Source organism: Segatella salivae F0493 (assembly GCF_000477535.1).
Lineage (GTDB): Bacteria > Bacteroidota > Bacteroidia > Bacteroidales > Bacteroidaceae > Prevotella > Prevotella salivae.
Window position 1 is genome coordinate 115,343 of sequence record NZ_AWGW01000007.1, and the last position, 230,686, is coordinate 346,028.

At 42.8% G+C, this 230,686-nt stretch carries 181 protein-coding genes, 4 tRNA genes, 1 other RNA gene, 2 pseudogenes and 1 riboswitch (2 of these 189 cut by a window edge); of the genes and pseudogenes, 85 read left to right on the plus strand and 103 right to left on the minus strand.

Annotated elements, in window-relative coordinates:
* The 16 genes from HMPREF9145_RS03090 to HMPREF9145_RS13375 form a co-directional block, all read right to left on the minus strand.
* Positions 1–454: the 5' portion of a hypothetical protein gene (locus HMPREF9145_RS03090; RefSeq protein ID WP_021825046.1), read on the minus strand. It extends 209 nt beyond the left edge of the window; only the first 454 of its 663 coding nucleotides appear in the window; the start codon lies at positions 452–454; the stop codon falls past the left edge of the window.
* 2 nt (positions 455–456) lie between these two features.
* A complete protein-coding gene (locus tag HMPREF9145_RS03095; protein ID WP_021825147.1) occupies positions 457–1,377 on the minus strand; it encodes a relaxase/mobilization nuclease domain-containing protein in 921 nt (306 codons plus the stop codon).
* Positions 1,374–1,727: a plasmid mobilization protein gene (locus HMPREF9145_RS03100; protein WP_021825121.1), complete on the minus strand. Its 354-nt coding sequence runs from the start codon at positions 1,725–1,727 to the stop codon at positions 1,374–1,376. The genes HMPREF9145_RS03095 and HMPREF9145_RS03100 overlap by 4 nt, the downstream gene beginning before the upstream one ends.
* 143 nt (positions 1,728–1,870) lie before the next feature.
* Positions 1,871–2,761 (minus strand): toprim domain-containing protein, encoded by an 891-nt coding sequence (locus tag HMPREF9145_RS03105; RefSeq protein WP_021824873.1) that lies wholly within the window; start codon positions 2,759–2,761, stop codon positions 1,871–1,873.
* A gap of 217 nt (positions 2,762–2,978) precedes the next feature.
* Positions 2,979–4,193: a virulence-associated E family protein gene (locus HMPREF9145_RS03110; RefSeq protein ID WP_021825085.1), complete on the minus strand. Its 1,215-nt coding sequence runs from the start codon at positions 4,191–4,193 to the stop codon at positions 2,979–2,981.
* A 12-nt stretch (positions 4,194–4,205) separates the two neighbouring features.
* On the minus strand, positions 4,206–4,562 hold the full coding sequence (locus HMPREF9145_RS03115) for a helix-turn-helix domain-containing protein (protein WP_021825063.1): 357 nt from the start codon (positions 4,560–4,562) through the stop codon (positions 4,206–4,208).
* A gap of 99 nt (positions 4,563–4,661) precedes the next feature.
* A complete protein-coding gene (locus HMPREF9145_RS03120; RefSeq protein WP_021824958.1) occupies positions 4,662–5,414 on the minus strand; it encodes a hypothetical protein in 753 nt (250 codons plus the stop codon).
* Positions 5,411–6,685: a site-specific integrase gene (locus tag HMPREF9145_RS03125; protein WP_021824810.1), complete on the minus strand. Its 1,275-nt coding sequence runs from the start codon at positions 6,683–6,685 to the stop codon at positions 5,411–5,413. The genes HMPREF9145_RS03120 and HMPREF9145_RS03125 overlap by 4 nt, the downstream gene beginning before the upstream one ends.
* 12 nt (positions 6,686–6,697) lie before the next feature.
* The gene (locus tag HMPREF9145_RS03130) at positions 6,698–7,255 is read right to left on the minus strand and encodes a helix-turn-helix domain-containing protein (protein ID WP_021824978.1); all 558 of its coding nucleotides are present in this window, start codon (positions 7,253–7,255) and stop codon (positions 6,698–6,700) included.
* A gap of 207 nt (positions 7,256–7,462) precedes the next feature.
* A complete protein-coding gene (dnaK, locus tag HMPREF9145_RS03135; RefSeq protein WP_021824940.1) occupies positions 7,463–9,376 on the minus strand; it encodes a molecular chaperone DnaK in 1,914 nt (637 codons plus the stop codon).
* Between the two features lie 155 nt (positions 9,377–9,531).
* A complete protein-coding gene (locus tag HMPREF9145_RS03140; protein ID WP_021824992.1) occupies positions 9,532–10,209 on the minus strand; it encodes a hypothetical protein in 678 nt (225 codons plus the stop codon).
* Between the two features lie 213 nt (positions 10,210–10,422).
* A complete protein-coding gene (locus HMPREF9145_RS03145; RefSeq protein ID WP_021824884.1) occupies positions 10,423–11,091 on the minus strand; it encodes a hypothetical protein in 669 nt (222 codons plus the stop codon).
* Between the two features lie 23 nt (positions 11,092–11,114).
* Positions 11,115–12,515 carry an MATE family efflux transporter gene (locus HMPREF9145_RS03150; RefSeq protein ID WP_021824831.1) on the minus strand — a complete coding sequence of 467 codons (1,401 nt, stop codon included), beginning with the start codon at positions 12,513–12,515 and terminating at the stop codon, positions 11,115–11,117.
* 554 nt (positions 12,516–13,069) lie between these two features.
* Positions 13,070–13,663 carry an FKBP-type peptidyl-prolyl cis-trans isomerase gene (locus HMPREF9145_RS03155; protein WP_021825113.1) on the minus strand — a complete coding sequence of 198 codons (594 nt, stop codon included), beginning with the start codon at positions 13,661–13,663 and terminating at the stop codon, positions 13,070–13,072.
* Positions 13,660–15,213 (minus strand): glycine--tRNA ligase, encoded by a 1,554-nt coding sequence (locus HMPREF9145_RS03160; protein WP_036906356.1) that lies wholly within the window; start codon positions 15,211–15,213, stop codon positions 13,660–13,662. The genes HMPREF9145_RS03155 and HMPREF9145_RS03160 overlap by 4 nt, the downstream gene beginning before the upstream one ends.
* Positions 15,214–15,541: 328 nt before the next feature.
* Positions 15,542–15,751, minus strand: a complete 210-nt coding sequence (locus HMPREF9145_RS13375) for a hypothetical protein (RefSeq protein ID WP_155945260.1) — start codon at positions 15,749–15,751, stop codon at positions 15,542–15,544.
* Positions 15,752–16,762: 1,011 nt separating this feature from the next.
* On the opposite strand from HMPREF9145_RS13375, the gene HMPREF9145_RS03165 reads away from it, so the two are divergent.
* The 11 genes from HMPREF9145_RS03165 to HMPREF9145_RS03215 all read left to right on the plus strand — a co-directional run bounded on the left by HMPREF9145_RS03165 (position 16,763) and on the right by HMPREF9145_RS03215 (position 32,095).
* The gene (locus HMPREF9145_RS03165) at positions 16,763–19,474 is read left to right on the plus strand and encodes a DNA gyrase/topoisomerase IV subunit A (RefSeq protein ID WP_021825014.1); all 2,712 of its coding nucleotides are present in this window, start codon (positions 16,763–16,765) and stop codon (positions 19,472–19,474) included.
* The gene (locus HMPREF9145_RS03170) at positions 19,455–20,306 is read left to right on the plus strand and encodes a DUF3316 domain-containing protein (RefSeq protein ID WP_036906359.1); all 852 of its coding nucleotides are present in this window, start codon (positions 19,455–19,457) and stop codon (positions 20,304–20,306) included. Before HMPREF9145_RS03165 ends, HMPREF9145_RS03170 begins: the two co-directional genes overlap by 20 nt.
* Complete coding sequence (locus HMPREF9145_RS03175; RefSeq protein WP_021825077.1) at positions 20,303–21,322, plus strand: S41 family peptidase; 1,020 nt, start codon at positions 20,303–20,305, stop codon at positions 21,320–21,322. The genes HMPREF9145_RS03170 and HMPREF9145_RS03175 overlap by 4 nt, the downstream gene beginning before the upstream one ends.
* A 120-nt stretch (positions 21,323–21,442) precedes the next feature.
* On the plus strand, positions 21,443–22,252 hold the full coding sequence (locus tag HMPREF9145_RS03180) for a helix-turn-helix domain-containing protein (RefSeq protein WP_021825073.1): 810 nt from the start codon (positions 21,443–21,445) through the stop codon (positions 22,250–22,252).
* A gap of 159 nt (positions 22,253–22,411) precedes the next feature.
* Positions 22,412–22,493 (plus strand) — tRNA-Leu (locus HMPREF9145_RS03185).
* Between the two features lie 795 nt (positions 22,494–23,288).
* Entirely contained in the window at positions 23,289–25,355 is a 2,067-nt protein-coding gene (locus HMPREF9145_RS03190; protein ID WP_231369744.1) for a GDSL-type esterase/lipase family protein, read from the plus strand.
* Between the two features lie 35 nt (positions 25,356–25,390).
* A complete protein-coding gene (locus HMPREF9145_RS03195; RefSeq protein ID WP_021824808.1) occupies positions 25,391–26,434 on the plus strand; it encodes a cyclically-permuted mutarotase family protein in 1,044 nt (347 codons plus the stop codon).
* 10 nt (positions 26,435–26,444) lie between these two features.
* The gene (locus HMPREF9145_RS03200) at positions 26,445–27,686 is read left to right on the plus strand and encodes an MFS transporter (protein WP_021825070.1); all 1,242 of its coding nucleotides are present in this window, start codon (positions 26,445–26,447) and stop codon (positions 27,684–27,686) included.
* A 76-nt stretch (positions 27,687–27,762) separates the two neighbouring features.
* Complete coding sequence (locus HMPREF9145_RS03205; protein ID WP_021824995.1) at positions 27,763–28,680, plus strand: dihydrodipicolinate synthase family protein; 918 nt, start codon at positions 27,763–27,765, stop codon at positions 28,678–28,680.
* Positions 28,681–28,692: 12 nt separating this feature from the next.
* On the plus strand, positions 28,693–29,883 hold the full coding sequence (locus HMPREF9145_RS03210) for an AGE family epimerase/isomerase (RefSeq protein ID WP_021824836.1): 1,191 nt from the start codon (positions 28,693–28,695) through the stop codon (positions 29,881–29,883).
* Between the two features lie 205 nt (positions 29,884–30,088).
* Positions 30,089–32,095 carry a ComEA family DNA-binding protein gene (locus tag HMPREF9145_RS03215; protein ID WP_021824817.1) on the plus strand — a complete coding sequence of 669 codons (2,007 nt, stop codon included), beginning with the start codon at positions 30,089–30,091 and terminating at the stop codon, positions 32,093–32,095.
* An 18-nt stretch (positions 32,096–32,113) separates the two neighbouring features.
* On the opposite strand, the gene HMPREF9145_RS03220 is transcribed toward HMPREF9145_RS03215, so the two are convergent.
* Positions 32,114–33,142 (minus strand): NAD-dependent epimerase/dehydratase family protein, encoded by a 1,029-nt coding sequence (locus tag HMPREF9145_RS03220; protein ID WP_021825081.1) that lies wholly within the window; start codon positions 33,140–33,142, stop codon positions 32,114–32,116.
* Between the two features lie 260 nt (positions 33,143–33,402).
* Between HMPREF9145_RS03220 and HMPREF9145_RS13380 the strand changes: the two genes are divergently transcribed.
* On the plus strand, positions 33,403–33,516 hold the full coding sequence (locus HMPREF9145_RS13380) for a DNA-directed RNA polymerase (protein ID WP_155945261.1): 114 nt from the start codon (positions 33,403–33,405) through the stop codon (positions 33,514–33,516).
* A 75-nt stretch (positions 33,517–33,591) separates the two neighbouring features.
* Here the strand turns inward: HMPREF9145_RS13380 and HMPREF9145_RS13900 are convergent, their stop codons facing one another.
* Positions 33,592–33,984: a tetrahydrofolate synthase gene (locus HMPREF9145_RS13900; RefSeq protein WP_231369745.1), complete on the minus strand. Its 393-nt coding sequence runs from the start codon at positions 33,982–33,984 to the stop codon at positions 33,592–33,594.
* A gap of 519 nt (positions 33,985–34,503) precedes the next feature.
* Between HMPREF9145_RS13900 and HMPREF9145_RS03230 the strand changes: the two genes are divergently transcribed.
* Positions 34,504–35,925 (plus strand): hypothetical protein, encoded by a 1,422-nt coding sequence (locus HMPREF9145_RS03230; protein ID WP_155945262.1) that lies wholly within the window; start codon positions 34,504–34,506, stop codon positions 35,923–35,925.
* A 218-nt stretch (positions 35,926–36,143) separates the two neighbouring features.
* Here the strand turns inward: HMPREF9145_RS03230 and HMPREF9145_RS03235 are convergent, their stop codons facing one another.
* The 5 genes from HMPREF9145_RS03235 to HMPREF9145_RS03255 are packed head-to-tail and all read right to left on the minus strand — an operon-like array spanning position 36,144 to position 44,365.
* Entirely contained in the window at positions 36,144–37,250 is a 1,107-nt protein-coding gene (locus HMPREF9145_RS03235) for a BACON domain-containing protein (protein ID WP_021824838.1), read from the minus strand.
* Positions 37,251–37,268: 18 nt separating this feature from the next.
* Entirely contained in the window at positions 37,269–38,531 is a 1,263-nt protein-coding gene (locus tag HMPREF9145_RS03240; RefSeq protein ID WP_021824912.1) for a DUF4302 domain-containing protein, read from the minus strand.
* Positions 38,532–38,545: 14 nt separating this feature from the next.
* Entirely contained in the window at positions 38,546–39,430 is an 885-nt protein-coding gene (locus HMPREF9145_RS03245) for a zinc-binding metallopeptidase (RefSeq protein ID WP_021825115.1), read from the minus strand.
* 20 nt (positions 39,431–39,450) lie between these two features.
* A complete protein-coding gene (locus HMPREF9145_RS03250) occupies positions 39,451–41,019 on the minus strand; it encodes a RagB/SusD family nutrient uptake outer membrane protein (protein ID WP_036906367.1) in 1,569 nt (522 codons plus the stop codon).
* A 19-nt stretch (positions 41,020–41,038) separates the two neighbouring features.
* Complete coding sequence (locus HMPREF9145_RS03255; RefSeq protein WP_021824956.1) at positions 41,039–44,365, minus strand: SusC/RagA family TonB-linked outer membrane protein; 3,327 nt, start codon at positions 44,363–44,365, stop codon at positions 41,039–41,041.
* Between the two features lie 920 nt (positions 44,366–45,285).
* Here HMPREF9145_RS03255 and HMPREF9145_RS03260 point away from each other — a divergent pair.
* Positions 45,286–46,953, plus strand: a complete 1,668-nt coding sequence (locus HMPREF9145_RS03260) for a formate--tetrahydrofolate ligase (RefSeq protein WP_021825056.1) — start codon at positions 45,286–45,288, stop codon at positions 46,951–46,953.
* A gap of 263 nt (positions 46,954–47,216) precedes the next feature.
* Here HMPREF9145_RS03260 and HMPREF9145_RS03265 read toward each other — a convergent pair whose 3' ends face one another.
* The 8 genes from HMPREF9145_RS03265 to surE all read right to left on the minus strand — a co-directional run bounded on the left by HMPREF9145_RS03265 (position 47,217) and on the right by surE (position 56,758).
* Positions 47,217–48,230, minus strand: coding sequence for a DUF6261 family protein (locus HMPREF9145_RS03265; RefSeq protein ID WP_036906368.1), 1,014 nt, complete (start codon positions 48,228–48,230; stop codon positions 47,217–47,219).
* Positions 48,231–48,563: 333 nt separating this feature from the next.
* Positions 48,564–50,165: a hypothetical protein gene (locus HMPREF9145_RS03270; RefSeq protein WP_021824828.1), complete on the minus strand. Its 1,602-nt coding sequence runs from the start codon at positions 50,163–50,165 to the stop codon at positions 48,564–48,566.
* Positions 50,166–50,217: 52 nt separating this feature from the next.
* Positions 50,218–50,469, minus strand: a complete 252-nt coding sequence (locus tag HMPREF9145_RS03275; RefSeq protein ID WP_155945263.1) for a hypothetical protein — start codon at positions 50,467–50,469, stop codon at positions 50,218–50,220.
* Between the two features lie 563 nt (positions 50,470–51,032).
* Positions 51,033–52,277, minus strand: coding sequence for a phosphoserine phosphatase SerB (gene serB, locus HMPREF9145_RS03290; RefSeq protein WP_021825022.1), 1,245 nt, complete (start codon positions 52,275–52,277; stop codon positions 51,033–51,035).
* Between the two features lie 22 nt (positions 52,278–52,299).
* A complete protein-coding gene (gene mnmA / locus HMPREF9145_RS03295) occupies positions 52,300–53,400 on the minus strand; it encodes a tRNA 2-thiouridine(34) synthase MnmA (protein WP_021825057.1) in 1,101 nt (366 codons plus the stop codon).
* A gap of 11 nt (positions 53,401–53,411) precedes the next feature.
* Positions 53,412–54,317 (minus strand): YitT family protein, encoded by a 906-nt coding sequence (locus HMPREF9145_RS03300; protein WP_021824933.1) that lies wholly within the window; start codon positions 54,315–54,317, stop codon positions 53,412–53,414.
* A 476-nt stretch (positions 54,318–54,793) separates the two neighbouring features.
* Complete coding sequence (gene lpxB, locus HMPREF9145_RS03305; RefSeq protein WP_021824830.1) at positions 54,794–55,972, minus strand: lipid-A-disaccharide synthase; 1,179 nt, start codon at positions 55,970–55,972, stop codon at positions 54,794–54,796.
* A gap of 15 nt (positions 55,973–55,987) precedes the next feature.
* A complete protein-coding gene (gene surE, locus HMPREF9145_RS03310; RefSeq protein WP_021825066.1) occupies positions 55,988–56,758 on the minus strand; it encodes a 5'/3'-nucleotidase SurE in 771 nt (256 codons plus the stop codon).
* Between the two features lie 103 nt (positions 56,759–56,861).
* Between surE and HMPREF9145_RS03315 the strand changes: the two genes are divergently transcribed.
* The 5 genes from HMPREF9145_RS03315 to HMPREF9145_RS03335 all read left to right on the plus strand — a co-directional run bounded on the left by HMPREF9145_RS03315 (position 56,862) and on the right by HMPREF9145_RS03335 (position 63,000).
* Entirely contained in the window at positions 56,862–57,626 is a 765-nt protein-coding gene (locus tag HMPREF9145_RS03315; protein ID WP_021825141.1) for a ParA family protein, read from the plus strand.
* Between the two features lie 35 nt (positions 57,627–57,661).
* Positions 57,662–58,552: a ParB/RepB/Spo0J family partition protein gene (locus HMPREF9145_RS03320; RefSeq protein ID WP_021825061.1), complete on the plus strand. Its 891-nt coding sequence runs from the start codon at positions 57,662–57,664 to the stop codon at positions 58,550–58,552.
* A 3-nt stretch (positions 58,553–58,555) separates the two neighbouring features.
* Positions 58,556–59,269, plus strand: a complete 714-nt coding sequence (locus tag HMPREF9145_RS03325; RefSeq protein ID WP_021824814.1) for a DUF5683 domain-containing protein — start codon at positions 58,556–58,558, stop codon at positions 59,267–59,269.
* A 64-nt stretch (positions 59,270–59,333) separates the two neighbouring features.
* On the plus strand, positions 59,334–60,698 hold the full coding sequence (locus tag HMPREF9145_RS03330; RefSeq protein WP_021825087.1) for a lytic transglycosylase domain-containing protein: 1,365 nt from the start codon (positions 59,334–59,336) through the stop codon (positions 60,696–60,698).
* Between the two features lie 19 nt (positions 60,699–60,717).
* On the plus strand, positions 60,718–63,000 hold the full coding sequence (locus tag HMPREF9145_RS03335) for a RelA/SpoT family protein (RefSeq protein ID WP_021825148.1): 2,283 nt from the start codon (positions 60,718–60,720) through the stop codon (positions 62,998–63,000).
* Positions 63,001–63,102: 102 nt separating this feature from the next.
* Here HMPREF9145_RS03335 and HMPREF9145_RS03340 read toward each other — a convergent pair whose 3' ends face one another.
* Positions 63,103–63,453, minus strand: coding sequence for a MerR family transcriptional regulator (locus tag HMPREF9145_RS03340; protein ID WP_007135709.1), 351 nt, complete (start codon positions 63,451–63,453; stop codon positions 63,103–63,105).
* A 233-nt stretch (positions 63,454–63,686) separates the two neighbouring features.
* On the opposite strand from HMPREF9145_RS03340, the gene alaS reads away from it, so the two are divergent.
* Complete coding sequence (gene alaS / locus HMPREF9145_RS03345) at positions 63,687–66,350, plus strand: alanine--tRNA ligase (RefSeq protein WP_021824863.1); 2,664 nt, start codon at positions 63,687–63,689, stop codon at positions 66,348–66,350.
* Positions 66,351–66,435: 85 nt separating this feature from the next.
* Here the strand turns inward: alaS and HMPREF9145_RS03350 are convergent, their stop codons facing one another.
* The 7 genes from HMPREF9145_RS03350 to HMPREF9145_RS03385 form a co-directional block, all read right to left on the minus strand.
* Complete coding sequence (locus HMPREF9145_RS03350; protein WP_036906378.1) at positions 66,436–67,083, minus strand: SprT-like domain-containing protein; 648 nt, start codon at positions 67,081–67,083, stop codon at positions 66,436–66,438.
* The gene (locus HMPREF9145_RS14225) at positions 67,074–68,387 is read right to left on the minus strand and encodes an alpha/beta fold hydrolase (protein WP_316928781.1); all 1,314 of its coding nucleotides are present in this window, start codon (positions 68,385–68,387) and stop codon (positions 67,074–67,076) included. The genes HMPREF9145_RS03350 and HMPREF9145_RS14225 overlap by 10 nt, the downstream gene beginning before the upstream one ends.
* A gap of 540 nt (positions 68,388–68,927) precedes the next feature.
* Positions 68,928–71,699, minus strand: coding sequence for a lipoprotein (locus tag HMPREF9145_RS03365; RefSeq protein ID WP_021825093.1), 2,772 nt, complete (start codon positions 71,697–71,699; stop codon positions 68,928–68,930).
* A gap of 71 nt (positions 71,700–71,770) precedes the next feature.
* Positions 71,771–71,962 (minus strand): hypothetical protein, encoded by a 192-nt coding sequence (locus HMPREF9145_RS03370; RefSeq protein WP_021825031.1) that lies wholly within the window; start codon positions 71,960–71,962, stop codon positions 71,771–71,773.
* Between the two features lie 607 nt (positions 71,963–72,569).
* On the minus strand, positions 72,570–72,986 hold the full coding sequence (locus tag HMPREF9145_RS03375) for a PIN domain-containing protein (protein ID WP_036906381.1): 417 nt from the start codon (positions 72,984–72,986) through the stop codon (positions 72,570–72,572).
* Positions 72,983–73,195 (minus strand): hypothetical protein, encoded by a 213-nt coding sequence (locus tag HMPREF9145_RS03380; protein WP_231369746.1) that lies wholly within the window; start codon positions 73,193–73,195, stop codon positions 72,983–72,985. Before HMPREF9145_RS03380 ends, HMPREF9145_RS03375 begins: the two co-directional genes overlap by 4 nt.
* A 213-nt stretch (positions 73,196–73,408) precedes the next feature.
* Positions 73,409–74,911, minus strand: coding sequence for an ATP-dependent DNA helicase (locus HMPREF9145_RS03385; RefSeq protein ID WP_021824943.1), 1,503 nt, complete (start codon positions 74,909–74,911; stop codon positions 73,409–73,411).
* A gap of 100 nt (positions 74,912–75,011) precedes the next feature.
* On the opposite strand from HMPREF9145_RS03385, the gene HMPREF9145_RS03390 reads away from it, so the two are divergent.
* The 4 genes from HMPREF9145_RS03390 (at position 75,012) to HMPREF9145_RS03405 (ending at position 79,561) form a co-directional block, all read left to right on the plus strand.
* A complete protein-coding gene (locus HMPREF9145_RS03390) occupies positions 75,012–75,494 on the plus strand; it encodes a hypothetical protein (protein ID WP_021824955.1) in 483 nt (160 codons plus the stop codon).
* A gap of 7 nt (positions 75,495–75,501) precedes the next feature.
* Positions 75,502–76,314: a DUF3822 family protein gene (locus HMPREF9145_RS03395; protein ID WP_036906387.1), complete on the plus strand. Its 813-nt coding sequence runs from the start codon at positions 75,502–75,504 to the stop codon at positions 76,312–76,314.
* 9 nt (positions 76,315–76,323) lie between these two features.
* Positions 76,324–76,854 (plus strand): RsmD family RNA methyltransferase, encoded by a 531-nt coding sequence (locus tag HMPREF9145_RS03400; RefSeq protein ID WP_007135696.1) that lies wholly within the window; start codon positions 76,324–76,326, stop codon positions 76,852–76,854.
* A gap of 115 nt (positions 76,855–76,969) precedes the next feature.
* Positions 76,970–79,561, plus strand: a complete 2,592-nt coding sequence (locus HMPREF9145_RS03405; RefSeq protein WP_036906501.1) for a beta-N-acetylglucosaminidase domain-containing protein — start codon at positions 76,970–76,972, stop codon at positions 79,559–79,561.
* A 279-nt stretch (positions 79,562–79,840) separates the two neighbouring features.
* On the opposite strand, the gene HMPREF9145_RS03410 is transcribed toward HMPREF9145_RS03405, so the two are convergent.
* From HMPREF9145_RS03410 to HMPREF9145_RS03435, 6 genes are all read right to left on the minus strand, one after another.
* Positions 79,841–80,518: a hypothetical protein gene (locus tag HMPREF9145_RS03410; protein WP_036906390.1), complete on the minus strand. Its 678-nt coding sequence runs from the start codon at positions 80,516–80,518 to the stop codon at positions 79,841–79,843.
* Positions 80,519–80,588: 70 nt separating this feature from the next.
* Entirely contained in the window at positions 80,589–81,194 is a 606-nt protein-coding gene (locus tag HMPREF9145_RS03415) for a hypothetical protein (protein WP_021824917.1), read from the minus strand.
* 4 nt (positions 81,195–81,198) lie between these two features.
* Positions 81,199–82,203 (minus strand): hypothetical protein, encoded by a 1,005-nt coding sequence (locus HMPREF9145_RS03420; protein ID WP_155945264.1) that lies wholly within the window; start codon positions 82,201–82,203, stop codon positions 81,199–81,201.
* A 110-nt stretch (positions 82,204–82,313) separates the two neighbouring features.
* Entirely contained in the window at positions 82,314–83,270 is a 957-nt protein-coding gene (locus HMPREF9145_RS03425; protein ID WP_021824859.1) for a hypothetical protein, read from the minus strand.
* Between the two features lie 30 nt (positions 83,271–83,300).
* The gene (locus HMPREF9145_RS03430; protein WP_316928782.1) at positions 83,301–84,191 is read right to left on the minus strand and encodes a tetratricopeptide repeat protein; all 891 of its coding nucleotides are present in this window, start codon (positions 84,189–84,191) and stop codon (positions 83,301–83,303) included.
* A 384-nt stretch (positions 84,192–84,575) separates the two neighbouring features.
* Complete coding sequence (locus HMPREF9145_RS03435; RefSeq protein WP_021825108.1) at positions 84,576–86,510, minus strand: family 20 glycosylhydrolase; 1,935 nt, start codon at positions 86,508–86,510, stop codon at positions 84,576–84,578.
* A gap of 335 nt (positions 86,511–86,845) precedes the next feature.
* Here HMPREF9145_RS03435 and HMPREF9145_RS03440 point away from each other — a divergent pair, with 335 nt between their 5' ends.
* The 7 genes from HMPREF9145_RS03440 to HMPREF9145_RS03470 all read left to right on the plus strand — a co-directional run bounded on the left by HMPREF9145_RS03440 (position 86,846) and on the right by HMPREF9145_RS03470 (position 99,569).
* Positions 86,846–88,381, plus strand: coding sequence for an arylsulfatase (locus tag HMPREF9145_RS03440; protein ID WP_036906503.1), 1,536 nt, complete (start codon positions 86,846–86,848; stop codon positions 88,379–88,381).
* A 693-nt stretch (positions 88,382–89,074) separates the two neighbouring features.
* Entirely contained in the window at positions 89,075–90,052 is a 978-nt protein-coding gene (locus HMPREF9145_RS03445) for a glycoside hydrolase family 130 protein (RefSeq protein WP_021824962.1), read from the plus strand.
* 253 nt (positions 90,053–90,305) lie between these two features.
* Positions 90,306–92,561, plus strand: coding sequence for a GH92 family glycosyl hydrolase (locus HMPREF9145_RS03450; RefSeq protein WP_021825009.1), 2,256 nt, complete (start codon positions 90,306–90,308; stop codon positions 92,559–92,561).
* A gap of 57 nt (positions 92,562–92,618) precedes the next feature.
* A complete protein-coding gene (locus HMPREF9145_RS03455) occupies positions 92,619–94,703 on the plus strand; it encodes a glycoside hydrolase family 20 protein (RefSeq protein ID WP_036906506.1) in 2,085 nt (694 codons plus the stop codon).
* Positions 94,704–94,710: 7 nt separating this feature from the next.
* Positions 94,711–96,396 (plus strand): sialidase family protein, encoded by a 1,686-nt coding sequence (locus HMPREF9145_RS03460; protein WP_036906393.1) that lies wholly within the window; start codon positions 94,711–94,713, stop codon positions 96,394–96,396.
* Positions 96,397–96,589: 193 nt separating this feature from the next.
* The gene (locus HMPREF9145_RS03465) at positions 96,590–98,770 is read left to right on the plus strand and encodes a GH92 family glycosyl hydrolase (RefSeq protein WP_021824930.1); all 2,181 of its coding nucleotides are present in this window, start codon (positions 96,590–96,592) and stop codon (positions 98,768–98,770) included.
* Between the two features lie 145 nt (positions 98,771–98,915).
* The gene (locus HMPREF9145_RS03470; RefSeq protein ID WP_021824982.1) at positions 98,916–99,569 is read left to right on the plus strand and encodes a carbohydrate-binding family 9-like protein; all 654 of its coding nucleotides are present in this window, start codon (positions 98,916–98,918) and stop codon (positions 99,567–99,569) included.
* A gap of 533 nt (positions 99,570–100,102) precedes the next feature.
* Here HMPREF9145_RS03470 and HMPREF9145_RS03475 read toward each other — a convergent pair.
* Complete coding sequence (locus HMPREF9145_RS03475; RefSeq protein WP_021825088.1) at positions 100,103–101,647, minus strand: alpha-L-fucosidase; 1,545 nt, start codon at positions 101,645–101,647, stop codon at positions 100,103–100,105.
* Positions 101,648–101,947: 300 nt separating this feature from the next.
* On the opposite strand from HMPREF9145_RS03475, the gene HMPREF9145_RS03480 reads away from it, so the two are divergent.
* From HMPREF9145_RS03480 to HMPREF9145_RS03515, 8 genes are all read left to right on the plus strand, one after another.
* Positions 101,948–103,279: an MFS transporter gene (locus HMPREF9145_RS03480; RefSeq protein ID WP_021825142.1), complete on the plus strand. Its 1,332-nt coding sequence runs from the start codon at positions 101,948–101,950 to the stop codon at positions 103,277–103,279.
* Between the two features lie 87 nt (positions 103,280–103,366).
* Complete coding sequence (nagB, locus tag HMPREF9145_RS03485; protein WP_007135671.1) at positions 103,367–104,155, plus strand: glucosamine-6-phosphate deaminase; 789 nt, start codon at positions 103,367–103,369, stop codon at positions 104,153–104,155.
* Positions 104,155–106,143 carry a glucosamine-6-phosphate deaminase gene (locus HMPREF9145_RS03490; RefSeq protein WP_021824832.1) on the plus strand — a complete coding sequence of 663 codons (1,989 nt, stop codon included), beginning with the start codon at positions 104,155–104,157 and terminating at the stop codon, positions 106,141–106,143. The genes nagB and HMPREF9145_RS03490 overlap by 1 nt, the downstream gene beginning before the upstream one ends.
* A 1,032-nt stretch (positions 106,144–107,175) precedes the next feature.
* A complete protein-coding gene (locus HMPREF9145_RS03495) occupies positions 107,176–110,319 on the plus strand; it encodes a SusC/RagA family TonB-linked outer membrane protein (protein ID WP_021825136.1) in 3,144 nt (1,047 codons plus the stop codon).
* Between the two features lie 12 nt (positions 110,320–110,331).
* Positions 110,332–111,930: a RagB/SusD family nutrient uptake outer membrane protein gene (locus HMPREF9145_RS03500; RefSeq protein WP_036906395.1), complete on the plus strand. Its 1,599-nt coding sequence runs from the start codon at positions 110,332–110,334 to the stop codon at positions 111,928–111,930.
* Positions 111,931–111,947: 17 nt separating this feature from the next.
* A complete protein-coding gene (locus HMPREF9145_RS03505; protein ID WP_021825037.1) occupies positions 111,948–113,051 on the plus strand; it encodes a glycoside hydrolase family 18 in 1,104 nt (367 codons plus the stop codon).
* Positions 113,052–113,066: 15 nt separating this feature from the next.
* Complete coding sequence (locus tag HMPREF9145_RS03510; protein ID WP_021824947.1) at positions 113,067–114,188, plus strand: DUF1735 and LamG domain-containing protein; 1,122 nt, start codon at positions 113,067–113,069, stop codon at positions 114,186–114,188.
* 22 nt (positions 114,189–114,210) lie between these two features.
* Positions 114,211–115,566 (plus strand): discoidin domain-containing protein, encoded by a 1,356-nt coding sequence (locus HMPREF9145_RS03515; protein ID WP_021824855.1) that lies wholly within the window; start codon positions 114,211–114,213, stop codon positions 115,564–115,566.
* Positions 115,567–115,822: 256 nt separating this feature from the next.
* Here HMPREF9145_RS03515 and ssrA read toward each other — a convergent pair.
* From ssrA to HMPREF9145_RS03530, 4 genes are all read right to left on the minus strand, one after another.
* Positions 115,823–116,221: a transfer-messenger RNA gene (gene ssrA / locus HMPREF9145_RS12685) on the minus strand.
* A 475-nt stretch (positions 116,222–116,696) separates the two neighbouring features.
* A complete protein-coding gene (locus HMPREF9145_RS03520) occupies positions 116,697–117,251 on the minus strand; it encodes a hypothetical protein (RefSeq protein ID WP_036906397.1) in 555 nt (184 codons plus the stop codon).
* Position 117,252: 1 nt separating this feature from the next.
* Entirely contained in the window at positions 117,253–117,528 is a 276-nt protein-coding gene (locus HMPREF9145_RS03525) for a hypothetical protein (RefSeq protein ID WP_021824901.1), read from the minus strand.
* A gap of 129 nt (positions 117,529–117,657) precedes the next feature.
* Positions 117,658–118,392 (minus strand): helix-turn-helix domain-containing protein, encoded by a 735-nt coding sequence (locus HMPREF9145_RS03530; protein WP_021824825.1) that lies wholly within the window; start codon positions 118,390–118,392, stop codon positions 117,658–117,660.
* Positions 118,393–118,663: 271 nt separating this feature from the next.
* Between HMPREF9145_RS03530 and HMPREF9145_RS03535 the strand changes: the two genes are divergently transcribed.
* From HMPREF9145_RS03535 to HMPREF9145_RS03570, 8 genes are all read left to right on the plus strand, one after another.
* The gene (locus HMPREF9145_RS03535; RefSeq protein WP_036906399.1) at positions 118,664–120,070 is read left to right on the plus strand and encodes a hypothetical protein; all 1,407 of its coding nucleotides are present in this window, start codon (positions 118,664–118,666) and stop codon (positions 120,068–120,070) included.
* Between the two features lie 28 nt (positions 120,071–120,098).
* The gene (locus HMPREF9145_RS03540) at positions 120,099–120,581 is read left to right on the plus strand and encodes a calycin-like domain-containing protein (RefSeq protein ID WP_021824949.1); all 483 of its coding nucleotides are present in this window, start codon (positions 120,099–120,101) and stop codon (positions 120,579–120,581) included.
* A gap of 81 nt (positions 120,582–120,662) precedes the next feature.
* Entirely contained in the window at positions 120,663–121,307 is a 645-nt protein-coding gene (locus HMPREF9145_RS03545) for a DUF4903 family protein (RefSeq protein WP_036906401.1), read from the plus strand.
* A gap of 83 nt (positions 121,308–121,390) precedes the next feature.
* Positions 121,391–123,745 (plus strand): TonB-dependent receptor, encoded by a 2,355-nt coding sequence (locus HMPREF9145_RS03550; protein ID WP_021824952.1) that lies wholly within the window; start codon positions 121,391–121,393, stop codon positions 123,743–123,745.
* A complete protein-coding gene (locus tag HMPREF9145_RS03555; protein ID WP_021825150.1) occupies positions 123,742–124,440 on the plus strand; it encodes an HmuY family protein in 699 nt (232 codons plus the stop codon). The genes HMPREF9145_RS03550 and HMPREF9145_RS03555 overlap by 4 nt, the downstream gene beginning before the upstream one ends.
* A gap of 35 nt (positions 124,441–124,475) precedes the next feature.
* Positions 124,476–125,351 (plus strand): hypothetical protein, encoded by an 876-nt coding sequence (locus HMPREF9145_RS03560; RefSeq protein ID WP_021824870.1) that lies wholly within the window; start codon positions 124,476–124,478, stop codon positions 125,349–125,351.
* A gap of 73 nt (positions 125,352–125,424) precedes the next feature.
* Positions 125,425–126,483 carry a glycerate kinase family protein gene (locus HMPREF9145_RS03565; RefSeq protein WP_021824920.1) on the plus strand — a complete coding sequence of 353 codons (1,059 nt, stop codon included), beginning with the start codon at positions 125,425–125,427 and terminating at the stop codon, positions 126,481–126,483.
* 111 nt (positions 126,484–126,594) lie between these two features.
* Positions 126,595–127,632, plus strand: coding sequence for a hypothetical protein (locus tag HMPREF9145_RS03570; RefSeq protein ID WP_021824875.1), 1,038 nt, complete (start codon positions 126,595–126,597; stop codon positions 127,630–127,632).
* 131 nt (positions 127,633–127,763) lie between these two features.
* Here the strand turns inward: HMPREF9145_RS03570 and HMPREF9145_RS03575 are convergent, their stop codons facing one another.
* Positions 127,764–128,270, minus strand: a complete 507-nt coding sequence (locus HMPREF9145_RS03575; protein WP_021825075.1) for a histidine phosphatase family protein — start codon at positions 128,268–128,270, stop codon at positions 127,764–127,766.
* A gap of 99 nt (positions 128,271–128,369) precedes the next feature.
* On the opposite strand from HMPREF9145_RS03575, the gene HMPREF9145_RS03580 reads away from it, so the two are divergent.
* From HMPREF9145_RS03580 to HMPREF9145_RS03600, 5 genes are all read left to right on the plus strand, one after another.
* The gene (locus HMPREF9145_RS03580; RefSeq protein ID WP_021824993.1) at positions 128,370–129,014 is read left to right on the plus strand and encodes an HdeD family acid-resistance protein; all 645 of its coding nucleotides are present in this window, start codon (positions 128,370–128,372) and stop codon (positions 129,012–129,014) included.
* A 789-nt stretch (positions 129,015–129,803) separates the two neighbouring features.
* Positions 129,804–130,673: an electron transfer flavoprotein subunit beta/FixA family protein gene (locus tag HMPREF9145_RS03585; RefSeq protein ID WP_007135594.1), complete on the plus strand. Its 870-nt coding sequence runs from the start codon at positions 129,804–129,806 to the stop codon at positions 130,671–130,673.
* 146 nt (positions 130,674–130,819) lie between these two features.
* Positions 130,820–131,842: an electron transfer flavoprotein subunit alpha/FixB family protein gene (locus tag HMPREF9145_RS03590; RefSeq protein WP_007135593.1), complete on the plus strand. Its 1,023-nt coding sequence runs from the start codon at positions 130,820–130,822 to the stop codon at positions 131,840–131,842.
* Positions 131,843–131,933: 91 nt separating this feature from the next.
* Positions 131,934–132,326: an endonuclease domain-containing protein gene (locus HMPREF9145_RS03595; protein WP_007135592.1), complete on the plus strand. Its 393-nt coding sequence runs from the start codon at positions 131,934–131,936 to the stop codon at positions 132,324–132,326.
* Between the two features lie 94 nt (positions 132,327–132,420).
* The gene (locus HMPREF9145_RS03600) at positions 132,421–134,151 is read left to right on the plus strand and encodes an acyl-CoA dehydrogenase family protein (RefSeq protein ID WP_021825004.1); all 1,731 of its coding nucleotides are present in this window, start codon (positions 132,421–132,423) and stop codon (positions 134,149–134,151) included.
* Positions 134,152–134,661: 510 nt separating this feature from the next.
* Here the strand turns inward: HMPREF9145_RS03600 and HMPREF9145_RS03605 are convergent.
* Complete coding sequence (locus HMPREF9145_RS03605) at positions 134,662–135,654, minus strand: malate dehydrogenase (protein WP_021824969.1); 993 nt, start codon at positions 135,652–135,654, stop codon at positions 134,662–134,664.
* Positions 135,655–135,817: 163 nt separating this feature from the next.
* Between HMPREF9145_RS03605 and HMPREF9145_RS03610 the strand changes: the two genes are divergently transcribed.
* The 4 genes from HMPREF9145_RS03610 to HMPREF9145_RS03625 all read left to right on the plus strand — a co-directional run bounded on the left by HMPREF9145_RS03610 (position 135,818) and on the right by HMPREF9145_RS03625 (position 138,590).
* A complete protein-coding gene (locus tag HMPREF9145_RS03610) occupies positions 135,818–137,620 on the plus strand; it encodes an aminopeptidase P family protein (protein ID WP_021824966.1) in 1,803 nt (600 codons plus the stop codon).
* Between the two features lie 147 nt (positions 137,621–137,767).
* Positions 137,768–137,845 (plus strand) — tRNA-Val (locus HMPREF9145_RS03615).
* Positions 137,846–137,852: 7 nt separating this feature from the next.
* Positions 137,853–137,934, plus strand: a tRNA-Tyr gene (locus HMPREF9145_RS03620).
* Between the two features lie 89 nt (positions 137,935–138,023).
* Complete coding sequence (locus tag HMPREF9145_RS03625) at positions 138,024–138,590, plus strand: helix-turn-helix domain-containing protein (RefSeq protein ID WP_196809735.1); 567 nt, start codon at positions 138,024–138,026, stop codon at positions 138,588–138,590.
* Between the two features lie 19 nt (positions 138,591–138,609).
* On the opposite strand, the gene HMPREF9145_RS03630 is transcribed toward HMPREF9145_RS03625, so the two are convergent.
* Positions 138,610–139,524 carry a patatin-like phospholipase family protein gene (locus HMPREF9145_RS03630; RefSeq protein ID WP_021825145.1) on the minus strand — a complete coding sequence of 305 codons (915 nt, stop codon included), beginning with the start codon at positions 139,522–139,524 and terminating at the stop codon, positions 138,610–138,612.
* Between the two features lie 155 nt (positions 139,525–139,679).
* Entirely contained in the window at positions 139,680–140,537 is an 858-nt protein-coding gene (locus HMPREF9145_RS03635; RefSeq protein WP_007135586.1) for an enoyl-ACP reductase FabI, read from the minus strand.
* 804 nt (positions 140,538–141,341) lie between these two features.
* Between HMPREF9145_RS03635 and HMPREF9145_RS03640 the strand changes: the two genes are divergently transcribed.
* Complete coding sequence (locus HMPREF9145_RS03640) at positions 141,342–143,363, plus strand: glycoside hydrolase family 127 protein (protein ID WP_021824820.1); 2,022 nt, start codon at positions 141,342–141,344, stop codon at positions 143,361–143,363.
* A gap of 111 nt (positions 143,364–143,474) precedes the next feature.
* Here HMPREF9145_RS03640 and HMPREF9145_RS03645 read toward each other — a convergent pair whose 3' ends face one another.
* The 11 genes from HMPREF9145_RS03645 to HMPREF9145_RS03695 form a co-directional block, all read right to left on the minus strand.
* Positions 143,475–144,581 (minus strand): TerC/Alx family metal homeostasis membrane protein, encoded by a 1,107-nt coding sequence (locus HMPREF9145_RS03645; RefSeq protein ID WP_021824967.1) that lies wholly within the window; start codon positions 144,579–144,581, stop codon positions 143,475–143,477.
* A 40-nt stretch (positions 144,582–144,621) separates the two neighbouring features.
* Positions 144,622–145,692 carry a GumC domain-containing protein gene (locus HMPREF9145_RS03650; RefSeq protein WP_021825054.1) on the minus strand — a complete coding sequence of 357 codons (1,071 nt, stop codon included), beginning with the start codon at positions 145,690–145,692 and terminating at the stop codon, positions 144,622–144,624.
* 37 nt (positions 145,693–145,729) lie between these two features.
* Positions 145,730–148,165: an SLBB domain-containing protein gene (locus HMPREF9145_RS03655; RefSeq protein WP_021825127.1), complete on the minus strand. Its 2,436-nt coding sequence runs from the start codon at positions 148,163–148,165 to the stop codon at positions 145,730–145,732.
* 891 nt (positions 148,166–149,056) lie between these two features.
* A complete protein-coding gene (locus HMPREF9145_RS03660; RefSeq protein ID WP_021824807.1) occupies positions 149,057–149,713 on the minus strand; it encodes a hypothetical protein in 657 nt (218 codons plus the stop codon).
* A 108-nt stretch (positions 149,714–149,821) separates the two neighbouring features.
* Positions 149,822–150,553 carry a hypothetical protein gene (locus HMPREF9145_RS03665; protein WP_021825149.1) on the minus strand — a complete coding sequence of 244 codons (732 nt, stop codon included), beginning with the start codon at positions 150,551–150,553 and terminating at the stop codon, positions 149,822–149,824.
* Positions 150,550–151,053: an RNA polymerase sigma factor gene (locus tag HMPREF9145_RS03670; protein ID WP_021825112.1), complete on the minus strand. Its 504-nt coding sequence runs from the start codon at positions 151,051–151,053 to the stop codon at positions 150,550–150,552. Before HMPREF9145_RS03670 ends, HMPREF9145_RS03665 begins: the two co-directional genes overlap by 4 nt.
* A gap of 206 nt (positions 151,054–151,259) precedes the next feature.
* Positions 151,260–152,192, minus strand: a complete 933-nt coding sequence (gene rsgA / locus HMPREF9145_RS03675) for a ribosome small subunit-dependent GTPase A (protein WP_021824922.1) — start codon at positions 152,190–152,192, stop codon at positions 151,260–151,262.
* An 8-nt stretch (positions 152,193–152,200) separates the two neighbouring features.
* Entirely contained in the window at positions 152,201–152,761 is a 561-nt protein-coding gene (gene frr / locus HMPREF9145_RS03680; protein WP_007135566.1) for a ribosome recycling factor, read from the minus strand.
* A gap of 45 nt (positions 152,762–152,806) precedes the next feature.
* Entirely contained in the window at positions 152,807–153,283 is a 477-nt protein-coding gene (locus tag HMPREF9145_RS03685; protein WP_021824999.1) for a GAF domain-containing protein, read from the minus strand.
* Positions 153,280–154,077: a 16S rRNA (adenine(1518)-N(6)/adenine(1519)-N(6))-dimethyltransferase RsmA gene (gene rsmA / locus HMPREF9145_RS03690; RefSeq protein WP_021824945.1), complete on the minus strand. Its 798-nt coding sequence runs from the start codon at positions 154,075–154,077 to the stop codon at positions 153,280–153,282. Before rsmA ends, HMPREF9145_RS03685 begins: the two co-directional genes overlap by 4 nt.
* 350 nt (positions 154,078–154,427) lie before the next feature.
* Positions 154,428–155,777 carry an MATE family efflux transporter gene (locus tag HMPREF9145_RS03695; protein ID WP_021824889.1) on the minus strand — a complete coding sequence of 450 codons (1,350 nt, stop codon included), beginning with the start codon at positions 155,775–155,777 and terminating at the stop codon, positions 154,428–154,430.
* A gap of 15 nt (positions 155,778–155,792) precedes the next feature.
* A riboswitch (purine riboswitch) is annotated at positions 155,793–155,889 on the minus strand.
* A 617-nt stretch (positions 155,890–156,506) separates the two neighbouring features.
* Here HMPREF9145_RS03695 and HMPREF9145_RS03700 point away from each other — a divergent pair.
* The 4 genes from HMPREF9145_RS03700 to dacB all read left to right on the plus strand — a co-directional run bounded on the left by HMPREF9145_RS03700 (position 156,507) and on the right by dacB (position 160,860).
* Positions 156,507–157,496, plus strand: coding sequence for a lysylphosphatidylglycerol synthase transmembrane domain-containing protein (locus tag HMPREF9145_RS03700; RefSeq protein WP_021825152.1), 990 nt, complete (start codon positions 156,507–156,509; stop codon positions 157,494–157,496).
* A gap of 33 nt (positions 157,497–157,529) precedes the next feature.
* Positions 157,530–158,990, plus strand: coding sequence for an aminoacyl-histidine dipeptidase (locus tag HMPREF9145_RS03705; protein WP_021824886.1), 1,461 nt, complete (start codon positions 157,530–157,532; stop codon positions 158,988–158,990).
* Between the two features lie 221 nt (positions 158,991–159,211).
* Positions 159,212–159,601: a PH domain-containing protein gene (locus HMPREF9145_RS03710; protein WP_036906406.1), complete on the plus strand. Its 390-nt coding sequence runs from the start codon at positions 159,212–159,214 to the stop codon at positions 159,599–159,601.
* A complete protein-coding gene (gene dacB / locus HMPREF9145_RS03715) occupies positions 159,598–160,860 on the plus strand; it encodes a D-alanyl-D-alanine carboxypeptidase/D-alanyl-D-alanine endopeptidase (RefSeq protein ID WP_021824816.1) in 1,263 nt (420 codons plus the stop codon). Before HMPREF9145_RS03710 ends, dacB begins: the two co-directional genes overlap by 4 nt.
* Position 160,861: 1 nt before the next feature.
* Here the strand turns inward: dacB and HMPREF9145_RS03720 are convergent, their stop codons facing one another.
* Positions 160,862–161,263 (minus strand): hypothetical protein, encoded by a 402-nt coding sequence (locus HMPREF9145_RS03720; RefSeq protein WP_021824878.1) that lies wholly within the window; start codon positions 161,261–161,263, stop codon positions 160,862–160,864.
* Positions 161,264–161,390: 127 nt separating this feature from the next.
* Positions 161,391–163,586, minus strand: a complete 2,196-nt coding sequence (locus tag HMPREF9145_RS03725; RefSeq protein ID WP_036906408.1) for a helix-turn-helix domain-containing protein — start codon at positions 163,584–163,586, stop codon at positions 161,391–161,393.
* 104 nt (positions 163,587–163,690) lie between these two features.
* Between HMPREF9145_RS03725 and mutY the strand changes: the two genes are divergently transcribed.
* A complete protein-coding gene (gene mutY / locus HMPREF9145_RS03730) occupies positions 163,691–164,722 on the plus strand; it encodes an A/G-specific adenine glycosylase (protein ID WP_021825064.1) in 1,032 nt (343 codons plus the stop codon).
* A 150-nt stretch (positions 164,723–164,872) separates the two neighbouring features.
* On the opposite strand, the gene HMPREF9145_RS03735 is transcribed toward mutY, so the two are convergent.
* From HMPREF9145_RS03735 to HMPREF9145_RS03750, 4 genes are all read right to left on the minus strand, one after another.
* Entirely contained in the window at positions 164,873–165,265 is a 393-nt protein-coding gene (locus HMPREF9145_RS03735; RefSeq protein ID WP_021825099.1) for an HIT family protein, read from the minus strand.
* A 28-nt stretch (positions 165,266–165,293) separates the two neighbouring features.
* Positions 165,294–165,764, minus strand: coding sequence for a transcription elongation factor GreA (greA, locus tag HMPREF9145_RS03740; protein WP_021824937.1), 471 nt, complete (start codon positions 165,762–165,764; stop codon positions 165,294–165,296).
* Positions 165,765–166,786: 1,022 nt separating this feature from the next.
* On the minus strand, positions 166,787–167,425 hold the full coding sequence (locus tag HMPREF9145_RS03745) for a hypothetical protein (protein WP_021825013.1): 639 nt from the start codon (positions 167,423–167,425) through the stop codon (positions 166,787–166,789).
* A 37-nt stretch (positions 167,426–167,462) separates the two neighbouring features.
* Entirely contained in the window at positions 167,463–168,002 is a 540-nt protein-coding gene (locus HMPREF9145_RS03750; RefSeq protein WP_021825102.1) for a lipocalin-like domain-containing protein, read from the minus strand.
* Positions 168,003–168,361: 359 nt separating this feature from the next.
* On the opposite strand from HMPREF9145_RS03750, the gene HMPREF9145_RS03755 reads away from it, so the two are divergent.
* Positions 168,362–168,916, plus strand: coding sequence for a glutathione peroxidase (locus tag HMPREF9145_RS03755; protein ID WP_007135550.1), 555 nt, complete (start codon positions 168,362–168,364; stop codon positions 168,914–168,916).
* A gap of 163 nt (positions 168,917–169,079) precedes the next feature.
* Positions 169,080–170,018 (plus strand): thioredoxin-disulfide reductase, encoded by a 939-nt coding sequence (gene trxB / locus HMPREF9145_RS03760; protein ID WP_021824879.1) that lies wholly within the window; start codon positions 169,080–169,082, stop codon positions 170,016–170,018.
* A gap of 131 nt (positions 170,019–170,149) precedes the next feature.
* Here the strand turns inward: trxB and HMPREF9145_RS03765 are convergent, their stop codons facing one another.
* Entirely contained in the window at positions 170,150–171,562 is a 1,413-nt protein-coding gene (locus HMPREF9145_RS03765; RefSeq protein ID WP_021824823.1) for a sodium:solute symporter, read from the minus strand.
* Between the two features lie 110 nt (positions 171,563–171,672).
* On the opposite strand from HMPREF9145_RS03765, the gene HMPREF9145_RS03770 reads away from it, so the two are divergent.
* The gene (locus HMPREF9145_RS03770; RefSeq protein WP_007135547.1) at positions 171,673–173,037 is read left to right on the plus strand and encodes a TrpB-like pyridoxal phosphate-dependent enzyme; all 1,365 of its coding nucleotides are present in this window, start codon (positions 171,673–171,675) and stop codon (positions 173,035–173,037) included.
* 366 nt (positions 173,038–173,403) lie between these two features.
* On the opposite strand, the gene HMPREF9145_RS03775 is transcribed toward HMPREF9145_RS03770, so the two are convergent.
* From HMPREF9145_RS03775 to HMPREF9145_RS03795, 5 genes are all read right to left on the minus strand, one after another.
* Complete coding sequence (locus HMPREF9145_RS03775; protein ID WP_021825161.1) at positions 173,404–174,354, minus strand: DNA/RNA non-specific endonuclease; 951 nt, start codon at positions 174,352–174,354, stop codon at positions 173,404–173,406.
* Between the two features lie 97 nt (positions 174,355–174,451).
* A complete protein-coding gene (locus HMPREF9145_RS03780) occupies positions 174,452–174,703 on the minus strand; it encodes a type B 50S ribosomal protein L31 (protein ID WP_004374378.1) in 252 nt (83 codons plus the stop codon).
* Positions 174,704–174,805: 102 nt separating this feature from the next.
* On the minus strand, positions 174,806–176,170 hold the full coding sequence (locus tag HMPREF9145_RS03785) for a hypothetical protein (protein ID WP_021824896.1): 1,365 nt from the start codon (positions 176,168–176,170) through the stop codon (positions 174,806–174,808).
* 35 nt (positions 176,171–176,205) lie between these two features.
* Positions 176,206–177,045 (minus strand): DUF5689 domain-containing protein, encoded by an 840-nt coding sequence (locus HMPREF9145_RS03790; protein ID WP_036906514.1) that lies wholly within the window; start codon positions 177,043–177,045, stop codon positions 176,206–176,208.
* Between the two features lie 20 nt (positions 177,046–177,065).
* Positions 177,066–179,597, minus strand: coding sequence for a TonB-dependent receptor (locus HMPREF9145_RS03795; RefSeq protein ID WP_021824938.1), 2,532 nt, complete (start codon positions 179,595–179,597; stop codon positions 177,066–177,068).
* A gap of 189 nt (positions 179,598–179,786) precedes the next feature.
* Between HMPREF9145_RS03795 and HMPREF9145_RS03800 the strand changes: the two genes are divergently transcribed.
* The 3 genes from HMPREF9145_RS03800 (at position 179,787) to udk (ending at position 182,137) form a co-directional block, all read left to right on the plus strand.
* Entirely contained in the window at positions 179,787–180,830 is a 1,044-nt protein-coding gene (locus HMPREF9145_RS03800) for an endonuclease/exonuclease/phosphatase family protein (protein WP_036906517.1), read from the plus strand.
* Positions 180,827–181,438 carry a uracil-DNA glycosylase family protein gene (locus HMPREF9145_RS03805; RefSeq protein WP_021824851.1) on the plus strand — a complete coding sequence of 204 codons (612 nt, stop codon included), beginning with the start codon at positions 180,827–180,829 and terminating at the stop codon, positions 181,436–181,438. Before HMPREF9145_RS03800 ends, HMPREF9145_RS03805 begins: the two co-directional genes overlap by 4 nt.
* Positions 181,439–181,501: 63 nt before the next feature.
* On the plus strand, positions 181,502–182,137 hold the full coding sequence (gene udk / locus HMPREF9145_RS03810; protein WP_007135539.1) for a uridine kinase: 636 nt from the start codon (positions 181,502–181,504) through the stop codon (positions 182,135–182,137).
* Positions 182,138–182,368: 231 nt separating this feature from the next.
* Here the strand turns inward: udk and HMPREF9145_RS03815 are convergent, their stop codons facing one another.
* A complete protein-coding gene (locus HMPREF9145_RS03815; RefSeq protein ID WP_021824916.1) occupies positions 182,369–183,172 on the minus strand; it encodes a tetratricopeptide repeat protein in 804 nt (267 codons plus the stop codon).
* A complete protein-coding gene (locus HMPREF9145_RS03820; protein ID WP_007135537.1) occupies positions 183,169–183,780 on the minus strand; it encodes a hypothetical protein in 612 nt (203 codons plus the stop codon). The genes HMPREF9145_RS03815 and HMPREF9145_RS03820 overlap by 4 nt, the downstream gene beginning before the upstream one ends.
* A 161-nt stretch (positions 183,781–183,941) precedes the next feature.
* On the opposite strand from HMPREF9145_RS03820, the gene HMPREF9145_RS03825 reads away from it, so the two are divergent.
* A complete protein-coding gene (locus HMPREF9145_RS03825) occupies positions 183,942–184,718 on the plus strand; it encodes a hypothetical protein (protein WP_036906412.1) in 777 nt (258 codons plus the stop codon).
* Positions 184,719–184,802: 84 nt separating this feature from the next.
* Here the strand turns inward: HMPREF9145_RS03825 and HMPREF9145_RS03830 are convergent, their stop codons facing one another.
* From HMPREF9145_RS03830 to HMPREF9145_RS03880, 11 genes are all read right to left on the minus strand, one after another.
* Positions 184,803–186,722 (minus strand): heavy metal translocating P-type ATPase, encoded by a 1,920-nt coding sequence (locus HMPREF9145_RS03830; protein ID WP_021825166.1) that lies wholly within the window; start codon positions 186,720–186,722, stop codon positions 184,803–184,805.
* Positions 186,723–186,733: 11 nt separating this feature from the next.
* Entirely contained in the window at positions 186,734–186,946 is a 213-nt protein-coding gene (locus tag HMPREF9145_RS03835; RefSeq protein WP_007135534.1) for a heavy-metal-associated domain-containing protein, read from the minus strand.
* 622 nt (positions 186,947–187,568) lie between these two features.
* Positions 187,569–188,441, minus strand: a complete 873-nt coding sequence (locus HMPREF9145_RS03840; protein ID WP_021824944.1) for an alpha-1,2-fucosyltransferase — start codon at positions 188,439–188,441, stop codon at positions 187,569–187,571.
* 34 nt (positions 188,442–188,475) lie between these two features.
* Positions 188,476–189,213: a glycosyltransferase family 2 protein gene (locus HMPREF9145_RS03845; protein WP_021825032.1), complete on the minus strand. Its 738-nt coding sequence runs from the start codon at positions 189,211–189,213 to the stop codon at positions 188,476–188,478.
* 16 nt (positions 189,214–189,229) lie between these two features.
* Positions 189,230–190,444, minus strand: a complete 1,215-nt coding sequence (locus HMPREF9145_RS03850) for an O-antigen ligase family protein (RefSeq protein WP_036906414.1) — start codon at positions 190,442–190,444, stop codon at positions 189,230–189,232.
* The gene (locus HMPREF9145_RS03855) at positions 190,425–191,750 is read right to left on the minus strand and encodes an oligosaccharide flippase family protein (RefSeq protein WP_231369747.1); all 1,326 of its coding nucleotides are present in this window, start codon (positions 191,748–191,750) and stop codon (positions 190,425–190,427) included. The genes HMPREF9145_RS03850 and HMPREF9145_RS03855 overlap by 20 nt, the downstream gene beginning before the upstream one ends.
* Positions 191,689–193,965, minus strand: coding sequence for a GumC family protein (locus HMPREF9145_RS03860; RefSeq protein WP_196809736.1), 2,277 nt, complete (start codon positions 193,963–193,965; stop codon positions 191,689–191,691). Before HMPREF9145_RS03860 ends, HMPREF9145_RS03855 begins: the two co-directional genes overlap by 62 nt.
* A gap of 5 nt (positions 193,966–193,970) precedes the next feature.
* Entirely contained in the window at positions 193,971–194,762 is a 792-nt protein-coding gene (locus tag HMPREF9145_RS03865) for a polysaccharide biosynthesis/export family protein (protein ID WP_021825044.1), read from the minus strand.
* Between the two features lie 489 nt (positions 194,763–195,251).
* Entirely contained in the window at positions 195,252–196,199 is a 948-nt protein-coding gene (gene cysK / locus HMPREF9145_RS03870; RefSeq protein WP_021825097.1) for a cysteine synthase A, read from the minus strand.
* A gap of 65 nt (positions 196,200–196,264) precedes the next feature.
* Positions 196,265–197,554, minus strand: a complete 1,290-nt coding sequence (locus tag HMPREF9145_RS03875; RefSeq protein WP_021825078.1) for an O-acetylhomoserine aminocarboxypropyltransferase/cysteine synthase family protein — start codon at positions 197,552–197,554, stop codon at positions 196,265–196,267.
* Positions 197,555–197,675: 121 nt separating this feature from the next.
* Positions 197,676–198,587, minus strand: a complete 912-nt coding sequence (locus HMPREF9145_RS03880; protein ID WP_021825015.1) for a DMT family transporter — start codon at positions 198,585–198,587, stop codon at positions 197,676–197,678.
* A gap of 102 nt (positions 198,588–198,689) precedes the next feature.
* Between HMPREF9145_RS03880 and HMPREF9145_RS03885 the strand changes: the two genes are divergently transcribed.
* The 3 genes from HMPREF9145_RS03885 to HMPREF9145_RS03895 are packed head-to-tail and all read left to right on the plus strand — an operon-like array spanning position 198,690 to position 201,316.
* The gene (locus tag HMPREF9145_RS03885; protein ID WP_007135524.1) at positions 198,690–199,499 is read left to right on the plus strand and encodes an AAA family ATPase; all 810 of its coding nucleotides are present in this window, start codon (positions 198,690–198,692) and stop codon (positions 199,497–199,499) included.
* A gap of 16 nt (positions 199,500–199,515) precedes the next feature.
* Positions 199,516–200,580 (plus strand): DUF4435 domain-containing protein, encoded by a 1,065-nt coding sequence (locus tag HMPREF9145_RS03890; RefSeq protein WP_021825072.1) that lies wholly within the window; start codon positions 199,516–199,518, stop codon positions 200,578–200,580.
* The gene (locus HMPREF9145_RS03895) at positions 200,558–201,316 is read left to right on the plus strand and encodes a sigma-70 family RNA polymerase sigma factor (protein WP_021825001.1); all 759 of its coding nucleotides are present in this window, start codon (positions 200,558–200,560) and stop codon (positions 201,314–201,316) included. The genes HMPREF9145_RS03890 and HMPREF9145_RS03895 overlap by 23 nt, the downstream gene beginning before the upstream one ends.
* Here HMPREF9145_RS03895 and HMPREF9145_RS03900 read toward each other — a convergent pair.
* From HMPREF9145_RS03900 to HMPREF9145_RS03935, 7 genes are all read right to left on the minus strand, one after another.
* Positions 201,304–203,439, minus strand: a complete 2,136-nt coding sequence (locus HMPREF9145_RS03900; RefSeq protein WP_036906417.1) for a hypothetical protein — start codon at positions 203,437–203,439, stop codon at positions 201,304–201,306. The two genes, HMPREF9145_RS03895 and HMPREF9145_RS03900, sit on opposite strands and share 13 nt — an antisense overlap.
* Positions 203,414–204,346, minus strand: a complete 933-nt coding sequence (locus HMPREF9145_RS03905; RefSeq protein ID WP_021825117.1) for a hypothetical protein — start codon at positions 204,344–204,346, stop codon at positions 203,414–203,416. Before HMPREF9145_RS03905 ends, HMPREF9145_RS03900 begins: the two co-directional genes overlap by 26 nt.
* Positions 204,347–204,923: 577 nt before the next feature.
* Positions 204,924–206,009, minus strand: a complete 1,086-nt coding sequence (gene trpS / locus HMPREF9145_RS03910) for a tryptophan--tRNA ligase (RefSeq protein ID WP_021825010.1) — start codon at positions 206,007–206,009, stop codon at positions 204,924–204,926.
* Positions 206,010–206,011: 2 nt separating this feature from the next.
* The gene (gene asnS / locus HMPREF9145_RS03915; protein ID WP_021825126.1) at positions 206,012–207,403 is read right to left on the minus strand and encodes an asparagine--tRNA ligase; all 1,392 of its coding nucleotides are present in this window, start codon (positions 207,401–207,403) and stop codon (positions 206,012–206,014) included.
* 14 nt (positions 207,404–207,417) lie between these two features.
* Positions 207,418–208,890, minus strand: coding sequence for a pseudouridine synthase (locus tag HMPREF9145_RS03920; protein ID WP_007135514.1), 1,473 nt, complete (start codon positions 208,888–208,890; stop codon positions 207,418–207,420).
* A 190-nt stretch (positions 208,891–209,080) separates the two neighbouring features.
* Positions 209,081–210,427, minus strand: a complete 1,347-nt coding sequence (gene purB, locus HMPREF9145_RS03925) for an adenylosuccinate lyase (RefSeq protein ID WP_021824876.1) — start codon at positions 210,425–210,427, stop codon at positions 209,081–209,083.
* 870 nt (positions 210,428–211,297) lie between these two features.
* Positions 211,298–213,145, minus strand: a complete 1,848-nt coding sequence (locus HMPREF9145_RS03935; RefSeq protein ID WP_021824939.1) for an alpha-amylase family glycosyl hydrolase — start codon at positions 213,143–213,145, stop codon at positions 211,298–211,300.
* A gap of 371 nt (positions 213,146–213,516) precedes the next feature.
* Between HMPREF9145_RS03935 and HMPREF9145_RS03940 the strand changes: the two genes are divergently transcribed.
* Positions 213,517–214,473: a LuxR C-terminal-related transcriptional regulator gene (locus HMPREF9145_RS03940; RefSeq protein ID WP_021824866.1), complete on the plus strand. Its 957-nt coding sequence runs from the start codon at positions 213,517–213,519 to the stop codon at positions 214,471–214,473.
* 72 nt (positions 214,474–214,545) lie between these two features.
* Here HMPREF9145_RS03940 and HMPREF9145_RS03945 read toward each other — a convergent pair whose 3' ends face one another.
* The 3 genes from HMPREF9145_RS03945 to pepT are packed head-to-tail and all read right to left on the minus strand — an operon-like array spanning position 214,546 to position 218,563.
* On the minus strand, positions 214,546–214,965 hold the full coding sequence (locus tag HMPREF9145_RS03945) for a Fur family transcriptional regulator (RefSeq protein ID WP_021824987.1): 420 nt from the start codon (positions 214,963–214,965) through the stop codon (positions 214,546–214,548).
* Between the two features lie 4 nt (positions 214,966–214,969).
* The gene (locus tag HMPREF9145_RS03950) at positions 214,970–217,282 is read right to left on the minus strand and encodes a cation:proton antiporter domain-containing protein (RefSeq protein WP_021825050.1); all 2,313 of its coding nucleotides are present in this window, start codon (positions 217,280–217,282) and stop codon (positions 214,970–214,972) included.
* Between the two features lie 57 nt (positions 217,283–217,339).
* Positions 217,340–218,563 carry a peptidase T gene (pepT, locus tag HMPREF9145_RS03955; RefSeq protein ID WP_021824826.1) on the minus strand — a complete coding sequence of 408 codons (1,224 nt, stop codon included), beginning with the start codon at positions 218,561–218,563 and terminating at the stop codon, positions 217,340–217,342.
* Between the two features lie 153 nt (positions 218,564–218,716).
* On the opposite strand from pepT, the gene HMPREF9145_RS03960 reads away from it, so the two are divergent.
* Both HMPREF9145_RS03960 and HMPREF9145_RS03965 read left to right on the plus strand, forming a co-directional pair.
* Positions 218,717–218,790, plus strand: a tRNA-Arg gene (locus HMPREF9145_RS03960).
* Between the two features lie 370 nt (positions 218,791–219,160).
* On the plus strand, positions 219,161–219,559 hold the full coding sequence (locus tag HMPREF9145_RS03965; RefSeq protein WP_021824885.1) for an FKBP-type peptidyl-prolyl cis-trans isomerase: 399 nt from the start codon (positions 219,161–219,163) through the stop codon (positions 219,557–219,559).
* A 6-nt stretch (positions 219,560–219,565) separates the two neighbouring features.
* Here HMPREF9145_RS03965 and HMPREF9145_RS03970 read toward each other — a convergent pair whose 3' ends face one another.
* Positions 219,566–220,057 carry a low molecular weight protein-tyrosine-phosphatase gene (locus HMPREF9145_RS03970; RefSeq protein ID WP_021825018.1) on the minus strand — a complete coding sequence of 164 codons (492 nt, stop codon included), beginning with the start codon at positions 220,055–220,057 and terminating at the stop codon, positions 219,566–219,568.
* Between the two features lie 397 nt (positions 220,058–220,454).
* On the opposite strand from HMPREF9145_RS03970, the gene HMPREF9145_RS03975 reads away from it, so the two are divergent.
* Both HMPREF9145_RS03975 and HMPREF9145_RS03980 read left to right on the plus strand, forming a co-directional pair.
* A complete protein-coding gene (locus tag HMPREF9145_RS03975) occupies positions 220,455–221,690 on the plus strand; it encodes a site-specific integrase (RefSeq protein ID WP_021824858.1) in 1,236 nt (411 codons plus the stop codon).
* A gap of 11 nt (positions 221,691–221,701) precedes the next feature.
* Positions 221,702–222,076, plus strand: a complete 375-nt coding sequence (locus HMPREF9145_RS03980) for a hypothetical protein (RefSeq protein WP_036906423.1) — start codon at positions 221,702–221,704, stop codon at positions 222,074–222,076.
* A gap of 74 nt (positions 222,077–222,150) precedes the next feature.
* Here HMPREF9145_RS03980 and HMPREF9145_RS03985 read toward each other — a convergent pair whose 3' ends face one another.
* Positions 222,151–222,402 carry a helix-turn-helix domain-containing protein gene (locus tag HMPREF9145_RS03985; RefSeq protein ID WP_231369752.1) on the minus strand — a complete coding sequence of 84 codons (252 nt, stop codon included), beginning with the start codon at positions 222,400–222,402 and terminating at the stop codon, positions 222,151–222,153.
* 41 nt (positions 222,403–222,443) lie between these two features.
* Positions 222,444–222,728, minus strand: a complete 285-nt coding sequence (locus HMPREF9145_RS03990) for a helix-turn-helix domain-containing protein (RefSeq protein ID WP_036906529.1) — start codon at positions 222,726–222,728, stop codon at positions 222,444–222,446.
* Positions 222,729–222,942: 214 nt separating this feature from the next.
* Here HMPREF9145_RS03990 and HMPREF9145_RS03995 point away from each other — a divergent pair, with 214 nt between their 5' ends.
* From HMPREF9145_RS03995 to HMPREF9145_RS04020, 8 genes and pseudogenes are all read left to right on the plus strand, one after another.
* On the plus strand, positions 222,943–223,284 hold the full coding sequence (locus HMPREF9145_RS03995; protein ID WP_021824907.1) for a helix-turn-helix domain-containing protein: 342 nt from the start codon (positions 222,943–222,945) through the stop codon (positions 223,282–223,284).
* 12 nt (positions 223,285–223,296) lie between these two features.
* Positions 223,297–223,653: a helix-turn-helix domain-containing protein gene (locus HMPREF9145_RS14230; protein ID WP_021825123.1), complete on the plus strand. Its 357-nt coding sequence runs from the start codon at positions 223,297–223,299 to the stop codon at positions 223,651–223,653.
* A 33-nt stretch (positions 223,654–223,686) separates the two neighbouring features.
* Entirely contained in the window at positions 223,687–225,285 is a 1,599-nt protein-coding gene (locus HMPREF9145_RS04005; RefSeq protein ID WP_021825017.1) for a DUF3945 domain-containing protein, read from the plus strand.
* Between the two features lie 84 nt (positions 225,286–225,369).
* On the plus strand, positions 225,370–227,529 hold the full coding sequence (locus HMPREF9145_RS04010; RefSeq protein ID WP_021824923.1) for a type IA DNA topoisomerase: 2,160 nt from the start codon (positions 225,370–225,372) through the stop codon (positions 227,527–227,529).
* A 363-nt stretch (positions 227,530–227,892) separates the two neighbouring features.
* A complete protein-coding gene (locus HMPREF9145_RS13385) occupies positions 227,893–228,162 on the plus strand; it encodes a hypothetical protein (protein WP_155945266.1) in 270 nt (89 codons plus the stop codon).
* Between the two features lie 146 nt (positions 228,163–228,308).
* The gene (locus HMPREF9145_RS04015; protein WP_021825109.1) at positions 228,309–228,755 is read left to right on the plus strand and encodes a DUF1896 domain-containing protein; all 447 of its coding nucleotides are present in this window, start codon (positions 228,309–228,311) and stop codon (positions 228,753–228,755) included.
* Positions 228,745–230,362, plus strand: a pseudogene (locus tag HMPREF9145_RS14290) (N-6 DNA methylase); the annotation flags it as partial. The gene HMPREF9145_RS04015 and the pseudogene HMPREF9145_RS14290, both read left to right, overlap by 11 nt.
* 134 nt (positions 230,363–230,496) lie before the next feature.
* A pseudogene (locus tag HMPREF9145_RS04020) lies at positions 230,497–230,686 on the plus strand (helicase-related protein); its annotated part runs 3,776 nt beyond the window's last position; the annotation flags it as partial.

The following is a 230,686-nucleotide window of genomic DNA, read 5'->3' on the forward strand; positions in this document are numbered from 1 at the left end:
TGTATTTCTGTTTACTTTGCCACAAGAAGTAATTGCCGACCAGAGAAACAAAACAAAGCATAGATATTGCCACCACAGTAATAAAGACTTTCGACGACTTGATGTCAAAGCTGTGTCTATGGATATGCTCTTGTTGCTTTGGCTGCTCTTTCTGCTCCTGCCACTCGTGCAACATGGTCAAGACGCTTGCCACCAATTTGTCTATGGATTTAGCCTCCTCGTCCTTGATGCGCACTTGAACACCAATGTACTCGTTGAGCACATTTTTTGTCCGCTGTTCATACTGATTGAGCAATTTCTGTTCCTTCTGCTCGTCAGTTTGTGCTGGTGTAGTTTGAACGGGGAGGGAAACAGAACCGTTCTCCTTTTCTTTCAACTCTTTTAGTTCCCTGTAAATTGTCTCCAGCTTGTTTTTGATTTCCTCAAAGAGAATAAATGTATTATTATCTACCATAGTTATAAATGTATTTTACGTTTTTTCTTTTTCTTCTTTTTATCGAGTGTGTTGTAAACTTCCGCTGGGACAGTGCCATGAGTCTGGAACAATCCCAATCCTCCTTCGATGAGGTCGTTGGCTATTTCGCTTGTAACATCTGCAACATTAGATATAAGATTTATCGTTCCTTGCATCTGCTGTCCGTGTTCTCTGTTATTCTGTTGCAGGGCAAAGTCTATCTTGGAATAGCTGAAACTCCTGTCCACCTTTGAACCGTTGAAAAGATAACCGTTCTTTTCAAAGATGATACCCTGCACTTCTTGTGAATTGCCTTTGTACTTAAAGCGGACATCAATATCTTGCTTTTCCAAACGACTAAGGAGGGTTTTCCAATCCCTGCACCGAGCTATTTCTGCTTTCAATGCCTGATAGATTTCATATTTGGTTTTATCGGGTTCTTTCAGGCGGTGTTCCTTGACATTCTCCTTGCCACCGGCAAAGTACAAACCGTATTTGGCGGTCAGTTCCTTGCAAATCTTCTCGCTTCTGAATCGGTCGTTACGGTCAGAAATAGTTTTGCCGTTATTATCTATCCGATTGAAAGCCATATGCACATGAGGGTGCTCCTTATCGAAATGGCGACCGATAATGTACTGCGTATCTTTTATTCCCATCTTCTCCATGTATTCACGAGCGATCTGCGCCATCCATTCATTACTGAGCTTGGAAGAATCCTGTGCCGAGAAACTCAGGGAGATATGCCCCACAACCTTGCTTACTCGTGGATTCAGTTCTGTTTGGTCGATGAAACTTTGAACAATATGGTTGATACTGTCTGTTCTCACTCCGGAACTGTCTATAAGTTCTGTTCCTTTCCTCGGGTCAAGGATGTAATTGATTACACCCTTGAAGCCTGAACCTTTTATTATCTTGGCTATCATCTTCGTATCAGATTTAATATTTCATCTATCTTGCCAATGATGATTTTGTGGAAAGGAGCAACGGCATGAAACCCATCCGCATTGGCGCGATGCGCCAACTGATTGAGATTATTTGCCATTCCACACAGCTTGCGGATGAAGTCTGCTTGCTCTACGGTCAGCCGTTCTATGACATTTCCTTTCTCAAGAACTTTTCTTACAAACTCACTCATGGATATTCCTGCATTCTTGGCTTTGCCTTTGAGTGTATAATAATCCTGCGTATTCAGTTTCACCGTGATACGGTATTTCTTCTTTTCGGCTGCGCCTTTGGTTGGACGACCACCTTTTTTATATTCTGTTTTTATCATACCTGTTTCTTTAATTTGATTTGATGGAGACCAGCGGGATAATCCTCTGCAACGACTATCAGGAGGTGGAGCAAGTGGTTTTGGTATGCCCAAAACATAAACTTGCTCCCCGAAAAATAGATTATGCAAAGCAAATCCTACAATCATAGCTTAATCCCTTTGGTTTTCTTATTTTTTGCTTTCTCTGAATGCTTGAATTCAGCACATAAGTACTCATTTAGGTCTTTATAATTCTGGAAGACGGAAGAGCAGTTTTGAACATCAAAACCGTCTCTTTTGAGTTGTTCTAAAGTTCGCTTTCCTCCTTCATCATTATCTAAATATGAATAGATGAGCTTGTGCTTCGAAAGGAAAAATCTTGACTTTTTGATATTATTAATCGAGTTAAGTATCAGTGCAGCTTTCTTCTCTTCATCTGGACTCATCGTAAGCAGACTAAGATAATCCATAAAACCTTCAAATAGATTGATTTGTTTTGAAGGATTGGGAACATACGACACATCGGAAGGAGGCAAACACCCTTTGAAGTACGGATTGCGCAACGCATACCCATAAGAATTGTTTGAAAAGCCTATTGCGTAAAAACTCCTATCACCAATTCTATAATGGATCTCCCTACAATATTTTTTCGCAATGTTCAGATTGATTCCTCTATGTGTGAAATATTCTATGAGATTCGGATGACATAAGTTGGTAGAGCCGATAATCTCTATACGTGATTGGCTTGGAGAGTTCGTTTTGCTATTAGCTATGGAAAATTTTGGTAGGTTATTTTGTTTGCCATTAAACGACTCTATAGCTTGTACTAAACTGCAATTATGTAATTTCATAACTAAATCTATAAGACTTCCACCTTCATCAAGGGCAAAGTCATACCATAGATTTTGGTTATAATCAACTTTGAAACTTGGAGTATGTTCATTTCGGAATGGACTTTTATACATCCCGTAATAGCTATAATTCTTTGTTGGGTATATAGACATACTACCTAAGTAGTCTCTAATTGATAGTGCTTTAATTTCATCTATTGTCATACTTGTAACTTTTAAGTTTGTTGGTTACTACAAGATGATATTATCGTAAGTTGTTGACAGTGAAAGAAAAATATGTAGTAGTTATTTATTTTGTAGTAATCTACTTACACATATATTGATTATTGGTAGTAATAGGTAGTAAATCCCTTTTTTGCTGATTACTACGACCTAATCTTTTTTCTTTCAATGCTTTATCTCTCTTTGTAGTAAAGTAGTATTAATAATTAGTATTGTAACTTTGAATAAAAGGATTGGGAACAATCTTGCGTATATGGTAGACATACATTGGATTGCCACCTATCCTTTTGGATTTCCGCAAGAAACCAGCCTTTTTCAAGGCTTCTCCCATTCTCCTTTCACTTAGGTTAAGCGTTGTATATCCACGCAAATAGTTCAAGATTTCAGAAGTGGTCATATAACTTTCTTCGGTTACAGCTGGTTTTTCCATACCTTTAAGAAGCATTTCATACTCAACAGTCTGCACTTGAAACCCTTCGCTCTCTTGATGCAGTTCAGCTATTTCCTCTTCATTGAACCAGTAATGATAGTCAACTCTCCACAATTCAACTGCTTCGGAGTACACCTTATTGATATTAACCTCTTTAGCTGCATCAATATCAATATGTTCAACTTCAAAAGGTAGAAAGCGACGACTGCCTGTCGGATCTGTTAGAAAATCATTACCGTTAACTGATGCCATAAAGCTTGCTAAGTGAGGATACTCCTCGATGTAAGTGTCGTATGGTCTACGATATTTTACTCTTGGTGTCGTTATCAGATTCTTCAATTCATTTTCATCTCTCTTATTGAGTGCCTTTAGCTGGTCGTCAATATTAATAAAAAGGTATTCCGCAATCAGTGTTTGTACATCTTTTCCTTGTGGGTCAATCTTTCCTGTGAAAAGATAACTCTTCAGTTCTTCTGGACAGAGTAAATCAAGGAAAGTTGTTTTGAATTTTCCTTGTTCACCTGTAAGAACTAAACATGTATGATTACGACACTGTAAATCATCCATAGCATTGGCAACAACAGCAACAAGCCATTTTACAAAGTAGTGTTTCCACTTATCAGGATTTCTCACCACAACACAATTTGCCAACCTTATGATTTCAGATTCATCTTCACCTTTAGGCTTGGGAAGATTCAACAAATACTCACGAATGGGGTTAACTTTATTGCAAAAGTCGCTCTCCAATATTGCTCGAATATTATCAACTGGAGTATATATTCCCAAAGTCCCATCTACCAGCCGACGCATAGAATTAATATCATACTTAGTAAGAGGACGGAATGAAGTATTAGAATCTTGTTCTCGAAACTCTGTTCTACTTTTAACTGTATTAAAACGAAAAATATAATGCTCTTTCAAGAATTGCTCTATGCGTTCATTCTTAGATTGCTTGGCTCGTCCTTCAGCTCTTTCCTTTTCCATAATACAATATATTTATAAAAGGGAAGAATCAGAATGTTTCTCAGAGATAAAAGTTTTTGCCTCCTCGTTGATTTCGGCAACAGTCTTTTTCTTACCTCCTTCAATCCATGCCAATAACTCATCTTCAAAAAAATAGAGTTGCTTACCATTCTTATAACAAGGTAGTAAGCGTTTTCGTACTAAGGTGTAAACTGTGGGCTTGGCTTTCCTTATTAGTTTACACGCATCATCTATTCCAATAGGAATACGTTTGGGAGGGACAATAGGTGTTTGTCCTTTACATACTAAATTCTTGATTTCAGCAATTTCGCTGACTAAGTGAGCAACTGCCTTTGGCAAGTTCTCAAAAGTGATTTCATTTTGTACCATAATACTTGTTATTAATTTTTACGGTGCAAATGAAAAAAGTGTTTCCTCTGTGTCCTAAGACACTGAAGAAACACTATAAAAACACAATAGGTTTGTGTGTTATTCTGTTATTTGGTGGTCTGAAAGGCTTTGTACAATAGGTATAGTGCCTTTCTTCTCATCATCACGGAGATGGCTTTTTATGCTTCCAACTTCCACATCTTTGAATGTGATGGCAAAAACCTGCTTAAGGAACTGCGAAATTTCATCTTGTTTGCCAACTCTAAAATGGTTCCATATATTCCAACCAAAATGAAACAGGTCTAAGGCAACTAAACCTTTGATATTAATTGGTTCAACGTGTGATAAAGGTAGCCTAGCGGAGTACAACTCTATATATTCACAAAGTCTGAGCAAATCTTTGTCAGAAACATAAGGTGCGAATTGCTGTTGAGTATATTTAATAGCTATAGCACGTTTATCTTGTACTTTCTGGTCCATTAACATTTGTTGCCGTTGTCGAATTAAGTCAAAGTCTGTTGATTGTTGAAGTTGTGAGGGGGATGATTTATCTACGTTAAAACCTTCTGCGATTTGTCCTACCTCAATGTCAGATGCATTATCATTTATTTTCTCTTCTTGTTTCTTTGGAAAGAAAAACTTGGCTAATGCCGTAAATAGTCCCTCTACCAAAATAGACAATATAGAATAAATGATGATGCCTATGGCAATAACACTCCAAAAGACTATTTGTGCAGTAAATTCATCAACCCCTAAACGTAAGGCAACCACTCTTGCAAACAATGCAATAATGACACAAACAACAAGAACGGACAGATATACTACAATATGTTCAAAATATTTGGTATTCATATTATGTTGTCGAATTCAGTTTTATCATTTTCAATATCTATTTGAATAGCATTGGCTGCTTTATTTTTCTTTTCATCGACAACCTTTGCATATACTTGAGTTGTTTTGACATTTGTATGCCCAAGCATCTTGCTTACAGTATAAATGTCTGTTCCGTTTGCAAGTTGAAGGGTAGCAAATGTGTGCCTAAAGCAATGAAAGCTGAGGTGTTTCTGAATACCAGCTTTTTCAATCCATGCCCTTAATGGACGAGAAATCCAAGAAGGATTTGGTAACCCTTCAAAAACAAGTTGTTCTGGTTGTCTTGGCTCTCCGCAAAGCTTAAACGCCTGTTCCGAGATAGGCATATACTCTACCCCTTTTGTCTTTTTCTGAGTAAAGAGAAGTTTGGCTTGGTTTCCTTCTATGGCTATTTCATTCCATTTTAGTTTTTGAATGTCGCAATGTCTTAATCCTGTCAGAGCTGAGAATAGTGCTGCTCGTTTAAGCACATCACGTTCACAAGGAGTATTAGCTAACTTATTAAGTTCATCAAGAGTTAAGTATTCCCTTCGGGATTCTTGTTCCTGTATGCCTTTGATTTTTGCAGATAAATCTATGGTTAAATATCCGTCTATAAATGCTTGTTTGAGTGCAGCCTTAAAAATAGAAAAATATGTGGAAGCTGTGTTTCGTGATATTGTTCCCTTTTTACTTCCACCGCAAGGAGCGGATAACAAGAAATACTTGAAATCTTCTGCCAATCTATTATCTATCTGTGAAAAGAGTAGCGTGTCTCCAGCAAACATTTTCAACAAAACATGTACTCGTTCCCAGTTTGTTTGAATTGAAAGGGAACTATTACTGTGTCGTTTATCTGCCACCTTATCAAAGTACTTAATGAAATTTTGTTGTAATCGTTCTTTCTGTTCTGCTTGTGCTGTTTCTGTGTCACTATACAAGCTTGCATTATCATATTCACGCTGCCTAAGTTTTCTAACACTATCTGCATAGATGCAGGCCTCTTGGTCTATCTCACTTTTGCACAAGATAATTCCATTCAAATCTCGTTTAGGTTTGAATGTTTGAGTTGCTTCGGTTGTACGAGCAGTTCTGCTTTTATCCCAAATAGGAGTTGTGATAGTTCGATTTAGATACTCTCGCACTCTCTGTGGAGTATCTTTGCCAGCTACTCTCACAGGATAGCTTTCTATATACAGGTACCATTCTTTTCGATAGGCACTCTTTCGCAATCGTACTGTTGCTTTTGTATTGTCAAGTTCCTTTCTCATTATATATGTGGGTTAGTGTTTATACAAATTGTCTATCTCTGATTTTGGGGCATAGACATAATTACCAATCTGCCTTGTGGGAATAGAATATTTGCGAATATGCAGGTATACAGTACTATCATGGATACCAAACTTCTTGGCTATTTCTCCTATCGTATAGCAATCTTCTGGCTCAAGTCGATAAGTCTTAACTTCCGATTTTTTCTCTTTCCTTCTTTCATCGTAAGGACGTAGATTAAAGCGTTCTTGTAAATCAGCTTTGCAAATACGTATCATCCTTAGTCCGAGGTTATAATAACGGACTTGTTTATTCCTGATTAAACGATAAAGGGAATCTCGTCCAATATCAAATAATGCAGTTGCATCAGCTATTGAGAGATAGGGCTGGTTCTTCGGAACTCTTGCAGCCTTTTCCCTTTTCAATGCATCTAACAGCTCTTCCTTTTTTCTTTGTTTGTATGCAGCTTGAGAACAGTTCTTAGAGCAATATCTAGAGGTAAGCGTCTTTGCAATAAAAGATTTACCACAAATTTTGCATTTCCGCTCTATTTGAAATTTTGCACTCGCCATACTATTTGTATCTATTTGATTATCAATTTATCTTTTAAATTAAGTCGCACTTTATCTCCCATTAAGTCGCGGCACAAATATGGTACAAATATAAGCACAAAAACGATTGAAAACGATAAAATTTAATTATTATTAAGAAATAAAAATCCCAGCAACTTATTATGTTACTGGGATTTACTTATTTTTAATTAGTGTTTGTTAGCACTTTTACTTCACTTCCTCGAAGTCTGCATCTTGGATATCATCAGCTGGATTGCTGCTGTTGTCCTGTGCCTGTTGGCCACCTTGTGCACCTTGTGCATCAGCGCCGGGTTGTGCTCCACCTTGATACATCTGTGCACTTGCAGCCTGAACTGCGGTGTTTAGTGCATTGGTTGCATTGTCGATGGCTGCAACATCGCCTGCCTTGTGTGCATCCTTAAGCTGCTGGAGTGCAGTGTCGATAGGTGCTTTCTTGTCAGCAGGCACCTTGTCGGCATTGTCTTTCAAGAAGTTTTCGGTGGTGAAAATCATTGAGTCAGCTTGATTCAGCTTGTCAATCTTCTCACGTTCTGCCTTGTCTGCTGCTGCATTCTGTTCTGCTTCAGCCTTCATTTTGTCGATTTCCTCTTGGCTAAGACCACTTGAAGCTTCGATTCTAATCTTCTGCTCCTTACCGGTAGCCTTATCCTTTGCGCTTACGTTTAGAATACCGTTAGCGTCGATATCAAAGGTAACTTCAATCTGAGGAACGCCACGACGTGCTGGTGCTATACCCTCAAGGTTGAACTGGCCGATGCTCTTGTTCTGTGAAGCCATAGGGCGTTCGCCTTGCAATACATGGATTGTAACGGCTGTTTGGTTATCTGCTGCAGTAGAGAATGTTTCACTCTTCTTGCAAGGGATAGTTGTATTTGCCTCAATCAACTTGGTCATTACGCCACCCATTGTCTCAATACCCAAGGTCAATGGAGTTACATCGAGCAATACAATGTTTCCAACACCGCTCTCCTTATTAAGGATTGCACCCTGGATTGCAGCGCCAACAGCTACTACTTCATCAGGATTTACACCCTTAGAAGGCTCTTTTCCAAAGTAGTTTTTAACCAAAGTCTGCACTGCAGGAATACGGCTTGAACCACCAACGAGAATCACTTCGTCGATATCTGAGGTTTGTAAGTTAGCGTCACGAACGGCATTCTGGCATGGAACTAAACATGCTTGGATGAGGTCATGAGCTAATTTTTCAAACTGAGCACGAGTCAAAGTCTTTACCAAATGCTTTGGAACACCACCCTCAGCTGAGATATATGGCAAGTTGATTTCTGTTGAAGTAGAACTTGAAAGCTCAATCTTTGCTTTCTCAGCTGCCTCTTTCAAGCGCTGCATTGCCATTGGATCCTTGGTCAAATCGATACCTTCGTCGGCCTTGAAACCGTCGGCAAGCCACTTGATAATAACTTGGTCGAAGTCGTCACCACCAAGGTGTGTGTCACCATTTGTAGACAAAACTTCAAACACTCCGCCACCAAACTCAAGGATAGAGATATCAAATGTACCACCACCAAGGTCGAAAACGGCAATCTTCATGTCTTTGTTTGCCTTGTCAACTCCATAAGCTAACGCTGCTGCAGTAGGCTCATTTACGATGCGTTGAACCTTTAAGCCTGCAATCTCTCCAGCCTCTTTAGTTGCTTGACGCTGTGAATCTGAGAAGTAAGCAGGTACAGTTATGACTGCTTCTGAAACCTCTTGTCCAAGGTAATCTTCTGCAGTTTTCTTCATCTTTTGAAGTATCATAGCAGATATTTCCTGTGGAGTATATTTGCGACCTTCTATTTCTACGCGTGGATATCCATTGTCGTTAACCACTGTATAAGGCATTGCTTCTGCCTCTTTACGGCTTTGTTCATAGGTCTCTCCCATGAAACGTTTGATTGAATAGACGGTGTTCTTCGGGTTAGTAATAGCCTGTCGTTTTGCAGGATCACCCACTTTACGCTCACCATCCTTTAAGAAACCAACAACAGAAGGAGTTGTTCTCTTACCTTCGCTGTTAGCAATTACAACAGGTTCGTTACCTTCAAATACAGCAACACAGCTGTTAGTAGTACCTAAGTCGATTCCAATAATCTTTCCCATAATTGTATATATATTATTATTTTTTATCCGTTTAATTGACTCTTCGGAACTTTTCCAAAGACAATCCATAACTAACAAACCACGTGCCAAGGTCGACACGTGGTTTGATTATGACAAAATCGGGTGACAATATGTCACATTTTATCACCAAAAGCCTAATGCATTTCGATGCTTATCTTGTCTTTTTGTTGTGTATTCTGTATTTTCTTATAACTCAAACACATGTCAAAAATGACACAAACTAATGTCACAACAGGAAGCAATATCCATAGGATTGAAAGCTCAAACATCATTACTAACCATGTGAAAAGGGCTGTTATAATTGCAAATTCGATAACACCCCACACCCAAGCTGCCGTGAAACTACTGCGTGCAATGACTTGTTTGGTGGTAAGAAAAATGATAAACCAAAGTCCCATCCACAACTTCATGCCAATCTTTGGACCAATGATGACGTCCCAATTGAGGTTCAGTTGAAGGGCATGAAAAAGCAAAAGCCAGAGCGAGGTTAATGCCGTGAGACTGAAAAATACGAGTAGGTTTCTTATAAAAAGATGTGTAGCCTGAGCCAACAATCTTTCCTTTGCCGTGAAAGGTGGCTGAGAAACTTCTCTGCTTAGCTTTGATTTTTCGGTAAATCTCGAATTATCTATGGTTAAAAAATAGATGGATAGGGTCAAGAGAAGCACGATAACAGGCTCTGAAAGCAAGGTCGAAATGCCGAGAATGAAAAGTGAAAGCTTGGTGACTACTATGGCCAAACTTTTTAATTTAAGTTTGTTGCAGTCGTTTAATGCAATTAAATAGCGTTTGAAATCAAAGTTTTTCATCATTCTTTTTATGAATTATATTTGGGTTGAAAAAGTTAATCATGAGCACATCTGTATGCAATAAGTTTGCGTTTACTTCGTCTGCCGCATCTGTTTCTCACACATTCATTATGTAATCTGCATCAAATGGTGCTGTTGTTTGCGTCATTTCATCGTGTCATCTGCGTCATTTCGTACCACAATCTGCGTCATTTTACTCAATAATTTCATTGCAATCTACTCTTCTTTTGAGGTGTCTGTCCCTAAGGCCAGCAGCAATAATAGCGCAAAAAATGGTGTGGTGACAAAGGAAATTAAGATCCAAAGGACTGCACTTCGTTTCTTTCTCGTTGCCAAAAAGCCCACAAGAACGTAACAACCCAAAAAGAGCGCTGCGACGAGTACAGCCGTACCTAAGGCTGCAATGGGTCCCCAGCGTTCAAAAAATCCGCTGTTTGAGTGATAGGGTGCAGTTGTTTTTGAACTTGCTTCAACGCTGTCTTCGTTTTCAGTCAACTTGTATGGCGTATTGTAGTCTTTTAGTTCAAATTTGACAATGAAGGTCTTTGCTTGGTCATTCTTTGCCACTGACCTATAATAGGCATAGGATTCATCAGCTTTAAAGGCTGGAAGCGTAATCGTTTTTGTTTCTCCTGGTGAGAGATTTACCTCTTTATAATAGTTATCATTGTCGATGGTTTGCCCCATCATATCAATGTAAGTAAGGTTGAAACAAATATCTTTTATTAACTCCTTAGTATTATTTTTCAGTGAGATTCGGGCATCGTCGTCGTTCAACGCCTGTTCATAGTCGAGCATAGTCACGGCATTTGTGCTGTCAACGGAGGTTGCAAAAGAGAGTGACGAAAGCAACATTACCGTGAAAAACAAAAAGATTCTTTTCATAATAATATGTATTTTAGGATGTATTATGCGGTTTGTATTGTCGGCTTTTCCTTTATTCCTTTCAACCAGTTGCCTCGGAATAGGCGATAAAGGAAGATTGATCCGCGGAAGGTTAGTTCGATTGCCATCGCTGTCCAGACACCTTTCAGCCCATAATCTCGGGCAAGCCATGCCGCAAGCGTTAGTCGAACACACCACATTGAAACAAGATTCATGATGGCAGGACGTAGGGTATCACCGGCGCCTACACATATACTATATGCCACAATTGACGCTGCAAAGAAGGGTTCGGCAAAGGCTTCGATGCGTAAAATCGTTGTACCGAGCGTGCGGATAGATTCAACAGGGCTTAGAAGTCCAATCATTTCGGGAGCAAAAATATACATAATCAGTCCCATAAAAGCCATGACAAGCATCCCTAAGCCTACGGTCATGTGAGCAAAACTCTTACAAAGGTCCTTGCGTCCAGCACCATAAGTCTGGCCCACTAAAGTCGTTGCAGCGTCGCCTATGCCATAACCTGGCATGTAACAAAGGCTTTCTGCAGTGATAGCAAAGGAGTTAGAAGCGATGGCAATGTTACCTAATGGCGCCACGATTAGCGTGCTAACAATCTGTGCTCCGCTCATTAACACCGACTGAATTGCCATGGGAAGACTGATTCGAATAGCTTTAGTTACATAGTCCCAAACCCATTTAAATGGCACGTTGTCAAGCTGAAGTGCTAATATTTTGTTACGTCTTGTGGCCATCCAAGCTATCGGAAGTGAAGTCGAAATATATGCCATTGAGGTGCCGATTGCCGCACCTACCACGCCCAAATGCAACATATAGATGAACAAGTAGTTGAAAATCACGTCAAGAACACACAACAAAACGCTCATAAAACTCGGTAATTGCATGTTGCCAGAACACTTGATCATGGACGCCGAAAGATGGAAAAGTAGGATGAAAGGCATGGTTAATGAGAACACCAAATAGTATTGAGAGGCGTCGTGATTAATGTCATTTCCTCCCCCTAACCACAATGGAAGTACGGAGTGAATTGACGTGCCTATAGCGGCTATAATGAGGCTAAAGGCGAGACCACAAAGCAGTCCATGCCGAAAGACTTGACGTGCTTTGAAGAAGTCATTCGCACCAATGAAGTGGGAAACTTGTACCGAAAAGCCCATCGAAGCAGCACTCATTACACTACCCATTAGCCATGTTGTAGACTCTACTAAGCCTATACTTGCTGAGGCTTCTGCCCCAAGATGTCCCACCATGGAGGCGTCAATGAAGAACATCATGACTGTAGTGATCTGGGCTAATATAGAGGGAATACTCAAACTTACAATCAGTTTGAGTTTCTCATTCTGTGACATGGGCTGGCCATTACGGATGTTTGCTAATAGCGCTTCACTCTTTTTGTTTCCTAACATACCTTATTTTAATGATGCAAAATTAATAGATTTTCGGGTAAATCACAAAAAAAACGATTCCATATTCCTATGAAACCGTCTGTCTCTCAAATCTATCAAGTTTTCTTTTACTTTCTCTTTATGTGTTATCTATTCTGAAACAATCTTTTCATTTACCTTTCAAGACTAACCTATGTTCTTTTTATAGTGACTCTCTAAATCCTGTTTCCCTGAATCTTTTACCTTATAATACCTTTGAAGATCTTTTATTTTACCTAAAACCAAATACCTATTTTAAACCTAATCTCTTTGTCTGTCTAACCTAAAACCTTTGTCGTTATCTCAATCTTTTACCTCTTTTAGACGATGCAAAGGTAGGAACGATTTCTCTTTCTGCCATATTTTTGAACGCGAAATTATGGAAATAATGTCGTTTTTTGACTTAAATCAAGCAGTTGTGTACGTGCACACATGATTCGTTTTAATACAAACATGCACATAAGTCAAGTTGACTTATGTGCATGTTGATTACACCTTATATTATATATCCTATCTTTATAGCGGTGTTTTATCGTCTATTTCTCTGCCTTTATGCCTGCAAGTGTGACATCATAGATGCGCATTGAATGGCTGGGGAGGTTGTATTGACCTTCTGAATTGCTTTCACTCAGGGCATAAGGTACATATACTCGCCATCTGTCTCCTACGTGCATGTGTTGCAAAGCGGTTGCAAAACCATCGCATTGTGCATTTACTGCAATCTCAATAGGAGCGCTAACACTGGGATTAAAGACTTCTGTTGTCCAGCTCTGGCTAAAGATTTTGCCGTCAGGATAAGTCGCAGAAGGAATCAATCGCTTTTGAACATGCACATAAACACTATCATTGTAGACTGGTGTTTTTGTCCCTGTACCATTCTCTAACACCTTAACCACGATGTGATCTTCAGGCTTTTGAAGCTCATTTCCTAAGGACCAACTACGTAATATCTTGATATTTGAGTTTGTCGATGAAGCCGTTTGAGCTTCCTTATAGACTTTATTGAAGTACTCGTTATTACGAGATTGCCAATTAGAAAACTCGTTGTTTGAGTCGCCTTCTTCCTTACATGACGTTACCACGCAGGTGGTAATCATGAGCAACAGGATATATAATAGGTTACGTTTCATTCTTTTACATTAAGTTTTTTCAGTAGACTTGAGATGCTAACACGCTCTTCCATGATGCCACGTAGGGCGTCGATGTCTACTCGTTCCTGCTTCATTGTGTCACGATAACGCAGTGTTACCTTGTGATCTTTTGGTGTATCGTGGTCAACAGTGACACAGAATGGTGTACCAACTGCATCTTGTCGGCGATAACGTTTACCGATAGAATCCTTTGGATCGCCATAGTGTGTGTTGAAATGGAACTTCAAGTCGTCAACAATCTGTTGAGCAAGTTCTGGCAGTCCGTCTTTCTTGTCGAGTGGGAATACGGCACATTTCACTGGTGCTAAAGCCTCTGGAAGCTTCAATACCACACGAGTCTCACCATTTTCAAGCTGCTCTTCCGTGTAACTATGACAGAGAACAGAAAGGAACATGCGGTCAACACCGATAGAAGTCTCTACATCATACGGAGTATAATTCTCGTTCTTATCGGGATCAAAGTATTTAATTGAACGACCACTAAACTTCTCATGCTGACTAAGATCAAAGTCAGTACGCGAATGAATGCCTTCAACCTCCTTGAAACCAAACGGCATATGGAACTCTATATCAGTAGCCGCGTTGGCGTAATGTGCCAGCTTTTCATGGTCATGAAAGCGGTAGTTCTCATCGCCCATACCAAGAGCTTCGTGCCAAGCTAAACGGTGTTTCTTCCAATATTCGAACCATTTCATCTCAGTACCAGGCTGACAAAAGAACTGCATTTCCATTTGTTCGAACTCACGCATACGGAATACAAACTGTCTCGCTACTATCTCGTTACGGAATGCTTTGCCGATTTGACAGATGCCAAAAGGAAGCTTCATGCGACCTGTTTTCTGTACGTTTAGATAATTAACAAAGATGCCTTGCGCTGTCTCTGGACGCAAATAGATTTTGTTTGTCTGGTCACTTAGAGAACCAACTTCGGTAGAAAACATCAAGTTAAATTGGCGAACGTCCGTCCAATTCTTTGTACCACTGATGGGATCTACAATACCTTCGTCAATAATGATTTGTTTTAGAGCTTCCAAATCGGGGCCTTGCATGGCCTGAGTATAGCGTTCATGCAATGCATCGCGCTTCTTTTGGTTCTCCAAAACACGTATGTTGGTCTCGCGGAACTTGCCTTCTTCAAAGCTATCACCAAACTTCTTAGCAGCTTTAGCAACTTCTTTTTCAATCTTTTCATCGTACTTTGCTATCTGATCTTCAATGAGAACATCTGCACGATAGCGTTTCTTTGAGTCGCGGTTATCAATCAATGGGTCATTGAAAGCATCCACATGGCCACTCGCTTTCCATACCGTGGGGTGCATAAAGATGCTTGCATCGATACCAACGATATTGTTATGAAGCAGTACCATGCTTTTCCACCAGTACTCTTTAATATTGTTTTTCAGCTCAACACCATTCTGACCATAGTCATAAACGGCTGCAAGTCCGTCATAAATCTCACTGCTTGGGAAGACAAAACCATACTCTTTACAATGGCTTACTATCTTCTTGAAAACATCTTCTTGTGCCATAATAATCTTTTGTTCAATTTCTTTTCTGCAAAGATACAATAAATATCGTGAAACGGCTCGGCTTTTATTATTTTTTTATATTCGTCGAAGGGTAATGCTTTTCATGCTAAACTGAATCGCTTTTCTGCTGGAACATTTTTATAATCACAAACAAAACGGGTGTACAACTTCTTTGAATCATGAAAAAAGGCAGCCCTTAAATGACTGCCGTTCTTGTTATTTCCCGTTGTCGATATCCTTATAGCGTATTATTTTCTGCCCTCTTTTGGTTTGCGCAGGCTATCTGCAGAACTTCTTTTTACCATCATTTCATGGCACAGTTTCATAGCTACTGGCGTGTATAAACAAAGTTGTCAAACGTCAGTTTGTTGTCCTTGATATAGCCTTCCACAACCTTTTGTTTGTCCGTTCCCCGCACTTTATACGTCAAGGTCACTTTGGGTGCATTATATTTATAGGCACCATGCTCGACTCCCGACTTGTTGTTGTTGAACATTGTGCATGAAAAGTCTTTCTCTCTAAACGTTAATATCTTCACGCCATCACTCTTTTGAGGGCTTGCCCAGGCTGTTCCGTCTAATGAAGATGGGCATTATCATCGTTGAAAAAAGCCATACAAGCATATATAATGCCCACAATTGTGAGCAATATCAGTACATGTTTTTTCATAACTCCTAATTTTTTATTCGTTCTGCAAATGTAGTTGATTTTTTCAAACAAAGCAAGTTTTTGTCTCATTCTTATCTCTTTTTTAGTTGGAAAAAGATTACTTGCGATGTTTTTATAATGGGGTTGAATAAAATGTTAATGTTTATCAGTAATATTTACAAGTGAAGTGATTTCCTGAAGCTATTCAAAACAAAAGGCTTGGTGGCTTAAAATAGCAGCTGTTTTTAAGCGTTTTGCAAGATAATGAAAATCAGATGGTTATGATTTTTGAATGAAAAGACCTCCATATTTGTGGCTGATAATCTCGTGCTTTTATTGGTTTTTCAATGCCTTTGAGGCTAATTGCAATGTAATTTAACTCATTCTTCGTTGTAAATCGGCTTCAATCATGCTGTGAAGTGGGGCAGATTGCAACGCCAAACCATTCTTTTTATGCACTTAAATCTATGTCTTTGTTCTTTAAACTCACTTTTTTACTGAAATCGGACGTTTCGATTTGCGCGTTTATCTCTATTTGAAAGTTTCTTAAAGTGTTAAAAATTAGAGCTTAATTTTACAAAAATAAAACAATAATGTGTGCTGTTTCTTGTCGATATTAGTTTCAAAAACAAAAGTTTTTTCTCTTGAATCATCCCCAAATCAACAACAAAACATAAGTTAGAAAAGCATGGTTTTTATACGCTTCCGCTATGCATTAACAAGGTAAAAGCGTCTTTTATTGCCGCATATAAATTCATTTTAAGGCGCAGGTTGCTTTTTATTGCAAGCAGCCAAGCGTCAAACTTTCTGACATCGTGAAAGGTTTTTATTTGCGTATTTCAATATTTTTCCTTACCTTTGTAGCTATTGTAATAAATACCAAGCATTAAACAATCAATTCATGGACGACGAAATAAAAGATAACGAGGCTATAAACGAGGAAGAAAATCAGGCGGCCGACACGCACTCTGACTATAAACCGGCAGACAGATTCGATGCTTCTGCCGTGCATCACCTTAGCGGAATGTACAAGAATTGGTTTCTTGACTATGCAAGCTATGTGATATTAGAGCGTGCTGTGCCTCATATTGAAGATGGTTTAAAGCCAGTTCAGCGCCGAATTCTACACTCAATGAAGCGCATGGACGATGGAAGATATAACAAAGTGGCTAATATTGTGGGCCATACCATGCAGTTTCATCCCCATGGTGATGCCTCTATAGGTGATGCTTTGGTTCAGATGGGGCAGAAAGACCTGCTTGTTGACTGCCAGGGTAACTGGGGAAATATACTCACCGGCGACCGAGCTGCAGCGCCACGATACATAGAAGCGCGCCTCTCTAAGTTTGCTTTAGACGTGGTTTTCAATCCAAAGACCACCGATTGGCAGTTGAGTTATGACGGAAGAAACAAGGAACCAATCACTCTTCCGGTGAAGTTTCCGTTACTTCTTGCCCAAGGTGCTGAAGGAATTGCAGTCGGCTTGAGCAGTAAACTCTTGCCACATAATCTCAATGAGATATGTGATTCGGCCATTAAATACTTGAAAGGAGAAGACTTTCAGCTTTATCCCGACTTCCCAACTGGTGGTGCTATCGACGTAAGTAAATACAATGATGGCCAACGAGGCGGTGTGTTGAAGGTGCGGGCAAAGATAGAAAAGTTAGATAACAAGACTTTAGTTATCCGCGAAATTCCATTTAGTAAGACCACAACTACCCTCATAGATAGTATATTAAAGGCTATAGATAAGGGGAAGATTAAAGCCAAACGGGTGGATGACAACACGGCAGCTGAGGTTGAGATTCAAGTGCATTTAGCTCCTGGAGTGTCTTCGGATAAGACCATGGATGCCTTATATGCCTTCAGCGATTGCGAGATAAATCTGTCTCCTAACTGCTGTGTTATTGAAGACAATAAGCCTGTTTTCCTTACCGTTAGTGATGTGTTGCGTCATGGAGTCGATCGAACGATGGGACTCTTGCGCAAGGAATTGCAGATTAGAAGAGGCGAATTGTTGGAACAACTGTTCTTTGCGAGCCTTGAACGCATATTTATTGAGCAGCGTATCTATAAGGAAAAGAAGTTTGAACAGGCTGCAAACATGGACGATGCCATAGCATTTGTTGACCAGAAATTAACGCCTTTCAAGCCCGACTTCATTCGAGAGGTGACGCGAGATGATATTCTTCGGCTCATGGAAATCAAGATGCAACGTATCTTAAAGTTTAATAAAGATAAGGCAGATGAACTCATTGCACGCATCAAAGCAGAAGTAGCTGAGATTGAAAACGACTTGAACCACATGACGGATGTAACCATTAATTGGTTTACTTTCATTAAAAACAAGTATGGAAAAGACCATCCTCGTCGTACGGAAATACGCAGTTTTGATACCATTGACAGTGCAAAGGTCGTAGAAGCTAACCAAAAACTCTACATCAACCGACAGGAAGGATTCATCGGAACGGGCTTAAAGAAGGACGAATTTGTTTGCAACTGTTCTGATATTGACGACATTATATTGTTCTATAAGACAGGAAAATATAAGATTATAAAGGTTGCCGATAAGATATTTGTAGGCAAAGGAATCATTTGGTTGCAAGTGTTTAAGCGGAATGATAAGCGTACTATCTACAACGTTGTATACAGAGATGGTCGTGATGGCTATTATTATATGAAGCGATTCAACGTGACCAGTATGACACGTGACCGCGAATATGACCTCACTTTGGGCACTCCGGGGTCGAAAGTGACTTATTTCACAGCCAATCCCAATGGAGAAGCCGAGACGATAAAAGTGATTTTAGAACCTGATCCAAAGAAAAAACGACAGAATATCTTCTTGGAACGCGACTTCAGTAAGGTCAATATTAAGAGTCGTGGGGCTAAAGGTGTCATCCTAACCAAGCAAGTTGTGCATCGCATTGGACTGAAAAGCTTAGGCCATTCGACGCTCGGCGGTAGGAAAGTGTGGTTTGATCCCGATGTGAAACGCATCAATTATGAAGAGCACGGACGTTATCTTGGGGAGTTCTTTGATGAAGATCGCATCTTGGTTATACTTGATAATAACGACTTCTTCATAACAAATTTCGATGCAAACAATCATTATCCAGACAACATAATGAGGTTAGAGAAGTGGCAAGCTGACAAGGTTTGGACCGCCGTTCTCTATGATGCAGACAACAAAGGCTATCCCTATATGAAGCGGTTTACGATGGATGCCATCTCAAAACCACAGAATTTTGTAGGTGAAAACCCTAATAGTAAGCTTATTCTTCTTACAGATGAGGCCTTCCCTCGCATCAAAGTAACTTATGGAGGGCATGATGCCGCACGACCAGATGAGGAGATTGATGCCGAGAAGTTTATCGGACAGAAGAGTTTTAAGGCTAAAGGTAAGCGCATATCTACGTGGCAAATTGCGACGATTGAAGAGCTTGAACCGACTCGTTTCCCTGAACCTGAAGAACAAATCGAAGAAGATGACACTGAGGATGAACCTGAAAATCTTGATCCAGACGCAGGAAAGGGCTCACAACAGGTGATAGATGAGATCAACGGACAATTGAGTTTATTCCCCGATGACGATGAGAATAACACGAAATAATATGATAATAATGGGGATGCTACTATGGTTTTCCCCATTAATCTCTGTCGCCCAATCTGATGATAGCAATCAAAATGAGCGCATCATTGCCAATAGTAAGATGATAGGATGGGGCAGAACGAACCTTCTTGACACGTATCTTAGCCCCGAAGAATACGTCGGATTAGACCTTCGTTACATAAGCCATACACTGCGAAAACGTAGGAATAGCCGCGTGATTCATGAGTTAATACATCAAGGAAACATTGCTTATGTGGACAATAGAGCACGTAATGGCCGAGAGATTGCAAGCAATTATAACTTCCAATTTGGGTTACATTATCTCTTCAAAACATGGAACTTGTCGCGCAACCAGTTACATTTCGAGGCGGGAGGGAATGCAGAAGTCAACCTCGGATTCCTTTATAATACGCGCAATAGCAATAATCCTGCACAGGCACGACTATTTATCAACGTTGTTCCTACAGCCGCATTGACTTATGATTTCCATCATCCTTTCCGACCAAGTGAATATCGTGATTTCAGGTTACGTTATGAATTGGGAGTTCCTTTGATAGGGTTGAGGTTCTCACCTAACTATGGTCAGTCTTATTATGAGATATTTTCGAAGGACAATTATGACCATAATCTTGTGCCAACTACAATCGGAAACGTTCCTTCTTTGCGTCAGATGTTGACCTTAGACTTCCCACTTTTCCATGCCGTTTTCCGTATAGGATATCAAGGTGAGTATCTGCAAGCACACATAAATAAGTTGAAATTCCACGCCTATACAAACACTTTACTGCTCGGAGTGACAAAAACCTTTAAGTTAACACGCGTAAGAAGATGAAATATTTGCATCATTATATAAGGCTGTTGCTGTTGTTTCTTAGCGTGATTCTGCTTTCGGGATGCGTCAAAGATGAGGAGTTTACCAATGATTCACGTGGTAACTTCAAGGCGTTATGGCGTATTATGGATGAGCATTACTGCTTTTTTAGTGAGAAAGAAAAGCAATTTGGGCTTGACTGGAATGCTATTTATCAGCGTTATAGCAAGCAGATTAATCCACAAATGACCGAAGAACAGCTCTTCGAAGTACTTGGAAATATGCTTGGAGAGCTACGAGATGGGCATGTAAATCTAATCACCAGCTTCGACATTGCACGCAATTGGTCGTGGCATGAGGATTATCCCGCGAACTTGAATGACTCATTAATCAGTTCCTATCTAGGCAAAGATTATCGCATTTCGAATGGAATGAAGTATAGATTACTTGATGATAATATAGGTTATATACGTTGTTCTACGTTTGAAAATGGCTTTGGTAGTGGTAATCTTACAGACATTTTGTCGTATTTTCTCACGGCACGTGGCCTCATTATTGATATCAGAAATAATGGTGGAGGCATGATTTCGAGCGCCGAAGAACTGGCTGCTCGCTTCACAAATAAAGACATTTGCGTGGGTTATATCCAACATAAGACGGGACGAGGACACAATGATTTCTCCGAGATGAAGGCGCAATGGCTGCGTCCAAGCCGTGGACTGAGGTGGCAAAAACCTGTTGTTGTGCTCACAAATCGAGGCGTTTATAGTGCCGCAAACGAGTTCGTTAAGTATATGAAAAGCTGTCCTAAGGTTACAATTGTAGGCGATAGAACCGGTGGAGGGGCTGGAATGCCTTTCAGTAGTGAACTCCCCAATGGCTGGAGTGTACGCTTTTCAGCTTGCCCTATCTATGATAAGGATAAACAAACAACAGAGTTTGGCATCGCACCTGATGTGCAAATAGGTCTTAATCAGTTTGATATTTTCATGGGATATGATTCAATTATCGAACAAGCACGTAAGATATTGAGATAGAGATGTTTATAAACATAAAAACTTTTCTTAAAACTTGACAGCGCTTTTGAGTTATAATATTTATCTTTGTGATGGAGCTTAGAAGATGAAGAGCTTCATAATTTAATTTATTCCCTTTTTATGGACTACCGAGAGACTATCATTACCGGAAGTGACTTCACTAAGATGGGGGCTGCAGAAACCAAAGATTACATCGCGCATGTATTGTGTTTACAAGGCTCTTGCAGCTTTGTTTACAATGGTGAACGCTATGATTTATTGGCAAACAACTTATTAATTGTTCGGCAACATCACTTGATAAAGGACTTTTCCCCACACGAAAACTTCGATGTTGTGGTGCTTTTTATTCACGCACCCTTTATGGATTCGGCCGCACCCGACGTCAATTTTGGCGTTAGAAGCACGTTATTATTGATGGAAAATCCAATCTTAAAGCTAACTAAGGAGGAAGCAATCAAGTGCAAAAAAGACTTAGATGCCATTGTTGAAAGAGCCAAAGATAGAGGTCATAGCTATTATCTTGACGCGTTAGCTGTTAGTTGTTTGCAGCTCTTTTTAGATGTATTCGACTTCGAAAATCGTATATATGGTCCCACACATGTACCGCTTCGGTCGGCTCGTTTGATTCGAGACTTCATCAAACTACTACAGAATGGCGAGTATAAGTCACATAGAGAAGTAGCGTATTATGCCGGTAAACTCTTCGTAACGGCTAAGTACTTGTCTGACGTTTGCCGTACAGTTACGGGTCATCCTGCTAACTATTGGATTCACCATTTCGTTAACATTGACATACGTTTGCACTTGCGTAACCGCCGATTATCAGTGTTAGAAATCAGTGAAAAGTTTAACTTCTCATCGCCGGCACACTTTACTCGTTACGTACAGGCACAGTTAGGTGAGTCACCTTCTGCTATCCGTGAACGTTAGAAACCAAACATTTATAATCTTCTATCCATAACGAAAACAGGCTGATAACATTGTAAGAGCGTTTTGAAATAAATTTAGTTGAACAACGTATAAAGCGTAAAAAAATCATCAACCTTTTTTCGTTATCTCAAAATATTATTGTATCTTTGCACCAACGAAGCGCTTGTGGCGAAATTGGTAGACGCGCTAGACTTAGGATCTAGTGGTTTATGCCGTGTAGGTTCGAGTCCTATCAGGCGCACTTTTGTAAGAGCCAAGTAGTTGATATTCAGCTATTTGGCTTTTTCTTTATGGCTAAATGTGAGCTTGTTTGCCTTGTTTTTTATCGTAAAATGCTTGTAACCACGGCTTGATTTTCATGCAATTATGCGATGTTTCATTATAATTATTTGTTTTTTTTGATAGGAAACAGATGATGTTTACAGGTGAAATATCGTGTGAACAAAGGCGTATGTATGCCTTTTTACGATGAAAAAACAAATAAACTTGTTGTGCTTTATTTTGTTGATTGCTTGGGAAAGAAATATGATTGTCTATACTTCAGAAAATCTTTTGCATCATTTTATGCGGTAAAGTATGGCATTTCATCGTGTAATTTGTGTCATTTCACTACGTGTTTTGACTCAAAAAGGAGTGCATTATGAATGGAGTTACATGATAAGGAGATGAAAGTGAGGATGTCGAAGCCATAAAAAGACTCCGTATATACACTAAAAAGAACTTTTAATTTCTATTTGGTGGAGGATTGAGATGTTAAAAACCAACCAACAATATTTACAAAAACAAAGAATACATAAAATCTTTTTAGTTTGTTTTATATATGAAACAAATACTTTCTATACCAGAAACAGGAGGCCTTTTCCCTATTTCAAGCGACACATTTAACAATTCAATCGCAACATGAAAAAGTGAGTTTTGGGTATAAGATACAGGAAAAACGCCGCTATTTTTTGGACATCTATCAGATTTGTGGTATATTTGTAGGCAGTAACCATCTAATAGGAAACAACAAAGCTCTATGAAACTACACCTCAGAATGAGTTTTATATTATGCTGTTCACTACTCATTGCCGTGTTGGGCATGGGCAAGAACCGCATCAAAGTGGCTTGCGTTGGCAATAGCGTCACCTTTGGTTACGGCCTCAACAATCGCGAGCAAACGTGTTATCCAGCTGTACTGCAACGTTTACTCGGCATGAACTATGACGTTAGAAACTTTGGACATTCAGGTACAACGCTGCTAACCGAAGGACACAGGCCTTATATCCAACAAACGGAATATAAGGAAGCGCTGGCATTTAAGCCTGATTGGGTTGTCATCCACTTAGGTCTTAACGACACCGACCCACGCAACTGGCCCAACTACAATCAACATTTCAACCGCGATTATCAGCTACTTATTAATGCCTTTCGAAAGGAAAATCCCAAGGCCAAGATTTGGATTTGTCTCATGACGCCTATCTTTCACACGCATCCTCGATTTGAAAGTGGCACTCGCGATTGGCATGCAGCAATCCAAAAACATATCCACGACATTGCAAAGGCTAATCATGTTGAACTCATCGACCTACATACGCCCCTCTATTCTCGCCCCAATCTCTTCGCTGATGCACTTCATCCGAATGCAGAAGGTGCTGAAATCATGGCACAAACGATTCGTTCTGCGCTCACAGGTGACTATGGTGGACTGAAAATGTCATCGCTTTATGCCGATGAAATGGTGATGCAGCGACGCGAACCCATCGTATTTCGTGGAACCGCCAATGCCGGAGAACAAATTAAGGTGACATTCCTCGGTAAAAAAGAAACTACAAAAGTCAAGACAAACGGCCAGTGGGAGGTAAGTTTTCCGGCGATGGGAGCAGGCGGACCTTATGAGGTTCACATCGTAACAAAAGCCCAACAACGCACGATTCGCCACATTTATATTGGTGAGGTGTGGTTATGTTCAGGACAATCAAACATGGAATTTCCCGTCAGTCAGTCGACTTCAGCCCACGAAGACCTTGCCACCGCTGCCAAGCAACCCCTACTCCACCTCTTTAATATGTATACTCGCTTCCCAACGAATGCCGAGAAATGGGATGAAACAACGCTCGATGCCGTCAACAAATTGGCACTCATGGGAGGAAATATATGGGAAACGGCCAATGAAAACACCGTTAAGAACTTTTCTGCAGTGGCATATCATTTTGGAAAAGCATTGGCAGATAGTCTCAAAGTGCCCGTAGGCATCATCTGTAATGCCGTGGGTGGCACCACAACTGAATCATGGATAGACCGAAACACCCTTGAATGGCAGTACCCTTCCATCCTTTATGACTGGTATCATGGCGACTTTGGGCAGCTCTGGGCACGTCAACGAGCACTTCAGAACATTGCCCTTGCTCCAAAAACAGCCTTGCAACGCCACCCTTATGAGCCGTGTTATATGTTTGAAGCAGCCATGTTGCCATTAAAAGATTATGCCATTCGCGGCGTGGCTTGGTATCAAGGAGAGTCTAATGCCCACAACATTGAACTTCATGCACGCTTATTCCGCCTCTTAGAGAAAAGCTGGAGACACTTCTTTCACCGCCAAAAGCTGCCGTTCCTTGTCGTACAATTGTCAAGTCTTAACCGCCCGTCATGGCCCGAGTTCCGTGATTCTCAACGGCGGTTATCTGCAAAACTTCCCGAAACGTGGCTCACAGTGACCAGCGATCTCGGTGATTCTTTAGACGTACATTACCGAAACAAACAGCCTGTCGGCGAGCGTTTGGCGCTTCAAGCCTTGCATCATGTCTACGAACATCACCTTGTTTCCGAAGGACCTACATGCATAAAGGCTCGCGCTGTGGATAATCTTGTCTACCTTTATTTTGAGAATGCGCATGGGTTACAAGCCAAAGGAGGGGCTGTTCAAGGTTTTGAAGTAGCCGGAAATGATGGAGTTTATTATGCCGCAAAGGCCGAAATAGAAGGTGAAAGCGTAATTGTCAGCAGCGATAAAGTGCCAAATCCGCGAGCTGTTCGCTATGGTTGGCAGCCCTTTACGCGTGCAAACCTCATCAATTCTGCCTCACTCCCCTGCAGTACATTTAAGAAAAAGATAGCTCTATGAAGTCAATTCGAATATTATTAATCATATATCTTGTGATGAATCCATTCATAAAAGAAACTAAGCTGCATGCACAATCGTTGCACTTAGCACGCGTTGAATATGTGAAAGGCTTTCCATCAGACGAAGCCGGAATAGAAAAAGGAGTGTCAGCCTGCTTTGCTGGCACAGTCGACAATATGCTTTTAATGGCTGGGGGATGTAACTTTCCAGAGAAGCCCGCGGCAGAAGGTGGTCTGAAACATTATTATCAAGGCATTTATGCTGCAGAAATCACACGCGAAAACCAACTGAAATGGACACTTGTTGGAAAGCTTCCACAACCTTGCGCCTATGGTGTGAGCATTCCTCTCCCAAGTGGTTTGCTCTGTATTGGAGGCAATAATCTTAATGAAAGCTTTGATTCTGCGTTTGAGATCATCTTGAAAGATGGTAAAGCCACACTGAAACAATATCCGTCATTGCCTGTAAAAATGGATAATTTTGCTGGTGCTTGCGATGGAAATCAAGTTGTTGTAAGCAATGGGTTGCAAACGTTCGCCCTCAAACTCAATCAACTTGAAGATGGATGGGAAACACTTCAGCCACTCACACCCAAGAAATTGAGTCAGCCTGTAGGTGTGTTTGTTGATGGAAACTATTGCCAATGGGGCGGCTGTACAGCCAAAACAGCAACCGAAGACTGCGAACTCAATCTCTCTGGTCAATGCTTAGGCAAGCCAACAACAGCGCTTGCACCACCTAAAAACAATGGTGGCGAAGATATTTTCTTAGGAGGAGCTGCAGCTATCAGTCTCACTCCACAAACCTTTGTGGCTGTTGGCGGCGTGAACAAAGATATCTTTTTAGATGCCGTAAACCACCCCAAACCAGGTTATATGACACATCCAGCTGAATGGTATCGTTTCAATCCCTTTATTTGTATATATGAAAATGGAGCTTGGAAGATAGCTGGCACCGAAAAGATTGCTGCACGTGCAGGAACAACATTAGCCAAACATGGCAACGACATCTATGTCATTGGAGGCGAATTGAAACCTGGTGTGCGCACGCCTGATATCTATCGACTAACCTTTAAGTAACCTATTTCACATGAAAATCATTGAAAAGAAATACTATCCCTGGGCAGTTGTTGCCCTGTTATGGGTTGTTGCCCTCCTCAATTACATGGATCGTCAGATGCTTTCTACCATGCAAGTATCAATGAAAGCAGACATTCATGAACTCAATCAGGCTGAAGCCTTCGGCGCATTGATGGCGGTTTTCCTTTGGGTTTATGGCCTTGTGTCGCCTTTTGCAGGGATGATTGCCGATCGTCTCGACCGCAAATGGCTTGTGGTGGGTAGCTTGTTTGTATGGTCTTCGGTAACTTTGGCCATGGGATATGCCACAAGTTTCGACCAATTATATTATCTTCGAGGCCTCATGGGCATAAGCGAGGCATTGTATATTCCATCAGCTTTGTCGCTATTGGCAGACTGGCATGAAGGCAAAAGCCGTTCCATGGCGATAGGAATCCACATGACAGGCATCTATATGGGACAGGCAATAGGAGGTTTCGGCGCTGTTATTGCAGCCATGTTAACTTGGAAAGCCGCCTTCCATTGGTTCGGAATCATTGGTATAGTCTATGCCATTGTTCTGGCAATCCTGCTATATGAAAAACCGCTTCGCAATGGTTTGAAGCACGAAAGCACAGCATCGACAACATCAAAAGCCAGTATGTGGCACGGAATTAGTACGGTATTATCTAATTGGGTGTTTTGGATTATTCTCTTTTTCTTTGCCGTTCCGAGCTTACCAGGCTGGGCTACGAAGAACTGGCTGCCCACTTTGTTTGCTCAAAACTTAGGAATTCCGATGCAAGAAGCAGGCCCTATCTCCACGATTACAATCGCTGCATCTTCGTTCTTGGGCGTAATCATGGGTGGATATTTGTCTGACCGTTGGGTAAAACGTAATCTCAAAGGACGCGTTTACACCAGCGCCATTGGCTTAGGCCTAACAATTCCAGCCTTAGTATTATTAGGATTTGGTCATAACTTGCCTGCCATTGTAGGCGCAGGCCTACTCTTTGGCATAGGCTTTGGCATGTTTGATGCCAACAACATGCCTATTCTTTGCCAGTTTATTCCGTCAAGACAGCGTGCCACAGCGTATGGAATCATGAACATGACAGGGGTTTTTGCCGGCGCATTGGTAACCCAAATGCTTGGGAAATGGACCGATGGAAACAAGCTCGGCTTTGGTTTCGCCCTCTTGGGAGCCATCGTTGCCTTAGCACTTTTTGTGCAACTGCGGTTCCTCAAACCTCAAACCGACAACATGGAATAAGCAAATTCTAATAAGAAAGCTTTCTGAATACAACATAAAACAAATTCATATAAGACATCATATAAATCAGATTACAATGGAAAAGATTATCGGATTGATTGATGCACCATTCACTCCATTTCATGAAAATGGTGATATCAACCTCGAACCCATTGCTGCTTACGGAGCAATGTTAAAGAAAAATGGTCTAAAAGGCGTATTTATTAATGGTTCTTCTGGCGAGGGCTACATGCTCACAACAGACGAAAGGAAGGCCTTAGCGACTGAATGGGTGAAGCAAGCACCAGCAGATTTCAAGGTAATTGTACACGTTGGCAGTTGCTGTTTGCGTGAAAGTGTGGAGTTAGCACACCATGCAGCCGAGATAGGGGCATGGGGAATAGGTGCCATGGCACCTCCTTTTCCACGCATAAATCGTATAGAAGAGCTCGTAAAATATTGCGAACAAATTGCTCAAGCGGCACCAAACCTCCCCTTCTATTACTATCATATCCCCGCTTTTAATGGCGCTTTCCTTCCTATGGTCGACCTTTTGAAGGCCGTAGATGGACGTATTCCCAACTTCGCAGGCATCAAATATACTTACGAAAGCCTTTATGAGTACAACCAATGCAGGCTTTATGCCAACGGCAAATACGACATGTTGCATGGTCAAGACGAAACTATCTTACCATCATTAGCCCAAGGGGGTGCCCAAGGAGGTATCGGTGGAACAACCAACTACAATGGACGTGAGTTGGTTGCCATTATAGAAGACTGGCAGAAAGGCGACATTGAATCGGCTCGAAAGCATCAAAACTTTGCCCAAGAAGTTATTAATGTCATCTGTCATTATCGTGGAAATATCGTTGGAGGCAAACGAATCATGAAGCTCATGGGCTTTGATCTCGGACCAAACCGCGTACCATTCCAGAATATGACGACTGAAGAAGAAACGCGTATGAAGGCTGAACTCGATGCGATTGACTTCTTTAGCAAATGTAATCAATTCTAAATGTCAATAAGAATGAACATAGATCCTAAAACTTATCTAAGGCAATGGGCTGACCGTTACAAACAAGAGGTCACCGAAAACATCATGCCTTTCTGGATGAAACATGGCGTTGACCACGTCAATGGCGGTGTATACACCTGCTTAAATCGCGATGGTTCACTCATGGATACAACCAAATCGGTTTGGTTTCAAGGGCGTTTTGCCTACATATGTGCCTACGCTTACAACCACATTGAAAGAAATCGTGAGTGGTTAGAGGCCTCAAAGTCTACCATTGACTTTATAGAAGCACACTGCTTTGATACAGACCGTCACATGTTTTTCTCTGTAACGGCCGACGGAACGCCTCTACGTAAGCGGCGATATGTGTTTAGTGAGACCTTCGCTGCTATCGCTATGGCCGAATATTCCATTGCATCAGGCGACTCACATTACGCTAAACGTGCCCTCGAAGTGTTTGATGACACACTGCGTTTCCTATCAACTCCAGGCTTCCTTCAACCCAAATATGAGCCCAATGTGCAGTTGCAAGGTCACTCTATCGTGATGATTCTCATCAATGTTTGCAGCTGTTTGCGCAATGCAGTGAATGAAGAGAGGCTCACAAAGCAAATTGATGAGTCGATAGATAAACTGCAACACTACTTCATGCACCCTGAGTTTAAGGCGCTGTTAGAAAGTGTTGGTCCTGCAGGGGAATTCATTGATACGAATATGACACGTACAATCAACCCGGGACATTGCATAGAAACCAGTTGGTTTATTATGGAAGAAGCACGCCATAGACAATGGGATAAGAAACTCTTAGACATGGCACTCACCATCTTTGATTGGTCTTGGGACTGGGGATGGGATGAAAACTATGGCGGAATCATTAACTTTCGCGACTGCAAAGGCTTGCCTTCACAAGACTATGCACAAGACATGAAGTTCTGGTGGCCACAATGTGAGACCATCATTGCATCGCTTTATGCTTACATGGCGACTGGAAACATGAAGTACTTAGAACGTCATCAGCAGATTAGTGAATGGACTTATGCCCACTTCCCCGACCCTGATTATCCCGAGTGGTATGGCTATTTACACCGCGATGGCACTGTAGCGCAGCCGGCAAAAGGCAATCTTTACAAAGGACCTTTCCACATTCCACGCATGATGATAAAGTCATTTACCCTCTGTAATGACATTCTCATTCGGATGTAACATTTGACTTCGTCACTTCAAGGATAACCATCCTTATCTTCATATCGGGCACATCATTCTCTATGGTGTGCCCGATAGTTCTTTTATGGAAATCAGATGACAATACATGAAAAGCTAAAAAAATCGCTTTTTTATTAGGAATTGTTCTCCTTTTTCCGTATGTTTGTTGCGTAAAACCTAACCTATTACCCTTAAACCAAATGCCATGAACCTACGAATCGGCTTTCTTCTGCTTCTCATTGGTTTGCTATCGGCAACCAAAGTCAATGCCCAACAAGAACAACGCTGGGAAGATTGCTATGCAGAACTCATCGGCATGGAAGGTGAAAGCGAAGAAGACATCCCCGATTATGACCTGCTTTGCGACATCGCTAACCATCCAATAAACATCAATCAGGCTACAAAAGAGGACTTAGAACAGCTTCCTTTCCTCAGCGATCAACAGATAGAAGACATCATGGAATATCTTTTTCGTTACCATTCTATGCAATCTTTGGGCGAGCTTTACATGATTCCATCTCTCGGTTACACGTATGCACGCCTGCTTTCTTATTTTATCTATATCGGAAAACCTAATGAAACTCATCATCTTTCATGGCAAAAAATCATGCGTTATGGCCGGCATAAGCTTGTAACAGCCATGAACATTCCCACTTATTCACGCCGAGGCTTTAAGGAAAATCAATATCTTGGCGGACCTATAAAACACTGGTTACGCTATACTTTCAATTATGTTCATCAGTTAGAAATAGGATTTACAGGGGCAAACGATGCGGGAGAACCTTTCTTTAAGGGTCGAAACAGCTTGGGATATGACTACAATAGTCTCTATCTTATGCTTCGAAATCAAGGCTGGTTAAAGTCACTTGCCATAGGGAAATACCGCGTTCGGTTGGGTATGGGACTTGTAATGAACTGCGATTATGGCTTTGGAAAGCAGATGCTTATTGCCTCTTTAGACCGCTCTTCTGCTACAATTCGTCCTCACACTTCACGTGCAGAAGCAAACTATTTGCAAGGGGTTGCAGCGACTTTTAAGTTGAACCGCCATTTAGAAGCTACCACTTTCCTCTCCTATCGCCAAATAGATGGTACCTTATGTCATGATAGTTTGGGAGCAATCTCCGCCATATCGTCCAGTGGAGCCCATCGCACTACCACCGAAATGGCACACAAACACAACACCGACCAATTCGTTGCAGGAGGTCATCTGCATTATTTTCATAATGGTTTCCACGTTGGAATCACGGCGCTTTACTCCACCTTAAACCGCGAGTTGCATCCCGACACCACATTACTCTACAAACGTTGGGCCGCCATGGGTAAGAGATTTTTCAATGCGGGCATTGACTATGGATACACAGGAAGCCGACTTTGCGTGAGCGGTGAATTGGCAACTGACGCTCATCTGGCGCTTGCCACCATCCACAAACTAACCTATCGTGTGGCCAACCCTTTGCAATTAGTGGCGATTCAGCGTTTCTATGCCTACAAATACAACGGACTTTTTGCTCGAAGTTTTGCCGATGCAGGAGCCGTTAAGGATGAAAGCGGTCTATATCTTGGTGTGAACTGGAATATCAATCGTGCCTTTTCATTGCTTGCTTATGGTGATTTTGCCTACTTTGCATGGCCTAAATACGGACAATCTATAGCTGGAACACACGCCCTTGATGGCTTTTTGCTACTCCATTACCAGCAAAAACAATTACAATGTGCCGCACAATATCGCATCAGACACCGTCAACGTGATGATGAAACGAAGTCAATGCTCATTGCACGAAATGAACATCGCGGACGTTTGAAAGTCGATTATTCTCCTGGTTCGTGGCATCTACGCACACAGGCAGACTTCACTTATGCCATGCAACAAACGAGAAGTTTTGGTTATATGCTTGCCCAAAGCATACAACGTGACTATAACCGCGTCATCATTTCAGGCACATTGGGCTATTTCCACACACAAGATTACAATAGCAGGGTATGCACTTATGAACGTGGAATGCTTTATGATTTCAGCTTTCCTAACTTCTTTGGGCATGGAATTCGTTATAGTTTTATGGCTCGAACGATGCTCAACAGCCACTTAACACTACTCATCAAAGCCGCAACAACAGATTATTTCAATCGCAATACCATTGGCAGTGGATGGCAAAAGATTGCGCATTCTGCTCAAACGGATATTCAACTGCAAGCTATTGTCAAACTTTAAACCATGCGAAACAACCTGTTACAGCGTCAAAGATGTAATTTTTCTTTCGGCTTCACCCATGATTTCTACCAGCTGATCACACCACTTATCAAACTGTTCATCGGCAGGTTGGCATTCTGGATGATGCATCACATAGTCTAATGTCTGCCGAACACCTTGGTCAAAACGCATGGAAGTGTGGAAATCGGGAACTGCTTGATGCAACTTTGACAAATCAAAGACCACCGAATTTGCCTTATCTCCCAACAACGCTCCCTTGAAATCGTATTGTGGTGCCAAGGCCAACAGCGTACTCGGAACATAACATGGGCGGAACGTTACACCCAAAACGTCGGCTATTGTCTTATGAATTTGATTCCAAGTCAACACCTCTTCACTCATCACTTGATAGGTTTCGCCTACTGCATGCACGTTGCCCAACAAGCCAACAAAAGCCTTAGCAAAGTCTGTGTTGTGTGTAACGGTCCATAAAGACGAGCCGTCTCCTGGCATGATTACAGGCTTTCCATCGAGCATTCTCTTAATAACTTGCCAACTACCTCGCTGCCCATGAATAGCCACGGGCACCGACTTGTTACCATAAGTGTGGCTCGGTCTAACTATCGTTACTGGGAAGCCATAGTCCCGATGATAATGATGTAACAGGTCTTCACACGCAATTTTCTCCCGTGAATAGGCCCAATAAGGATTCCGAAGCGTTGTAGACTCGGTGATAAATGGACTTGATAGCGGTTTATTATAACACGAAGCAGAACTAATAAAGACGTATTGTTTCGTACAATTAGCAAAGCGTTGGAAATCCTTCTCTACGTGTTCAGGACGAAAAGCAATGAAATCAACAACACAATCCCACATCATTCCACTCAACAGTTTGTCGGTTTCTGCACTGTGAATATCGCCTACAAGCGTGTTGACCTCACGTGAAAATTCATGCTGTTTACCACGGTTTAGTAACGTGACTTCCCACTCATCACGCGCACAAAGCAAATGCGTCACCGCACTACTGATAGTTCCTGTACCACCGATAATCAATATCTTACGTTTCATTTCCTGCCCAAATCTTTTATTGTTGATTGATATATAGCACACAAATATAATGAATCTATTGCACAATGGCAAAGAGAATCCATTCTATTTCACAGAAAAAAGATTCAGCCATCCATGTAGATTATATGTAGAAATGATACGCATCCCGTGATGTTTTCCCATAAAACGCATTGTGGAAAGTGGGGAACAACGCCATAGGCATTACGCTTTTTAAGCGTAATCCGCAATTAATCCACATGTGTATAGACATTAATCACACCATGAAACACACATTTCAACGCCGTAGGTGTTGCGTTTTTGATAGCCCAGGGTTGCCAAACGATAGTACAGGCTACCCTGGGTTAATGGATGTTGTGCGTGGAACAACGCCGTAGGTGTTGCGCTTTTTCGACATTACCCACCATGAATCTCCTCGTTATAACCATGCCTTCACAAAAAAAGCTCAACACCTATGGCGTTGAATCTCCTTGTCGATGCTTACCCGGGGTAGGCTCGTTCCTCGCCAACCCCGGGCTATCAAAAGAACAACACCTACGGCGTTGCACCATGAGGGCATACATAATGGAAGATACATTCATTGGAATACCGGCATAAAACCTACGGCGTTGCATCGTTGTGACATTCTCAATGGCAAATACATCCATGGAAATATTGGCACCAAACCTACGGCGTTGCACCATGAGACCAGTCACAATGTTAAAAACATTCATCGAATAATCATCACAATACAAACAATATTGTGGGTTGAAAACATTCGCAATGGCAAATACATCCATGGAAATATTGGCACCAAACCTACGGCGTTGCATCATGAGGGCAATCACAATATTAAACACATTCATCGAGAAATCATTATAATACACATGGCATTGTACATTAACAACGTTCAACATTCTGAACAAACGCATTGGACAATTATCATGAAACAAATGGTATGATGAGCTAACCCTATTTCAAGGTGCGTACCATTTCTAATTTATGATGATTCAATAACACAAACCACATTAATCCAACAGCTATAAAGGACAAAATGATTTGACATAGATTGTGCGGTAATTTGACGCTTATTACACGCTAAAATGACGCGAATTGTAATGTAAAATGATGCAAAACACGAAATCAAATCTCATTCTTTATCTACGCATCTCATTAGGATACTTATGCAAGAGGATGCAGATTAAACTATAAATAACCTTATTTTTAGCGTAAATATTTTGTTCTTGATTATTATTTTCCTATTTTTGTAGAAGAAGATTTCCGTGCCATCACGGACAAGAAACATTCAATTCATGTCAGCATATAATATTATATGCAACATATACGCTAACCATTCACCCTATAATGACCTTAAAACCAAAGAAATGAAAAAGAAAGAAAACAAGAAAAAAGATAGCCAATTATCCTCCACTACCACTCGTTTTATCACGGAAGAAATGCGGTTATTGAAGATTGGTCCATGCTTTATGTCGACCGACATACAGGAGATTGGACTCGGTCTTGTCATCGTTGGGCGCATACATCAAAGTGGAAAAATCAGCATTGCCTTTTTCCTTATTGACTCGTTTTGCTTGGGTGTGAAAGATTGTGGTTATAAACTATATCTCAAACAAGATGAAATTGAGGACATACTAAATATGTTTTACAACTTTGATTTTAAGCCATGTTCTTATGAAGAGGCGCATAACATGATCTATGGTGCCGTGCATTTTGCCGAGAAAGGTGGTATTAAACCTAATGAGAACTTTGAGTTGATGAAATATTTCTTGGCAGAAGACAATGCAGAGATACCTCACATCGCATACGAATTTGGCCGAAATGGAGAACATTATCTTTGTGCAAAGGACAAAGAAGAACTTAATCGGTTCCTACCCTTGCTCCAAAAGGCATTGGGAAAAGATGTTGAATATATTATACTTGATGAAGATACAGAAGAAGAAGAAATAGAAGAATATTTAGAAAGAGAGTCAGAATACACGTTCAAAATCCCAGATTATCCACGCCAAGTGACATTGATTCATCCGTGGGTATACAAGGAACTTGCAAAAGAGTATGACAAAGGACTGCCTGACGAGCAAACCTTCAGTAGGCTGTTAGACCTGCCTCACGACGAGTTAAGACACGATTTAGAACAAATTATCTTATATAAATTAGGACAGTTTCATCGCGTTCCAGTAAAGAAACAAAAGGAAGATTCGGTGGTTTTAGCAGCCGTCATCTTGCTTTCTGTAGTGGGTAACGAAGAAAGTCTTGGCTGTGTGTTAGAGTGTTTGCATCAACCGGAGGTATTCTATGACTTGTATATTGGCGACTTTATTGTCGAATCTATCATGCCATCGCTTTATTTCACGGGCAAAAATCAGTTAAAGAAACTCATGGAAGAGATGAAAATACCAGGTCTTTATCCTTTCGCCAAGTCGGTAATCCCTGAAGCTGTTCTACGCATTGCTATCGAAACACCCGAGAGAAGGGCTGAAGTCGTGGCATGGTTTCATGAACTTTTGCAGTTCATTATCCATGATTCACAACATGGAGCAAGTGTTCCGCCTGTATTAGTAGGCTTGATTTTAGATGATATAATAACGCTAAAAGCTTTTGAACTCCTACCAGAATGTAAAACGATCATTAAGGAAAGACTGGCTGACGAATATACTTTCAGAGACTTGAAAGACATCGAACAGCTGATGATTGATGAAAATAAACAGATGAAACTCACGTTAGACTACAGAGATATCATTAAGTGTTTGCGTGGTGAAAAAAACTCTTTCGGCGTTGAAATAAACTAAATCATAATAGAACTACAGAGATATTGCATGGGAAAAACCATGAAGTAAAGATGTGATTTTCGTAAACTTGTGAAAGGAGACACCACATTTATTTCGATGATTCATCTCATCTTAAAATGACAAACGACCGTAGTGAGTCGCAAACAGAAAACAAAAGAGAGCCGGAAGAATGATTCTTTCGGCTCTCAAAGCTTTGGTTAAGAAGATTGATATGTCTGTTATTTCAGCTTGAATGTTGGTTGATCAAACGACTTTGCACTTGCTGTTGTGGGCTTAAGTCTATAGAGATAGACATTTGTTCCCATCAAATAGTAGGCTTTATACGAATCGTTTGAGAACTGAGGTGAATCAAAAGCACCAAGGATTAGCATGGCAGGCTTACCGAAAGTCAATACCGTTCCATCGAGATCTGCTACCTTTTTAGCTACTTCTTCGCTATAGTTGAACTCACCAGAGATTATATTTGACGGTGAAAGACTTAGCTTTCTTTCAGATGCTCCGACTACTGTTCCGATGTAATATTGCTTGAACTTGCCGGCTGCTTGACCAGAAGCAATAGACAAACCAACATTATCGGCGTCGTAAATCACAGGTACTTCTACTCCAGAATTACCTACTTTAAGCACATAAGCATCGCCTTTCTTCTCTAAAGAAGCATTGTATAAGGTAGTAACCTGCTTGTTATTCTTATCTTTTTCGTCAATCTGCAAATAATACTTACCCTTCAAATCCTTATCGAAGTTCACCTGAACGACCTTCACTTTCTGTTTACCAGCTTCGCTCTCTATAGTGAATTCACCACGGCGTAGATGCCCTTCATCATTCTTTACAGTAGTAATGGTCAAGGCACCATGTTCATATTTCGGTGTAATCCAACTATCACTTGATGACACTTTGATGCCGAAAGTGCTTACAACCTTATAGGAAACGCTTCCTGCTTCATCATCAATCACGATAGTTCCAGGCATATCTAACTGGGTGTAAGGACCGAGTTGGTCGATTGCTACCACTGTAGAGTCAACATCAGAAGTCTTGATAACCACCGTGGTGTGACGTGACTGCAAGTCGCGATTAGGCTCAGTTGTAACAGTAACCAAATTGCCTTTGGTTTGCGTTTTGGCCCAAGAAGCATTTGCATAAGCGTGAGTTACATTGCCTTCTACATAGATACTATCAGTACCTCCAAGTGCATCGAAGGAAGTATTAGCCTCTAACACTTTCACAGAATGTGTGTCGATGTCATTCGTTATGTCGCCTTTTTCACAGGCTGTCAATAGTGAAAGACAGCCCATGACACAAAAAGCGTGGAATAATATTTTATTCATATTCGTTTGTTTTAAGCGTTATTGAATCTTCTTCATACCCTTTATATAAGGTATTTCGGCACTACCATTGACCTTAAGTGTTGTAGATTTGCCCACTTCATCATTGCCGTCATACTCTACAATGACGAAAGAGTCGGTGTTAAAGAATACACCATAGCTTGGAGTAAACGTGAGATATACCCCCTGTTTTGACGTATCTTTGGCAATGTTATAACCCAACATATCAATTCGATAATAGAAACCTCCATCGGCTAATGCCATTGCACACATCCAGAACTCATGGCCATTAGCAGCTGTATAGATGCGTTCAGGCTCCCACTTCAACGTTCCGTCCTTCTCCTCATAAGTGAAAGTGAGGTGGAAATCAGGTGAAAGTCCTTCGACCTTATACGTCTTTCCGTCTCCTGAAGCGACTAACTTCACTGGGATAGAAGCGTTTTCATACTCGAAGTTATAAGTTCCAAGATAGTCTTCATAGCGCATAAAGTCGGCGTGAAGAACAATGTTTGATGCCCCAGGATCAGTCGAAGTAAACGTTAGTTTGTCGTTATCATACGTGAAATGTTGAACCTGTTTACCATCTATTGTCACGGGAGATTGCAGTTCAATTCCATTCGAAGTAAAGAAGAACGGAACATCCTTTTCATTGCCCTTATAGCTTAAACTAAACCTACGATCAGCCGAAATCTCGACATTAAACGTATCCTTTTTGTTCGTATAATAGTAATTTTGTTTAACCTCTTCAGCCACTTTCTGCATTGAAGTGACATAATTTTGCCAGTTGACATCGTCTTTCAGGCGTGTCATGACCATCTTATTATGGAACTTCTTGCCTTCAAGGAAGATGGAATCATTCGTAGTTCGCTGAATGATGAACTCGTAATCTTGACCATGTCCATCACCATCCATCTGAGAAGGAGATGAAAGCATGTGGAAGATCTTATTGTAAGTGTTAATCGTTAACACTGGTCCCATGTCCTTGATAACATCATAACTTGATGAAGAAGTCTCTTGAGGCTGAGCTATATCGCTTGCAACAGTGACCTTACCATCCTTGAATTTCATTAGATATGTATAGCCTCCACCCTCATAACCAGCTTCAGTCCACAGATGAAGTTGCCATCCGTTGTTTGCTGATTCAAGTAGAGCGATATCAGCTTTTACAGCTTTTTCCACTCGCTGTGCAGCCGATTCGTCAAATACAACATCGTCATCGTGCAAACAAGATGTCAGCATCAACGTCGCAAGGAGTATCTGAATACTGAATATTATCTTTTTCATAAGCTGCTTTTCTTTTAGTTTAATTTGTTCAAATCAAGTTGATTAATCTCAGAAGCCCTACGGAGTACGATGCTACGTAGCTTGTCGATATCAAGTTTCCACGAATCTTTCATGTAGGAACGGATAATATCAAGTTTCGCCTGTATATAGGGAGCACCTTTCGAACCCGCTCTACGCATGAGTGCTTGCCAATCACTTGGCGATGTCGTTACATAGACCGAAAGCATCTCTGCAAAGTCTTCGATAGGCTCACTCATAGCATAAGGCGTCACAAAACCTCTTTGATTGGCTTCCCCTTGCTGTATTTGATACCAGTCACCACTTACATAATTGCCCTCAGAGATATGCTGAAAGTTCTCATCATAAGGTATCTTCTGATTCAAAATGTGGGTAAACTCGTGATGCATCGTATGGAAATAATACTCGTTTAACGTAGCATAATCTCGCAAAGTGGCATCAGTCAAGCGGTTAACCATATACAAAGTAATGACTAAACCGCCTTCAGCGGTTCCAAGAACCATGGTTCCATCTCCACTATTATAAGCCGCAGAACCAATCAAATGGATAACTCTTGGAACGTTTTCCTTAACGAAGTCTGAGCCAACGCATTCTGCATAAGCATCAAACCAAAGGTATTTCGCGATGATAGCTAACTTTGCTGACTTCGCAGAATCAGCTGGAACAAGATGGTATTTCATATCACTATAGATGTCTTCCATCTTGTATTTGAAGTCAATATTATACGGATAAGTATAATTATCAAGTAGCCATTTGTCGAAATTATCACGCTTTACGGCCTTGTTTTGAAAGATACTGTCTCCTGAAGGATTATCTTCTGAGCATGAAGCAAAGCTTAGTGACAGGATTGCTGCTAAGACTAATAAATATATTTTCTTCATCGTTTACTCATTTAATAATGTTATTTGTTTCTTGGATTGGCTGGAAGTCCAGCAGTAATAACATCCTGCGGCAACTGAATTGCACGTCGCGGATCGTCTTCTTTCATTGTATCGGTGACGGCAATAACCTTTCGACTGTCATTCAAAGTACGGCGATACATTACTATTCCGTAACGCTTCACGTCCTGAAGTCGCCATCCTTCGCCCACCGTCATTATGCGACGGAGTTGTAAAATCGCTTGAAGAATCGGCTCTTGTGTTGTAGATTCAATGCTGAACGCAGTGTGAAACTTCTTCTTCGGCGTAGGTTCTGTGGGCGTATAATAGTCTATTCCTCGATAAAAGTCTTGTATTCCAGTGAGTGTAACACTAAGATTTCCACCCGAGAAAGCCTTTACCTCTGTGTTCAAATCTTGCACAGCTTCAGCATATTTGCCTAACATGGTATTAGCTTCTGCCCGTACAAGCAACGTCAAGTCAGTCGTAAGAACAGGATATGCAGTGTGAGAATAGCCGATACGAGCCTGTATATCCGTGTATTCGAAAGCGTAAGGAATCTTATTTAAGAAATACTTTGATAGGCTGTTATTATTCCATACTGTATAACCGAAAGACGAACTACTTCCCCAAGGGCCTTGAGCTTGTAGGTCTTCTTTTTCAGAAATCAACTGACCATGAGCGTATTTAGCAGCAAAGTTGTATGGTCCGAGGTAAGCGCCTGCCTGAGAAAATGCCGTTTGTATCAAGAGATTGGCCTGACTTGAGATATTAACATAGTTGTTAGGTGCCACCTGTCCGTTGCTGGAAAGACTATAGAAAGCTTTCCAATCACGTAGTTTTGCAGAAGCATCAGTACCGAGTACGCGTGTAGCATAAGCCACTGCTTTATCATATTTCTGATAGTAGAGGTTGAAAAGTGCCGCAAAAGCATAGGCTGCATTACGTGTAAAGTGGTACTTAGGACGAGCATAATTGTCCGTCACTAAAGGCAAACCTTCTTCTATATCGCGGTTCATCTGATCATAACAAGCTGCTAAAGTGCCCCTTTCATACTTTGTTCCGACCTTTGTTTCAGGTGCCATTGGATAGGGAATTCCCATGGCTTTAGCAGCTGTTGTAGCATCATAAGCAACGCAAAATGTATTTGTCAACTGAAAGGCTGCAAACGCTCTACAAAGCAAAGCCTCACCTTTCGATGCCTGATATTCTTCAGTGTTGCCATTATCTTCTATTGCTTTCAATGCTGTATTGGCTGTAGACATTGCCTTATAAAAGCTATTCCATAACTGTTGTGGTGTCTCATCATCGTCTACTTCGGTAATATCGTCCCAAGAATATGCTTGATCTTGGAAGCGACCTGCACTCGTCCAACTCGTTACTTTGAATGCATCTGTGTTGTCAGAATACATTTCTGTGAGCAACGCGGCATTGCGTTCAGGATATGCAGAAACAATGAATTTCTGCACCTTCTCCTTACTATTAAGCTCCATTCTGTTATCAGGAAGCTTGTCAAGATAATCATCACATGAGCTAAAGCCCAACGAAACGGCAGCCAATGAGATGTATATATAAATCTTCTTAATGTTCATAACCATAATTTTTCTATGTTTATAATCCTAATTTTAACGTCATTGTGAACTGGCGAGGGATAGGAGCTGCAACACCACCAGCGTTAACAAACTCAGGATCTTGACCGTTAAGTTTCTTATCTGCATAGATAAGGAAGAGGTTTGTTGCCTGGAGTTTCAATGAGAGATTCGTGAAAGGAGTAGCTTGAAGCAATGTTCTTGGGAACTCATATCCCAAAGAAATCTCCTTCATTCGAATGAAATCACCTTTAGCAGTGCGGTTACTGGTGTAGTTATAAGCATTATATGCGATTCTCAAATTACTGTCGTCACGATAATCGCGATAGGGCAATATTCCAGGAACAGAGGTTCTTTTCTCATTACCGGCCATTGTCCAACGGTTCTTAAACTCTTTAGTCATCGCTGTAAGGTCGTTATATCGTGCACTGAAAACAGGGTCAAGACGAACAAAACTACCAAAAGAGTAAGTCACAAATACATTAAGTCTCCAGTTCTTCCACTTCAATTCATTTCCTAAAGAGCCTGTAACAGTCGGCTCAGTCGGGCCTTCATAGATAAGATAACTATTATCCGTTCGGTTCTGGAAATTTATATTTGTAGAGGTCAACTGACCATTTTCGTTCAGATAAGTAGGTATACCATGGTCGGTAAGTCCTTGGAATGGCATAGAGAAGATAGCGCGATGAGGATATCCTTCCATTGTAAATCCACTACTTGCTTCACCACTTATGAGGTCAATGGTACGCGCATGACTCATCAACGACGTTACTTTTGTCGTTACATGTGAATAAATAAGGTTAGTTATCCACGTGAAGTCGCGATTCCGAATATTAGTCGTTTGGATTGAAAGTTCCTGACCTTGTGACTTCATTGAAGCCGTATTGGCATATCGCACAACTTGTCCACCAATACCTTGTGTTGCAATCGGACCAATCAAATCAAAGTTGTTACGCCAGAACAAGTCAAAAGTTACATTGATTCGGTTATTCAAGAAGCCCAACTCTGAACCGATATTAAACTCATGTTTCTTTTCATATGTGAGCTCAGAGTTCTCTAATTCGCTAATCTCTATACCCGTTTCTTTGTCTGTTCCGAATATTCTGTACGGTGTATATGACTTTAAGATTACTGTTGAATTTGTGTAAGTAGAAGGTCCTGGGTCTGCCGTGAGCGAATAAGATGTACGCAATAACGCATGTGTTAGCACATTCTTAAATGTATTTTTGAACCAAGGCTCCTCGCTTGCATTCCAACTTCCCGAGATATTCCAAGTCGGAAGCCAACGTGCACTGCGGCTTCTTCCAAGGCGGTTTGTACCTTCATAGCGGTAAGTGCCCGTCAAGTTGTAACGCTGTTTATAAGAATATGTGCCCGTAGCAAAGAAAGCTGCCGTGCGGTTATGAGTGTTATTAAGTGAATAGTAGACTGCATTATCATCAATGTTCTTTTTGAAGAACTGATAGATATAGAATGGAATTTCACCTCCATCATACTGCATACCGACGCCATTAAAGTAAGTACGCTTACGATCTACATTCGAAACATCAAGTCCTCCCAATACATTCAGACTATGAACTTGGTTGAAAGTGTGTGTATAATTAGCCGTTGCACGAACATCCCAGCTTATTTTCTGCAGGTCAGTCTTATGATAAAATCCTCCACTTGGCAACACAGAGATTGGCAATGCATAAGGATTTGTCGGATCTTTATAAAGATAATGGTTTGCATCTCGAATGATAGAGTTATCCATTGCACGATAAGCCTGTGCCTGATTTGAATGCTCTGTTATCTTATGTTCTTGCGAAGAAGTGTCATACTGCACTGCACCTATCAACGATAATCGTAGATCTTTGACAGGCTTATAAGCCATTTCAGCCTGGAATTTCGTGTTCAACACATTCATATCTATCTTGTTATTCTCCAACTCATTAAGGATATTGAAGGGAGCATAGTTAGCATGATAGTATGTGTTTGGGTCGAGAGCACGAGACGTATTCAATGCATAAGAGTAAGGGTTGATATCAAATTCACGCTTCACTTGACCGCTAACAACGTCTACATCCTGTGCCAATGTTCCCGGAGCTTGCTGCTTTCGATAAGAAGCTGAAGCCAACAGAGTAAGTGAAAGGTTATCAAGTAGATGATGAGTAGCATTGAAGTTTGCGGTATAACGCTTCACTTTTGAGTCTTTATACCAACCCGGATCATTCATAAACGACATAGAAACATAATAGTTTGACTTTGCCGTTCCACCACTTAGACTTACAGAATGATTCTGCATCAGTGCGGAAGAGAAGAGTTGTTTGAACCAGTTTGTATTGCGCATTTCAGCACTATGTAGATAAGAATCACGTGCTTCCTTTGTATTGGCTAAGCCAAACTGGCCTGTCTTTGGATTAAAAGTGTTGATGAGTTCATACATCTTTCCATACACTCCATAGTCACTTCCGTTCAACACATCAGAGAGATTGAGCCATCCTTTGTCTTGCATCTCCTGATAGATTCCCATCTGTTCTTGTGAGTTTAAGATGTTAAACTGACCATAAGTAGGAATCAAACGTGATGTAAATTCACCTGTATAACTTACATGAGCCTGTCCCGAACGTCCCTTCTTTGTAGTGACTACGATGACACCGCTCATGGCACGGGCACCATAAATAGATGTAGCTGAACCATCTTTCAATATCTGGAAGCTCTCAATATCATCTGAGTTCAGACCTGCTATGGCTGAAGAAATCAATGTTTCTGCATCACCTGATGACAAAGCATCGGCGCTAATGTCGGTGATATCCTCTTGAACGACACCATCAACAACCCATAATGGTTTTGAGTTTCCATAGATTGAAGTTGCACCACGCACATGAATCTTTGGCGCAGTACCAAAGGTTCCCGACACGTTTTGCACGCTTACACCAGCCGAACGGCCTTCAAGTGAGCGACTAACATCGGCCATACCGCCTATCAAAGCATCGCTTGCTTTAATCTGATCGGCTGCACCGGTGAACATACGGCGGTCCATAGTCGACACACCTGTTACCACAACCTCGTTCAATGTCGCATTGTTCGGGGTCAAAACAACCTTCATGTTCGCCTTAGGATTAAGCGTCTGAGCTTGCATTCCAATGTAGCTGATGACAACTTTCTTACCATTTGGCACCGAAAGTGAGAACTTTCCGTCTGCATCTGTCACTGTACCAACCTTAGAACCCTGCACAATTATCGAAGCACCGATAATGGGTTCGTTGTCTTCTGACGAGATAACTGTTCCGGAAACTTGTGTTTGTGCCACCGCAAAACCTATGCTTAGGAAGAGCGAAGCCAAAAACATCACGAGTCTTTTTTCCATAAATTCTCTCTCTTAAATTAATAAATTATACAACAATACAATTACTATTATCTTTAAACAGCAAACATTTTTAGAGAAGGCTACACCTTACTCTTAGAGCAGAGAGCACCTCATGGGGGCACTTTCTCTATTTATTTAATTAATCATCTCCAGTTGTACTCTATTTAACTAAACTGTTAATGGTTTTATATTAAGTTTTAATAAAATAAAATGAATAAAACATTTATTTGCAAATACAAAAGTAATGATTTTCCATATAACTACCAAACATTTATAATAAAAAATCATTTTTAATCAACTTTTGAATATAAATATCTCGTTTTTTGGTTATATTAATTACATATTGTTACATGCATTAAACTCTAATGCAAACCAAACCACGTTATATAAGATATTGAATAATTAACAAATAAGATAGGCGAAATAACCTATTTCCGTCAAAACGAGGACACAAGACGAAACACTCTACAAACCAATCCGTTTCATTCAATTCAACAGAAAGCAATAAACAACAAAACAAAATGCGTCAAACCACCGCGCAATCTGCCTCATTTCATCGCATGAAATACGTCTAATTGCAAGACCATTTGCATCAAATCATTTTGTTATTCGCTATATTTGTGAACAAAATATAATTCATAATTCATCTTATTCACAAGAATATTTGTATCTTTGCAACCTCATTATGGCTAATGAAAAAATAGCTATCGAAACACTATCGAACACTATCAATAGGCACTTTTACAGCAAATTCATCATCACTGCATGACATTCTGTTTGCTATTTTGCCAGAAATGTAGTCATGACGAGATTGAAAGTGTGACAAAGCTGCGGTCTTTTTATACCGCCTATAAAAAGGAGTTGTCACATTCTACCCTATCATTGGCAGATTGAATTCATAAAGAACATACTGAATAAAAATGAAAACCGAACTCGAAATCGCCCGCGAATGCCAGCTTCAACCTATCGAAAAGATTGCTGACAAGATTGACATCCCTAACGAAGAACTTGAGAACTATGGCAAATATATAGCCAAAGTGTCTTATCATCTCATAGATAAAGACCGCGTAGACAAAAGCAATTTGATTCTTGTTACAGCAATAAGTCCAACGAAATCAGGTATTGGCAAGACCACAGTTAGCATCGGTTTGTCGATGGCAATGAATCGATTGGGACATAAATCTGTGCTTGCTTTGCGCGAGCCTTCACTGGGTCCATGCTTCGGAATGAAAGGCGGTGCAACGGGAGGAGGCTATGCTCAGGTGCTACCTATGGACAAAATTAATCTTCATTTCACGGGAGATTTTCATGCAATCACCTCTGCTCACAACATGATTGCAGCCTTGCTTGATAATTATCTCTATCAACATCACGACGAAGGCTTTGCATTGAAGGAGGTGCTTTGGCGCAGAGTGCTCGATGTGAACGACCGAAACTTGAGAACTATCGCCACAGGATTGGGGCCCAAAACCAATGGTTTGTTAAGTGAAAGTGGCTTTGACATCACGCCAGCCAGTGAGATTATGGCCATACTTTGCCTTGCAACAGACGAAGAAGACCTTCGAAGACGCATCGATAATATCCTATTAGGCATCACGCTTGACAACAAACCATTCTGTGTAAAAGACCTCGGTGTGGGCGGAGCCATAACAGTTTTGCTGCGCGATGCACTCAATCCGAACCTCGTTCAGACTATAGAAGGAACGCCAGCCTTTATTCATGGCGGTCCGTTTGCTAACATTGCACATGGCTGTAACAGCGTTTTAGCAACAAAAATGGCCATGACTTTTGGCGACTTTGTAGTCACAGAAGCAGGCTTTGGGGCTGACTTGGGAGCAGAAAAGTTTATAGATATCAAGTGCCGTAAAGCCGGAATACAACCCCAACTCACGATTATGGTGGCCACCATCATGGGCTTAAAGATGCACGGAGGCATGCAAGTGGGCGACCCAGAGAATGGATGTTGTGAACATATTCGTAAGGGATTGGAGAATCTTGACAAGCATATTGCAAACATGCAACACATGGGTCAATCGGTTATTGTGACGCTAAACCGCTTTGGAAGTGATACAGATGAAGAGATTGCTATCGTCAGTGAACACTGCAAAGAAAAGGGAATTGGCTTTGCATTAAACGAGGCTTACATGAAAGGTAGTGAGGGATGTATGGACTTAGCACGTCTGGCTGTCGACGAAATCGCTGCAAATCCTTCACGAGACATTACTTATTGCTATGCAGATACAGACACAGTGCAAGATAAGATTACAGCAGTGGCTAAACAAATCTATGGTGCCAAGAAGGTAGTATTTAAGAAACAAGCGCTTAAAATGATTGAACGCATCTCGCAATGGCAGCTTGAACACTTCCCGATTTGTATTGCAAAAACGCAATATTCATTAAGCGATGACTCTAAACGATATGGAGTTCCAAAGGACTTTACATTGACTATAAGTGACCTTGTCATTAATACGGGCGCAGAAATGATTGTAGTTATTGCAGGAGATATTATGCGTATGCCTGGACTTCCACGTCATCCACAAGCAGAACGGATAGACCTCCAAGACGGACTGCTGATAGGTTTGGAATAAAGAAAGCACAGAAAGATTTCTGTTCGGCTTCCATATTTAATCGATATAATTCCTAATGAAAGAATTGTAGAATTCTGGTGTAGGACTATCCTCTTCCATATTTAATAGATGTAATTCCTAATCCCACATCTTTGAAAAGAAAGAAACGCAGGCCGTGTTATCACAACACAGCCTGCGCCAAGTCCTTTTTAAAGGCATTTCTCAAAAAGCATATCAAAACGATATGTCAAGGCAATTTTATCCATTCAAAACATTCTGCGTTTTCACTCTTCAGCCTTGGGCTTAATCTCATACTCGGGCTTTTCGGTCGTGCCTACCGCCCCGGGCTTTGCCGACTTCTTCTCATAAATGAAGAGCGAACCGTCCTTGTTCATGTCCACCCAAATGGTCTTGGCCTTGCCGTCGGGCAGCGTCTGGCCCTTAACGGCCAATTCGTAGTGGCGCTTGGCACCCGTGCCCTCGGTCTTGCCCGTGAACGACAGGCTGCCTTTTTCCAATTTCAAAAGCTGCTCCAAGGCTGTGAAGCCGGGTTTTAGGCGGGCTTCATATTCGGCCGTGCGCTTGTTGCGGGCCGTCTGCGAAGTGCCGGCGCGGTGGGCCAACTTCAGGCGATATTTATCCACCAAGGTGTTGTATTGCTTGATGAGTTCGGGCAGTTTCAGCGTCTCGGGCTCAAGGTCGTCGAGCGAGTCCATGCGGCGGATGACAGCGTTGAGGGCCTTGTCGGTGGCGGCACGCAGGGCCTTGACATCGAACACGCCCGAGGGCTGCGCCGATTTCAGGAGCGAGCGGTAGCGCAGTTCGAAATCGGAGTTGGCCGCCGACAGGCGCGTGATGCTGCCCGAAGCCCCGAGCTGCGCCACGGCCACCGACAGTTCGGCGGCGTTCAGGTCGGTCACAAGGTTCTTGATCATGCCCGTTTCCTTGTCGTAGTTGGCCGTCGCTAATTTCGGGTAGCGCCCAAGAACGTCGCTCATCTGCTGCGCCGATTTTCGCTTCGTCATGTCGTCCGAACAGCTGTGCATCTCGATCAGCAGCTGCAGGGCGCGATAGGCCTGGTCGCGCACGCGGTCGAGTTCCTCCAAATCGGCCGTTCCCTCCTGCTTCCGCGGCAGATTGAGTGCCTTGTCCTCCTCGGCCACAGCCGTCTTCAACGGTTCCAACACCGCCTTGATTTTTTCAATGGCCGACTCCTCGCACATCGCGATGACGTGGCCTGCAAACTGGAAGTGCTCCATGTTGTGGAGCCTGTCTTTTTGAATTGTTTTGATTTCCATGGGTTTTATAATTTAATAAGTGATAAATATGTTTCGGGATGCCCCGAAAGTTTGTTTTTCAAGATTTTAAGGCTTCGGGATGCCCCGAAAGCTTGTTTTTCAAATTTTTCGAGTTTCGGGACTCCCCGAAAGCTTGTTTTTCAGATTTTTCGAGCTTCGGGGCCCCCCGACGGTTCATTTTCACAAAAAACAGCTCGCCGGGGCATCCCGAAACCTTATTTTTCCGAATTTCTATCTTTCGGGATGCCCCGAAGCATGATTTTTCCCGTTTTTCGGGTTCCCAATGTCGGGACGAACCTATGATATCATTTTTTTGTCGTTACTATTTGCAGATTACTGGGCTTTCCAAAGGGGAATACCCGCCGCAAGATAGTTTGTCGTATTAATCCTCACGTTTGCATTATCAAACTCGAACGACCATTGATAGCTACCATATGCATGATCATAAGCCGTAGAGCAAGTGTAAACTCCTCTTGTACCGAAATACTGCATGACAAAAGGGGTAAAGGAGACAATGTCGCCATTATATTGTCCCAATGCGGGTACATAGAAATATCTGTTGATAACGGTAGCAGGAGGCATACCCTGCACTATGGGCTTTTCTGAGTCATGATCCGGATGTACCAAATCATTTGAACCATCATGTACACCAGGATAAGTATTTTTAAGTGCTGCTACCGTGGTAGAGTTCTCTTGCGCAATCACATTTAGCTTTTTTATCCATGCACCGCCGCGATAGATTTTCCCGCGGAAGGCGAAAGGTGTTGTGCCGTCCCACCGTACATCTCCACTGTCATAAATCCATGCCAGTTCGAATATATTCGGGCACTGCGCTGCAGACTGAGTGGCGTAGAAAAACTTATCGCCATAACCAAAGGTAATTGTAAATCCCGGAAGAATGGGAGCTGTCGAGTTATTGAGACGGACAGCATCAGGTTGAGGATTAGCACCAACAATATATTTTGGTGCATCGGTCGTATTATATTCACCTGTATTATAGTTGATGGCGGTCTTTCCAAACCACATATCTTCCTGTGCATCCCAGAGATAGTATTTCGTGCCCGAATAGTCTTCAAACAAGTGGGCGGTGATGGGGTAGATGGTGTTGGCGTGATAGTCTTTGGCATCAAGCGTCTTGGTGATGGTGCCGGTATTACCCGATACGGTGTTCCGTACGCTGTATTCCACCGTAAGGGCGTGCGTGCCCGGGGCAATCACCATGTAGGAGGCGTTGCGGGCCTGGTCGGTGGCGGCGTTGGTGATGTCGAAGTTGCCTGTAGCGAGGGTGATGGTGTTAGACGTTCCTGTGCCGGTGAGACCTGTTGTCGTGAGGGTATAGCTGCCGGCAATGTTGTTGTCGGAAGTTACTTTAATGCCTGTGAGCACCCAATTTGTGCCTGTGGCATTCGTAGTGCGGGGCAGGAAGCAGAGATACGAGGCTCTGTGTGTGAGCGTAAACGTATATCTCCCGTTAGGCTGCCTCGTGGCGAGCCCTGTTCCGCAGTCGCCCGCCGCTCCCACATGCGAGGTGGTGTTGGGGCTGCCTTGCGTTTGCGTAGTGGCAATGGTTACTGTGTTGTGCGATGTTCCGTTATTGCCCGTGTAATACACATCGTATGTAGCGGCATTGTAGCTACCCGTTTCGAAAACAAAGCTTGCCGTGGCAGCTTTCTCGGTTACATCTGTTTCGGCGCTGTTGTCGTCGTCGAGCCATATCTTGTCATTGGGCTCCCAATAGTAGGCAAGCGTACTCGCCGCGCGGTTGTAGTCGAGTGAAGTTCGGGAGAGGGGATTTTCTCCTGTTTTAATGGCCGTAGTGCCAACAAATGACGTACCCTGCTTTTCTGCTTCGGGCGTTTTTCCTGTTGTGTCGTTTTGCGCGCAGCCCGCCAGTACGAGTGCGAAGACTGCCATATAAAATAAATTCTTTTTCATTCTTTCTTTTCTGTTTATTGTTCGTTTTATTTTGTTTCAAACACGATGAAGACTAATCATCATAGTTGCTGTCGTCGTCATCCCATAAGTCCCAGCCTTTGGCATCACCGGTATCGCCGCCTACGCTTCCTCCTCCGTGTCCTCCACCTTGGTTGGTACCTTCGTCGCCAGTCTGCCCACTAACATGCCCGCCGTTGAACGAGGCTCGCAACAAATTGCTTTCAGACTGCATCCTGAACAATCTGGTGGCAGGAGTAAAGTATGCTCTCCTCTTTTTCTCTTTTTGTTCTTGATTTCTGTTCATAATTAAAATAATTAAAAGCCCGCTCTCGGTTCCACTTCAACGGGAACGGAAGTGAGGTTAGATAGAGAAATGAGAGCGGGGCCTGTTCTGTGAATATATTTATTGATTTCTTCTTATTTCGTTTTTTTGTTGAACGGCAAAAGGGCATGAAAAAGCGAACAAAGGGAACTTCGGAAAGCCCTTTGTTTATGGGAGATACGCCACGCTTCGCGCGCGCGTAGGATAAAGCGAAAAAAGTGGAGTTAGACGCTAAGTGCGCCTGTGTGTGTGTGTGTGTGTTAGCAAATTATTTGGATTGACCAAATAATCGGCGCAAAAAGATGCAAAGAATTTCAAAATTCCTTGCATGCTAATATTATGCTGATATGTCGTTGCTAACTCATTCACGGCGACAAAGGTATAACAAAGTTTTGGAACTGGCAAATAATCTGAAAAGAAATGTGAAAGGAGGTTGCCTAAGAAGCCTCTTATGAATACGGACAGCATTGATATTAGCTGTGTTCCCGCAAGGTCTATAGTTCTGTGTCATGCTGAAATTGGGCATAGCGCATTTGACTGAATGGCTACAGTTTCCCTTGCTCTCCCAAATAACTGTCCTTAAACCCAAGGAAATAGAGCACACCATCCAAGCCGATATTGTTGATAGACTGCTGTGCCGTTGCCTTCACACGAGGCTTTGCATGGAACGCAATTCCTAAGCCGGCTTCCGATATCATGGGTAAATCATTGGCACCATCTCCTACAGCTATCGTCTGCGCGAGATTCACTTGTTCGACTTGAGCAATGAGTTTTAGTAGCTCAGCCTTACGCTTTCCGTCGACAATCTCACCGATATAACGTCCTGTAAGCTTACCATTCTCGTCGATTTCAAGTTCATTTGCATAGACATAATCAATGCCATAACGACGCCGAAGCTGTTCACCAAAGTAGGTAAAACCACCGCTTAGAATGGCTATTTTGTATCCACATCGTTTCAAAACTGACATTAATCGGTCGGCACCTTCAGTGATAGGAAGGTGGTCTGCGATATCTTTCATCACGCTAATATCAAGCCCTTTGAGCAGTGAAACACGTTGAGTGAAACTCTCTTTGAAGTCAATTTCGCCTCTCATTGCACGCTCGGTAATGGCTTTTACCTTATCGCCCACCCCGGCACGCATAGCTAATTCGTCGATACATTCAGTTTGAATAAGCGTTGAGTCCATATCAAAGCAGATCAAACGCCGCATGCGTCGGTACATATCATCACGCTGAAAAGAGAAGTCTATCTCTTGTTCTGAGGCCAAATGCATTAGCTTTGACTGCATGAGTGAACGATTTTTGGGAGTTCCTCTCAATGAGAATTCAATGCAAGAACGCACATTTTTTTCAGGATGTTTTATGCTTATGCGCCCTGTCATGCGTCGAATGAAGTCGATATTTAAGCCTTGATCTGCGATAATCTTTGTTGCTGCAGCTATCTGTTTGGCTGAAAGCGTGCGCCCAATCACCGTTAGTATATATCTGTTTTTACCCTGATGATCAACCCACGACTCATATTCGTCATCAGAAATTGGCGAGAATCCTATGTTCACATTTAGCTCTTCAGCCTTAAAAAGCAATTCTTTCATCACCTGACCAGAATGTAACTCATCGATGCGAATAAGGATTCCAAGCGACAAGGTGCTATGAATGTCGGCCTGACCAATATCGAGTATGCGCGCATTATAACGCGCAAGAATCTCCATTGCGGCTGCAGTTAGGCCGGGACGGTCCTGTCCTGTGATGCGAATAAGTATCTGTTCTTCGTTTGATTTCAGTTTATCCATTTCGTGAAATGTATTTGCTGGTTTACAAAGTGATTTCTCCTGACCCATAACAACGATGGTGTTCAGCGTCATAAATCACGCAAAATTGACCGGGAGCAACACCATGTATCTTACTATCAGCATGGATAATATAAGATTGTTCTCCTGTTTTCTCAAGCTTAGCAGGTAGATATTCGGGCGTGTGTCGTATCTTAAAGGTGATTCGTTCGGGGAGATCGGGAAGATCAACACCCTCAGAACAGAACGTTACGGCATGGAAATCATGAATCTTAAAGCTTTGTTTGTAAGCGGTTTCTGGGTCATATCCATGACTGACATAAAGGATATTGTTTTCTACATCCTTTTTAACCACAAACCAAGGACCGCCTCCAAACCCAAGTCCTTTGCGTTGACCTATGGTGTGAAACCAAAGTCCTTTGTGCTCACCTATCTTCTTTCCAGTTTCCAATTCGATAACATCACCGATACATTCTCCAAGATATCGTCTCACATATTCATTATAATCGATATCTCCTAAGAAGCAAATGCCTTGACTATCTCGGCGCTTCGCATTAATAAGATGCTCGCGTTCAGCTATCTTTCTCACGTCATTTTTCTCAAAGTTTCCTATTGGAAAGATTGCCTTTTTCAGTTGCCAATCATAGATTTGTGCCAGGAAATCCGTCTGATCTTTAATGGGATCAGGACTCGTTATGAGCCATTTCCGCCCATCACTCCATTCAGTTTGGGCATAATGTCCGGTAGCAATGAGGTCGTAATTAAAGCCTATCTTCTCATCAAAAGCACCAAACTTTATGAGACGATTACACATGACATCAGGGTTTGGAGTGAATCCCATCTTCACCTTATCCATTGTGTATCGTGTCACCTTTGACCAGTATTCTTTGTGACAATCAATGACTTTCAGCTGACAATCAAAGCGTTTTGTCAACGCCGTTGCCATCTCTAAGTCTTCTTCACTCGTACAATCCCACTCCTCTTTCTCCTCGGGTCCTATCATGATATAAAAGCAGTCGGGGTGCAAGCCATGGCTAACCATTTCATAAAGCACCACACTACTATCGACACCTCCAGAGAGAAGAAGTGCTATGCGCTTGTCTTTTATCTCGTCATAATTTATCATTTGCCTGCAAATCAATCTTTATTCATTTTACTTAAATGCTTCTTTCCCACTTTCATTCGGTCGAAACCTAAACCATATACGCCTGAAACAGCGCTCTGACTCACAAAGGCTTGGGGGTCGACATCATCGATAATACGAAATATATTGTAGCTTTCGTTCTGCTTAGCAATAATGAACAACATTCCCATCTTTTTGCCTGTATAGAATCCATGAGCATCAATCACCGTGCAACCACGGTTGGCTTCATTGTTAATTAGACGCCCAATCTCTTCATATTTCTCTGAGATTACAAAGAATTGTACCGACCTTCTAAAGCCATTTATGACATGATCCACAGTGTAAGACATAACAAAGAGCACGATATATCCATAGATAACCTTCTCCCAACTGCCTATAACTAAGTAACTGGATGATATGACACAGAGGTCACAAATGAGTATAATGTGCCCCAAAGATATGTCTTTATACTTATGTATTATGGCTGCAATCACGTCGGAACCACCCGTGCTTCCATTACTTAAAAGGCTAAAACCCGTGCCCAAACCCAATAGTAATCCCCCTACTACACAGGCTAAAAACGGCTCGCTCTTAAACATGATATGCGAGCCAATTACACTCTGCCAAAGGGTTGTAAACACGGCAAAAATGCCCACAGCATAAATCGTTTTAATGCAGAATCTAAGTCCTAACACTTTCAAGGCTGCTGCCAACAAGACAACGTTTATAGCCAAATAGGTGTATTGAACGCGTATTCCTGTGGCCCAAAACACCACAGAAGATATACCCGGAAGACCTCCGATAGTTATCTTATGGGGTAAAAGAAAGACCACCCAACCAAGACTTCCCACAACCATTGCTAATGCAATGATGAGATAATCGTAGCAACCACGAACCAGTTTCTTATTCACTTGCTTCATAAAACAGTAGCTTTGTTTGACTGCAAAATTACAAAATAAAAGCTCAACTTTTGCAAATCGAACTCTAAAAGTGAACACAAGAACCTATAATCTAAGAAAAACTATGACGTAACTCAACAAGAAAGATTCTACAACATAAAAATAAGCCCACTACACCTTAGTTTATTTCATCACATCAAAAGATTTTGTCCATTTCACAAAATAGCACAAATCACGCGATAATCTGCCTTGAATTACCACGCAATATGACGCAAACCACGCAATGAATTGATACAAATTACAAAACGAAGTAATGTAATTCAAATCATCATCCAAATTGCATCACATTGTAGAGGAATATAAACAAGCTTATAGATTAGACCCAACCATGATAAATGTAGCATGCAATCACATGGCATTTTCATGCTAACAATATTGCCATTATCCTCTTTTCTAATCATCTAAGATAAGAAAAGACTTTCCCTAAAGCCACAAATCTACTCATTGCAACAATCTTCCTGGCGCAACATTCCCACCATTAGACGAGCAGCATTATCGGGAGCGACCTCGTCACCCAAGCGTTTTTCTACCTCCTTATAAGCCTGAAGCATCGGCGCTCTGCCCTCGCCCTCAGGAAGAATACAGCCGAGTTCGGCCACGATATTGCTCACATTGAAGCGATCAGCAAAGAGTTCGGGCACTACTTCTCGGTCTACAATGAGATTAACAAGGGAGATATAACGACATGAAAGAATATGATTGAAGGCCCAACGAATGAGTCGTGGCACCGGTGTTTTATAACAAACCACCTGCGGAACATGCAGTAATGCCGTCTCAAGCGTAGCCGTTCCACTGGTCACCAAGGCTGCAACGGCATGATAAAGCAGCCCATAAGTGTCATGATGAATGAGGTTAAAGGTAAGGCCAGTAACGTCAGTTGCATTGCCAATCACCTCTTGATAATAAGATGGTTCAATGGCTGGCGCTGCGCCAATAGCTATCTGATAGCGGTCTGAAAAGTGCTGAACGGCGCGCAACATCGGTACAAGATTGTCTTTAATCTCTTGCTTTCTACTTCCGGGAAGCAAAGCAATCATCGGGCGATTATCAGCTATATGATGCTTCAAGCAGAACCCATCGAAGTCTGTGTGGTATGTCGTGAGAAACTCATGAATCTCATATGCCGTTGGGTTTCCTACGTAATGAATCTTATAATGATGTTTTCCTTCATAGAAAGCTATTTCAAAAGGCAAAATCGAAAACATCTCTTTGACATCTCTTCGGATTGCTTTGATGCGCCATTCTTTCCATGCCCATATCTTCGGAGAGATGTAATAATAGACAGGAATGTGTGTATGTTGCTTGAGATACTTGGCAATATCGAGGTTAAAACCAGGGTAATCTACGAGGATAACAACGTCGGGTTGCCATGCCACGATATCCTTTTTACAGAACGACATGTTGCGAAATATCGTGCGAAGATGCAGTAACACCGGCACGAAACCCATGTAGGCAAGTTCTCGGTAATGCTTAACGCGCGTACCTCCAACGGCAGACATCAGGTCGCCTCCAAAGAAACGGAACGATGCTTCGTGGTCATTCTTCTTCAAAGAAGCCATTAAATGGGCTGCATGTAGGTCGCCACTGGCCTCACCAACAATGAGATAATATTTCATATCTGTATCAGATGATTAGAGACTCCACGACTTAACGGTATCTATAAACGCATAATCGGTGATATCAATGCGTGTTGGTGTGATGGCAATATATCCGTGATTGAGTGCCCATTGGTCGGTATCCTCAGCGTCAGGTTCGTCATTTCGGCACTCACCTGCCATCCAATAGTAGTCATATCCATGGGGATGACGCGCTTTAACGACTTCATTTATCCAACTACCAAAGGTCATTCGGCACACCTTTACACCCTTGAAAGGAGGTTGAGCGGGAAAGTTCACATTCAAACAAACTCCTTTCGGCAAGCCTTCTGCAAGGACTCGCTCGACAATCCGACACACATCATCGTGCAAATAGCTTAAATCGGCTTCGTCATCATAGTTACATGTTGAAAACGCTACAGACGGAATATATTTCATACAGCCTTCCCTTGCAACCCCCATCGTACCAGAATAATGGTTGTTTACAGTAGAATTGTCTCCATGATTGATGCCTCCGAGCACCAAATCAGGTTTCCGATGGCCACAAAGTTCACTCAAAGCAAGCTTCACACAGTCTACAGGAGTGCCATTACATGACCATACTTCGACGTCACCCATATTATGTCGGCGTTTCAAACGCAACGGAGTAGCAGCAGAAAAGGCACAGGAGAAACCCGAACGGGCCGCTTCTGGTGCACAAACAAGCACGTCGGCATGGTCTTTTAAGAACGAAACGAGGGTCTTGATTCCGTTGGCATGATAGCCATCATCATTCGAAATCAATATAAAAGGGCGCTTAATATTCATCTTTTACATTGTTAGTTTGCGACAAAAGTACGAAAAAAAGGTTTATTTCTCGTATTTCTCGGCTAAATTATGTAACTTTGCCCACAAATAAACTTTTTTCGAAATGGGAAAAATTATAGCTTTAGCTAACCAGAAAGGTGGCGTGGGTAAGACCACCACAACCATTAACTTAGCGGCTTCTTTGGCCACCCTTGAGAAAAGTGTTCTCGTGGTTGACGCCGATCCTCAAGCCAATGCATCAAGCGGTTTGGGTGTAGACATCAAAGATGTCGATTGTTCTTTGTATGAATGTATCATTGATCATGCCGATGTACGTGATGCTATTTATACCACAGATATCAATGGATTGGATATCATTCCCAGTCACATTGACCTCGTAGGTGCCGAAATTGAGATGCTGAATCTTGACAATCGGGAACGCGTTTTGAAAAATCTTTTGGCGCCCATCAGCAGTGAATATGACTACATCCTTATCGATTGCAGTCCTTCATTGGGACTTATCACGGTCAATGCACTAACGGCTGCCGACTCAGTAATTATTCCTGTGCAGTGTGAATACTTTGCCCTTGAAGGAATAAGTAAGCTACTCAATACCATCAAAATTATCAAAAGCAAACTCAATCAGCAATTAGAGATTGAAGGTTTCTTGTTGACCATGTATGATAGCAGACTGCGTTTGGCAAATCAAATCTATGATGAGGTGAAGCGACATTTCCAAGAACTGGTGTTCAAGACTGTCATTCAACGCAATGTTAAGCTAAGCGAGAGCCCCAGTCATGGGCTTCCTGTCATCCTTTACGATGCTGATTCGACAGGTGCAAAGAATCACCTCACCTTGGCAAAAGAACTGATTAACAAGAATGCATAACCCATTATTCTTGATAAGAAACAACGAAACAGAACATGGCAGTACACAAAAAATATAATAGTTTGGGTCGGGGACTTGACGCACTCATCTCTACTGATGCCGTGCGTACACAAGGTTCATCGACCATTAACGAGATAGCGATTGACCAAATTGAAGCCAATCCCAATCAGCCTCGCCGCGAATTTGACGACGAAGCACTGCAAGAGTTGGCGCACAGCATACGGGAAATTGGGATCATCCAGCCGATTACACTGCGTCAGACAGCTGAAAACAGATTTCAGATTATTGCAGGTGAGCGTCGATGGAGAGCCTCTCAATTAGCTGGTTTGAAAGCTATCCCAGCCTATATCCGCACGATAAAAGACGAGAACGTCATGGAAATGGCCCTCGTTGAGAATATCCAGCGTGAGGATTTGAACGCTATCGAAATTGCGTTGGCCTATGAACATCTGCTTGAAGGCAGTGGAATGACACAAGAAAAGGTTTCTGAACGTATTGGGAAAAGCCGTACGGCAATTACCAATTACTTGCGTTTGTTGAAGCTTCCTGCACAGGTTCAGATGGCATTACAAAAGAAAGAAATCGACATGGGCCATGCCCGTGCATTGCTTGCACTCGATAGTCCAGCGTTTCAAATCAAGCTTTTTAAAGAGATACTAAAGAATGGTTACTCCGTCAGAAAAGTTGAAGAACTGGTACAAGCACTAAAGAATGGCGATGATATTGAAAGCGGAAAGAAGAAGATTATCGCACGAAACCAACTACCAGAAGAGTTCTGTGAACTTAGAAATCAATTGGCTTCATTCCTCAATACAAAGGTACAGATGACTTGTTCTCCAAAAGGTAAGGGAAAGATTAGCATTCCTTTTGCCAATGAAGCAGAACTCGAGCGTATCATGAACCTCTTTGATAAACTGAAAGCTTGAAGCATGTCTTTCCCAAGACTCATTCATATCATTGCCTGGGCAGCATTACTTGTGATGCCTCAGTGTGCTAAAGCACAACACAACGAGCCTCGTGTGTTGATGTCTGACACAACACATCTTAAAGCAAACGAACTGTTAACACACAAGGATAGCGTCAATTTATTGGCCGATTCCGTAGCAATGAAGAAGAAAGCCAAACGAGATTGGGCCACATGGAGACCTGATCCGAAACGTGCTTTGTGGCTTGGACTCGTGCTTCCTGGTGCAGGTCAGATATACAATCGTAAGTATTGGAAACTTCCTATCATATATGGTGGCATTGTAGGATGCCTCTATGCCATGAACTGGAATAATCAAATGTATCATGATTACGCCCAAGCTTACATGGATATCATGGACAATGATCCGACAACGGCAAGCTATAATCAGTTCATGCACTTAGGAGCGAGGATTACAAATGACAACATATCACGATACCAAACGTTGTTTAAAAGTCGTAAAGATAGATTCAGAAGGTGGCGAGATATGAGTTTCTTTGTACTTGTAGGTGTATATGCTTTGTCGGTAATTGACGCCTACGTAGATGCCTCTCTGTCTGAATTTGATATTTCAAACGACCTCAGTTTGCGTATTGAGCCAGCTGTTGTAAACATAAATAATCAACGAAACCCTCTACGGGGTGGTGGAATAGGTATGCATTGCAGTCTTACTTTCTGACCTTATATAAAGCATAAGCTCAGGAAATAACAATTATCCTATAAAAAAAGAACTAACATTTATAATGAAGAAAACATATTTAATTGCACTCTCATTGTTGTTTTTCAGCACCTGTAAGCTACAGGCTCAAGTCGTAAACAATGAGGAAGGTGACAACGATGAAACAGAAATTACGGTAACAAATGCACAGGGCAAGCGCGAAGTTATAGACCTTCCAGAGGCTATGACCATGGAACTTGACAGCCTAATGCAACTCTATAATACGAAGACTTACCTACGTCCCGACACGTCATGTAACCTTCCTGACGTCAATCCTGTATATGACATTGCAGTCTATAAGAAGCGACTTTCCATGCTTCCTACAATCATAGAGATGCCTTATAACGATGTAGTTCAGCAATTCATTGACCGATATAGCGGTCATCTTCGACGTTCAGTGAGTTATATGTTAGGGGCACAAAACTTCTATATGCCTATCTTTGAAGAGGCTTTAGAGAGTTATGGCTTGCCGTTAGAACTAAAATATCTCCCAGTCATTGAATCGGCATTGAACCCCAGAGCCGTATCAAGAGTAGGAGCAACAGGCTTATGGCAATTTATGCTGACTACGGGAAAACGTTATGGTTTGACTGTCAACACGCTTGTAGATGAACGCCGCGACCCCGTAAAAGCATCTTATGCAGCCGCACATTACCTAAGTGATCTCTACAAGGTCTTTGGTGATTGGAATCTTGTTATCGCTGCTTACAACTGTGGACCAGATAAAGTTTACAAAGCCATTCACCGTGCCAAGCAGAATGATTATTGGCAAATCTATCCCTATCTCCCTCGAGAAACTCGTGGCTATGTACCCGCTTTCATTGCTGCAAACTATATCATGAACTACTATTGTGAGCATAACATCTGCCCGATGACAACCGATCTGCCTGCCAAAACAGACACCGTTGTTATCAATCGCGATTTGCATTTCGAGCAGATAGCCCACGTTTTAGGACTTGATGTTGACCAGATTGCAGCTCTAAATCCACAATATCGTCACAATATTGTAAATGGAAGTTGGAAACCATCTGCCCTTCGTTTGCCAGCAGCTTTAATCACAAAGTTTATTGACAACGAAGATTCAATCTACAATTATAAGCCTGATGATTTAACCAGTAAACGTACAGAAGTAGAGGTTAACGATGAGGAACCGACCATAGTACGTTATCGTCGTGTTCATAAAAGCTATGCTTCATCTTCTAAATATAGTAGTAAGAAAGGACGAAAAAAGAAAGAACGCAAAGAAAAAAGTAAGAGTATCACTATCCGCGAAGGTGATACGCTGTCGGAAATCGCACAACGTAACAAAATCTCTGTAAAGAAATTGCGTCGCCTTAATGGTATAAAGGGAAACAATATTCGCGCTGGAAAGAAAATCAAAATTAAATAATTAAGACGGAGGAAACATCATGGACGAGCACGATATGCGTGAAGTGGCCCGTGAGGCAGCAGAAGACAAGCTCATCACAGAAGCCTTTCAACACTTGTTAGACACTTATCTTGCATCACGACATCGCAAGAAAGTAGATATCATTACGAAGGCTTTCAACTTTGCTCGACAAGCACATAAGGGTGTAAGAAGGCTTTCAGGAGAACCTTATATCATGCATCCCATTGCCGTAGCACAAATTGCTTGTGAGGAAATGGGGCTGGGTTCGACAAGTATCTGTGCGGCGTTACTCCATGATGTGGTTGAAGATACTGATTACACGGTTGAAGATATTGAGAATATCTTTGGCAAAAAGATTGCTCAAATCGTTGACGGATTAACCAAAATCAGTGGTGGTATCTTTGGAGAACGAGCTTCAGCACAAGCTGAAAACTTTAAGAAGTTGTTGCTGACAATGAGCGATGACATCCGCGTTATCCTTATTAAAATATGTGACCGATTGCATAATATGCGCACCTTGGAGTCACAACCGGCCAACAAACAATATAAGATTGCGGGCGAGACATTATATATTTATGCACCACTCGCCAATCGTTTAGGTTTAAACAAAATCAAAACTGAACTCGAAGACCTTAGTTTCCGTTACGAACACCCCGAAGAATATGCTGCTATTAAAAGCAAATTGGCCCTCACTCAAGAGAAACGTGACGAGCTTTTCGCACAGTTCACAGGACCAATCCGCGAAGCTCTTGACAAAATGGGTATCAAATACACCATCAAAGCACGTGTCAAGAGCCCTTATTCTATATGGAATAAGATGCAGAATAAACATGTAACCTTCGAGGAGATTTACGACATTTTAGCGGTCAGAATCATATTCGAACCGAAGAAAAGAGATGAAGAAATCAACGAATGTTTCAACATTTATGTCGCTATTAGCCGTATATATAAGAGCCATCCCGACCGACTTCGCGATTGGTTAAACCATCCAAAGGCAAATGGTTATCAAGCTCTTCACGTTACATTAATGAGCAAACAAGGGCGCTGGATAGAAGTGCAAATTCGCTCAGACCATATGAATGAGGTGGCCGAACAAGGATTTGCTGCTCACTGGAAATACAAAGATGGAGGTGAATATAGTGAAGATGAGGGTGAACTTAACGATTGGTTGAGTACCATTAAAGAAATTCTTGACGATCCACAGCCTGATGCTATGGACTTCCTCGATAGTATAAAGCTCAATCTCTTTGCTTCAGAGATTTTCGTTTTCACCCCAAAAGGTGAGATAAAGACATTGCCAGCAGGTTGTACTGCACTTGATTTTGCATTCCAAATCCACACCTTTCTCGGCAGCCATTGCATTGGAGCAAAGGTCAATCACAAGCTTGTCCCATTGAGTCATAAACTGAACAGTGGCGACCAAGTAGAGATATTAACGAGTAAAGCCCAACATGTGCAACCCTCATGGATTAGTTTTGTATCGACAGCCAAAGCCAAAGCTAAAATTCAAGCCATACTAAGACGTGACGACCGAGAGTCACAAAAGAAGGGCGAAGAACAGCTGAAAGAATGGTTGAAGCTTCATTCCATGGAATTGACTTCATCTGTTTTAGACAAACTTTGTGACGTTCATCACGTACAAAAGCATGAAGAACTATTCAAATCAATCGGTGAAAAATCTATCATTCTTGGTGATTCAGATGCAGACGCTCTACTCGGCAAGACCAAAAAAGAATCAACTTCACTTGGATGGCGACGCTATGTACCATTCCTCCACGACAAGAAAACTACCAAAGCTAACATTAAGAAAGTTGATACTTCTATGCTTTTCACGGTTGATAAAGACTTCAACAAACGTCAACCCGTTATCATCAGTGAGAAGACTATTGGCAATTATATATTCCCTGGATGTTGCCACCCAATCCCAGGTGACGATATTCTCGGCTACATAGATAACAATAATCACATTGAAATCCATAAACGTGCATGTCCGGTTGTAAGCCGCTTAAAATCAAGCTACGGCAATCGAATCCTTGATGCAAAATGGGACATGCATCGACAAATGTTCTTTGACGCCACAATTGAAATCAAAGGAATTGACCGAAAAGGTATGCTACACGACTTAGCCGATGTTATTTCAGACAAGATGAATGTCAATATTCGCAAGATTACCATTAATAGTAACGAAGGAATCTTTGATGGAAGCATTGAGATGCGCGTGCATGATCGTGACGAAGTAAGGGTAATCATGGAGAATCTCATGGCAATAGATGATTTAAAAGAGGTACAACAAATTATGTAAGTTATTTGAATCAACTTTGATTATATAACTTAAGTCCATGCAAGACAACATGTGTACAATATAATAATAGGACCTTTGGCTTCATAATATGATTAGCTCCCGCTACACCAATCCATCAAGTTGTTTCTTGAGCTGCTGTAATTGATCTCGCACAGAGGTAAGCATTGTCATGACATCTGCTGTTTTATCCACGCCCTCTCGATTGGCGTTCATAACTTTTCTGGCTGCGGCTATCTTGAAGCCACGCACTTTCACAAGGTTATAAATGACCTTAATCTGCTCTATATCTTTATCAGTATATTGCCTAATTTTGGTGCCATTTTGCGTTTTTGGACGTAGTTGCGGGAACTCACCCTCCCAAAATCGCAATGTACTCTCATTGATTCCGAATTGTGCAGCAACTTCCTTTATGCTGTAATATAACTTCAGATTCTTGTTTGTATTTAAGGCCATAATTCGTGATTTTTGTTGAAACTATGCGCTATTTCTTTGCAAAGTTAGCAAATTTCTATAAACTCCACTCCACCATCTCTAAACTTTTTTGTATCTTTGCCACTGATTTTTCATCGCCACGAAGTTTCTGTTGCATCATTGCAACAATGCAAAGGCAGAAGTTTTCCTTCAATGCGTGGAAACGAACACGATGGATAACGAGTAAAGAACACTTAAAATACAATATATTGAAGATGATGACAGCGAATGAAGTTCGTGAATCTTTCAAGAAATTCTTTGAAAGTAAGGGGCACAAGATTGAAGCTTCAGCCCCTATGGTCATTAAAGATGACCCCACGTTGATGTTTACCAATGCTGGAATGAACCAGTGGAAGGACATTATTCTCGGTACAAAAGACCCGGGAAAAGACGTGCGCAGGGTAGACTCTCAGAAGTGTCTTCGCGTGAGTGGAAAGCATAATGACCTCGAAGAAGTTGGTCATGACACCTACCATCACACGATGTTTGAGATGTTGGGTAACTGGAGTTTTGGCGATTATTTCAAGGAAGGAGCTATCGACTATGCCTGGGAATACCTTGTCAGTGTGCTTCATCTTAATCCTGAAGACCTTTATGTAACCGTATTTGAAGGTTCACCTGAAGAAGGACTTGAACGTGACGATGAGGCTGCATCTTACTGGGCAAAGCATGTCCCGGCTGACCATATCATCAATGGAAACAAGCATGATAATTTCTGGGAAATGGGAGATACGGGGCCATGTGGTCCCTGTACAGAAATCCATGTAGACTCTCGCACACCGGAGGAAAAGGCTAAAATGCCCGGTCGTGAACTTGTCAACAAAGATAATCCGCAGGTGATTGAAATCTGGAATATCGTTTTCATGCAGTACAACCGCAAGGCAGACGGCAGTCTTGAACCGCTTCCTATGCACGTGATTGATACGGGAATGGGATTCGAACGCCTTGTACGCATGCTGCAAGATAAACACAGCAACTATGATACGGATATCTTCCAACCAGTCATTAAGCAAATAGAATTACTCAGTGGAAAGAGATATGGTTTCACAACTCCAACGGGAGAGAATGGCGAAGGCAAAGACGAACAAGAGAAAATCGATATCGCCATGCGTGTGGTTGCAGACCACTTGCGTGCTGTAGCATTTTCTATTGCCGATGGACAACTGCCGAGTAATGCTAAAGCGGGCTATGTGATTCGTCGCATCTTGCGTCGTGCGGTGCGTTATGCTTACACATTCCTCGATCAGAAAGAAGCTTTCTTATATAAACTTGTTCCTGTTTTGGTTCAGGAAATGGGCGAAGCTTATCCAGAACTTTCTGCTCAACAAGAGCTTATTTCGCGTGTGATGAAGGAAGAAGAAGATTCTTTCCTGCGCACATTGGAAAAGGGAATAAACCTCCTTAACGGTGACATGGATGAGTTGAAAGCTCATGGGAAAACGGAATTAGATGGCACAAGCGCCTTCCGTTTGTTTGATACTTACGGCTTTCCACTTGACTTAACCGAACTCATTTGCCGCGAACACGGTTATACAGTAGATGAGAAAGGGTTCAATGAAGAAATGGCTAAGCAGAAAGCTCGTGCTCGAAACGCAGCTGTTGTAGAGAATGGAGACTGGGAAGTGATAAGAGAAGGAGAGCAAGTATTCGTTGGTTACGACTATACGGAGTACACTTGCCACATTCTTCGCTATCGAAAAGTGACCCAGAAAAAGAATACTTTCTACGAGATTGTACTCGACTACACGCCTTTCTATGGTGAAATGGGCGGTCAGGTTGGCGATCAAGGCACACTTGTCAGCGAGAACGAGACCGTCGAAATCATTGATACGAAGCGCGAAAACAACCAGAGTATCCACATCGTTAAGCAACTTCCGAAAGACCTTCAGGCTGAATTCATGGCTTGTGTAGACGTGGAGAAACGCAATGGAAGCGCTGCCAATCACACGGCAACCCACTTGCTTGACTATGCGTTGAAGCAGGTTTTGGGCGACCACGTAGAGCAGAAAGGCTCGTATGTTGACCCGACTACGCTGCGATTTGACTTTTCTCACTTCCAGAAAGTAACCGATGAAGAGCTTCGTCAGGTAGAGAAACTCGTCAATAAGATGATCCGTGAGGACTTCCCTCTTGATGAACACCGCGACACTCCGCTTGAAGAAGCCAAGGAACTTGGTGCAGTTGCACTCTTCGGAGAGAAGTATGGAGACAAGGTTCGCGTGGTTCGTTTCGGGCCAAGTTGCGAGTTCTGTGGTGGCATCCACGCCAAGAGTACAGGACGTATCGGCTTCTTCAAGATTATCAGTGAAAGCAGTGTTGCAGCCGGCATCCGCCGTATTGAGGCCTTAACGGGCCAGGCTTGCGAAGATACAATCTATGCACTGCAGGACATGATGAATGACTTGAAATCCATGTTCAATAATTCCAAAGACCTCAAAGCTACGCTGAAGAAGTTCATCGGAGAGCATGATGAGATGCGAAAGGAAATCGAAAAGTTCCAGGCACAAGCCGTTGAACGCACCAAGGAGGAGCTTCTCAAGCGCGCACAGAACGTCAATGGTGTTCAAGTGATTAAGGCAGTGTTGCCTTTAGAACCTGCAGCAGCCAAAGACCTTGCTTTCAAATTGCGCGAAAACATCAGCGAAAATCTTGTTGCAGTCATTGGAAGTACGGCAGGAAACAAACCGCTGTTGACCGTCATGTTCAGTGATGATATGGTGAAAGACCACTCACTCAACGCTGGAACTATTATCCGCGAAGCTGCCAAACTCATTCAAGGCGGTGGCGGTGGTCAGCCTCATTATGCACAGGCTGGCGGCAAAAACCTTGACGGTATCAGTGCAGCTGTCGACAAGGTTATTGAACTTGCTAATCTGTAATCAGATAAATATAAATCTCACAAAATCAACAAAGCCTCGCATCGTGATGATACGAGGCTTTAATTTTGCTTGTTATTAAAATCTTTCAGACAACAATCGGCGTCATTTCGGCCGTTTTTTCTTCATACACCTCCATTGAAACGCGGCGACCACGAAGGTTTCTCACGCGCGGAAATTCCATGAAATAGCGGTCGCGAGTGGTGTACCAACTGAAGCTTTTCACACGACTTACACAGCTGATATTACGGTCAATCTCATGCGCATAGCGTGGATTTACTACCGAAAACAAATGCTCTCCCGAGTCAAGAAGCAAGGCCAGAACAAGAAATTCGCGGTCAGGTTGTGGCTTTGCAGGCTTTATCCCGCGCGTGGAACCCGTCACCTTGATGTTCCAACCATACTTTCTGTTGAACGCTTCAGCCATTCTTCGGAACACGACTCCATGTGGCGAAGTGTCTTTAACTCCCGTATAAGCAATATGATAATGTATCATCTCATGCAACAAGACATTCTGAAAATCGCGCTCAGAAAGGTCATAATAGTTGCTTAGTCGAATGGTGAAATCAGAGTATTTCGTGCCTCTGAGCAAACGAGTTACCCTCTTACACGACATTGATCCCAAGCGCGTTTTCGACCGAGACAAGGCCAATCGAGGGAGCGGAAGCCCACTGTCAAAGTATTGTTCATTGAAAGTGGTGAACCATTGCTCCATCCATTGCGTGCTTATTTGCATAAAGTTTTAATCAGAAAATCAGAAACCAAGGCGTCAGCACGATAGAGATTTTGCGTAAAACCATGGTCAAAACCATCGAGAAGCACGTATTCACTGTTCTTCCAAAGCTTGTGAAAGCGCTCTCCATAAGTATAAGGCGCGAGCCTGTCTCCCGTTCCATGCACAATGAGAGCAGGGCCATTATAGGGTGCAGCAGTCTCATATATCGGCAAAGAAAAGGCAGTTACGATGTAATCGCGACCGAGTTTCTTGCCTTCAAAGAGTTCAACAGACTCCGGAGGATCAAGCGGATTGCAGCTTTTCCCAAACGCACTACCGCGGATAGCGTCTTCTCTTATCACGCCGGCCGGTGCCATCAATGCCACCGCTCTAATCTTCTTGCTGCCCAATTCGCCTGCCAACATACTCGCAACGACGCCACCTTGCGAATGTCCCGACACCGCAACAGCATCCACATAAGGCAATGCTGCAACATAATCATACACCTTCTTAGCATCTTCTATCTCGTTCAACACGGTCATTTTAGAGAAATCTCCCTCGCTCTCTCCATGCCCATTGAAATCGAAACGAACAGAAGCGATGCCATGAGCCTGCAGCGAATCGGCAATCAGTTCGTTCAACTGACCACCCTTGTTGCCCATAAAACCATGCAATATCATCACCATTGGGCACTTCTCACCTGTCGAAAGCACAGGTTTCTGAATAATAGCAGCCAACTTTCCCATAGCTCCTTCTATCGTCACTCGCTCTGAAGTGCCGGGAATAGTCTTCTTCTTGGCCGTCATTTCCGTCAGTGTTTTCTCCACCTTATCCGACAAAACAGACCCCAACACCACGTTGCCATCCTTGCCGATAATATACATGGCAGGGATCCACTTCACGCCATAATCCTTCGAAATCTTCGTGTCGTGCCACTTCTTCAGCTCACTGACTGCGGTATATTCCATACCATATTTCGCAATCGCTTTCGTCCAACTGGCTTTATCGGTGTCGAAAGATACGCCCACGAAAGCCACACCTTTATCCTTAAACTCGCGGTACATGCGCACCACATTAGGCGCATCCTTGCGGCAATCCGGGCACCAACTGGCCCAGAAATCAAGCACTACAATCTTTCCTTTCAGGCTACTCAGTCTGAAATTCTTGCCCTCTGCCGTCTTCAAATGAAAGTCGGGAGCCTTTGTTCCGGGCTTCAACAACTCCGTTGCATACTTGCTGTCCGCATCAGGAAAATCCATCTGTGCCCTGACAACGACGCTGCTCATGAGCATCATTGCCATTACAACCAAACTTTTCAGCTTCATTTCTATCATCATTTTATAGTCAATAATCTTTCAATTCATCCTTTCCTGCTACAGCGTCCGTGCTATACGCCTCACCTTTATCAAAGGAACAGCCACAACACAAAAGAGGAAAGCGCTTTCAAACAATATCATTTTTATCATTATAACGCAGTATCATGCAGAAATATTATAAAGGCGTGAATTTGGTTTAAGAAACGGCTATCCAACCCCTTAAAAGCAGAAATATTACTGCTTAAACCGAACTCGCATATAAAGGCAGAAAGGTAAAAGGACGGGTACGCCGGCCGGCTTCTACCGTTTTCTGTCCGTCGTACCCCTACGACAGCTTCTTTTTCCCATTTTTCATCAATTGTACCCCGTATCTGAACCGTTTTTCCTATTTTCTACTCATCCGAGGTCTCGAATAGTCCAAAAACAATGCTTTTGATACCTGCCACACGACGGAAAGCGAGAAACTTTGCAACAGGCAGAAAATAATCGCCCCACGCTCCAAATATCATAGAGCGTGGGACGAAAAGGATCAATGCAACATAAACCGCTTTATTTCTCTGCTGCGGGACGGATGCTTCCTCGAGCAGCACGACCACTCTGTGATGTCGGTCCCATGCTATATAACTCTATTATCAACGAGTAAGCATACTTTTCGTTTACAGGCGTAGCTTCCCAATAATACGTATAACTGTCAACTCGAGTTGATGAGGCATAGCCTGTATTAGGGAATTCGATGATAGCGTCAGGGTTGTTGATTTTATTATAGAATGTCCAGCCCGAATTCCAATCACCCACAGCATTCATGTCAGACATATTATGAGCAAAAAAATTAAGATTTTCACCCGTTTTGCTGAAACCTGTGAAAGCATTGGATGCAGGAACCGTAAAGCCGACAGGACAGGGATCATATATCGTTTTTTCCACACGATTGTCGTTAGGAGTAGTCTTAGTATTATTTACCGACCAAAGATTATAGTAGGTAGTATTGTACACATCCCAACGAAGATGAGAAAAATTAACATCGAAGAAATGTTCGGGATGCTGCATCAAGAAAGAGACAGGTCTGGGTTTGCCAATACCATCAAAGGTAGTTGCTCCGTCAGCCACTTCGGGAGGGGCAACCACAGCATCTTTCCTTCCGAAACTGTAATTTGTACAAGAAACTTGTTTAATACTGCCCGGTTTCTGGGTAATATCGAGATAAGCGAACTTCTTTCCTGCATTTTGTCCAATTGCCTGTTCTATTTTTACACGAACCACTCGCGGCTGTTCGTAAGAAGTTTCCTGCCAGCTATTCCAGACAAAACCAAGCGGCTGTTTGGTAAATTTGTAAACATGATTTGTAAAGTTAGTACAAGGGATTGTCTCAAGCACATCATCCTTGGCAAACCAGAAGTGCCACGACCACATAATGGTGCCTGCAGCATTCTTCACGGCGATGACAGCATTACCACTCTTGATTTTGTCTGCAGGGACATGAAAATTAAGGTAGGAATCAGCACCATTGTTGGTTACTGAAAGTCCATCTACAATTCCACTCTTATCTGTCCACACTATGCTTGCCTGCGTAGCAGGGTCGGAAGCATTCTGCACATTGATGTAGGGCGAATGTATATCTGCACCATTATGGTCCTTGAAACGATGCATAATAACATCGACAGGACTTGATTGATAATTAACACTGACCATGGTGGCAGGTGCGGAACTAACGTAAGCCGAAGTGTTGTCGGCTCCCTCTTTGATAGCATTGCCGTAAACCAACGGGATGCGGTAGTATCCTGGTGCCGAGATGAGATAGGAATTGGCGGTATTACGCTTTGCCGTAGCTGTGCCCTTAAAGTCGTGCATAGAAAGGTCGTAGTAGTTTCCGGCACTTCCTTTGGCCGTCGCATCGTGCAATACCTTGTTATAGGCCGCAAGTTTGTCAACCAATGTCGCTTTTTTCACCGTGGCAGTCCCCACCTGAGCTTCTCTCCCTCCAGTACCTTCTGTCATACTCAGATTATCAAGCCAGTCTGGTTTTGTCTGTGTTTCCGGCCCAAAATTCACACCGCCGTCTACACTTTCCTGATAACCGACAACTTTCCATGCAATAGGAAGCTGGTTTCCCGTTGGCGATTGGCGAAAACTTCTCACTGCATAATATCCGGCATCGGTCTTGTCGTAGTCCACAGTATTATTTTGTCCGAGCACTTCTAACTGGTATTGCCAATTACTGTTAAGATTACTCAACGTATAGGTCTTCGTAGTTCCAGGCAACCATTTACCTTTCAACGGCACATGAATGATTTTGCCGTCTAAGAAATGAATGTCGACATAGATATTCTTATTAGTCACATCCTGTGGTATCATAAAAAAAGTATAGTTTCCTCGAGCATCTGTTATGACAGAACCAGGCTTATCATCAGTAGTGAGAATGATATCTTTCAGTGTAAAAGTTCCGGTCGTATTACCCAGTGTCCATGTACCAGGCTGATCCGGTTCATTGCTCAAAGTATAGGTTCCTTTATTGATGGCACCACTAATTTCGATTTTATCAATTTGGCCTGCCCATAAATTCTGCCCTACTGTAAAATGTATCGCCGTTAGCGCATGTCGAAAAGCAAGACTGGAATTTGGTGCTACGCCCCGCGTTTTATATTCTACAATACCAGAACAAGCCGTCATCAAGTCTTTCTGATTGAAAACGTCAGGCTCTACTTCAAATTCCACGTAGGGAGTTCCTACGTATGTAGCGGGAGAAAGCTTCATTTTTGTATTCCAGATATCAACTTCAGGGAATACTGCATAAAAGCGTCCAAATCGATTGTTGCTCCAGCTCCAATATAGTGTGTTGTAGAGTTCACCATTACTTTTCGTTCTCTCATTATAAAACCAATCAGGAGTCTGCGATACACTCGTTTTAGAAACAGCACGATAACCTAATGTACTGAAGTTTCCCATATACTGGTCAGTTACGATAGAAGCACGGGTTTGTTGATTGGGCTGTGTGGGATTAATCCCTGGGATTGTTGTTTCGACGAGACAAGCCTCCATACCTTCTGGAGCTTGAGCTTTAAGTATCTGAGGTTTAAGGTCGTTCTGTGTTAGACCAAGTTCGGACAGTTGATCATTAGATGTTATAGAATAACCAGCACGAGTCTTTGTTTTCGCATTAGCTAAAACCAACTCTTGGACATTCTTAACATCAAATTTCACAATAGCACTTTTGTCGACTTCATTGTTATCCAAATCATTGTCTGCACATGCTCCTACTATCAATGTCATAATAAATAGAATAGCAGTAAACATGTTATTAAATAAATTCGTTTTCCTTTTCATTGTTCTCTTTTCATTATCATTTGATTTTTGTCTGATTTATCTTCTTAACAGGCTTTTTTCAGACTGTATTCTTAAGGGGCTACGATATTGTCATCATCTCCACCATCATCGGGAACAAGTGGCTCGATAGTCACATGACCATTCCCGCCACCGCCTGGTCTTACATTTGGACTAACAGCCAATAAAGTTAACTCATTACCCAATGCAATAACTTCACACTCAGGTCTAATGTAGCGCTTTAATACAACTTGGTTCTTCTTCATAATTAACTATAGTTTAATAAATAAACACGATCTTATTCTGCTTTTTTGCCAAATAGCAAAAGACATAATCAAAAAGACAAAGGGAATCCTGTTGAGTCCTTTGTCTATTGAGGGTTGCGCGACGGTCCTCGCGCGCGTATTATAAAGTGTTTAGTGTGGGAATAAGCGACGGTGCGCCTATGAGAGAGAGAGAGAGAGAGAGAGTAGCAAATTATTTGGAACTACCAAATAAATCGACAACTTTTTTTGAGAAAAGTTGCTATTCTCCTGCATGGCCAAGTTATTTTGACGATATGCAGTAGTTTGCGGTGAAAAAATCTGTCTCTCTGTCACTTTCAATTCTGATACGTTTAGAAATCGGTGCAAAGGTAGAATTTTATTTCGAATTAGCCAAAATCTAAATGAAACAAAATCATGTAGAGGTCTTTTTCAAAGAAAATTAGTCCAATCTATAGAAATAAAAACAAGTATTACACTCCAAGGCGTTAGGTTGGCGATGATAATACTATGACAAAGAATACATGGATTGAAATGCAAATGGTTATACAACTAACATATTGGAGACAATCGTCACACGCTCTAAAAATATGAAGTGTGTGGCGAAAGACTATCTTTTTATCCAGTTTCGCAACTCCAGCCCTTCAATTCGCGAAAGATGTTTCACATTCTCTGTTACTACAGGAATTCTCAACGTAAGTGCCGTCGTTGCAATGTATAAATCGTTATCTTCTATCATTTTTCCTTGCCGGCGCAGTTCTACCTTCTGACGACAGAACTCTTTTATACAGACGGAGAATGGAATAATTTCAAGTTGTTTTAACAGATCGTTCACTATCATACGATTTTTGCCGGGACACATACTACATTCAACTCCATAAAGCAATTCTACAACGGATATTTCAGATATGCAGCAATTTCGCCACCCAATCTGTTCAATACGTTCCCACACACTTTCATCGTTACGTAGAATGTGGATGAGAATATTGCTGTCAAGCAAAATAAGACTTTGCTGATTTCCGCTCATACATCATCAAAACTTATCGGTTCACTCGAAGAAGAATTCTCTTTGATGATGGCCATCAGTTCATCGGCGGTTTCATTACCTTCCCACTTCCCGAAGAATTTATCACGCATTTTTTTATTGAAAGCCTCGTCCGAAATTCTTTCTCGTTCTTCTTCAAGTACTGAGTTCGTGAGTTTTACAGCTAAAGCCAATCTGATATTCTTACTCATTGAGCGTAATGTATTCCAATACATGCTAATCATGTTATTTTCAAGATTTGTCATTACTGTTGACATAATTCAGCCTCCTCCTTTTACAATTATAATGGCAAATTTATCGATTTTCTTTGAAAATTCCAAATCTCGGTCGCTTATTTCTTAGGTGAATGTATCAATGATGAGAATAAAAGCAGATAGCCATCAACACATATAGCCACTGTGATCTCATTCTTCTGTCTGTGCCTTTGGCCAGTTCACGAGAAACAATTTCTCTGTAGCACGCGTGAAAGCTGTATAGAGCCAGTGGATATAATCAGGCGTAAGCATGTCGTCGGTCATATATCCTTGGTCGATATACACGTGTGCCCACTGCCCACCTTGTGCCTTATGACAGGTCACAGCATAGGCATATTTAATCTGCAAAGCATTGAAATATTCATCTTGTTTGAGTTTAGCCATGCGGTCACGCTTCAGGGGAATGTCGGCATAATCCTCCATTACAGCCTCATAAAGCTGCTCCTGTTGCTCATGAGTCAAGGCAGGAGCCTCCGTGGTCAGCGTGTCGAGGATAACCGTTTGCTGCATTTCAAAATCGTCGTAATCGGGAAATTGCAACCAAACATCAGCGAAACGGAAACCAAACAACTCGCGTATATTGCGCACACGTTGCACCTTTACGCGGTCGCCATTGGCTATGAAAGCCAACTGACCATGGTCGCCTTGCGGTTTATCAAGATATTTATTCTTGACCACCATCAGCAGATCTCCGGTGCAAAGTTCGTCTTCACGGTCGAGCACTGTAGCCCGAATGCCTTGGTTGTAGACGTTGGCTCGCTTGTTACTCCGCGTTACAACCATGGTTTCGTCCATGCCCACATCGGCGTAACTGCTACTAATGCGCTCCACAAGTTCGTCACCCGGCACCATCACTATATCTGCAAACCCTTTGAAACGAATGCGGGGAAGCCCTACCTTTAACAAGTTATCACAAGAAAACTCGCTAAAATCAAGCCCACTATCTGACTCCAACGGAGCCTCCCCTCTCCTTGGAGAGGGGCCGGGGGTGAGGCTTCTTATATACGTTGCGTTCACCAAAATCCCACTATCTTGGCTCTGCCTGAGCACCTCCCTCAAGTCACATTCATAGACTTTCAGCCCCATAGCCTCAAGTACTTCGGCATGAAGTGCAGGCGCTTCTTCCTCACCTACAGGTGGCAACTGGGCACAATCACCCACCAACAACATACGGCAATTCTGCCCATTATAGACGAACTGCACCAGATCGGAGAGCAAATCGCCCGTTCCGAAGTCGCTCGTCATTCCCCCACCTCTGCCTATCATCGAAGCCTCATCAATCATAAAGAGCGTGTTTTTGTGCATGTTGTCGTTCAGATTAAACTGTCCCCCAATGCCCGAATAGCTTTTCTCACGATAGATTTTACGGTGAATGGTGAAGGCTGTGTGCCCACTATTCATAGCAAAGACCTTGGCAGCACGACCTGTAGGCGCCATTAACAGCAGCTTTTGTCCTAACCGAGTGAACGTGCGCACCATTGCTCCGGCCAATGAAGTCTTACCCGTTCCGGCCGAACCACGCATCACCATGACGCAGTTTTGTGACCTATCGGCCAAGAACCGCGCAAAGGTTTCGAGTGCATTCTGCTGGTCATACGTAGGCGTAAAACCAAATTCGCGCACCACTTCGTCTATAAATTCCTGTATTTTCAATGCGATAACGTAGAAAGTTTTTGTAACTTTGCAGACAACAGCAGTTCATTCACGTGTGCTGCCTATCAATAACGCTGCAAAGATAAAAACAAATCTCCAAATGAAGTTGGCAAAACATCATAATTTATGGCTCGCCCTATGCGTACTTGTGTTAGCCGTCATGTGCTACATGAGCATCAGTGCGCCCATAAAATTCAAGAAAGAACAGCAGTTTCGCGAGCAGGCTGTCATTAGTAGGCTGTCGAAAATCCGCGTTGCCGAACTTTCTTATTGTCGCAATCACAAAGTGTACACCGGCGATTTCAACGTGCTCATAAAAGGTGGTTATTTGGCAGATAGTCTGCAATATATCCCTTTCAGCGATGGGAAACGCTTTGATTTGGCCGCGACTGTGCAGGTAAGCAAGAGCGGACGTCAGCTTCCTTTGGCAGAGTGCGGAGCGACTTATGACACTTATCTGAATGGGCTTGACGAGAACAGTATTGCCAACCTCATCGAGAAAGCCAACGAGCGTGGGCGCTATGCAGGAATCCGCATGGGTGATATTGCTGCTGGTGACACACAATTGTCTATTAACAAATAACAAAACTATGCCCGAAAATCCGATCATACCCCCTTCTCAACGCGTCACATTAAGGTTGAGCAGCACAACAATGTCGTTCGCCGTTATCGATGACAAGGCGGTGAATGGTTTGCACTATGAACCTTATGTTGTAAAGAGTGGCATGTCGATGGCTGCCAATCTACGTGAGGCTTTCACTGAAAGTCAACTGCTTAGCAAGGAATTTCAGCGTGCACAAGTGCTTATCGACACGCCGGTGATGCTCGTTCCATTAGAGGAATTTGTCGCCGAAGATGCCGAAACCCTCTATCATTATACGTTTACGGGGCATAAGAATGATGAAATTCTCAACACAATCTTGCCCACACAAAACGCTGTTGCGGTTTATCCCATCAATAAAGACATAAAGCTTGTGCTCACTGATCATATCAAAGACATTCGCATTATGCCGTTGATGCAACCTGTGTGGAACTATCTTCATAAACGCAGTTTCATAGGAACGCGGAACAAACTCTTTGCGTATTTCCGCGGAAAACAGATGGAAGTGTTCTCTTTTTCGAAGAATCGTTTCCGTTTTTGCAACCGATATGACGTGACCAACTATAATGATGCCGCTTATTATATGCTTTATGTTTGGAAACAGTTGAACTTTGATGCCCACGAAGATGAGCTGCATCTATGCGGTGTTTTGCCTGACCGTGAGTTGCTTTCTGCGAACTTAAAAGAGTATGTTCAGAAAGTTTCGGTCATCAATCCGATGGCAGAATTCAACCGCGCACCTATCACAAAGATAAAGGATTTGCCTTTCGACATGATGACATTATTTATTAAAGGGAGATAGAAAAACATTATGAGAATCATCACAGGAACGTATAAAGGACGGCATTTCGACATTCCCCGAACATTCAAAGCACGACCAACGACCGACTTTGCAAAGGAGAATATCTTCAACGTGCTGCAAGGTTATATCGACTTTGAAGGCATATCGGCGCTTGATCTCTTTGCCGGCACAGGAAGCATCTCATTAGAGCTCGTTAGCAGAGGATGCAAACAGGTGGTCAGTGTGGAGGCCGACCGTGACCATTTCAACTTTATTCGCCAGTGTTTTTCAAAGCTTGGAGAGGATAAAGACATACTTATCAGGGGCGATGTCTTCCGTTTCATCAAGCGATGTCATGAGCAATTTGACTTTATTTTCGCTGATCCGCCTTATGCATTAAAGGAACTTCCCAAGATTCCTGACCTCATATTAGATGGCGATTTGCTTGCAGATGGAGGCATCTTTGTCTTCGAACATGGCAAAAACTATGATTTCTCAGCTCACGAACGCTTTGTTGAGCACCGCAGTTATGGCAGTGTTAACTTTTCGATCTTCAAGTAATATTCTCTGAGAAGCAGCGTTCTCACCAGCCATCCAGATTGAAATTTCATCTTGCATGGATATAGAACATTATCCAACGATATATGCTGTAATGCACCAAACAATAAAAACCTATATGAAACAGAAAAGACTTCTTGCAATCTTTGCCTTAGGCTTATGCGCGCTAACAACGCTCCAAGCACAGGAAAATGAGTTTGATTTAGGCAGCCAACGCTCCGAAGTACAGCTTGTAAACCCTGTACCTGGAAAGAAAATCAACCATCATGGCCTTATCATTAACCCCACTCCTACCGATTTAAAACTAATCAATGGAGAATCAATAGACGTTACTGGTGGTGTGAAACTCATTCAACCACGAACAAAAGCAAAGACATCATGGGACTATTGGAAAGACCTCGACTTCTTGTCTCCTGCGGTTAAAGGGGTGCCTTTAAGCATTCAATTTGTTAAGATACCCGAAGTTTGTGCGAAAGGCCTTAGCGATAACCCCGCTGTTGATGGGGCCTATACGCTCAAAATCACAAAGAAGGGAATCTCTATCCAGGTTTCCGAAGACCTGGGCGTATTCTATGCAATTCAGACTTTACGCCAGATTATGGAGAGTCCTGTGGCTGAAGGTGGTAAAAAACTACCTTGTTTAGAGATTAACGACGCCCCCGTTTTCCCCTATCGTGGCGTAGTTGAAGGCTTCTATGGCACTCCGTGGTCACACGAAGTGCGTTTGTCGCTGATTAAATTCTATGGCAAATATAAGCTCAACACTTATATTTATGGACCAAAAGACGACCCTTATCACAGCTCACCCAACTGGCGTTTGCCTTATCCTGCAAAGGAACAACAGAATATTAAGGAGCTCGTTGAAGCATGTAAACGTAATCGTGTGGAGTTCGTTTGGGCCATTCACCCTGGTAAAGACATTCAATGGAACGAAGAAGATTACCAGAATTTAGTTCATAAATTCAATCTTATGTATGCCGATGGTGTACGTTCTTTTGCAATCTTCTTTGATGATATATCAGGCGAAGGAACTAATCCTAACCGACAAGTTGAGTTATTAAATCGCTTAACCAAAGAGTTTGTGAAGCCTAAAGGGGATGTCTCTTCACTCATCATCTGCCCTACTGACTACTCAAAGTTATGGGCAAATCCAGGCGAAAATGGTCCTTTGGCCATCTATGGCCGCACACTTGACCCTTCCGTTCGCGTGTTTTGGACAGGCGATGTCGTATGCAGTGATGTCACAAAAAGCACGCTGGAATGGGTTGATAGCCGTATAAAGAGACCGGCTTTCTTTTGGTGGAACTATGCCGTTACAGACTATGTACGCAATCTAATCCTACAAGGTCCCGTGTATGGGCTTGATACTTCCTTGACAAGTAAAGACATGTGCGGCCTCGTTAGCAACCCAATGGAGCATGGAGAAGCCTCTAAACTATCCCTCTATAGTGTGGCAGACTACACTTGGAACCCTTCTGTTTATAACCCCATTGATAGTTGGGAGCGTGGCTTATCAGTCATGATGCCTCATGCAACGAAGGCTTATCGCACGTTTGCCATACATTCTGCCGACACCGAAACAGGCTACCGACGAGACGAATCGTGGGAAACAAAGACTTTCCGCCTGGCAGATTACACGCAAGCGAAACGCGACTCGCTTTACAATGAGTTTGAACGTGTGGCAAAAGCTCCGTCAGAAATCGAGGCCACTTGCACCGATTCGCTGTTGATGAAAGAGCTAAAGCCCTGGCTCATTGAGTTTGGTAAGCTCGGCAAACGGGGCAAAAAAGCTATCGAACTCATGGATATCTATCGTTCAGGTGATGCACAAAAGTTCTGGAATGCCTATCTTTCAAATCGCATGAGCCTTGAAGATAAGCAGGCATACGAGGCACATAAGTCGGGAACCATGAAGCTTCAACCATTCTATGAGCATGCAATGGAAGACCTTGGCAATGCATTCTACGAACAACAATCAGGCCATAAAGCATTTAGTTTGCGTGGAATTGGCTCATATAAGAACCTCCGTACAACGCAAAGCCACCTCATGTTAGATGGCGACGACGCAACCTTCTACACCTCAGGTGAAGGACAAAAGGATGGCGATTGGATTGGAATAGCACTTCCTGAGACAAAGAGTATCAAGGATGTACATATCCTTCAAGGAAGAAACTCTAAGGATGACAGCGATTATTTCGACCATGCTACGTTAGAATATTCTACAGATGGCAAGACATGGCAACCGCTTTTGGCTGATCTCCGCAATCAATATGACATTCAATGGAAGTCTAACGAGCCTGTAAACGCACGTTACATCAGATTGCGCCGACTAACTTCTGACCGCAAGAATTGGGCTTCAATCCGCTCATTTGTGGTTGTGCCAACCACATCATCTCTACGTGCTTCGGCCAGCGACAATAGCAGTGCAGACATGATTCTCCGTGCCTTCGATCGCCAACCCAATACGGCTTTCAAAAACACAGGTACTCTTTCATTCGATATTTCAAAAGGAACTACAGCCTATACCTTTATGCTCGACCTACCAAAAGATGGTTCTATACGTATCTGTCAGTATGACAAACGCAATCATCTCATGGCAGAACAAACTACCGATAAACCTTTCTTCACGGTCGAAGTAGCAAAGAAAGCTACCCGCATCGAACTGATTGGTAAAGCCGATGTTTATGAAGTCATTGCTAAAGAAAAGTAAATCATAAAGCAAACTGATAAGAAATGCTGTCAGAGACTTATTTCTGACAGCATTTTTTTGATACACACTTTCATACAAAAGCGCACAAAGCGTGTTTTCTATTGATGCTTTCTCAGCCTCCAGAAAAGGAAGACGGCCAATAGAACTATCGGTACAGCTAACTTCAAATTATCCATTATAGCTGGCGAATCGAAGCTAAAAAGCAACATAAAAAATAGCACAAAGGCTACAAACAAATAGAAAATAAATCTTAATATCTTAATCATGATCTCACTATCGCTATGCGATTGCCTCGTCGTTTGACACTTCAAAGCATCTATAAATAAAGTAATATAAGAGCAAATAAAGGCTCGACGTCAACAAATTAATAAACAACCAAGGCATCGAAGCTAAGGTTACAATCACACGGATGAATAGAGGTAAGCAAACATTCTCTATCAATAAGAGTGCAAATAATACCCAACCATTTGCTCTTATGCGCCCCGAGAAGTTGAAAATTAAGATACATGACAACACAAACCACATGCCTTGCAACATCCAATAAGTGCACATGAGCATCATCTGCAACGTACTTACCATTGTAAACTCATTGAAATTGGAGCTCATAATGTACCATGTATTCATGATATTCAAAATGCAACTCAATGCCAACATGAAGATAAAAGCCAAACAAAACCAAGGTGCCCACTTGGAAAATGGCTTCAAGGCAACGCGCAATACATTAAGAATATAACCCGAACATGCCACTATCGCCCCATTCAACAGCAACAAAAAGATTTTACTTTTGAGTATAGGCATCAGCAACATCACAACCACATTGTCTGAACTTAAATGAAAAAGGGGATCCATTATGCTTCGAAAAGCAAGTAGAATACCTATCCCCCATAGTGCCATCTTCATTCTCTTATGTTGCGTTTGGCTAATTTTAAACGTTGAAATTCCATTGGTTTTATTCATTCTCTTTCTCCTTTTATTACTTAAAAACTAACATTCTATCTTTTAACTACGCTTTTCTACTCCCCTTTTTCTATTTATATAGTCCTACTTTCCAATAGCCAACAACAACCAACAACGTTATCATCAGACACAAAACACCACCGATGATATAGGCCGTTTTACGCTTTTCCCAATAAAACGTATTATTATCCACCAAATCAATCTTAGCTAAGTGCATTTGTTTCTGCAGCATCTGAATACTTGCTGCATAGGAAACCTTCCCCGTGTTCAAGTCAAAGATGAAATACTTTTGCTCACCCTTGCCTATCACCCGATGGCCAACAACCTGCACTTTGGTCACAGGTGCTAACACAACTTCGTTTCCTTTGGTAATCGACCCGTTCTCCGGATAGTCAACAGAAGATAGGGAATAAACTTTATTTAGTGACACATACCAGCTATCACCAATGCCTAAATCTACATGAAACACGATGGAAATCATAGCCATATAAAGCACACTGCACACTGCATAAACAAAGATTGCCAGTCCGGGAGTAAGGAATGCCAACACCATTTTTTGCCCTCTTCCTTTTGGTTTACAGCAAATACGAACGCCAAGAGCTGCTAAAATTCCTAAGACAACCGCCAACACAGAGAATATGATTCCCCAAATCGCAATAGTAACCCCTATGCCCATACACTTAATTTATTACAAGTTGTTTTCTCGCTTCATTCCAAACCTGTTTCCACTCGGCTTCCGTGATTATCTGATCTGCAATAAGACTATCAATAAAGTCTTCCTCATAACAACAGAGTTCGTCGTTAACTTCTTCGGGAAGGTCATCAGGATATTCATAAAATTCATGTTGTTCCTGTCCCCACCAATGCTCATCTTGCCGATAAACCCAGGATGTTAGATTTCCATTGTCTATCTTTCCCCAAAGTTCTCCGCTAAAGCTTGTCGTGTCATGGAAGTAATATAATCCGTGATATTGCAGCTTTTCAAGTCGCAAACAAAGGTCATAAAGCGCACCAAGAAGCGCTTTTGACAAATCACTTCGCATGATTTTCATTTCAAACGAAACTAAAAAGTCGCTCTCTATTGTCTCATTCAATGTTACAATATGAGGCCATGCTGCTAATGTTTGGGCCACTTCTGCCCGCAACATCCTTAGCTTTTCATCAGATAAAGAAGGCTCCAAACGAAGGTAATGCTTTGCTATAACAACATGATTTTCTTTAATTTTATATTCAAGCCAAGTGTTTGAAGCCTGTCCAAAGCATCCCCAGCCACCATCAATTCGGCTGGTTATCGTCTTCTCCTGATGGAAAAACCAATACCGATAGCGCCAAAACATAAAGTAATGACGGTAGGCATAGAGGGTAAACAGCCCTGCAAGTACGACCACAACAAGGGGCATTAAATCATAAGGACGGGCATTCATTGTCCCCAAAACCATTAACCAAACAATCAATGACCAAAAGATAATGAGTAAAACGCGCCCTACTTGTCGCATCACATCTATCAGTCGCCAATGTCGCAAGGTCCACCTTTCCACGATTTCGAGCTCAAAAAACCAGTTAATGAGCAGTGGAAGCATGAATGATATGCCCAAAATAAGTCCCTGACGATCGTTAGAATCAAGGAAAGAAAGACCGAAAGCAATTGCTCCTATAACAAAAAGTATCTTGTCTATATGCTTCATGAAGTTCATCTTTACTTATACTTTGAATGGTCAATCGAGGCGATGCTCGTCTAAATGTAACACACAATCTTCTGCAACTTGCAGCACTCCTTTCATTTTCCGAAGCCCGTTTACCTATTGCTGTAGGCTTTTGCTGCTTTAAGATAAGGCTTATAAGCTGGCACATCGGGGTTTTCGACTACGCATTGCAAGGCATTTTCCCTCACACTTTCACGATTGTTATAGTTGTCATCTTCAGGAATATACTTCCAACGTACATGGATATCATCTAACATATCAAACCATCTATAAGGTTCAACAGATTGATTTTCGGGGTGAATCCAACGCTGAATCTTCTCCCATATCGTGGTACTTGGTGCATAAATACGTTCATAATCGGCTCTATAAGCCTCAACATCAATAGGATTTTCCACTCTTCCGTGGAGTGCATCTAATACATATTGCACGTCTTCGGGCTTGCGATAACGCGCTAAAGTGACTAAGGCTTCGATGTAATGGTCGTTTAAGAAGAGAGCTTTTACACGTTGATAATAGGCGCGATGTGGCGGCATTCGCCATAACAAATGCCTGAGATAATCTATATGTTTGGCATTAGAAGCAAACAAGATACAACTATCAATAGCCACAGAATCGGCTTTAGTCAGCCCATAATGTCGGCCTTCCTTTTGAAGGATTTCTATGCGAAGATTAGCCAACGGCTCTTCATAACCGCTACAACCACGTTGAGTTGGCACTAAGCTTTGATTCTGTATATCTAACAAAGCAAGGTTTTTGGCCATGTCAGGACGCTTCTTTAGAAGTGCAATAAAGGCTGCATAACGCGCCATTGGCACGCTATCTGAGGCGGCTATCTGATAGAGTTCATCAACGGTAGCCACTTGTTCCAAGGCGTCGATAAACTTATCTTGATGTGTCAATCGCCCCTCATAGCCCACACGACCAGGCGTATACGACCTGCCAATCCGCTGGATAATACGCTCAACTTCTGGTCGAATAGATGTAGATTGACAGCCAACCAAAAGGCAAGTAAATGCAAAACACAAACCAAAGACTTTGATTCTTTTCATCTTAAAAACGCTTTTTCATCAACAATTCCACTAATCTTTTACGCCCAACTCATGCTTAGCCTCATTACGAATATCCTCGTCTGTGCTCTTTAATAGCTTTTTATAGAACTCCATGGCTTGCTTCTTGTTGCCTGTTTCCTTAGAAAGGGTGGCAATATTAGCTACAACAATGTCATCATCGGGCGCCAATTGGTAGAGTTGAAGCAATACTTTCAAAGCCTCTTGCTTCTCTCCTTTTGCAGACAACAACGCCGCTTTATTGTTTAAAAAGTAAATGTTCTTGGGATAATTCTTTAGCACATGGTCAACAAAACTCATGTTAACATCATCTTCTTGCGCATCATAGAGCTGACGAAAATAGTCTTGCAGCGTTGAGAAGAAGAACTCTTCAGGAGCTGAAGGAGTAGACTTGTCGTTTGTCCAAAGCCACTTTTGATGATTAATTACCGAACGGTCAACCACCTGTTTCAATGTTTCAACAGCATCGTTCGCATGGTTTTCAAGCAGTTGCACATGGACTTTACCAAACCAAAGGTCGAGCCTGTCGGGGTGTTTTGCCAAGCCTTCAGCAAACTTTTGGTAGAGTTTGTGCATGGTTTTCGCATCATAGTACACCTGATCTGTAATAGATCCGGCCTTATTTCCGGTTGAATCTGTCAGCAAAAGCCCGTTATTTACCGCCGTATCTGCCGAGAGTTGCAACACTTCATGGCGTGCTTCCATCAACAAAAGATTGCACCAAGCAGCATAGATATCCCCTGATTGTCCCGCTCTTTGTTCCCACTGGGGGATGAATTTGCGCAGTGCTGCCGTGTCTTTTCGATTTAACAACGCTTGAAAATGTGCATAGTCGTTGGACTGTCCCCATGCCATAAGGCTACAAAGACATGTAAAACATAAAAGAATTGACTTTTTAAGCATATCCGAAATATTAAAAATCAACGTGACAAATATAAAGAAAAAAAATCAGAAAACAAGCAAATTATGTTGTGAAATATATGAATCCACGCCGTAGGTGTTGTACCTTCTTTGAGGACTCCATAGCAAATGACAAAATGATTTGATGCAAAGCGGCGTGTCATTAGACTTGTTTTGCGCGATAAAATGATGCAAATCAGCGCATGAAATGACTCAAATCATGAGACCTTTTATAGCTGACTGCAAATCAATGAATTGGCAGGCACAAAAAGAAACGACAGCCCCCTTCTCATCAAGAGAAGCGAACTGTCGTGTGTTTCATAAAAAAAGACATATTCAATCGCACTTAACGGCGGACTGAAATCAAACAAAGCCGCCCATAATTCGTTACTCCAAACCTTCTACTTTGAGATTAGTGACGTGGCTGTTAAAGGCTCCTGTGTGCTGTAATGGAAAGACTAAGGTGCTGATATAATACATATCACCACGCTTTCCGAAGTTAATCTTACGCACAGGCAAATCACTTACGAGGTGATTATTAACAAAGAGTGATGTCTTTTCCTTGTCACCAACAATGGATACACGTACTTTCTCACCAGGAAAGAACTGATAATCGAACGTGTTGAGATAGCCGTCACGCGAGAAACCGAGTTTCCCTGAAATAGGATCTGACAGGTAAAAGCGGGTATCGCCATAGTAGAAAAGCGTTGTTCCGCGTGCTTCTGAGCGTGCATCAATATCGAAACTCACGCGATAATGCCATCCGATTTGAGGACATTCCAAACGCGTTTCAGGAGAAACAACCTTCTGCTGATAGACAACTCCTGTGGGATAGTGTCCTGCATAGTTCATTCCTGGAGCCTCACTCAACGCCTTTCCGCGACTGACAAAAGTTGCATAATCGAATGAAGGCTTAGCCCCTGTCCACATCTTTGTAGCTAAAGTCTTCATGGCGGGTAACACACGATAGTGCACATCCTTATCACTTATGCCGTTACCCTCTATATCATTCCACACCGCGAAAGCCCCTCCTTTAATTTGTTTGTGGCATTCTGGGAACTGCATTCCATTGATATTCGCCGGAGTCCAAGTGTTATAGAGTCGCTTTGTGTCAAGATAGTCGTAGTAATAACCAGCTTTTGGCACGATATATACTTGTCCATCGGGAATACTTATGAGGTCATAGCCGAGCTTAATCATTTCATCTGGCTTTGAATAATCATTCGACCAAGCATACATTAGCACGTCTTTCACCTTGATAGGTGTCGTGCCTTTAGCGTGTGTTTGCTGTCCCCATATCACCGCTTTTCTATGATATTTCTCCACCAAACGAATGTAATGGTCGGTGAAAGCGCGGAACTTCTCAACGACTTTCTGGTCTTTATTGGAGTATTCATCCGTGCCAACATGAACATATTTGCCACGAAAGACGGGATTTTCTCCTTGCAAATATTCCGTAAACAGCGAGTCACAAAAGGCTTGAGTCTGTGGATTCATGAGATCAAGATGGTCGGGTGGATAGTCCTTACTGGCCAAATTAGGACGAAACCGCGTTAAAGCGAGGCAGTGAGCAGGTACATCTATCTCGGGGATTACCTCTATTCCAAGACTATCAGCAAGCTGTTGTAACGCGATGAAATCATGCTTTGTATAATGCCCATCGCGTGCCGTTAGTCCGGGAAACCATTCACTTTCCAAGCGGAAAGCAGCCGGAGTGCGGCTCCAATCGTTGTTATAGAACCACTGAAAGGCATTGTCATTCAGATGAATATGAAAGACATTCATCTTATAATAGGCTAACATCTTGACATACTGACGTAGCATTGACATTGGAAAATACTTGCGACCACAGTCCAACATGACACCACGGAAGGGATAATCAGGCGTATCTCGAATTTCTCCTCGTGGCAAAGCATGAGACGGATGCTGTTCAAGCAGCTGCAACAAGGTGCGTGTTGCCCAATAAAGTCCTTTGCGATGGTTGGCTGAAAGAATAGGAGTGTCGTGTATAGACATCGTATATCCTTCTTCGCCTAAAGCCTTTTCGGCCTTTAATCTCAATACAATGTCACCCTTACGTGCCTTATCCTGTACAAGCGTTAGTTGCTTTTCAAAGAGTTGTTGATAATCATCGGCCAACTGTTGTGCCACTTTCTTTTCTTCTAATCCCTTATAGATGATGCGGCCAGAAAGGGCAATTGAGCCATCAAGTCCTTTCCATTCTTTCACCTCGGGAATAGTAAACGGCTTTTCATTGATAGCAAATGACGACACGCATAGCGACAAAGCTATGGACAATAACAATAAAATTCTTTTATTCATCAATAGGTAATATTTTGTGGGTTATAGATTCTCATTGTGTAGAATGGCATTAAACAGCATTTATACTATAACGTTCCGATTGAGAAAATATTCTCAACCGGAACGATTTTTAATTCAAAATGGGTGCTGATATTACTTTAACTTCAATAATGTTGAATAGTTATAATAAGATGTTTCAGAAGTTTTTGCTGCCACACGAACAAATACTGAGTTACGGGTATCAATGCCTTCGAGCAAAGATTCTTATCATAATATTCGTTAAAATGAATGTAGAGCTCAAAAAATATATATACATTTACAACACGAAATCCTTTATACCTAACGATAGATACATCATGAAGACTTTATCTTCAATAGCACTTACCCAGGTGGTTTGGCTCAGTGCAATCCCTGCTTTGGCACACAAAACACACAAACCCAACATCGTTTACATCATGTGTGACGACATGGGATACGGCGATTTGGCCTGTTATGGTCAACGATATATATTGACTCCCAACATCGATCGACTTGCTTCAGACGGCATGCGCTTCACTCAAGCCTATGCCGGAGCCCCCGTTAGCGCACCATCACGCGCTTGTTTCATGACAGGACAACATTCAGGGCACACCGAAGTACGTGGAAACAAAGAATATTGGAGCGCAAAAAATACTGTACTTTATGGCAATAATCGAGACTTTGCCATTGTAGGCCAACATCCTTATGACCCTAACCACGTTATCATTCCCGAAATTCTGAAGGCTAATGGCTATCAAACGGGGATGTTTGGTAAATGGGCTGGCGGCTACGAAGGTTCTGAATCAACTCCCGACAAACGTGGAATTGACGAATTCTTTGGCTATATTTGCCAGTTCCAAGCCCATCTTTACTATCCTAATTTCCTTAATTCCTACAGCCGAACTCTGGGAGATAAGGCCGTGAAGCGTGTCGTCTTAGAAGACAATATCGCTTATCCGATGTTTGGAGACGATTATTCCAAGCGCCAATCTTACTCTGCTGATCTCATTCATCAGCACGCTTTACAATGGCTTAAGAAGCAAACGGCCGACAAACCCTTTCTCGGCATCTTCACATATACGTTGCCTCATGCCGAACTTGCACAGCCCAACGACTCTCTTTTGGCTTTCTACAAACGACGGTTCTTTACAGATAAGACCTGGGGAGGACAGGAAGCATCTCGTTATAACGCTGTAGTGCACACGCATGCACAGTTTGCTGCCATGATCACGCGACTCGATGCATACGTTGGAGAGATTGTAAACGTGTTGAAACAAAAGGGACTTGACGACAACACTATCGTCATTTTTACGAGTGATAATGGCCCACATGAAGAGGGAGGAGCAGACCCTTCATTCTTTAATCGCGATGGAAAGTTGCGGGGAATCAAGCGACAATGTTTCGAAGGAGGAATCAGAATACCATTCATTGCCTATTGGAAGGGCCACATAGAAGCAGGTAAAGTGAACACCACTCCATTCGCTTTCTACGATCTTATGCCTACATTCTGCGACCTTGCTGGCGTGAAAAACTATACAAAACGCTATCGAAACAAACGCTCAAAAGACGATTATTTTGATGGCATCTCTATCGTTCCAACGCTCCTTGGCCATGAGAATGCACAGCAACACCACCCATATCTCTATTGGGAATTTGCCGAAACAAACCAAATTGCAGTGCGAATGGGTGACTGGAAACTTGTGGTTATCAAGGGTGTTCCGCATCTTTTCAACCTCGCAAATGATTTACATGAAGACCACGATGTGGCTGCCTTACACCCTGAAGTGGTTCAAAAGATGATTGACATCATTTATAAAGAGCATGTAGACAGTAAGTTATTCCCTATCACCCTGCCCCAAAAACAAAGTTCATAAGGCTGCACTGAGTTCATGAACAGCGTTGACTGACGAGGCTTAAAAACGCAAAAGGAAGAGTCAATTAAGGCATGAAACATCTTAACAAAACACTTCTGTCCGTGCGAACAAAGACAACTCAGCTTCAAATAAGCGCCGTTTTTTGATGTTTTATAACACACTATGAATCAACATATTATAAGAAACATCTTATGATTCCATTTGTTTTCTGCTGCAAAATGACGCATTTCACGATATGATTTCAGGCATTTCATTGGATAAATTGCATCGTTTCGGAAGCTGTTTTGACAAAGATTGCTGTTCTATCTCACTCATTTTAGCACCTATTATAAGCTTAGAGAGATAAAATCCAATGCTATTTTGCCATTTATTCCCTTTGTTTTGAGGTTTTATTTTCCTATTTCTCCCAAAATAAAGTAGGTTTTTCTAAGATATTTTTTGACAGCTTACGTCACATACATCAAACGACTTTCGCTCACAAAAACCTATGGATTGAACCATCAACAGAGAGACTTTAAAACGCCATCAACATGCAAGCAAAGTATTGTTTGACGAGAACAATGAGCGTTAAGAATTGTTTTCACGGATTAATATTTAATAAATCACGTTATATGTCCCAGAAAAGAGTTATCTTTGTTTACTGATTCTATGCGATAAAACTCACAGAACTAAAAACGAGAAAACAATTATATAATGAGAAACTTAAATGAGATTTTGCCTTGGGAAGACCGCCCTCAAGACTGCAAAGATGTGATGTGGCGGTATAGTCAGAACCCCATCATCAACCGATATGACATTCCTTGTTCGAACAGTATATTCAATAGTGCTGTCGTTCCGTTTGAAAACGGCTTTGCAGGAGTGTTCCGTTGTGACAACAAAGCTGTGCAAATGAACATTTTTGCAGGCTTCAGTAATGATGGAATCCATTGGAAAATCAACGAAGATCCTATCGTTTTTGAAGCTGGAAACACTGACATGATTGAGTCAGAATATAAATATGACCCGCGAGTAACATGGATTGAGGACCGTTATTGGATTACTTGGTGCAATGGTTACCATGGACCTACGATAGGAATTGGCTATACTTTCGACTTCAAGACCTTCTATCAGTGTGAGAATGCCTTTCTTCCATTCAATCGAAATGGTGTGCTTTTCCCTGAGAAAATCAATGGAAAGTATGCCCTTTTGAGCCGACCCAGCGACAACGGACACACACCTTTCGGCGACATCTACCTCAGTTTCAGTCCTGATATGAAGTATTGGGGTGAGCATCGCTGCGTGATGTCACCGACTCCTTTCCCTCAAAGTGCGTGGCAATGTACAAAGATTGGTGCCGGTCCTGTACCCTTCTTAGTCGATGAAGGCTGGCTATTGTTCTACCATGGAGTTATTAACACCTGCAACGGATACCGCTATTCAATGGGTGCTGCCATATTAGACAGAGAACAACCAGATAAAGTTCTCTACCGCACTCAACCTTATTTATTAGCTCCAAACGCACCTTATGAGTTGCGAGGTGACGTTCCTAACGTTGTATTTCCATGTGCAGCACTCCACGATGACAAGCGTGTGGCCGTATATTATGGTGCAGCCGACACTGTGGTTGGACTGGCATTTGGCTATATTCGAGAAATCGTTGACTACATAAAACAGAACAATATCAAAGCTTAAAGGCTGAGAACAAAACAAGTTCTGTTTGGTTTTCAACAGCAAACAAGGGGAATACATGGCTTAAACAGTAGCCCATGATGAGTGACTTTGAATGTAAAAGTCATGTATTCTCTAATTTGATAACACTACGAAATAAACACATTGCATCATTGTTGATGATGAACGAGCGGGCAATTTGTATGCGCGAATCATGCGAGCAATACTTTTTTGCAACTGAAAAGCATACAGCTTTCAGCTACTAACCAATTTCATTATGAAGAGAAACCTCATCCTTGCCTTGTGTACGGCATGCAGTTTGGGCACCATGAAGGCTGCTCAGACCCAGAAAGTTGAACCTGTTGACTTGGTAAATACCTTCATTGGAACGTCTAATTTCGGCACAACCAACCCCGGAGCAATATGCCCCAATGGTCTGATGTCAGTCGTTCCGTTTAATGTTATGGGTTCCAACGAGAATAAATATGATAAAGATTCACGCTGGTGGTCAACCCCTTATGAATATCATAACATATTCTTTACAGGCTATTCTCATGTCAACTTGAGTGGTGTTGGCTGTCCCGATATGGGCTCATTACTATTGATGCCCACGACCGGAAAGCTCAATGTAGACTTCCACGACTATGGAAGTAGGTATAAAGATGAAGTAGCTCGCTCCGGATATTACAGCAATTTCCTTTTGAAACACGGCGTAAAGACAGAGGTTACAGCCACACTTCGCACCGCTTGTGAACGCTTTACGTTCCCTAAAGGAGAGTCACACATCTTATTAAACTTAGGAGAAGGGCTCACGAAAGAATCGGGAGCAATGGTTAAACAGGTTAGTCCGACGGAATATGAAGGCTTTAAACTGCAGGGCGCCTTTTGCTATTATGCGCAAGCAGTGTTTCCAATCTATTTCGTAATGCGTGTAAATAAGGTGCCAGAAAGTATGGGTTACTGGAAGAAACAACGCGAAAGACCAGACAATCAGGCTGAATGGTTTCCCGATAGAGGCACATTTAAGCTCTACACGGCTTATCAAAAAGAGATTGCAGGCGATGATATTGGTGTATACTTAAACTTTAACACGAAAGAGAATGAAGTCGTTGAAGTGCAGATTGGCGTATCTTTCGTGAGCATAGCCAATGCTCGTGAGAACCTGAATGCAGAGCAAAAAGGAAAGGATTTCAATGCCATTGCACAAGAAGCACGCCAGAAATGGAACACCGATCTTAAGCAAATAGAAGTTGAAGGGGGTACAAAAGACGAGCAAACAATATTCTATACGGCGCTCTATCATACGCTTATACACCCTAATATCCTTCAAGATGTCAACGGAGATTACCCTGCTATGGAGAGCAATAAGGTCTTAAAGCAACACGAAGGCAATCGATATACAGTATTTTCTCTATGGGATACCTACCGAAACCTACACCAACTGATGACCCTTCTCTATCCAAACAGGCAACGAGATATGGTTAAAACCATGATCAGTATGTACGATGAATGCGGTTGGTTGCCTAAATGGGAGTTGTATGGACGTGAGACTTACACGATGGAAGGAGACCCTTCGATTCCTGTTATCGTTGATTGTTGGCTGAAAGGACTACGGGGTTATGACATCAACAAAGCCTATACAGCAATGAAAAAGGGTGCAACTACCGACGAAAAGCATAATCCTTTGCGCCCAGATAACAATGAATACATGGAGAAAGGATACATTTCACTGCGTGATTCCTTTGATAATTCAGTGTCACATGCCTTAGAATATTATGTTGCTGATAACGCTTTGTCTCGCCTTGCCAAGGCTTTGGGCCATAAAGAAGATGCAAAACTCTTCTATAAAAGGTCGTTAGGATACCGTAACTACTTTAGTAAAGAGTTCAATATGCTACGACCTATCACACCGAATGGCAAGTTTTACAAGCCGTTTAATCCGCTTCAAGGAGCCAACTGGGAGCCTTCTCCGGGCTTCCATGAGGGGAATGCCTGGAACTATACGTTCTATGTACCTCATGATATCTATGGATTGGCAAAGTTGATGGGTGGAAAAGAGCGTTTCATTAGCCAGCTTCAATCGGTTTTTGACCATGGAAACTATGACCCAACCAACGAACCTAACATCGCATATCCTTATCTTTTCTCTTACTTTAAGGGTGAAGAGTGGCGCACACAAGTATTGACTCACAAGCTGCTTAAAGCCTACTTTAAGAACAATCCCGAAGGACTTCCGGGCAATGATGACACAGGTACCATGTCGGCTTGGGCCATTTTTAGCATGATTGGCTTTTATCCTGATTGCCCGGGAGAGCCAGCTTACACGCTCACTTCACCTGTATTTGACAAGATTACGCTGCATCTTGATCCCAAACAATGGGGAAAAGACAAGCTCATTATTGAGACTAAGCGAAGCAATCCCAATGCCGTTCGCATTGAAAAGATGGAAGTTGATGGCAAGCCTTGGCACAACTATCGCATCAGTCACAGTGACTTGGTGAAGGCAGGTGTATTGAAATTCACATTAAAATAAATGTTTTCGTCGTGGCATTCGAATCAAAGAATGCCACGCATCGTTATCCTTGATGAAATGAAAAAAATCACAATCCTTGGTATTACCGCTCTATTGACAGCATGTTTCAGCTTTGGCGGTCATGCACAAAACCTCATTCCAAAGCCTCAAAGCATCGTAAAAACTGAAGGAACACTGGCAATAAGTCAGTTGAAAGGCGTCATGTCAAACCTCAACGAAAAAGAGTTTGCACCACTGAAAGCCTTTATTCCTCAGACGAAAAACTTCAAACTAAATTCTAAAAGACTACGTTCTGCGCACAAAGATGCAGGAGGTTATCTTCAACTTATATGCACAGGAAACGCCCAACAGGCACGATTAGCCTCAGACAATGTAAGACTTCAAGGCTACACGCTTAAGGTTTCACGCCATGGAGTCACCATAAAAGCGCCAACATCTATGGGACTTTTCTATGGACTTCAAACGCTTCGACAACTTGAAGACCATGGAAAGCTGCCCTATGTAGATATTACCGATCAGCCCAAATACGCCTACCGAGGCATTATGATCGATTGTTCTCGCCACTTCTTCCCTATAGATGTGCTCAAAAAACAAATCGATGCAATGGCTTATTACAAGTTCGATCGCTTCCATTGGCACTTAGTTGATGGCGGAGGATGGCGCTTAGAAAGTAAGAAATACCCTCGACTGACCTACGAAACTGCCTATAGAACGCAGGAGGATTGGCAGAAATGGTGGAACGATGGCGACCGAAAGTTCTGCCATAAAGATGCTCCCGGCGCTTACGGAGGATATTATACACAAGACGAAGTGCGTGATTTGGTGGCCTATGCTGCTGCCCGTCACATCACAGTTATTCCCGAAATAGAGATGCCCGGGCATAGTAATGAAGTGTTATGGGCCTATCCTGAGCTGGCATGTGAAGGCAAAGTGCATGGTCAGTCCGACCTTTGTGTGGGCAAAGATAGCACATATCGTTTCTTAGAAGATGTGCTTACAGAGGTTATGTCGCTATTCCCTTCAACGTATATCCATATCGGTGGCGACGAAGCCGAACGCAAAACCTGGGCTACTTGCCCTGATTGTAAACGCGAAATGCAAGCTAATGGGCTCAAGACAACAGCCGAACTACAAGGTCATTTCACGGAGAAGATAGAGCAATTCCTTAACCGTCATGGCCGAAAACTCATGGGATGGGATGAAATTATGGAAGGAAAGCTCGCACCAAATGCTGCTGTCATGTCGTGGAGAGGATTCAAAGCAGGTCTCGAAGCCGCTCAAAAGGGTCACCCAGTTGTAATGACTCCCGGCGCCTTTTGTTATCTTGACCACTATCAAGACGCTCCTATGACACAGCCACGGGCACAAGGTGGCTACGTAACGCTTGAGAAAACATACAGTTATGAGCCTCTTCCCGACAGCTGTAAAACACCAGAAACTGAGGCAAACATAGAGGGATTGCAAGGTAATGCGTGGACAGAATACATCCCAACTGCCGAACATCTCGAATACATGATTTATCCCCGAGCGCTTGCTTTGGCTGAGATTGGATGGACAAGTGGACCAAAGGACTATGCCAACTTCCGCAAACGGGCCCTCCATGCCATTGACTTCTTGAAACAAAAAGGCTATCATCCCTTCGACTTAGCACATGAAAAAGGGGACAGAGAAGAGTTCCGTTCGGGCATGAATCATGAGGCCTTGCACAAGAAAGTGACTTATCTGAGCCACTATGCACCCCAATATCGTGCCGAAGGAGATAACACTTTGACGAATGGTATCGGTGGAAACTGGGGATATACTGAAGGCAAATGGCAAGGCTTTATAGACCCAAAGGGCGTGGATGTCATTATAGATATGGAGAAGATTACAGACATAAAGGACGTCCAAATCAATTTTATGCAACAGCCAGCAAGCGTGATTTATACCCCTTCTTCAGTAGAAATTGAGGTATCGAATGACGGGAAAAACTTCACCAAAGTAGACAAAACACGTTGTGATATCCAACCAACAGGAGGCTATCTCATCTATCCTTATCACTGGAAAGGACTGGCTAAGGGCCGCTATGTGCATATAAAGGCTGAACTTCATGAACCAGATAGCTGGCTATTCATTGACGAAATCATGATTAATAGAAAATAAATTATAAATGAAAAAACTTCTCTTTGCATTGCTCTTGCTCTGCAGTTTCCATGCAAAAGCAGCTGACACCTTATTTATTAAGCAACCACAGGTGCCCATATTAATAGAGCGTCATGACAACATTCTATTGTTAATGCGACTCGATGCCACAGAAACGAAGCGATTAGACGACATCGAACTATTCTTCGATGATACGCTTCCGCTTCAATATGTGAAAGCCGTTAAGTTATATTATGGTGGAACTGAGGCCCAACAATACAGCAAACAGAAACGTTTTGCGCCTGTAGATTATATCACAAACTTTACTCCCGGCAAGACCTTGCAAGCCATTCCGTCTTATGTTGTGCTGAAAAGCAAACTTCAACCCACCACACATCGCTTCACCTTACAAGCCCAACAATCCCTCTTTCCGGGTGTAAACTACTTCTGGGTTAGTATCGAAATGCAACCTAATGTGCCTATAAAAGCAAGGTTGAATGCCATGATTTCACAGGCTAAAGCAGATGGAAAGACACTGCCGATTGTCAACACTTCGGCTTCGGATATGAATCGAAGAATGGGCATAGGGGTTAGACATGCCGGCGACGATAACGTCTCTGCATATCGCATTCCAGGTTTAGTGACAACCAACAAAGGTACACTTCTCGGCGTATATGATGCGAGATATAACAGTAGTGTCGACCTACAAGAACACATAGATGTAGGCCTTAGTCGCAGCACTGACGGCGGAACAACGTGGGAAGCCATGCGATTGCCGTTGGCTTTTGGGGAGACTGGCGGTCTGCCTGCAGCCCAAAATGGCGTTGGAGACCCTGCAATCCTTGTGGATAATATCAATAACAACATCTGGATTGTAGCCGCTTGGGCTCATGGAATGGGTAATCAGAGGGCGTGGGTAAGCTCACAACCCGGCATGGATAGCACCAAAACAGCCCAATTAGTCATGACAAAGAGCACTGACGATGGACGCACTTGGTCGGCTCCAATCAATCTAACGGCGAAACTGAAACAGCCAGAATGGTTCTTCTTCTTCCAAGGACCGGGCCGCGGAATCACTTGTAAAGACGGCACACTTGTATTTGCCATGCAGTTCATTGATAAGAATCGAGTGCCTCATGCAGGTATCATGTATAGCAAAGACCATGGAGAAAGTTGGAAAATCTCTTCACCGGCATGCAATAATACGACTGAAGCGCAGGTAGCAGAACTACCGAATGGTGAGCTAATGCTTAACATGCGAAACCAAAGCGGAGGGGGAAGAGCCGTCTATACCACGCGAGATTTAGGGCAAACTTGGATTGAACATCCTTCTAATATCAAGGCTTTGCAGGAACCAATCTGCATGGGAAGCCTCATCAGTGTACGTGCAAAAGACAATGTTCTCGGTAAGAACATCTTGCTGTTTGCTAATCCTAATGACCCCAAAGAACGCAAAAACATCACCATTAAGTTAAGTTTTGACGATGGAAAAACATGGGATTGTGCTCATCAAGTACTTTTAGATGATGGTTATGGCTGGGGATATAGCTGCCTAACCATGATAAATCGTGAGACGGTTGGCATTCTTTATGAGAGCAGTGTGGCACAGATGACCTTCCAAGCCATCCCACTTAAAGACCTCGTTGCTGGGGAAACAAAAGTTAAGATAAAACACAAGGTAGTGAAAAGAGGTCCTGTTTGCTTGACAGAATGAATCACATAGATAAATCCTTAGGAATCAGCAACTTATCAAAGTAACTTGTTTCACGATGCAAAATGAGGCATTTCACGGCATAAGATGACGCATTTCACACGCTAATATGATGTGTTTTGAGGTACAAAATGAGGCATTTCAGAAAACGATTCAAAAAGAACAGCAGAAGAAAGAAATAGGAAACAACAACTAAATGATATTCAATATGAAACAAAAACTATTGGGATTGATGTTCCCACTCGCTGTATGTGCAGGCCTACAAGCGGCAACTCAGCCAACAACGCATGACTACACACAATACGTTAACCCCTTTATTGGCACGGGAGGTCACGGACATGTGTTCCTCGGTGCTAACGTTCCGTTTGGTCATATCCAAGCCGGTCCGACACAAAAGACCCAGGGTTGGGACTGGTGTTCAGGCTATCATTACAGTGATTCGATTCTTGTTGGCTTCGGACAGATGCACCTTAGCGGCACGGGTATAGGCGATTTAGGAGACATTGGGCTTCTACCTGTGACGAAATCTGATACGCGTGAGGTGAAGTTTTCACATCGTGCAGAGTATGCAACACCGGGATATTACGCGGTAACTATGGCCAATGGAGTGCGTGTTGAGCTTACCGCTACACCACGTACTGCCTTCCATCGTTACACGTTTCCAGCTGATGTGCGTCAGGAACACGTAGTTCTCAACCTCTCACAAGGTATTGGATGGGACAAGATGACAGACTGTTCGATGAAACAAGAGGGTCAAAACACCATCATAGGGACACGCTTTTCCAAGGGCTGGGCTAAGGATCAACGCGTCTTTTTCGTAGCCGAGTTCTCACAACCCATTACCCATCAGGAGCAAGAAGGAGACTCGTTGAGTGTACTTTCGTTTCAAGCTACTAGCCAACCACTCATGGTAAAGGTAGGTATTTCGAGTGTAAGCATCGACAATGCACGTAAGAATCTTCAGCAAGAATCACCGAGTTGGGACTTCAACGCCATAGTAACAGCGGCGAAAGATGCATGGAACAAGGAGCTCGCTAAGATTGATATAGAGACCAATAACACGACAGATAAGCGCATCTTCTATACGAGTTTGTATCACACAATGATTGCACCTTCGGTGTTCAATGACGTGAATGGCGAGTACAGAGGAGCCGATGGACAAACTCATCACGGTGACTTTACCCCCTACACTACATTCTCTTTGTGGGACACTTACCGTGCCGCTCACCCCTTGATGACGTTGATTCATCCCGAGAAACAACGCGATATAGCCCAGACTATGCTTCATATTGCGAAACAACAAGGCCGTCTTCCCGTGTGGTTTCTTGAGGGAAATGAGACTGATTGCATGGTAGGTAACCCCGGAGTTCCAGTCATTGTAGACATCGCTTTGAAAGGTTTTGACGTGGATAAGCATGCAGTTTTGGAAGCCGCTAAAAAGACTCAACTCAATGGAGACCGTGGTTTGGACTTGATTAAAAAGTATGGTTATCTCCCTTATGACCTTGATCCAACCAATGAAACGGTTGCAAAGGGCTTGGAATATGCCTTAGCTGACGGCAGCATTGCCCGATTAGCCAAGGTGTTAAAAGACGAAAAGGATTATAAGTACTTTCTAAAACGAAGCCAAGCTTACCGAGATTACTACTTCGATAAGCAGTCAAAGTTCATGCGTGCCATTGATTCGAAGGGACGATTCCGCACACCTTTCAACCCATTTAAAGCCATTCACCGCGCTGACGACTATACAGAGGGCACGGCATGGCAGTACGTTTGGCTCGTTCCTCATGACGTTCGAGGACTCATTTCGGCTTTCGGTGGCGACAAACCCTTTACCAACAAGCTCGACTCTCTATTCATTGTGCAAGGTGATATGGGTAAGGATGCCTCACCAGATATATCTGGTTTGATTGGACAATATGCTCATGGGAACGAACCAAGCCATCATATTATCTACCTTTATGACTATGCTGGTCAGCCGTGGAAAACCGCTTCACGCGTTCGCGAGGTGCTAAGCACGATGTATCATGACGATTTCGACGGCCTGAGTGGTAACGAAGATGTGGGTCAAATGTCTGCATGGTATGTGCTTTCTTCCTTAGGTTTCTACCAGGTTGAACCCGCTGGAGGTCGTTATGTCTTTGGTTCGCCACTATTTGATGAGGCAACTATGAACGTAGGTAAAGGCAAAATGTTCCGCATTATCGCACATAACAACAGCAAAGAGAATATGTATATCCAGACGGTTAAACTCAATGGAAAGCCTTATTCGCGTTCATACATCGACTTTAAAGACATTGTTCGTGGTGGAACCTTAGAGTTTTTCATGGGCAACAAGCCTTCAAAGTTTGGTGTAAAACCAGCCGACAGACCATAGTTTAGCCTATAAGTGCAATGGCGTTGCAGGCTACAAACACGATACTTTCATATCCATAGCATCTTCAACGCCTATTGCTTTATTCACGAATCACGCCCAACTGCTGCATAAAAGGCAGAAGACGTGCAAATAAAATCATTGTAAAATGAAAAAGATTGAAGTAAAACGACTGAATATTCAGCAAGTAAAGGCTGAAGAAATTCCATCATTGTTCAAGACCTTTGATGTTGAATATCATAACATTGACACTGTAGATTGGCCCGAAGAATACCCTTATTGTCCGAATGTTGAATTTGGAATAGCGCACAAAGGCAATGCAATCATGATTCATTATCGTGTGAATGAAGACAGCGTGCGGGCCGAAGCGGGCGAAGATCTCGGTCATGTGTGGGAGGATTCTTGCTGTGAATTCTTCGTTAGTCCTGACGAAAAAGAAGGCTATTACAATATAGAGACAAACTGCATCGGTACAGTTTTGCTCTGCAATGGTAAGTCGAGAGAGAACAGAACACCAGCTCCGACCGCTATTCTTCAAGCGATTGACCGCTGGACAACACTCGGACGAAAGCCCTTTGGCATAAGAAACGAACCGCAAACTTGGGAACTTGCCATTGTCGTTCCTGTTGAATCGTTCTTCAAGCACAAGCTCACAGAACTATCAAACAAGTCAATGCGCGCCAACTTCTATAAGTGTGGAGACAAAACTAAGCGTGCACATTTCCTCTCATGGAACCCAATTGACATTGCAAAACCCGACTTCCATCGTCCTGATTTCTTTGGAGAGATAACGTTTTTATAAGCTAATCCAGTTTTCATAACATTCTAATCATAGGGGTTCATGCCTTGATCAGCAAAGCAAAAGTTAACAACTCATGCGCTGACATCAGGCATGAGCCCTTATTTATGCGATTAAATCATGGCGCAAAACACGGCACTTTATCGTGTAAAATAAGGCAGATTGTGAGGTAAAATGATGCAGATTACAAGGTGTTTTGTTATGTTTTACAACTTGGCACCTATCTGATAATATAATGCTTTGATTGAAAGCAAGTTATAAACCATAACTTTTTGCACTATGCTCCATAAATAGGCTTGTGATACATAGCATTCCATAGGTTTATAACTGGCGGTAAAAACCTCCTTAAAGGGAATTGAGCCGTTTCTCCATTCAACACGATGTTACAAATGATAAATAGAAAATGGCACAACAATGCGTTAGCCTTTTTGTGTGCTAACGCGTTGTTGTGCCATCTCATGACACGCTTGTGGTCTCGCGAATTGCCAAATTTGGCGGTCAGTTGACATGCCACCTATGTAAATAGGTGAATGACATTATTCTTTCAGTTGATAGAGTCCGATTTCCGAAATGGCTGGAACAGCGCGCATCTCACTAATGGTGAGCCTTACTTCGCTTGCCGTTTCGTTAGGGAATTTCAATAGACGTTTATGCCCGATTGTCGTTCCTTCAGTAACTTTCTGCCACGTTCCGTGTTGGTTTTTCACTTCAAGTGTGAAGGCTTCTACACGTTGTCCCTTGCGAATATCCTCCTGAACAGAAAGCACATTGAATGTTGTTGGCTTCTTAAATTGGAAGGTAAATACAGCCTTTCCAGCCTTTGTGTCGGGCAAAACCGAAGTATTGTAGTTGCCATCTACAACAAAACGAGGTTTACCCTGTGTCAAATTGCAAGCCACCTTAGCCTTGGAAAGCAAGTTATGTGTAAAGGTTTCATCATATAAACGACGGAAAGCACGCAGACTTTCAACGTCTTTCTCGCTCAATTTACCCTCTTTGTTTGGTGGAATATTAAGCAAAAGAACGCCATTCATGCCTACAGACGTGAAATAAATGTTCATCAACTCTTTTGCTGTTTTAACCTTATGGTCTTCTGTTTCGTGGTAAAACCAGCCGGGACGGATAGATACATCTATCTCAGCGGGATACCAAACGAGCGACTTAGCCTTAGCAATGACTGCACGACTACCAAGATCTTGTCCCATCATGTCACCCGTTGGTTGAGCCAAAACCTCTTTCTGTGAGTTGGCAGCAATGGCATTTTGGTCGAGGTTTTCTCTTGGAACAACACTCCATTCCATTGTACGCCCACGCCCACTCTCGGTTCCTACCCATCTCACATCAGGCCCCATGACAGCTATAACGGCTTCAGGTTGGAGACGACGGATAAGCTTATACCAGCGAACGAAGTCATATTCTTGTTTCTTTCCGTTAGGACCTTCTCCACAAGCACCATCAAACCACACCTCACTTACCTTGCCATAATGCGTCAAAAGCTCGGTAAGTTGGTTGACAAAATAGTCGTTATAAGCCTCTGTTCCATATAGTTTTGAGTTGCGATCCCATGGAGAAAGGTAAACGCCGAAGTCCATTCCATACTTCCGACAGGCATCGCTCACGGCTCGAACGACATCACCCGTGCCATTTTTCCATGGAGATTGTTTCACACTATGAGTCGTATAAGCCGATGGCCAAAGGCAAAAGCCGTCGTGATGCTTACAAGTTAGGATGGCACACTTAAAGCCGGCAGCCTTCAACTCACGTATCCATTGGTCTGCATCAAGTGCCGTTGGGTTGAAAATTACTTCATTTTCTTTACCACCTCCCCACTCTCTGTTGGTAAAAGTGTTCATTCCGAAGTGTAGAAAGGCTGTAAGTTCCTGGCGTTGCCATTTGAATTGGCGCGCAGAAGGAGTCACATGAGCCGCCTTTTTAACGATGTCGGCAGGAGAATCCGTAGGATTTATAAGAACAAAGTTGTGCTCTTGAGCCTGCGATGTCAATGGATTTGCAAGGGCAAACAATATTGATGAGGTTGCCAAAGCATATTTAAGAAATTGTGAACGAGGGTTCGTTTTCATAGATTTGGATAGTAATAATTTGCTAATTTCGTTAGATATTATGCTGCAAATATAGGAGTTTATATTGAATTTACCAAACAATTATCTTTTTAAAAGCACGCCTTTATGTCGTTGAACAAGGCTGAAGAGCAGCCACATAGTTGTGCATAGAGAAATGAAAAGAGGCAAACCAGGCACGAAATGCAGTTAGTGGTGGGGAGAGTGCATGCGTTTAACGAGGTAAATAAAAGTTAAATGTAGTTCTGTTTGCGGTTTAATGTGTATCTTTGAGGGCCTTTTAATCATAATTCTAACATTTAAATGCAACTAAACTCTAAGAATAAAGCAACAGAAGTAACGTCAGAACAGAAGAAACATAGCCCTATATCGTGGGTTCCTACGCTATATTTTGCAATGGGAATGCCCTATGTTGTGCTCAACATGGTTACCGCTTTGATGTATAAAGGGATGGGTGTTTCGGATGGATTAATCACATTTTGGACTTCATTGATTATGTTTCCATGGACTTTAAAGCCTTTATGGAGTCCGTTCTTAGAGATATATAAGACCAAGAAGTTCTTTGTTGTATTGACTCAAATCCTAACCGGCATCTTATTTGCATTGGTAGCTTTCGCGCTGAATCTGCCGAATTTCTTTGCCATAACGATAGCAATCTTTGCGGTGATTGCATTGAGTGGGGCCACACATGATATTGCTGCAGATGGTACTTACATATCGGTTTTGTCGAAAGATGAGCAAGCACGTTGGATAGGATGGCAGGGAGCATTTTACAATATTGCTAAAATTGCCGCAACAGGTGGGTTAGTTTATCTCGCCGGTACATTCATTAAGCACTATGGAGTGACTAAAGCGTGGATGTTTATCATGCTGATTATCGCCGTAATCATGGTTGTTGTGGGGGTATATCATTATGCAATACTGCCTAATTCGAATGAAGATAGCGAGAAAAAGCCTACATCTCTTAGCAAGTCTATGGACGAATTGCTGAAAGTTTTCCTTGACTTCTTCACGAAAAAGCATATCGTTTATTATATTTGTTTTATCATTTTGTATCGCTTTGCCGAGGGATTCGTGATAAAAATTGTACCACTTTTCCTCAAAGCTCCACGCATATCACAAGGTTTAGGGCTAAGCGAGCAAGAGATAGGAGTATATTATGGCACGTTCGGTGCAGCCGCTTTTGTCATTGGTTCGATTCTCGCGGGCTATTACATTGCTTGGCGTGGGCTCCAGAAGAGCCTTTTCTCGCTCGCGCTTGTATTCAATATACCATTCGTTGCCTATACTTTCTTGGCGTTATATCAGCCTAACAGTATGTGGTTAATAGGGGGTGGCATTGTAATGGAATACTTTGGATATGGCTTTGGCTTTGTAGGCTTGACGTTGTTCATGATGCAACAGGTCGCGCCGGGTAAACATCAGATGGCTCACTACGCTTTCGCCAGCGGCATAATGAATTTAGGTGTGATGTTACCAGGTATGATTAGTGGCTATATCTGCGACAAAATAGGCTATCAACACTTCTTTATTATGGTGTTGATATGTACAATTCCCGCGTTGTTAATCACGTGGTTTGTACCTTTTAGCTATCCCGATACAACGGAAAAAGTAAAGAATGAGGCAACGACTTGAGTCAATGCATTCATGCAAAAGCATCACAATATAGGATGATAACAGTGAAATATTAAACCCAAACATATAAAATTAAAACCAAAAGTTATGAGATTAATCATAGAACCCAACTATGAACAGTTGTCGAAATGGGCTGCAAACTATGTTATTGAGCGTATAAATGCAGCTTCAGGTAATGCAAAACCTTTTGTACTTGGCTTGCCAACAGGCTCTTCTCCAGAAGCAATGTATGCAGAATTAATAAAGGCTTACAAGGAAGGAAGAGTGAGTTTCAAAAATGTTGTGACTTTCAACATGGATGAATATGTAGGACTTCCCGAGTCACATCCACAGAGTTATCATTCTTTTATGGCTGAAAACCTCTTTAAACACATTGATTGTCCGAAGGAGAATATCCATATATTGAATGGTAATGCCAAAGACTTGCAGGCCGAATGTCAGCATTATGAGGACATGATTCGTGAGGCAGGAGGCATTGATCTCTTTTTAGGCGGCATAGGACCTGACGGACATATCGCCTTCAATGAACCTGGTTCATCACTTCGTTCACGTACACGCGTCAAGACTTTGACTTCAGACACACGCATAGCGAACTCTCGTTTCTTCGAGAATGACCCCGAAAAGGTTCCTGCTCACGCTTTAACCGTGGGCGTCGGCACTGTAATGGACGCAAAAGAAGTGTTGATTCTCGTCAATGGTCACCACAAAGCAGAAGCTCTTCGCGCTGCCGTTGAGGGTGGAATCACCCAGAAATGGACTATCAGTGCATTGCAAATGCATGAACACGGCATTATCGTTTGCGATGAAGCTGCCACAGACAAGCTCACTGTTGAAACTTACAAATACTTTAAAAACATAGAAAAGGAGAACTTATAATGAAGTTAAATCTAAGTTCGCAGATAGTACTTAACAAAGTACCTGAAGCATTTTATCGCCCCGCTACAGCTGTAGAACGTTCTGAAATCACACGTTTTGAGAAGGTTCCAACCGATATTTATCCGACAATTGAAGAGGGAAGTGTCAGTATTGTCAATCAACTTGAGGCTGAAATAAAGCATAAGCAGCAGGAAGGAAAGTATTATGTCATGGCCGTTGGTTCTGGTTCATCGCTGACTCCAATCTTCCAAGAACTCATTAAGCGTCATAAGGCAGGCAAACTAAGCTTTAAGAACGTTATCATCTTTAACGCTTATGAATATTTTCCATTGAATCCTGAGAACCTAAATCGCAGTATCAATCAGCTGAAGGATAGGTTCTTAGACCATATCGACATTGATTCTCAGAACATTTATACCCCAGATGGCACTATCAATCAAAATGATGTACAAGAATATTGCCATCTTTATGAGCAGCGCATCAAAAGCTTTGGTGGTTTAGATGTTATCCTTTTGGGTATCGGTCGAATGGGAAACATCGCGACAAATGAGCCTGGTTCCAGCCAAACCACAACATCTCGTCTTATTCTTATAGACGAAACATCACGTGAAGAGATGAAGATGAGCTTTGGTTCACAAGAGTCTGTGCCACCATGTTCTATCACTATGGGTGTAAGTACAATCCTTTCTGCACGCAGAATCTATGTAACGGCTTGGGGAGAAGAAAAGGCTGACATCATCAAAAAGACCGTTGAAGGTAAGGTTACGGATGCCGTTCCAGCCTCATTCCTACAAACTCACAACAACGCTCATGTCGTTATAGACCTCTCTGCGGCTTCAAAGTTGACACGAATTGAGCATCCTTGGCTTGTGGCTTCATGCAAATGGACAGATAAACTCGTTCGTTCTGCCCTCGTTTGGCTTTGCCAAATCACGAAAAAGCCTATTCTTAAGCTGACCAATAAGGATTATAATGAGAACGGATTGAGTGAGTTGTTGGCATTATATGGCTCTGCTTACAATGCAAACATTAAGATATTCAATGATCTTCAGCATACAATCACGGGTTGGCCAGGTGGAAAGCCCAACGCAGATGATACATATCGTCCTGAGCGTGCAAACCCATTCCCAAAGAAAGTGATTGTGTTCTCACCACATCCTGATGATGATGTCATCTCCATGGGAGGCACTTTACGTCGCTTAGTGCAGCAAGGTCACGATGTACATGTGGCATACGAGACTTCAGGTAATATCGCAGTAGGTGATGAAGAGGTAGTACGCTTCATGCATTTCATTAATGGTTTTAACCAACTCTTTAGCAATGGAGAAGACGAAGTCATTAAGTCTAAGTACAAAGAGATTAAACACTTCTTGCAAAACAAGAAAGAAGGCGACATCGATAGCCTTGATGTACGTACAATAAAAGGCCTGATCCGACGCGGAGAAGCCCGTACTGCCAGCACGTTCAATCAGATTCCACTTGATCATGTGCATTTCCTTGACTTGCCTTTCTATGAGTCTGGCAAGATAGAGAAGTACCCAATGGGCGAAAAAGACGTAGAGATTGTTCGCAAACTCATCTCTACTATCAAGCCAAACCAAATCTATGTAGCTGGCGATTTGGCCGATCCACACGGCACACACCGTAAATGTACCGATGCAGTACTTGCTGCTCTCGACTTAGAAAAGGAGGCAAAGGCTGATTGGTTGAAGGAATGTAAGGTGTGGATGTATCGTGGTGCCTGGGCAGAATGGGAGATAGAGAACATCGAAATGTGTGTACCGATGAGCCCAGAAGAGCTTCGTGCTAAGCGAATCTCAATCTTAAAGCATCAAAGTCAGATGGAAAGTGCGCCGTTCTTGGGTAATGATGAGCGTCTGTTCTGGCAGCGTTCAGAAGACAGAAACCGTGCAACGGCTAAATTATATGACGACTTAGGACTTGCTTGTTACGAGGCAATGGAAGCCTTTGTTGAATATAAAATCTAAGCGGTTGGATATCCGATAAAGCGACTTTCGACTGAAAATAAATCGCAATATTAATGGCTCTGCATGCCTTCTTACTATTAGAGGGCATGTCAGAAGCCATTTTTTTTATTATGTATAGACATCAAACCTATGATGAACTATACACACCAACACCATAAGTGCTTTGTTGTGGTGATTCATCCTCACACACCTCATGTTTTCAACCCTAATGAACGACAAAATGAAATGATGCAAATTGCCGTGTAATCTGCATCATTTTACACGATAAAGTGCCATGTTTTACACCATAATCTGCCTCAACTTATTTTATCAGTCATTAGGGACGAAATGATAATCTATGCAAAGACAAATAACCACAACATTGATTCAATCCGCTGAAGTGGGTTGTAAACATTGTCAACGCAGCAGGTATCACGATGTTTTATCCATGAAATTAACCTATATAATGAATGTTACTCATGTGCAACTCTGTATGATTTATGCTTTTAATCGTCAAGAATTAGCGAAGAGCTCCCCTACCCCGACTAAACCATCACACGCGAAAGTAATGCCATATGCGTTGAACCTTTTCTAAAAATGCAAGGAGATGATGAAGAAATTATTGATGAATCAAGTAAAAAACAGGTCGTTAACGATTCACCATTTCTATTTAACCAAAACATAAAAGAGTTGCAGAAGTATTACATTTGAATTTATATCATGTTTTAATTTGATGTTAATTTATCGAATTATAAAATGATTTTACGAAATAAAAGCATTTATTTCTTCGGATTGTTAAACCATGTATTTTAACACTTTTAAGTGCTTTACCATTACAAACTAACGTTTTATTCTAAATATATACGCTTTATTGTTTATATTTGTTAAATGTTGTATATAGTTGATAAGCTATTAAGAGTAATGTATTATATTTGCATCCGAAACCTAAAATTAAGCAAATAATAATAACTATACACAAATAACACGATGCCCCTTGCCTACATCGGCGAGGGGTTATCACTGCTTTAAGTGTTACTAAATTTACAAAATCTAATGAAAAAAGGAAAGATTCTCCCAGTAAGTATCCTCTTGTCTTGCTGTTGTTTGGAAGCCTTTGCCGGAACTCATGGTTCTTCTGCTGAAGCCATCAGCAAGAATCTGATTGCTCCAATGGTAAAGACTACAACATCAAAGACGCTGGAAGCACAGCAATCTAATGGTGATGTAAAGGTAAACGGAACAGTTGTTGACGACGCAGGTGAGCCTGTTATCGGTGCAACGATACGCGTTAAAGACAACAAGACCGGTGTCAATGGAACCACTACCGACATTGATGGTAAGTTCATTTTAAGCGTACCAAAAGGTGCAACGCTTCAAATTAGCTACATTGGTATGGCTACTCGGGAGGTGAAAGTTACGGGAACAGGTGACCTAAACATTGCTTTAAAGCCCGAATCTCACACGATTGACCAGGTGGTTGTTACCGCTTTGGGTATCAAACGCTCAGAAAAGGCCTTGAGTTATAACGTTCAGAAGGTTGGCGCAGACCAGCTTACGAACGTGAAGAACGTCAACTTTGTCAATAGTTTGAATGGAGCCGTAGCGGGAGTTAACATTAATGCCTCAACAACGGGTGTCGGAGGACCGACTCGTGTCGTAATGCGCGGTACGAAATCTATTACTGGTGGCAACAACGTTCTTTATGTTATTGATGGTGTTCCAATGCTAAATAAGAACGGAGGTGACATTGGTGGAGGTCGCTATTCAAGTCAACCCAGCGGAGAAGGAATAGCAGATATCAACCCCGATGATATTGAAAGTATCAACGTTTTGACTGGTCCTTCATCAGCAGCCCTATATGGTTCGGCTGCAGCCAATGGTGTTATCATGATCAATACCAAGCGCGGTACTGAAGGAAAGGTAAAGGTTGCTGTTTCAAGTAGCTTGGAATTTTCAAATCCTTTCATTATGCCTAAGTTCCAAAACACCTATGGAAATAAGGCAGGTTCATTCTATAGCTGGGGCGATCGCTTGGCAACACCAACATCATTCCAGCCAAAAGACTTCTTCAACACAGGTCACAATTTCATCAATTCGTTGACTTTGACGACAGGAACAAAGACAAACAAGACCTATATCTCTGTCGCAACAACGAATGCAACGGGTATCTTACCCAACAACGAATATAATCGTTACAACTTCACCGTACGCAATACGAGTGACTTTCTCAATGATAAGCTGCACTTAGACATTAATGGTAGCTACATCATTCAAAACACTCAGAACATGTATCGCCCCGGAGAATATTATAATCCGTTGACATCTGTTTATCTTTTCCCACGTGGAAACGATTGGTCGGCAGTCGAATTGTACAAGCGTTACGATGCTTCTCGCAAGCTTGCTACCCAATATTGGCCCTATGGTGACCAGGGAATGCAGCTTCAGAACCCTTATTTCATCGTCAATGACATGATGACTCCCGTACAACGTAAGCGTTATATGTTCATGAGTAGCTTGAAATATGACATCCTTCCATGGTTAAACGTGACAGGACGTGTGCGTGTAGACAACACCAACAGCGAGTCAGAGAGTCGTTTTCACGCGAGTGGTCAGGGCCTTCTTTATGCCGGAACACATGGCAATGGCATTTATAACCATTCACAAGGAAGCGACCAACAGACCTATTTGGATGTGATGTTTAATCTTGATAAGAGTTTCGGCAAGGACTATCGCCTAACAGCTAACGTCGGCGCGAGCCTTGAAGACTATCGTTCAAGCAGTGTAGGTTTCGGCGGACCAATATTAAAAGTGCCAAACTTATTCTCTTCTGCAGCGCTTGATCCCATTAATACAAGAGCAACAGATAGTGAATTCCGCAAACGTAATACAGCCATCTTTGCCAGTGCAGAGCTTTCATGGAAGGACATGTTGTACCTTTCTATGACGGGAAGAAACGACTGGAGTTCACTCCTTGTGCATGCAAAAGAGCCCTCATTCTTCTATCCTTCAGTAGGTCTTTCGGCTATCGTTACAAAGATGGCAAAGCTTCCTGAGTTTGTCTCTTTCATGAAAGTGAGAGGTTCTTACACAGAAGTTGGTTCACCAATTCCTGATCGCTATCGTGGTGTAACGCGTGGAACCATTACCTATCCTATCGTAGATGGTATTCCTTCTACACGTACAATATTACCTTTCTACGACTTTAAGGCAGAACGAACACGTTCATTTGAGTTAGGTTTAGACTTGAGAATGTTTGAAAACAAGCTTAACTTTGACCTCACATGGTACCACTCAAATACTTATAATCAGACGTTCCTTGCTGAACTTTCTGCAACATCTCCTTACACCGGAATGTACATTCAAGCTGGTGATATCGCTAACTCTGGTGTAGAAATGTCATTGGCTTACAACAACAACTTTGGCGGAGTAGACTTTGAATCACGTCTTATCTACAGCCGAAATGTGAATAAAGTAAAGAAGTTAGTACATAATTATCACACCGGAATTGACGGAAAAGTCATCAACTTTACAGAGACTTCAGCTGGTGGTGGCTATATCCGCGAGGGCGACAGCATGGGAGATGTTTACATCACTAAAGTGTTGAAGCGCGATGCAACAGGTGCCATTGCTGTTGGTGCAGATGGTAGTCTGTCTTCAATGGACCTTCCCAATGGAGAACGTTTGAGGATTGGCAATACCAACCCAGACTTTAATATGGGCTGGAGAAATAGTGTTTCATGGAAAGGTTTGAACCTTTCATTCTTGATTAACGCACGCTTTGGCGGTATTGTTACTTCTGCTACACAAGCCGTTCTCGACCAGTTTGGAGTATCACAAGCATCTGCTGAAGCACGTGATCGTGGCTATGTAGAAGTTGCTGGTGGCGTAAAAGTTGACCCACAGAAATATTATGAGGTGGTTGCTAATCAGCAATTGATGGGCTACTATTATTATAGTGCAACGAATGTACGCTTACAAAACATCAGCCTTAGCTACACCTTGCCTCGTACCTTGCTTGGACAAGGCTGGCCAAGTGTTACCGTTGGTTTCATCGCTAACAACCTTTGGATGATTTACAACAAGGCTCCATTCGACCCAGAAATTGCATCTTCAACAGGAACCTATGGTCAAGGAAGCGATTACTTTAGTGCACCAAGCTTGAGAAACCTTGGTTTCAGCTTGAAACTTAACTTCTAACAAACTTTGATTATGAAACGAAAAATCAATTCAATTCTATATGTATCGGCACTAACTACTATGCTTTTAAGTTCGTGCCAGGCAGACTTTGTTGATATTAACCGCGATCATCGTCAGCCAACAGAGAAGCAATTGGAACAAGACAACCTCAATGTGGGTGGCTTTGTAACCTCATTTGAGAAGACAATCTTCCCTGTGGGATCATCTGGTACGAATTATGTCAACGATTATCAGATACCATATACCCTCGGCGGCGCATGCTGGATAGGCTATATGGCGCCAGCACAAAACAAGTGGGTAGGTAGAGGTTTCCCAAGCTTTGCTTTGAAACCATGGAGCCAATACACCTTTAATGTTATGGCAGGTAATGCTTTCCGTAATTGGCTTGATGTGAAAAAGCGCACCACAACAGACCCCGAAGGCTTCGCAGTTGCCCAGATTATAAAGGTAGCGGCAGTGCACAAGGCAGCTGACACGTATGGTCCTATTCCTTATTCTAAGGCAGGTCAGGAAGGTTCTACTGATGCAGAATACGATTCACAAGAGGATGTTTACAAGGCAATGCTAAAGGAGTTGGACGAAGCCGTACACACTTTAGCCAATGGTGGCCATGATGTCTTCTCTAAATACGACATTATTTATGAAGGCAACTACACTAAATGGTGTAAGTTTGCGAACTCTTTGATGCTGCGTTTAGCGATGCGTATAGTCTATGCTAACCCCACATTGGCCAAGCAATATGCAGAAAAAGCCCTCACAAATCCTTATGGTGTGATTGAAAATACAAAAGAAGCTGCAAAATTATCTAAGGGAGCTGGCGTCTCACTCCGTAACCCTTTGGTGATTATCAATGGCAGTTATAACGATGTTCGCATGGGTGCTGAGATCTCATCTTACCTCAAAGGATATAATGATCCACGTATTGCCAGCTATTTTGTAAAGGCAAAGAATAATGGCATTGAAGACTATTATGCGGTCCGAACGAATATCCCAAGCATAGATGATTACTTGAATAAGGAGAAATCTTCATCCTTAAATGTAGAAGATGCAACACCTATTTATATTATGAAGGCTTCAGAAGTCTACTTCCTTCGTGCTGAAGGTGCTCTTCGCGGATGGAATATGGGAGGTGGAACAGCTCAGTCTTACTATGAGAAAGGAATCACAACTTCGTTTGAAGAAAATGATTTGAGCGCTTCACAAGCAGCAACATACATTGCAAATAGCACAAATGTACCTGCTAATTTCGTTGATGCGCTGCACCCAGAATACGATACTCCTGCCACGTCTACTATCACTATCAAGTGGGAAACAGGTGCAAGCAACTTCGAACGCAACCTTGAACGTATCATCACTCAGAAATACTTAGCTATCTATCCTGATGGACAAGAAGCATGGTCTGAGTATCGTCGTACAGGCTATCCTCACATTTTCCCAGCAGTTTTGACAGCAACCGATTGTGATGTTGATGGTAATCTTCGTCCAACACGTATCCCATATTCTAACGATGAATATGTAAAGAACTTGGAGAACGTAAAGAAAGCCGTTCAATTACTCAATGGTGCAGACAATGGTGCTACACGTGTTTGGTGGGATAAAAAGATTAAGTAACCTAAAAGAAAATTCAAATGAAGAAATATTTTATTTTCGGTTGTCTCGCATTATTGTTCACTGCAACAAGTTGTAGCGACTGGACTGAGGTAGAAAACAAGAATATTGATAAGCTATTGGCTAATGCAGATAGTGCTCAATCACGTGCGTATAAAGACTATTTAATCAACCTTCGCGCATATAAGAATACCGATCATCAAGTCACCTTCGGGTGGTTTGGTGGCTGGAATGGTGAGAGTCCGGCATCACGTTGCCTCTACAATCTGCCTGACAGCACAGACTTTGTCTCGTTGTGGGATGGCTTTTCAAACCTGACTGCAGCCCAACAAGCAGACTTGAAACGTGCAAAAGAGGAGAAAGGCATACGCGCTTTGGCTTGCGCTTTGCTTTTTGATATTGGTAAAGGTGTTACCCCTGCTCAACCAGAATCATCGAAAAAAGCCGGTGAGTCATGGGAAACCTATAACAAAAAGTATTGGGGTTGGGTTGATGGTGATGAGCAAAAGATCAATGCCTCCATTGTAAAGTATGCCAATGCCATTTGTGATACCATCTACAAATATAACTTAGATGGCTTTGATCTCGATGCAGAGCCTAACATTCCCCAGCCTTTCCACACGAATAAAGAAATGTGGAAGAATGACCGTATGAATCTCTTTATCCGCACAATGGGTAAGCGTATAGGCCCGAAAGCCGAGACAGAAGAAGGTCGTAAGAAACTTCTCGTCGTTGATGGCGAGCCTTATTGGTTCTCTGCTGATATGGCTTTATATTTCAACTACTATATTCTTCAAGCCTACAACTGCAGTTCTTATGCAGACTTAGATAATCGTTTCTCTCAACTTGTACTTCAATTCTCTTCTAAACAAACTGAAGAAGAGATTGCCAAAAAGCTTATTGTAACTGAGAATTTCGAAGCCCATTCAGGTACAGGTGGCGTTACTTTCACAACACGTGATGGTCAATCTGTTCCTTCTTACCTTGGAATGGCTACATGGCAACCTTTGAAAGGACGTAAGGGAGGTATCGGAAGCTACCACATGGAGAAAGATTATGCAGCCAATCCTGTATATAAATACCTGCGCAAAGGTATTCAGTTGATGAACCCAGCTGTAAAATAATAAAACACAAACAACATGAAACATATATTTAAGATCTTCGGAATCGCTTCAATAGCATGCCTTACTTGGTCGTGTTCCAATGTCGATTATGACAATGTAGGCGATGAGAATAAGTTACCTAATGCCGCATATATTGAAGGAGCTGACGTCACTCCACTAAGTAAACTCACAGTAGATGGCAATGGCGGCAAAGGCTCTTTCACTGCTCGTGTGGCTAATAAACTAAGCGATGAAGCTGTATTAAAGTTTGCAATCGATGAGCAAGCACTCGCTGATTACAATGCTGCCAATGGCACAAACTATAAACTCCTGCCGGCAAAATATTACAGCTTGTCTGCCGAAACGCTTACGATTGGCGCTGGTAACGTGGCAAATGGTGCGATAGACATCAATGTTAAGCCCCTCGGAAGCGACCTTGATGCTTCTACAAAATATGCAATCCCCGTGAAATTAGTATCTACTGAGGGGGTGCGTCTATTGAGTTCAAGTGCAACTAAGATATTCGCCATCGACCGAGTACTTTATACTACCTCAATGCGTCAGCAAGGATTCTATCTTAAAACAACCTTCCCAACACCATACACGGGATTGAAAGAATGGACAATGTCATACGCAATTAAACTTGATCGCAATAAAGATAACCAGGCTGTACTATCACCTGACTTCTACTCTCGTGTCACTGCAGATGGTGCTTTGCAAATGAAGGTGGGTGAAACTGATGACCCTAAGGCTTTCGCCAAGACTAAATTGCAACCAGGAAAATGGTACTACATTGCATGGGTATATAACCGTCAACACGTAAAGTGCTATATTAATGGCGTCTTAGACAATGAGTTTGACGTGCCAAAGGTTGAGACTTTCACCAAGTTAAACATGAGTTGGGGTGCATTTGAAGGCTATGTACGTGAGATTCGCCTTTACGACAAAGCACTTTCTGCCTTCCAAGTGATGGACAACTTATACATAGAGACTCCTGATAACCCTAATCTCTTGTTCTATGCTCCATTGAACAAAAAGGTTGGTGTTAAGGATGTATCGAAAAACCACTACCCTATCAAGGTTTATGTAGCTGGTACTAACGATACAGAATATAACCAAAACCTAATCAATTGGAATGATGAAAAGTTCCCGGAATAAGCTCATTATTAAACGAAATAATATGAAAAATAACATATATATTATCGCATTAGCACTCGCAGCTACAGCCTTCACAGGCTGTAGTCACGACTATAACTACGATGGTGAATACGATATAGCTGGTTATTTCCATGGTTCAGACCCACGCAACAACCTCGTTAGCTTCGCTTCTACTACGCAGAAGTATGATAACGATTTTGCGGCTGGTATCTCTACAGGCCAAGATAGCCACACATTTACATTCACAGCAAACATCAGTCGCAGTCTAAAGAATGCCACAACTGTACAGGTTGCCTTCGCAGCCGATGCTCCGTTGTTGACTACTACCTATAAGGATTACAAGGTAGCTACAGCTGATCAGGTGACACTCCCTAATAAAGGAATCTTTGAAATTAGCAAAGAGTTGACTCAACTCAACATCCCTATCACTGTGAATGGCCTCAAGAAGATGGATAGTCCCACAGTAGTTCCAGTACGCATCACACCTACAAACGATGAGTTAAAAAGCCCGACAGGTACTCATCAAGACTATGCCTACATTCTCATCAACCCAAAGGAGCAGTGGATAGTAGCCTTAGAAGGTGATGGAGCTTCGGTAAAGATGGCTTCATCTGGCAATACTTATTCCTCAACCAACACTCTCTATGTAGATTTTGCCATAGAGAAAGCAATCGACCAAGACTGCAAAGTAGGACTGGAACGCGACAATTCAATCTTCAAGAGCGATGGCAATAAGGAGTTAGCTCCTGAAGGTATTACTGTCACTACAAAGGAAAATGCCAAAGGACAGCAAGAAATTCAGGCTACAATAGAATTGCAACACGCTGAGAAATTCACCAAAGCAGGTGAATATGTGCTACCAATGCGCGCCATATTCTATGATAAAGAGGGTAAGAAACACTACATTTCAGGTGGAGAAATACTGATTCCTATCAATGTAGTTGACATCGCTTTCGCTCATTCTTCAACCAGTCCATCTGGTACAGAGATTCCAAGTGAAGACTTCACCCTATCACTTTCAAATCCATTGCAATATGGTTCGATTGATAATCTCACTGATGGCGTAACCAATCAATATGGCTATATGCCTGAAGGAACAACCACCTTGTCTATTGATTTGAAACGTGCCACAACCGTAAAAGGCTTAAAGATTGGTATGTATATCCTCACCGGATTTGAATATTACACGAAATCTGTTAAGATATTCGGCAGTACAGATGGTAAAAAGTGGTTGCCATTGTCTGAAGAAATCAATTTCCAAGAACAGACATGGAATAATATCAACGCAACAAAGAACGTCAAGGTACGTTATTTGAAGCTTGAGTTTAACGTACAAGATTACCTTGGTTCGCTGAGTGAAATCAAGATTTTCAAATAGAAACAAGCTGTAGGCATAGCCCTACACACTTGAAAATAAACGCTAATTCATAAGAGGACGCGTGAGACGATAAGTTTCATGCGTCCTCTTTTCAATTCTAAAAGGATAGAAAAGTCTTAGCAATCTCCCTCTTTCAAGCCATGAAAGATATACTGATCTCAATCTAAACAAAAACAGAAAATCGCTGTAACTTTAATAGGTTACAACGATTTTCCAATGTAATTAAAAGCTCATCAACTCACATTGAGCATACTTTTAGTGGAGCTGGTGGGATTCGAACCCACGTCCGCACAAGGAAACCATACGCTTTCTACACGTTTATTCCGGCCTTCTTTTTCGTGCCATAGCAAGACCCGGACCACCAACTATGACCTTATCCTCTAAAGTTTCACGCATGAAACGAGGCATTCAAGCGCTATTTCCGATTTACCTGCACCGCTAAACCCTTAGATTCGGAACAACATCCTTGGAGCGATGTCTCGTCGCATCACCTTGTAACGCGATAAAGCCAGTAATCTACTATGCTTCGATTAGGCAGCGAGAGCGTAATTGTTTTCGCCAATTAATTTTTTGACTACTCTGATTAAGGAGCGAATAATCGAGGCTCCGCGTGCTTACGTACCATTTCATCTCGCCGTCAAATCCAGTCAACCCCGAGATAAACTGCCTGAGTATATACAACAGGCAACTACGAAGATTTGTCTTTTCTGTTAGAACTTTCTCGCCCTAATGAACGAGAACAATTCTCACATACAGACAAACTCCGCTGCAAAAGTAAGTGATTTTGAGATAAAAACAAAATAAATCGAAAGATTTTATCCTAAAAAGCTCTGTCTGCATCGCAAAGGAAAGGGGATTATAAACTGCCATAACCTGATTGAACATGCGCTATCTTTCGTGATTCTCTTTTGCACATTGCCTCGCCATCATCAGCAAAGCAAATTGCAAACTGCATCAAAACATCCCACAAAATGCCTCATTTCACGATGCATTCTCCGTCATTTTACCGCGTGAAATCATGCACTTTACTTTCCCATGTGACTTACATCAAATCATCTCTCAAGTTTTTTAGAAAAACCGAGCGATAGGAAACCTCATTCAACCGAAAAATAACAGCGATGGTTCTTGTCTCATCTCGCACACTGATTCTCGTGCGTTGCACCATGTTTTTGTTTGCTTTTCGAACGCAATATATGCTGAAGTGGCTCACCATTTGCTTGCGCAGCCTGCCAATGTTGAATCTTGTAAAGAATCCGACCCACAGCTTTACGATAGTCAAAGGGATAGAACAACGTCAAAACATACCAACGTTTATCCTTCCGAATATAATGAGAAGCAAACGCGATATCAGGCATATCTTGTAGCCGTCCGCGTTTAACGAAGTTGCATTCTCGATAGGTGTAGACACTTTCGGGCACCACTTTGCACTCCATAACGATATCAACGCCACTATGAAATCCAAACTGCACATGGCCGCATCCATAGCTTTCAACAAATTCTTGGCGTAAAAACGAAGGATATTCAAACTGATAACCAAAGTCGGAGTCTGTGTAAACACTAAACTGTTCGAAGTCCATCCCCTCCTTGAATCGTTGTTGTGGTGCTCGCCGATCGGGCACAATGAGAAACATAACGCCACAACAAGCAGCAACAAACAACAATATAAAAAGCAATAGTTTCTTCATTTCAACATCCCTTCTGCTTGTCTTCATGCCGCAAATTCCCGTCCATCGCATGACAATTTTTACCCCAATGCCATCTCGATACAATGTCCAACATCAGCAGCTTGCCATTATCGGCATTGCGAGCCCACATGCCTTTACGAATCAAAGCATTACATAAACGTGTATGAAAGTCCTTTGAATGAGCCATAAAAGGACGCAGAAAACTCAATGTAAAACTCCAATTTGCAACACGATAACTGCAAAATAAGTCTACAATCAACAAGATTTGTTTTTCCATTGGCTTGCATTTTATGATGCAAAGTTAGGCGGAGTGCATCATAAAACACAAATAACAAGGCTGACATTTGTCTGACAACAGGCTGACAAAGGCGGTTACAGCAGAAATGAAACGTTATAAACCTATCCCCTACTTCATTATTTCGAGCCGATAATCACGCCCACGTTCCGACGTGACTTTCAGTCTTCCTTCAACTTCAAGCACAGGTTTGATGCGTTTGATAAGCGTATAAAGTGTGTCGCTTGCATCGGGTTTCTTCGGCCAAAGGGCTTCGCAGATGTGCTGTTTCGTAAGCTGATGGCGTGGGTTTTGAAAGAACATGAGAAGCAAAGCATGTTGCATCGGAGTGAGTTTCACCGTTTGATGACTCAGCGTATAAAAGCGATTTTCGGCCTCAGAGAACATTAAATTTCCAAAGATTTGCATGTCATTATGCTGACGTTTGAAGTAACCAATGGAGAAAAGTGCCCACAACAAGGCCACTGCAGAAAACGAAAGTGGTAGTCGCTGGTCGGAGAAGGCAAACACAGCAGCCATCGAACAATTGGCAAGTCCCTGAAACTCGATGTCTGCTTTCATCCCTTTCCTGCGCATAGGTTGGGTAGAAAGTCTGTTCTCTTCATCCCCTAAGGCATAACAAACGATAGAGTTTTTGCGCAAAACAGCTATCCGAAGATAACTGCGATAGGCCTGAATCGTGTCTAAAGTGATAGCCTCATCATGTTTTTCTGCCAATGTTTGCCTCAATGCTTGATTCATATCGGCCACCATTTCACGTTCAGCACTGCGATAACTATGCATGCTCGACAATGCAGCACAAGCCACAATAATGATAAAAACGACTAAAGAATGATATGCTTTCATACGTTCTTCTCCTTCTTAAAGCCTGTTGTCATGGCTTAAAATACGATTACTTCTGTGCAAAAATAATGAAAAAACAGAAATAAACAAAATGAAAATACGATTTGTTTAAGGCTGTATAGAAATATAATCGATGGGAAACCTATACTCAAACGAGGGGACGTTTACAGAAATGAATAGTCAAATAGGACTTTATTTTATAAAAAAATCCTAAAAAATGGGTATTGTTTTATCTATTTTTAAGGTCTACCTTTGCACCAATATAATTATAGTCATGAAAAAGAAATCAATTTTATTGTCCCTCGTGGCACTATGTGTATCGGCCTTGTTCTCTTGTAGTGACAAGAACGATGCACCCTCTTACAGTTCAAAAGCATTGAAAAATGCAGAGTTAGTAAACGTCTTGAAAGCAAAGGGTTACACCTTTAATGAAAACGGTCAGTTAGCACTTAACGATCTTGTCAATAATACTACATCACTTGATTTGAGTGGAACGAAGTTGAAAGACCTGACAGAACTCGACATATTTCCCAATCTCCACGAGTTGAAACTCACTAATAATGGGTATGGTCCAACGTTTGATTTCACTAAACTTCCTGCTCAAATCACCGGTGTCGACCTGACAAATAACGACATTTATGATTTTGAAGGCTTAGTAAGTACTAAGGTTGAGAATGATGAAGTAAAAACAACCATTCTTAGACCATTGGCAAAACTCTATCTTCCGGCTACGGCAAAATATAATGTAGAAGACTTGATGCCATTCTACACAGAGAGCAAAGCTGAGAAGAAACAGGTTGACATGCAGATGATTAACGCTAAAGGACAGTTGGAAACCTATAATACAATCAGAGAAATTCCCGACGAATACTTCAGAAAATACCTTAAAACGGTATTCAAAGATCTGTTTGTTGACGAAACATCCATTGATATCAGCAAGCCTATGCCGTTGGAAGCAACGGGACAAAATGTGATGTTGAATGTTTTGATTCCATTTGAAGATATTAATAAAGTAAAATCTGTTGAGGGTATAGAATACTTTATCAACAATCCTTTCTACAAAACATTCGGAGTTGCTTTGAATTGTACGAACCATTGTTCCATAGCGTATATTGCCCCAAGAGCAAACATAAAAGCGTTAGCACTCACTAACATTGATACCAACCCAGAGTCAGACTTCACAAAAGCAACAAGTTTAGTAGCTTTAGACTTTACTCACAACAATACAGTTCAACGCTTAGATTTTTCACAAACATTAATCGGAAACCAAAAGGCTGAGGCTTTTGATGTGCTCTTCACCAACATTTTAGGTTTGCGAGATTGTAAGAACTTACAGGAAGTGGTCATTCGAAAATCTGGTGAAGGAATATTAAATAATCTGGCATTTATTGACTTGCCTAAGTTGAAACAGATTGATTTGAGCTTTGTAAAAGGCCTCCAAGACCTCATGTTACTCCGCCTACCGAATTGTAAAATAACTTATCCTACCACTTTAAAGTATTATTATGATGGTGGTGCTAATGAGTTGGTAGACCTGTCTGAAACGAATACTATTAGTTTAACGCTATCAGAAGATGTCTACAAAAAAGACGAGACAAAGGCATTTATAACAAAATACAATAAATACCTTGGGGATGGTTATGATGTTTGGAGTGAATACAATCCCTATAAATGGAAATAAACAGTTTTAATTTTTAGATTAACTTATCATGCAAAAAAGAATATTTTCGTTGTTGATGCTATTATGGTGCATCGTTTCATTAAATAGCGTTTACGCTGCTAATGAGGCTCATGTTGGAGACCGGGTGGCTTATTCCGGCACACTGACTCGCGTCTATATGAATGGCGAAAAGGTCTCAGGGCAAGCTGTAAAGGCATTTGTAACAAAGACATCAGAGCATACCTATACCATAGAGCTTCAAGAATTCAAGGCCGGAAAAATGCCGGGAACTATCCAGGTAATAGCAAAAGATGTCAGTGTTTCTGCAGATGGTTCGTTTAATATGCCGTCAATGCAGAATATTATTGTGTTGAAATTATTTGTTCTTTTTACAACTAAAAGTTCTTTCAACGCAGATCTTTCTGGGGCAATCACATCCGATGGTCGGTTGACTTTCACCGTTACATCGGTGAATGCAAAATATTTTGGAATTCCTTTCAAAGCAATTGTTACTTTCAAGGGACATCGATAAAATAATAGTTTGCGGCATTGCATGCTACGATGCTTTGTCGCAAATTTCGAATTTAGTAGTATTCTATTCAATGGTTTAATCATGATATATTCATATTTTCGCAGGACTCCGCTGTTTATTCTATCTTTCTTATGCATTTTCCTCACCGTTTCTTGCAGTTCAGATGAGGAACTGAAAAGGGCCGATGCCGACATTAAGTTGGTGAACGAGGCTAAATCTTTTCTTCAAGGAGATATTATCCTGAATACACAGGCTTTTATGGGTAATGTTGACAAGACCTTACTTCCAACAGGATGCCCTACAAAATTTAACTTTACCTGGAGTAATACAGACCCACAAAGCTTTACAATCTCGCTGTTAGACTTTACTGTTGGTAAGATGGGGATGATTATAAACTTCAACTGTGCGGTAAAAACGATACAGCTTAATTCTTGGGAAAAAGAAGAATATAAAGGGGAAGGTTGGATTAAGTTTTATGGTGAAAACGGCTCTGTTTCTGGAGAAGATGCGAAGGGAGTGCCATCACAAGCAATGGGAAGTGTCGTGAAAGGATATTATAATGTAATGACTCATCAGATAAACTTCATCGTCAATTACAACATGATGAATGTGCGTTCAGAGTGTTTCCTGCAAACCATTGACAAAAATCGCATCAAAACCTACGAAAAGGACTTTAAGAAATATGAGGAAGACCTCAAGAAATATAAAGAAGAGCATGGATTGTAGCCCGCATAGCAAAGCCTTGTAACATTGAAATGCGGGTGAAGCCAAGTGTTATCCGCATTTCTTTCCGCATAGAAGAAACGTAGATGAAAAGAAAAAAGCTATTCCTCACCTTGTTGTTCTGTTGGGGTTGCATGGCGTTATGGGCGCAACAGCAACTGAAATTCAAGGTTGAAGAGCAAGGAACGCAGCAACCTTTGGAAGGTATTTATATCTCTCTCACTCCAAATGGTAGCACAAAGGCGGCCTATACAGCTGTGACCGATGCTGCGGGCGAGGCTGTTTTTAATCTTGAAAGACAGGGCTTTTACCACTATCAGATTATTGCTGTAGGCTATGTTACAGCTTCAGGCGAGGTGCAACTGCCTCAAAAAGAGACGGTAAAGATTGCCTTGCGCGAGGATGTGATGCATCTGAATGACGTGGTTGTGACGGGTTCACGCACCGAACGTCCTGTGAAACTCTCGCCCATCACGACACAAGTGTTAGGTGGAAAGGCTTTAGTTGATGCAGGATATAGCGACCTTCAACATGCGCTCCAGCAGGAAACACCCGGCATGAACATTCAAAAGGTGGGTTTTGGCAACGAGATTTCGATGCAAGGGTTGGATGCGCGGCATGTGCTTTTCCTGCAAGATGGTGAGCGAATGACAGGCGAGATGGCGGGCAACTTAGATTATGAGCGGTTTAATTTGCACGCCATCGACCGCATCGAGATTGTGAAAGGTGCCAGCAGCACGCTCTATGGCAGCCGAGCTTCGGGCGCAGTCATCAACCTCATCTCAAAGAAAGCGGCGAAACCTTTGGATATTCAGGCCGGCTTTCGCTGGGGACAGATGAACGAACGCAACTACAAACAGCCCTCAAAGCACGACTTTCTCTATATGTTTGAGAAGAATAGCGACCGCCCCAACCTGCAAGCGTGGGTGTCTGCAGGCATGAAATATAAGGCGATTACCTCGCAAACCGATGTTTGGTATAGCTCGAGTGATGCGTTTTATCTTTACCAGGCCACGCACGACCAAAAGGTTTATACGAAAGAAGCCAATCCGTTTTTGCCGCATGATATTGTTCTCAACAGCGTCGTTGCACGTCCACCTATGGGCATTGAGGGTACCGAGCATGTGTCGTTGGCACAGAAATTTTACTTCGACCCTGTGAAAAACCTCTCGATGCAGGTCTATGGCACGCTGTTTTTTATGAATTCCTACGACCTCATTCAAGACCTTAATTTCACGCAGAGCCGTGATTTCATGACGGGCTTTAAAGCAAAGTATGATGTCAAGAATTGGTTTTCGGTGCAGTTGAGCTTGCATGGTGATTTCTATCAGCGATTTAAACGCCACGAACGAATTGACGAACGCAAGGTGGTTTATAAGAGTCAGATTTTAGAACCGCGCCTCTCGCTGACGAGTAATTATTTCAATCATCACAGTTTCATTTTCGGAATAGAGCACACCAGCGACGATTTAACGAGTGACCGCTTTGTCAATCGCAAGATGACTACACGCGCGCTGCGCGAAACCGAATATTTCTTGCAGGATGAATGGACGCCCACAACGCATTGGATGTTATCCTTGGGGGTACGCACTAACTTTTCAAAAGCTTTTGGTTTTATGTGGATGCCCAAGCTCGCAGCCAAGTACTCGCTGAACGAGCAATGGGCCTTTCGTGCCAATTATTCCATGGGCTATCGGGCACCGAGCATCAAAGAGCTGTTCTTTAACTGGGATCATCTCGGCATGTTTCAAATCCGTGGCAATGAAGAGTTGCGTCCCGAGAAAAACCATTATGTATCGGTGGGCACGGAATACAGCACCGAACGCTTCTTTATGAACGTGAATGCGTATGGCAATTTCTTTCGGAAAAAGATTGAAGGCGTGTGGCACATCTACGACATGCAATATAACTTTGAATACACCAACCTTCGCAATCAACGCATGTTGGGCGTTGAAGCAATTCTCAAATGGCATTTCATCGATGGATTTACGCTCAACGGAACGTATAGCTATGTGAATGTAAGTAAACAGCAAGGCATACAAGTTAACACCACATCGCCCCACGCTGCAACGGGAAGTTTGGACTATACGCTGAACCGAAAGAACTATCGTTTGAAGACCATTTTCAGTGCGTCGCTCATGGGGCAGAAGCAGTTTGACGTGCAAGACCGCGTTTGGGTGGATGAACACCACAAGAGTTACGATGCCTATTTCCGTTGCACCCTGCCCACTTATGTGCTGTGCAATTTGGCTCTGGTGCAGACCTTCTATAACAAAGTGAAGGTAACGCTCGGCGTGGATAACCTCTTTAACTATGTGCCCCACACGTTAGGTTCGGGCATTACGATGTTCAACGTGCCGGCAACATGTGGCGCAAGGGGTTATGTTCAAGTAGAATTTTTGATGGATGAAATCGTGAAATCCCTAAAACGTAAGCGATGAAAGCAATACAATGTTTATGGCTGAGCTGCGCAATGGTGTTGGCTTCGTGTGTGCATTATGATGCCGAACCTTTCAATGGAAAGACCCTTCCGCGCATCACGGGCTATTTAACGGGTGTGAGCAACGACTGGTTGTATATTAATTTGCGCACAGGCGAGGTGTTTAATCGCTATATGCCTGGCAGCGATATCAAAGAAGGTGAACAACATCATCATTTAGATTGGGATGTGGCTTTCTGTGGCTATCGGCTTCGAACCAACAGCGGTACGTCGGGCGAAGGGCTGGGGGGAGCGGCCGATTTGGGCTATGGCAACTACGATAAGTGGCAACATGTGGCGCAGTTGCCGGCCGGTTTGCAATGGACTGTCGACGACCATTCGGTGTCGATTACCTATTCGCGCAACGATTGGAACAAGTATCTCATCGCCCATCATCTTGACTTCAACGAGAATCCTTGGTTTGATCCCAACCGCGGACCTGCCACGTTGAAGACCGATGCCAACCCCTTGTTGTCGCAAGCGCTCACCTTCTCGGGACCACCTCCCGTCTATGCGCCCTCGTTTCACACCTATGTTGTGCGCACGGCCGATGGACAGCGTTATTTTAAACTGCAAATCATCAGCTGGTTTAAGGGCGATGTTGAGTTGGGAGACACGGGTGGACAAATCAGTTATTATTGTGATGAATTAAAATAGCAGCGTGCAAACGCTGTTCTAAAACCATTTGAATTATGAACAAAGAAAAAGAATCCTCCTCGCAATGGTATGTGAAACAAACCCTCGTGGCGTTTCTCTTGGTGCTTTTTGCCATGCCTTTAGCCCATGCCGCGATGATTTTAATGGAGAAATTGATGAGCGAAGGCAGTGTGCATGTGGCCGGCTTTCTGCTCGGATTGTTAGGCTTTGTGCTCGTTATTATCGGCGTGTTTGCCCGGGGCGACACACGACAAACGCTGTGGGGCTTGTTTGGTGGTCTGCTGTTTTGGACCGGCTGGGTTGAGTTTCTCTTTATGTATTATGCGCGGCGCTACGGTGTTCAGCCCGAGATAGAGCATGGTGTGGTGGTGACAAAACCCGAATATCTCATCCTGCCCGCCACGTTTGGCATGTGGATGATGACGATGTTGATGTATGTTTTCAGCACGCGCAACGGCTGTTTGTTTATCACTTGGCTGCAAAAGGTGCTGTTCAGAGGACGAAGAAACCAAATTGTTGTGCGCCCGATGACGCGCCACACGTCCATCGTTACCTTTATGGAAGTCAACATGATGCTGTGGGCTTTCTATCTGCTGTTGATGTTCTGCTACGACAAAAACTTCTTAGGCGACCATCATCCCGTCACGTTCTTGGTGGGGTTGGGCTGTTTGGTGGGCTCGGTTTTCATGCTCAAACGTCAGTTGCACCTTGCCGCTTGGGGCGCCAACATCCGCATGGCCATCGCCACAGTGATTGTGTTTTGGACGCCGGTAGAAATTCTTGGGCGCATCAACTTCTTCAAAGGATTTTGGGAGCAGCCCGAGAAATTTGTGCTTCCCATGCTGATTATCTTGACAGCTTTTGCGGTCTTGGGTGTTTATCTATGGCGAAAAGGTCAGGTAAAGCGATAACAACAGGACTTTTCCTCTACAGAAGTATCATAAACAAAGAAGTTTTCAAAGAAGAAAAAATCAGTGTAGTGTTATGAGATATATTATTGCTATGGACTCTTTCAAAGGGAGTCTTACCTCTGAAGAAGTAGGAAAAGCGGTGGCCGATAATTTGAAAAGCCACGATGAAGAAGCAGAAATTAAAGTACTTTCGGTCTCAGATGGTGGCGAAGGTATGCTTGATGCATTCTGCAAAGCCACACATGCCACACGACTTTCTGTACCTACTCGCGATGCTTTAATGCGTCGGATTGAGGCACAATATGCCATAACTCCTGACGGAACCGCTATCATAGAAGTGGCTCAAGCCTGTGGACTCATGCACATTGAACACGAGCAACGCAATCCCATGCGCACCACTTCATATGGTGTGGGCTTGCTTGTTGCAGACGCTTTGCGCCATAATTGCCACAAGATGATTATCGGATTAGGTGGTAGTGCCACAAGCGATGCTGGCATAGGGATGCTTCGTGCGCTGATTGATACCTTTGCTCCAGAAGATCATTTTAATGCCATTCGCCCCTTATTTGACAATTGTGAGGTAATCTTGGCAAGCGATGTAACAAATCCTCTCTATGGAATTAATGGCGCAGCCCATGTCTTTGCAAAGCAGAAAGGGGCTACTTCATCGATGATTGAGGCCTTAGATGCACGGGCTAAACAGTTTGCTTCGCACACAAAAAGAGCCATGGGATTTGACAAAAGCAGGCAGCCTGGAGCAGGAGCAGCAGGTGGTTTGGGCTACGCTTTCATGCAGTTTCTCAATGCAGAGATGCTATCGGGTGCCGAATTGCTTTTGCATTTACTCCAGTTTGATAAGCTGTTATCCCATGCCGACATCGTCATTACAGGCGAAGGCAAGAGTGATCGTCAAACGCTGATGGGCAAACTACCGGCTGTCATCATGCAACACGCCCGCCAACATCACCTCCCCACCCTATTGTTGTCTGGTCAAATTGAAGACCACGATAGTCTTATCACAGCCGGATTCAAAGCAGCCTGCGCCGTGACACCAAGCGATATGACACTTGAAGAGGCAATGATTCCCGAGAAAGCTAAGGCCAACATTAGGGATTTTCCCCTCCCTATTTAGGGAAAATCCTTTCAAACGATGTTTTATTTGTTCTACTTTTGTATCGTGAAGATTAAGCAATGAGTGCTTCAATGCTCACAATTTATTCTGTAACAAATAAAAGATCGGAATATGAAAAAGTTTATATTAGCCCTCACAATGCTGTTCACACTAATGGTGTCGGCAAGCGCAATGAGTTACGAACAGGCTCGTCAGCAAGCGTTGTTCCTTACAGATAAGATGGCGTATGAACTGAATCTCACAGATGAACAGTATGAGGCTGCCTATGAAATCAACCTCGATTATCTGATGAGCATCAATGATTACAACGATGTTTACAATGTTTATTGGACACAACGCAACTTAGATTTAAGTTACATTCTACTTGATTGGCAATACAGAGCCTATTGTTCTGCCAACTATTTCTACCGTCCTTTGTATTGGGATGACGGCTATTGGAGGTTCAGAGTCTATGCCCGTTACCCTCACAGGGATTACTTTTACTTTGGTAGACCAAGCTTTTATGCAGTGTATAGAGGCGGACATAGCTGGCGAATTAATGGCGGAAGAAGTTGGTATCGTGGTAGAGATTTCGGCTTCAGAGAAGGCAGACGTTACATAGGAATGCGTGACAACTTCAACCAAGGCAACTATGGTCGTGGTTTCAGTAGCCGCAATTTCGACAACTATAACAATGATAATCGTGTGTTTGGAGGCTCACGCAACAGCCGACTCTATGGTAATGACGACCGAGATAGTAGGGCTTTTGGAAACAACGATAATTCAAACTCACGCTATAATCGCCCATTTGACAATAGTCGTTCGCGCATATTCGGAGGTAGTGCAGCAACGGAGAGCCGCAGTAACAACACATTTAATAACCGACAAAGCAGCACTCGGTCTACTCTTCCAGCTGTTCCCAATCGCACTTTCGGAGCAGATCGTGGCAGCATGAACCAGGAACCAAGCCGCATTTTCGACCGCTCAAACAGCGAACGCTCGTTTGGTGGCAGTGCACCGACACGCTCATTTGGCGACAATGTGCCTTCACGTTCTTTCGGAAATAGCGCACCAAGCCGTTCGTTTGGAGGCGAAAGTGCTCCCACTCGCTCATTCGGTGGCGGCGGAACTACGCAAGGAAGTCATGGTGTTTTTGGCGGAAGACGATAAAAGAAGAAACAAAGACCAACACATTCTAAATTATACAATATATACAATTCAATCAAATGGGATTATCAGAGGGCTTCAGCCCGACGATAATCCCATATTTCTTAGCCCGCGTTGAAAATCATTTTAGAACATCATAACTGATAAATTCTGACCTCAGCATTATCCATTTTCTGTATTTCTCCCATTGGTTTATGAAAATAAACACTTTGAATGGCCTTATTGATGATGCCATGTCCCACGGCAAGCACCGTCTTGTTGGGATATGAAGTGCGAAGAAACTCCAAGAATTTTAGTGCACGTTGTTTCAAGGCTTCAAGGCTTTCGACATTCTCAGGCCATGGTTTGTCCTTCAAATCAGGAATAAACTTCCCCGTGAAATCCCCCCAATCACGCTCTCGAAGCAAAGGAGTTGTTTCGACTTCTTTATGATGTGGCGCAGCAATAATCCTACAGGTGTCGACAGAACGTTTCAAATCACTCGACACAAAGACATCTATCGGCTCATCTTTCAACTTGTTGCGCGTGGTCTCGGCTTGCTGAATACCGCGTTCATTGAGTTCACCTTGCAAATGCCCCTGCAGAATCTGTGCCGCATTATCAACCGTTTCACCATGCCGCACCAAATATAATGTTGTCATAACCAATTGATTTTTACTGCAAAAATACAAAAAAGAACAGACACATAGCAGTGAGTTCATAGTTTTTTCTTATCTTTGTCGTTGGATAATAAACAAGATATGAAAGTATTCAAGACCTCACTTTTCCGCGCCATTTGTGCGATTATTGTCGGCGCATTACTCATTAAATATCGCGAAGAAACCATGCAATGGCTAACCATCACCATTGGAGTTATCTTCTTTCTTTCGGGCGTTGTGTCGCTGGCTTCCTACTATTCGGCTCGCAAATCGGCTGGAGGTCCAGAGGTATACAACAGCAATGGCGAGTTGATTTCAGGCGGTCCACGCCCTGCTTTGCCTATCGTTGGCATAGGAAGTGTAATCCTCGGTGCTATCTTAACCCTCATGCCAGACACCTTTATCAATGGACTCACCTATATTATTGCCGCACTTCTCATCGTGGGAGCTATCAGTCAATTCATCAATTTGGCTTCAGCGCGCAAGTATGCTGACATTGGTTTATTCTATTGGTTGATGCCCTCTGTCATCTTGTTAACAGGACTTGTGGCCATCATCTATCCCAAAGCAATCGCCTCTGCGCCTTTATTTGTCATTGGATGGTGCATGCTAATATACGGCGTTGTGGAGTGTATCAACACCTTGAAGATACATTCTTGTCAGAAACAAATAAGCAAACAAGAGGCTGAAACGCCTGCTATTGAGGAACAAACGGAAACAAAAGACGAGCAACAACCTGCTGAATAAGCTCACAGGATGCAAGGGCTCTGCACACGATATGGCGCCACCGAACAGCCAAGGTCTTTTAGACGGGCTCTCGGTTTGCGCCATATCGCTTTTTCAGGGAAGTTTATTTTATGGATTATTGCTTTCCGATTCTATGCTTTTTGAATCGACTTTTCACCACCATTTTGTAAAATAAACAACCCGTTTTTTAACACTTCACAAAACGAGTAAATAGAAACGAAATAAGCGAAAAACACAAAACATCGTTCGATTACAAGCACTTTTCTCCCTCAAAATCCCTCTTTCAAAGTTCAATCTCAGTCATTTTACGCCTCTAAACCCATCATTTCATCACGTAATCTGCTTGAAAAGACAAGGCAAAATGGCACAGATTACACACTGAAACAACACAAATCATCGGCCTTTTTGCCCCATCGAAGACACTAAAATCTAATAAATTTTATAATCATCTGACTGCCAAAACTTTATCAACCCACGCCAAAACTCGCGTATTTTCAACGAAAAGAAGTTGCGGTTTGAATATGCACGTTATGCAAAGCCTATTGTAAAGATGTTTAATAGCTATCAACTTAGCATTGAAAGTCACTTTATCAAGGACAAACAAAGGGGCAAAGCAGAAGAAAAACAAACAGCTTTTCACTCGCTTGTAGAGGCAAAGTAGCTTCACTAAAAAGGGGCTTTATACACATCAAAAAGCTTTTTGTGCATATAATTTGGTCAATAACCAAAAATAATGTATCTTTGCGCGTACGCTAAAGTGAAACTATACACATACTTTATATACATTCTATGAAATTGAAAATCGTTGTACTTGCCAAGCAAGTACCTGACACACGAAACGTAGGAAAAGACGCTATGACGGCTGAAGGCACAGTAAACCGCGCAGCACTCCCTGCAATTTTCAATCCGGAAGACCTGAATGCACTTGAACAGGCCTTACGAATCAAAGACCAAAATCCAGGTTCTACAGTTGGAATTCTAACGATGGGACCTCCCCGTGCAGGTGAGATTATCCGTCAAGGGCTATACCGCGGCGCTGACGAAGGTTGGCTTTTGACCGACCGAAAGAGTGCAGGCGCTGACACTTTAGCAACATCCTACTTCCTCGCTAAAGGCATAGAGAAGATTGGAAACGTTGATATTGTCATTGGAGGACGCCAAGCAATAGACGGTGATACGGCACAAGTTGGTCCGCAAGTAGCACAGAAACTCGGTTTGAACCAAGTGACTTATGCCGAAGAAGTGGTTAAGATTGAGGACGGAAAAGCAACCATTCGTCGTCACATTGATGGCGGTGTAGAGACTGTTGAGACTCCACTTCCTGTGTTGATTACCGTAAATGGCAGTGCCGCTCCAGCTCGTCCATGCAATGCAAAGCTTGTAATGAAATATAAATATGCAACTTGTCCGATGGAACGTAAAGGCGATGAACCTTGGAGTTCGCTTTATGAGACGCGCCCTTATCTGACACTTGGCCAGTGGAGTATAGCCGATTGTGGAGCTGACTACGACCAATGTGGCTTGGCAGGTTCACCTACTAAGGTGAAGACGGTACAGAATATTGTGTTCCAAGCAAAGGAAAGTAAAACCTTAACAGGCAGTGACAACGATGTAGAAAGCTTGGTAAAGGAACTATTAAACGAAAAGATTATTGGCTAAAAACATAGGAATGGTTGGTTGAAGAACCTCAGTGTGTTGGACAAGCAAAGGTTGAATAAGCGGAAAAAACAAAGCCACGGGCAACCTTTTTGATTTATTCGAAATCTCAACAACATCTTCTTCATACCACAATCCTCATTCAAATTATGAACAACGTATTTGTATATTGCGAATTAGAAGAGACAACCGTTCAGGAAGTTTCACAGGAATTGCTCACTAAAGGTCGCAAACTTGCCAATAAACTTGGTGTAGACCTGCATGCAATTGTAGCCGGAAGTGGCATTAAAGGCAAGGTAGAAGATCAGATTTTACCTTATGGTGTGGACAAGTTATACGTCTTTGATGGAGACAAACTCTTTCCCTATACCTCAGCACCTCACACAGATATTCTCGTGAATCTCTTCAAAGAAGAGAAACCTCAGATATGTTTGCTTGGCGCAACAGTAATTGGTCGTGACCTCGGTCCACGCGTAAGTTCGTCTCTAACGTCTGGACTTACGGCCGATTGTACCCAACTTGAGATTGGAGATTACGACGAAAAGAAGACTGGAAAGCATTATGATAACTTGCTTTATCAAATCCGTCCCGCCTTCGGTGGTAACATTGTAGCGACCATTGTGAATCCCGATCATCGCCCACAAATGGCAACTGTGCGCTCAGGTGTAATGCAAAAGGCTCTTTATGAGGGTCAAAGTAAGGGCGAAGTAGTTTATCCTGACGTTGCAAAATATGTCCCAGAAGAAGATTATGTGGTTAAAGTCATCGACCGACACATAGAAGCTGCCAAGCACAATCTTAAGGGATCACCGATTGTTGTGGCTGGAGGCTACGGCGTAGGAAGCAAAGAAGGTTTCGATCTTCTATTCCAATTAGCGAAAGAACTCCATGGAGAAGTGGGCGCAAGTCGTGCAGCTGTTGATGCAGGATGGGTTGACCACGACCGCCAAATCGGTCAAACAGGCGTCACTGTTCATCCAAAAGTATATATCGCTTGTGGCATTTCAGGTCAAATTCAGCATATCGCCGGCATGCAAGATAGCGGCATCATCATCTCAATTAACAACGATCCTGATGCTCCTATCAATAAGATTGCCGACTATGTCATTACCGGTTCCGTTGAAGAAGTAGTGCCAAAGCTGATTAAGTACTATAAGCAGAACAGCAAATAAGGGGCCTCTCCCCCGGCCCCTCCCCAAAAAGGGAGGGGAGTAATGTGCTTTTCTATTGAATGAATACAAAGGAATAGTCTCTTAAAATCTCATGAAAAAGGTAAAGACTCCATTTGACTATATGAGTTCTTCGCCCGATCGTTATGCACTCTTGAAAGCATATGCCAGAGAGAACAGACAGAAAATGACTCTTGCTGAGACTATACTTTGGAATGAATTAAGGGCATTACCTAAAACATTTAAATTCAGACGACAGCATATTATTGGTGACTTTATTGTTGATTTTGTATGCTTAGATTTACATTTAGTTATTGAAGTAGATGGTGATTATCATCAAAAGTTACAGCAAACTCACGATGACATACTACGTACTGAATGCCTAAATAGACTGGGATTTAACGTAATACGCTTCACCAATGAACAAGTTATAGAGAATCTACAAGAAGTAATAAGAGAGATTAATAACATATTATATAATGAATAAAATAATCCATCACCAACCCTTTTCCGTCTATCAAGGAGATGACATGCTACTCCCCTCCCTCTTCGGGGAGGGGTTGGGGGTGGGGCTTTAGCTTATGTCAAACTATTACACCGACCATCCAGAGATAGGTTTTCATTTGAACCATCCTCTGATGAAACGCATTGTTGACCTCAAAGAGCGCGACTATGCAGACAAAGATGCTTTTGAAGACGCTCCCGTTAACTACGAGGATGCTCTCGAAAACTACAAACGTATGCTCGATATCACGGGAGATGTCGCTGCAAATATCATCGAACCAAATTCTGAAAGCGTAGACCTTGAAGGGCCACACTTGGAAAACGGCCGCATGCTTTACGCCAGTAAAACGGTTGAAAACATTGAGGCTACACGTCAAGCAGGCTTGTGGGGCATCTCCATGCCACGCCGATATGACGGTCTGAACATTCCAAACATCGTCTTCTCTATGGCTTCTGAGCTCATCGCTGCAGCCGATGCAGGTTTCCAAAACATTTGGTCTTTGCAGTCATGTATTGATACTCTCTACGAATTTGGTACGGAAGAACAACGCAAAAAGTATATTCCTCGCATCTCAGCTGGTGAGTCTATGTCGATGGACCTTACCGAACCAGACGCTGGTTCAGACCTTCAGCGCGTGATGTTAAAGGCTACTCAGGACGCAGATGGCACGTGGAGACTCAATGGAGTGAAACGTTTCATCACCAATGGAGACTCAGATATCCACCTTGTTCTGGCTCGTTCAGAGGAAGGTACACGCGATGGACGCGGTCTTTCGATGTTTATCTATGACAAAAAAGACGGTGGTGTGACCGTGCGTCATATCGAAAATAAACTCGGAATCCATGGAAGTCCAACATGTGAACTTGTATATAAGAATGCAAAATGCGAGCTTTGTGGCGACCGCAAGTTAGGCTTGATCAAGTATGTCATGTCACTCATGAACGGCGCTCGACTCGGAATTGCCGCCCAAAGCGTTGGTGTTGAACAAGAAGCATATAATGAAGCCCTCGCCTATGCTAAGGAACGTGCTCAGTTCGGCAAGAAGATTATCACCTTCCCTGCCGTATATGACATGCTCTCTCGCATGAAAGCAAAGCTTGATGCAGGTCGTTCGCTGCTCTACATGACGGCTCGTTACGTTGACATCTATAAGGCGCTTGAAGACATTTCGCGTGAACGCAAGCTCACACCTGAGGAGCGTAAGGAGATGAAACAATACACTCGACTCGCTGATGCCTTTACACCGATTGCCAAAGGTATGAACTCTGAGTATGCAAACCAAAACGCTTATGATGCTATTTCCATTCATGGCGGTTCAGGTTTCATTATGGAATACAAGAGCCAACGCCTCTATCGAGACGCTCGAATCTTCTCTATCTATGAGGGAACAACCCAACTTCAGGTCGTTGCTGCAGTGCGTTATATCACCAACGGCACTTATCTTGCCATCATGAAAGAGATGCTTGAGACTCCCGTTAGCGACAACTTGCAACCTCTAAAGGTGCGTATTGCAGAGTTAGTTGACCTGTATGAAGAGGCACTCAATAAGGTAAATAGTGATGAAAATCAGGAGCAACACGACTTCCTTGCACGTCGTTTATATGATATGACGGCTGAAATCATCATGTCATTACTGATTTGTATTGATGCAAGTAAGGCGCCAGAACTCTTCGAAAAGAGTGCAAATGTTTATGTACGCATGGCAGAAGAAGATGTCATTGGTAAGGCTGCATATATCAAAGCATTCAAGGCTGAAGACTTAAAGAACTTTGTTGCTGAAGAAACAACAGAAGAAACAGAAGATTAAGCGCTACTGATAATCAACAAAAGGCTACATCATGATGTGCATGGTGTAGCCTTTTTTATTGCCATGATGTTCCATATAGTACGGTCAAATGCCACGAACAAGAGATTGCACCATTAGCTTTGGCAGCCCCTATCAGCTTATTCTAAATTGCATGTAAATCTAAATCGTTTTGCATACTCAACCAAACCACTCCGCAGTTTCACACACCTTGCAACACATTAAGTCTCAAGTTTTTATGAAAAGAAACAGGACTTACACACGAAAGATTATTAAAAGTCGGCATAATTCACATCATTTCATGCCACAATTTGCGTCACTTTATCGTGTAAAATGAGGCAAATTATCAAGTGAAATGAATCAAATCGTGGCGTGAAATAAATCAAATCATCGTGTAGATTACTTCAGATAAACTCGCAAGGTAAATCAAACTGCATGAAAAAAGGTTGAAAGACATGGCCTTAAACAGCCATCGTCTTCCAACCTTTTATGGTTACTAATCGTAAGTTTCGATTAGATATTTGGATTCATTTCATTCCATTTGTCAACAGAAGGAACAATGCCGAGCTCAACAATCTCGTCACGCATCTTGCAAAGATGCTCGTAAGACTTCTGCAAACCATCCATTTCTTCCTTCGTACCTGTAGGCTCTGTGAAGTGAACACCAGTCTTATCAATTGTTGTTGGCATAGCCATCATAACGTTCTTGAAGCCAAGCTTGTCGTTGCATACATAGCAACCAGCTGGCAAAGTGAACTTCTCGCCGCCCATAGCAGCCTCAATCATCTTCACAGCATTATATGCAGGACTCTGGAAAGAGCTACGACCGCGGAGCTTAATGATGTTAGATCCGCCCTGAACGGTATGGTGTTTGATCTCTTCCCAACGTGTTTCAGAAAGATTCATCTCTGCCAATGGCTTACCATCTACCTTTACTTGAGAAGCGAATACAGCCATTTGCTCACCATGACCACCATAAGTGTGTGCGCCAGTAACCTTATCTTGCTGTACACCGAACTCCTCAGCGAGAGCCTGTTGCAAACGAGTTGAGTCGAGAGCAGCAAGAGATGTCAACTGATTTGGTTTCAAACCAGAGTGAATCAACGTTGTCAATGCAGTAACATCTGCAGGGTTGAAGATTACAACAACATGCTCTACGTTAGGACAATACTTCTTGATGTTATCACCAAACTCGGCAGCAATCTTGCAGTTTCCTTTCAAAAGGTCTTCACGAGTCATGCCTTCTTTACGAGGAGCACCACCAGATGAGATGATATACTTAGCGCCTGTGAAAGCCTTTTCAGGGTCAGTGGTGTAGCAAAGGTTAGCACCAGAGAATGCGCATTGTGCCATTTCGTCGTATACTCCGTGTACACCTGGCTCGAAAATATCATAGAGACAGATGTTAGGAGTAAGCCCAAGCATCAACGCACTCTGTACCATGTTAGAACCAATCATACCGCCTGCACCAACGATAACAAGCTTGTCATTCGATAAATACTTCATAATTGTAATAAATATTGTTTTGTTTAGAAATCTAATTTCTATTGATTTTACGACCACAAAGTTAGTAAAAATCCAAAGATATAATGTACTTTTTGAAGATATTATTTGTTGTTTAATCTTAAAAAACATATCTTTGTCATGTCGATTTAGCAAAACTAAGGATATGAAAACAATTGACCAACGACTTGAAGCTTTACGCGATGTCATGCGAAGTGAACATCTTAGTGCATTTATCTTTCCCAGTACAGACGCCCATAACAGTGAATATGTGGCACCACATTGGCAAAGTCGCGAATGGATTTCTGGGTTTAATGGCTCTGCTGGCACGGCAGTCGTGACATTGACCGGGGCCGCTTTGTGGACAGACTCTCGCTATTTCTTAGCCGCCGAGCAACAACTTGCAGGCACAGAATATGAACTTATGAAGCTCAAAGTTGCTGGAACACCAACAGTTTCTGAATGGATTGCGCAACAATGTGAAGCAGGAAGTGAAGTGGGAATTGATGGAACGGGGAGTAGTTTCGCGGAAACGGAAGTCCTTAAAGCCGAACTTCGGCAGCAAGGAGGAATGACATTGCGCCTTAACCTCGACCCTTTGGCGCGTATTTGGGATAATCGTCCCCCTATTCCTCAACATAAAATAGAACTTCATCCACTTGAATATGCAGGGGAAACTACGGCTTCCAAACTGGGAAGAATACGTGAAAGCTTGCGACAAAATCATTGTGATGGCATGCTGATATCAGCCTTAGACAACATTGCATGGACGCTAAACCTTCGTGGAACAGACGTGCATTGCAACCCAGTTTTTGTGGCTTATCTCCTTATTGAGCATGAAAAAACGATATTATTTGTTAATAAAGATAAGCTCACAACAGATGTTTCAGCCTATCTATCAGCGCTTTCGATTAAACTACTTCCATATAACGAAGTCGGGAAATACCTCAAACGCGATTACTTTGCCTATAATATCATGCTTGATTCTCACGAGACAAGTAGTTATTTAGTGGCTTGTGCGAAAGCAGGAAGAACTTCAGTTGTGTTGAAGACTTCACCCATTCCAGCAATGAAAGCCATAAAAAACAAGACTGAAATTGAAGGATTTCGTAATGCCATGAAACGTGATGGCGTGGCCATGGTAAGGTTCCTTAAATGGCTGATTCCTGCGGTTGAAGAAGGTAATGAGACTGAAATGTCGCTGGATAAGAAATTAACAGACCTCAGAAAAGAGCAGCCTTTATATCGTGGTTTGTCATTCGACACGATAGTAGGTTATGAACATCATGGTGCAATTGTACATTATGAGGCGAACGAAGCTACAGATATTGCCATCAAACCTCATGGACTTGTGCTTATTGATAGTGGGGCTCAATATCAAGATGGTACAACGGATATCACACGAACGATAGCACTTGGGCCTATCACTGAACTTCAAAAACGTATATATACCTTAGTATTAAAGGGGCACATTCAATTCGAAATGGCTCGCTTTCCCGATGGAATCAGTGGCACACAACTTGATGTTTTAGCACGTGAACCACTATGGCGTGAAGGCTATAACTACTTACATGGCACTGGACATGGTGTCGGTTCATATCTCAATGTGCATGAAGGTCCGCAACAGATTCGCATGGAATACATGCCCGCCCCACTTCATTCAGGCATGACAGTGACGGATGAACCAGGCTTATATCTGGCAGATCGCTTCGGTGTTCGTATTGAAAACACCTTGTTAATCACAGCAGATTGTGAGACAGAATTTGGCAAATTCCTGCGTATGAAATCACTAACGCTCTGCCCTATTGATACAAAACCCATCATTATTTCTATGCTCTCAGACGAAGACATCAATTGGTTGAACAATTATCATGCGGAAGTTTATGAAACGCTTTCAGCCGAATTAAACGATGAAGAACGTGAATGGTTGAGACAAGCAACGCGACCTATTGAACGCGAAAAGGCCTAACCATGACAGATTTTGCTTCCTTTCTGGTTTGAAATAAATTGAAAATGCAAGATAACTTGCTTTATTCTTAAATTTTGTAAAATAAGAACGACTAAATTTGCAGCGTTAAAATAAATTATCTACTTTTGCATCCGCCTTACAAGTTAAGGGCGTTTAGCTCAGCTGGTTTAGAGCATCTGCCTTACAAGCAGAGGGTCGGCGGTTCGAATCCGTCAACGCCCACCAACGTAAAGGGTGGTTACCAGAGTGGCCAAATGGGGCAGACTGTAAATCTGCTGGCTATGCCTTCGGTGGTTCGAATCCATCACCACCCACTCAATTAAAGGGATTTAGCAACGCTAAATCTCTTTTTTTGTATCTTGAAATCTTTCATATCATATTCTTTTTGTACCTTTGCGATATCATGGATTCAGTCTTATATATTAAGAATATGGTATGCGACCGCTGTAAAATGGCCGTTAATCAGGTGATGCACAATAACGGATTACAGCCCATTTCGGTTGAATTGGGCAAGGTTGTTGTTGCTCATTCGATTGATGTTCCATTGCGTTCACAAATCAAAAAGCAACTCGAAACACTGGGGTTTGAATTGCTTGACGATAGAAAACAGCAGTTAATTGAGCAAATAAAGACTGCAGTGATACAATTAGTCCACTACCATGACGGCATGACTAATACGAATTTGAGTGATTATCTCACATCAAAACTCCACAGCGATTATAGTGCCTTAAGCAAGCTTTTCAGTGAGGTTACAGGACAAACCATTGAGCGATATCTTATAGAACAACGCATTGAACGTGCCAAGGAGCTAATACGCTACGATGAATTGAGCCTTACTCAGATTGCATTTCAATTGAATTATTCGAGCGTTGCCCATTTAAGTAGCCAGTTTAAAAGCGTCACTGACATGACGCCTTCACAATTCAAAGCACTCAAAAATAATGCCCGACGCAGCCTCGATAAAATTTAACCAGCTGCCAACCACGACCTTATCTTTTCCAATATTGCTGCAACAAACGACGCCAAAACGATTGCTTTATACGCCCGAACTGCTTTAATTCCTCATCTATTTTATCCTTTCCAAGCTGCGAAATGGCTTCAGCTTGGTCGAAATCAAAGGTATCATAGCCTTCAGTTAGTACCTTAATAACGAGATCTGGATGTGTAAGTTGAATCTGATACTGCGTATTTTGCGCTATCATAATAGCGATTGTGCGCAACAACAACGTAACATAGTTGACATTAATTCCACTGACTTGCTTGACAATACGATTCATAATCGCTTCTGGTATCGACTTCTCTAACCTTTGTTTTACTTCGTCTTGTTTCATCATTAGTTCCTTACGGAAGTCATGAGCACTTACATCTACACCGAAAAGTAAGTCTCCCGGATGTCTAACTACCCTATTCAAAGGAAGAGAATTGACCAATCCGCCATCAACAAGTAACATATCTTCAAGCTTAACGGGATTGAAAAAGAGCGGTATTGAGATGCTCGCACGGATGGCTTCATAAAGACTTCCGCGATCAAAGACTATCTCTTTACCACTATTCCAATCGGTTGCTACGGCCGTATAGGGAATGGGAAGGTCTTCTATATTGACATCAGGCACAATCTCTTTCAGGGCATCTATCACCTTCACTCCTTTCACCAAATGACTCAAACTAAAGGAGAAGTCTACCAAAGAGAGTATCTTTCGGCGGTCAAGAGCAAACATCCAGTCCTTTACTTCGGGTAGTTTTCCGGCAGCAAACATGCCTCCTATGAGTGCGCCCATAGAACAACCGGCCACTGAAGTGATTTCATAGCCATGGCGTTCCAGTGATTCTATAGCGCCAATATGAGCTAAACCACGAGCTCCTCCGCCTGACAACACTAATGCAACGCTTTTATTCGCCATCATAATGCTTGTTTAATTGTCCTTCAATATGCTGCTTCACCTTATATATATACGCTCCTTTAAGCTGTAAAAAAGAAAAGAGTTGCAGTTCAACTCCATGGGGAATGAACTACAACTCCATATTTCTTACGTGATAATAAAACGATTAACAACAGATGTTATCCATAGATAACGTTGCCGTTCTCATCCGTATAATCATCCAAAGTCTTACTATATTGGTTCATAGCACGCAGACTCATACCCATGTTTGAGAAGCCTCCATCGTGGAAAAGGGTCTGCATTGTCACCTTACGGGTTAGATCACTGAACAAAGTTACACAGTAATCAGCACACTCATCGGCCGTAGCGTTGCCGAGAGGTGACATCTTATCAGCAAAATCCATCATGTTATCAATGTCCTTAATGCCTTTACCTGCAGTTGTTTCTGTAGGAGATTGTGAGATGGTATTAATGCGAACATTCTTCTCTCTGCCATAGATATAGCCGAAACTACGTGCTATACTTTCCAATAAACTCTTTGCATCGGCCATGTCGTTATAGCCAAAGAATGTGCGATGTGAAGCCACATACGTCAATGCAACGACTGAACCATATTCTGCAATTGCGTCAACTTTCTTTGCAGCTTGCAGCATCTTGTGGAATGAAATGGCTGAAATATCAAGCGTTTTATTTAGCCAATTGTAGTCAAGATCATCGTAAGTACGATGCTTACGAACGTTAGGACTCATCCCTATGGAATGGAGAACGAAGTCTATTTTGCCTCCCAATAGCTCCTGAGCCTTAACAAAAACATTCTCAAGATCATCGTAATTGGTCGCATCTGCCGCAATAACTGGCGCATTAATCTTCTTGGAAAGTTCATCAAGTGAACCCATACGAAGTGCCATTTCAGTGTTACTCAACACGAGAGTTGCACCTTCTTCCGCGCAGCGTTCAGCCACTTTCCATGCAATTGACATATCATTCAGTGCACCAAAAATAACACCACGTTTTCCTTTTAATAAGTTATAAGCCATAATTTTGTATTTAGTTAAACCGCTGCAAAGTTACGTTTTTCAATGAGAATAACAAAAAAAAATTGCACAAATCACGTTTTTTTGTGTAATCGTTTACGTAAAAATAGAGGCGAAAAGCATAACAGCAATCGCATTTTTCCCATGCAATAGATAAGAATTTGGTATTTACCGAAGTCGCAACGCCATAAGCATTATACCTTTGATAATCTATGCTTGACAAGCGAAAACGCTGTCTACCCTGGGTCGTTTGCCGTGAGTGGTAACAACACTATAGGCGTTGTACCTTTTATATATTAGCTTTTTATTGTGACATTCCACACAGAAAACGTACAACACCTACGGCGTTGACCTCCTCACTACACACATAACCTATGGTAGACTGACGCCAACCTTAGGCTGTCAAAGGTGCAACGTCTTCAGCGTTGAACTGCAATCACATTGCAAACAACGTCATTTTACACGATAAACAACGTCATTTTACGCAACGATTAGCGTCATTTCATCGTATGATTTGCGTCATTTCATTTTGTCATTTATTATGGTTAAAATAAAGGTCTATGGGATAATAAACCATTACTATATGAGAATTGTTCACTCATCCAGATTGTGTCTGTTTTCAACACCATAGGTTTTGCGTGCTTTATTGCCTAAGGTTGGCGAGGAGCGAGAGTGACTTTACAACATAAGCCAACCTATTAAATTATTCAAAATAATGATTATTCATCGTACACTTAATTGGTTTCAAGAAAAGAAACACTTATTTTTGCCATATAAAAACAAACATCTTATCCTCTAAACCGCAACATGAAAAAGAGTCTACTCACCCTACTCCTCGCCTCAGCAACAGCAGTTGGCGCAATCGCTCAACCTGCAATAGCAGGTTATCCCTATCAACAGGTGCCGTTTACAAGCGTTAAACTCGCGCCAAACTCATTCTTTGGCGAACGTCTGAAGGCTGCAAAGGAGGTGACTATCCCATTGGCTTTCAGCAAATGTAAAAGCGAACACCGATATGAGAACTTTGAAAAGGCAGCACATCCGAGTGATAAATACATCGTGCAAAAGTTCATGTTGTTTCCTTTTGACGATACCGATGTCTATAAAACTATAGAGGGTGCCAGCTACATGTTACAGAGTTTTCCCGATAAAAAGCTTGTAAACTATATCGATAGTATACTTACTATTGTAGGTAAAGCACAAGAAAACGATGGCTATCTTTATACAGCTCGCACGATGAATCCAGCCCATCCACACCCTTGGTCGGGTGGAAAAAGATGGCAGAAAGCAGAGGAATTGAGCCACGAACTCTATAATCTTGGGCACTTACTCGATGCAGCTGTGGCCCACTTTCAAGCCACTGGGTCACGCAAGTTCCTTGACATTGCACGACGATATGCCGATTGTGTAGTGCGTGAAGTGGGGCCAAAGGCGGGCCAATCTTGCGTGGTTCCGGGGCATCAAATAGCCGAAATGGGACTCGCAAAGCTTTATCTTGCAACGGGAGATAAGCGTTATCTCGATGAAGCTAAATTCTTTTTAGACTATAGAGGCAAAACAAACACACGCAACACATACACACAAAGCAACCTGCCCGTAGTCGAACAACGCGAAGCTTGGGGTCATGCTGTGCGAGCAGGATATATGTATGCCGGCATGGCGGATATCGCCGCACTCACTAAGGACAGTGCTTATATCAAGGCTATCGATAAAATTTGGAACAACATTGTAAGCAAAAAATATTATCTTACGGGTGGAGTTGGCGCACGACATGAGGGAGAAGCCTTTGGTGCTGATTACGAACTACCTAACCTTACAGCTTATAACGAGACGTGTGCAGCCATTGCTCAGTGTTATCTTAACCTGAGATTATTCATGCTTCACGGTGATTCTAAATACATAGATTGCTTAGAACGCACGCTATATAATGGCGTTATCAGTGGTATGAGCATTGATGGCGGTCGATTCTTCTACCCTAATCCTCTTTCTTCGGACGGCAAATATAAGTTTAATGCCGATGGAACAACAACACGACAACCATGGTTTGGTTGCGCCTGTTGCCCGAGTAACCTCTGCCGTTTCATTCCTTCTGTTCCGGGATATGTATATGCTGTGCGTGGGAATGACGTCTATGTGAATCTATTTATGGCTGGAGAAGCCGACATAAATGTAGGAGGAAAGCACATGAAACTCGTCACTGAGACAAACTATCCGTGGGATGGCAGGGTATCCATTCGCGTCAAAGAGTGCGGCAACAAAAAGGCTTCGGTGATGATACGCATACCTAATTGGGCGCGAGGTGAGGTCACTCCAGGAGGTCTTTACAGCTTTATCGACAAACAAGAAGAAGGTTGGAGCATTGCTGTTAACGGCAAAAAACGCTATCCAGAGACATGGGATAAGGGCTACTTTCGTGTCATAAACGTGCGCAAAGGCGATGTAATCACACTGCAACTTGACATGAAACCACGCATGGTTATGGCGGATAATAGGGTTAAAGATGACCGTGGTTGTATTGCTGTTGAACGTGGTCCACTCGTTTATTGCGCCGAAAGTGCAGACAACTTTGGTGCAAACACGAATCAAATCTATGTCAACAAGAAAGCTTCTTTCAAGCTTACAAAAGACTATTCAATAAAGAATACGGAAGCCGATGGAACGATTTTTAAGGTTGATGCCTTGCAAACAGAGGCACAACTATTGACAGACAACAGCGAGGGCAACCTGCAATTAAGGGATATGAAGCTTACCCTTATCCCCTATTATGCATGGAATCATCGTGGAACGAGCTGCATGAATGTGTGGTTAAAGACTACAGAACTGAAATAAAAAGGGGCATATGAAAGCATGACCTCAAAGAAAGAGCCTCTGACATTGATTGTTGTCAGAGGCTCTTTTCATCTCTATCATCTTATTTGGGGTGTAGAGTTATGCAGTGTTTTATGAATTATCACGCTGCTGTTTGTTTGAATCTGCAACAGGTTTAATCAGCAACGAGGCTGCAATACTAATCACTAAGACAGCCAAAATAATGACAAGTGACCACATCGCGTCTATCTCAACGAATTTATGAATGAGTAGTTTTACACCGATAAATAATAGTAAGACGCTCACACCTAACTTCAAATAGCGGAACTTATCGGCTATAGCGGCCAGGAGAAAGAACATTGCACGCAAACCAAGTATAGCGAAAATGTTTGAGAAAAAGACTACATAAGGGTCGAGACTAACGGAGAATACCGCAGGAATACTATCGAAAGCGAAGATTAAATCGCTAAACTCTATCACAAGAACGGTAACGAAGAGTGGCGTGATGCAAAGCAATCCTTTTACTCCTTTGCCTACCAGCTCGTAATCATTTCCCTTCTTTATTGCTCGAACAAAGAAGTTATCACCTTCAAATCTTGGGTAAACATGGAAATATTTCGATAGGAATTTCACCATGGGATGATGCTGCACGTCGATGGATTCTTGCTTGTTGCGGTCCCGATACATCTTATATGCACTATAAACTAACACAAAGCCGAAGACAATCAATACCCAATCGAAACGATTGATGATAGCAGCGCCTGCAAAGATAAATACAAAGCGCAGTACGATCGCACCCAAAATACCCCAGTTAAGTACGTGTTGATACTCGGTGTTTTTTACCCCAAAAGAAGTAAAAATCATCATCATCACGAAAAGGTTATCAACAGATAACGTCTTCTCTATTAAGTAACCAGAGAGATAAGAGATAGTCATATAATGACGATATGACTGTAAACTCGCCTCGAAATCATTAGGATTGAGCTTGAGATGTGAGGCATATCGCGATGCAACTCCTTGCAAATCGGCGTAACTATGAATGCCATGTACAAGGTCACCATAGTACCAAAGGAACGCAGAAAAAGCCAAAGCAAGTGTTATCCAGACAAGCGTCCACGTACCAGCTTCCTTGATTGACACGACATGTGCTTTGCGATCAATAACCAACATGTCAAGAATGAGGATGCCAGCAATAAAGACTATGAAGCCAATTAAAAAGAGAATTTCTGTTGAAAACATTATATTGATTTGATTAAACGAATCTTATGATATACTGATGTTATAGTCCAAGCAACGCCTTGAACTGGTTTTCTTTCCACAAAGCATAACCCGTCACACCAAGAAAGGCCAGAAACACGAAGACAAGGACAATCTTTTTACCTTGTGGACCAGCCTTTTCTATTGGCATAGTTGCACTTTGAAGCGTCGTAAAAGCAGGCGTAACTTCTTGCACTCTTGCGTAAGCTGCCTGCAAGTTTGCAGCCAAAGAGTTGTATGTATTGAACTGTAACTGCATGTCGTTCTCTAAGTCTTCCTGTTTACTTCGAACGCTTTCAAGAATCAAATCCTGATTACTATCGCTGAAAGAACCATAGAGTTGGCGCGCCTTTTCATAGCGACGCTTCGCTTCTAAGCATAGTTTCTTCGTATTTTCCAAGTCATTTCGCGCCTTGTTTGTACGATATTTCGTGATGAATTCTTGTAGTCGTGACTTCACGGAATCAGCCATAGTAGCCGATATTAAGGGGTCTTGATCTGTCACACTAATAGTGATTACGCCCGTCTTATCATCCACATCACAAACCACATTCTTTTGAATGGCCATCATGATTGCTGTTTGTTGCTTTGTCAAACGAAACGTATTAAGTCGCTCTTTCCTTATCGTGTCCTTCCCAGAAAATAGCGTTCGCCACCAAGGTTTCTTCTGATTGTAAAGCAAATAGTCGTAATAACTCATCATATTCTTGCTGTCTTTACGATGCACTTTAATATCAAAGAGACTACCTTTGAAGTCAACCGAGTTCATCAAATCAGGGTAAAGGTTAGGCGTAATGGCATCCATATCCTTGTTGTTACTACCTCCTAACTTCACACCGAAGCTCGAAGCAAGTGAGCTTAATGAGCCTCCTGAGCCTCCATTTAATGAGAGTTCAGGGACTAACATCACTTGACATTCATAATAAGGGGGCAGAGATTTTGTGATAATGGCACCTATAATAACTGCTGCCGGAATCCAAATGGCGTAGGCTTTCCAATGCTTTTTCAATGCCGAAAATAAGGCTTTGAAGTCTATAGAGGTTTCTTCCTCTTCCCATTGAGCATTATCTTGTTGACGATTTTCTTCGTTCATACTGGATGAAATGTTTTAAGTGATTTCGTGAATCCTTTTATTTTATCAAGTTACCTATTGTTGCTATCATCGTAGCAAGCGACGCAATACTCGTTCCTATGCTAAGAACATGAGAGAAACTATTACCATTTGACTTCGGCTTACTGGGCACAATAATCTCACATCCGGGTTCAATCTTGTGCTTACCAGCTTCACTTACACGACCATTTTGATAGACAATAAACGTCTTTGAGTGCTTAGCGCGCGTACCAAATCCACCTGCTTGATTGATGTAATACCTGTAGTTTCGTCCATCTTCATAAGCAACCGTGTTGGGATACATCACATCTCCACTAATCTTCACCGTTCCGTTATAGATCGGAACGACAAGTTTGTCGCCCTCACGAAGCACAAGATCGCTGTTCGACCCTGGGTTTTTGAGCGCTTTATCAAGTTCAATTCCAACGTAATATGTTTCTGCTGAGTCGAGAAGATTCGTGTTAACACTGTCTTTTCCGGTTTGATTGTTGACGACACGCATTACTGCTTTCATGCGAATTCGCTCGTCTTCATTAATCTTTCTCTCTATTCTTGCTCCATGAACATAAGCCTCTTGCGTGACTCCTCCAGCCATTTTGACAAGATCACTCAGTCGAGTGTTCTTATTATTCAGCGTATATGTGCCTGCGAAAATTACCTCACCACTTACTGAAACATTTCGTTGTGGCTGATAACCTGGGCTTCTTCGTACATAAACTTCATCGTAAGGTTGGAGTTTAAAGCCATTCGTTCCATCGATAACAAAGCCATCTTTCAGGGTGAAATTATATGTCTTTGCTATCTCGTTGGATGCAGTTGTTGCCGCAGGGTCAATGATTCGGCGTGACACATCGACTTTAGCTGTCGAGGCAGCATCGGTTAATCCGCCCGCTTGCATAATGAAATCTTCAATCGTTTCGTTATCCGCGTATTGGTAAACTCCAGGGAATTGCACCTCTCCATGAATCGTAATGGTGCGTGCAGTAGTGCGATCACTCTGGGTAGGAATAAAGAGAACGTCTTCGTTTTTCAATGGAATGTCGGCCACACTCCCATCGAGTATGCCCTTAACATCAACCGCAATAACCTCTAATGTGCGGTCTTTTTTCAAACGATGTAACACGGCATGCTCTGTGTAAGCATCCTCTGTAACTCCTTCTGCGTGCTGAATCAGCGAACGAACACTATTGATTTCTTTACCCAACTGATATAATCCTGGGCGGAAAACGGCACCTTTTATCTCAATCATATTATCGTAACGATTGAGTATTGAGTCTACACTGATCACATCACCATCGGCAACTCGGAAGTTATTCATTTCGAATTCACCTACATTATAGACTGACTTCTCGCGACCAGTTGACCTTAACAACCTCACCGATTTGCGGTAAGCATTCCCTGCAAAGCCACCTGCATAGCGAATGATTGAAGCCACACTTTCGTTCTTTCTCATTTCATACGTCATGGGACGCTTTACAGATCCGCTCACATCTACTAAGCAATCATAAGGTCCAACAACGATAACATCATTGTCTTGTAGACGGATATTGCCGGTCAATCTGCCATTTAAGATGTAATCATATACATCAACAACTGTCGCCAAACGACCGCTTCTATAAACCTTTATGTTGCGTAATGTTCCCAAACCATTAATTCCTCCTGCCATATAAAGGGCGTGAAAGACGCTTGCAAAGGCACTAATCGTGTAAGTACCCGGCACTTTTACTTCACCCATTACATTGACTATAATCGTTCGTGTCTGTCCAATTGTCGTCTTAATTTGGCTGCTACTGTAGCGAGAACCTAAGGTTCGACGTATCTTTGCATTAGCCGCTGCGACAGACATCCCACTTACATAGATTGGCCCATAACCCGGAACAGTGACTGTTCCCTCTGGAGAGACGGTCAAAGTCTCGGTCTTTTGCGACGCGCCGAAAATCTCAATAACGACTTGATCGCCTACTCCTATGGTATAATTTGTGGGAGTTGCGATGTTCATATTGGGCTCAAAGCTCAATAGTTTGTTGTTAAAGATGTCACGACCAAACACCTTTTTGCCTCCAGGCGATAACACTTCTTCTACATGATTGTCTATGTTTTGCTGCACTTGCACGTATTGTTGAGCTGCAAGTTCTTGCGATGTTTGGTCTAACTTCATATTTCCCGACGTCAGCATCTGCGGTTGTGAGTCGTTATCCTTACGCAAAACACCACTTGAAGTGACTGTAGTTGGCGTGCCATTCTTGGTCTGTAACTGACTCTGATATTGGTCTCTGACCCGTCGAATCTGGTCAATCTGCACGCCACGCTGCATAAGTTTCGTGACGATTTGCCCGTTTGAAGTACCCGCTTTGTGTTCTTTCTGGTAGAATTGCATTACCTGACTATCGCTCATCTGCGCAAAACAGCCTATGCAAATGATAGAGAAGAACACACAAAAGAGAATTCTTTTCATAGCTATATCTTGTATTTTATTTTTCCTTATGCAATAAAAAAATAGAGTTAATAGACCTATTGAAAGCCCTTCTAACACATCTTCTCAGCTTCTTTGCCAACGATTATCCCATCACAGCATCAACATCAGAAAACGAAAAGACACATTTCCCTCCTATTATATGGTGCAAATTTACAAAAAACAACGATTGATAACGAATTTATTGCTATCAAAATGCAAAATAATTTAAGCCATATCGCCCGTAACCTGTTTTGAATCATTGGCATAACCAGCTGCAACGATATCCTACATCAATACAAAAGTGCCTCTGCATGCAAGCTATTCTGTCTATCATAGGCTTCTTTTGTCACTGCAGTTCATGTAAAACGACCCAGGGTAGACTACGCTTTCGCTTGTCAACCATAGGCTATAAAGAGTACAACGCCTACAGCGTTGCCACCTCAATAAATACAAGGTGTGTAACTATTGCATGGGAATAATGCGATTAGTGTTATGCCTTCCCTTATAAACCCTAATAAATTCATAATATGAAATGACGCAAATCGTCTTGTAATTTGCCGTGTTTTACCGCATGAAATGATACAGATTGTCCATCAATTTGATGCAAATTACATCGAGTTTCAACGTTATTTCAAGGCACATTTGCAACAATTCTCATAACCTCCTGACTATCATTACGTTGCAAATCAGCCAAAATCAGCAATAATTTGAATAGAGAGAGCAACAGCTTTCAAATTCACTTGTTATACAATATGAATTGTAAATATAAATCATTAGATTTAACACATTCTCTTATTTGCATTATTACAAGAGATTAGTTGAAACAAAAAAAGTGTCTTACAGGAAGACTACAGCCTGCAAGACACGCCATCATGATCGCTATCATGAATTTTATTTCAATTCTATGGAAATGTAATCATTTTGATTTCCGTCTTTCTTCCCGGCGAGTTTCACGGCAGCTTTCGAGCCCCTTTTCATGACAATAACATTCTTTATCAAGTTAGGTGCAAGCTTATCTACCTCTATTTTCGTTGCATTCTTACCATTAATGATATACACAATGTGGTCTTCTTTGCGCGTTTTAATAATAACCACGCCGTTCTTTCCAGCCTCTCCATAAGATAAAGCCTCTTTAGAACCAGGCTTAAACACAGTCACCGAAGCGATATTGGTAAGGTCAATACCTTCCAATCCATTTTTCTTCTCAACACCATCTACGATATATAGCAACTTATCTTTCTTGATAACAAGCTTATATTTGCCTTTATTCTCCCCCTCATCAAAAATCTTTGGGATATCAATTTTCCAACCGTCAAGCTTCACTTTCAGGTTTTTCAGGCTGTCGGCCGTTGTTATCCGATGAACGAAACACTCCGTTCCAGGCTCTATTTTATAATCTAATATCACCTTATCCTTTAGTTGCGAACCATCAAAATTGGTTATTTCCCTCCCATCGATGATATATTTCTCGGTGGTTTTTGACGTTTGTGCACTGCTCGAAGCCATGAAGAGAGCGGCACAAAAGATTGTAATGATAAATCGTTTCATACTATATATTTTTAAAAATGAACTTCTATTAAAACACGGAGAAAGCTAAATTGCCCCGCTCCTGCTATCAAACTGCCAGTTCGTTTGCCAGTAGACACACCGCCATTCCTACTCATCTTCTAATGCAAACAGCTGCATATTGCCATCATTATCACACGGAATTGCTAAGAATTTATAAGGAGTTGCAGTATCAGCTGACACTATCACCGCTGCATTTCCTATCGGTATCATTTCTATTTCCTTATCTTTTTTAAGGGCAATATCAGCTAAATAACGCACTCTTCCTATCATTTCAGGAGTAGAAAGACGCTCTTTTATCGCCCTTTTTACCTGCTTAGGACTGACATTCTGTTTCGTTTTATATGGAGTTTTAGCCTTTATTGTCCTAAAAATAGAATCATTTTCAATCGCTTTTTGACTCACTGAATCTGGCGAAACAAGTGCCATAGCCTTTCCGGTGGTATGCTTTTCTATCGTAGAAAGCTTAGAAACAACTGCGGTTTGATTGGATTTCAGATAAAAACTAATTGTAAACAGCACCAGGATTGAGGCTGCAATGCCCGACAAATAAACGATAAGTTTCTTTGATTTCAGTGACTTTCGCCCCTGAATGATCGCTTCATACTCTTCAGAAAGGTCACTTTCGTACTCTTCTTCAAAGGCAAAAGTATTGTGAATGGTGTTGCATAACAGCGCAACCTCACGTTCGTCATCATCCGGTTGATGTGTAGCGAAGTAACCACTAAGCTCCTTTTCTTCCTCAACAGAAGTCTCTGCATTGAGAAAACGCTGTATTAACGCCATGCGTTCCGCCTTGTTATCTATCGTTGTTTGGTTCATCTCAATCGCTTTAATTGGTCAGTTATTTGTTTGCGGGCAGCCGAAATAGACGTCTTAATGCTTGTTTTCGGTCGGTTAAAAAGCAGTGCAATATCATCTAAAGTCATCCCTTCCACATTACGAAGATAAAGGATTTTGCGCGTGGCTTTAGGCAATTGATTAAACAACCGAAGGCCCATTTGCCCCCATTCTGTATCTTCCAACATGGCAGAAGCACTATCAGAGGCCATGAAATCTCGGTCAGAAAGCGACACGTTTCCTTTGCTTTTGAGTTGTCGATAGCGTGAAACGCAATGATTACGTGACATGCGATTAACCCACGCTTCAAGCCTTTCGACCTCGTCAAGTCGGTCACGATAGCGCCACAACAAGATGAGAACTTCCTGTACAACATCGTCAATTTCCTCTTCCATTTGTAGGGAAACAAAAAACCTTCTGACGATACTTTCAATCTCAGGTCTTGCAAGTTGTACTATATGTTCATAGGCCTTTTCGTCCATTTTCTACTGTCTGTTCATATAAATGACGTAAAAAATGCTCAAAAGTAAAGATGATTTTTGAAAAAAATAATAATAAATTGCTAAATACTTTGATACACTCCAGTATTAAAAATGAATCATATCCCCACGCAAACAAAGGCTAACGCCGATAAATAAACAAAGACTTTACGCAAGAACAGACGCATTTTTATGTCGTGATTCAAGGGTTAATAGGCCTCACGATACTTGTTTTCGTCTTTATCTTCAAGCATATTTAGATAACTTTGATAGCGACTTTGGGCGATAAAATGGTCGTCTATAGCCTTCAATACGGCACAACCTGGCTCATGAGTATGCGTGCAATTACTGAACTTACAGCCTTTAGAGAAGTGGAAAATCTCAGGGAAATAGCTTGTAAGTTCTTCGGGTTCCATGTTAAAAGTGCCAAAACCTTTGATGCCGGGAGTGTCAATAATATAGCCACCTTCAGGCAGTTCGAGCATCTCACTGAATGTCGTTGTGTGCATACCTGTATTGTGTGCGTCGCTGATTTCAGCCGTTCTAAGGTTTGCTTCGGGTAAGATTTTGTTGATAAGTGTGCTTTTTCCCACGCCACTATTACCGCTTAAGAGCGTTATTTTGCCTTTCAATAGCGCATGAAGTCCATCGACTCCCTCGCCAGTAGTAGCCGAAACCTCACGACATTCATAGCCAATCGTCTCATAAAGATGAATCATCGACTGCTGGTAATGGCGCTCATCATCCGATAAAATATCACATTTATTGAACACAAGTACCACAGGTACGCTATAAGCTTCAGCCGAAGCAAGGAACCGATCGATAAAGGTTGTACTGGTTTGAGGGTAGTTTACCGTCACAATTAGAAACGCTTGATCGACATTTGCGGCAAGAATGTGGCTTTGTTTACTAAGGTTTTGCGATTTACGTATAATGTAATTGCGACGTTCTTCTATGTGAGTAATGAACGCCGTTCCCTCTGAATTAAGAGCTATTTCCACATTATCTCCAACAGCAACTGGGTTAGTACTGCGGATACCTTTAAGGCGGAAATTGCCCTTAATCTTACATTCGACAACTTTTCCTGTATCAGTTTTGACGGAATACCAGCTGCCAGTGTTCTTTATTACTAAGCCTTTCAATGTGCAAACTATACGGTCATAATCTCCTTTTGCTTCTCATTGAGGAGGTCATCTATTCTCTTTATGAACTTATCATGTACCTTTTGAAGGTCGTTTTCGGCATCTTTCTCAAGATCTTCTGATAGTCCTTCCTTAATCGCCTTTTTGAGTTTGTCTTTCACTTCACCGCGAACATTGCGCACTTCGACTTTAGTGCGCTCGCCAATCTTGTTACATTGCTTCACAAGTTCCTTGCGACGCTCTTCTGTTGGCTGTGGAATTCCAAGACGAATCACCTCTCCATTGTTCTCAGGAGTAATGCCAACACCACTATCCATGATAGCTTTCTCAATGTCCTTAATGGCTTTTTTGTCCCAAGGACGAATGGCAATAGTACGTGCATCGGGTGTAGAAATGTTGGCTACTTGGTTTAATGGCACCTTACTTCCATAGGAGTCAACCTTCACTCCATCAAGAATTGCAGTGTTAGCACGGCCTGCTCGTATATGAGTTAGCTCGTCTGCAAGGTACATTGCGGCCATTTCCATGCGCTCTTGCGCGTCACTTAATGTTGCTTTTACATCTATCATATTTAATTGTTTTGGTTTCTATTCGACAAAATTAGATATTAATTTTCATTCTTCCAACCTTTTTCTTAAAATATTTTCAAGCTTTTCGAGATAGTAAGCATCAACAGAATCAAAGGCCGAAAGCATCTTGCTATCAATATCAATGACGCCCCAGACGTTGCCATTCGACTGATGAAGCGGCACAACGATTTCTGAACGAGACAATGAAGAGCATGCAATGTGCCCCGGAAATGCCTCAACATCGTCGACAATCAGTGTGCGGTTTTCCGCCCAAGCCGTTCCACACACCCCACGACCACGCCCAATGTGCATGCACGCTACAGTGCCTTGGAATGGTCCAAGCTGTAATTCTTCTCCATGAACTAAATAAAAACCTGTCCAAAAGAAGCGTTCGGGAAAGGCAAAATGAAGTGCAGACGCAACATTAGCAAGTACACTTGTCACGTTCTTTTCGCCCAAAATGAGTTGCGCTATCTGTTTACAAAGCGTCTCATAAGCCTGTGTTTTCTCACTCGAAGTCATCGATTCAGCTCCTTTTCTACAAGGTTTGTCAATTCAACAAACTGCCGAACACTGAGTTGTTCTGGCCGTTTCGTCATCATTTCTAACGTGAAGAACTCCGCACTTGCAGGCTGTTCTTTTGAAAACATCTGCTTAATGCTTACACGAAGCATCTTTCTTCGCTGGTTAAAAACAGTCTTAACCAATCGCTTAAAGAGTCTTTCATCACAACCAAGTTCTTTCACTTGGTTACGCATCATACGGATAACAGCACTCTTTACCTTAGGAGGTGGGTTGAAAACTGACTCATCTACCGTAAAGAGATATTCCACATCATACCACGCTTGCACTAAGACGGAGAGTATACCATAGGCTTTTGAGCCTGGTCCGGCAGCCATTCGGAGGGCCACTTCACGTTGAATCATGCCCGTACAACATGGAATCAAGTCTTTGTTATCAAGCATTTTGAAGAATATTTGCGATGAAATGTCATAGGGATAATTGCCAGTTAACACGAAGGGTTCATGTGAAAACACCTTGCAAAGGTCCATGCGTAGGAAGTCCTCTCCAATGATATTATCTCTTAATTCAGGGTATTTCTCATGCAGAAATGCCACTGATTCGCGGTCTATTTCGACCGCTTTCACCTTACGATTCTTCGTCACTAAGTATTGTGTTAACACGCCCATTCCGGGGCCAATCTCAAGGATTGGTATCGCAGGACAAGCGTCAACAGTGTCTGCTATGCGTTTAGCGATGTTCAAATCTGTAAGGAAATGCTGTCCAAGATGCTTCTTTGCTCTTACTAATTTCATGCAATATAGGATGTGTTATAGGCTACAAAATTAAACAATAAGCCTCAACCTTCAAAATAAAAGCATAAAAAAATAGCACATCAGAGCATGCTCCAATGTGCCATTTTATAATATCTAATCTAATAATTTGCTTTTCAATGAGCGGTCTTCGCTATTAGCGAAGCTTACCGCTTAAGTTAATTGCCTGTGCAACCATTACTGCAACAACGGCAAATGACATTAATGTTACCATAATCTTTACCTTTCTTTTAATTGTTATCCTTTAATTTTCACGATGCAAAGGTAATATGATTTTGATGTGTACGCAAACAAATCACACAATAACTACTATTTTCTTGTATTTTATTGACCTATATCAAACGCTCTTCTTTGCGTAGTGTTTTCTGGAAATACATCCGATATAATACCCCAGCTACCGTTAAACCAAAGGGGAAAGCGCTCCAAATGCCAACCAAACCACCATTGAACACAATGCCAAGTACATAGCCTAAAGGCAGTGTTATGACGAAATAGGCCAAGAAAGCTACAAGCATCAACGGCTTAACATTCGACAAACCACGCAAAGCATTGGCATAGTTGGCCTGCATACCATCGCCAAACTGATAGATGATAAATGGGATAATCGTCAATGAAACCATGCCAATAACTTCCTGAGAGTCGGTGAACAAGCCGCCAATTACATTGCGAAAACAAAATATCGGAATGCTAACGACAACGGCCATCAATAGGATTAATTGCATGCCTGCACGTGCGGTTGTGTTGCAATTTGCATAATCTTTCTGACCATGATAATAGCTAACACGAATCGCAACGGCTGCCGCCATACCATAATATAACATGTAACCAAGCTGACTTATGGTTAACATCACCTGATGGGTAGCCAGAGAAACCGTTCCAATCCAACCCACCATGACACTCGAAAGACTAAAAGCGGCTGTCTCCATCCCCATTTGTAAGGCCAAAGGCCAACCCTGTTTGTTTTGGTAAATAAAGTCTTTCCTGCTGACTTTTGCTTCAAACAAGCCCTTACGATAGGCCGAATAGCGACGCCGAAAGAATAAGATGACAAGCACAAATGACATGAAAACGCGCGACAAAAACGTTGAAACGCCTGCACCAAACAAGCCCCATTCAGGCAAACCAAGCTTGCCATAGATGAGTAAGTAATTACCAATGATGTTGAGAACATTACCGATTATCATCACCATCATAGGCACTATGGTCTCTGTTTTGCCGTCATAAAACTGCTTCATTGTATTGAAAAGTACGACAAAAGGGATGGAAACAAAGTTCACAACAAAGTAGGGTCGCATCAGCGAAAGCAACTCTTCAGGCTGTCCAAGACGGCCAATGTTGAGATAAAGTAAGCCCATCGCCAACATCAACACTAACGCAAGAACGGCTCCCGAGGCTAAACCCACCTTCAAAGCAGCCCCAATTTCGTCCTTCTTTCCCTGCCCATAGAGTTTCCCAATGATAGGCGTCAGCCCATAAGAAAAGCCAAGTCCGAAGAGCAAAGCAAGCGTAAACATGTTTGTTACGAAGCTCGCCGCAGCCAATTCTTGTAGAGAATGGTGACCAATCATCAATGTATCAGCAAACCCAAGCACAATAACACCGAGCTGACCAATCGTTATAGGCACGCCAATACGCACCAAATAAGGATACTGTGCAGTATACTTTTTGAGATAATCTAACATGTGTTTATTTGTTTCTACATTATAAATAGCTGCTATAGACGGGTATTTACGGTAACCGGTAGAAACGTCTGACCCATTACAGACCTATATAACAGCGTGGCAAAGGTAAGGAAAAAAACAGAAAAATGCAAGAGAATGAATGAAGATTTCCCACAAACTAAAGCATAAAACAAACGTCCATAACAAACCATAAACATCAAATCGCAAACTGAAGTTGTAAAGAAATACTGCTAAAAAAAGACGCTTTAAATCATGATGAAATAGAAAAAGAAACATGATTTCAATACAGCAATAAACCCCATTGCTTGACATAAGTGCGCCATTTGCCTCCCATTTTTCGGCCGTTTAAGTCATTTTACAACCCGCTTTGCCTTGAATCATACAACATTCTCCATCATTTTACACCCCTTTTTGATGCTCATCACCATGCCATTTGCGTCAAACAAGTCCATTTGCTCATGTCATTTTAGGCTACATTTAGCCTTTATTCATGCAATGCTTTCATTCTCAGCACCTTACAAACCTCACGTAAAACTCGCCTATTTACAGCCAACAGGCCTTTTGTTTTCAATAACCCCATTTCTCAAAGGCTATTTGTTAAGAAAATTACACCATTTATATCATCACACAAGAAATTAAGAATTGCGGTTTATTTAATTTCGTTAAACATCGTTTATCTTGCCATAGTTTAAGTGATTTTGTATAAATTTGTAACATTAAAACAATAAAGTGAAGAAGATATCAGCTAAATTTGTCAAGATTGTTTTGCCGCTGTTGCTCAGTGGTGCCATTCTTTATTGGATGTATCGGGACTTCGATTTCCACAGCATCAGTGATGTTTTGTTCCACAAGATGAACTGGATATGGATGCTCTTATCGTTTCCTTTCGGCATCTTGGCACAGGCTTTTCGCGGTTGGAGATGGCGACAGACGCTCGAACCTATTGGTGAAACACCACGCAATTCGACTGCCGTTAACTCCATATTCCTATCTTATGCCGTCAGTCTTGTAGTGCCTCGAATGGGTGAATTCGCACGATGTGGCGTGCTAAAACATTATGATGGCATTTCGTTTCCCAAGGCCATAGGAACCGTAGTGACTGAACGCGCCATTGATTCTCTGTTGGTTTTGCTCATAGCCCTCCTCACTTTTCTCTCCCAAATACCTATTTTCACACGCTTCTTCGCCAAGACAGGTACGCGCATTGATACGCTTTTTATGAGTTTTTCGCTTACCGGCTGGTTGGTAACAGCCTTGTGTGGCATTGCAGTTCTTGTGCTGTTATACTATCTTCTGCGTCGATTGAGCTTCATTAACAAGGTAAAAGGCACACTGAAAGGCATCTGGCAAGGGGTTAGTTCACTAAAAGATGTGCGCAACATTCCACTCTTTTTGTTCTATACATTGGCTATATGGGTGAGCTATTTTCTACACTATTATCTCACATTCTTCTGCTTTTCAGCTACCTCATCCCTATCACTTTCCTGCGCATTGGTAACGTTTATAGTCGGTAGTATCGCTGTAATCGTGCCCACACCTAACGGCGCAGGACCTTGGCATTTCGCTGTAAAGACAATGTTAATCCTATATGGTGTTGGCGAAACGGATGCGCTTTACTTCGTCCTTATCGTGCATACTGTGCAGACATTCCTCGTTATTTTACTTGGTCTTTACGCTTGGATTGCGTTGGCATTCACTAAGCGTCGTGCCACAACTTAACACTGATTATTCAATCATTTAAATCATTATATTATGAATGAAATTGCAAATCTACAGCCAACTTGCATCTGGCGAAACTTCGATGCATTAACAAAGGTGCCACGTCCATCAGGACATTTGGAGAAAGTTCAGCAGTTTTTACTCGATTTCGCAAAGCGCGTTGGCGTTGAAGCCTTTATAGATGAGGGCAACAACGTAGTCATGCGAAAGGCTGCAACGCCAGGAATGGAAAACCGAAAGACCGTACTTTTGCAGGCACATATGGACATGGTGCCACAGAAATCGCCTGAAAGCAACCATAATTTTGAAACAGATCCCATCGAAACCTATATTGATGAAGAAGGTTGGGTGAGGGCAAAAGGAACAACACTTGGTGCAGATGACGGCATTGGTGTGGCTGCTATCATGGCTATTATGGAGGCAACCGACCTTCAACATGGTCCAGTTGAAGCCCTCATCACAGCCGATGAAGAGACTGGAATGTATGGTGCCAACGACCTTCCTGAAGGCGAATTGCATGGCGATATCTTGCTAAACCTCGACTCAGAAACATGGAGTAAGTTTGTCATTGGTAGCGCAGGAGGTATTGATATCACAGCAACTCTCGACTACAAAGAGGTGGAAACAGACCCAGAAGACGCTGCTTTGAGGGTGACATTAAAGGGACTTCGTGGCGGACATTCAGGCTTAGAGATTCACGAAGGACGTGGAAACGCCAACAAACTCATGGTGCGTTTTGTCCGCGAAGCTATCGAAACATGTGAAGCCCGCTTAGTAACTTGGAACGGAGGAAACATGAGAAATGCGATTCCTTTCAAGGCAGAAGTGGTGTTGACAATGCCAAAAGAGAACGTGGAAGCAGTGAAAGAACTGGTTGACGAGTGGAAAACAGACTTTGAAGATGAATATAAGAACATCGAAAATAGTATTGAGTTTTTTGCTGAAGAGATAGAAACTCCGAAACTTGAAGTACCAGTTGAGATTCAAGATAACCTCATTGATGCCATCTATGCATGTCATAATGGCGTGATAAGAATGATTCCTTCCTACCCCGATGTAGTCGAAACATCAAGCAACTTGGCTATCATTAACATCGAAAATGGCAAGGCTGCCTTCAAGATTCTTGCGCGTTCGTCACGTGAAGACATGAAAGATTATATCGTAAAAACCCTCGAAAGCTGTTTCAATATGGCTGGAATGAAGGTGGAAACAGCTGGTAGTTATGGTGGCTGGGACCCCAATCCAGATAGTGAAATCCTGCATTTATTGAAGAAAATCTATAAGGAACAGAATGGTGAAGAGGCTGTAGTTCAGGTAGATCATGCCGGACTTGAGTGCTCAATTATCTTGGGAAAATATCCAGGAATGGATGTAGTGAGCCTCGGACCAACTATCCGTAGTCCGCACACTACAAACGAACGTTGTCAAGTTTCGACCATAGAACCCTTCTGGAAACTATTGAAGCAAGTGCTCATTGAAGTGCCTGTGAAGTAAGAACGCTATTCAAGCGTAACATAAATAAAGAGACATATTTTGCCACCTTATTATATATAGGGAGGTAGGATATGTCTCCTTTCGTTTACATCCCAAGCCAACGATGCCATGAATACTAACAAATTGCAATGGATAACAAATTTATCTAAAACACAAGCTAACTGACTTTTGTCTCTGTTCTTTTTATTAATTTTGCACGCGTATAGGCTTTTTTTAACGCAATGAATCGCATTTTTCATCACAAGATAACGCCCGTTGCCAAATGTGCAGTAGCATCATTCACGCTATTTTCACTTTGGTGTTTTTGGCATTTGCAGGCCTTCGCGGGCTTTGTGACGGCAGTTCTCGTTGTCTTAATGGTTGAACGAGTACTTCATACGACCTATACCTTTATGCAGGATGACGCAGGCAATGAGGTGTTATGTATTGAACGAGGTCGCCTCTCCCGTCGACGCATCATCCGAATTGCCGATATCGTTCAGATAACTCCACTGCAAACAGCCTTTGGAGCGAGCCAATATCTGCTCGTAAAGTATGGACCTAACCGCCTCATCAGCTTGCAACCTGATGACACTAAGGCTTTTTTGGCCGAACTAAAAACAAGACAATGAACTACATAAAATATCTATTTCTCTTGCTATCTATGCTTGCTTTGCCTGCATTTTCACAGATAGAGAACGAAACAATAGAGGATAATGATGAGAGTGATGTGGCAGATTCGGCCATGATTAGTCCGCTTTTGAACGACACTATCATTCGACCTTGGCCGCAAAATGTACAGCATAAGTTAACAAACTTACTTGAAAGTGACCTTCTAAAGACTTCACAATTGGGATTGATGGTATATGATCTTGACGCTGATAGTACCATTTTTGCGTACAACGAACGTCAACTGATGCGCCCAGCAAGTACAATGAAGCTCATCACGGCTATCACTGCAATAGACCAATTAGGTGGAGATTACCAGTTCAGAACAGAGCTTTGTTACACTGGAAAAATTGAAAACAATAAACTGATTGGTGATATTTATTGTGTAGGAGGCTTTGATCCGCGATTCAATACCGATGATCTTAACGCCTTTGTAGAAGCTATTCGCAAGATGGGAGTAGACACTATACAAGGCCATCTCTATGCAGATTTGAGCATGAAAGACTCAAAACAATACGGAGAAGGATGGTGTTGGGATGACAAAAACCCTGTATTGACACCGCTACTTGTAGGGGGAAAGGACATCTTTATGGCTCGTTTCCTTGATGCACTCACGTCACATGGCGTCTATGTTGATGCCACAATAGACGAGAAACGCAAACCAATTGATGCCTTTTGTATCGTCAATCGGTTTCATACTATAGACCAAATCTTGATGCGAATGCTAAAGGAAAGCAACAACCTTTATGCCGAAGCGATGTATTATCAGATAGCCGCGAGCACGGGAAATCACCCTGCTTCCGCAAAGAGTGCACGCAATGTAGAACGCCGTTTGGTAGATAAGATTGGCTTAGATGCCTCAAGATATAAGTTCGCCGATGGTTCTGGACTCTCCCTTTACAATTATGTTAGTGCAGAATTAGAGGTAAAAATGCTCCGTTATGCCTATAAAAATGATAACATACGCCATCATTTGATGCCGGCATTACCAATTGCTGGCGTTGACGGAACACTGAAAAAGCGAATGAAAGGAACCTTTACACGCGACAATGTAAAGGCAAAGACTGGAACGGTTACAGGCATAAGTAGTCTCGCCGGCTATTGCCAAGCGGCCAATGGACACACACTTTGCTTTGCAATTATTAACCAAGGAGTGATGCACGGACGTAATGGCAGAGCCTTTCAAGATAGAGTTTGCAACGCGCTTTGTGCTCCAAACTGATTTAAAACTTTACTTCTTCTACGGTCTTTACAATCGAATCGCCAGATGGAAGACGATAGAATCCAATGCGAACGACACGTCCAAAGTCGGCACATCCTTTTACTTTGATGTGCCGAGCCTTAGAAAAAGTAATGGTATCACGCTTACTTGGATAAGAAATTAATTGCAGAAGTTGCCGTGAACTGCCTTCTCCAATGAAGTAAATGTCCGTGCTATCAACTGCTGATTGCATTGCCGTTGAATCCTGAGATGTATGAGAACGACGAACCTTTTGACCGATAGTTGGGTCAAATTCGATGGCTGCAACAGTGTCACCTGGGTTGTCTACACGTGCAAATCGGCATGAAGTAGACGCCAACATGACAGCAACGACGCATAAAACAAATAGAAAAATCTTCTTCATATCACTTGCAAATTTAGCAAAAAATAATGATTTTATTCCATAACAACATAGAGAAAGCAGGCTAAAATGATTTAGAAAAGCTCACCTTTTGCTTTCAGTCGTTGTATCAAAACATTCATTTCAAGACTCATTTACCCTTAGAAGACTGCCAGTTTTTCTCCGCAATAACGACTTTTATGTCGCCATACGTGATATCATTCGAGCACTTTTCCTTAATGGTTTTCATGTCGGCACTCGTCCCAAGCATAGTAATGGCGGCATTAACCACCTTATATCTTTCTGCTCCTATAATGTCAATAGCCTTCAATTCCCCCTGTTCTACATAGTAAGCCAAATGATTTTCAATCGTTGAAACTGTCAAACTGCGTGCTACAGCAATATCCCCCACCGTCTTACCAGCGTCAAACATACAGCGCGAAACAAGCTTTGTATCTTCCCGTTTGGGCTTAGGAGTAGGCTCTTCTGCCTTTGATTTACGCCTGCGCCGTGACTGATTGCCTCGTGGAGCAACCTCATCAAGCGCATCAAGAAAGGCTGTTTGCCGAAGATTCAGATAGCGTTCGGCCTTGAAACCTCGTTTATAAACCTCATCAAGTAAGTAGTGTTTTGTCAAGAAAGCTAACAGAAGATCGTCAAAAGTGACTTGCAACCGCTCAGCACCATGCTTATTTTCCACCTTGATTTCAGCCGTTTGATCTAACAAAGGGCGTATATAGGTGTTCAACGTTGCATTAAAATAGCCCGCACTTCGCTTCACTCTGTCTAAGAATTCGACCTCATTCAGTTGGTCAAAATTAGATTGATTGATGACTGAAAGCCACTTCATTGCAACACTTCCGACTTGTTGTTGCATACTCTTTAATGTGGCCTTATGCAATAAAGTGAGTTTAGGATAAGCGTGAAGCCATTCTATCGCCGCCCGACAAAGCGCCTCTTCAGCCCGCAAAATGTCTGTAAATGTGAAGAGTTCCATCAGTAATTGCTTATAATAGTCCTGCTTATAAAACTCTAAAAGCCCTATACTGCGACGCGCTTCTGCCTCTTGTCGTGAGATATACTCCTTCACTCTTTGATCATTTATGATTGCTTTCTCATCGATACGAGAGGCAAGTACGAGGCCATTTAGCGTCTTACAACGGCTTAAAGCCACGTAAACTTGGCCCGAGGCGAACGACAAACCAGCGTCTATTATGGCTCGTTCGAACGTCAAACCCTGGCTCTTATGGATTGTAATTGCCCACGCTAAACGCAATGGATACTGCCGAAACACACCTTGGATTTCAGGCTCTATTTCCTTTGTTTCCTTATTAATCACATAACGAGTATTCTCCCATTCCTGCATCGTTACAATGATATCAAAGTTATCTTCGGGGCAATGTACGATGATATTCTCATCATCTATACGCTTCACTTGACCGATTCGACCATTATAATACTGTCGAAGTGGAGACGAATCGTTCTTTACAAACATCACCTGTGCACCCTCTTTGAGCGTTAAAACCTCACTCGTTGGGTAACTATATTCAGGGAAAGTCCCCTTGATTTCAGCCTGAAAGTTATATGAAGTAGATGAAAGCTGCTCAAGTTGGCTATCATTATAGTGATCAGCCATAGCGTTATGAGTCGTCAATCTGATGTAACCTTGGTCGGTCTTTGGATGGAAATCAGATTGATATCTGCCGTTCAACAGCTCCAGATCTGCAGCAGTTGTACACCCTAAACGCACATGATTCAAGAGCTCAAGAAAGTCATTATCCTGCTGACGATAAACGTGTTTGAGTTCTATTGTGACATAAGGTATCTCTGAAAGTGCATGACTTCCGAAGAAGTATGGCGTCGAATAATAAGGTCGTAACATGTTAGAATCCTCCTCAGTTACTACGGGAGTGAGTTGTTGAAGGTCACCCATCATCAACAGTTGTACGCCTCCAAACGGCTTCATTGGATTCTTAAAGCGACGCAACACGGCATCAATGGCATCCAAAAGGTCACTCCTTACCATACTAATCTCATCGATAATAAGCAGGTCAAGCGTTCTAATGATGTTACGTTTCTCCTTAGATACGCCATACTCTCCTTTGACTATAGTGTTCGGAATGTAGGGAGAGAACGGCAATTGAAAGAAAGAATGAATGGTCACTCCACGTGCATTGATGGCTGCAACGCCTGTAGGCGCAACCACAACCAAGCGCTTTTGACTCTTCTCTACAACGCTTTTAAGGAATGTAGTCTTACCCGTTCCGGCCTTACCCGTTAGGAAAATACTCGTTCCTGTATGTTCAACAAACTCCCAAGCTTGCTCTAATTCTATATTCGTCTGCATGATATTCTGTGACAATTCAAACTTTCTTTCACTACGAAATCCAAGGGGATTTATCTCACAAAGATACTGATTTTATCTGAAAAAAGTAGTAACTTTGCATGAATATGAAGCCAAATCCATCGCTTTTCACATCAACTTTACTCACGTGGTATAGCAAACATGGACGTCATTTACCATGGCGCACCACGCAAGATCCCTATGCTATCTGGCTTAGTGAAGTCATTTTACAACAAACGCGCATAGCCCAGGGCACATCATATTGGTTGCGTTTCATGGAGAAATGGCCGCATGTAGAAGATCTTGCGGCTGCAACTGAAGACGAAGTGATGCGTATGTGGCAAGGATTGGGCTATTATTCGCGTGCCCGAAACCTTTATCAGGCGGCACAACAGATTGTTACTTTAGGTCAGTTTCCCAACACTTTATCCGACATTAAGCGTCTAAAGGGCGTGGGAGACTATACTGCTGCAGCCATCGGAAGCTTCGCTTTTGGTCTTCAAGTGGCTGCTGTTGACGGCAACTTCTATCGTGTGCTGGCGCGTTACTTTGGTATTGACACGCCAATGAACACTCCCGAGGGAGTTAAACTCTTTGCCGCTTTGGCCCAAGAGCACCTTCCTGAGGGTGCAGCAGCTGACTATAACCAAGCTGTTATGGACTTCGGTGCAACGCTATGTACCCCAAAAGCTCCGCAATGTACAAGGTGTCCATTAGCCGAAACGTGTGTTGCGAGGCGCGAAAACAGAGTCGATCAACTGCCCGTTAAACTAAAAACACTAAAGGTACTGACGCGAAACCTCTCCTTATATTATATAAGGTGGAACGGGAAAACAGCCATTCATAAACGTGGAAGCGGTGATATATGGCAAGGATTATGGACAGTTCCCGAGTCCGAACATCTCACTCCACGACTCCGAAAAACTGCCGTTCTACTGCAAAAAGGGGTGAAACACGTGCTCACTCACCGCATTCTACTTGCCGACTTCTATCTCCTCTCACCAAAAGAAAAGCCTGCTTTGCCTGAAGATTTTATCTGGATAGATGAAAAAGACATCGAAAACTATGGCATACCAAGGCTGATGGAGAAGCTGATAAACCTTGCTCAACCCCTTCAAAGAGAAGGAATCAGACCATGAATGCCTACAAAGAAAACAGAAAAGCGCTACTCTACATCGTGTAAAGTAACGCCTTCCTTATCGTCAACTAAATTAATTCGTTTCAGAAATTCAGTATCCTTAACTTGTCAGTTAGCCTTCTCGGCCCTTAGACAAGCACAGGTATGTTTCCTACTTAAACTCATTCCGAATCTTCTCTGCTATTTCCTTAAATTCTTCTTCGCTTAGTTTCACATGATGTTTGAAGTCTACATCAGCCTCACTATTCATCGGAAGAAGATGTATATGCGCATGATTTACCTCCAAACCAAGCACTACTTCAGCCACCTTTTTGCATGGAAAGGCAGCCTTGATTGCCTTGGCTACACGCTTAGCGAACACCTGAAACTCAGCCAATTCATCATCATCCATGTCGAAGATATAATCTACTTCGCGACGTGGAACAACCAAAGTGTGTCCCTTTGTGACTGGATCAATGTCGAGAAACGCATAAAATTTGTCGCTCTCTGCACACTTATAGCTGGGTATTTCGCCTGCAGCAATCTTTGAAAATATCGTACTCATTGCGGTAATCTTTATGTTATTGCAAAGCTTAAGCCTCGATACTAATCTTATCTATGCGTAGTTTGATGACGCCACGCGGTATCTTTACCTCTACAACATCACCGACTTTATGATTCAACAAGCCTTGAGCAATAGGCGTCTTGATGCTGATTTTGCCCTGCTTTAGATTGGCTTCACTTTCACTTACAATAGTATATACCATCTTAGACTTATTAGACATGTTGGTCATCTCTACCTTTGACATAATCTGAACGGCATCCGCGCTTAAACGAGACACGTCAACTATCTTTGCTTCGGCAATGTCAAGCTTCATCTTATTGATTTTACTTTCAAGATGAGCTTGGGCTTCTTTGGCCGCATCATACTCTGAATTCTCACTTAAATCGCCTTTATCTCGGGCCTCAGCAATTGCGGCTGATGCCTTAGGACGCTCTATTGATTCGAGCCGTTTGAGCTCTGCTACAAGTTTGTCGTAGCCTTCTTGTGACATGTAAGCCATAATCTTTCTTGTTTGTTTAATATAAATTGAACGCTGTAAGAGTAAACAATAAGATAAGAATTCCGACATATTGTCTCTGTCGGAATTCCAAATCCTCTTTCTACTCTTTGTGTTTTATCTGCTGCAAAGATAGAGATTAAATCTGAATAAAACAAGTTTTTAAATATCTTTTGCGTAAAACGGCAAGTTCAAATGGGTTTGTTTGCGTACACAAAGTTGACATAAATCAATTAAAACTATTATAAATTACTTTTATAGATAATAGACTTGACAAGATTAGTAAAATGGAGTAACTTTGCAATGTGTTTTTCATAGTATTAGATTTAAGGTTAATAAAGATTGGGACTCAGCGGAGCCCCTTTTTTGTTTTTAGCCAGTTTGTAACGCCGAAAAACAGCAAACCCAAGAACTTTCAAAAGTCGTTTTAAGCAGAAATCATTTGTATTGTGAAGAGAAATCAAGCTAAATCACAAACAATAGTCCTCAAATCGTTTCATCAACTGCAACCATTGCCCCACAGCCTCATCCTACCTCATTCCCTACCCCCACACAACTTAGCTCTCCTCTCCTATGGAGGAGGTGGGAAAGGTGCAATCAAAAGCGAGGTAAAATGAGGCAGATTAGTGCACGAAATGACGCAAATTAGCGCATAAAGTGACGCAAATGACAGCATGAAATGACGCAGATTGCGACGGACAATGCTACAAAGCATAAAATAAAAGCCGTTTTCTGTCCTTACAACTTGCTGGAAACGGCCTTTCAACTTCTATTTTATTGATGTATAAAATGCTTTTATCCTACACTCCTTCTTTATACAAAAACACAAAAAACGCCCGCATTTTGTGCGGGCGAATGATTGAAAGCAAGTTTCAATATATTATGGCTAAGTTTGTAGTTTGCTTGCGCTCACACGTCGACTTCATTTTCATCATCCTTTAATCTTGTGCAATCAACGATAACATCTCAGGTAAGACAGGGCGCGAAAGGCATGTCATTGGCACACCATTCCGCCCATTTGAAGTCTATCTCTTAACGATTTTATTCTCTATTTTGATGCCGGCTGCACGTGTTTGTGAGGCACGACTGAAGACGATATCATTAGATTTTGCATAACTATAACGGGCAAGTTTGAAGTCGATAAACTCGTTGTTATTCACTCCTATCATAGTACCTTCAAAGCGGTTTGCATCAAGATAGCTCTGCATGTTACTTGTTTTATCGAGCAAAGTGATGCGATATTTCTTCTTAGAACCATCATAAGTGACATAGATATCGCTTGTAGTCTTGTCGATTTTCCATGTAAAATAGAGGGTTTGTGATTGCGTATTACCATTTGAAGTGGCTGTATCTATCTCACGACCACGGCCTTTCAGTCCCGTTGCATCATATTGATCGAACTCTAATTGTGCGTTAAATTGTGCGATGGTGCGTTGTCCGTTGTCGTCATTATACTCATATCTCATCGCGCCTTCCCAGTGTCCTCGCAGGGTGTTGGCTAAGTTTTTGAGGTATTGTACATCGCTATCTGTATTGCCATCTGAATTATTCGACCACCAGTCTTGATTGTCTTCATAGTATGTTGAGCCTGAACTACAGCTTGATAATGCTATGGAAACAGATGCTATCAACAGCAAAAATAAGATTTTAGTGAGCTTTTTCATATCCTAATTCTATTTTAATAAACAAATGATTTATCTTTTATTCAGCGAAGAATCGTTGTGGACGGCTTTCTGATTTGACTGCACTGCGACTCTTGGCATAGCCATAATAGCCATCAGAATAATAGTTGTTGTAATTATAATCGTTCCAGTTTGGCGAATAAGTATGGTAAAGTGTGATGGTCAAATCTTTGCCAGTGTTCGTTCGAATATATCCCGACAGACGGTCATCGCTAAGACTATAATTATAGATTACTATGTCAGTATTCTCTTCTATGAAGTGAATATAGATGTTAGAGTTCCTTACTTGCCACGTGATGTGACTCGCTTGATAGTCATAAGGGGCATTACTGTAGTAGTCAACCCAATAGCCATCGCCCGAGTTATAACCGCTATTGAACTGCACTTTGCTTTCCGATGCTTTATATTCACGGTCATTATATCTCGAAGATACATAGACATTGCCCTGCCATGTGCCGTTTAAGGTGGCAGCAACTTCGGCATCTTCGTCACAAGAAACCAAAGCAACAGAAAACATTGTGATAAGAACTATGGAGAATATTGTCGTAAATCGTTTCATAATAACATGAGTTTAATGATTACACTTCATTTTAATTTCACTGATACAAAAGTAGAATGATTTTATGAACCTTAAAATATAATTTCCATATTCCATGATAGGGATTTCCCTCTTTGATTGGGAGAAACGCGCTGAATGACGCTAAAAAGCAAATGACAAGGTGGCAGTTAGGAGACGAAGAAACACACATCGAATCTAAAATTGAGTTAACATTGAACGCCGTCTGATTGATATTCGATTATAATCACTATCTTTGTGAAAGCGTGTATGACAGAAATGACAATATAAAAAAGTGGCACATTATTTGTCGTATGCGAGATATTAGATTATAATTTGTATCAATAAATAATAAAATTAAAATGAAAACAGTTTATGATTTTTCTGTAAAAGACAGAAAAGGTGCCGATGTTTCACTGAAAGAATATGCCAATGAAGTACTTCTTATCGTAAATACAGCAACGAAATGTGGCTTTACTCCGCAGTATGAAGAACTTGAAAAGCTTTATGAAGACTATCATTCTAAGGGCTTTGAAGTATTAGATTTCCCTTGCAATCAATTCGGACAACAAGCTCCCGGCACTGATGAGAGCATACATCAATTCTGTAAACTCAACTACAATACAGCCTTTCCACGCTTTAAAAAGATTAAAGTTAACGGCGAAGATGCCGAACCTTTGTACAAGTTTCTAAAGGAACAGAAGGGCTTTGCAGGCTGGAATGAGAGCCATCCTATATACCCAATATTGGATAAAATGCTTTCAGAAGCAGACCCAAACTATAAGGATAGTCCCGAGATTAAATGGAACTTTACGAAGTTTCTCATTAATAAGAAGGGACAAGTTGTTGCTCGTTTCGAACCAACGGAGGACTTTGAGCACATCAAAGCAGAGATAGAAGCACTGTTGAAAGAGTAATTTTACATGATATAAAAAGTAACTTTACATTATAAAAAGAGTAAGATTACATTATAGAAAAAGTAACATTACGTTATAAAAAGAATAATTTTACATTATATAAAGAGTAACATTACGTTATACAAAGAATAATTTTACATTATAATTAGTACGAGAACAGCATATGGAACATATAAAATGCTTAATTATTGGAAGTGGACCTGCTGGATATACTGCAGCAATCTATGCTGGAAGAGCTAATCTTCAACCCGTAGAATACTGTGGAATGCAGGCGGGAGGACAGCTTACTCAGACCACAATTGTAGACAATTTCCCAGGTTATCCCAATGGTGTTGACGGCAATCAGATGATGATTGAGCTTCGAGAACAAGCCAAACGATTTGGTGTTGACATGCGAGATGGCGAGATCATTAAAGCCGACTTCTCTCAAAAACCCTATGTGTTTACAACCGATCGGAACGAGGAAATAGCTGCTGATAGCGTTATTATTGCGACAGGAGCAACGGCAAAATTCCTTGGACTTCCTGACGAACAGAAGTATATGGGGCAAGGAGTCAGCGCATGTGCAACGTGTGATGGTTTCTTCTATCGCAAGAAAGTGGTAGCTGTTGTAGGTGGAGGTGACACGGCATGTGAGGAAGCTCACTACCTATCGGGACTCTGTTCAAAGGTATATATGATAGTGCGCAAGCCCTATTTGCGTGCTTCTGAAGCCATGAAACGCCGCGTTGAAGCTGCCGAAAACATTGAAATCCTCTATGAAACCAACACACTTGGACTCTATGGAGACAATGGAGTTGAGGGCGCACATGTGGTGTATCGTAAAGGCGAAAGTGACGAACGGCAGTATGATTTGCCTATAGATGGATTCTTCCTTGCCATTGGTCATAAGCCACAAACAGCCATTTTCAAAGACAGTATCGCGCTTGATGAACAAGGATTCATTAAGATTGAGGGCCAAACGCAAGCCACAAATATCGAAGGAGTGTTTGCAGCCGGTGATGTATGTGACCCTCATTACCAGCAAGCGATTATCGCAGCAGGCACTGGAGCAAAGGCCGCCTTGGATGCACAAGCCTATTTAAGCGAGCTGGGTGAATAGAACTCACGACGCGGTTTGAGGCAGATTACGGTGCAAAGTGCATCGAATTACGATGTAATTTGCGTCAAATTGTCGCATGATTTGCGTCATTTCATGGCGTGTTTTGTATCTAATTGAAACACAATTAGATACTACTTGCGACAGAGGTAGAGTCCAACGAAGGTCAAAAGTCCGTTGACCATCAACAACTCATAACCGAATTCATACCCGGTTGTTTGTCTTGTTATCGTCTCGATAGCAAAGCAAATGACCGGGCTTATTATTGCTATATAAGGCACATAGTGGTCTTTCACCTGCCAACGCGTAAAAAGTCCGAAGGCAAACAGTCCGAGAAGCGGACCATAAGTGTAGGAACAAATGATATAAATGGCATCAATCACACTCGTAGAATTTAGCGCTTTGAATGCCAAAATGAATACTACAAAGAGCAAAGCAAAGCCAAGATGTGTGCGCTTTCGAAGTTTTTCATCGTCTTTTTTCTCCATAATGTCGACACACCATGTGGTGGTTAAGGCCGTCATAGCACTGTCTGCGCTCGAAAAACTGGCTGCAACAATGCCTATAGTAAACAACACTATTACGAGTGAACCGAGGCTTCCTGTGGCAGCAAACATAGGTAAAAGGTCATCGGTTGCACATGGAATCGCAATGCCTTCTCTATGGGAAAGCATCATCAAAAGAATGCCAAGAGACAGAAAAAGCAGGTTAGCCGGCACGAAAGCTAAGCCATAAGAACACATATCCTTTTGCGCTTCACGCAGCGATTTGCACGTAAGATTCTTCTGCATCATATCTTGATCCAAGCCCGTCATTACGATAACAATGAATATTCCGCTTAAAAACATCTTCCAAAAGTTTTGCTTTGATGCCCAGTCTTGCCATATAAACACACGACTATGACTATCATTTGCTATCGCCGTTACAGCCTGATTAAGGTTCAGATGGAGGGCTGTCATGACATGAAAGATGATTAAAATCAACGCTAAAAACATGCAAAGGGTTTGAAAAGAGTCTGTCCATACGAGCGTTTTTATGCCTCCTTTACGTGTATATAGCCATATCAGACCAACCATAAAGACTACCGTCACAAGGAAAGGGATGCCTAATTGGTCGAGAACAAAACGTTGAAGAATGATGCAAACCACATAGAAACGCACGGCCGCTCCAATGAGTTTAGACAACAAAAAGAATGAAGAACCGGTCTTATATGCCCGCTGTCCAAGCCGAGTTTGCAGGTAAGTATAGATTGTTGTGAGGTTCAATCGATAGTAAACTGGCAGTAACACGAACGCCACTATCAAGTAACCAAAGATAAAACCAAAACACATCTGCAGATAGGTCATATCGATTTTAACCGCCATTCCAGGCACACTGACAAATGTAATCCCCGAAATCGATGCACCTATCATGCCAAAAGCCACCATATACCAAGGCGAACGGCGGTCAGCGCGATAGAAAGTACTGTTTGTTGCACGTCTACTTGTAAACCTACTAAACACAAGTAGTATACAAAAATAAGCTAAAATTGTAACGATTATAACCATGATGACTGCAAAATTAATAAAAAATCATTATTTAATTACGCTAAAAGTTTCTTTTTATTACCTTTGTATGATAAAACGATATGAGACGACTCATCATATAAAATGAATTTATGAAACAGAAGAAATTTATCTTACAGGAACATGATATTCCTAAACATTGGTATAATATTCAGGCAGATATGCCCACCAAACCTATGCCGCCACTGAATCCTCAGACGCGAAAACCACTCACAGTTGACGACCTTAGCCACATCTTTAGCAAGGAATGTTCACGTCAAGAGCTTGATACTGTGAACCCATGGATACCTATTCCCGACGAGGTTAGAGAGAAATATTCGTATTATAGAGCCACACCCTTAGTGCGAGCTTATGCACTTGAGCAGGCGTTGGGCACCACTGCACACATCTATTTCAAGAATGAGAGCACGAATCCCTTAGGTTCTCACAAGATAAACTCAGCCATTCCGCAGTGTTATTACTGTAAAAAGGAGGGCGACACTAACGTCACAACAGAGACTGGAGCGGGTCAATGGGGCACGGCATTAAGCTATGCTGCCAAGCTATATGGACTCGAAGCGGCCGTATATCAGGTGAAGATTACGTTACAACAAAAGCCATATCGTTCTATGCTTATGCGTACGTTTGGTGCCACAGTTGAGGGTTCTCCCTCGATGTCTACACGCGCAGGGAAAGACCTTATCACGCGAAATGCAAACGATCCAGGCTCATTAGGCAGCGCAATCTCTGAGGCAATAGAACTTGCAACGACTACACCGGGGTGCAAATATACGTTGGGTTCGGTGATGAATCATGTCGGATTACACCAGACAGTCATTGGACTTGAGGCCGAGAAACAAATGCAAATGGCGGGTGAATACCCTGATAAGGTTATCGCATGCTTTGGTGGTGGCAGCAACTTTGGAGGCATTGCATTCCCTTTTATGCGTCATATCTTCGATGGAACTCACAAGGAAACAGAGTTCATTGCGGCTGAACCAGAGAGCTGTCCTAAGCTTACTCGTGGCAAGTTTGAATACGATTTTGGAGATGAAGCGGGCTATACTCCCCTACTTCCTATGTACACTTTAGGTCATGATTTCAAGCCCGCTAACATCCATGCAGGCGGACTTCGGTACCATGGAGCGGGTGTAATCGTCTCTCAACTCATTAAAGATGGTTACATGCATGGCGTCGATATTCCGCAATTAGAGTCGTTCAAAGCGGGCTTACTCTTTGCACAAACCGAAGGCATTATACCCGCTCCAGAGAGTTGTCACGCTATAGCGGCGACCATACGCGAAGCAAACAAGGCCAAAGAAGAAGGCAAGTCGCCCGTCATTTTGTTCTGTTTGAGCGGACACGGGCTTATAGATATGCCAAGCTATAATAGCTATATCAATGGCGATTTGCATAATTATAGCTTGAGTGATGAGGAGATTGAGGAGAACTTGAAGCATGTTCCAAAGCAAGCATAAGCTCGCTTCGTGTAATAAGATAATAAAGAAGGAGGGCAAGATAAAAGCACTTTATAAATCAATAAGATAGCAACAGAAAAGCCGTTTTCAGCAAGTTATAAAGACTGAAAACGGCTTTTATTTTATTCTTTGTAGCATTATCAAATGCTATCTGCGTCATTTCACGCTGTCATTTGCACCATTTCATGCGCCAAACTGCCTCATTTCATGCGCTCATCTGCCTCATTTTACATTGCGAATCCTTAGGCTTTTATCTCTCTTTTGCCGTCATTCACTTAACCATCTGAGACACATGCTGTTACAAGTATAAATAAAGTGCACACTCATTCGACAAACCTTGAAAGATGAATACGCAAGCTTCATGTCTTAGTTAATTCCCCATGAGCGGAAATAAGAACGCACTTCTTGAGCACTTTCGTGTTCAACCTTGTGCTCAAGCTCGTCAGGTAGATTACAGAAGAAGTCGATTCCTGTTAACCTTTCCAGTTCATCGATGTTGACAACATACTGTGAAAGCCGGTCACTTGAATGGTTTTCATAGAGGTGTTCTACCCAAAAACCAAACGCATGATAACCTTTTTCATCTTTCATTAGCACTGCCATGAAGAAATAACGAGGCACAATGAAGCCGCTCTTTGTATGGGTAAGAATTTGTGAATCTTTATCAATCGTTCCACCTTTACATACATAAACCACCTCACCACGATTGGCATTGTTTTGTATGCAGGCTTCCATCTTCTGCCAAATACCAGCATTAAACACATGAACTTGAGGCTGCATATTCGACATATAGAATGTTTGTTCGTTGGCTTCTTTGGCATATATACGGTCTTCTGAAGCGCAAATGTGGCCCCGATCGAAGTAACTATTGGGATAACCAGGATAGTGGCTTCCACTAAACTCCCCTCGAACAGGCGATTGTTCGTTGGCAGGAATCTTCGGATCTACCTGAAATGGGTCGCTTCCCCATTTCGTATTATTCCATTGTTTGCGGTTCCAACCTTTCTTGTTATTGGCACTTGTTATCTCATAACAACTCCAACGCTGCGACCGTTTGGCATGATCCCATTCCAAAGCATAGGTCATTCCATAAGCCGAAGTGCTATGAACAATAACTTCACTCGTACCTCCTTTCAGCTTAGGAAACTCCAAACGAGTGACTTCTGCAGGCCTTCCGATAGCGAGAACATTGCGATTTTCGTTTACTTCGGATGTCTTTCCACCACCATTATTGATGTCATTTTCATGATCAGTTCCACACGAAGTAAAAGCAAAAACAACTGAAAAGAGAATAAAAAAAGAACGATACAATCTCATTATATTAGTTTTTTGTGCAAAAAAATGCGTTCAAACGTATATGCAACTACGTTTGAACGCACTCTCAATTTGAATATATACTTTGAAAAGGATATATTTACTTCTTCAACTTACCGTAGCGGTTCATGAAGCGGTCAACGCGACCTGCAGTATCAACAAGCTTGCTCTTACCTGTATAAAATGGGTGAGAAGTGCTTGAGATTTCAATCTTAACTACTGGGTAAGTCTCGCCTTCAAACTCTACAGTATCATTTGTTTTAGCAGTAGATTTTGTAAGGAACATATCGCCGTTGGACATATCTTTGAATACGACGGGGCGATAGTTTTCTGGGTGAATACCTTTTTTCATTTCGTTTAATATTATAGTTTATAATTCTTTTCCTATGTAACAGGCTGCAAAGTTAATGAAAACTTCGCAGCCTGCCAAATTATTTAAAGCTTTTTAGAAGCCTTAGTTAGCGTAAGTTATGGTTATAGTTTGCACACGAAGCTGTACACCTCCACCTGTGGTTCCATTGAAAACATTGGTATAAACAGCCTTCTTGCCTTCGAAAGTAATGGTCGCTTCTGCATTACCTACATATTTATCACCTTTGTAAGTGTCGCAAGTGAAGACAATCTTTGCAATGGCTTTCTTGCCTTCAAAAGTCATCTTATTGTTCTTATAGACACGAACGCCCTTACTCTTACTCATAAACACGGGAACATTTTGTTCGCCATTGCCTTCAAAAACAACTTTCGAGCCATCGCTAAATGTTACGGTCATCTCCTTCTGATTATCCGAAAGATTAGCTGCATTCAAATTAAGTGTCACCGTTTCAGTGCCTGCTGTAACTGCAGAATTAGTCAAAGTAACCGTTGTTCCATCAATCTTTAAGCTGCCATTTGTAGCTGGAGTGGCTGGCGTTGTCGTCGTTCCAGGCTGCAATTCTGTCTTTCCATTAACAGAAACCAACTTGTTTTCCTTATCCATTTCATTAGTAACCGCACCAGTCTTACTATTGGTGTATGCCTTAATCACACCCTGAACAACGACGGTTTGGCCTACTTGCAGGTCGCTCTTCCCACTGAATTTAGCGCCATTAAAGCTCTTTCCGCTAAAGATTTGGAGCTCTTTTCCAGGCTGACCATTGTCAGATATATAATAGGTGAGGCTGCCAAACTTGGTATTATAATATTCAACCTTGGTGATAACTCCCTTTACATAAACCTCGTTTTCAGTTGCTTTTCCTGTAGAAATGAGTTCTAAGGCCTTGTCAACAGAATAAGGATTGCTTGCAGAATTATCGGAAACAACTGGTGTTGTATTACCTGCAGTCTGGCCATTGAGTGAATATATATAGGTGGCTCCCTTGCCGGCAGTCTCTGGAGTGTTGCCCTTATAGTTCACAAATGGGCCATAAACAACAACTTCATCACCCTCTTTAAGTTCTGTTCCAGTAGTAAACGGCTTTTTACCCAAATATAAACTTTGATAAATGTAGAGCTTTTGAGTGGCATCTTTGCTATCAGCAATGTAGTAAGTGGCATTGCCAAACTTATTCTTTCCATTGTCTTTAATCTCTACAATCGTACCCTTTACGTACATAGGAGCTGTATTTTCATCAGCCTTTGCAGCCTTAATGAGTTGCATTGCAGCTGCAACATTGTAAGGTTCAGCCTGAGTTCCACTACCCGATGGCGTGCCAACGACTTCTGGTTTAGTAGTTTGCTTACCATTATTTGGGTTATCATAAGGCTCGGGGACATCTGAACAACTCACAAAAGTCATAGCAGACACAGCCAAAGCAAATAAAGAATATAAAATCTTTTTCATAATTAAATGTATAGTTTTGAGTCTTATTGTTTAATTTATTGTACGTATTCTACGTCCTTTGCCGACCGGATTATCACCTGCCACTTATTATTATAACGTGTGAAGATGCCCGTGATGTTCACTTCGCTCTTAGGAAGTGTATCAGCTGCAAAGTCTGCATAGGTGCTCGTGCGAACGACAAGATTATTGGCATTGATGCCTTTGAGCGCACGTTCACAACTGTTATTGTTGACAACATCCTTTTTATTGGCATAATCTTTCTTACCACCATCTTTGAAATAAACACCTTTCAACGTCATCAACTTACCGCAATTGTCAGCTAAGTAATCGGCATCAGCCACCTTACTCTGGTCAAACTCAACAGGAGTTACAGTCTTGTTGTGGCCAGTATATGTGAAATGTTGATCCCAACGCATACGAGACATACGACTAACTGAGGTTTCTCCCTTTGCACTTTCATAGAGAGTACCTATCTGTGGCTGGTATCCGTAGTTGCCAATATATAGGTCTTTGAGATTAACGAGTATCTCTGTACCAACTGGAAGATAACCATTAATGCCACCTTCACTAATCGCAATGATGATAGCTCCAGTGCCATCGTCGAGAGAAATCTGACTAAACAGATTACCTTCTATATCATTCCCTGTGACAACGGCTTTGATTTGCTCATCATCAGTGACTTGAACATAACCATAAGCAGAGGCTAATGTACTGGCATATTTGGCTTTAAGTTGTGCAATAGTCAATACATTTGTCTCTTTAATTGCAGCGTTTCCGCGTGTATGTTCGGTATTAGGAGTGTCCCAATCATCATTCATACAGCTCGTAAAAACACTGCAAAGCAGAGCCAATATTATAAAACTTATCTTATTCATACTATCTTCTTTTAATATCATTAGAATCTATAAGCTACCTGCAACATTCCATTTGTGCCATAGACATGGTACAATTTAGGATTCTTTGAGAAGCGATATGTGCGGTCACTTGTTGTACCATCCGTCTTGATAGAATAGTCACTGCGACTCTGTTCATATCCACCTGTGATAATCTTTTGGTTGTTCAAAAGGTTTGTTACCATGAGGTTGAAAGACAAGGTGCCTTTCTTCAAGCGAATACTCTTACCAATACTTGCATCAAGCATAAAGCCTCCTTTACCTTTATCCTGTGGACTGACGATATAATTACCCTTTGCATCGGTCGCACCTATAGCCTTCAGAGCAGATGCATAGCGGTAATAAGGTGAGTAACCCAAATAGATACGGTCGTAATAATTACCGTTTACGTCTATAAACCAGCCTGCCTGATGGAAGCTAAGTCCAAGGTTTGCTGCTGTCAAGGGAGTGCCATTCTCTCGCATTCCCTTTACAATGGCTTCGTCATCATTATAAGTTCCTTGTGTAGAATTAAGGTAACGAACGTGTGCATTGCTTATATTCTTCGCCTCACTTATCGTGCCAAGAGCCTTTAAATCAAGGAAAGAGGTGAGCTTAAACTTCATACCTAACTCCACACCATAATAGACTTTATTCAGTTTAGTGAGTGAGTTATAAGAGAAAGAATTAATATCATCGAAGTAGAAACAAGTCCATTCGGTCGCATTATTGACGCGACTATAGTAACCACTCAAGTTAGCATGCAACCAAGAAGTACTGAACTGATAACTCAATTCGCTGCTAAAGATCAGCTCATTCTTGAGGTCTTTCACGAAATCATTATTCATTTCAGGAGCTTGAAAGGCTACATACGCGTTGGGAGCCTTAGCTTCATAGCCCACTCCAAGAGACAAAACACTACCATTACTCATGTCAACTGAGCCCGCAAACTTAAAGCCTCCGGAAAGGAAATTGGCTGTCTTGCTCTTGCCGAATGAGTTATTTGCAAACAAGCCATTACGCATTTTACCATCTCTATTCATGCCATCATAGCCCACTTTTGCAGCCAAACTATAATGTAAAATGCCAAAGGTCTCGGCATAATTTGTCCAGAGATTTGTACGAAGGACATTGATATTATAATCATAACCGAATTTATCGCCTTTGCCAACAAGTGCATTTGGGTGATTGAGATCATACTGAACAGCATCTGAATTCTTTGCAAACGTACCTATCGCATAGTTATTTACGTTGTGGAATGACGTTGCTCCCAGCATATCATCCATGGTTTGATAATGAAAACCCTTATTTCCAGCTACATTGAAACCAAGATTCCAAGTGCTCTTTTCTGTCAGATTCTTCGTTAAAGTAGAAGCCAATGTCAGATAAAGATTATTGTTGTGACGTGCTTGTACATAGTACATAGCATCTGCTCCCTGTGCACTTGCACCACGGTTAGCTTCATACAAGCGATCCCAATCTATCTGACGGTGAGCCTTACTGCTTGAAAGCCACTCGTAAGCTGTCTTCCAATCGGCCAAAGCTTGTGGCGTTTGGAAACGTGATATGTTACCCCATACGTCGTAAAAGTTACTGGGTAACACCTTATAATAATCTGGTTGTGGGTTGTCTGCATTATTATAATTGAGCTTGGTGCTTTTGTAAATGCTGTACTTTCCAAGTAGAGTTGTCGTCAGTTTTGACTTATTATTAATGGTCCAATCCCACGTAAGAAGAGCTGAAGGGGCAAAATCTGTGACAACACGAGAGTTTCTTCGTTTTCCATTTTGATATCCCCAATAAGGATTATAGAGGTAGTTGTTGGCGAGCCAAAAGCTTTCTTGCGTCGCAGCTCCTTGCGTTCCACGCTCTGTTGGATTGCCCCATGTGGCAAAGGAAAGGCTGTGGTTACCAAGTAGTTTCTGTACACCCACGAAATAAGACAAAGCATTATAGAACGTACCTTCTACGTAACCACGATTTGCCCAGCGATAAGTGAGGTTACCACTAAAGGCCCATCCTTTTGCATTGAAGCCGCTATTATAGGTATACATGCCTCGAAGCGTGTAGTTACGATTGGCTGCTGCCAAGCTGAAACGATGTCCAACAGCCATACTTCCACTACGGAAATTGTAGTTATTACTACCTGCCATGCCTGTCACACCATAGTTGTTGCTTTCAAAAGGAAGTGAGAAGTCTACATTACGAGTTACTTGATTGAGACCACCTACAGACGAAAAGCTGAACTGTCCGCGTTCAACATCATTGACAGGTGCACCATTAATATAGATTTCATTATACTTCTGATTGAATGCCCGATAACGAAATCGCATGGGAGAAAACAGATATCCGACCTCGCTGGCATACGCATTGGTGGCTGAATTGAGGATAGTGACGTTCTGAGTCATGTTATCATCCTCGCCCAACTGTGCTTCAGTGAAAGTAAAAACGTTCTCATCGGTCGGCTTATTCGGCTGCTGAGAGGTCGTATTCTGTGCGAACATTGTCGTCGAACAGCAAAGAACCATCACTGCTAATGGGAGATATTTTTGCATAAAGAGTTATTTAATAAACATTAATGTTACGTGCAAAGTAACAAAATTAATTCTAAAGTAAAGAGTATTTTCCATTGTTTTTTTTATTGAAAGCACACGACTTGAATTATTTTGCGTACTTTTGCAAATGGTAATTCCTATGAAATGAACTCTATATTAAATTGGGACAACACTGTTTTAAGTATAAAAATGAAAAGACAACTGATTTTATTGGCAATGCTCTTTGTATGTATTGCCTCTATTGCACAAAAGAAATTCTCTGTTTATGCGATTGGTTTTTACAACCAAGAAAACTTATTTGACACCTGTCATGACGCTGGAAAATATGATCAGGACTTTCTTCCTACAGGCTCATATCATTGGGATGGGCTCAAATATAGCCACAAATTACACAACATGGCACGTGCTCTTGCCGACATGGGAACCGATGTTCTACCCAATGTTGGCTGTGCAGTAATAGGATTAAGTGAGGTTGAAAACAACAAGGTTTTAACGGACCTAACGGCTCAACCCGAACTAAAAGCACGCAATTATCAATTCTGTCATATCGAAGGCCCAGACAAACGAGGCATTGACTGTGCATTAATCTACAACCCTTCTCTATTTACTGTAGAGACGCAAAGACTTGTTCCATATCGCAATAGCGCTGAACAAGACACCTCGTTTGCCACTCGTGGTTTCCTCACTATCACTGGAACACTGGCCAATGAGCCTGTAGCTTTCGTCGTATGTCACTTGCCAAGTCGCTACAACGGGTCTTCTTATAGGGAATGGGGAGCTTCACAAATCAAGGCCGTTAAAGACTCATTGCTTGCTCTTAACCCTCAAATCAAAGTGTTTGTCATGGGAGATATGAACGACGATCCTACTGATAAGAGCATGCATTCGACGCTATCTGCAAAGGAATCTGTAGAGAAAGTAGAGGCTAATGACATGTATAATCCATGGTATAACATACTCAAAAAGCAAGGAAAGGGAACCTTAATGTATCGTGGTTCGTGGAATCTCTTCGACCAAATCATCATGACTCCCAACCTAATTAATAAGAAAGGTCAACGCAACTACACTACACTGAAGTTCTGGAAGAACCAAATTCAGCGCATGCCTTACCTCTTTCAGCAAGAAGGACAATATAAAGGCAGCCCGAAAAGAACCTCAGCTGGTGGTGCATGGCTTGACGGATTCTCCGACCACTTGCCTGTATGCGTCTATTTAATTAAAGAACAACAATGAGCAATACGCATCAAAAAGTAACGCCAACAACCGAGAATCTCGAAATAGAAACACATCCTTTCGAGCCTTGGTTGCCTAAAGATGCTCACCTATTAATATTAGGTACCTTCCCACCTGCACCCAAACGATGGTGCATGGAATGGTATTATCCTAACTTTCAAAACGATATGTGGCGCATCTTTGGATACATATTCTATGGTGACAAGATGCACTTTGTAGACCAGGAACACAAGACTTTCCACGTCGAAGCTATCAAAGCGCTTCTTAAAGAAAAGCATGTTGCCATCTTTGACACGGCACTTCGAATCAGAAGAACTAAGAATAATGCCGCTGATAAGGACCTTGAGATTGTCGAACCAAGTAATCTTGACGACATGCTTCGCGCCTTACCAGAGTGTAGGGGCATTCTGGCTGCCGGACAACTTGCAACAGAAGTCTTCACAAAACATTATGGAATAAAGGCTATTCCGAAGATGGGTGAGTATACAGAATTTACCTTTGAAGGACACAAACTGAAGCTATATCGCATGCCAAGCAGTAGTCGTGCCTACCCCATGAAATTGGAAAAGAAAGCTGAATACTATCAAAAGATGTTCGAAGAACTATAAAACCCCGCTTCTATTGCCACCGAAAAGGCGAATGAATCGAAGCATAACTATAAATAACTGATTATGAATTGTGAATTAAACAAGATTACTATCATCGGCATTGCCGGTGGAACTGGAAGCGGAAAGACTACCGTTGTGAAGAAGATTGTAGAGGCTTTGCCTCCTCACTACGTAGCCGTTGTGCCATTAGATTCCTATTATAACGACACATCTCATATGACAGAAGAGGAAAGACACGCTATAAACTTCGACCATCCCGATGCGTTTGACTGGAAACTTCTGCACAAACAAGTGAATGATTTGCGTAATGGCAAGGCCATTGAACAGCCCACTTACAGCTATATTCAATGCAACCGACTCCCCGAAACAATTCATGTCGACCCCAAACCTGTTATCATTATCGAAGGAATCATGACGCTTTTAAACAAGAAACTCCGTGACTTGATGGACCTAAAGATATTTGTTGACGCTGATCCTGACGAGCGATTGATTCGTAATATCCAACGAGATACCATTGATAGAGGCCGTACTGTGTCGATGGTTGTAGACAGATATCTCGAAGTTTTGAAGCCAATGCACGAGCAATTCATTGAGCCAACAAAGCGTTATGCAGACCTAATCATCCCTCAAGGTGGTGAGAATATCAAGGGAATTAATATCCTTTGCAACTATATCGAAGGGCTTGTTCCGAAAGAATAAGCACCTTCTCGCGCTTCCTTTTATGGGGAAACATAAGACGTTCCAACATATTATATAACCCATTGACTATCAGTGCGTTTACTAAAGGATAAGTCTTCATAAAACAATCTGCGTCAAATTGGCGCGCAATTCCTATGGAAACACGCAATCATTACACCCATTTTACACGATGAAATGGGGCAAATGAGTGTGTCATCGAAACGATTTTATAGGATAGATTGCTCCCTTCAACTAAACCACTTGTTGCTTTTCTGCGTCTAATTCATTAGCCTGCTTCAAATCATCTGCAGCCCCTTGTTGGTCGCCTAAAGCCTGTTTGACAGCACTTCGCTCCCGAAGCACATCACTATTTGAGGCATTTTGTGCAATAAATTGATTATAAAATTCAAGGGCATTCGCGTGATGTTGCCGCGCGTTTTCTATGCGAGCTTTCAACAATAAGGCATCCGATAGCGTGATTTTATGGTTTAACACCCACTCCACATCAGCCTCAGCACCATCTAAATCGCCCATTTTCAAGAGCAATTCTCCACGAAGTTGATATGCCTCTGTATAGTTTTCATTCAGCAAAATCGTTTTTGTCAGCATGGCTAACGCATTGACCGAGTCGTCAACGCCTAAGCAGGCACGGGCATAAAGCAGATTAATCTCCACATTATCCTTATCCAACAATTTGCCACGCTCACACGCTTCACCCATTGCGGTGTAGTTTTTCATCTCGCAAGCTACCTCAGCCATGCGAATAAAAACATTGATATTACCGGGTTGAATCTCGGCAAGTTTCTGCAATTCTTCATAGGCTTTAGCCAACTGATTGCAACCAACGAGCGCATTAGAGAGAGCAAATCGCACCTCAAAGTCATTCTGAATTTGTAACGCTTGACACAAAATGTCTACAGCTTCTGACGGATTTCGTTCATTAAGCGCACGCAAACCATCACGCTTTAACGCCTCAAAATCGGGTACTTCACCTTGTCGTTGTACCTCCTCTTCAGGCGTTGTATTCCCTCGAAACAGCTTTTTTAAGAAGTTCATTGTTGTTGAATCAGCTTGTCATAAACTTGATTTGGGAGAACATCTGTACGCTCCCAACGTGGCCAACTGTTATTTTTCATATACTCACCACCCACTTTTCGGTCTGCCGAAAAAAGGAAACGAGCATTAAGATAGCCGTCAGAACCATCCTTAGCTACTATGAAACAATAGGCTTCTCTGCGGTATCCTACAACACTATCTCCGTTTTTTAACACCGTGTTTAGCCAGTCTTTTTGGGGTACAACAGCATAAAGGATTTTAGCATTTGGGTATCTTTTCGTGAAAGCCTCACGCGAAAGACGCACCAATTCGGCATCATCGGCAGCATGACCACTCATAAACAAGTCGAAATTATATATCGGCATATACTTCTTTCCGTCTACTTCCACTAAGTCAACATCCTTTTGTTTCGATGAAATTTCATTGATTCCAATCTTCTCTCCGATATCTTTTCCCGTGTCACTAACCTGCTTTTTTGCCTTATTCCATATCGAAGTAACTTTCTTTACGAATGATTGCTGCTGTTTGTTCCTATTTTTTTGTGCATTCATTGGCAAGGAAACAATCAACAAAGCCAATGTCATCAGCACAAGATTCTTCTTTTTCATAAGCTCTCTTCTTTGGTTATTTATCACAAATTTATGGCAAATCAGAATAACAACAAAATTATTTCAGTTTATTTAAGGATAGCCGTTATTTTTAAAAATGTTATAATAAAAAAAACTAACTAAGTGCTTTCATTCTGCTTTCATTTGCTATCTTTGTCGCAATGAAAAGAATATATGTCATTATAATCGCGCTAATCTGCGTGCTATCTGCCCAGGCACAGACGCAGATTCATGAGGGACCACTTCATAGTTTCGATGCTCCTCGCAAGGGATGGCTACTTCCTGGTGACACAATATATACCGATACATCAAAGGTTGTCTATACAGGTGAGTCGATAAGACCAGAGCTTTTGCAAGACAAACAAAATGAAGTTGTCGCACCAAGTGTGCTTACACCTTATCTATATGATTATGGTTGGGGACTCCACAAAGGGCTAAATGTCTCCGTAGATCTATCTGCTTTCGCCACATTTGGTAAGAACCTACCCCATCACGGCGGTCTTGCTCAACGCCTAAGCGCCACTTATCTTGCCCCCATTAGCAAAGATCAGAAGCTTTGGTTGGCTGCAGGTGGCTACTTACAAAACATGAATTGGGGCGGAGACTCTTATCGGGATGGAGTTCTTTACGCTGCTCTTGGCTATCGTTTCAATGAACATTGGGAGGCATGGGTATACGGACAAAAGAGTATTGCCAGTAATTATGGCCGCTATTATAACCGATATGGCTACATGGGATATGGCTTTCCAGGACGCTTCGGCATGTATTATCCGATGTCATCTGGCATAGGTATGCCTGGAGCGGACGTCATTGGAGCAGCTGTTAAATATAACTTTAATCCCAAATTCAGTATCCAACTCAACGTGGAAGGCGTGTGGTATCACAACCAAGGCCTACAATATTTCGACCAATACAACTATCCTACTCCACGATATTGATAGAGTTTGTACCACAAAATAAAAGAAAAGCGTAGATGAAATCCATGAAAGGACTCTTCTACGCTTTTCCTTTTAGGTCATCACTTAAGCCATAAACTTCAGTCTTAAGCTATTCAATACGACACTAACACTTGAGAATGCCATCAAAGCACTGGCCCACATAGGCGTTATTTGAAAGCTAATTCCAAAGAGATATAATGCTCCTGCGGCCATAGGTATACACACAACGTTGTATATAAAGGCCCAAAACAGGTTCTGTTTTATCATAGAAACAGTGCGTCTACTCAATTGAATGGCCTTAGGAATAGCCCTTAAGTCGTCGCCCATTAGTGTCACTTGAGCCACATCCATGGCTACATCTGTGCCACGACCAATAGCAATACTGACGTCCGAAAGAGCCAAAGCTTGTGTGTCATTAATGCCATCTCCCACCATGGCTACAGTCATTCCTTGACGTTGAAGCTTACGAACGAGGTTCTCTTTATCCTGTGGAAGTACCTTACTTTTATAATGTTTTATACCAGCTTTTGAAGCCCAATATCGTGCGGCTTCTTCCTTATCACCACTCATCATATATATTTCTACACCATCATCTTGTAGTTCTTGCATTGCTTCTTGAGCGTAAGGCTTCAATGTTTCGCGTGCTTCGAGCGGCAGATTATCAGCTTTTGTAAAGTCAATATCCTTATTAGGAATCGTCAAAGTGCCGGTCTTATCTATCACCATTGCATTGACTTTACGCATCCGTTCCAAAGCCGTTGCGTCCTTAATCAACACTTTTTCTTGCGCCGCTTTACCTATTCCAACCATCAAAGCGGTAGGCGTTGCGAGCCCCATTGCACATGGACAGGCGATAACTAATACGGCAATAGCTGATAAAATGGCGTGAGGCAAGGCTGCATTTCCACCGAGAATCCACCATAAGAAGAAGGTAACGACAGACACACCCATAACAACTGGCACGAAGATTAAAGCCACTTTATCGATTATTCTCTGTACAGGTGCCTTACTGTTTTGTGCCTCTTGAACCATCTGAATGATGTGTGCTAACGCCGTGTTTTCACCTATTTGAAGAGCTCGCATGCGTAACTTTCCCTGGTTAGGTATCGTGCCAGCAAGTACCCTACTGCCTTGAATCTTCTCCGAAGGTGTAGGTTCTCCCGTGATCATACTTTCGTCTACATAGGCTGCATTGGCTTTCATGAAACTCTCAGCAGACACTACTTCGCCGTCAACGGGAATCTTATCACCAGCCCGAACCTCAAGAATATCACCCTTTTCTATGGTTGAAATGGGCACTTCTTCTATCTTTCCATCTTGCACAATGCGTGCCGTCTTGGGCTGAAGTCCCATCAGTTGGCGAATGGAAGAAGCCGTTGAATCTTTCGCTTTCTCTTCCAATAGCCTACCAGTAAGCACAAACGTGATAATCATTACACTTGCATCATAATAGGTATGCCACTCTATTCCGCGACTACCCCACACGCTTTCGCCCCAGAAAGTATTGAAAACACTAAAGAGAAAGCTTATCCCTGTCGACATCGCTACAAGCGAATCCATGTTCGCTGTGGCATGTTTCAGCTGCTTAAATGCCGTGACATAGAACGACTTTCCACAATAAATCATGTTGGCAAGTGCCAGTAACAACGACACTTGATTAGCCATATTGCGACCTCCAATCACAATCCAACGCATTGAGATTGCCATCACAAGGAGGGCAAAAACCCATGAAAGCAGAGCCTTACGACGCAGTAAACGATACGCGCGTCGCTCTATTTCATCCACACTTCTGTCTGCTTCAATAACAAGATCATAGCCTATATTGTTGACCTCTTGCTTCATTTTATCAAGTGAAATGACGTCAGGATTGAAGTCAACAAGCGCCGAACGCCCCGGCAAAGAGACCGAAGCGGAATTCACACCTGCTAAAGAACAGAGTTTCTTTTCTATGTTAGCAGAGCATGCCGAGCATGCCATGCCAACGACTGGAATTGTTTTTTTCATCGGCAAATGAATTAAATCTGCAGTTCATAATGGCCTGCTCCCTCAACCGCAGCCTTGAGATCAGCATCCTTTACACGGCTTTCGTCGTAGTCAACCTTAACATTTTTGGCCTCAATATCAGCCAAAGCACATTGTACTCCATCAAGAGATTGTATTGCGTTTTCTACGTTTGCTTTGCAATGCATGCACTTCATTCCGTTTACATTAAATGTCTTTGTTGTCATAATCTTATTGTTTTAATTGTTTTGTTCGAGTGCAAAGGTACGATAAAAAACAAGCTAACGTGTTACATAATCTTGGAAAAATGTTATAAATATATGGAAAACAACAGCACCACACCTACTGAACAAGGGGCGAAAATGAAGCAAACAAACTGACTCATAAACTGAAAATAAAAGATAAGCTGATAGTTATGATTTATCTTTACAATTGCTTTCAAATTACGAGCTTATTCTAAACGAACAGTCATCTCACACGAAATAAGGCCTAAAAAACCACACTTTACAATTCGTTATCAATCAAACAGTTATATAAAAACACAGGAAAAAGAGCATAAAATTACATTAAAACACATGGTGATTCCATTGAGATTGCAACATAAAAACAGTCAAATCACAAGGCCGTTTCAGTCATTTGGCATCACAAACTGCATCAAATGACGAGACAAAACACCTGACATTACACCACAATTACGACTTTTCCTCCAAATAAACACTATTTTTCGACAATCCAAACGCTATTTGGTGACTTCATGAAGTGTTAAAAATCAGGATATAATCTTTACAATATCACAGATTAAATGCAGGTAAAAAGAGCCGTATTTACACTCATTTCATCCCACAACATTTAGACTTTTATCCACGATTCTGACGCTGGAGAGGGTTTGTTTCCATGCGCATACCACTGCTGTGGGGCTATTGTGATGCCATCTTCTGCGTCATTCAACCATGCGCCCCACCACGAAAAAGAAGAGTTTGCAATGATATGATACTTGCAAAGTGCCATGAGTTGCATGTCACGATAAGCCTCTTTACCCTTATTCCAGTCTATATAGTACGGGCGATGTCCCTCACATAGCGGTTCAATATGTGTCTTACACCAAGCGATATCGTCTGAAAAGATAAAGTAACAAGATGGGTTTGCCATTGCATTCATTTGTGAAATGGCACGCTGATAATAGTCTATTCCACACGTGTTTTGATACAAAGGATCATTCAAATAGTCGCCCCTTCGAACATGAAGAGAAGCAAAGCGCTCATTTCTAAGCATGTTTTCAACGTGTCGATTGCCGTCACCCACGAACGGAGAGAACTTAAAAGCCTCGATAATCTCTTTGCGATAAGCCTTGAAATAGCGTTCATCCTGCCAATAACCATCATAATATCGGTTACCCTCAAGCATCAAAACGTCTGGTGAAAAGCTGCCATCAGCAGGCTCACACACCATGGTTTGTCGCCTCGGAAGCACTCTACTACCCACTCGCCAAAGCTGATAATGCGGATAAGGCCAAGCCAATCGCGCCACTTCTTGAAGAGAAGCAGCTCGAAATCTGCGGCCGAAAATCTCGTCAAGCAAATATCCTTGATGCTTGTTATACCCTCGAAAGCAGTTCAAGTCCAGCCGAATCTCCTCGTCTTTATATTGCTGTTGCAATGCAATGGCTAACGCATATTGAAACATTTGGTTGCCAAGTCCGCCGATTATCTTAATGATTTTCATGTCTATATCAATGAGTTCGTTTACGATGTAAAGCCTAAAGGAATTTGCGAATGGCTTTTCCTATAAATATAAATAAACGTATGCGCAAATGAGATGCATACATTTTACGCAATGTTTCATTGTCACTTTGCCTGACCTTTTGAATGTCAATGGTCTGCGAAATCTGCCCTTTGTGGCCATGATGTGACCGGATATAATTCGTCCTTAGATAGCGCACGTGGCTGGTTTGAAGCATTCGGTAATACCATTCATAATCAACGGCCCAACAAAGTGAAGGATTAAACAACTGCATTTGCTCCTTTTTGAAGCATAAACAAGCCGTAGGACCAATGAAATTGCAGGCAAACAAGGTTGTTGGGAAATGCAAAAGCAAGGGTGACAACACATGATGAAGCCACCACTTTTGCCGCCTTCCATCCACTGAAACATTGCTAACCACAACATCAACTTGAGGCAAAAAGGCGGCCGAAACACGTGTAAGGAAGTCATCAGATGCCATACTTTCGTCGTGATGTAGCACTATAATGTGGTCTCCTTTGGCTAAGGTTAGTCCGTGATTCCAGTTGTTTATCGCTCCGAGCGATAGCTGATTGCGATGATATTTCAGCCAAGGCAAATGCAGATGAGAAACATATTCCTCGATAACCTCATTGGTAGAGTCGTCTGTAATGATGACTTCAAAGTCACTGAAACGCTGGCGTTGGCACGAACTTAAAGCGAGTTTCAGCAACGAAAGGTTATTATAGGTGGGGATGATAATCGTGAAAAACATAATGACCTATGTGAAGTTATTCGTTCAACTTAGGGGAATCATCTGCTAAACACTGCGGTTCGCGCTGTTCTTTTGATAGATATCGTTCTGCCCTTTGCTGGAAATAGCCCTCATGATTGATGCCATAAAGGCTCAGAAGGAACAGACTTAATGAGAGAATATTATCCCAACTACCACCCCAAAAGAGGTCTAACGAAAGACTAAGGAATAGTCCTAACGTGACGGAATAGGTCGAAGAGAACCGCATTCTCGATAGGGTTTGCGCGATAACTGCCAGAAACAGCAACGTCATGGGGAGGCCAAAGCAGAGCATAATCAAAAGAATCGTCGACTCGGTAACACCAGACATGGCTAAGTTATGATAGCTAACCATCGAATGTTCGCTTAGTTCCTGAAACATAAATCCTATACCTGACAACGGATTTTCAGTGATTCTATCCAATGTGTTGTTCCATAATTGCCAGCGAAGACTGTTACTCAAACTGATGGTTCGCGTCAACCAAGTAGCCAAGACCACAAGAATGATTGTGCCAACATAGCCCATCTTTAACAACTTCTGACGCGAATAAAGTCGGAATTTGATGAGGATGACGACCGAAAACAAAGCAATATAGTAACGAAAAGAGCTTGCAAGAACGAGATTAAAGACCATCATCGCCAGCAAAAGTCTATGGAGATACTTGGGCAACTGACGCTCGTGGAGCGTGAAACAGAGTGCAAGAAAAGAGATACTCCCTGAATATAACGTGTTGTTTTTAATGCCAGTGAAGCGTGGAAAGAACTCTCCTATGCGCTTGGGAGGCAGAGATGACCACGGAAGATCAAAGCCAAGCATGAGTAAAAGATTGGAAATCAGGTCACCGATAAAGATTAAATAGACCACGATTTTCAACACTTGGAGTGCTTGTTTGCGGTCTTTCAAGCCGAGAAGTGCAAAGCAAAGGAGATAAAACTGCCCCCACATCATGAGTGATTTCATGCTGGCATCATTGAAAAACAACTTGATGAGCCCTATAAACAGCGTTCCTATACAAAACGATAAGAACCATTTCAACGCCTGAACATTATTGAAAAAGCACTCCGCAGAGAACAAAAGTATGAGTGAAAATGCCAGTAATGACAACGTCATTGCATTGTAACCAGCCAACTGGAACAATACAATCGTTGCACCAAACAACCAATATCGGCGTTCGATATGCATCAAATCATGACTAAATCTTACACTTGGCATAGATACTTATGATAATAGTTTTGAGCAAATATGACAACAAAACAGAGAGTGAAAGGCCTGTTGTTCCGGCACCTTTTCCCACAAAGAAGGCTGCAAATGCAATCATACTGCCTGCCCAAATCAAATTAATGACACACATACTCCACACATAATCCTTGCTATAAGCAGACATTTCGATGACATTAGAGACTGCAGAGAAGATGGTAGAAAGGGCAAGTAACACGAGCGGAAGCGTCTCTTTGTAATCTGATCCGTAAAGGTTCATCAGCTGATGACTAAGTAAGATGGTTACACCTGCAGCCAAAGCAGTGATGACAAAGATAAGAAACGTGTTTAGATTTAATGTCTTTTTGAACGTCTTTTGATTCTGAATGCTTGATAATATCGGTAGAACAATCTGACTAACTGCCGTGGGAATAAAGAGCAATATAACTTTAATCTGGTCGGAAGCTTCATAGATTGCCAACGCCGAATAACTCTCATGATGCACAAATATGGCTCGAATCACGAAGAAAGCTGGCGTGACACTAAGGGCTGAAATGGTAGCCGGCACACTGTAACGATAAACTAATCGCCAATCGGAATGAATGACATGACGATGTGAAAGGTCTATTCCTTTGCGATGAAGAAGCTTTTTTCCCGAGCTATGATTAAGCAAATAGAGCATCAATATGCCACTACCAAAGCCAAGAACTGCCCCATTCAAGCCCCAGAAATATGCTCCGACAAGCATCAATATGGATTCCGTGATACTGCCAAAGAAGGTGTTTTGTGCAATCTTATCAAAGGCTTCAATGCCTGATAAGACCCCATTCTCCATGCCATTCAATATCGAAAGAAAGATCATCAGACTGCCAAAGCGAACCGAAAGGCTTAGCTTGGGCTCATGAAGTAAGGCAGAAGAGATAGTATCGGCAAAGAGAAAGACGGCTAATGCAATGCATAATGCAGTGAGAAACGAAAAGCGTTGCGACATGAAATAAATGGAAGCAGCATGCGCTTTCTCTTCCTTTTGATACTGAGAGATATATCTTGTCGCCGTAACGCCTATGCCGGTAGTTCCTAAAACGATAAACATTCCGAGCGTAGAACGTATCATTCCGAACTCGCCAAAAGTCATTTTACCGAGGATTCTCGCACAAACAATGCCGCTAATCAACACACAAAACTTTCCAATGGCAGTGCCTGTCAACGACCAAAAGGCTCCCGTTGCAATACGTTTTGCAATATCCGACGACTTGATTTTACGCAGAAGGCGTTCCATTAACAATGATTCCAACAGGTGAAGTGTGTATCTCGGCTGCATGATGTTCTATCTTTTCAACATCATCTACTGTCGAAACACCATCTCGTAAGACAAATAATTGCAGCTCACTCACGTCTTCCAACAAGGCGACATCAGTCATATAACGTTGACAAGGACCATCAATGACAACGTAATCATACGTGTTTTTAAGGTCTTGAATGATGCTTTTGAACGACTCAGATGAAAGGAAATCAGCTGGGTTTTGAGCCAAACAATCTCCTGAAATGACATCAACCGGCTTAAGCAATGACGTCGAAGAAAGAGCTTCTTTCCATGTTGTTCCAACCTCAGTAAAGTCTTTTTGGCGCGCATTCTGCAAGCCAAGGAGCGACCGAAGGCCTTGTGTTCTGAAGTCACCATCAAATAATGCCACACGTTTTCCCATCAAACTGAGCGCCTTTGCCAAGTTAATGGCAACATAACTCCGTCCTACTTGTGGCGTGACAGCCGTCAAAAGCACTACTTGAGCGCCACTTTCGACCACCTGCATACGCAGATTTCGGAAGGCGTCATTATTCAAATCGCGGCCTTCTTTGCTCACCGTGACAACGCCATCTTTTACCCACGGCAGCGCAACCACCATGCTAACATCAGCTCCTTCGACCCCATTGAGCCCACGAATACGCCTGTTGCGGCTCTCCTTTACAAACAAAACAATCAGTGGAAGCACTAAGCCTATAAGGAAACCTGCTGCAGTTGTGCGCCCCTTTCGTGGGAAAACAGGTGCCTGAAGTCCCGATGGTGGTGTGACAATTCGCAGGTTCTTCGTGCCAAATATCTGTGAGATGCTGTTCTCTTCTCGCTTTTGAAGCAAATAGATATAAAGCTCTTCAACTACCTTTTGGCGTCGTTCCGTGGGCAGAATCTGCATAATTTTCGACGGAACTGAAGCCATTTGACTCGTTGAAAGGCCTTTTTCCGCACTGAGTTTTGACGTCTGAATCTGCAATTGTTCGACGCCTTGTTCGAGTGAATTTCCTATTGCTGAGCGCATGGATGAAATCTGGTTATCTAACGATTCAACAATAGGATTCTTGCCACTACTATTCTCTGCAATAGTGTTTCGCTTGAGAATAAGTTCGTTATAGTCTTGAATCTGCGAAGAGATACTTTGATTTTGTGGCAGAAGATTAGCCGGAAGGAGTTGCAGTTTGCCGTATTTCGGCATCATGTTTCGCATGTGTTTCATCACATAAAGCTCATTGTTGAGCTTCTGTAATGCCTCATCTGTCGTCGCAATTTGACTCAAAGCAGCCTTTGCATTCTCGTCATAATCAACTATCTTATGGGTCTCTTTGAACTTTGAAATATTACCATCGAGCGCACTAAGTTGCTTTTCCAAGCTTCCAATTCGAGCGTCAATGAATGATGTAGAGGCATCAATGCTGCTGTTTTTATCGGCTAACCACGACTGCTGATAAACCGAAATGAGCGTCCGAAGCACTTCATCCGCACGCTTAGCACTAATGTCTTGGTAGCTTAAATCAATGACAGAGGTTTGGTCATCGACAAGATTTATCTTGATATGTTTTCCTAAACGCTCAGCAACATCATAGAGTTCATATTTTACAAGCTTGAATTTCAGCTCGTCTTTTCCCTGAAAAGCCTTGGCAAAAGCGGCGTTTTTCACTACAGCAATGCGTCCAAGTGGTGTCTTAACCAGCTCATTTACATGCCCCGTAACAGTCTCTTCAAACTCCGTTTTATTGCGTTTGAAGGTGGAAAGTGACAGACTTCCGTCTTTCTTTAGCAGCAAAATACAACTCGCTTTATCGTCATCTTTCAGGCCAGGAAACGTCACCATAACAGGCATTTCGTCTTTCGTCAGTTCGCGACTACCTATCCATTGCGGACTAAAATAGCCTGTCATGAGTCCCAATCTCCTTACAACCTTCTCCATTGTCGCCACAGATTGAAACACCTTTAGTTCGTTATTGACATTTGAAGTGACATTCATCAGCCCGAGAGATGAGAACATACTGAGACTGCCTGCATTCAAAACACCACGTGAAGTGTCGTCATCTTTAATCATCACTTCAGCCGAACGCTCGTACTTAGGCATTGCCATTAGCACGAAAATCAAGCTGAACAACGTGGTAAGAAAGGCTGAAACAGCAAACCAATACCAATGTTTTCGGCAGCTGATAACAAACTGATGATAGTTCAACGGACGTTCTTTTCGAACAACAACACGCTCACATTCCTTGATATCCATAGCCATTATTTAAAGATTAACACGGCAATTGTTGCCAAGACTGAAGCGATAGAACTCCAAAAAGCAAAGTTACTTGTGTTGTTACCATTGACGGTTGACTGCCTAATCTTCATGTTATTAGACTTCACATAGATAAGATCATTCTGATGAATAAAGTATGCCGGCGAGGTATAAACATCCTTTGCATTGCTCAAATTGACGATAAACACCTGCTTGCTTTGACCATTATCACGAACTACAACGACGCTATCGCGCTTGCCATATAGGTTGATATCTCCTGCGTCTCCTAAGGCATCAAAGATTGTTGTCTCATCTTTCGTGATATATTTTCGCCCAGGAGAATTTACTTCGCCAAGCACATTGTAAGTCAATCCCATGTAGTCGACGGTCACAGTAGCATCTTTCAACAAACCACTTTCAGCCAACTTCGTTTTGATAAGCTGTTCAGCCTGCGCACGAGTGAGGCCTGCCAAATGGATTGTTCCAAGCAAAGGAAAGTCTATATTGCCTGAGTTATCGAGCGTATACCCCACAACATATTGGCTACCTTGCACCGAACCAGCGTTCAAATTCGTGCTAACGGCATGGTTAAACAGGCTATTTAACTCCGCAATTTTGCCTTTAACAATAACCGAAATCTTATCTTGTGGTTCGAAAGTTACAGTGCCATTAGTAGGCAAACTGATTGTTTCGCCATTCTTTAAGTCCTGTAAATAGTTATAATTCTTAGGCGTACAAGCAGCTAAGAACGCACAAATCAGCAGTGCAAATAAGGTGTTTATCTTGATGTTATTCATACTTTCTATTTGTATTATAACGTTCTTGTGCGCGTGATATTTTATTTTCTACAACTTTTTTCGTTGCAAAAAGCCTCAACGATAAAAGCAGATGATAAAATGATATGACGCAAATGAGCGTGTGATTCGGCACACTTTACCGCATAAAATGACGCAAATCATGCGATGAAATGACGCACATTACAATTCAAATCATGGGAGGTTATAATGCCTTTCGACCGAATGCTTATAACCATTTGAATGACAATGGTTTATAAGATGACAGAAACAAGAATATTGTTTGATTAAAAAGCTAAAGAGAAGCGAGTGGCGTTGTTTTTACAAATAGCCTGTATGATTCAGCGCTTACATTCAGTTGTGGCAGCTATGCGAGCCGCATTTTACAATAAATAGTGTGATTTGCTTATCATATTAAAGCCACTTTCGCCCCGAAAAGAGAGCGAAAGGGCTCGCAAACTCACCTATTAGTGGTTAATTTAGCATGGAGTTTTAGAGGGGATATTCGTCAAACGCGTAGAGAACAGTAGACAAATAACGCTCTCCAGTATCAGGGAACAACGTCACGATTTGTTTGCCTTTGTTCTCTGGACGATGTGCAATCTCGGTGGCAGCAAAGGCAGCTGCGCCCGAAGATATACCCACTAAGAGACCTTCTTGCTGTGCTAACAGGCGACCAGTAAGTATGGCTTGGTCGTTCTCTACTTTGAAAACTTCGTCTATATAAGCACTATTGTAGGTGTCAGGGATAAAGCCTGCGCCGATACCTTGTATCTTATGAGGTCCACTATTACCACCACTTAACACTGCAGAATCAGTGGGTTCAACGGCTACAATGCGTACATTGGGGTTCTGTTCTTTTAGATATTGGCCGATGCCTGTAATCGTTCCACCCGTTCCAACGCCTGCAACAAAGATGTCAACTTGGCCATTTGTGTCACTCCAAACCTCTGGACCAGTGGTCAAATAGTGTACTCTTGGGTTGGCCATATTCGTGAATTGACCGAGTATTATGCTACCTTCGATGCTGTCACGAAGCTCTTCTGCCGCCTTGATTGCACCCTTCATGCCATCTTTTCCGCTTGTAAGTTTCACCTGAGCACCATAAGCTTTCACCAAAGAACGACGCTCTACGCTCATCGTTTCGGGCATGGTGAGGATGAGACGATAGCCTTTCACGGCTGCCACTAAAGCCAAACCAACGCCTGTGTTGCCACTCGTTGGCTCAATGATTGTAGCTCCCGGCTTGAGTTTTCCAGCCTTTTCAGCGTCTTCAATCATTGCCAAGGCAATGCGATCCTTAACACTTCCGCCTGGGTTAAAATACTCAACTTTTCCTATAATAGGCGTATCGACACCACGAAACTTTGAATATTTCGGGAGTTCTACTAAGGGAGTGTGACCTATAAGGTCTGTTATCTGTTTATAAATCTTTGTCATATTTCCTGTACTTAATGTTTGTTTAGCTTAAGAGAGGCTATAAAAAGCCTCCCCTTTCCTTTCATTTACTTTACTGCTTCGAATGCCTGATCGAGGTCATCAATAATATCTTGGTAGTGTTCTGTACCTATTGAGAGACGTATAGTGCTTTCAAAGATTCCCTGATCTGCTGCTTCTTCGCGGCTAAGTTCAGAGTGAGTGGTAGACAAAGGATGTATAACCAAGCTCTTAACATCAGCCACATTAGCCAGTAAAGAGAATATCTTTAGATGGTCGATAAAGTCGAAAGCCGTCTTCTGATCGCCCTTAATCTCGAACGTAAAGATGCTTCCTGCACCATTGGGGAAGTAGCGTTGGTAGAGATTATGATTGGGATGATCGGACAAAGCAGGGTGATTAATCTTCTTCACCAAAGGTTGTTGCTTCAGATAATCAAGCACTTTGAGCGTATTATAGACATGACGCTCAACACGAAGACTAAGCGTTTCAAGCCCCTGTAGCAAGATAAAAGCGTTAAAAGGAGATATCGCTGCGCCCTCATCACGTAGTAACAAGGTGCGAACTCGAGTCACAAAAGGTGCTGGAAGGTCACCAAACGTAATGCCATGATAGGAAGAATCGGGCTCAGTAAAGCCTGGGAAACGATCTCCTTGGGCTTTCCAATCGAAGGAACCACCATCAACAATGACACCACCTAAAGACGTTCCGTGTCCACCAATGAACTTCGTTGCAGAGTGAACAACAACATCTGCCCCATGCTCTAAAGGCCGAATGAGATATGGAGTGCCAAAGGTGTTGTCGATAACCAATGGTAATCCATGGCGATGTGCTATCTCTGCACATCGTTCTATGTCTGAAATGTTAGAGTTAGGATTACCTAACGTCTCTATATATACAAGCTTTGTGTTAGGCTGAATGGCTGCTTCGAGCGCATCATAATCGTCAGGATCGACGAAGGTTGTAGTGATTCCTTGTCGCTTTAAGGTATGAGCGAGGAGGTTATATGTGCCTCCGTAGATGGTTTTACTGGCTACAACGTGGTCACCACTAAAGGCAATATTCGTGATGGTATACGTCACTGCAGCAGCTCCAGAGGCTAAAGCTAAGCCAGCAACTCCCCCTTCCAATGCAGCAACTCGCTCCTCAAAGACAGCTTGAGTGGTGTTAGTGAGACGACCATATACATTTCCTGCATCTTTCAATGCAAAGCGATCAGCAGCATGTTGGGCATTATGGAACACGTAAGATGTAGTTTGATAGATTGGAACGGCACGTGAATCAGTGGTTGGATCGGCTTGTTCCTGTCCTACATGAAGCTGTAATGTTTCGAAATGGAGTTTCTTTTCGTTGCTCATTGTCTAATCCTTTCTTTTATGATGTTAGTAATTATGTTGCAAAGGTAGGATTTAATTATGAGCTAACATATCGCACATTATAGGCATTTTGCATACCACAATGATGGTATCTATCATCATTTCATTGCAGTTCTCGCCTTGATTTGCTCTTGATAACGAACCAAACGCCCGTGAAAACCAATACAACTGCCACGGCCTGTAGCCATGTAAAGACACATAATCCCACTGCAAGACTGACGGAAACTGCCACAATCGGTTGCACATAATTATATATACTGACCACCGTAGGACGTAGATATTGCTGGCCAACCATGGTGAGAATGTAACTCAAATACGTACCAAAGAAGACGACAAAGCCTGCTTCTAATAAGCTCATTCGAGGCACATCGCTCCATTGAACGCCTGAAACATGCGTGAAAGTAAAGGGCCAAATGAACATGGTTGCCCACAGAAACATCCATTTGTTGACGGTAAACACCGAGTAACGTTTAATGAGTTTATTAAATAAAGAAAGGTAAAGTGCAAAGGAAAGTTGGGCACCTATGCACATCAAGTCACCGCGAATGTCTCCTATTTTATCACTAATTGCGGCTGCACTCGTTAGTACAAGCGTCACAGCTCCACAGCAACCAATGAATACTCCGAGGGCTTTTTGGAGTGTGATTGGCTCTTTCAGGATGAGAAAAGAGAGCACCATAGCGAATATCGGCATTGAAGTTGTGACAATACTTGAATTGACTGGCGAAGTGATGCTTAGTCCGATAGTATACAAACACTGATTAAACGTAAGTCCAAAGAGGCCTGCTGCACCAAAAAGAAGCTTGTCACGAAGAGGTACTTTCTCCCGTTTGAAACACAAAGCAGTTAGCCAAAAGAGTACCATTCCAAAGAAAACACGCAGTGATACCATAGTAATCCCATCGATACCATGGCTCATTGCGTCCTTACCTAAAGGCGCCATAAGTCCCCAAAAGACTTCAGCCATTAACATACTCACATGAGATCGCAACGGAAGATTATGCCGAATATTCATTTCTTTCTATCATTTCTTGCACACAAAAGTATTAAAAAATGTCGTTACTACATGCTACATCGCATTTAATTTATTATATTTGCGCTATAGATATCATAGGAAATGAAATACGCAGACTATATAGAACAGATAGAGATTGAGTCACTTTGGAGTGGAACAAAGCACATTTTGTGGAATCTTGACCGCAAGGTGAACATCCTAAGTGGTATCAACGGCGTCGGAAAAAGTACGATATTATCGAAGGTTATCCGTGGACTTGCCCAGGGAGGAGAGTTCCCCAGCCACATGTTAAAAGGCGTTCGACTGCGTGTTCAACCGTCAGATGCCAAGTGGATTCGATACGATGTGATTCGTTCTTTCGACCGACCGATGGTCAGTAGTGACTCACTTGCCCAAATGGAAAACCTGAAAACAGAACTTGATTGGCAGCTATTTGTATTGCAACGGAAGTATCTTGACTATCAAGTTAACGTCGGAAACCGCATCATTGAGGTGCTACAGCGCGGAGGAAATGACGCAACTGAGCAGGCACAAAGCATCTCTCAAGGGAAGAATCTGTTTCAAAACATCATCGATAATCTATTCAAAGAGACGGGGAAAAGTATCATTCGAAGTGAGAATGAGATTCGTTTTACCCAACTGGGAGAAGTGCTTTCACCTTATCAACTGTCAAGCGGTGAGAAGCAAATGTTAGTGATTCTGTTGACCGTTCTTGTCGAAGACTGTAAACCTTACGTGCTTTTCATGGACGAACCTGAGGTTAGTTTGCACTTCGAATGGCAGAAACAACTTATTGATCTCATTCTACAGTTGAACCCAAATGTGCAACTTATCTTGGCAACGCATAGTCCGGCAGTCATCATGAACGGCTGGATGGACCATGTAACTGAGGTTACCGACATCACATTATAAAAGACATCAGCAGACAATGGGACGCCGATTGAGAGACAATATCACTTCAAATTACTTCAAAGCAGCTAATCGTTTGACTTCAAAATATGCCAAACGAAAGATTGTTGCCTATGTAGAAAGCTATGAAGATGTGTTCTTTTGGCGTACTATTCTCAGTCAATTTGAGACGCAAGAGCGCTTTTTTGAGGTCATGCTTCCTACGCGATCAACTCATTTAGAGCGTGGAAAGAAAGCAGCAATCAGCAGTCTTCTTGAAGCCGTTGGACAGGATATGATAGCTTGTGTGGATGCCGATTACGACTATTTAATGCAGGGTTCCTCGCCAAATTCACGCATATTGCTCTATAATCCCTTTGTGTTTCACACGTATGCATACTCAATTGAGAACCTACAATGCTACGCTTCATCTCTTCATAACGTTGCTGTTGCTGTGTCGTTAAACGACCATTCGGTGTTTGATTTCAATGACTTCATGAGACAATATTCCGAGATTATATACCCACTTTTCGTGTGGAATATCTGGTTTTATAGGTCTACTCACTATGGAGAATTTACCTTATCAGACTTCAATCACGCAATAAAAATGGGCGAAATCAATATCGATTACCCCGAGGTCACACTCGAACAACTGCACAAAAAGGTGGAAAAAGCGGTTGAAAAACTAACACTTCGCCATCCCGATGCACGTGAAAGCTATGAAGAAGTGAGACAAGACATGGAGCAATTGGGCGTTCATCCCCATAATACCTACCTTTATATACAAGGTCATCACCTATTTAATCACGTCGTATTACCATTGCTTGAGCGCGTGTGTAGTAGGCTTATGCGTGAACGCGAAATAGAAATTGGCCGCCAATCTCTGCATAATCTTCAGTATAAAACAGAGATTTCAGCTTATAGAAACAGTGTTGGTGATGCCGAAACGATGTTGAAAAAGAACCTCGGATACATGCTTTCGACACAATATAACCAAATACTTGAGGCATTGAAAGACGCTGGACAGCAGAAGTTCTCAGCCACATCAATAACTCATGACAACCAAAATAAAACAAGAAAAGATGAAGAAGATAAAAACAGGTAAGCCACTTTCTGAACGCGAAAGTGAGTCTTTGAATCTCTATCTCAATGAGATTGGAAAGGAAGAACTTCTTTCTGACGACGAAGAAAACAAACTTTCACAGCAGATTCAGCAAGGAGGCGCGAGCTCAGAACGTGCCATCAACAAGCTGACTTCTGCCAATCTACGCTTTGTTGTGGCTATAGCGAAGCAGTATACTGACCGCGGTGTAGCCATTCTTGACCTCATTAGTGAAGGCAATATCGGCCTAATGAAGGCAGCAATGAGCTTTGATGGCAGTCGCGGTCTACGCTTTGTAGGCTATGCCGAGCCTTTCGTTCGCCGAGCAATTGAGGCAGCTGTCAACGAACAGAGTGGCATATTCCGACTTCCAAAGCATGAAAATAGCCCCGAAGAGAAGGCTAACAGTCGTGCTTTTTCTGTTGATGCACCCTTAGAAAATGGTAAAAACATGAGCTTGCTCAGCGTACTTTCCGACCCCAATGCAGCGCGTCCAGATCAAGAAGTGCTTGAAGCGTCGGTCAAAGAAGAGCTTATGCAGGCCATGAACATCCTCAATCAACGTGAGAAAAACGTGGTAGAAGCGTTCTATGGGATAGGCCAACCCCACCTCACCTTTGCTGAAATAGCTGAGAAAATGGGGCTAAAACGTGAGCGAGTACGCCAGATTCGCAACAAGGCTGTACGCAAACTAAACCGCAATACGACTTCAGATATGCTCAAGGCCTACCTTGAATAGGCCATACCTACTGCCTTCAGATCTTTTCGTATGACGTCGCATCTTGACACGTAATCGGCAACTTGCGATGGATTTTTACGGATATAGCCCAGCAATTCGTCGTAAGCTTGCTCACAAGCCACATCATTTTTAATGGCTTTATAGTGTTCTTCTTCATCATAAAACCACCAAAGTCCATTGCTTGTTATACTGTTCAACACAAAAGCTCGGGCGTAAAGAGCCTCTTGGCGCAGGGTCTTCTCCTGTTTAGCTACGTCAAGATATGTCATTGCTTGTTGTGCAAAGTCCTTTTCCCAGGCCCGAGTTGAATCATCATAAAGCTTATCATAATGCGTCAGATACCAGCAATCGCCATAACAAGAGGCTTGATAATAGCGCACAGCAAGCTGTAATGCCAGCCCAGGACGCGTCGCATCGTTGGCTAATTGATAACGTTGTTCCAAACGACTCATGTCTTCACAGAATGTAATCTTCTGATTATATTTCAGCGAAACCTGTTCAAGTTCCTCGTCTATACCAAGATTATAGATGTCCTTTACACGCTGTTGGAAGAACCAACGCGGCTTTTTATAATCCCGATGAGCCATATATAGTGCGATACCAAGGCCGTTCACATAAGCCAATGGCACCTTTTTCAACACGGGTAATGCCTCTGAAAAGCGTCCCTCGGCAATGAGTTTGGTTCCTAAAAGGTCATTAAAATAGCTTGGATTCCGATACTTATTTTGCTGCAAAATGAATTGAGCCAGCACATCGTTGTCATGTTTTTCATGCATGAAAGCAATATAACCACGCAACTGATTCGCCGTCATCGAGTCTAAACAACCAAAGTATTCGTCATAGTTTGCATATCTTGAGTAACCTGGACTATAGGTATATTCATGATTATTCTTGGGAAGTCGTCGACGCTCTAACATGCCTTGAGCGGCTGCAACCATATTAAGATTGTGACGCTTAGCATAATATGCTATGATATTCTGCGTCACAACACGATCGAAAACACGTGAATAGTAATTCATGTCCCACGAATATGGCGTTCCTTTACTATTGAGAAAGCGTAATTCTTTGACGATAAAGTTGGCATCAAATGGTGCACCTTCTCGCATCAAAGCCGTTGAAGCAAGGAAATGAATGGTCCGAGCATTGTCACATTCAAGTACAGTTCCCTTCATCGTCATAGCCAAACGGCTCTTCAATTCGGCTGCTTTTATATCACCAAGTGTATAGGAAACCATCGCTGAAGCGGCTTTCCACAGCGCGGGTTCACTACTCTTTCGCGATGCAACTACATGTTCAGCGAAGTCTATAAATGCCTTAGCTTCTACCTTCTGTTGCGTGTTATCAGCATCTACATAGTTATACATCCAGTCGAGATCTGCATTATCTTGAACCGTATTTACATAGTTTTGAACGAGCCAACGCAATACAGGAGAGTTGGGATTCTCATGATAAATGACTTTAATTCCATCCAATTTCTGGAAGTTACGAGCAGCCCATTGAATGCTGTTTACATCCTCTTGACTCACATAAATGGATAGCGCTTCGTTACGATGCCCGCTGTTCAACAATGCATAAGCATAGATATTGCGACACATTTCTTTATATATTCCAACAGGAAAACGGCTTGCACGCGTGTTCCACACACTTAGAATACCCTTGACATTGGCTTCCAACAGATAGCAACGCATCAGCAACAACGTGTATTGTTGAGTTAAACGACTCCCCTTATAGTTAAGAGCGGCATTGCGCATACGTTGTAATTGTGCTTTCTCTAACGCGACTTCAGCTTTTGAAGGATAATCCCACTGCTCACTTTTTCGCACACATATTTGCTGATATTTAGCGATATTGCGCACATAAGCAAGCATTTCGGCATCGTGTTTTCGCCGAGCTGTCTCAACGAGTAGGCTACAATCGTTGTCAAAGAAACCTTCTTTCTTGCCCGTATATGCCTGCCAATACTTATACAACGGCGTGACAAAGTCTGGTGAAGTGATGCCAGTGTCGATCTCATTAATAACGCACATCATATAGAAATTATGTATGATTGGCTCAGGACCACAGGCAAACGAGCGCAAGGATAGCATCAAAAGGAAGCTAAAAAGCACGATAAATCTCTTCATAATCTTTGGGGGAATAATTTATAATGTGATTGGGACTAAGGTCATAAATGATAGTTTCGTCACGCAAACTTGGCCGTAAATCTTCGATGGTTGGCTTTACTTTGAGCACATCTTCTATGGTAGCTTTTCTCACAACAACGCTGTCTCCGGGCAACACCGGAAGGTCATTGTCGGCATGAAGTATGCCCTTATAGTGACCATTTCTAAACAAAATGCGATAAGAAAACAAGGGATAAGCAGGAGAAAGGGGCAAAGAATAGTTCTTCAAATACTTCAAATAAGGCATTACATCCTTTAGATCGAGGATTGGATGTGTGCAGTTTATGTCCGTGAAATCCCCCGTATTATACATCATCAACACGCCTTTGTCAACGGGAGGAACATGTTGTGACAACTGATGCAGACGTATTGTAGTCGATAAAGTGATATGTTTCTTAACGGCAAGATGATGAAGTTGCGTCAGAAAATCATAGTAATGAGCACGCGAACTAAGGGTCCAATCACAGTCAATCTGAAGCTCTTTTGGAGTGAGAATATCATTAGTTTCGCACATTTTTAATACTCTTCGCAATATATTTTGTGCCAAATCACGTCCATTAGTGCCTGATTTCATCACATCATTAGTAATAAAAACAACAGGAATTACTTCTAAATGATGGGGTAATTTGGCTGCGAATTGCAGCGTTGCATTAGGAGTTGGATTACCTTCGCGATTCAAAACAACGTCAAAAAAACGTAAGTATAGCTTATTTAATCCCTTTACTCGGTTTGCAACAAGAGAGTCATTGCGCCATGATGTGCTCCAATAATAAGCACTTCTTAACGCATGTTGTGTCGTGGATTGATGCTTACAACCTGTTAAAAGCACCAAAAACAAAAGAAAAACCAACTCTCTTCTCGCTTTCATCTACGGCGGGTTTATAATTGCAAAGATAGGAATTATCCATAGAAAAAACTCCTATGAATATGTTAAATCTTTAACTTTGATAACCTATCTTCATAAAATGAACCCACGAAAGCTATCAGACTACTACACCGCCGCTATCCAACACACAAGAGGACTAATGCACTACAACTTGTGAGAAAACACAAAACATAAGTTCTTAGGAATCAAAACATATTTTGATGCAAAGCATAGCTCCTTGAGATTAATAGCTAAGTTGCGCGCTATTTGCACCAAACAACCACATAAAATGACTGAAATTGTCTAATGAAATGAATGGAATTGCAAGATAAAATGACGCACATTGTATTGCAACAACAAAGTGTCTGAAAATCAACAACATACAAACGTAAGCGAGAAAGCAATTCAATCAAGAGAGAAATCATTGTGAATGAAAGCCTCATACAAATTGTTTATGCGCATCCTCCGAATGTGCTAAGTGCTTATTTTATTAGTCGTCTACACATAAAATAAAAGGCTACAGCTTTTATGCTGTAGCCTTTCACCTTATTATATATAGGATATATGCTCGTGTTATGTTCTACTTTTTATACTTCTCTGCCTGCTGTTGTATCAAAGCGGCATCGTTAAAGTAGTCTATTTGCATCGCTTTTCGAACCTCATCCATGGTTTGTGCTGCGGTTTCCCGAGCCTGTTCACTACCCTTTTTCAAGAGGTTGAAGATCTCAGGAATATCTTGTTCAAACGTATGGCGACGCTCGCGAATAGGATCAAGCATGCGATTGATGACGCTATTCAAGAGCTTTTTGCACTTCATATCACCGATACCACCATGTGTATAGGCTGCCTTAAGCTTGTCAAGATTCTTGAATTCGGGCCAGAAATCAGCGAAATCCTGATCGGTTGAGAATGCATCGAGATAGGTAAACACGGCATTTCCCTCAACATGACCAGGGTCATTGAGGTTTACATGCGTTGGATCTGTATACATACTCTTTACCTTTTTCCAAACCGTATCAGCGTCGTCACTAAGATAAATGCAGTTGCCGAGGCTCTTACTCATCTTCTCTTTGCCATCTGTTCCAGGCAAACGGCGTGCTGTTGCATTCTCCGGTAACAGGATGTTTGGCTCAACAAGCACTTCACTATACACCTGATTGAAACGTCGTGCGAGTTCACGTGTAAGCTCAATCATAGGCTCTTGATCCTCACCTGCAGGGATAGTGGTCGCCTTGAAGGCCGTAATGTCGGCAGCTTGTGACACAGGATAGCAGAAGAAACCCATCGGAAGATTAGCTTCAAAGTTACGCATCTTGATCTCAGTCTTTACAGTTGGGTTGCGTTGTACACGCGAAACAGAGACAAGATTCATCAAATAAGTAGTCAATTCGGCCAATTCTGGAATCTGACTCTGTATATATAAGGTGCAAAGTTGAGGGTCAAGACCAGCCGAAAGATAATCAAGGGCCACCTCAATGATGTTCTGTCGTATCTTCTCGGGATTGTCTGCGTTGTCTGTTAAGGCTTGAACATCGGCCATAAACACAAACATTCGGTCGTAGTTTCCTTCGTTTTGTAACTGCACACGACGTCGAAGACTGCCTACATAGTGGCCTAAATGTAACTTACCTGTAGGGCGGTCGCCTGTTAATATGATTTTCCCCATAATTAGAATTCAGCTGTTTTAGGTGTTCTTGGGAACGGAATTACATCGCGAATATTCTGCATTCCGGTCACGAAAAGAATGAGACGTTCGAACCCTAAGCCAAAACCGGCATGAGGACATGAGCCATATTTGCGCGTATCGAGATACCAACTATAGCTATCTTTCTCCATTCCTCGCGCCTTAATCTCAGCCACTAACTTGTCATAACTCTCTTCTCTTACCGAGCCACCGATTATCTCTCCTATGCGAGGGAATAGCACATCAGTGCCTTGCATGGTTCTTCCGTCGGCGTTCTTCTTCATATAGAAGGCTTTAATCTCACTCGGATAGTCGGTCATTATGACTGGACGCTTAAAGTATTCTTCAACAAGATAGCGCTCATGTTCACTGCTTAAGTCCATTCCCCAGCCTGTAATTGGGAACTCAAATTGATGTCCCTGCTTAACAGCTTCTTCGAGAATGTGGATGCCTTCAGTGTAAGTGAGGCGCACAAAGCGTTCTTTTACCACCGATTCTAACGTCTCAAGCAACGTCTTATCAATCATCTTGTTGAGGAACTCAAGGTCATCCTTGCAGTTATCAAGTGCCCACTGCACGCAATACTTAATAAAGTCCTCTTCCAAGTCCATGAGTTCATCCTGTTCTAAGAATGCAACCTCAGGCTCAATCATCCAGAATTCTGCGAGATGTCGAGGCGTATTACTGTTCTCTGCACGGAAAGTTGGGCCGAAAGTATATATCGCTCCGAGTGCGGTTGCACCGAGTTCACCTTCCAATTGACCAGAAACCGTGAGGTTAGTCTTCTTTCCAAAGAAGTCCTTTTCATATGGAACCGTGTCGTCTTTACCCGTGCGTGAGAGATCAAGCGTAGTCACTTGGAACATCTCTCCGGCTCCTTCTGCGTCGCTTGCAGTTATGATTGGCGTATGGAAATAATAGAAACCATGGTCATGAAAGTACTTATGTACGGCAATAGCCATGTTGTGTCGGATGCGGAATACAGCCCCAAAGGTATTCGTTCTGAGGCGTAAATGCGCATACTTTCGCATATATTCGAAGCTTTGTCCTTTCTTTTGCATCGGATAATCCGATGGACAAAGGCCGTAAATCTCAATCTCCTTACTTTGTATTTCAACAGTCTGGCCAGCACCTTGGCTTTGTACCAATGTGCCAACTACACTGATACAAGCACCCGTTGTGATGCTTTTCAGTGTATCGGCATCCATAGAAGTCGAATCAACGACAATCTGAATGTTGTTTATTGTAGAACCATCGTTGAGTGCAATGAAATCAACTGCCTTGCTGTTTCGATGGGAACGAACCCATCCTTTCACGTTAATATCCTTGCCATATTCGGTGCATTGCAATGCATCGATAATCTTTGTTCTTTTCATTTTCAATGTTTCTGTTACTCAAACATACCGCTTCGAAGCATATCTACCTCTTGTTCGGTGAGGAAACGCCAGTCACCTCGTCTCAAGTTTTTCTTCGTTAGACCAGCAAACTGCACGCGATCCAATCGGAGAACTCGATAGCCAAGGCTTTCAAAAATGCGGCGAACAATGCGGTTCTTTCCACTATGTATCTCAATGCCTACTTGCTTTTTATCTCGCTCATCAGCATATTCTATGGCGTCAGCATGTATCTCTCCATCCTCTAATTCGATACCACTTGCAATCTTTTGCAAGTCATCTTCTGTGACGTTTTTATCGAGATGAACATGATAAACCTTCTTCTTTAAGAACTTAGGATGGGTTAGTTTGCTCGCAAGGTCTCCGTCATTGGTTAACAAGAGCACACCCGTCGTGTTGCGATCTAACCTTCCAACAGGGTATATTCTCTCTGGACATACGTCCTTAACTAAGTCCATTACCGTCTTACGTTGTTGCGGATCATCACTTGTTGTAACGTAATCCTTCGGCTTATTTAACAACACATAAACCTTCTTTTCCAATGAAACGGGCTGATCATGGAACTTTACTTCATCAGCGCGTAGCACCTTTGTACCGAGTTCTGTGACTACATTTCCGTTAACAGTCACTACACCTGCCAAGATGAACTCATCAGCTTCGCGACGTGAACAAACTCCCGCATTAGCCAAATACTTATTTAATCGTATCGGCTCATTAGGGTCTATATGTGTCTCTTTGTATTCAATTCTCTTCTTAAGACTATACTTTGCATTCGGATCATAGCCTCCTCTGTTGTTATTATAGCCTCGATTGTTGTTATAACCTCCTTGTTGTGGGCGACCATATCCACCGCGATTATTTCCATAACCGCCTCGGTTGTTGTAGCCACCAGGCTGTCCATAGCCTCCACGATTATTGTTATAACCTCCTCGATAGTTATTATATCCACCCTGAGGACGACCATATCCGCCCTGAGAACGAGGCTGATAACCACCTTGTTGATCGTCAGGATTGTTCGTATAACGGGGGCGATAACCTCCTTGTTGAGGGCGATTGTAACCGCCTTGCATACGGGGTTGGTAACCGCCTTGCATCTCATCGCCTTCGTTATTGTAGCGAGGATGATAACCACCTACCTGAGGACGGCCGTAGTTTCCTGGGCGATTGTTGTTATATCCGCCTTGAGTGCGGCCGTAACCACCTTGTCTTGGTTGATAAGAACGCTGTGGACGTTCATTGCCTTGCAAGCCACTTCCGAAGCCCTCTGGACGGAAACCACCTTCTACTTCGTTAGTATTCACGTGGTCAGTACTATATGCTCGTTGACTATGTATACGTGGACGTTGGGGACGTCCTGTGGCATGATAGCTACTGGAATAGCTTCCTCCTTGACGTGAGTAGCCCTCACGGGTGGTCTCATTCTGTTCTGTTGACAGATCTTGAGTCTTGTTTTCTAATTCTGAATCCATGTTTTTTAATTTTAATTTTCAGCCTCGCGGCCGGGTTAGTACTTTTATTTTAAATCATTATTCATCATTCATTGTGCATGCAACAGGCATATTTTTAATGCCAACATACTTCTTTCTGTTTTAAGAAAAAGCCTCTATTTTTTCTTTATCTCACCCATTCTCTGTGGTAACAGAGCCTTATTGGGCTGCATTATATACCTGTATAATTCAAAGGAGTGATAGCCATTAACTCCTCTTTCACGCTATCTTTGACATCCAAGTCCTTGATAAACTCATGAATAGTCTCTTCCGTCATCTTCTTGTTTGTACGAGTTAATGCTTTCAAAGCCTCGTAAGGATGAGGATAAGCCTCACGTCTTAGGATGGTTTGTATAGCCTCTGCGACTACTGCCCAGGTATTATCGAGGTCCTCTTTCAACTTTTCTTCATTCAAGATTAGCTTGCGCAAACCCTTCAAAGTGCTTTGAATGGCAATAACACTATGGCCGATTGGCACACCAACATTACGTAAAACTGTACTGTCAGTCAGGTCACGTTGCAAGCGACTTACTGGTAGTTTCTGTGCCAAGAACTGCAGAATGGCATTGGCAACACCAAGGTTTCCTTCGCTATTTTCATAGTCAATAGGGTTCACTTTATGGGGCATTGCACTTGAACCTACCTCACCTGCTTTAATCTTCTGCTTGAAATATTCCATTGAAATGTACATCCAGAAGTCGCGATCAAGGTCAATTATCACCGTGTTTATACGTCTGATTGCATCGAAAACTCCACCAAGATGGTCGTAGTTGCTTATCTGAGTAGTCCATTGTTCGCGTTCCAACCCAAGCTTTTCACTAACAAATTGGTTACCAAACGCACGCCAATCTATCTGCGGATAAGCCACATGATGTGCATTGAAATTACCCGTTGCACCTCCAAACTTCGCTGTATATTTACAAGCTTTCAGTGCATCCAACTGCTCCGTAAGGCGGTAAACAAACACCATTATCTCTTTACCCAGACGTGTAGGAGAGGCAGGTTGTCCATGTGTTTTAGCCAACATAGGCACCGCTTTCCATTCTTCGGCATATTGTTTCAATTGTTCAATGAGCTCTTCCACCTGAGGAATATACACCTTCTCCAATGCTTCTTTCAATGAAAGCGGCACACTGGTGTTATTAATATCCTGAGAAGTCAGTCCAAAATGAATAAATTCCTTGTATGCATCCAAGCCACCAATCTTGTCAAACTCCTCTTTTATGAAATATTCTACAGCCTTAACATCGTGGTTAGTGGTCTGTTCTATCTCCTTAACTCGTGCAGCCGACGTTTCATCAAAGTTGCGATAGATGTCCCGCAAGCGTTCAAACAGCGCATGATCAAAGCCTTTCAATTGTGGCAAAGGCAACTCACAAAGCGTGATAAAGTATTCAATCTCAACACGAACTCGGTAAGCTATCAACGCATATTCAGAGAAATAATCGGCAAGAGGTTCTGTTTTTGCCCGATAACGGCCATCAATTGGCGAGATAGCGGTCAATGCATCAAGTTTCATAACTATACAATTCAATGATTATAATAACGCTACAAAGTTAATGGTTTTAGCTGAATTATCAAGGAGGTTAATGATAAATAAGATTAAAAAGCAAGCTTTTTTGTTTCAAAACGAAGTTTTTTGCATAAATCTCAACTATTTTTCCATAAGCCAAACGATGTTTGCCTATACCACAATTCGAAACACACCATTCATGCAAACGATTGCAAGCATGCCACAGAACAACCCTGCTCGTCCCGTTATTTTGTTGTATTTATTCCTCAAAATTTAACACTTCAGAAAGCAATCAAATAGAAAAGAAAATCCCGAATTTATTGGTTTTTGGCACAAAAAAGAAGAGAAAATAAGCTAAAAGCTATGCTATTCGCTTGCAAAATGATGCAGTTCACCGCGCTAAATCCTACAAACAACCATGCGAAATGCCTCAAATAACAAGATGAATTGATAGGAATTACAACTAAAAATCATGGCATTTTGCACAATTCTTCCATATATTTCACATAATCATCTGACTGACAACAACTTACCAAACCACTAAAAAGAGCGCGTAATCCAACCGAAATCTCTTTGTGTTTCAAATACGCTCGTTTTCAGAAAGCTATTGTAAAATTAAATCATATTCATTAAAACAAAGTCCACAAACAATACTTTCTCCATGCAAAGCCACACGAAACATCCATCAATATCCCTCAAACAACACGCAAAAAAGGTCCAAACAAGTTTCCTTGTTCAGGCCTTCCATAAAATACTTTCATATACTTTGCGAAGAGAATATTATCGTATCTTAATTCAATACCACTCGCAACATAAAATCAAAGCATAACAATATGATATCATTAGCATTTCCTTAGTGACACGATTCTCTTCATTCTATCTCACCAAAACCTTCTTTCCATCGTGAATATACACGCCATTTTGTACAGGCTTTTGACTGAGTTTTTGTCCTTGAAGCGTATACCATCCATGCAAACGAACGTCAGTTTCTACGCCGTCTGCTATCAAATTGCGTACCGAAGTGACCACATCGGGCACCACAGATTGTAGTCCTTCTATCGTATAATAACCGCCATTAACAAACGGCATGTCTTTTGTTTGCACAGTCTTTGTACCATTGTTATAGCTGAAAATTATGCCTTCATTGTCTCCACTGACTGCTTTTCGGTCGTTATTCCCCATCGTCCATTTGAAAATGCGGCGTCCATTAGGCAACAATCTAACCAATTTACAGTCGCCACCAGGCCAAGTTCCCTTCGTATAATTTGCTGTTTTATCCCAGTTCCAGCATGAAATCTTCGAAGGAACTCCCCAACTTGAGGGTGCTTCAAAGAAGGCACAACGTTCATCTTTGTTTGCTTTTAGTCCGCCAGGCAACGTGAAACTATATGCTGCATCGTTGATATTCATAAGCTCACTAAAGTCAAGTCCCTTGCTAAGATAAAGCTCAAAGCCCTCACCTTTGAAGGCAAAGTTATAGTCGGTTGTAGGATAATTCACCTTCTTTCCAAGCAAAAGCAGCAGCTTTCCATGGCTTCCCTGCACGTTAAGCACGTAACCTTCGTCCTTCGCCTGACTGAAAAGAATCTGACTTTGGTTATTAATCCCAGCAATATGGCGGGCAAGTATCAACTGCTTTATAGCCTTTTTATGCTTTTGCCAATGTGGAAAGAACACGCAAGGAGTGCCGGGCATGGAGAGAATAAAAGCGTTGGCAGCCTCTACATAGCCATAAACAGGCGCATTACCATCGTCATTCGTATAGCGACCTGTATCGTGATTGTCTACAAAGGTGACTGCATAACGTGAATAATTTGGGTCGTTGCTTAGGCAGGCATCATTCAAACGACTCCACTTTCCGCTGTTAAACGCATCATTAATGCCATATTTTAGTGGAAAATCAAAGGCTGCACTCTGGACAACTCCATTCACTTTCGTGCCATTTATCCATGCAATCACCTTATCTTTTGCAGTGTCCCAGTATTCGCCTACAGAGAAACGAGGCTGCACTGCATGGTTATATATCCCCACAAATGAAGCTTTAAAGCCTTTAACCATATCGTATCTGAAGCCCACATAACCGAGTTCATTGAGCAAAAAGTCAAGATAGGTCTTCACATTCGCCTGGGTTGTGGCATTGGTATGGTCGAGATCACGGAATCCATCAAAATCATCTCCAGTATCAGCAGCCCCTCTTATCCTTCCCTTTACGCCCGAATCAGCATTTCTATTGGCTTCATCGGTGTTACAAATCTGGGTATAATTGGTGTTGTCCCACTCCACTTTATATTGCTTTCCGGTTTTAGTTCCCGTCACATTCTCCTGTGGAAAGTTCACCCAACTATTGAGTCCATTCTTATGATTGATAACAACGTCTTCAATAAATCCCGTTCCTTTCGAATGGAAAAGATTGATCATGTTTCGCAATTGCGTTTCCGTTCCCCAGCAACTGTTATGATTTAACCAGAAACATGGGTCGTAACCCATCGTCTTTCTGTGGCTTGTGTAGAAGTCGGCAGTGTTTCCTGAGTTAGGAATCCAAATCAAATTGAAATACTTAGAGAGTTCATCGGCCTCACTTGTTAACTTATTCCAGTTGGTGTCATCATAGCTATCCCAGTAGAATCCCTGCAACATTACACCATCATAACGCTCAGGCCATCCCTGCGCAAACGTGCAAACAGCCATTGACAAGGCACACAATAATAGATAAAAACGCTTCATATATTGATTGTTTTGGTTTATAATGCGAAGTTACGAATTATTTAATGGTAAAAAAAATGCACTGAAACACTTTATGATTAAATTCTATGAAAACGATTGCACAATATGAATAATAAGATGAACAATCAGAAAGAAAGTTATCAAATCATTCGATTTTCCTCACAAAAACAAAGGGATTGTCTCTTGAACCAACGAAGAAAATACGAACTATCAATGGCACCTAAAAGCTATTGTAAGTGGGTTTTAAGTATAAAAAGAGCAATAAAAGATTGTGAATAAAGTCTGAATATCAAAGAATTTCATAATAATTGGGTATTGTGTATAAGCATTTTTTTTCATAACTTTGCACAAAGTAATTACTTACAAGCATTATGAAGAATCAGAAGATCTATGAAGCTGATGATAAAATGATCAACATTATCCGCGACAACTGTGACATTTTGCAAAGTTTAGGAGGCTTCGGCATCAGCTTAGGCTTTGGAGATAAGACCGTGGAAGAGGTCTGTGAGAGTGAACATGTGGATACAAACACGTTCCTTGCCATAGTGAATCTCACAATCAATGGTTATTATCGGAAAGATGATGCAGATAATCTCTCGGTAGAAACCCTGTTGAAGTATCTGAAAGCTTCACATGCTTATTATATCGATTTCCAACTACCTTTCATGCGAAGAGAGTTGGTTGAGGCCTTAGATGAACGTGATAGTTTAGCCCAATTCATTCTAAAGCTCTATGATGAAAACGCATACGAGATTATGAAACATATGCGTTATGAAGAGAAAACGGTATTCCCTTATGTGGAACAACTATTGAAAGGTGTCGTCATGAGTAACTATGACATCAATACTTTCTCTCAACATCATCGACAAGTAGAGCAGCGTTGGCTGGAGTTGAAAAGCATTATTATAAAATATTTGCCTTCAGACGAATTGCATAACAACCTACTTACGGCTACACTTTACGACATTTATAACAGTGAGTCGTGGCTAAACCAGCACTCAATGGTTGAAGATCAAATCTTCATTCCAGCCATAAAACGACTGGAAAAGAGCTTGAATCAGCAGGGAGTTACACTGAATATATCGAAGATGATCAGTCCTTCTACCACGGGAGATGACCAATTAAGTCAGCGAGAAAAAGACATTATAATTGGTGTTGTGCAAGGAATGAGCAACAAAGAAATTGCAGAACATCTTTATATATCAGTCAATACGGTTATTACCCATCGTCGAAACATTGCCCGAAAGTTGCAGATTCACTCTCCCGCAGGACTCACAATCTATGCCATTGTGAATCATTTGGTTGACATTTCTGCTGTAAAACTATAATCCAAAGATATAAAATTATGGTGTGATTCGTTTTAACGTATCACACCATTTTTCTTTTTTCATCCCGAAATATCATTGCTTTCGGCACTTCGGACATAATCCTTTGACTACACAACTAATGCCACGTAACTCATAACCAGCAGGGAGAGAGATAATGGGTACAGGGATTTCATGCAGACAAATGGTTTTATGACAGCGCTCACAAAAGAAATGTAAGTGCTCATCTTCATCCACTTTGTGGTCATGACTCAGGCAAAGTTCATACTTGAGTCCCCCATCTCCGTCTTCAATAACATGTACAAGGTGATGTTCTTTGAATAACATCAGCGTGCGAAAGATATTTGATTTATCTATGGAAAGAATGCGATATTCAAGTTCTTTCACCGACATAGGACAGTCAGCTGAGGCAAGTGTCTCGGCGATAACAATGCGATTGGCAGTCGGTTTGATGCCATGCTCGGTCAAAAATGAAACACATTGCTCCTTTCCCATCGGTTTATTGTTTCGTTAATTGATTCACACTACTATCTGATGACGCTGAAAGCATGGCACGAACAGGCACCTGCTGGCGCACTCTTTCAATGTCGGCTTCCTCTCCAACGAGCCAAATGATGTCGCCTTTTCTAAACTTTCGCAATGGATCTATTAGCGTTAAGTTCTCTTGTCCCTCTTCAACGCCGACGACCATACAGCCATATTGGTCGCGGATTCCACTCTCTGCAAGCGTCTTTCCGATAAAAGGCGTATCGGAAGATAATATTAATTTGCGCAGTTTCATTTCCCTTTTCTCGACTTCCGGGTCTTCAGGCACGAGCTCAGTTGCCATCGCTTTGCTGAACATCTTTAGCTGTTCATCACTTCCAATGACTGAAATTCTATCGCCAGGGAATACAATATTACTTCCGTTTGGAATGTTTATACGTTGTGAACCGCGTAAAATGCTACTCACATGAACACCAAAGCGGTTACGAAACTGTAAGTTCTTTAGCGTTCGCCCCACCCAAATGGAATCCTCAGGAACATCAAATTCTCCGATGTGTATATCGCGATCAAGCAGTCGTCCCTCAAATAATGGGCGACGTTCTCCACTCACTTCTTCCGCAATCTCACGTGAACGAAGATTCTTTATGAATAATCTTTCGAGCTTAATACTGCGATGTTTCAAGCTTCTTGATAACACCATAGCCACTAAAGCCACAACAACAATCGTGATCATAAAGGCTACTTTGAAGCGAGAAAGATAGTTTACGATGTAGAAAATGAATAGGGCTGCAATGACAACTCGTACAATAATGGTAAAGGAAAGAGGCAAACGATTGAGCAAACTCTCTGTCCATAGCTGGCGAAATTCATCACTATGCACATTCTTCATTACCAAAGAACGAAGAAAAGGCGATATCATTAGCACCGTAAGTGAACCACATAAGGCGTTACCGGGCCAGTGTCCGAGTGCTGTTCTGCATATAGGAAGTGCGAAAGTCAACATTAACACCACAACAGCTGTAGAGAGAATACCATATATAATCGTATTAACGGCCATCTTCCTAAGCAGAATCTTCCATGTATTTTCTTCTTCATTAGAGTTCTGATGCACGTTTCCCACGTGTTTAAGTCTACGTGCCCACCGCTTGGGAAGATGCTTTTCGAGTCGCTCATAGCATGGTTCTGAGAAACGAATCATATAAGGTGTGAGGAACGTTGTTATCACTGAGACGGCTACAACGACTGGATAAAGGAAGTTACCAATAACACCTAATGACAAGCCGAGCGACGCAATGATGAATGCAAACTCTCCAATCTGCGCCATAGAAAAGCCACATCGCATCGCATTCTTTAACGACTGACCACTTAAAAGGAAACCCGCGGTTCCAAAAATACTTTGTCCAAGTAAGATGGTTAGCACTATAATGATGATTGGAATGGCATAATCAACGAGCACACCTGGCTGCACAAGCATACCAACCGACACGAAAAAGATTGCTCCAAAAAGGTTCTTCACCGGCTCAACCAACTTGATGATCTTATCCGCTTCAACCGTTTCGGCAATAATACTGCCCATAACGAACGCACCGAATGCACTACTAAAGCCCACCTTTGTAGACAAAACAGCCATCAAACAGCATAGTCCCAAGGCCACAATGACCATCGTTTCATTATTCATTAGCTTGCGTGTCTTGCGGAAAAAGAGGGGAACGAGGAAGATACCCACAACAAACCACAACACAAGGAAAAAGCCAATCTTCAGTATTGAGCCAAGCATTTCGCCACCATCTGGCTTATTTCCTCCCGCAATAGCACTCAACATAACCATCATAACGATAGCCAACACGTCCTCAAGTATAAGCACACTCATCACTAACGAGGCAAATCTTTGCTGACGAAGTCCCAGATCATCGAAGGCTTTATAAATGATAGTAGTCGATGACATGGCTAACATTCCACCGAGAAAGATACAATCCATGCGACCCCATCCAAAGCTATGACCGACTAAAATGCCAAGCGTCATCATGGAAAAGATTATCGTTAGCGCCGCGATTACAGGCGCCATGCCCATCTTAAGAATCTTTTTGAACGAGAAATCAAGCCCAAGTGAGAACAAAAGAAACATCACTCCGATGTCTGCCCACGTATGAATGTCGCCCTTATCTACTACAGACATAGTGTAAGGCATATGTGGAGAGACCAAGAAACCCGCCACAATATAGCCCAAGACAAGAGGCTGCTTGAGTTTCTTAAACACAAGCGTGACAATGCCTGCAACAACAAGTATTAACGCAAGATCTCCTATAAGTTTGGGTATTTCTGCCATAAAGATAAGATAAAGCCCACTCCGTGGTTTGCGAAATGGGCTTATATGATTAGATGATTAATCTTCAAAGTTACCAGTAATCTCACAGATACTAACGATAACATCAACCGCTTTCTGCATCACTTGAACTGAAACAAACTCGTGAGGACCATGGAAGTTCACACCACCGGCAAAGATATTTGGACACGGAAGCCCACGGAAACTCAACTGTGCTCCGTCAGTCCCACCACGAATGGGTTCCACTTTGGGAGCTACTCCGTTATCTTGCATCGCGCGAAGTACTATATCTATCACGTGCATATTAGGGTCGATCTTCTCTTTCATGTTATAGTATTGGTCGTGAAGTTCAATCCTTACGGTCCCCTCTCCATACTTATCATTCATCTTTTTGACACATTCTTCCATGAAATCTTTACGATCTTCAAACTTAGAACGGTCGTGATCACGAATGATATAGCTAAGTTTTGCCTCCTCAGTACGGCTTTCTATGCCAAGTAAATGATAGAAACCTTGATACCCTTCAGTGTTCTCTGGGATATCCGTTTCGGGGATCATATCGTTAAATTCGCATGCCAATCGGTTGGCATTCACCATCTTTCCCTTAGCATATCCAGTGTGAACACTCACTCCTTTGATATAAACTTTGGCGCCAGCCGCATTGAAATTCTCATATTCTAAGTCGCCTAAGTCGCCTCCATCAATAGTATATGCCCAATCACATCCAAACTTTTCTACATCAAAATGATGTGCACCCATGCCGATTTCTTCATCTGGATTGAAGCCAATTCGAATGTCACCATGCTTTATTTCGTCATGATCTCTCAAATAACACATGGCTTGTACTATCTCAGCTATACCCGCTTTGTCGTCTGCACCAAGTAGAGTTGTGCCGTCAGTAACAATTAAATCCTCGCCAACATGCGCCTTCAATTCAGGGAATTTCTCTACCGTTGAGAAAATACCCGGCGAGAGTTGTATATCTTTTCCATCGTAGTTGGAAATAATTCTGGCTTTAACATCCTTGCCACTTGCGTCAGGGCTCGTGTCATAATGTGAGATAAAGCCTATGGTTGGAGTCTTTTTCTTCGTGTTTCCCTTAAGCGTTGCGTAGATATATCCCATCTTATCCATCTCAACATCACTGAAACCTTCGTCTTCAAGCTCTTTTTTCAGATACTTGGCAAATACAAGTTGTTTCTCCGTAGAGGGGACACTGTCAGACTCTTCGCATGACTGCGTGTCGAATTTTGTGTAGTTGATAAATCTTTCTGTAAGGTCCATAGCTTCTATTTCAAATTTAATTGTGGAATGTTTTTTATCTAAATTCCACATGATTCATAACGCAAAGATACGATAATTCAAATAGATTGCAAAATAATTTGGCAAATAACATTTGCATAGTAAGTTTTTTATTCGTAATTTTGCACAAGTTTTGGCTCCGTAGCTTAGCTGAATAGAGCGTCAGATTCCGGTTCTGAAGGTCTTGGGTTTGAATCCCAACGGAGTCACTTTTGATAATTCATAACACACGATTTATAATTTATCATATCGGGAAACACTGGAGATTATGAGTTATTATCCCATAAAGTATGTATATTTGCAGGGCATAAGGCGATGTGATTTGCGTCATATCATGCTATAATTTGCGTCAGTTTACCGCGTAATTTGACGCAGTTTGTGAACCAATATGACGCAGTTTGCTTTCCTGTTGAATATGAGGCACAAAGAAAGGGAGTTTAGGTTGTTCACTGGCTCAATGGAAACGAGGGGCAATTTCAATTTAACCTACAAGTTTCTTTCGCCTTATCATTACGACAAACCAATAGGGAATAGCCGTAGAACACAGTTTAATCGACACATCATATAAAAAGAAAAACGATGGCAAAGAAAGACTATGTATTAGCCAATAAGCGTTGGTTGGAAGACAAAGCCAAAGAAGAGGGAGTAAAACCACTCTCAAACGGCATATATTATAAGGTGTTGAAAGCAGGCAATCCGAATGGTCCTCAACCCTCACGGCGTAGCATTGTCACTGCCCATTACACGGGTTGGACAATCAACGGCAAAAAGTTTGACTCCAGCCGAGGCTCTACTCCTTTTGCAATGCGACTGAGTGACCTTATCGACGGATGGATAATTGCCATGCAACAGATGCACATCGGCGACCAATGGGAACTCTATATACCAGCCGAAATGGGCTATGGTAAGTACTCCCAACCAGGTATTCCCGGTGGCTCCACCCTCATTTTTGAAGTTGAACTCTTAGGAATTGGGTAATCCTTCTCACGCTTTCATCATGTCCTTCAGCAATCCTTCGATACCATCTTCTATTAAATCAAGGGCTAAATCGAAGTCTTCGGGGCCACCATAATAAGGATCTGGGACACTCGTTGCACGTGGATGTGAGGTGAAAAAGTCGGCCATTCGAACCACCTTTTGAGCCTCTTCATCGTTTGATGCCTTTGAAACAATGATGCGATAATTGTCATTATCCATCACAACGATACGATCAAACAGCTTGAAATCTGACGTTTGAAACTGTCGTGCTTTGTGGTTAATCATGTAGCCACGACGCTCTCCTTGTCGGCGCATTCGACTGTCGGGGAGTTGTCCTACATGCCAATTGCCTATACCAGCAGAGTCTACTTCAAACCTGTCTGCAAGGCCTTTATCGTTGATTTTCTGCTGAAACACAGCATGTGCAGCAGGAGAACGGCAGATATTTCCTAAACAAATAAATAATATTTTCGTGCGAAATGCAGTCTTTGTATTCATCTTTTATCATTTAATTTTTATCTTAGTAAAAGATATAACAAAAAACTGAGAATGAGGGCAGAATGATGAAAAATCTATGAGAATGAGCGGATTAATTGATTTAGTTGGATTTTCTGTGAAGACAACAGATGCCACAAAAAGTCAGTTGAAGCAAGAGTTTCGTTACTATCCCGTTACTCTTTTCGCTGTCGAAGAGGTCTGAAAAGACCGTGAGGAAATGGCTGTAAACTATCGGAATACAGCGTTTCGGGAGGTAAAGTTAGGGTAATATCTGATGTTGCCTGCGGGAAAAGGACGAAAAAGACATGAAGCGGATGCGATTGCGCCGATGTGCTGCGGTTTGCTTACAGCCTTTCAGCTCTACAGAAACTAATTTTGCAATTAAAAAACGTAGAGTATGAGCAGAAGCACTTTCAGGGTGTTGTTCTACCTCAAGCGCAACGCGCCGAAAAAGAACGGAATGATTCCCGTGATGTGCCGCATCACGGTGAACGGAAAGGTATCACAGTTCAGCAGCAAGCTGGACGTGGAGGAAAAGATGTGGAACGTGGAACTGGGCAAGCTGACAGGCCGCAGCCTCGTGGCACAGGAGGGCAACCGTATGCTGGACAAGATACGGCTTGGCATCAACAAGGCGTATCAGGAAGTGTGCGACACCGACGGGTATGTCACGGCGGAGAAGGTGCGCAACGCCTATCTGGGGCTGGGTCAGAACCACAAGACCCTGCTGGCCGTGTTCAAGCAGCACAACGAGGACTATGCAAAGCAGGTAGGCAAGATGAAGAGCGAGCGCAGCTACTGGAAATACTGCGTGGTATATAACCACCTGTCGGAGTTCATCAAGCAGCGCTACAAGATGAGCGACATCGCCCTGCGTGAGCTGACACCCGCCTTCATCACCGACTTCGAGCTGTTCCTCCGCACGGAGAAGAACCACTGCACCAACACCGTGTGGTCGTACATGATGCCTTTCCGCAGCATCATCTTCACCGCCATCAACAACGGTTGGCTGGCGCGTGACCCCTTCTATGCCTACCACATCACGAAGGAAGAGACCAAGCGTGGCTTCCTGTCCAAGGAGGAGATTACGGCACTCATCAACGGCACGTTCAAGAAGAAAAGCTATGAACTTATCCGGGACCTCTTCATCTTCTGCTGCTTCACGGGACTGAGCTGGCGGGACATGTACAACCTGACGGAAGAGAACCTGCAGACCTCCTTCGACGGCCACCTGTGGATAAAGACCAACCGCCAGAAGACTGGCGTGGAGTCGAACATCCGCCTGCTCGACGTGCCCAAGCACATCATCGAGAAGTACAGCGGCATGGCAGAAGACGGACGGCTGTTGCCCGTCCCATGTTATGGGAACTGCAAGAACGGCATCAAGGCGATAGCCAAACTTTGCGGCATCAACAAGAACATCACCTGGCACCAGAGCCGCCACTCGTATGCCACCACCATCTGCCTCTCCAACGGCGTGCCGATTGAAACCCTGTCGAAGATGATGGGTCACACCAGCATCCGCAGCACGCAGATTTATGCGAAGATTACCGCCGAGAAGGTAAGCAACGACATGGAACGCCTGTCCAAGCAGATAGAGTCCATGGAGCAGTTCATTTGTCAGACCATCTAACACGGAACGCCATGAGAAGAACTATCAGAATAGACGAGCACGGCCACGTGCGCATGGAGGGCAACCCGCAGGAAGAAGTATGGATGACCCTCGCCGAGATAGCCGACCTGTTCAACCTCCCTGCCGCCACCGTAGGCAGGGAGATAAAGGGCATCCGCAAGACGGGTGTGTTGGTGGACTATGAGGTGTGCAAGTATATCAGCATGGCGGAGGGCTGTTCCGTGGACATCTACCACTGGGACATCATTGTCGCCTTGGCCTATCGGGCTAACACCTTCTATGCCCACGCCTTCCGCAAGTGGTTGAAAGAGACAGCGACAAAAGAAAGGGGAAGAGAAAAACACCAAGCCATCATCATTCCCCTGTGGACTTCTGGGAATAACTGAAAGACAGACATCACAAACGAAAAAGACGGACGGACAATCCTATCATCAGGGTTGCCCGTCCGTCTTTTTCGTTCCTATACATCCGCCTTGCGGTAGTTTGCCTCCAGCAGACGTTGTATGTCATACTCCCGATAGAGTGCCTTGCCGCCAAACAGGATGAATGGCAGCACACGGTTGTTGCGCAGGTTCTGCAAGGTGCGGCGGCTCACCTTCAATGCTTCCGCCACCTCCTTGTCCGTCAGGTAACGGTCACCGTTCAGCGGAGGAGTATATTCCTGCAGAAAGCGGTTTATCCTGCGATGGCTGTTTTTAAGCGAGAGGAGCATGTCCGCCACACGTCCCTGCTCCAGCGTGAGAATCTCCTGCTTCATAGGCTGGCCTCCTTACTGTCAATGACGAGGCTGGCCACGTCCTCCCTGCGGTAATAAAACTTCTTGCCTATCTGCGAGCAGGCAATCAATCTCTTGTCCCGCATCGTCTGCAAGGTTCTCGGACTAAGGCGCAGCAACCGGCATACCTCCTCGTTGTCCATCCACTTCGCCATGCGCCTGTCGCTTTCACGACCGCACAGACGGTTCACCTTCTCCGTCAGCGACGAGACATCCGCCATCAGTGCCTCGAACGCCTTTCTTTCAATGATTACTACTTCCATGATTCTGAGTGTTGCTGTGATTATCGGTGCAAAGTTACGCTGCGACCTCCTAAAACCACTCATTTCCAGCGCAGGTGGCAGCATGTGGAACCGATGGTTGAGCCATCCAAAGCCAGTTGCAAGAAAATCTTCTATGAGTCATCTATGAGTCATAAGTTCACCCTTTCCATACCCTGTAATTTTGCAGCAGAAACAAGAAAAAACAGTATTGATTATGAACGTAATAATGATAGAAAGTGCCGCCTTTCAGGAACTGGTCGGACACATCGAGAAGATAGCGGAGCACATCCGCAAGTATGAGGACAGACAGCCCGTGCAGCCACAGGAACGGTGGTTGAACAGCAAGGAGGTGACCGCTCTGCTCGGCATCAGCCTGCGCACCCTGCAACGCTATCGTGACGAGGGGCGTATCCCCTTCTCGCTGATGGGGCGTACCTGCCGCTACCGACTCACGGATGTGGAGCGCATGATGAAGGAGTGTTCCATGAGCGGCAACGCAGAGCGCATCGGTGAGCTGCACAGGCAGTATATGGTAAGGACAGGCAAGAAAACATAAAAGGGCAAGAAAATGGATACCTACAAGATAGAGCGGCTGTTCCACCTCCTCATGGAGCGGCTTGACAGACACGAGAAGATACTCGACGACCTGCTATACCGCAGCCAGCGGCAGTCGGCAGGTACGGAGGAAGGTACGGAGTGCAAGCTGTACAACGGCGAACGCCTCTACGACAACCAGGACCTCTGCCTGATGCTACAGGTGAGCAAGCGGTCGCTGCAACGCTACCGCACGTTAGGCATCCTGCCCTACCTCATGCTCCGGCAGAAGACCTACTACAAGGAGTCGGACGTGGAGAAGTTCCTCTCGGAGCATATTGACTGTTTCCAGAAAGAGAAGATGGCGGACTACAAGGCCCGCATCCGATAACAATCAATGTATCACAATTAAAAGTCAATCAAGATGGCAAAGAAAAAAAACGAAAAAGACGTGCTGATAGTCCGTGATGAAAAGACGGGCGAAATCAGCGTGGTGGCCGGATTACAGGCGGACGGCACCCCCAGACGCACACCGCCAAAGATGGAGAACGCACAGGATTTTCTGCAGTTTGACAAGAACGGCGACGTGCTCGACAATTTCTTCCGCAACTTCTTTCGGCAGTGCAAGGAACCTAGCCGATTCGGTTTCTACCGTATTGCGGCAGACCAGGCGGAGAACCTGCTCGGCGTGATGAAGGAACTGCTGAAAGACCCCGTGGCCAATGCCGACCTGCTCGCACCCCACAAAGTGGATACCTCTGCCTACGAAAAACAGGTGGCGCAGGAACAGAAGGCACAGGAAGAGCAGAAGAAAAAACAGAATCAGACAAACAATGTAGAACCCCAAAAACAAGAAAACATGGAACAGAAACAACAGGAAAACGTGCAGCAGAACGCACCAGAGAACAAACCAGAGAACAAACAAGAGAACAAGCAAAAGCAAGGCTACCAGCCCATCGACGAAAGCCGCATCGACTGGCAGGCTTTGGAAAAGAACTGGGGCGTGAAGCGTGAGGAGCTGGAGCAGTCCGGTGACCTGCAGAAGATGCTTAACTACGGCAAGTCCGACCTCGTGCGTGTCACGCCCAACTTCGGAGGAGAGTCGTTCAGCCTCGATGCCCGCCTCTCCTTCCGCAAGGACGACGACGGCAACGTGCGTCTCGTTCCCCACTTCATCCGCAAGGAGCAGAAGCTCGATGAGTACAAGGGTCACAAGTTCACCCCGGAAGAGAAGAAAGCCCTGAAGGAGACAGGCAACCTCGGAAGAATCGTGGACTTGGTGGACAAGGCCACGGGCGAGATAACCCCTTCTTTCATCAGCATCGACCGCAAGACCAACGAGATTACCGACATGCCCGCCGCCCGCATCCGCATTCCTGAACGTATCGGCAAGACGGAGATCACCCCTAGGGAGCGTGAGATGCTCCGTGCCGGACTGCCCGTCAAGGACAAGCTCATCGAGCGCAACGACGGCCGCAAGTTCGTCACCACCCTGCAGGTGAACGTGGAGCAGCGAGGCGTGGAGTTCGTGCCCGGCACGGGTAAGTCGCCCCGTACCGTGGAGGAGCAGAGCAACAAGGAATCCCAAAAGGTGGAACAGTCAGCACCGCAACAGGAACCCGGCAAGCAACGTCGCAATACATGGACCAACGAGGATGGCAGCATCCGCCCTATCACCAAGTGGAAGGGTGTGCCCTTCACCGAGGAGCAGAAAGCCGACTACGTGGCGGGCAAGACCGTCAAGCTGGAGAACGTACCCGACGACAAGGGCATACCCTCCACCATGTACCTCCGCTTCAATCCCGAGAAAGGCCGTCCCTATCGCTACGACACCAATCCTGATAATGCCCAGAAGGTAGCTCCAGCAAACGAGAGCCGCACGCAGGTAGCCGTCAACAGTCAGGGCAAGACCAACGAGGCGACCAAAAATGTAAACGAGCCGCTGCAGAAGGGGCAGACCGCCCCGAAGGATGATGTCCAGCAGAAGCAGGAAAAACGCAAGAGCAAAGGCATGAAGGTATGAGCCGGAGTGCCACCACTAAATCCATCATTATCCCGAACATGAGAATAGAAACAATAGGTAAAAACAGAAAAAAAGTAAATCAGTATGAAGACCATTATCGCAGAGAAGCCCTCCGTGGCACGTGAGATAGCCCGCATCGTGGGCGCGACCAAGAGAGAAGAAGGTTATTTTTCCGGCAACGGCTATGCCGTCACATGGGCCTATGGGCACTTGGTGCAGCTCACCATGCCCGAAGGCTACGGCATCCACGGCTTCGCCCGTGAGCACCTGCCCATACTGCCCGACACCTTTACCCTGCAACCCCGTCATACCAAGACGGAGAAGGGTTACAAGCCCGAACCCAGCGTCGTCACGCAGATACGTATAGTGGGCAAACTCTTCGAAGAGAGTGAGCAGATTGTAGTGGCCACCGATGCCGGGCGCGAGGGTGAGCTCATCTTCCGTTACCTCTACAGCTACCTGGACTGCCGCACGCCCTTTGTACGCCTCTGGATCAGTTCACTCACCGACAAAGCCATCCGTGAGGGGCTGCGCCACCTCGAAGAGGGCAACCGCTACGACCGCCTTTATCATGCCGCCAAGGCACGCAGCGAGGCCGACTGGTTAGTGGGCATCAACGCTACGCAGGCCATGACCATCGCCGCAGGCAGGGGCACCTACTCCCTCGGACGTGTGCAGACACCCACGCTGGCTATGGTGTGCGCCCGCTACTGGGAGCACAAACGCTTCACGCCCGAAGCCTTCTGGCAGGTGCATCTATCTACGGATGGCACAGGGGAACAGACGGTGAAGTTCTCTTCCGTGGAGAAATGGAAGGAGAAGTCCCCTGCGGAGCATATATATAATAAGGTAAAGGCGCAGTCCTCCCTGCTTGTCACCAAGGTGGAGTGCAAGGAGAAGGTGGAGGACACGCCGCTGCTCTACGACCTCACCACCCTGCAGAAGGAAGCCAATGCCAAGCACGGACTCACGGCGGAGAAGACACTGGAGATAGCGCAGAAGCTCTACGAGAAGAAGCTCATCACCTATCCGCGCACCGGCAGCCGCTACATCCCTGAAGATGTCTTTGCCGAAATCCCCAAGCTGCTCGCCTTCCTGGGCGGCTATCCCGAATGGATTGGCAAGGAGCCCCACAGAGACAGGCTGACCCGCCGCAGCGTGGACAGCAGCAAGGTGACCGACCACCACGCCCTGCTCGTCACGGGCGAGAAGCCCCTCTTTCTCTCCAAGGAGGACAACACCGTCTATCAGATGATAGCCGGGCGCATGGTGGAAGCCTTTTCCGACAAGTGCGTCAAGGAACTCACCACCGTCACCGCCCTCAGTGGCGAGGCGGAGTTTGCCGCCAAGGGCTGCGTCATCCGTCAGGCGGGATGGCGTGCCGTGCTGGGCGAAGAGAGCGAGGAGCAGGTACTTCCGCCTTGGAAGAGCGGCGACACCCTTGCCGTATGCGGCATCAGTCTCACCGAGGGTAAGACCAAGCCAAAACCCCTGCATACCGAAGCCACCCTGCTCTCAGCGATGGAAAATCCGTGCCAACGAGAGCAGAACCAAACTTGTTTGGATATGCCGAGTGCAGCCGGATTTGGCGGAACGCAAACGGCAGGCAAGGACGTGGAGAATGAGGAGGTGCGCCAGGCCATGAAGGAATGTGGCATCGGCACTCCCGCCACCCGTGCCGCCATCATCGAGACCCTCTTTGCCCGCGGCTATGTGCAGCGTTGCAAGAAATCGCTCGTACCCACCGAGAAGGGGCTGGCCCTCTACTCCGTAGTGAAAGGAATGCGCATCGCCGATGCCGCCCTAACGGGAGAGTGGGAACGTGAACTGGCACGCATCGAGCGTGGGGAGAAGGAAGCTTTCGCCTTCCATGAGGATATAGAGCGATACACCACGGAAATCACCGCCGAACTGCTCTCCTGCGACAAAATCTTCGGGCACAAGCCCTCCGGCTGCACCTGTCCCAAGTGCGGCAAAGGGCAGATGCAGTTCTACGGCAAGGTGGTGCGTTGCGACAATCCAGAATGCGGTCTGCCCGTGTTCCGTCAGAAAGCCAACCGTGACTTGAAGGACGAGGAAGTCAAAGAACTGCTCACCGCCGGGAAGACCTCCCTGCTGAAAGGCTTCAAGAGCAAGCAAGGCAAGAGTTTCGATGCCATTATCGCCTTTGATGCCGACTTCAACACGGTATTTGTCTTCCCCGAAGTGAAAAACAAGGGAAAATATTCCCCGAAGAGGAAATAAATGAGTACCTTCGCCACTGAATCAAAGTCGAATCGTTCTTGTTCTTCTAAGACCGGACTGATTTACTTTGGATTTAGTGGTGGCACTTCGGGAGGGATACCCGGAGTGCTTTTTTCGTATGACGGGCATGTCATACATCTGTGGTGAAAGTCCACGCGGGGCGTAGTTGCCAACGAACCCCATAGCGACTTGCAAGTTTCGAGTGGTGACGCTCGGGAGAGAAGAAGCAATAGCGAAATCGTGGCCTGACGAACAGAAACATGGTACTAAGGCGCATCAAGCGGACAAGCTGGCTAAAGACAGTGAAGCTCCTAAAGGCAACCGTAACCTTGTTGCGTAAACCATGCAGGTAAACGAGGAAAGATGTATGGCTTACCCCGCGAGGCCTCGGCAGTCCGCAAGGATAGTAACAACGAATGTCGAGGAGTCAGCAGAGGCCGAAGTAGCCGACCGCGTGACGGTCAAGGCGAAGGGCCGAATCGTGCATTGTCTCACAAGACAATCTGTGTATTTGGAAACTGTAGTAGTCAGATGACCGAAGAGGAACTCTCTTTTCAAGACGATAGGGCGTATCCCGACAATAGAGAAGAAGTGACGATGTCCAATATGCGGAGTCCAAAAGGGACAAGATAAGCCCGAAACCGCCGTATGCCGAACGGCACGTACGGTGGTGTGGGAGGAAGGAAAACGAAAGTAGGTCAGAAAACTTACTCCGTTTTCCGACCTACCCGATTTCTATCCCGACATTTAGTATTCACCACTATAATCCAAGAATAGACATGAACAAGAACGAAAAAAAGCGGAAAGAGCTGTCGTACTACCACCTCTATCTGCAAAAACACCTTCAAGAGAACCGTTTTGAGCAGGCCGATGATGCCTCCTTCATCGAGACCCGTGCCGACCTGGCCGCAACCGCCTACGAACAGGCACGCCGTGAGGGCTATCCCATCGAGGGAGCGCAGGAACTGGCGATGCAGACCCTGCTGAAAGGGCTGCACCACTCCAGATACGCCATCCTGCGTGAGGTCATCACGAACGAGTTTGCCTACGAGATCCCCGAAACGCGGCAGGAAGCCCTTACCACGAAACTGCTGCCTTTAGTGGACAACGTATTCTCCATCTACGACCTGTCTGACGACCATTTCGCCCAGTCGTTGGACTATGACCTGCTGTACAGCGAACTGACGGGAGCTGTCGTACTCTATCTGGCCGAGTATGGCGTTTAACCGCAAGCAGCGACTGAGGGACAATATCGAGGCGATACGGACGGCATTCCTCCTTGACCGGGAAGGGCGCACCCCCACCGAGGCCGAGCGCGACATACTGCGTAGGTACTGCGGCTTCGGAGGCTTGAAGTGCATTCTTAATCCCGCCAAGGAACTGACGGATGCCGTCCACTGGGCGAAATCCGACCTCGAACTCTTTGCACCCACGGCGGAACTCCACCGCCTTATCCGTGAGAATAGCCGTAACGAGATGGAGTACAAGCGTTATGTTGATTCGCTGAAAGGCTCCGTGCTCACGGCCTTCTATACCCCGAAGGAAATCACAGATACCCTCGCAGGCGTGCTTGCGGGGCACGGCATCATGCCCGTACGGTTGCTGGAACCATCGGCAGGCATGGGAGCTTTCGTGGACTCCATGCTGCGCTACGCACCCCAAGCCGATGTGATGGCTTTCGAGAAGGACCTGCTGACGGGCAGGATGCTCCGCCATCTTCATCCCGACCGGAAAGTGCGTGTAGAAGGTTTTGAGAAAATAGAAAAACCCTTCAACGGCCATTTCGACCTTGCCCTGTCCAACATCCCCTTCGGTGACATCGCCGTATTCGATGCGGAGTATGAGAAGCGTTCCCTCATGCACCGGGCAGCGGCGAAGAAGATACATAACTATTTCTTCCTGAAAGGACTCGATGCCGTACGTGACGGCGGCATCGTCGCCTTCCTCACCTCGCAGGGCGTGCTGGACAGCGAGAGCAACAACGGCACCCGCTTTCTGATGATGAGGAATGCCGACCTGTTGTCGGTGGTGCGAATGCCCAACAACCTCTTCACGGAGAACGCCAACACCGAGGTGGGCTGCGACCTGATCATCCTTCAGAAGAACAGCCGCAAGGAAGAACTGACGGAGGACGACCAACTGTTGACACAGACGGTGAAGGACAATCATACCCACGTGACGACCAACCGTTATCTGCTGGCACATCCCGAGTTGGTCATACACACCAGTGCCAAACTGGACACCGACCCATACGGGAAACCTGCGATGCTCTATCTATATGAGGGCGGTGTGACGGGAATCGCCGAGGATTTGCGTAAGCGGATTGATGCCGATTTGGCTGCACGGTTGGACGTGGCACGCTATAAGGGTATGGCGGAGGAGATACCAACCCAAGCCATTCCGTCTGCGACCAAGGAAACCAAGATAGCGGAAGAAGTCCCTACAATTACAGAGTCTCCGAAAGAACAACCCTCAATAGATCATTCTGCTGAGGGGAAGGCGGTACAGCTTACCCTTTTCGACCTATGGGAGTACACCGTTCCGCAAGAGAAGCCTGTCCCGAAGAACAAAAAGAAGTCTGCTGTCGCCAAACAGGCACAAAAGGGGAATCATCCCACACCTGCCCGTGCGGAGAAGCCGAAGAAGCAGGATGGTGAATCATTGCAGCCTTCACAGAAAAATGCAGACGATGCCCACAAAGAAGAAAAGAAGACCCTGCCGGGCGACATCTATGCGGACATCAACTGGGAGGACAACCCGCCTATCAATGGTTTCTATGAGACCATGATGACGTTGACACCGGAGAAGCGTGTGGCATTGCGCCAGGAGGCGGAACGCCATCGTCAGGAACAGTTGAAGAGACTGGGCGTGGCTGATACGCTTAATCCCGCCTTCATCCCTCCCATGGGAGAGATAAAGCCGTTGTCCGAAGCTGAGACGAAGCCTGCAGAGGTAAAGCAGCCACCGCTTGACCTCACTCCGCATCCCTACGACCGCACGCTGGAGCCCCATCACCGTAAAGGCTCCATCGTGCTCGATGCGTCAAGAAACGTGGGCTATCTGAAAGACCTCACGCCCTACGGAGGGATGTTCCATCCCGCTGACCTCAATGGCTTTCAGAAAGAGAAACTGATGCTCTACATCTCCCTGCGTGATG

Bases quoted from the DNA above. Each gene is read 5' to 3' on its own strand.
- HMPREF9145_RS03655 (WP_021825127.1), bottom strand. From the start codon at position 148,165: ATGAAAAGAATTCTCTTTTGTGTGTTCTTCTCTATCATTTGCATAGGC.
- HMPREF9145_RS03970 (WP_021825018.1), bottom strand. From the start codon at position 220,057: ATGAATACAAAGACTGCATTTCGCACGAAAATATTATTTATTTGTTTA.
- HMPREF9145_RS03505 (WP_021825037.1), top strand. From the start codon at position 111,948: ATGAAGAAATATTTTATTTTCGGTTGTCTCGCATTATTGTTCACTGCA.
- HMPREF9145_RS03180 (WP_021825073.1), top strand. From the start codon at position 21,443: ATGGACTACCGAGAGACTATCATTACCGGAAGTGACTTCACTAAGATG.
- HMPREF9145_RS03370 (WP_021825031.1), bottom strand. From the start codon at position 71,962: ATGAAGAAGAACCAAGTTGTATTAAAGCGCTACATTAGACCTGAGTGT.
- HMPREF9145_RS03750 (WP_021825102.1), bottom strand. From the start codon at position 168,002: ATGAAACGATTTACGACAATATTCTCCATAGTTCTTATCACAATGTTT.
- HMPREF9145_RS03550 (WP_021824952.1), top strand. From the start codon at position 121,391: ATGAAAAGAAAAAAGCTATTCCTCACCTTGTTGTTCTGTTGGGGTTGC.
- HMPREF9145_RS03660 (WP_021824807.1), bottom strand. From the start codon at position 149,713: ATGAAACGATTTATCATTACAATCTTTTGTGCCGCTCTCTTCATGGCT.
- HMPREF9145_RS03560 (WP_021824870.1), top strand. From the start codon at position 124,476: ATGAACAAAGAAAAAGAATCCTCCTCGCAATGGTATGTGAAACAAACC.
- HMPREF9145_RS13385 (WP_155945266.1), top strand. From the start codon at position 227,893: ATGTATGGCTTACCCCGCGAGGCCTCGGCAGTCCGCAAGGATAGTAAC.
- HMPREF9145_RS03190 (WP_231369744.1), top strand. From the start codon at position 23,289: ATGAGTTTTATATTATGCTGTTCACTACTCATTGCCGTGTTGGGCATG.
- HMPREF9145_RS03325 (WP_021824814.1), top strand. From the start codon at position 58,556: ATGTCTTTCCCAAGACTCATTCATATCATTGCCTGGGCAGCATTACTT.
- HMPREF9145_RS03490 (WP_021824832.1), top strand. From the start codon at position 104,155: ATGAAGTTAAATCTAAGTTCGCAGATAGTACTTAACAAAGTACCTGAA.
- HMPREF9145_RS03780 (WP_004374378.1), bottom strand. From the start codon at position 174,703: ATGAAAAAAGGTATTCACCCAGAAAACTATCGCCCCGTCGTATTCAAA.
- dacB (WP_021824816.1), top strand. From the start codon at position 159,598: ATGAACTACATAAAATATCTATTTCTCTTGCTATCTATGCTTGCTTTG.
- HMPREF9145_RS03240 (WP_021824912.1), bottom strand. From the start codon at position 38,531: ATGAAAAAGATAATATTCAGTATTCAGATACTCCTTGCGACGTTGATG.
- asnS (WP_021825126.1), bottom strand. From the start codon at position 207,403: ATGAAAAGAACAAAGATTATCGATGCATTGCAATGCACCGAATATGGC.
- HMPREF9145_RS03480 (WP_021825142.1), top strand. From the start codon at position 101,948: ATGCAACTAAACTCTAAGAATAAAGCAACAGAAGTAACGTCAGAACAG.
- HMPREF9145_RS03790 (WP_036906514.1), bottom strand. From the start codon at position 177,045: ATGAATAAGATAAGTTTTATAATATTGGCTCTGCTTTGCAGTGTTTTT.
- HMPREF9145_RS03465 (WP_021824930.1), top strand. From the start codon at position 96,590: ATGATATTCAATATGAAACAAAAACTATTGGGATTGATGTTCCCACTC.
- HMPREF9145_RS03920 (WP_007135514.1), bottom strand. From the start codon at position 208,890: ATGGATTCAGAATTAGAAAACAAGACTCAAGATCTGTCAACAGAACAG.
- HMPREF9145_RS03600 (WP_021825004.1), top strand. From the start codon at position 132,421: ATGTCAAACTATTACACCGACCATCCAGAGATAGGTTTTCATTTGAAC.
- HMPREF9145_RS03415 (WP_021824917.1), bottom strand. From the start codon at position 81,194: ATGGGCATAGGGGTTACTATTGCGATTTGGGGAATCATATTCTCTGTG.
- HMPREF9145_RS03515 (WP_021824855.1), top strand. From the start codon at position 114,211: ATGAAAAATAACATATATATTATCGCATTAGCACTCGCAGCTACAGCC.
- frr (WP_007135566.1), bottom strand. From the start codon at position 152,761: ATGATAGATGTAAAAGCAACATTAAGTGACGCGCAAGAGCGCATGGAA.
- HMPREF9145_RS03165 (WP_021825014.1), top strand. From the start codon at position 16,763: ATGGACGACGAAATAAAAGATAACGAGGCTATAAACGAGGAAGAAAAT.
- HMPREF9145_RS03940 (WP_021824866.1), top strand. From the start codon at position 213,517: ATGAAGAATCAGAAGATCTATGAAGCTGATGATAAAATGATCAACATT.
- HMPREF9145_RS03375 (WP_036906381.1), bottom strand. From the start codon at position 72,986: ATGAGCGGAAATCAGCAAAGTCTTATTTTGCTTGACAGCAATATTCTC.
- HMPREF9145_RS03125 (WP_021824810.1), bottom strand. From the start codon at position 6,685: ATGAGAAAGGAACTTGACAATACAAAAGCAACAGTACGATTGCGAAAG.
- HMPREF9145_RS03670 (WP_021825112.1), bottom strand. From the start codon at position 151,053: ATGGACGAAAAGGCCTATGAACATATAGTACAACTTGCAAGACCTGAG.
- HMPREF9145_RS03265 (WP_036906368.1), bottom strand. From the start codon at position 48,230: ATGGAAATCAAAACAATTCAAAAAGACAGGCTCCACAACATGGAGCAC.
- HMPREF9145_RS03140 (WP_021824992.1), bottom strand. From the start codon at position 10,209: ATGATGAAAAACTTTGATTTCAAACGCTATTTAATTGCATTAAACGAC.
- HMPREF9145_RS03825 (WP_036906412.1), top strand. From the start codon at position 183,942: ATGAAAAGAATATATGTCATTATAATCGCGCTAATCTGCGTGCTATCT.
- HMPREF9145_RS03855 (WP_231369747.1), bottom strand. From the start codon at position 191,750: ATGCAGCCGAGATACACACTTCACCTGTTGGAATCATTGTTAATGGAA.
- alaS (WP_021824863.1), top strand. From the start codon at position 63,687: ATGATGACAGCGAATGAAGTTCGTGAATCTTTCAAGAAATTCTTTGAA.
- HMPREF9145_RS03390 (WP_021824955.1), top strand. From the start codon at position 75,012: ATGAAGTTGGCAAAACATCATAATTTATGGCTCGCCCTATGCGTACTT.
- HMPREF9145_RS03195 (WP_021824808.1), top strand. From the start codon at position 25,391: ATGAATCCATTCATAAAAGAAACTAAGCTGCATGCACAATCGTTGCAC.
- HMPREF9145_RS03705 (WP_021824886.1), top strand. From the start codon at position 157,530: ATGAATGAAATTGCAAATCTACAGCCAACTTGCATCTGGCGAAACTTC.
- HMPREF9145_RS03890 (WP_021825072.1), top strand. From the start codon at position 199,516: ATGGGACGCCGATTGAGAGACAATATCACTTCAAATTACTTCAAAGCA.
- mnmA (WP_021825057.1), bottom strand. From the start codon at position 53,400: ATGATAAATTATGACGAGATAAAAGACAAGCGCATAGCACTTCTTCTC.
- HMPREF9145_RS03725 (WP_036906408.1), bottom strand. From the start codon at position 163,586: ATGCAGACGAATATAGAATTAGAGCAAGCTTGGGAGTTTGTTGAACAT.
- udk (WP_007135539.1), top strand. From the start codon at position 181,502: ATGAATTGTGAATTAAACAAGATTACTATCATCGGCATTGCCGGTGGA.
- HMPREF9145_RS03590 (WP_007135593.1), top strand. From the start codon at position 130,820: ATGAACAACGTATTTGTATATTGCGAATTAGAAGAGACAACCGTTCAG.
- cysK (WP_021825097.1), bottom strand. From the start codon at position 196,199: ATGACAAAGATTTATAAACAGATAACAGACCTTATAGGTCACACTCCC.
- HMPREF9145_RS03110 (WP_021825085.1), bottom strand. From the start codon at position 4,193: ATGGAAAAGGAAAGAGCTGAAGGACGAGCCAAGCAATCTAAGAATGAA.
- HMPREF9145_RS03545 (WP_036906401.1), top strand. From the start codon at position 120,663: ATGATATATTCATATTTTCGCAGGACTCCGCTGTTTATTCTATCTTTC.
- HMPREF9145_RS03145 (WP_021824884.1), bottom strand. From the start codon at position 11,091: ATGAAAAGAATCTTTTTGTTTTTCACGGTAATGTTGCTTTCGTCACTC.
- HMPREF9145_RS03400 (WP_007135696.1), top strand. From the start codon at position 76,324: ATGAGAATCATCACAGGAACGTATAAAGGACGGCATTTCGACATTCCC.
- HMPREF9145_RS03260 (WP_021825056.1), top strand. From the start codon at position 45,286: ATGAAAACCGAACTCGAAATCGCCCGCGAATGCCAGCTTCAACCTATC.
- HMPREF9145_RS03255 (WP_021824956.1), bottom strand. From the start codon at position 44,365: ATGGAAAAAAGACTCGTGATGTTTTTGGCTTCGCTCTTCCTAAGCATA.
- HMPREF9145_RS03455 (WP_036906506.1), top strand. From the start codon at position 92,619: ATGAAAAAAATCACAATCCTTGGTATTACCGCTCTATTGACAGCATGT.
- HMPREF9145_RS03510 (WP_021824947.1), top strand. From the start codon at position 113,067: ATGAAACATATATTTAAGATCTTCGGAATCGCTTCAATAGCATGCCTT.
- HMPREF9145_RS03755 (WP_007135550.1), top strand. From the start codon at position 168,362: ATGAAAACAGTTTATGATTTTTCTGTAAAAGACAGAAAAGGTGCCGAT.
- HMPREF9145_RS03645 (WP_021824967.1), bottom strand. From the start codon at position 144,581: ATGTTTTCAACAGAAATTCTCTTTTTAATTGGCTTCATAGTCTTTATT.
- HMPREF9145_RS14230 (WP_021825123.1), top strand. From the start codon at position 223,297: ATGGATACCTACAAGATAGAGCGGCTGTTCCACCTCCTCATGGAGCGG.
- HMPREF9145_RS03570 (WP_021824875.1), top strand. From the start codon at position 126,595: ATGAAAAAGTTTATATTAGCCCTCACAATGCTGTTCACACTAATGGTG.
- HMPREF9145_RS03575 (WP_021825075.1), bottom strand. From the start codon at position 128,270: ATGACAACATTATATTTGGTGCGGCATGGTGAAACGGTTGATAATGCG.
- HMPREF9145_RS03315 (WP_021825141.1), top strand. From the start codon at position 56,862: ATGGGAAAAATTATAGCTTTAGCTAACCAGAAAGGTGGCGTGGGTAAG.
- HMPREF9145_RS03100 (WP_021825121.1), bottom strand. From the start codon at position 1,727: ATGATAAAAACAGAATATAAAAAAGGTGGTCGTCCAACCAAAGGCGCA.
- HMPREF9145_RS03695 (WP_021824889.1), bottom strand. From the start codon at position 155,777: ATGTTAGATTATCTCAAAAAGTATACTGCACAGTATCCTTATTTGGTG.
- HMPREF9145_RS03495 (WP_021825136.1), top strand. From the start codon at position 107,176: ATGAAAAAAGGAAAGATTCTCCCAGTAAGTATCCTCTTGTCTTGCTGT.
- HMPREF9145_RS03935 (WP_021824939.1), bottom strand. From the start codon at position 213,145: ATGAAGCGTTTTTATCTATTATTGTGTGCCTTGTCAATGGCTGTTTGC.
- HMPREF9145_RS03230 (WP_155945262.1), top strand. From the start codon at position 34,504: ATGAAAAAGAAAGAAAACAAGAAAAAAGATAGCCAATTATCCTCCACT.
- HMPREF9145_RS03210 (WP_021824836.1), top strand. From the start codon at position 28,693: ATGAACATAGATCCTAAAACTTATCTAAGGCAATGGGCTGACCGTTAC.
- HMPREF9145_RS03275 (WP_155945263.1), bottom strand. From the start codon at position 50,469: ATGAACAGAAATCAAGAACAAAAAGAGAAAAAGAGGAGAGCATACTTT.
- HMPREF9145_RS14225 (WP_316928781.1), bottom strand. From the start codon at position 68,387: ATGAAGCTGAAAAGTTTGGTTGTAATGGCAATGATGCTCATGAGCAGC.
- rsmA (WP_021824945.1), bottom strand. From the start codon at position 154,077: ATGAAATTAGTAAGAGCAAAGAAGCATCTTGGACAGCATTTCCTTACA.
- HMPREF9145_RS03530 (WP_021824825.1), bottom strand. From the start codon at position 118,392: ATGAAAGCATATCATTCTTTAGTCGTTTTTATCATTATTGTGGCTTGT.
- HMPREF9145_RS03900 (WP_036906417.1), bottom strand. From the start codon at position 203,439: ATGAAGAGATTTATCGTGCTTTTTAGCTTCCTTTTGATGCTATCCTTG.
- HMPREF9145_RS03710 (WP_036906406.1), top strand. From the start codon at position 159,212: ATGAATCGCATTTTTCATCACAAGATAACGCCCGTTGCCAAATGTGCA.
- HMPREF9145_RS03830 (WP_021825166.1), bottom strand. From the start codon at position 186,722: ATGAAAAAAACAATTCCAGTCGTTGGCATGGCATGCTCGGCATGCTCT.
- HMPREF9145_RS03875 (WP_021825078.1), bottom strand. From the start codon at position 197,554: ATGAGCAACGAAAAGAAACTCCATTTCGAAACATTACAGCTTCATGTA.
- HMPREF9145_RS03880 (WP_021825015.1), bottom strand. From the start codon at position 198,587: ATGAATATTCGGCATAATCTTCCGTTGCGATCTCATGTGAGTATGTTA.
- HMPREF9145_RS03850 (WP_036906414.1), bottom strand. From the start codon at position 190,444: ATGCCAAGTGTAAGATTTAGTCATGATTTGATGCATATCGAACGCCGA.
- HMPREF9145_RS03445 (WP_021824962.1), top strand. From the start codon at position 89,075: ATGAGAAACTTAAATGAGATTTTGCCTTGGGAAGACCGCCCTCAAGAC.
- HMPREF9145_RS03205 (WP_021824995.1), top strand. From the start codon at position 27,763: ATGGAAAAGATTATCGGATTGATTGATGCACCATTCACTCCATTTCAT.
- HMPREF9145_RS03745 (WP_021825013.1), bottom strand. From the start codon at position 167,425: ATGAAAAAGCTCACTAAAATCTTATTTTTGCTGTTGATAGCATCTGTT.
- HMPREF9145_RS03630 (WP_021825145.1), bottom strand. From the start codon at position 139,524: ATGATGGCGAATAAAAGCGTTGCATTAGTGTTGTCAGGCGGAGGAGCT.
- HMPREF9145_RS03525 (WP_021824901.1), bottom strand. From the start codon at position 117,528: ATGGAAAAACAAATCTTGTTGATTGTAGACTTATTTTGCAGTTATCGT.
- HMPREF9145_RS03735 (WP_021825099.1), bottom strand. From the start codon at position 165,265: ATGAGTACGATATTTTCAAAGATTGCTGCAGGCGAAATACCCAGCTAT.
- HMPREF9145_RS03270 (WP_021824828.1), bottom strand. From the start codon at position 50,165: ATGAAAAAGAATTTATTTTATATGGCAGTCTTCGCACTCGTACTGGCG.
- HMPREF9145_RS03395 (WP_036906387.1), top strand. From the start codon at position 75,502: ATGCCCGAAAATCCGATCATACCCCCTTCTCAACGCGTCACATTAAGG.
- HMPREF9145_RS03235 (WP_021824838.1), bottom strand. From the start codon at position 37,250: ATGAATAAAATATTATTCCACGCTTTTTGTGTCATGGGCTGTCTTTCA.
- HMPREF9145_RS03475 (WP_021825088.1), bottom strand. From the start codon at position 101,647: ATGAAAACGAACCCTCGTTCACAATTTCTTAAATATGCTTTGGCAACC.
- HMPREF9145_RS03330 (WP_021825087.1), top strand. From the start codon at position 59,334: ATGAAGAAAACATATTTAATTGCACTCTCATTGTTGTTTTTCAGCACC.
- lpxB (WP_021824830.1), bottom strand. From the start codon at position 55,972: ATGAAATATTATCTCATTGTTGGTGAGGCCAGTGGCGACCTACATGCA.
- HMPREF9145_RS13900 (WP_231369745.1), bottom strand. From the start codon at position 33,984: ATGAATGTGTTTAATATTGTGATTGCCCTCATGATGCAACGCCGTAGG.
- HMPREF9145_RS03420 (WP_155945264.1), bottom strand. From the start codon at position 82,203: ATGAAGCATATAGACAAGATACTTTTTGTTATAGGAGCAATTGCTTTC.
- HMPREF9145_RS03765 (WP_021824823.1), bottom strand. From the start codon at position 171,562: ATGGTTATAATCGTTACAATTTTAGCTTATTTTTGTATACTACTTGTG.
- HMPREF9145_RS03215 (WP_021824817.1), top strand. From the start codon at position 30,089: ATGAACCTACGAATCGGCTTTCTTCTGCTTCTCATTGGTTTGCTATCG.
- HMPREF9145_RS03470 (WP_021824982.1), top strand. From the start codon at position 98,916: ATGAAAAAGATTGAAGTAAAACGACTGAATATTCAGCAAGTAAAGGCT.
- HMPREF9145_RS03865 (WP_021825044.1), bottom strand. From the start codon at position 194,762: ATGAATAACATCAAGATAAACACCTTATTTGCACTGCTGATTTGTGCG.
- HMPREF9145_RS03605 (WP_021824969.1), bottom strand. From the start codon at position 135,654: ATGAAGTATTTATCGAATGACAAGCTTGTTATCGTTGGTGCAGGCGGT.
- pepT (WP_021824826.1), bottom strand. From the start codon at position 218,563: ATGGACCTTACAGAAAGATTTATCAACTACACAAAATTCGACACGCAG.
- HMPREF9145_RS03860 (WP_196809736.1), bottom strand. From the start codon at position 193,965: ATGGATATCAAGGAATGTGAGCGTGTTGTTGTTCGAAAAGAACGTCCG.
- greA (WP_021824937.1), bottom strand. From the start codon at position 165,764: ATGGCTTACATGTCACAAGAAGGCTACGACAAACTTGTAGCAGAGCTC.
- HMPREF9145_RS03665 (WP_021825149.1), bottom strand. From the start codon at position 150,553: ATGAACCAAACAACGATAGATAACAAGGCGGAACGCATGGCGTTAATA.
- HMPREF9145_RS03350 (WP_036906378.1), bottom strand. From the start codon at position 67,083: ATGCAAATAAGCACGCAATGGATGGAGCAATGGTTCACCACTTTCAAT.
- HMPREF9145_RS03555 (WP_021825150.1), top strand. From the start codon at position 123,742: ATGAAAGCAATACAATGTTTATGGCTGAGCTGCGCAATGGTGTTGGCT.
- HMPREF9145_RS03460 (WP_036906393.1), top strand. From the start codon at position 94,711: ATGAAAAAACTTCTCTTTGCATTGCTCTTGCTCTGCAGTTTCCATGCA.
- HMPREF9145_RS03885 (WP_007135524.1), top strand. From the start codon at position 198,690: ATGAAATACGCAGACTATATAGAACAGATAGAGATTGAGTCACTTTGG.
- HMPREF9145_RS03170 (WP_036906359.1), top strand. From the start codon at position 19,455: ATGAGAATAACACGAAATAATATGATAATAATGGGGATGCTACTATGG.
- HMPREF9145_RS03595 (WP_007135592.1), top strand. From the start codon at position 131,934: ATGAAAAAGGTAAAGACTCCATTTGACTATATGAGTTCTTCGCCCGAT.
- HMPREF9145_RS03845 (WP_021825032.1), bottom strand. From the start codon at position 189,213: ATGTTTTTCACGATTATCATCCCCACCTATAATAACCTTTCGTTGCTG.
- purB (WP_021824876.1), bottom strand. From the start codon at position 210,427: ATGAAACTTGATGCATTGACCGCTATCTCGCCAATTGATGGCCGTTAT.
- HMPREF9145_RS03120 (WP_021824958.1), bottom strand. From the start codon at position 5,414: ATGAATACCAAATATTTTGAACATATTGTAGTATATCTGTCCGTTCTT.
- HMPREF9145_RS03990 (WP_036906529.1), bottom strand. From the start codon at position 222,728: ATGGAAGTAGTAATCATTGAAAGAAAGGCGTTCGAGGCACTGATGGCG.
- HMPREF9145_RS03105 (WP_021824873.1), bottom strand. From the start codon at position 2,761: ATGACAATAGATGAAATTAAAGCACTATCAATTAGAGACTACTTAGGT.
- HMPREF9145_RS03245 (WP_021825115.1), bottom strand. From the start codon at position 39,430: ATGAAGAAAATATATTTATTAGTCTTAGCAGCAATCCTGTCACTAAGC.
- HMPREF9145_RS03950 (WP_021825050.1), bottom strand. From the start codon at position 217,282: ATGGCAGAAATACCCAAACTTATAGGAGATCTTGCGTTAATACTTGTT.
- mutY (WP_021825064.1), top strand. From the start codon at position 163,691: ATGAAGCCAAATCCATCGCTTTTCACATCAACTTTACTCACGTGGTAT.
- HMPREF9145_RS04005 (WP_021825017.1), top strand. From the start codon at position 223,687: ATGGCAAAGAAAAAAAACGAAAAAGACGTGCTGATAGTCCGTGATGAA.
- HMPREF9145_RS03160 (WP_036906356.1), bottom strand. From the start codon at position 15,213: ATGGCACAAGAAGATGTTTTCAAGAAGATAGTAAGCCATTGTAAAGAG.
- HMPREF9145_RS03945 (WP_021824987.1), bottom strand. From the start codon at position 214,965: ATGGGAAAGGAGCAATGTGTTTCATTTTTGACCGAGCATGGCATCAAA.
- HMPREF9145_RS03300 (WP_021824933.1), bottom strand. From the start codon at position 54,317: ATGAAGCAAGTGAATAAGAAACTGGTTCGTGGTTGCTACGATTATCTC.
- HMPREF9145_RS03405 (WP_036906501.1), top strand. From the start codon at position 76,970: ATGAAACAGAAAAGACTTCTTGCAATCTTTGCCTTAGGCTTATGCGCG.
- HMPREF9145_RS03820 (WP_007135537.1), bottom strand. From the start codon at position 183,780: ATGAAAAAGAAGAATCTTGTGCTGATGACATTGGCTTTGTTGATTGTT.
- HMPREF9145_RS03155 (WP_021825113.1), bottom strand. From the start codon at position 13,663: ATGAAACGTAACCTATTATATATCCTGTTGCTCATGATTACCACCTGC.
- HMPREF9145_RS03535 (WP_036906399.1), top strand. From the start codon at position 118,664: ATGAAAAAGAAATCAATTTTATTGTCCCTCGTGGCACTATGTGTATCG.
- HMPREF9145_RS03805 (WP_021824851.1), top strand. From the start codon at position 180,827: ATGAGCAATACGCATCAAAAAGTAACGCCAACAACCGAGAATCTCGAA.
- HMPREF9145_RS03440 (WP_036906503.1), top strand. From the start codon at position 86,846: ATGAAGACTTTATCTTCAATAGCACTTACCCAGGTGGTTTGGCTCAGT.
- HMPREF9145_RS03095 (WP_021825147.1), bottom strand. From the start codon at position 1,377: ATGATAGCCAAGATAATAAAAGGTTCAGGCTTCAAGGGTGTAATCAAT.
- HMPREF9145_RS03580 (WP_021824993.1), top strand. From the start codon at position 128,370: ATGAAAGTATTCAAGACCTCACTTTTCCGCGCCATTTGTGCGATTATT.
- HMPREF9145_RS03775 (WP_021825161.1), bottom strand. From the start codon at position 174,354: ATGAGATTGTATCGTTCTTTTTTTATTCTCTTTTCAGTTGTTTTTGCT.
- HMPREF9145_RS13380 (WP_155945261.1), top strand. From the start codon at position 33,403: ATGAAACACACATTTCAACGCCGTAGGTGTTGCGTTTTTGATAGCCCA.
- HMPREF9145_RS03895 (WP_021825001.1), top strand. From the start codon at position 200,558: ATGAAGAAGATAAAAACAGGTAAGCCACTTTCTGAACGCGAAAGTGAG.
- HMPREF9145_RS03500 (WP_036906395.1), top strand. From the start codon at position 110,332: ATGAAACGAAAAATCAATTCAATTCTATATGTATCGGCACTAACTACT.
- HMPREF9145_RS03905 (WP_021825117.1), bottom strand. From the start codon at position 204,346: ATGAAAGCGAGAAGAGAGTTGGTTTTTCTTTTGTTTTTGGTGCTTTTA.
- HMPREF9145_RS03610 (WP_021824966.1), top strand. From the start codon at position 135,818: ATGAAAACAATTGACCAACGACTTGAAGCTTTACGCGATGTCATGCGA.
- trpS (WP_021825010.1), bottom strand. From the start codon at position 206,009: ATGGGGAAAATCATATTAACAGGCGACCGCCCTACAGGTAAGTTACAT.
- HMPREF9145_RS03650 (WP_021825054.1), bottom strand. From the start codon at position 145,692: ATGAACGAAGAAAATCGTCAACAAGATAATGCTCAATGGGAAGAGGAA.
- HMPREF9145_RS03320 (WP_021825061.1), top strand. From the start codon at position 57,662: ATGGCAGTACACAAAAAATATAATAGTTTGGGTCGGGGACTTGACGCA.
- HMPREF9145_RS03365 (WP_021825093.1), bottom strand. From the start codon at position 71,699: ATGAAAAGGAAAACGAATTTATTTAATAACATGTTTACTGCTATTCTA.
- HMPREF9145_RS03770 (WP_007135547.1), top strand. From the start codon at position 171,673: ATGAAACAGAAGAAATTTATCTTACAGGAACATGATATTCCTAAACAT.
- HMPREF9145_RS03250 (WP_036906367.1), bottom strand. From the start codon at position 41,019: ATGAACATTAAGAAGATTTATATATACATCTCATTGGCTGCCGTTTCG.
- HMPREF9145_RS03520 (WP_036906397.1), bottom strand. From the start codon at position 117,251: ATGAAGAAACTATTGCTTTTTATATTGTTGTTTGTTGCTGCTTGTTGT.
- HMPREF9145_RS03150 (WP_021824831.1), bottom strand. From the start codon at position 12,515: ATGTTAGGAAACAAAAAGAGTGAAGCGCTATTAGCAAACATCCGTAAT.
- HMPREF9145_RS03815 (WP_021824916.1), bottom strand. From the start codon at position 183,172: ATGAACTTCTTAAAAAAGCTGTTTCGAGGGAATACAACGCCTGAAGAG.
- HMPREF9145_RS03435 (WP_021825108.1), bottom strand. From the start codon at position 86,510: ATGAATAAAAGAATTTTATTGTTATTGTCCATAGCTTTGTCGCTATGC.
- HMPREF9145_RS03975 (WP_021824858.1), top strand. From the start codon at position 220,455: ATGAGCAGAAGCACTTTCAGGGTGTTGTTCTACCTCAAGCGCAACGCG.
- HMPREF9145_RS03130 (WP_021824978.1), bottom strand. From the start codon at position 7,255: ATGGCGAGTGCAAAATTTCAAATAGAGCGGAAATGCAAAATTTGTGGT.
- serB (WP_021825022.1), bottom strand. From the start codon at position 52,277: ATGGATAAACTGAAATCAAACGAAGAACAGATACTTATTCGCATCACA.
- HMPREF9145_RS03635 (WP_007135586.1), bottom strand. From the start codon at position 140,537: ATGGCTTATAACTTATTAAAAGGAAAACGTGGTGTTATTTTTGGTGCA.
- HMPREF9145_RS03425 (WP_021824859.1), bottom strand. From the start codon at position 83,270: ATGAAAAGAATCAAAGTCTTTGGTTTGTGTTTTGCATTTACTTGCCTT.
- HMPREF9145_RS03410 (WP_036906390.1), bottom strand. From the start codon at position 80,518: ATGAATAAAACCAATGGAATTTCAACGTTTAAAATTAGCCAAACGCAA.
- trxB (WP_021824879.1), top strand. From the start codon at position 169,080: ATGGAACATATAAAATGCTTAATTATTGGAAGTGGACCTGCTGGATAT.
- HMPREF9145_RS03995 (WP_021824907.1), top strand. From the start codon at position 222,943: ATGAACGTAATAATGATAGAAAGTGCCGCCTTTCAGGAACTGGTCGGA.
- HMPREF9145_RS03585 (WP_007135594.1), top strand. From the start codon at position 129,804: ATGAAATTGAAAATCGTTGTACTTGCCAAGCAAGTACCTGACACACGA.
- HMPREF9145_RS03985 (WP_231369752.1), bottom strand. From the start codon at position 222,402: ATGCTCCTCTCGCTTAAAAACAGCCATCGCAGGATAAACCGCTTTCTG.
- HMPREF9145_RS03335 (WP_021825148.1), top strand. From the start codon at position 60,718: ATGGACGAGCACGATATGCGTGAAGTGGCCCGTGAGGCAGCAGAAGAC.
- HMPREF9145_RS03720 (WP_021824878.1), bottom strand. From the start codon at position 161,263: ATGAAGAAGATTTTTCTATTTGTTTTATGCGTCGTTGCTGTCATGTTG.
- HMPREF9145_RS03115 (WP_021825063.1), bottom strand. From the start codon at position 4,562: ATGGTACAAAATGAAATCACTTTTGAGAACTTGCCAAAGGCAGTTGCT.
- dnaK (WP_021824940.1), bottom strand. From the start codon at position 9,376: ATGGGAAAGATTATTGGAATCGACTTAGGTACTACTAACAGCTGTGTT.
- HMPREF9145_RS03685 (WP_021824999.1), bottom strand. From the start codon at position 153,283: ATGACTTCGAGTGAGAAAACACAGGCTTATGAGACGCTTTGTAAACAG.
- HMPREF9145_RS03340 (WP_007135709.1), bottom strand. From the start codon at position 63,453: ATGGCCTTAAATACAAACAAGAATCTGAAGTTATATTACAGCATAAAG.
- HMPREF9145_RS03640 (WP_021824820.1), top strand. From the start codon at position 141,342: ATGAAAAAGAGTCTACTCACCCTACTCCTCGCCTCAGCAACAGCAGTT.
- HMPREF9145_RS03450 (WP_021825009.1), top strand. From the start codon at position 90,306: ATGAAGAGAAACCTCATCCTTGCCTTGTGTACGGCATGCAGTTTGGGC.
- HMPREF9145_RS03980 (WP_036906423.1), top strand. From the start codon at position 221,702: ATGAGAAGAACTATCAGAATAGACGAGCACGGCCACGTGCGCATGGAG.
- HMPREF9145_RS03430 (WP_316928782.1), bottom strand. From the start codon at position 84,191: ATGCTTAAAAAGTCAATTCTTTTATGTTTTACATGTCTTTGTAGCCTT.
- HMPREF9145_RS03625 (WP_196809735.1), top strand. From the start codon at position 138,024: ATGGATTCAGTCTTATATATTAAGAATATGGTATGCGACCGCTGTAAA.
- HMPREF9145_RS04010 (WP_021824923.1), top strand. From the start codon at position 225,370: ATGAAGACCATTATCGCAGAGAAGCCCTCCGTGGCACGTGAGATAGCC.
- HMPREF9145_RS03540 (WP_021824949.1), top strand. From the start codon at position 120,099: ATGCAAAAAAGAATATTTTCGTTGTTGATGCTATTATGGTGCATCGTT.
- HMPREF9145_RS03785 (WP_021824896.1), bottom strand. From the start codon at position 176,170: ATGAAAAAGATTTTATATTCTTTATTTGCTTTGGCTGTGTCTGCTATG.
- HMPREF9145_RS03800 (WP_036906517.1), top strand. From the start codon at position 179,787: ATGAAAAGACAACTGATTTTATTGGCAATGCTCTTTGTATGTATTGCC.
- surE (WP_021825066.1), bottom strand. From the start codon at position 56,758: ATGAATATTAAGCGCCCTTTTATATTGATTTCGAATGATGATGGCTAT.
- HMPREF9145_RS03965 (WP_021824885.1), top strand. From the start codon at position 219,161: ATGGCAAAGAAAGACTATGTATTAGCCAATAAGCGTTGGTTGGAAGAC.
- nagB (WP_007135671.1), top strand. From the start codon at position 103,367: ATGAGATTAATCATAGAACCCAACTATGAACAGTTGTCGAAATGGGCT.
- HMPREF9145_RS03565 (WP_021824920.1), top strand. From the start codon at position 125,425: ATGAGATATATTATTGCTATGGACTCTTTCAAAGGGAGTCTTACCTCT.
- HMPREF9145_RS03795 (WP_021824938.1), bottom strand. From the start codon at position 179,597: ATGCAAAAATATCTCCCATTAGCAGTGATGGTTCTTTGCTGTTCGACG.
- HMPREF9145_RS04015 (WP_021825109.1), top strand. From the start codon at position 228,309: ATGAACAAGAACGAAAAAAAGCGGAAAGAGCTGTCGTACTACCACCTC.
- HMPREF9145_RS03840 (WP_021824944.1), bottom strand. From the start codon at position 188,441: ATGAAAATCATTAAGATAATCGGCGGACTTGGCAACCAAATGTTTCAA.
- HMPREF9145_RS03175 (WP_021825077.1), top strand. From the start codon at position 20,303: ATGAAATATTTGCATCATTATATAAGGCTGTTGCTGTTGTTTCTTAGC.
- HMPREF9145_RS03835 (WP_007135534.1), bottom strand. From the start codon at position 186,946: ATGACAACAAAGACATTTAATGTAAACGGAATGAAGTGCATGCATTGC.
- HMPREF9145_RS03220 (WP_021825081.1), bottom strand. From the start codon at position 33,142: ATGAAACGTAAGATATTGATTATCGGTGGTACAGGAACTATCAGTAGT.
- HMPREF9145_RS03380 (WP_231369746.1), bottom strand. From the start codon at position 73,195: ATGAGTAAGAATATCAGATTGGCTTTAGCTGTAAAACTCACGAACTCA.
- HMPREF9145_RS03200 (WP_021825070.1), top strand. From the start codon at position 26,445: ATGAAAATCATTGAAAAGAAATACTATCCCTGGGCAGTTGTTGCCCTG.